At 67.0% G+C, this 225,321-nt stretch carries 200 protein-coding genes and 7 tRNA genes (1 of these 207 cut by a window edge); 111 read left to right on the top strand and 96 right to left on the bottom strand.

The window, feature by feature from the left end:
- Window positions 1–385: the start of a phosphoenolpyruvate synthase gene (gene ppsA / locus Q9Q79_RS12595; RefSeq protein WP_005410098.1), read on the bottom strand. The gene continues 1,994 nt to the left of window position 1, outside the view; 385 of the gene's 2,379 nt are visible here — the first part of the coding sequence; its start codon is at window positions 383–385; the stop codon falls past the left edge of the window.
- 144 nt (window positions 386–529) lie between these two features.
- Between ppsA and Q9Q79_RS12590 the strand changes: the two genes are divergently transcribed.
- The 5 genes from Q9Q79_RS12590 to Q9Q79_RS12570 all read left to right on the top strand — a co-directional run bounded on the left by Q9Q79_RS12590 (window position 530) and on the right by Q9Q79_RS12570 (window position 4,856).
- On the top strand, window positions 530–1,351 hold the full coding sequence (locus Q9Q79_RS12590; RefSeq protein ID WP_005410097.1) for a pyruvate, water dikinase regulatory protein: 822 nt from the start codon (window positions 530–532) through the stop codon (window positions 1,349–1,351).
- A gap of 191 nt (window positions 1,352–1,542) precedes the next feature.
- Window positions 1,543–2,052, top strand: a complete 510-nt coding sequence (locus tag Q9Q79_RS12585; protein ID WP_005410096.1) for a DUF1249 domain-containing protein — start codon at window positions 1,543–1,545, stop codon at window positions 2,050–2,052.
- A gap of 41 nt (window positions 2,053–2,093) precedes the next feature.
- Window positions 2,094–2,582: an 8-oxo-dGTP diphosphatase gene (locus Q9Q79_RS12580; RefSeq protein WP_005413820.1), complete on the top strand. Its 489-nt coding sequence runs from the start codon at window positions 2,094–2,096 to the stop codon at window positions 2,580–2,582.
- Window positions 2,583–2,744: 162 nt separating this feature from the next.
- Window positions 2,745–3,374, top strand: a complete 630-nt coding sequence (locus tag Q9Q79_RS12575; RefSeq protein WP_033833148.1) for a DUF2239 family protein — start codon at window positions 2,745–2,747, stop codon at window positions 3,372–3,374.
- A 117-nt stretch (window positions 3,375–3,491) separates the two neighbouring features.
- On the top strand, window positions 3,492–4,856 hold the full coding sequence (locus tag Q9Q79_RS12570) for an MATE family efflux transporter (protein ID WP_111189443.1): 1,365 nt from the start codon (window positions 3,492–3,494) through the stop codon (window positions 4,854–4,856).
- A gap of 877 nt (window positions 4,857–5,733) precedes the next feature.
- On the opposite strand, the gene Q9Q79_RS12565 is transcribed toward Q9Q79_RS12570, so the two are convergent.
- Entirely contained in the window at window positions 5,734–6,384 is a 651-nt protein-coding gene (locus tag Q9Q79_RS12565; RefSeq protein ID WP_049449956.1) for a class I SAM-dependent methyltransferase, read from the bottom strand.
- Window positions 6,385–6,727: 343 nt separating this feature from the next.
- On the opposite strand from Q9Q79_RS12565, the gene Q9Q79_RS12560 reads away from it, so the two are divergent.
- The 10 genes from Q9Q79_RS12560 (at window position 6,728) to Q9Q79_RS12515 (ending at window position 16,903) form a co-directional block, all read left to right on the top strand.
- Entirely contained in the window at window positions 6,728–7,342 is a 615-nt protein-coding gene (locus Q9Q79_RS12560) for a phosphatidylcholine/phosphatidylserine synthase (RefSeq protein ID WP_005410091.1), read from the top strand.
- Between the two features lie 22 nt (window positions 7,343–7,364).
- Entirely contained in the window at window positions 7,365–8,429 is a 1,065-nt protein-coding gene (phaE, locus tag Q9Q79_RS12555) for a class III poly(R)-hydroxyalkanoic acid synthase subunit PhaE (RefSeq protein ID WP_099527884.1), read from the top strand.
- Window positions 8,426–9,493 carry a class III poly(R)-hydroxyalkanoic acid synthase subunit PhaC gene (gene phaC / locus Q9Q79_RS12550; protein WP_033833144.1) on the top strand — a complete coding sequence of 356 codons (1,068 nt, stop codon included), beginning with the start codon at window positions 8,426–8,428 and terminating at the stop codon, window positions 9,491–9,493. Before phaE ends, phaC begins: the two co-directional genes overlap by 4 nt.
- A gap of 31 nt (window positions 9,494–9,524) precedes the next feature.
- Window positions 9,525–9,893, top strand: a complete 369-nt coding sequence (locus Q9Q79_RS12545) for a YfeK family protein (protein WP_005413813.1) — start codon at window positions 9,525–9,527, stop codon at window positions 9,891–9,893.
- A 65-nt stretch (window positions 9,894–9,958) separates the two neighbouring features.
- On the top strand, window positions 9,959–10,162 hold the full coding sequence (locus Q9Q79_RS12540) for a PspC domain-containing protein (protein WP_005410087.1): 204 nt from the start codon (window positions 9,959–9,961) through the stop codon (window positions 10,160–10,162).
- Window positions 10,159–10,611, top strand: a complete 453-nt coding sequence (locus tag Q9Q79_RS12535) for a hypothetical protein (protein WP_024958853.1) — start codon at window positions 10,159–10,161, stop codon at window positions 10,609–10,611. Before Q9Q79_RS12540 ends, Q9Q79_RS12535 begins: the two co-directional genes overlap by 4 nt.
- 718 nt (window positions 10,612–11,329) lie before the next feature.
- A complete protein-coding gene (locus tag Q9Q79_RS12530) occupies window positions 11,330–11,545 on the top strand; it encodes a hypothetical protein (protein WP_005410085.1) in 216 nt (71 codons plus the stop codon).
- Window positions 11,546–11,752: 207 nt separating this feature from the next.
- Window positions 11,753–14,140 (top strand): Tex family protein, encoded by a 2,388-nt coding sequence (locus tag Q9Q79_RS12525; RefSeq protein ID WP_049397485.1) that lies wholly within the window; start codon window positions 11,753–11,755, stop codon window positions 14,138–14,140.
- 208 nt (window positions 14,141–14,348) lie between these two features.
- A complete protein-coding gene (locus Q9Q79_RS12520) occupies window positions 14,349–16,538 on the top strand; it encodes a PAS domain S-box protein (protein ID WP_005410083.1) in 2,190 nt (729 codons plus the stop codon).
- A gap of 62 nt (window positions 16,539–16,600) precedes the next feature.
- A complete protein-coding gene (locus tag Q9Q79_RS12515; protein WP_201861776.1) occupies window positions 16,601–16,903 on the top strand; it encodes a hypothetical protein in 303 nt (100 codons plus the stop codon).
- On the opposite strand, the gene Q9Q79_RS12510 is transcribed toward Q9Q79_RS12515, so the two are convergent.
- Entirely contained in the window at window positions 16,845–17,135 is a 291-nt protein-coding gene (locus Q9Q79_RS12510) for a putative quinol monooxygenase (protein ID WP_024957815.1), read from the bottom strand. The genes Q9Q79_RS12515 and Q9Q79_RS12510 overlap by 59 nt on opposite strands.
- A 61-nt stretch (window positions 17,136–17,196) precedes the next feature.
- Window positions 17,197–18,285, bottom strand: coding sequence for a DUF5694 domain-containing protein (locus Q9Q79_RS12505; RefSeq protein ID WP_062607289.1), 1,089 nt, complete (start codon window positions 18,283–18,285; stop codon window positions 17,197–17,199).
- Between the two features lie 152 nt (window positions 18,286–18,437).
- Between Q9Q79_RS12505 and Q9Q79_RS12500 the strand changes: the two genes are divergently transcribed.
- Both Q9Q79_RS12500 and Q9Q79_RS12495 read left to right on the top strand, forming a co-directional pair.
- Window positions 18,438–18,983 carry a GNAT family N-acetyltransferase gene (locus Q9Q79_RS12500; RefSeq protein WP_236672440.1) on the top strand — a complete coding sequence of 182 codons (546 nt, stop codon included), beginning with the start codon at window positions 18,438–18,440 and terminating at the stop codon, window positions 18,981–18,983.
- A 254-nt stretch (window positions 18,984–19,237) separates the two neighbouring features.
- Window positions 19,238–21,064, top strand: a complete 1,827-nt coding sequence (locus Q9Q79_RS12495; RefSeq protein ID WP_188246420.1) for a methyl-accepting chemotaxis protein — start codon at window positions 19,238–19,240, stop codon at window positions 21,062–21,064.
- Here Q9Q79_RS12495 and Q9Q79_RS12490 read toward each other — a convergent pair.
- Both Q9Q79_RS12490 and Q9Q79_RS12485 read right to left on the bottom strand, forming a co-directional pair.
- Complete coding sequence (locus tag Q9Q79_RS12490; protein ID WP_201861773.1) at window positions 21,061–22,494, bottom strand: GGDEF domain-containing protein; 1,434 nt, start codon at window positions 22,492–22,494, stop codon at window positions 21,061–21,063. The genes Q9Q79_RS12495 and Q9Q79_RS12490 overlap by 4 nt on opposite strands.
- 200 nt (window positions 22,495–22,694) lie before the next feature.
- Window positions 22,695–22,780 (bottom strand) — tRNA-Leu (locus tag Q9Q79_RS12485).
- Between the two features lie 132 nt (window positions 22,781–22,912).
- Between Q9Q79_RS12485 and Q9Q79_RS12480 the strand changes: the two genes are divergently transcribed.
- The gene (locus tag Q9Q79_RS12480) at window positions 22,913–23,293 is read left to right on the top strand and encodes a response regulator (protein ID WP_005410076.1); all 381 of its coding nucleotides are present in this window, start codon (window positions 22,913–22,915) and stop codon (window positions 23,291–23,293) included.
- A 10-nt stretch (window positions 23,294–23,303) separates the two neighbouring features.
- Here the strand turns inward: Q9Q79_RS12480 and Q9Q79_RS12475 are convergent, their stop codons facing one another.
- Complete coding sequence (locus tag Q9Q79_RS12475; protein ID WP_049459243.1) at window positions 23,304–24,260, bottom strand: SOS response-associated peptidase family protein; 957 nt, start codon at window positions 24,258–24,260, stop codon at window positions 23,304–23,306.
- A gap of 77 nt (window positions 24,261–24,337) precedes the next feature.
- Between Q9Q79_RS12475 and Q9Q79_RS12470 the strand changes: the two genes are divergently transcribed.
- Complete coding sequence (locus Q9Q79_RS12470) at window positions 24,338–24,754, top strand: GNAT family N-acetyltransferase (RefSeq protein WP_005410074.1); 417 nt, start codon at window positions 24,338–24,340, stop codon at window positions 24,752–24,754.
- A 165-nt stretch (window positions 24,755–24,919) separates the two neighbouring features.
- Here Q9Q79_RS12470 and Q9Q79_RS12465 read toward each other — a convergent pair.
- From Q9Q79_RS12465 to Q9Q79_RS12435, 7 genes are all read right to left on the bottom strand, one after another.
- Window positions 24,920–24,995: transfer RNA gene (locus Q9Q79_RS12465), tRNA-Glu, on the bottom strand.
- 47 nt (window positions 24,996–25,042) lie between these two features.
- Window positions 25,043–25,118, bottom strand: a tRNA-Ala gene (locus tag Q9Q79_RS12460).
- 45 nt (window positions 25,119–25,163) lie between these two features.
- Window positions 25,164–25,239: transfer RNA gene (locus Q9Q79_RS12455), tRNA-Glu, on the bottom strand.
- 49 nt (window positions 25,240–25,288) lie between these two features.
- A tRNA-Ala gene (locus tag Q9Q79_RS12450) sits at window positions 25,289–25,364 on the bottom strand.
- A 184-nt stretch (window positions 25,365–25,548) separates the two neighbouring features.
- Window positions 25,549–25,624 (bottom strand) — tRNA-Glu (locus Q9Q79_RS12445).
- A gap of 54 nt (window positions 25,625–25,678) precedes the next feature.
- Window positions 25,679–25,754 (bottom strand) — tRNA-Ala (locus Q9Q79_RS12440).
- An 89-nt stretch (window positions 25,755–25,843) separates the two neighbouring features.
- The gene (locus Q9Q79_RS12435; RefSeq protein WP_005410073.1) at window positions 25,844–26,254 is read right to left on the bottom strand and encodes a heavy metal-responsive transcriptional regulator; all 411 of its coding nucleotides are present in this window, start codon (window positions 26,252–26,254) and stop codon (window positions 25,844–25,846) included.
- Between the two features lie 187 nt (window positions 26,255–26,441).
- Between Q9Q79_RS12435 and Q9Q79_RS12430 the strand changes: the two genes are divergently transcribed.
- From Q9Q79_RS12430 to Q9Q79_RS12395, 8 genes are all read left to right on the top strand, one after another.
- A complete protein-coding gene (locus Q9Q79_RS12430) occupies window positions 26,442–27,509 on the top strand; it encodes a helix-turn-helix domain-containing protein (protein WP_005410072.1) in 1,068 nt (355 codons plus the stop codon).
- Between the two features lie 81 nt (window positions 27,510–27,590).
- Window positions 27,591–28,394: a TlpA disulfide reductase family protein gene (locus tag Q9Q79_RS12425; RefSeq protein WP_012480601.1), complete on the top strand. Its 804-nt coding sequence runs from the start codon at window positions 27,591–27,593 to the stop codon at window positions 28,392–28,394.
- A gap of 30 nt (window positions 28,395–28,424) precedes the next feature.
- A complete protein-coding gene (gene dsbG / locus Q9Q79_RS12420) occupies window positions 28,425–29,267 on the top strand; it encodes a thiol:disulfide interchange protein DsbG (protein WP_005410070.1) in 843 nt (280 codons plus the stop codon).
- Window positions 29,268–29,779: 512 nt separating this feature from the next.
- Complete coding sequence (locus Q9Q79_RS12415; RefSeq protein WP_076739895.1) at window positions 29,780–31,213, top strand: DcaP family trimeric outer membrane transporter; 1,434 nt, start codon at window positions 29,780–29,782, stop codon at window positions 31,211–31,213.
- Between the two features lie 76 nt (window positions 31,214–31,289).
- Window positions 31,290–32,642, top strand: coding sequence for an arginine/agmatine antiporter (gene adiC, locus Q9Q79_RS12410; RefSeq protein WP_005410068.1), 1,353 nt, complete (start codon window positions 31,290–31,292; stop codon window positions 32,640–32,642).
- Between the two features lie 20 nt (window positions 32,643–32,662).
- Complete coding sequence (locus Q9Q79_RS12405; protein WP_065184149.1) at window positions 32,663–34,951, top strand: Orn/Lys/Arg decarboxylase N-terminal domain-containing protein; 2,289 nt, start codon at window positions 32,663–32,665, stop codon at window positions 34,949–34,951.
- Window positions 34,952–34,979: 28 nt separating this feature from the next.
- The gene (locus Q9Q79_RS12400) at window positions 34,980–35,882 is read left to right on the top strand and encodes a cation diffusion facilitator family transporter (protein WP_065184148.1); all 903 of its coding nucleotides are present in this window, start codon (window positions 34,980–34,982) and stop codon (window positions 35,880–35,882) included.
- Between the two features lie 180 nt (window positions 35,883–36,062).
- The gene (locus tag Q9Q79_RS12395) at window positions 36,063–36,497 is read left to right on the top strand and encodes a RidA family protein (RefSeq protein ID WP_005413799.1); all 435 of its coding nucleotides are present in this window, start codon (window positions 36,063–36,065) and stop codon (window positions 36,495–36,497) included.
- Here the strand turns inward: Q9Q79_RS12395 and Q9Q79_RS12390 are convergent.
- From Q9Q79_RS12390 to Q9Q79_RS12350, 9 genes are all read right to left on the bottom strand, one after another.
- On the bottom strand, window positions 36,494–37,207 hold the full coding sequence (locus Q9Q79_RS12390) for an energy transducer TonB (protein ID WP_044570450.1): 714 nt from the start codon (window positions 37,205–37,207) through the stop codon (window positions 36,494–36,496). The two genes, Q9Q79_RS12395 and Q9Q79_RS12390, sit on opposite strands and share 4 nt — an antisense overlap.
- Window positions 37,200–38,000, bottom strand: a complete 801-nt coding sequence (locus Q9Q79_RS12385; RefSeq protein WP_201861771.1) for a ChaN family lipoprotein — start codon at window positions 37,998–38,000, stop codon at window positions 37,200–37,202. Before Q9Q79_RS12385 ends, Q9Q79_RS12390 begins: the two co-directional genes overlap by 8 nt.
- Window positions 37,987–40,458 (bottom strand): TonB-dependent receptor, encoded by a 2,472-nt coding sequence (locus Q9Q79_RS12380; RefSeq protein ID WP_065184152.1) that lies wholly within the window; start codon window positions 40,456–40,458, stop codon window positions 37,987–37,989. The genes Q9Q79_RS12385 and Q9Q79_RS12380 overlap by 14 nt, the downstream gene beginning before the upstream one ends.
- Window positions 40,459–40,522: 64 nt before the next feature.
- Entirely contained in the window at window positions 40,523–41,449 is a 927-nt protein-coding gene (locus tag Q9Q79_RS12375) for a FecR domain-containing protein (protein ID WP_062607278.1), read from the bottom strand.
- On the bottom strand, window positions 41,446–41,955 hold the full coding sequence (locus Q9Q79_RS12370) for a sigma-70 family RNA polymerase sigma factor (RefSeq protein ID WP_049460409.1): 510 nt from the start codon (window positions 41,953–41,955) through the stop codon (window positions 41,446–41,448). Before Q9Q79_RS12370 ends, Q9Q79_RS12375 begins: the two co-directional genes overlap by 4 nt.
- Window positions 41,956–42,079: 124 nt before the next feature.
- Window positions 42,080–42,586, bottom strand: coding sequence for a hypothetical protein (locus Q9Q79_RS12365; protein ID WP_024956788.1), 507 nt, complete (start codon window positions 42,584–42,586; stop codon window positions 42,080–42,082).
- Window positions 42,587–42,680: 94 nt separating this feature from the next.
- A complete protein-coding gene (locus Q9Q79_RS12360) occupies window positions 42,681–42,905 on the bottom strand; it encodes a hypothetical protein (RefSeq protein ID WP_005410058.1) in 225 nt (74 codons plus the stop codon).
- The gene (locus Q9Q79_RS12355; RefSeq protein WP_005410057.1) at window positions 42,902–43,603 is read right to left on the bottom strand and encodes a glutamine amidotransferase; all 702 of its coding nucleotides are present in this window, start codon (window positions 43,601–43,603) and stop codon (window positions 42,902–42,904) included. Before Q9Q79_RS12355 ends, Q9Q79_RS12360 begins: the two co-directional genes overlap by 4 nt.
- Window positions 43,600–44,373 carry a YggS family pyridoxal phosphate-dependent enzyme gene (locus Q9Q79_RS12350; protein WP_005413791.1) on the bottom strand — a complete coding sequence of 258 codons (774 nt, stop codon included), beginning with the start codon at window positions 44,371–44,373 and terminating at the stop codon, window positions 43,600–43,602. Before Q9Q79_RS12350 ends, Q9Q79_RS12355 begins: the two co-directional genes overlap by 4 nt.
- 76 nt (window positions 44,374–44,449) lie before the next feature.
- On the opposite strand from Q9Q79_RS12350, the gene ptsJ reads away from it, so the two are divergent.
- Window positions 44,450–45,736, top strand: coding sequence for a transcriptional regulator PtsJ (ptsJ, locus tag Q9Q79_RS12345; protein ID WP_005413790.1), 1,287 nt, complete (start codon window positions 44,450–44,452; stop codon window positions 45,734–45,736).
- Window positions 45,737–45,768: 32 nt separating this feature from the next.
- Here the strand turns inward: ptsJ and Q9Q79_RS12340 are convergent, their stop codons facing one another.
- The 7 genes from Q9Q79_RS12340 to Q9Q79_RS12310 form a co-directional block, all read right to left on the bottom strand.
- Complete coding sequence (locus tag Q9Q79_RS12340) at window positions 45,769–46,275, bottom strand: hypothetical protein (RefSeq protein WP_005410054.1); 507 nt, start codon at window positions 46,273–46,275, stop codon at window positions 45,769–45,771.
- A 191-nt stretch (window positions 46,276–46,466) separates the two neighbouring features.
- Window positions 46,467–49,577: an error-prone DNA polymerase gene (locus Q9Q79_RS12335; protein WP_049460411.1), complete on the bottom strand. Its 3,111-nt coding sequence runs from the start codon at window positions 49,575–49,577 to the stop codon at window positions 46,467–46,469.
- A 6-nt stretch (window positions 49,578–49,583) separates the two neighbouring features.
- Window positions 49,584–50,993, bottom strand: a complete 1,410-nt coding sequence (locus tag Q9Q79_RS12330; protein WP_049460412.1) for a DNA polymerase Y family protein — start codon at window positions 50,991–50,993, stop codon at window positions 49,584–49,586.
- A gap of 9 nt (window positions 50,994–51,002) precedes the next feature.
- A complete protein-coding gene (gene imuA / locus Q9Q79_RS12325) occupies window positions 51,003–51,617 on the bottom strand; it encodes a translesion DNA synthesis-associated protein ImuA (RefSeq protein WP_005413787.1) in 615 nt (204 codons plus the stop codon).
- 219 nt (window positions 51,618–51,836) lie between these two features.
- A complete protein-coding gene (locus Q9Q79_RS12320; RefSeq protein ID WP_076740144.1) occupies window positions 51,837–52,844 on the bottom strand; it encodes a cyclase family protein in 1,008 nt (335 codons plus the stop codon).
- Window positions 52,845–52,879: 35 nt separating this feature from the next.
- The gene (locus Q9Q79_RS12315) at window positions 52,880–53,530 is read right to left on the bottom strand and encodes a DsbA family protein (RefSeq protein ID WP_012480588.1); all 651 of its coding nucleotides are present in this window, start codon (window positions 53,528–53,530) and stop codon (window positions 52,880–52,882) included.
- 92 nt (window positions 53,531–53,622) lie between these two features.
- Window positions 53,623–54,573 carry a LysR family transcriptional regulator gene (locus Q9Q79_RS12310; protein ID WP_197572955.1) on the bottom strand — a complete coding sequence of 317 codons (951 nt, stop codon included), beginning with the start codon at window positions 54,571–54,573 and terminating at the stop codon, window positions 53,623–53,625.
- Between the two features lie 142 nt (window positions 54,574–54,715).
- Between Q9Q79_RS12310 and Q9Q79_RS12305 the strand changes: the two genes are divergently transcribed.
- Window positions 54,716–55,594 carry a sterol desaturase family protein gene (locus Q9Q79_RS12305; protein WP_236672441.1) on the top strand — a complete coding sequence of 293 codons (879 nt, stop codon included), beginning with the start codon at window positions 54,716–54,718 and terminating at the stop codon, window positions 55,592–55,594.
- A 9-nt stretch (window positions 55,595–55,603) separates the two neighbouring features.
- Here Q9Q79_RS12305 and Q9Q79_RS12300 read toward each other — a convergent pair whose 3' ends face one another.
- Both Q9Q79_RS12300 and Q9Q79_RS12295 read right to left on the bottom strand, forming a co-directional pair.
- Complete coding sequence (locus Q9Q79_RS12300; protein WP_049402512.1) at window positions 55,604–56,308, bottom strand: AraC family transcriptional regulator; 705 nt, start codon at window positions 56,306–56,308, stop codon at window positions 55,604–55,606.
- A gap of 271 nt (window positions 56,309–56,579) precedes the next feature.
- Window positions 56,580–57,014, bottom strand: coding sequence for a glyoxalase/bleomycin resistance/dioxygenase family protein (locus Q9Q79_RS12295; protein WP_005410044.1), 435 nt, complete (start codon window positions 57,012–57,014; stop codon window positions 56,580–56,582).
- Between the two features lie 337 nt (window positions 57,015–57,351).
- On the opposite strand from Q9Q79_RS12295, the gene Q9Q79_RS12290 reads away from it, so the two are divergent.
- Window positions 57,352–60,147 (top strand): glycoside hydrolase family 3 C-terminal domain-containing protein, encoded by a 2,796-nt coding sequence (locus Q9Q79_RS12290; RefSeq protein ID WP_201862308.1) that lies wholly within the window; start codon window positions 57,352–57,354, stop codon window positions 60,145–60,147.
- Window positions 60,148–60,248: 101 nt separating this feature from the next.
- Here Q9Q79_RS12290 and Q9Q79_RS12285 read toward each other — a convergent pair whose 3' ends face one another.
- Window positions 60,249–61,145, bottom strand: coding sequence for a LysR family transcriptional regulator (locus Q9Q79_RS12285; RefSeq protein WP_005410042.1), 897 nt, complete (start codon window positions 61,143–61,145; stop codon window positions 60,249–60,251).
- Between the two features lie 105 nt (window positions 61,146–61,250).
- Here Q9Q79_RS12285 and Q9Q79_RS12280 point away from each other — a divergent pair, with 105 nt between their 5' ends.
- The 3 genes from Q9Q79_RS12280 to Q9Q79_RS12270 all read left to right on the top strand — a co-directional run bounded on the left by Q9Q79_RS12280 (window position 61,251) and on the right by Q9Q79_RS12270 (window position 65,127).
- Window positions 61,251–62,609: an MFS transporter gene (locus Q9Q79_RS12280; protein WP_062607266.1), complete on the top strand. Its 1,359-nt coding sequence runs from the start codon at window positions 61,251–61,253 to the stop codon at window positions 62,607–62,609.
- The gene (locus Q9Q79_RS12275; RefSeq protein ID WP_201862309.1) at window positions 62,609–62,995 is read left to right on the top strand and encodes a DUF4440 domain-containing protein; all 387 of its coding nucleotides are present in this window, start codon (window positions 62,609–62,611) and stop codon (window positions 62,993–62,995) included. Before Q9Q79_RS12280 ends, Q9Q79_RS12275 begins: the two co-directional genes overlap by 1 nt.
- Before the next feature lie 221 nt (window positions 62,996–63,216).
- Entirely contained in the window at window positions 63,217–65,127 is a 1,911-nt protein-coding gene (locus Q9Q79_RS12270; RefSeq protein ID WP_049451822.1) for a CocE/NonD family hydrolase, read from the top strand.
- A 226-nt stretch (window positions 65,128–65,353) separates the two neighbouring features.
- Here Q9Q79_RS12270 and Q9Q79_RS12265 read toward each other — a convergent pair whose 3' ends face one another.
- Complete coding sequence (locus Q9Q79_RS12265; protein ID WP_005413776.1) at window positions 65,354–66,307, bottom strand: AraC family transcriptional regulator; 954 nt, start codon at window positions 66,305–66,307, stop codon at window positions 65,354–65,356.
- 447 nt (window positions 66,308–66,754) lie between these two features.
- On the opposite strand from Q9Q79_RS12265, the gene Q9Q79_RS12260 reads away from it, so the two are divergent.
- From Q9Q79_RS12260 to Q9Q79_RS12230, 7 genes are all read left to right on the top strand, one after another.
- On the top strand, window positions 66,755–67,513 hold the full coding sequence (locus Q9Q79_RS12260) for an SDR family NAD(P)-dependent oxidoreductase (protein ID WP_012480580.1): 759 nt from the start codon (window positions 66,755–66,757) through the stop codon (window positions 67,511–67,513).
- A 126-nt stretch (window positions 67,514–67,639) separates the two neighbouring features.
- On the top strand, window positions 67,640–68,092 hold the full coding sequence (locus tag Q9Q79_RS12255; RefSeq protein WP_005413774.1) for an MgtC/SapB family protein: 453 nt from the start codon (window positions 67,640–67,642) through the stop codon (window positions 68,090–68,092).
- Window positions 68,093–68,315: 223 nt separating this feature from the next.
- Window positions 68,316–69,974, top strand: coding sequence for an L-lactate permease (gene lldP, locus Q9Q79_RS12250; protein WP_012480579.1), 1,659 nt, complete (start codon window positions 68,316–68,318; stop codon window positions 69,972–69,974).
- 53 nt (window positions 69,975–70,027) lie between these two features.
- Window positions 70,028–70,792, top strand: coding sequence for a transcriptional regulator LldR (gene lldR / locus Q9Q79_RS12245; RefSeq protein WP_201862310.1), 765 nt, complete (start codon window positions 70,028–70,030; stop codon window positions 70,790–70,792).
- A 4-nt stretch (window positions 70,793–70,796) separates the two neighbouring features.
- A complete protein-coding gene (gene lldD / locus Q9Q79_RS12240; RefSeq protein WP_201862315.1) occupies window positions 70,797–71,936 on the top strand; it encodes an FMN-dependent L-lactate dehydrogenase LldD in 1,140 nt (379 codons plus the stop codon).
- Window positions 71,933–73,633: a D-lactate dehydrogenase gene (gene dld / locus Q9Q79_RS12235; protein WP_201862317.1), complete on the top strand. Its 1,701-nt coding sequence runs from the start codon at window positions 71,933–71,935 to the stop codon at window positions 73,631–73,633. Before lldD ends, dld begins: the two co-directional genes overlap by 4 nt.
- Window positions 73,634–73,744: 111 nt before the next feature.
- On the top strand, window positions 73,745–74,629 hold the full coding sequence (locus Q9Q79_RS12230) for a hypothetical protein (protein ID WP_043035210.1): 885 nt from the start codon (window positions 73,745–73,747) through the stop codon (window positions 74,627–74,629).
- 94 nt (window positions 74,630–74,723) lie between these two features.
- Here Q9Q79_RS12230 and Q9Q79_RS12225 read toward each other — a convergent pair whose 3' ends face one another.
- Complete coding sequence (locus Q9Q79_RS12225; protein ID WP_005413768.1) at window positions 74,724–75,020, bottom strand: hypothetical protein; 297 nt, start codon at window positions 75,018–75,020, stop codon at window positions 74,724–74,726.
- Window positions 75,021–75,190: 170 nt separating this feature from the next.
- Between Q9Q79_RS12225 and Q9Q79_RS12220 the strand changes: the two genes are divergently transcribed.
- Window positions 75,191–75,847 carry a decarboxylase gene (locus tag Q9Q79_RS12220; protein WP_043035211.1) on the top strand — a complete coding sequence of 219 codons (657 nt, stop codon included), beginning with the start codon at window positions 75,191–75,193 and terminating at the stop codon, window positions 75,845–75,847.
- Between the two features lie 68 nt (window positions 75,848–75,915).
- Window positions 75,916–76,692 carry a CDP-diacylglycerol diphosphatase gene (locus tag Q9Q79_RS12215; RefSeq protein ID WP_012480573.1) on the top strand — a complete coding sequence of 259 codons (777 nt, stop codon included), beginning with the start codon at window positions 75,916–75,918 and terminating at the stop codon, window positions 76,690–76,692.
- Here Q9Q79_RS12215 and Q9Q79_RS12210 read toward each other — a convergent pair.
- Window positions 76,689–77,288, bottom strand: a complete 600-nt coding sequence (locus tag Q9Q79_RS12210; RefSeq protein ID WP_033833900.1) for a GNAT family protein — start codon at window positions 77,286–77,288, stop codon at window positions 76,689–76,691. The two genes, Q9Q79_RS12215 and Q9Q79_RS12210, sit on opposite strands and share 4 nt — an antisense overlap.
- A gap of 217 nt (window positions 77,289–77,505) precedes the next feature.
- Here Q9Q79_RS12210 and Q9Q79_RS12205 point away from each other — a divergent pair, with 217 nt between their 5' ends.
- Entirely contained in the window at window positions 77,506–80,232 is a 2,727-nt protein-coding gene (locus tag Q9Q79_RS12205; protein WP_049469539.1) for a TonB-dependent receptor, read from the top strand.
- 341 nt (window positions 80,233–80,573) lie between these two features.
- Window positions 80,574–80,969, top strand: coding sequence for a hypothetical protein (locus Q9Q79_RS12200; RefSeq protein WP_225792053.1), 396 nt, complete (start codon window positions 80,574–80,576; stop codon window positions 80,967–80,969).
- Between the two features lie 29 nt (window positions 80,970–80,998).
- On the opposite strand, the gene Q9Q79_RS12195 is transcribed toward Q9Q79_RS12200, so the two are convergent.
- A complete protein-coding gene (locus Q9Q79_RS12195; protein WP_049470354.1) occupies window positions 80,999–81,640 on the bottom strand; it encodes a hypothetical protein in 642 nt (213 codons plus the stop codon).
- A 182-nt stretch (window positions 81,641–81,822) separates the two neighbouring features.
- Here Q9Q79_RS12195 and Q9Q79_RS12190 point away from each other — a divergent pair, with 182 nt between their 5' ends.
- The gene (locus tag Q9Q79_RS12190; protein WP_201862319.1) at window positions 81,823–82,983 is read left to right on the top strand and encodes an amidohydrolase family protein; all 1,161 of its coding nucleotides are present in this window, start codon (window positions 81,823–81,825) and stop codon (window positions 82,981–82,983) included.
- 49 nt (window positions 82,984–83,032) lie between these two features.
- Here the strand turns inward: Q9Q79_RS12190 and Q9Q79_RS12185 are convergent, their stop codons facing one another.
- The 3 genes from Q9Q79_RS12185 to Q9Q79_RS12175 form a co-directional block, all read right to left on the bottom strand.
- Window positions 83,033–83,470, bottom strand: a complete 438-nt coding sequence (locus tag Q9Q79_RS12185) for a DUF3806 domain-containing protein (RefSeq protein ID WP_049451840.1) — start codon at window positions 83,468–83,470, stop codon at window positions 83,033–83,035.
- Window positions 83,471–83,645: 175 nt separating this feature from the next.
- Window positions 83,646–84,119, bottom strand: a complete 474-nt coding sequence (locus Q9Q79_RS12180) for a DUF3806 domain-containing protein (RefSeq protein ID WP_201862321.1) — start codon at window positions 84,117–84,119, stop codon at window positions 83,646–83,648.
- A 162-nt stretch (window positions 84,120–84,281) separates the two neighbouring features.
- Window positions 84,282–85,163: a LysR substrate-binding domain-containing protein gene (locus Q9Q79_RS12175; RefSeq protein WP_049475963.1), complete on the bottom strand. Its 882-nt coding sequence runs from the start codon at window positions 85,161–85,163 to the stop codon at window positions 84,282–84,284.
- A 122-nt stretch (window positions 85,164–85,285) separates the two neighbouring features.
- Between Q9Q79_RS12175 and Q9Q79_RS12170 the strand changes: the two genes are divergently transcribed.
- Window positions 85,286–85,987 (top strand): ankyrin repeat domain-containing protein, encoded by a 702-nt coding sequence (locus tag Q9Q79_RS12170; RefSeq protein WP_201862323.1) that lies wholly within the window; start codon window positions 85,286–85,288, stop codon window positions 85,985–85,987.
- Between the two features lie 51 nt (window positions 85,988–86,038).
- Entirely contained in the window at window positions 86,039–87,496 is a 1,458-nt protein-coding gene (locus Q9Q79_RS12165; RefSeq protein ID WP_201862327.1) for an amidohydrolase family protein, read from the top strand.
- A 93-nt stretch (window positions 87,497–87,589) separates the two neighbouring features.
- On the opposite strand, the gene Q9Q79_RS12160 is transcribed toward Q9Q79_RS12165, so the two are convergent.
- Window positions 87,590–88,519: a LysR family transcriptional regulator gene (locus Q9Q79_RS12160; protein ID WP_043035217.1), complete on the bottom strand. Its 930-nt coding sequence runs from the start codon at window positions 88,517–88,519 to the stop codon at window positions 87,590–87,592.
- 94 nt (window positions 88,520–88,613) lie between these two features.
- Between Q9Q79_RS12160 and Q9Q79_RS12155 the strand changes: the two genes are divergently transcribed.
- Entirely contained in the window at window positions 88,614–89,804 is a 1,191-nt protein-coding gene (locus tag Q9Q79_RS12155) for an MFS transporter (RefSeq protein WP_012480562.1), read from the top strand.
- Window positions 89,805–89,846: 42 nt separating this feature from the next.
- Here Q9Q79_RS12155 and Q9Q79_RS12150 read toward each other — a convergent pair whose 3' ends face one another.
- Window positions 89,847–90,500 carry a response regulator transcription factor gene (locus tag Q9Q79_RS12150; RefSeq protein ID WP_005410014.1) on the bottom strand — a complete coding sequence of 218 codons (654 nt, stop codon included), beginning with the start codon at window positions 90,498–90,500 and terminating at the stop codon, window positions 89,847–89,849.
- Window positions 90,493–93,522, bottom strand: a complete 3,030-nt coding sequence (locus Q9Q79_RS12145; protein ID WP_201862328.1) for a sensor histidine kinase — start codon at window positions 93,520–93,522, stop codon at window positions 90,493–90,495. Before Q9Q79_RS12145 ends, Q9Q79_RS12150 begins: the two co-directional genes overlap by 8 nt.
- A gap of 96 nt (window positions 93,523–93,618) precedes the next feature.
- Between Q9Q79_RS12145 and Q9Q79_RS12140 the strand changes: the two genes are divergently transcribed.
- The 7 genes from Q9Q79_RS12140 (at window position 93,619) to Q9Q79_RS12110 (ending at window position 100,395) form a co-directional block, all read left to right on the top strand.
- Window positions 93,619–93,951 (top strand): hypothetical protein, encoded by a 333-nt coding sequence (locus Q9Q79_RS12140; RefSeq protein ID WP_005410012.1) that lies wholly within the window; start codon window positions 93,619–93,621, stop codon window positions 93,949–93,951.
- A 50-nt stretch (window positions 93,952–94,001) separates the two neighbouring features.
- A complete protein-coding gene (locus Q9Q79_RS12135; protein ID WP_012480559.1) occupies window positions 94,002–94,445 on the top strand; it encodes an AraC family transcriptional regulator in 444 nt (147 codons plus the stop codon).
- Complete coding sequence (locus Q9Q79_RS12130) at window positions 94,442–95,098, top strand: hydrolase (protein ID WP_012480558.1); 657 nt, start codon at window positions 94,442–94,444, stop codon at window positions 95,096–95,098. Before Q9Q79_RS12135 ends, Q9Q79_RS12130 begins: the two co-directional genes overlap by 4 nt.
- Window positions 95,099–95,100: 2 nt before the next feature.
- Window positions 95,101–95,526, top strand: a complete 426-nt coding sequence (locus tag Q9Q79_RS12125; RefSeq protein ID WP_005413752.1) for a DoxX family membrane protein — start codon at window positions 95,101–95,103, stop codon at window positions 95,524–95,526.
- Window positions 95,527–95,645: 119 nt separating this feature from the next.
- Complete coding sequence (locus Q9Q79_RS12120) at window positions 95,646–97,493, top strand: amidohydrolase (RefSeq protein WP_012480557.1); 1,848 nt, start codon at window positions 95,646–95,648, stop codon at window positions 97,491–97,493.
- A complete protein-coding gene (locus Q9Q79_RS12115; RefSeq protein WP_201862329.1) occupies window positions 97,472–98,755 on the top strand; it encodes an alginate export family protein in 1,284 nt (427 codons plus the stop codon). The genes Q9Q79_RS12120 and Q9Q79_RS12115 overlap by 22 nt, the downstream gene beginning before the upstream one ends.
- Complete coding sequence (locus Q9Q79_RS12110; protein ID WP_201862330.1) at window positions 98,749–100,395, top strand: MFS transporter; 1,647 nt, start codon at window positions 98,749–98,751, stop codon at window positions 100,393–100,395. The genes Q9Q79_RS12115 and Q9Q79_RS12110 overlap by 7 nt, the downstream gene beginning before the upstream one ends.
- Before the next feature lie 396 nt (window positions 100,396–100,791).
- On the opposite strand, the gene Q9Q79_RS12105 is transcribed toward Q9Q79_RS12110, so the two are convergent.
- Window positions 100,792–101,616 carry an alpha/beta hydrolase gene (locus Q9Q79_RS12105; protein WP_201862534.1) on the bottom strand — a complete coding sequence of 275 codons (825 nt, stop codon included), beginning with the start codon at window positions 101,614–101,616 and terminating at the stop codon, window positions 100,792–100,794.
- Window positions 101,617–101,802: 186 nt separating this feature from the next.
- Between Q9Q79_RS12105 and Q9Q79_RS12100 the strand changes: the two genes are divergently transcribed.
- Window positions 101,803–102,198: a hypothetical protein gene (locus tag Q9Q79_RS12100; protein WP_201862532.1), complete on the top strand. Its 396-nt coding sequence runs from the start codon at window positions 101,803–101,805 to the stop codon at window positions 102,196–102,198.
- A gap of 69 nt (window positions 102,199–102,267) precedes the next feature.
- Here Q9Q79_RS12100 and Q9Q79_RS12095 read toward each other — a convergent pair whose 3' ends face one another.
- From Q9Q79_RS12095 to Q9Q79_RS12035, 13 genes are all read right to left on the bottom strand, one after another.
- Window positions 102,268–102,981 (bottom strand): DUF2968 domain-containing protein, encoded by a 714-nt coding sequence (locus Q9Q79_RS12095; protein ID WP_005410003.1) that lies wholly within the window; start codon window positions 102,979–102,981, stop codon window positions 102,268–102,270.
- A 99-nt stretch (window positions 102,982–103,080) separates the two neighbouring features.
- Window positions 103,081–105,234 (bottom strand): TadG family pilus assembly protein, encoded by a 2,154-nt coding sequence (locus Q9Q79_RS12090; protein ID WP_201862529.1) that lies wholly within the window; start codon window positions 105,232–105,234, stop codon window positions 103,081–103,083.
- Window positions 105,235–105,242: 8 nt separating this feature from the next.
- Window positions 105,243–105,701, bottom strand: coding sequence for a DUF3613 domain-containing protein (locus Q9Q79_RS12085; protein WP_043035228.1), 459 nt, complete (start codon window positions 105,699–105,701; stop codon window positions 105,243–105,245).
- Window positions 105,698–106,588, bottom strand: a complete 891-nt coding sequence (locus tag Q9Q79_RS12080; protein WP_062606245.1) for a Flp pilus assembly protein TadD — start codon at window positions 106,586–106,588, stop codon at window positions 105,698–105,700. Before Q9Q79_RS12080 ends, Q9Q79_RS12085 begins: the two co-directional genes overlap by 4 nt.
- The gene (locus Q9Q79_RS12075; protein ID WP_043035230.1) at window positions 106,588–107,523 is read right to left on the bottom strand and encodes a type II secretion system F family protein; all 936 of its coding nucleotides are present in this window, start codon (window positions 107,521–107,523) and stop codon (window positions 106,588–106,590) included. The genes Q9Q79_RS12080 and Q9Q79_RS12075 overlap by 1 nt, the downstream gene beginning before the upstream one ends.
- 28 nt (window positions 107,524–107,551) lie before the next feature.
- The gene (locus tag Q9Q79_RS12070) at window positions 107,552–108,508 is read right to left on the bottom strand and encodes a type II secretion system F family protein (RefSeq protein ID WP_043035231.1); all 957 of its coding nucleotides are present in this window, start codon (window positions 108,506–108,508) and stop codon (window positions 107,552–107,554) included.
- A gap of 2 nt (window positions 108,509–108,510) precedes the next feature.
- Window positions 108,511–109,860 (bottom strand): CpaF family protein, encoded by a 1,350-nt coding sequence (locus tag Q9Q79_RS12065; RefSeq protein WP_201862528.1) that lies wholly within the window; start codon window positions 109,858–109,860, stop codon window positions 108,511–108,513.
- Window positions 109,845–111,101: a fimbrial protein gene (locus Q9Q79_RS12060; protein WP_024958095.1), complete on the bottom strand. Its 1,257-nt coding sequence runs from the start codon at window positions 111,099–111,101 to the stop codon at window positions 109,845–109,847. Before Q9Q79_RS12060 ends, Q9Q79_RS12065 begins: the two co-directional genes overlap by 16 nt.
- Before the next feature lie 27 nt (window positions 111,102–111,128).
- A complete protein-coding gene (locus Q9Q79_RS12055) occupies window positions 111,129–112,484 on the bottom strand; it encodes a type II and III secretion system protein family protein (RefSeq protein ID WP_111198466.1) in 1,356 nt (451 codons plus the stop codon).
- Between the two features lie 18 nt (window positions 112,485–112,502).
- A complete protein-coding gene (gene cpaB / locus Q9Q79_RS12050) occupies window positions 112,503–113,540 on the bottom strand; it encodes a Flp pilus assembly protein CpaB (protein ID WP_201862527.1) in 1,038 nt (345 codons plus the stop codon).
- A gap of 23 nt (window positions 113,541–113,563) precedes the next feature.
- Window positions 113,564–114,040 (bottom strand): TadE/TadG family type IV pilus assembly protein, encoded by a 477-nt coding sequence (locus Q9Q79_RS12045; RefSeq protein ID WP_043035235.1) that lies wholly within the window; start codon window positions 114,038–114,040, stop codon window positions 113,564–113,566.
- Entirely contained in the window at window positions 114,037–114,582 is a 546-nt protein-coding gene (locus Q9Q79_RS12040; RefSeq protein ID WP_049471225.1) for a prepilin peptidase, read from the bottom strand. Before Q9Q79_RS12040 ends, Q9Q79_RS12045 begins: the two co-directional genes overlap by 4 nt.
- An 89-nt stretch (window positions 114,583–114,671) precedes the next feature.
- Window positions 114,672–114,872 (bottom strand): Flp family type IVb pilin, encoded by a 201-nt coding sequence (locus Q9Q79_RS12035; RefSeq protein ID WP_005409991.1) that lies wholly within the window; start codon window positions 114,870–114,872, stop codon window positions 114,672–114,674.
- Window positions 114,873–115,566: 694 nt separating this feature from the next.
- On the opposite strand from Q9Q79_RS12035, the gene Q9Q79_RS12030 reads away from it, so the two are divergent.
- The 4 genes from Q9Q79_RS12030 (at window position 115,567) to Q9Q79_RS12015 (ending at window position 123,388) form a co-directional block, all read left to right on the top strand.
- On the top strand, window positions 115,567–116,547 hold the full coding sequence (locus tag Q9Q79_RS12030; RefSeq protein WP_005409990.1) for a helix-turn-helix domain-containing protein: 981 nt from the start codon (window positions 115,567–115,569) through the stop codon (window positions 116,545–116,547).
- A gap of 235 nt (window positions 116,548–116,782) precedes the next feature.
- Complete coding sequence (locus Q9Q79_RS12025) at window positions 116,783–122,077, top strand: ESPR-type extended signal peptide-containing protein (protein ID WP_286243277.1); 5,295 nt, start codon at window positions 116,783–116,785, stop codon at window positions 122,075–122,077.
- Window positions 122,078–122,139: 62 nt separating this feature from the next.
- Entirely contained in the window at window positions 122,140–122,976 is an 837-nt protein-coding gene (locus Q9Q79_RS12020) for an OmpA family protein (RefSeq protein WP_111196786.1), read from the top strand.
- Window positions 122,977–123,097: 121 nt separating this feature from the next.
- Entirely contained in the window at window positions 123,098–123,388 is a 291-nt protein-coding gene (locus Q9Q79_RS12015) for a hypothetical protein (RefSeq protein ID WP_019659952.1), read from the top strand.
- Between the two features lie 80 nt (window positions 123,389–123,468).
- Here the strand turns inward: Q9Q79_RS12015 and Q9Q79_RS12010 are convergent, their stop codons facing one another.
- Window positions 123,469–124,296, bottom strand: coding sequence for a class I SAM-dependent methyltransferase (locus Q9Q79_RS12010; protein WP_060381076.1), 828 nt, complete (start codon window positions 124,294–124,296; stop codon window positions 123,469–123,471).
- Between the two features lie 63 nt (window positions 124,297–124,359).
- Between Q9Q79_RS12010 and Q9Q79_RS12005 the strand changes: the two genes are divergently transcribed.
- Window positions 124,360–124,767, top strand: a complete 408-nt coding sequence (locus Q9Q79_RS12005) for a MerR family transcriptional regulator (RefSeq protein ID WP_005413733.1) — start codon at window positions 124,360–124,362, stop codon at window positions 124,765–124,767.
- A gap of 71 nt (window positions 124,768–124,838) precedes the next feature.
- Here the strand turns inward: Q9Q79_RS12005 and Q9Q79_RS12000 are convergent, their stop codons facing one another.
- The 3 genes from Q9Q79_RS12000 to Q9Q79_RS11990 form a co-directional block, all read right to left on the bottom strand.
- Window positions 124,839–125,555 (bottom strand): MgtC/SapB family protein, encoded by a 717-nt coding sequence (locus tag Q9Q79_RS12000; protein ID WP_005409984.1) that lies wholly within the window; start codon window positions 125,553–125,555, stop codon window positions 124,839–124,841.
- Between the two features lie 129 nt (window positions 125,556–125,684).
- Window positions 125,685–127,457, bottom strand: coding sequence for a chloride channel protein (locus Q9Q79_RS11995; protein ID WP_049430212.1), 1,773 nt, complete (start codon window positions 127,455–127,457; stop codon window positions 125,685–125,687).
- Window positions 127,458–127,519: 62 nt separating this feature from the next.
- Complete coding sequence (locus Q9Q79_RS11990; RefSeq protein WP_201861949.1) at window positions 127,520–129,601, bottom strand: TonB-dependent siderophore receptor; 2,082 nt, start codon at window positions 129,599–129,601, stop codon at window positions 127,520–127,522.
- Window positions 129,602–129,732: 131 nt separating this feature from the next.
- Between Q9Q79_RS11990 and Q9Q79_RS11985 the strand changes: the two genes are divergently transcribed.
- Window positions 129,733–130,653 carry a M14 family metallocarboxypeptidase gene (locus tag Q9Q79_RS11985; RefSeq protein WP_005409981.1) on the top strand — a complete coding sequence of 307 codons (921 nt, stop codon included), beginning with the start codon at window positions 129,733–129,735 and terminating at the stop codon, window positions 130,651–130,653.
- A 659-nt stretch (window positions 130,654–131,312) separates the two neighbouring features.
- Here Q9Q79_RS11985 and Q9Q79_RS11980 read toward each other — a convergent pair.
- On the bottom strand, window positions 131,313–132,164 hold the full coding sequence (locus Q9Q79_RS11980; protein ID WP_201861951.1) for a LysR family transcriptional regulator: 852 nt from the start codon (window positions 132,162–132,164) through the stop codon (window positions 131,313–131,315).
- A 160-nt stretch (window positions 132,165–132,324) separates the two neighbouring features.
- Here Q9Q79_RS11980 and Q9Q79_RS11975 point away from each other — a divergent pair, with 160 nt between their 5' ends.
- Together Q9Q79_RS11975 and Q9Q79_RS11970 are read left to right on the top strand one after the other, a co-directional pair.
- The gene (locus tag Q9Q79_RS11975; protein ID WP_201861952.1) at window positions 132,325–132,678 is read left to right on the top strand and encodes an SMR family transporter; all 354 of its coding nucleotides are present in this window, start codon (window positions 132,325–132,327) and stop codon (window positions 132,676–132,678) included.
- On the top strand, window positions 132,678–133,001 hold the full coding sequence (locus tag Q9Q79_RS11970; RefSeq protein ID WP_005409978.1) for an SMR family transporter: 324 nt from the start codon (window positions 132,678–132,680) through the stop codon (window positions 132,999–133,001). The genes Q9Q79_RS11975 and Q9Q79_RS11970 overlap by 1 nt, the downstream gene beginning before the upstream one ends.
- A 140-nt stretch (window positions 133,002–133,141) precedes the next feature.
- On the opposite strand, the gene Q9Q79_RS11965 is transcribed toward Q9Q79_RS11970, so the two are convergent.
- The 3 genes from Q9Q79_RS11965 to Q9Q79_RS11955 form a co-directional block, all read right to left on the bottom strand.
- Window positions 133,142–136,090, bottom strand: a complete 2,949-nt coding sequence (locus tag Q9Q79_RS11965; protein ID WP_201861959.1) for a TonB-dependent receptor — start codon at window positions 136,088–136,090, stop codon at window positions 133,142–133,144.
- Window positions 136,091–136,159: 69 nt separating this feature from the next.
- Window positions 136,160–137,104: a FecR domain-containing protein gene (locus Q9Q79_RS11960; RefSeq protein ID WP_201861964.1), complete on the bottom strand. Its 945-nt coding sequence runs from the start codon at window positions 137,102–137,104 to the stop codon at window positions 136,160–136,162.
- Complete coding sequence (locus Q9Q79_RS11955; protein ID WP_111189338.1) at window positions 137,101–137,619, bottom strand: sigma-70 family RNA polymerase sigma factor; 519 nt, start codon at window positions 137,617–137,619, stop codon at window positions 137,101–137,103. Before Q9Q79_RS11955 ends, Q9Q79_RS11960 begins: the two co-directional genes overlap by 4 nt.
- A gap of 150 nt (window positions 137,620–137,769) precedes the next feature.
- On the opposite strand from Q9Q79_RS11955, the gene Q9Q79_RS11950 reads away from it, so the two are divergent.
- Together Q9Q79_RS11950 and betT are read left to right on the top strand one after the other, a co-directional pair.
- Window positions 137,770–138,159, top strand: coding sequence for a VOC family protein (locus Q9Q79_RS11950; RefSeq protein ID WP_005413725.1), 390 nt, complete (start codon window positions 137,770–137,772; stop codon window positions 138,157–138,159).
- Between the two features lie 195 nt (window positions 138,160–138,354).
- On the top strand, window positions 138,355–140,334 hold the full coding sequence (gene betT / locus Q9Q79_RS11945) for a choline BCCT transporter BetT (RefSeq protein ID WP_043035268.1): 1,980 nt from the start codon (window positions 138,355–138,357) through the stop codon (window positions 140,332–140,334).
- Window positions 140,335–140,400: 66 nt separating this feature from the next.
- Here betT and Q9Q79_RS11940 read toward each other — a convergent pair whose 3' ends face one another.
- Both Q9Q79_RS11940 and Q9Q79_RS11935 read right to left on the bottom strand, forming a co-directional pair.
- Window positions 140,401–143,028: a TonB-dependent receptor gene (locus tag Q9Q79_RS11940; RefSeq protein ID WP_049396535.1), complete on the bottom strand. Its 2,628-nt coding sequence runs from the start codon at window positions 143,026–143,028 to the stop codon at window positions 140,401–140,403.
- Window positions 143,029–143,376: 348 nt separating this feature from the next.
- Complete coding sequence (locus Q9Q79_RS11935) at window positions 143,377–144,354, bottom strand: zinc-binding dehydrogenase (protein ID WP_099561881.1); 978 nt, start codon at window positions 144,352–144,354, stop codon at window positions 143,377–143,379.
- Between the two features lie 430 nt (window positions 144,355–144,784).
- Between Q9Q79_RS11935 and Q9Q79_RS11930 the strand changes: the two genes are divergently transcribed.
- From Q9Q79_RS11930 to Q9Q79_RS11915, 4 genes are all read left to right on the top strand, one after another.
- Window positions 144,785–147,148 (top strand): ribonucleoside-diphosphate reductase subunit alpha, encoded by a 2,364-nt coding sequence (locus Q9Q79_RS11930; protein ID WP_057500464.1) that lies wholly within the window; start codon window positions 144,785–144,787, stop codon window positions 147,146–147,148.
- Window positions 147,149–147,361: 213 nt separating this feature from the next.
- A complete protein-coding gene (locus tag Q9Q79_RS11925; protein WP_024957408.1) occupies window positions 147,362–148,402 on the top strand; it encodes a ribonucleotide-diphosphate reductase subunit beta in 1,041 nt (346 codons plus the stop codon).
- Window positions 148,403–148,427: 25 nt separating this feature from the next.
- On the top strand, window positions 148,428–148,895 hold the full coding sequence (locus tag Q9Q79_RS11920) for a flavodoxin (protein ID WP_012480523.1): 468 nt from the start codon (window positions 148,428–148,430) through the stop codon (window positions 148,893–148,895).
- A complete protein-coding gene (locus Q9Q79_RS11915) occupies window positions 148,867–149,193 on the top strand; it encodes a thioredoxin family protein (protein WP_043035264.1) in 327 nt (108 codons plus the stop codon). Before Q9Q79_RS11920 ends, Q9Q79_RS11915 begins: the two co-directional genes overlap by 29 nt.
- Window positions 149,194–149,306: 113 nt before the next feature.
- Here Q9Q79_RS11915 and Q9Q79_RS11910 read toward each other — a convergent pair whose 3' ends face one another.
- Window positions 149,307–150,638: an Nramp family divalent metal transporter gene (locus Q9Q79_RS11910; RefSeq protein WP_043035263.1), complete on the bottom strand. Its 1,332-nt coding sequence runs from the start codon at window positions 150,636–150,638 to the stop codon at window positions 149,307–149,309.
- Between the two features lie 117 nt (window positions 150,639–150,755).
- Here Q9Q79_RS11910 and mntR point away from each other — a divergent pair, with 117 nt between their 5' ends.
- The gene (mntR, locus tag Q9Q79_RS11905) at window positions 150,756–151,226 is read left to right on the top strand and encodes a manganese-binding transcriptional regulator MntR (RefSeq protein WP_005413716.1); all 471 of its coding nucleotides are present in this window, start codon (window positions 150,756–150,758) and stop codon (window positions 151,224–151,226) included.
- A gap of 40 nt (window positions 151,227–151,266) precedes the next feature.
- Here mntR and Q9Q79_RS11900 read toward each other — a convergent pair whose 3' ends face one another.
- From Q9Q79_RS11900 to fabR, 4 genes are all read right to left on the bottom strand, one after another.
- A complete protein-coding gene (locus tag Q9Q79_RS11900) occupies window positions 151,267–151,815 on the bottom strand; it encodes a thioredoxin-like domain-containing protein (RefSeq protein ID WP_049396543.1) in 549 nt (182 codons plus the stop codon).
- Window positions 151,805–153,964: a TonB-dependent receptor gene (locus Q9Q79_RS11895; RefSeq protein WP_044570396.1), complete on the bottom strand. Its 2,160-nt coding sequence runs from the start codon at window positions 153,962–153,964 to the stop codon at window positions 151,805–151,807. Before Q9Q79_RS11895 ends, Q9Q79_RS11900 begins: the two co-directional genes overlap by 11 nt.
- A 260-nt stretch (window positions 153,965–154,224) precedes the next feature.
- The gene (locus tag Q9Q79_RS11890; protein ID WP_232503853.1) at window positions 154,225–155,844 is read right to left on the bottom strand and encodes an autotransporter outer membrane beta-barrel domain-containing protein; all 1,620 of its coding nucleotides are present in this window, start codon (window positions 155,842–155,844) and stop codon (window positions 154,225–154,227) included.
- A gap of 1,098 nt (window positions 155,845–156,942) precedes the next feature.
- Window positions 156,943–157,599 (bottom strand): HTH-type transcriptional repressor FabR, encoded by a 657-nt coding sequence (fabR, locus tag Q9Q79_RS11885; protein ID WP_005409961.1) that lies wholly within the window; start codon window positions 157,597–157,599, stop codon window positions 156,943–156,945.
- A 92-nt stretch (window positions 157,600–157,691) separates the two neighbouring features.
- On the opposite strand from fabR, the gene Q9Q79_RS11880 reads away from it, so the two are divergent.
- A complete protein-coding gene (locus Q9Q79_RS11880; protein ID WP_050426960.1) occupies window positions 157,692–158,762 on the top strand; it encodes a ferredoxin reductase in 1,071 nt (356 codons plus the stop codon).
- 11 nt (window positions 158,763–158,773) lie between these two features.
- Complete coding sequence (locus tag Q9Q79_RS11875; RefSeq protein WP_005413710.1) at window positions 158,774–159,922, top strand: acyl-CoA desaturase; 1,149 nt, start codon at window positions 158,774–158,776, stop codon at window positions 159,920–159,922.
- Between the two features lie 5 nt (window positions 159,923–159,927).
- Here the strand turns inward: Q9Q79_RS11875 and Q9Q79_RS11870 are convergent, their stop codons facing one another.
- From Q9Q79_RS11870 to Q9Q79_RS11850, 5 genes are all read right to left on the bottom strand, one after another.
- Window positions 159,928–160,263, bottom strand: a complete 336-nt coding sequence (locus Q9Q79_RS11870; RefSeq protein ID WP_201862417.1) for a tetratricopeptide repeat protein — start codon at window positions 160,261–160,263, stop codon at window positions 159,928–159,930.
- On the bottom strand, window positions 160,263–160,838 hold the full coding sequence (locus Q9Q79_RS11865) for a flavin reductase family protein (protein ID WP_201862418.1): 576 nt from the start codon (window positions 160,836–160,838) through the stop codon (window positions 160,263–160,265). Before Q9Q79_RS11865 ends, Q9Q79_RS11870 begins: the two co-directional genes overlap by 1 nt.
- Window positions 160,835–161,464 (bottom strand): superoxide dismutase, encoded by a 630-nt coding sequence (locus tag Q9Q79_RS11860; RefSeq protein WP_062606210.1) that lies wholly within the window; start codon window positions 161,462–161,464, stop codon window positions 160,835–160,837. The genes Q9Q79_RS11865 and Q9Q79_RS11860 overlap by 4 nt, the downstream gene beginning before the upstream one ends.
- A 247-nt stretch (window positions 161,465–161,711) precedes the next feature.
- The gene (locus Q9Q79_RS11855) at window positions 161,712–163,232 is read right to left on the bottom strand and encodes a thioredoxin family protein (RefSeq protein ID WP_165710522.1); all 1,521 of its coding nucleotides are present in this window, start codon (window positions 163,230–163,232) and stop codon (window positions 161,712–161,714) included.
- Between the two features lie 129 nt (window positions 163,233–163,361).
- Window positions 163,362–163,811 carry a GNAT family N-acetyltransferase gene (locus Q9Q79_RS11850; RefSeq protein WP_012480514.1) on the bottom strand — a complete coding sequence of 150 codons (450 nt, stop codon included), beginning with the start codon at window positions 163,809–163,811 and terminating at the stop codon, window positions 163,362–163,364.
- A 66-nt stretch (window positions 163,812–163,877) separates the two neighbouring features.
- Between Q9Q79_RS11850 and Q9Q79_RS11845 the strand changes: the two genes are divergently transcribed.
- The 10 genes from Q9Q79_RS11845 to Q9Q79_RS11800 all read left to right on the top strand — a co-directional run bounded on the left by Q9Q79_RS11845 (window position 163,878) and on the right by Q9Q79_RS11800 (window position 175,688).
- Window positions 163,878–164,813, top strand: coding sequence for a TIGR03571 family LLM class oxidoreductase (locus Q9Q79_RS11845; protein WP_065183540.1), 936 nt, complete (start codon window positions 163,878–163,880; stop codon window positions 164,811–164,813).
- Window positions 164,814–164,938: 125 nt separating this feature from the next.
- A complete protein-coding gene (locus Q9Q79_RS11840) occupies window positions 164,939–165,250 on the top strand; it encodes a DUF3817 domain-containing protein (protein ID WP_032129991.1) in 312 nt (103 codons plus the stop codon).
- A 153-nt stretch (window positions 165,251–165,403) separates the two neighbouring features.
- Window positions 165,404–166,600 carry an MFS transporter gene (locus Q9Q79_RS11835; protein WP_099527627.1) on the top strand — a complete coding sequence of 399 codons (1,197 nt, stop codon included), beginning with the start codon at window positions 165,404–165,406 and terminating at the stop codon, window positions 166,598–166,600.
- Window positions 166,597–167,790 (top strand): isochorismate synthase, encoded by a 1,194-nt coding sequence (locus tag Q9Q79_RS11830; RefSeq protein WP_033835616.1) that lies wholly within the window; start codon window positions 166,597–166,599, stop codon window positions 167,788–167,790. Before Q9Q79_RS11835 ends, Q9Q79_RS11830 begins: the two co-directional genes overlap by 4 nt.
- Complete coding sequence (locus Q9Q79_RS11825; protein ID WP_099498059.1) at window positions 167,787–169,439, top strand: AMP-binding protein; 1,653 nt, start codon at window positions 167,787–167,789, stop codon at window positions 169,437–169,439. The genes Q9Q79_RS11830 and Q9Q79_RS11825 overlap by 4 nt, the downstream gene beginning before the upstream one ends.
- On the top strand, window positions 169,439–170,071 hold the full coding sequence (locus Q9Q79_RS11820) for an isochorismatase family protein (RefSeq protein WP_201862420.1): 633 nt from the start codon (window positions 169,439–169,441) through the stop codon (window positions 170,069–170,071). Before Q9Q79_RS11825 ends, Q9Q79_RS11820 begins: the two co-directional genes overlap by 1 nt.
- Window positions 170,071–170,328, top strand: coding sequence for a phosphopantetheine-binding protein (locus tag Q9Q79_RS11815; protein ID WP_111197785.1), 258 nt, complete (start codon window positions 170,071–170,073; stop codon window positions 170,326–170,328). The genes Q9Q79_RS11820 and Q9Q79_RS11815 overlap by 1 nt, the downstream gene beginning before the upstream one ends.
- Entirely contained in the window at window positions 170,325–174,215 is a 3,891-nt protein-coding gene (locus tag Q9Q79_RS11810) for an enterobactin synthase subunit F (protein ID WP_201862423.1), read from the top strand. The genes Q9Q79_RS11815 and Q9Q79_RS11810 overlap by 4 nt, the downstream gene beginning before the upstream one ends.
- On the top strand, window positions 174,206–174,964 hold the full coding sequence (locus Q9Q79_RS11805) for a 2,3-dihydro-2,3-dihydroxybenzoate dehydrogenase (RefSeq protein WP_201862424.1): 759 nt from the start codon (window positions 174,206–174,208) through the stop codon (window positions 174,962–174,964). The genes Q9Q79_RS11810 and Q9Q79_RS11805 overlap by 10 nt, the downstream gene beginning before the upstream one ends.
- Window positions 174,965–175,241: 277 nt before the next feature.
- Window positions 175,242–175,688 (top strand): transposase, encoded by a 447-nt coding sequence (locus Q9Q79_RS11800; RefSeq protein WP_024958589.1) that lies wholly within the window; start codon window positions 175,242–175,244, stop codon window positions 175,686–175,688.
- A 131-nt stretch (window positions 175,689–175,819) separates the two neighbouring features.
- On the opposite strand, the gene Q9Q79_RS11795 is transcribed toward Q9Q79_RS11800, so the two are convergent.
- The 4 genes from Q9Q79_RS11795 to Q9Q79_RS11780 are packed head-to-tail and all read right to left on the bottom strand — an operon-like array spanning window position 175,820 to window position 179,741.
- Window positions 175,820–176,254 carry a DUF2894 domain-containing protein gene (locus Q9Q79_RS11795; protein WP_329751669.1) on the bottom strand — a complete coding sequence of 145 codons (435 nt, stop codon included), beginning with the start codon at window positions 176,252–176,254 and terminating at the stop codon, window positions 175,820–175,822.
- The gene (locus Q9Q79_RS11790) at window positions 176,178–176,816 is read right to left on the bottom strand and encodes an OmpA family protein (protein WP_005409939.1); all 639 of its coding nucleotides are present in this window, start codon (window positions 176,814–176,816) and stop codon (window positions 176,178–176,180) included. Before Q9Q79_RS11790 ends, Q9Q79_RS11795 begins: the two co-directional genes overlap by 77 nt.
- Entirely contained in the window at window positions 176,813–179,077 is a 2,265-nt protein-coding gene (locus tag Q9Q79_RS11785) for a DUF802 domain-containing protein (protein WP_201862426.1), read from the bottom strand. The genes Q9Q79_RS11790 and Q9Q79_RS11785 overlap by 4 nt, the downstream gene beginning before the upstream one ends.
- A 10-nt stretch (window positions 179,078–179,087) precedes the next feature.
- Window positions 179,088–179,741 (bottom strand): DUF3348 family protein, encoded by a 654-nt coding sequence (locus tag Q9Q79_RS11780; protein WP_099498053.1) that lies wholly within the window; start codon window positions 179,739–179,741, stop codon window positions 179,088–179,090.
- 144 nt (window positions 179,742–179,885) lie between these two features.
- Between Q9Q79_RS11780 and Q9Q79_RS11775 the strand changes: the two genes are divergently transcribed.
- Window positions 179,886–180,806 carry a M14 family metallocarboxypeptidase gene (locus Q9Q79_RS11775; protein ID WP_005409936.1) on the top strand — a complete coding sequence of 307 codons (921 nt, stop codon included), beginning with the start codon at window positions 179,886–179,888 and terminating at the stop codon, window positions 180,804–180,806.
- On the opposite strand, the gene eptA is transcribed toward Q9Q79_RS11775, so the two are convergent.
- From eptA to Q9Q79_RS11725, 10 genes are all read right to left on the bottom strand, one after another.
- Window positions 180,710–182,521 carry a phosphoethanolamine transferase EptA gene (eptA, locus tag Q9Q79_RS11770; protein ID WP_185695270.1) on the bottom strand — a complete coding sequence of 604 codons (1,812 nt, stop codon included), beginning with the start codon at window positions 182,519–182,521 and terminating at the stop codon, window positions 180,710–180,712. The genes Q9Q79_RS11775 and eptA overlap by 97 nt on opposite strands.
- 73 nt (window positions 182,522–182,594) lie before the next feature.
- Window positions 182,595–182,981, bottom strand: a complete 387-nt coding sequence (locus tag Q9Q79_RS11765; RefSeq protein ID WP_005409934.1) for a diacylglycerol kinase — start codon at window positions 182,979–182,981, stop codon at window positions 182,595–182,597.
- 59 nt (window positions 182,982–183,040) lie between these two features.
- Window positions 183,041–184,273, bottom strand: coding sequence for a HAMP domain-containing sensor histidine kinase (locus tag Q9Q79_RS11760; protein ID WP_201862428.1), 1,233 nt, complete (start codon window positions 184,271–184,273; stop codon window positions 183,041–183,043).
- Complete coding sequence (locus Q9Q79_RS11755) at window positions 184,270–184,944, bottom strand: response regulator transcription factor (RefSeq protein WP_032962486.1); 675 nt, start codon at window positions 184,942–184,944, stop codon at window positions 184,270–184,272. The genes Q9Q79_RS11760 and Q9Q79_RS11755 overlap by 4 nt, the downstream gene beginning before the upstream one ends.
- Window positions 184,945–185,047: 103 nt before the next feature.
- A complete protein-coding gene (locus Q9Q79_RS11750) occupies window positions 185,048–185,578 on the bottom strand; it encodes a nuclear transport factor 2 family protein (RefSeq protein WP_111189322.1) in 531 nt (176 codons plus the stop codon).
- Between the two features lie 71 nt (window positions 185,579–185,649).
- Complete coding sequence (locus Q9Q79_RS11745; RefSeq protein ID WP_005409930.1) at window positions 185,650–185,997, bottom strand: RcnB family protein; 348 nt, start codon at window positions 185,995–185,997, stop codon at window positions 185,650–185,652.
- Window positions 185,998–186,131: 134 nt separating this feature from the next.
- Entirely contained in the window at window positions 186,132–187,568 is a 1,437-nt protein-coding gene (locus Q9Q79_RS11740) for an efflux transporter outer membrane subunit (RefSeq protein WP_065183848.1), read from the bottom strand.
- On the bottom strand, window positions 187,565–188,449 hold the full coding sequence (locus tag Q9Q79_RS11735; protein WP_065183849.1) for a biotin/lipoyl-binding protein: 885 nt from the start codon (window positions 188,447–188,449) through the stop codon (window positions 187,565–187,567). The genes Q9Q79_RS11740 and Q9Q79_RS11735 overlap by 4 nt, the downstream gene beginning before the upstream one ends.
- 1 nt (window position 188,450) lies before the next feature.
- Complete coding sequence (locus Q9Q79_RS11730; RefSeq protein WP_049471367.1) at window positions 188,451–188,660, bottom strand: DUF1656 domain-containing protein; 210 nt, start codon at window positions 188,658–188,660, stop codon at window positions 188,451–188,453.
- A gap of 4 nt (window positions 188,661–188,664) precedes the next feature.
- A complete protein-coding gene (locus Q9Q79_RS11725) occupies window positions 188,665–190,626 on the bottom strand; it encodes an FUSC family protein (RefSeq protein ID WP_234035326.1) in 1,962 nt (653 codons plus the stop codon).
- Window positions 190,627–190,705: 79 nt separating this feature from the next.
- Between Q9Q79_RS11725 and Q9Q79_RS11720 the strand changes: the two genes are divergently transcribed.
- Window positions 190,706–191,500 (top strand): helix-turn-helix transcriptional regulator, encoded by a 795-nt coding sequence (locus Q9Q79_RS11720; protein ID WP_014647399.1) that lies wholly within the window; start codon window positions 190,706–190,708, stop codon window positions 191,498–191,500.
- Between the two features lie 35 nt (window positions 191,501–191,535).
- On the opposite strand, the gene Q9Q79_RS11715 is transcribed toward Q9Q79_RS11720, so the two are convergent.
- A complete protein-coding gene (locus Q9Q79_RS11715; protein ID WP_012480490.1) occupies window positions 191,536–192,357 on the bottom strand; it encodes an alpha/beta hydrolase in 822 nt (273 codons plus the stop codon).
- A 356-nt stretch (window positions 192,358–192,713) separates the two neighbouring features.
- Between Q9Q79_RS11715 and Q9Q79_RS11710 the strand changes: the two genes are divergently transcribed.
- The 6 genes from Q9Q79_RS11710 to Q9Q79_RS11685 all read left to right on the top strand — a co-directional run bounded on the left by Q9Q79_RS11710 (window position 192,714) and on the right by Q9Q79_RS11685 (window position 201,293).
- Window positions 192,714–197,453: an RHS repeat-associated core domain-containing protein gene (locus tag Q9Q79_RS11710; protein ID WP_229302664.1), complete on the top strand. Its 4,740-nt coding sequence runs from the start codon at window positions 192,714–192,716 to the stop codon at window positions 197,451–197,453.
- A 10-nt stretch (window positions 197,454–197,463) separates the two neighbouring features.
- The gene (locus Q9Q79_RS11705; RefSeq protein ID WP_044570362.1) at window positions 197,464–197,679 is read left to right on the top strand and encodes a hypothetical protein; all 216 of its coding nucleotides are present in this window, start codon (window positions 197,464–197,466) and stop codon (window positions 197,677–197,679) included.
- A gap of 993 nt (window positions 197,680–198,672) precedes the next feature.
- Window positions 198,673–199,239 (top strand): RHS repeat-associated core domain-containing protein, encoded by a 567-nt coding sequence (locus tag Q9Q79_RS11700; RefSeq protein WP_308150306.1) that lies wholly within the window; start codon window positions 198,673–198,675, stop codon window positions 199,237–199,239.
- 156 nt (window positions 199,240–199,395) lie between these two features.
- Window positions 199,396–199,608 (top strand): hypothetical protein, encoded by a 213-nt coding sequence (locus tag Q9Q79_RS11695; RefSeq protein WP_005409921.1) that lies wholly within the window; start codon window positions 199,396–199,398, stop codon window positions 199,606–199,608.
- 550 nt (window positions 199,609–200,158) lie between these two features.
- Window positions 200,159–200,542 carry a hypothetical protein gene (locus Q9Q79_RS11690; RefSeq protein ID WP_012480483.1) on the top strand — a complete coding sequence of 128 codons (384 nt, stop codon included), beginning with the start codon at window positions 200,159–200,161 and terminating at the stop codon, window positions 200,540–200,542.
- Between the two features lie 466 nt (window positions 200,543–201,008).
- Window positions 201,009–201,293, top strand: coding sequence for a hypothetical protein (locus Q9Q79_RS11685; RefSeq protein WP_044571399.1), 285 nt, complete (start codon window positions 201,009–201,011; stop codon window positions 201,291–201,293).
- Between the two features lie 45 nt (window positions 201,294–201,338).
- Here the strand turns inward: Q9Q79_RS11685 and Q9Q79_RS11680 are convergent, their stop codons facing one another.
- Complete coding sequence (locus tag Q9Q79_RS11680; protein ID WP_044570359.1) at window positions 201,339–201,713, bottom strand: hypothetical protein; 375 nt, start codon at window positions 201,711–201,713, stop codon at window positions 201,339–201,341.
- Between the two features lie 572 nt (window positions 201,714–202,285).
- On the opposite strand from Q9Q79_RS11680, the gene Q9Q79_RS11675 reads away from it, so the two are divergent.
- Window positions 202,286–202,615: a hypothetical protein gene (locus tag Q9Q79_RS11675; protein ID WP_099498078.1), complete on the top strand. Its 330-nt coding sequence runs from the start codon at window positions 202,286–202,288 to the stop codon at window positions 202,613–202,615.
- On the opposite strand, the gene Q9Q79_RS11670 is transcribed toward Q9Q79_RS11675, so the two are convergent.
- Window positions 202,609–203,013: a hypothetical protein gene (locus Q9Q79_RS11670; protein ID WP_012480480.1), complete on the bottom strand. Its 405-nt coding sequence runs from the start codon at window positions 203,011–203,013 to the stop codon at window positions 202,609–202,611. The two genes, Q9Q79_RS11675 and Q9Q79_RS11670, sit on opposite strands and share 7 nt — an antisense overlap.
- Before the next feature lie 194 nt (window positions 203,014–203,207).
- Here Q9Q79_RS11670 and moaA point away from each other — a divergent pair, with 194 nt between their 5' ends.
- From moaA to Q9Q79_RS11575, 19 genes are all read left to right on the top strand, one after another.
- On the top strand, window positions 203,208–204,188 hold the full coding sequence (moaA, locus tag Q9Q79_RS11665) for a GTP 3',8-cyclase MoaA (protein WP_012480479.1): 981 nt from the start codon (window positions 203,208–203,210) through the stop codon (window positions 204,186–204,188).
- 8 nt (window positions 204,189–204,196) lie between these two features.
- Window positions 204,197–205,192 (top strand): bifunctional molybdenum cofactor biosynthesis protein MoaC/MoaB, encoded by a 996-nt coding sequence (moaCB, locus tag Q9Q79_RS11660; protein ID WP_201862430.1) that lies wholly within the window; start codon window positions 204,197–204,199, stop codon window positions 205,190–205,192.
- The gene (glp, locus tag Q9Q79_RS11655; protein WP_201862432.1) at window positions 205,192–206,445 is read left to right on the top strand and encodes a gephyrin-like molybdotransferase Glp; all 1,254 of its coding nucleotides are present in this window, start codon (window positions 205,192–205,194) and stop codon (window positions 206,443–206,445) included. The genes moaCB and glp overlap by 1 nt, the downstream gene beginning before the upstream one ends.
- Window positions 206,445–206,705, top strand: coding sequence for a MoaD/ThiS family protein (locus tag Q9Q79_RS11650; protein ID WP_019337814.1), 261 nt, complete (start codon window positions 206,445–206,447; stop codon window positions 206,703–206,705). Before glp ends, Q9Q79_RS11650 begins: the two co-directional genes overlap by 1 nt.
- A gap of 3 nt (window positions 206,706–206,708) precedes the next feature.
- On the top strand, window positions 206,709–207,209 hold the full coding sequence (locus Q9Q79_RS11645) for a molybdenum cofactor biosynthesis protein MoaE (protein WP_012480475.1): 501 nt from the start codon (window positions 206,709–206,711) through the stop codon (window positions 207,207–207,209).
- Window positions 207,210–207,317: 108 nt separating this feature from the next.
- Window positions 207,318–207,860, top strand: a complete 543-nt coding sequence (locus Q9Q79_RS11640; protein WP_076740094.1) for a molybdenum cofactor guanylyltransferase — start codon at window positions 207,318–207,320, stop codon at window positions 207,858–207,860.
- Window positions 207,857–208,222 carry a hypothetical protein gene (locus tag Q9Q79_RS11635; RefSeq protein WP_012480473.1) on the top strand — a complete coding sequence of 122 codons (366 nt, stop codon included), beginning with the start codon at window positions 207,857–207,859 and terminating at the stop codon, window positions 208,220–208,222. The genes Q9Q79_RS11640 and Q9Q79_RS11635 overlap by 4 nt, the downstream gene beginning before the upstream one ends.
- A 145-nt stretch (window positions 208,223–208,367) precedes the next feature.
- A complete protein-coding gene (locus Q9Q79_RS11630) occupies window positions 208,368–209,786 on the top strand; it encodes a NarK family nitrate/nitrite MFS transporter (RefSeq protein WP_012480472.1) in 1,419 nt (472 codons plus the stop codon).
- A 72-nt stretch (window positions 209,787–209,858) separates the two neighbouring features.
- The gene (locus Q9Q79_RS11625) at window positions 209,859–213,665 is read left to right on the top strand and encodes a nitrate reductase subunit alpha (RefSeq protein ID WP_076740093.1); all 3,807 of its coding nucleotides are present in this window, start codon (window positions 209,859–209,861) and stop codon (window positions 213,663–213,665) included.
- A complete protein-coding gene (narH, locus tag Q9Q79_RS11620; RefSeq protein ID WP_012480470.1) occupies window positions 213,665–215,209 on the top strand; it encodes a nitrate reductase subunit beta in 1,545 nt (514 codons plus the stop codon). Before Q9Q79_RS11625 ends, narH begins: the two co-directional genes overlap by 1 nt.
- Entirely contained in the window at window positions 215,209–215,889 is a 681-nt protein-coding gene (narJ, locus tag Q9Q79_RS11615; RefSeq protein ID WP_043033283.1) for a nitrate reductase molybdenum cofactor assembly chaperone, read from the top strand. Before narH ends, narJ begins: the two co-directional genes overlap by 1 nt.
- Window positions 215,886–216,593, top strand: coding sequence for a respiratory nitrate reductase subunit gamma (narI, locus tag Q9Q79_RS11610; RefSeq protein ID WP_010485313.1), 708 nt, complete (start codon window positions 215,886–215,888; stop codon window positions 216,591–216,593). Before narJ ends, narI begins: the two co-directional genes overlap by 4 nt.
- A gap of 3 nt (window positions 216,594–216,596) precedes the next feature.
- Window positions 216,597–217,496, top strand: a complete 900-nt coding sequence (locus Q9Q79_RS11605) for a peptidylprolyl isomerase (RefSeq protein ID WP_012480467.1) — start codon at window positions 216,597–216,599, stop codon at window positions 217,494–217,496.
- A 23-nt stretch (window positions 217,497–217,519) separates the two neighbouring features.
- Complete coding sequence (locus Q9Q79_RS11600) at window positions 217,520–218,851, top strand: nitrate/nitrite transporter (RefSeq protein WP_012480466.1); 1,332 nt, start codon at window positions 217,520–217,522, stop codon at window positions 218,849–218,851.
- 194 nt (window positions 218,852–219,045) lie between these two features.
- The gene (locus Q9Q79_RS11595; RefSeq protein ID WP_044570336.1) at window positions 219,046–220,260 is read left to right on the top strand and encodes a coproporphyrinogen III oxidase; all 1,215 of its coding nucleotides are present in this window, start codon (window positions 219,046–219,048) and stop codon (window positions 220,258–220,260) included.
- Between the two features lie 11 nt (window positions 220,261–220,271).
- Window positions 220,272–221,048 (top strand): helix-turn-helix domain-containing protein, encoded by a 777-nt coding sequence (locus Q9Q79_RS11590; protein WP_010485317.1) that lies wholly within the window; start codon window positions 220,272–220,274, stop codon window positions 221,046–221,048.
- Between the two features lie 19 nt (window positions 221,049–221,067).
- Window positions 221,068–221,811, top strand: a complete 744-nt coding sequence (gene modA / locus Q9Q79_RS11585; RefSeq protein WP_088431190.1) for a molybdate ABC transporter substrate-binding protein — start codon at window positions 221,068–221,070, stop codon at window positions 221,809–221,811.
- A 3-nt stretch (window positions 221,812–221,814) separates the two neighbouring features.
- On the top strand, window positions 221,815–222,498 hold the full coding sequence (gene modB, locus Q9Q79_RS11580; protein WP_005409908.1) for a molybdate ABC transporter permease subunit: 684 nt from the start codon (window positions 221,815–221,817) through the stop codon (window positions 222,496–222,498).
- Window positions 222,488–223,156 carry an ATP-binding cassette domain-containing protein gene (locus Q9Q79_RS11575; protein WP_012480463.1) on the top strand — a complete coding sequence of 223 codons (669 nt, stop codon included), beginning with the start codon at window positions 222,488–222,490 and terminating at the stop codon, window positions 223,154–223,156. The genes modB and Q9Q79_RS11575 overlap by 11 nt, the downstream gene beginning before the upstream one ends.
- 199 nt (window positions 223,157–223,355) lie before the next feature.
- On the opposite strand, the gene Q9Q79_RS11570 is transcribed toward Q9Q79_RS11575, so the two are convergent.
- Both Q9Q79_RS11570 and Q9Q79_RS11565 read right to left on the bottom strand, forming a co-directional pair.
- Window positions 223,356–224,885, bottom strand: coding sequence for a sulfite reductase flavoprotein subunit alpha (locus tag Q9Q79_RS11570; protein ID WP_201862433.1), 1,530 nt, complete (start codon window positions 224,883–224,885; stop codon window positions 223,356–223,358).
- A complete protein-coding gene (locus tag Q9Q79_RS11565; RefSeq protein ID WP_005409905.1) occupies window positions 224,882–225,310 on the bottom strand; it encodes a PAS sensor domain-containing protein in 429 nt (142 codons plus the stop codon). The genes Q9Q79_RS11570 and Q9Q79_RS11565 overlap by 4 nt, the downstream gene beginning before the upstream one ends.
- Window positions 225,311–225,321 lie beyond the last annotated feature (11 nt).

Below are 225,321 nucleotides of genomic sequence, written 5' to 3'. Positions count from 1 at the left end.
CGGTGGCCGACGAACGCACGGCCACGGCCACGTCGCCGCCGCCGTTTTCGGCGCTCAGCTTGGCGTAGGCGGTGCGGATGTCCTGGTCCAGCTGCGGCTGCAGCGGCGCATCGATCACCCAGCTGCGGATTTCCTTGCCGGCGGCGGTCAGCGCGTTGACGTCCTCGACGTCCAGCGTGGCCAGCTTGTCGAAGATGCGCTTGGACAGATCGTTGTGCGCGATGAAGTCCTTGAAGGCTTCAGCGGTGGTGGCATAACCGCCCGGCACCGAAACGCCCAGACCGGCCAGGTTGCCGATCATCTCGCCCAGGGACGAATTCTTGCCGCCTACGCGGGCCAGATCGGCCAGACGCAGTTCGTGCAACCACAGGATGTTCTCGTTCAAGCGCGATGCTCCGTTTGGCCATCGCCCGAGGCGGGCTGAGTGGCCGCGTCCGTAGGAAGAAGCCGATATGATGCCGGGCAGACCACTGTCGGCACAAGCTTGTGCTGGCGGCCTTTTTAAGCTTCGTAGGGGGTAAAAGCGCGCATGTCGACCATCCGCCCGGTGTTCTACGTTTCCGATGGAACCGGTATCACCGCTGAAACCATTGGGCATAGCCTGCTCACCCAGTTCTCCGGGTTCAGCTTCATTACCGACCGCATGTCGTTTGTCGACGACCCCGAAAAAGCGCGTGAAGCCTGTGCCCGGATCCAGGCGGCGGGGGAGCGGTACCAGGTCCGGCCGATCGTGGTGAACTCCTGCGTGGACCAGAGCCTGAGCCTGATCCTGGCCGACAGCGGGGCGCTGATGCTGGATGTGTTCGCGCCGTTCATCGAGCCGCTGGAGCGTGAACTTGCCAGCCCGCGCCTGGCCCGGGTCGGCCAGGCCCACGGCATGGTCGACTTCGACACCTACCACCGCCGCATCAACGCGATGAACTTCGCCCTGACCCACGATGACGGTATCGCGGTGAACTACGACGATGCCGACGTGATCCTGGTGGCGGTGTCGCGCGCCGGCAAGACGCCCACCTGCATCTACCTGGCCCTGCATTACGGCGTGCGTGCGGCCAACTACCCGCTGACCGACGAGGACCTGGAAAGCGACCGCCTGCCGCCGCGCCTGCGCAACTACCGGCGCAAGCTGTTCGGCCTGACCATCGACCCGGACCGCCTGCAGCAGATCCGCCAGGAGCGCCGCCCGAACTCGCGCTACGCCAACCTGGAGACCTGCAAGCGCGAGGTGGCCGCGGCCGAGGTGATGTTCCAGATGGAGCGGATCCCGACGCTGAGCACCACGCATACCTCGATCGAGGAGATTTCCAGCAAGGTGCTGGCCACGCTGGGGCTGCAGCGCGAGTTGTATTGATCCGTGCGCCACGACCAACGGTCGTGGCCTACCTCCCGGGGCAATACCCCTCCTGCGCGGGGGCATCGACCCTCCTGCACGGTGGGTATCGACCCTCCTGCACGGTGGGTATCGACCGTTGGTCGATACCGAGCCCTTTGGTCGGGGTGATCCCGCCCCCACGTTGAAGCACCAACGTGTAGGATCGACCCATGGCCCGAGCCTTGCCCCGTACCGAACGCATTCCCCGCCTGAGCCGGTTGAGCTGGCTCATGGGCCTGTACGCGGAGAACTATCGCCATCTGGTGCGCCTGTTCGAACCGGCCGGACTGGCGGCGGGCAGCTACATTTCCTCGATCGGCGACGGCCTGGATGTCCGCCTGGACGTGATCGAGTGCCACCGCTACACGGTGGAACTTCGCCTGACCTACGACCTGGCCGACCCGGTCACCGGCGAGCCTGATCCGTCGGCCTACGTGCGCCTGTACCGTGACGCGCGCCAGGCCGAGACCACCCATTGCTATGTCGGCCGCCGCTGGCAGGACACCATGGGCCTGTACCCGCCGCCGGCGGAACTGATCAGCCACCGCATGCGCATGAACACCTTCCTCGGCAAGTGGCTGGAATACCTCGCCGAGCGCGGCCACGGCGTGGCCACCCTGCGCCGCGATCCTGATGGCGCCACTGCGGCTGCCGAACGCCGCCTGTCGCTGGTGCGCTGATCGGCCATAATCCACGGCTGACCTGCCGCTGGATGCTGCCCATGCCGTACACCCCGATCGTCGCCACCCTGGGCTACGTGCTGTCGCCCGATCGTCGCCAGGTGCTGATGATCCACCGCAACACCCGGCCCGGTGACCACCACCTGGGCAAGTACAACGGGCTGGGCGGCAAGATCGAACCGACCGAAGACGTTGCGGCAGGCATGCGCCGCGAAATCGCCGAGGAAGCCGGCATCGACTGCACCGGCATGCGGCTGCGCGGCACCATCAGCTGGCCGGGATTCGGCAAGCATGGCGAGGACTGGCTGGGCTTCGTGTTCGTCATCGACAGTTTCGAAGGCACCCCGCACGGCGGCAACCATGAAGGCACGCTGGAGTGGGTGGACCTGGACAAGCTGGACACGCTGCCGATGTGGGAGGGCGACCGCAACTTCCTGCCACTGGTGTTCGACGCCGACCCGCGCCCCTTCCACGGCGTGATGCCGTACCAGGACGGCCGCATGGTCAGCTGGTCCTACAGCCGGCTGTAAGCCGGCGAATCGGGAGGGGGGCGATCTTTCGAGTGGGGATCAACCTTCCAGGTGGGTGCCAACCTTGGTTGGCACGCTCTTCCGGTTCATTAATGTCCGGGCAATATTGACGAACGCAAATTACCCGGGCAATATTCGCGCATCACCTCCGATGCCATTGCCATGCCTGCGTCCCGACTCCCTCCCTTCAGTTGCTTCGACGGCCACCGGCTGGTCGCCTCCGGTACCCCGGAAGTGGCTGCGCTGGCGCTGAAGCAGCTGCGTGCCGGCAACGCTGCCGGTCCGCTGCTTGTGTTCGACAACGCTACCGGCCGCACCCGTGATTTCGATACGCGCGGCAGTGACGCAGAACTGCTGGCGCGGGTCGTCGAAGCCTTTCCCGCCGCCGTCGAGGCGGATGCCGACGTTACTGCCGAAGAGGCGCCGGCAACTCCGCGTGGCCGCGGCCGCCCCAAGCTGGGCGTGGTCGCACGCGAAGTGACCCTGCTGCCGCGCCACTGGGCGTGGCTGGCCGAGCAGCCCGGCGGGGCCTCGGTAGTGCTGCGCAAGCTGGTGGAGGCGGCCAGCCGTGCTGGTGCCGACAAGGACCGGCAGCGCCGCCACAGCGAGCGTGCCTATCACTTCCTGCAGACCGTCGCCGGAGACCTGCCGGGTTTCGAGGAAGCGATCCGTGTCCTGTTCGCGCACGACCGGGCGGGCCTGGAAATGGCGTTACGCAGCTGGCCCGAGGATGTGCGCAATCACGCCCTGCGCCTGGCCTTCGATGATTCTTCGGACCACGCAGACGGCTGAGCCACCGCGCCGCTACTGAGCGGCGGCGCCACCTGATCGCGGGCCACGGCCCGCTCCCCTGTGCTTGCTTTGCTGGCGGAAACGCCGGGCAGGGCAGCGCCTTGCCCAGAGAACCCCATGGACACCCCCGCACATCCCATCCCCCCGGTCGCGCCGCCCCTCTGGCGCACCTATCTGACCCTGCTCCTGCCGATGCTGCTGACCAACGCATTGCAGCTGGCTGCAGGCACGCTGGACAACGTCTACCTCGGCCATCTGCTGGGTACGCAGGCGGTGGCCGCCGCCGCTGCGTTCTTCCCTGTCTTCTTCCTGCTGCTGGCCCTGGTAATGGGTCTGGCCACCGGTGCGATGGTGCTGATCGGCCAGGCCTGGGGCGCGGGCCGGCCGCAACAGGCTCGCGCGGTCGCCGGCAGTGCGGTGGCACTGATTCTGCTGTTGTCAGTGCTTGTGATGGCGGTGGGCGGCGGTTTCGCGCCACAGCTGCTGGCGGCACTGGGCACGCCAGCGCCGATCCTCGGCGAATCCATCGTCTATGCCCGTGTTCTGCTGCTGGCGGCACCGGCGTTCTTCCTGCTGTGGCTGGCCACTGCGGTGAGCCGTGCGGTGGGCGATGCCAAAACGCCGCTGCATGCGCTGCTGCTGGCCACGGTGGTCGGCCTGCTGTGCACGCCGCTGCTGATCCTGGGCTGGGCCGGCCTGCCGCAGCTGGGCGCGGCCAGTGCGGCAGTCTCGGCGGCGCTCGCCTCGCTGCTGGCCCTGGCCTGGCTGATGTGGCGGTGGCAGCGCATGGGGCACCCGTTGGCCCCGGGGCATGAGTTGCTGCAAGCCATCCGCTTTGATGGAGCGCTGATCCGTTCGATGCTGCACATCGGCATACCGTCTTCGTTGCAGATGCTCAGCCTGGCCATTGCCGAAATCGTGCTGCTGGGCTGGATCAACCGCTATGGCTACACGGCCACGGCCGCCTACGGTGCGGTCAACCAGTTGATGAGCTGGGTGCAGCTGCCGGCGATGTCGCTGGGCATCACTGCCACCATCCTCGCGGCGCATGCGATGGGCGCGGGGCGTACGGCACGGCTGCCGGCCATCGCACGCACAGGCGTGCTGCTTGGACTGGCGATGCTGAGCGGGGTGGTGGTGCTGGTTGTGGCGCTGGCGCCCTGGCTGACCGGCCTGATCCTGGCGGCGACCGACGTGCGCGAACTGGCCGCGTTGCAGTTGCGCACCGTGGTGTGGGGCGTGCTGGCGATGGGAGGCAGTGCGGTGCTGGTCGGAGTGATGCGCGGCAGCGGCACGGTGCTGTTGCCGGCGTTGCTGGGCATGGCTGCCGTGTTGCTGCTGGAGCTGCCGTTGGCGATGTGGCTGCAATCCCGGCACGGTCTGGCCGGGCTGTGGTGGGCATGGCCGCTGGGGTTGCTGGCCATGCTGGTGATGCAGGTGTTCTGTTTCGCGCATTGGCGGCGCCGCGTGCAGGCCGGGTAGTGCCGGCCGCTGGCCGGCAATCCGCAATGGACGGAGCAGCCGGCCAGCGGCCGGCTCTACCACTCGATCGGATCGCATCCGGCGCGGATGCAGGTGTTCTGTTTTGCTCGCTGGCGGCCGGGTGCAGGCTGGGTAGTGCCGGCCGCTGGCCGGCAATCCGCAATGGCCGGAGCAGCCGGCCAGCGGCCGGCTCTACCACTCGGTCGGATCGCATCCGGCGCGGATGCAGGTGTTCTGTTTTGCTCGCTGGCGGCCGGGTGCAGGCTGGGTAGTGCCGGCCGCTGGCCGGCAATCCGCAACGGCCGGAGCAGCCGGCCAGCGGCCGGCTCTACCACTCGGACGGATCGCATCCGGCGCGGATGCGGGTGTTCTGTTTTGCTCGCTGGCGACCGGTGCAGGCCGGGTAGTGCCGGCCGCTGGCCGGCAATCCGCAATGGCCGGAGCAGCCGGCCAGCGGCCGGCGCTACCACTCGGTCGGATCGCATCCGCCGCGGATGCGGGTGTTCTGTTTTGCTCGCTGGCGACCGGTGCAGGCTGGGTAGTGCCGGCCGCTGGCCGGCAATCCGGAATGGCCGGGGCAGCCGGCCAGCGGCCGGCTCTACCACTCGGTCGGATCGCATCCGGCGCGGATGCAGGTGTTCTGCTTTGTTCGCTGGCGGCCGGGTGCAGGCAGGGTAGTGCCGGCCGCTGGCCGGCAATCCGCAATGGACGGAGCAGCCGGCCAGCGGCCGGCTCTACCACTCGGTCGGATCGCATCCGGCGCGGATGCAGGTGTTCTGCTTTGTTCGCTGGCGGCAGGTGCAGGTTGGGTAGTGCCGGCCGCTGGCCGGCAATCCGCAATGGCCGGGGCAGCCGGCCAGCGGCCGGCTCTACCACTTCAGTGCCGCTGTGCCAGCAGCAGGTGGAAGTGCTTTTCTCGGGTCTGGCCGTCATTGCCGGCTGCGGATTCGCGGTGGCTGCGCCAGGCCGAGACGCGGAAGCCCGATACCCGCAGCGCCAGCTCCACCGCGTCCAGCTCATGCAGCTGGAAGTCGGCGGCGAATGGCAGGCTGCGCATGAAGCTGGCATCGCCGAAGGCCAGGCACAGGCGGCCGCCCCGGCGCAGCACCCGCGCCAGTTCGTCCAGCACCGGGGCCAGGTTCGGCCAGAAGTACAGGGTGTTGACCGCCAGCGCGGCATCCATCGCGGCATCGGCGACCGGCAGTGCATGGGCGTCGCCGTGTCGCATCGCCGCACGTTCGGCCACCCCGGCGTCGGCCAGCCGCTGGTTGCCGGCCTCGACCATGGCCGTGGACAGCTCGATGCCCAGATAGTGGCTGTCGGTGGCCTGCAGCATCAGTGGCGCGAAGGCCGCATTGCCCGGGCCGACCTCCAGGACCCGTTCGCCGGCGCCGACGGCCAGCAGCCCGATTGCGGCCAGGTTGAGTGCGCCGTTGCTGCGGTTCATCGAGTCGGCCACCGCCAGCGCGGCCTCGCCGTGGGGCTGCCGCAGCTGTGCGGCCAGGGTGGGAGCATCCAGCATCATCATCGTCCGTTGCAGAGTTTCGGACGTGGCGGCGGCGGGTCCGCCGGTGACCATAGCGCCGACCTTGTGGCTTGGGAAGTAGGGAAACCCCGCTTCCGGGTGATGAGGAAATGTCCAGCGTCGCAGTCGGTGAGATCTGGTTGTCCACAGGGGGTGTGGATTACGCGTGGGCAACTTTGTGGATAAGCCGCGACAGGCGCCACCCCCCTAGGCTGTCAAGATGGGTGGCGAAAAATTCACCGCCGGTGAGGGCAGGTGAGGGTGTGGTGAAGGCGGGTCCTGCCAGTGCTGTCGCCAGCGGCGGCGCTCGCGGTAACCTGTGGGCCTTGATGCTCCGTGAGACCCCATGAAACGTCACTTCTCGATGCTGCGCGAATTCCAGCTGGCCGACTGGTTCACCCTGGCCAATGCTTTCTGCGGCACCGGTGCGGTCTTTGCCGCGATGCGCTTCCTGCAGGACGGCGAGCGTGGCTACCTGCTGTTCGGCATGGCGTTGATCCCGCTGGCCTTCATCTTCGACGCGCTCGACGGGCGCATCGCGCGCTGGCGCAAGTCCAGTTCCACCCTGGGCCGCGAGCTGGACTCGCTGTCGGACGTGATCTCCTTCGGCGTGGCGCCGGCGGCGCTGGCCTATGCCTGCGGCATGCAGGGCGGCTGGGACTGGCTGGTGCTGAGCTACTTCGTCTGCTGCGGTGTCAGCCGCCTGGCACGCTACAACGTCACTGCCGAGGCGCTGGCCGGCGACGAGGGCAAGGTCACGTATTTCGAGGGCACCCCGATCCCGACCAGCCTGGTGCTGGTGATCGTACTGGCGATTGCCGCCGGTACCGATGCCATCGGCCAGGACCTCTGGTTCGGCCAGTGGCAGATCGGCCCGTGGCAGCTGCACCCGATGGTGCTGTTGTTCGCCTTGTCCGGGTCGCTGATGATCAGCAAGACCCTGCGTATCCCCAAGCCATGAGCCAGCCCTGCGGAGGCCTGCGATGACCAGCTCGGCCCACGACGCCGGCAGCAGCGATTTCGAAACGCTGGCGCGGCAGTACTTCGGTGCCTGGGGCGATGCCCTGCGCCACGCGAGCACGCCCGGTGCACCGGCCGGCGGCGACCCCGGCAGCTGGCAACGGCTGTTCGACTGGTGGAGCCAACTGTTGCCCGAACAGGGGCAGGGCGCGCCGGAAGATGCCGTGCGCCGTTTCCGCGAACAGGCCGGCAGCTGGTACGGCACCATGCAGGAAGTGGCCGCGCGTTTCGCCGGCCGCGATGCCAGCAGCGCCGAGGTGGCCCAGGCCTGGCGCGAGGCGGTGCAGGGGCAAGGCGACGGTATGCTGCAGTGGATGCTGCAGGGCGCCCGTGGCAGCACCCACGCCGGCGCCACCGTGCCCGACTTCGCCGCATGGCTGCAGCAGTTCCAGCTGCAGGCGGGCCCGTGGCTGCAGAGCCCGGCGTTCGGCCCCGGCCGCGAGCACCAGGCGCGCTGGCAGGCCCTGCTGCGGGCGCAGGAGGAGTACCAGCAGCATTCGCGCGCCTACGTTGATCAGATCAGGCAGGCGTTGGACGAGGCCTTCGCGTTGTTCGAGCAGCGTCTGGCCGAGCACGAACAGCCCGGCAGCCAGTTGACCAGCGCCCGCGCGATGTTCGACCTGTGGATCGAAGTGGCCGAGGAGGCCTACGCCAAGGTCGCCATGTCCGAACCGTTCCAGCAGGTGTACGCCTCGCTGGGCAACGCGCAGATGCGCCTGCGCGCCGGCCTGCAGCGCGAGGTGGAACAGATGAGTGAGCGTATCGGCCTGCCGACCCGCAGCGAGATGGACGCCGCGCATCGCCGTATTGCCGAACTGGAGCGCAGCCTGCGTCGCCTGCAGGCACAGGTGGCGGTGCTGGCGGGGACTGCCGCGGTCGATCCGGTGTCGCAGCCGGCACCGGCGAAGGTGAAGCCGGCCGCGCGCAAAGCCGTGAAGAAGGCGGCGCCGGCAAAGAAGGCGCCTGCAAAGAAGGTGTCTGCGAAGAAGGCTGCGTCTCGCGCTTCCACTCGGGCGCGTGACCGATGAAAGGACCGCTGGGCTTCAACGCCGATGACCTGATGCAGGAAACCCTGGCCATGCAGCGCAAGCTGATGGAAGGGCTGAAGCTGCTGCCGCAGGTGGAAGACGTGGACTATGGCGTGACCGCACGCGAGGAAGTCTGGCGTGACGGCAAGGTGGTGCTGTACCGCTTCGTCGGCGAACAGGCACCGACCCGGCGCACGCCGCTGCTGATCGTCTACGCGCTGGTCAACCGGCCGTACATGGTCGACCTGCAGGCCGACCGTTCGCTGGTGCAGAAGCTGCTGGCGCTGGGCCAGGACGTGTACGTGCTGGACTGGGGCTACCCGGACAGGTCCGAACGCTTCCAGACCCTGGAGGACTACCTGCTGCGCTATATCGATGGTGCGGTGGACGCGCTGCGCACCCGCAGTGGCGGCCCGGTCGACCTGCTCGGCATCTGCCAGGGCGGGGTGTTCGCGCTGTGCTACGCCGCGCTGCGCCGGCAGAAGCTGGGCAAGCTGATCACCATGGTCACCCCGGTCGACTTCCAGACGGCTGACAACATGCTCTCGCATTGGGCGCGGCAGGTGGACGTGGACCTGCTGGTCGACACGCTGGGCAACATCCCGGCCGACCTGATGAATGCCAGTTACCTGATGCTCAAGCCATTCCGCCTGAACGTGCAGAAGTACGTCGGCCTGCTCGACATCCTCGATGACAAGGCCGCGCTGGAGGATTTCCTGCGCATGGAGAAGTGGATCTTCGATTCACCGGACCTGGCGGGCGAGGCGTTTCGCGATTTCATCAAGCAGTTCTACCAGGGCAATGGGCTGGTAAACGGCACGGTGCGGATCGGCGAGGAAGCGGTGGATCTGTCGCAGGTGACGCTGCCGGTGCTGAACATCTATGCCGAGCAGGACCATCTGGTGCCACCGGATGCCTCGCGCGCGATGCGCGGGCGTTTGGGCACGGACGACTACACCGAGTCCAGTTTCCGTGGTGGGCATATTGGTATCTACGTTTCCGGCCGCGCGCAGCGCGAAGTGCCGGCCACGATCGATGGCTGGTTGAAGGCGCGCGATCTGTAGAGTCGAGCCATGCTCGACTGACTTGGGGATGATGATGTACCGGATTTTGTTGATTCTTGCGGCACTGCTGACAGCACCACTTGCCCACGCCGCACCCAGTACGGATGCACGCCGGGAGATCGCCCAGCTGATCGCCAGCCTGGACGGCTCCCAGTGCCGTTTCCAGCGCAATGGCAGCTGGTACGACGGCAGCGACGCGCGCGCGCACCTGCAGCGCAAGTACGATTACCTGCTGAAAAAGGGCATGGTGGACAGCGCCGAGCAGTTCATCGAGCGCGCTGCCAGCCAGAGCAGCATGAGTGGCAAACCCTACCGCATCCAGTGTCCGGGGCAGCCTGAACAGACCGCAGCCGCCTGGTTCGGCGCACGCCTGCAGGCCCTGCGCCACCGCACGCCGTAGACATGGGGGGCGGTGTAGAGTCGAGCCATGTTCGACTGCCTTGTCCATTTCCCGGAGCTGCCGCCATGAACACCACGCCCAAAACGCTGTCGCGTTCATTGAACGACCGCATGATTGCCGGCGTGATGGGCGGCATTGCCCATCGCTTCGGCTGGAATGCGACCCTGCTGCGGGTGATCTACGTGCTGGTTTCGCTGGCCTCCGCCGCCTTCCCTGGCATCCTGGTCTACCTGATCCTGTGGCTCCTGATCCCCAACGAGGCCGATTGAAGACTGGAGCAATGCCCTGGCCGATCTGGCTGCGCGCGCTGCAGGTGCTGGGCGCGGTGTGGACGTCACCCAATTCCCTGCTCGGCGTGATCGGCGGCCTGGCCGGCATGCTCGGCGGCGCGACATTGCGGTGGAGCGGCCGTGACTGCGCGCTGGTGTTCGACCGCTGGCCGTGGGGGCCAGGTGGGGCGATCACTCTGGGGAACGTGATCCTGCATACCGGCCATGACCTGGGCATTTCCTGCCGCACCTATGCGCATCAGGCAGGGTGGGGCGCGGAGCCGCTGATACGGCTGGATGATCACGAACGGGCGCACGTGTACCAGTACATGGTGCTGGGCCCGCTGTACCTGCCGGTGTACCTGCTGTGCGGCGGGGTGAGTGCGCGCAATCCGTTCGAACGGGCGGCCGATCATTTCGCCCGGTTCGGGCGTGGCTGGTGGCCGTAGTTTCCAGCCAACGGCGCAGCCCCTCGTGGGTGGTCGCGGAATGCGTTTCATGCGATTGGGCCGGGCGGGGTGGGTTCGCGGGACACGCCGTGAACCCGTCCCTGGGGGCTCGATGGCGCCATCCATGGCGCCAACGGTCCCGCGAACCCACCCCGCCCGGCCCCTGACAGTTTCCGTGCGCGTCCAGCCACGGAGAAGAAATAGAGCAGCAGAAGCGGGTCGCGCGCTGCGCTTGCTCGCGAGCGGGGCATGGCTTGGCTTGGCTCTACAGGAAGCAACAAATCAGCCGGCCAGGCTGTTTTTGCTTTTGATCTTCTTTTTTCTTTTCCGTGGGTGAACGTGCCCGAAAAACTGTCAGGGGCCGGGCGGGGTGGGTGCGCGGGACCGTTGGCGCCATGGATGGCGCCATCGAGCCCCCAGGGACGGGTTCACGGCGTGTCCTGCGCACCCACCCCGCCCGGCCCAATCACATGAAACGCGTTACACGACCACCCACGAGGGGCTGCGCCGTTGGCGGGAATCCGCCACGGATTCGTTAGCCGGAAGTTAAAGATCCGTAAGCATTCTGCTGCGATCCCGCAGTCATCTGCATGCAACCGATCGTCATTAGCCTTCGTGACGTTCCAGTCAGGTTCGACGCGGTAAGCTCTCCCTCGATGAGCTCGCAGCATCGTTCATCGAGTGCAGTACGCAGTAGCAATTTGGAGGAATACATCACATGGCAATCGTTCTTTATGTCGGTGGTAGCAAGGATGGCGAGAAGGGCGTGGTGCCCTACGGCTTCAGCAAATCCCGCGCCGACACCGCGCTGGGGCCGGAGTTCTACACGGAGCGGTTCATGGAACTGCAGGGTGTCGGCAAGGTCCGCCTGATGGCCCTGGAAGGCATGCGTGACGAGATCGTCATGCAGCGCGCCGCCCGCCACTACCGCTGACCTTCGCAACACGCGGCAGGGCGCGCCCACCATCGCGCGCCCGCGCCGGCATCCCAGCCCAGGGCCAGTCCGAGCCCTCTCTCCGCCAGGATGCCGGCGTCCACTCCGGCCCCGCCGCTGAACCTCGCCCCCTGTCAATGCCTTGTCCGGCTCCGTCGTGGATTGCCAGAATGGGATCTTCCCGTACCGCGGCACAGACCTGAAGCAATGCACGACGCCAAGAACGCCCAGAGCGCGCTCGCCCAGCAGATCGCCCAGACCATCGCCGACGAGATCGGTGCCCAGTCCGCCCAGGTGCGCGCCGCCGTCGGCCTGCTCGACGAGGGCGCCAGCGTTCCGTTCATCGCGCGCTACCGCAAGGAAGTGACCGGGGGCCTGGACGACACCCAGCTGCGCAACCTGGAAACCCGGCTGACCTACCTGCGCGAGCTGGAGGAGCGCCGTGCGGCGGTGCTGGCCAGCATCGGCGAGCAGGGCAAGCTCAGCGACGAGCTGCGCAACGACATCCTGGCCGCCGACACCAAGAGCCGGCTGGAAGACCTGTACCTGCCGTACAAGCCCAAGCGCCGTACCCGCGCCCAGATCGCCCGCGAGGCCGGTCTCGAGCCGCTGGCCGATGGACTGCTGGCCGACCCCACGCAGGATCCGCAGGCCTTCGCCGCCGCCTTCGTCAACACCGACAAGGGCGTGGCCGACACCAAGGCCGCGCTGGAAGGTGCGCGCGCGATCCTGATGGAGCGCTGGGGCGAGGACGCCGCGCTGGTCGGCGAGCTGCGCACCTGGCTGGGAGAGAACGGCGTGATCCGTGCCCGCGTGGCCGAGGGCAAGGAAACCGAAGGCGCCAAGTACCGCGACTATTTCGAGCATGCCGAATCTCTGGCGAAGATTCCTTCGCACCGGTTGCTGGCGCTGTTCCGCGCGCGCCGCGAAGAGATCCTGTTCCTGGAACTGGACCCGGGCAGCGATGCCGAGGCCGGCCACCAGTACGCCGAAGGCCGCGTGGCGCGCAGGGCCGGCATCGCCGACCGGGGCCGCGCCGCCGATCGCTGGCTGCTGGACGCCTGCCGCCTGACCTGGCGCGCCAAGCTGCACACCCATCTGCTGCTGGACCTGTTCAACCAGGCCCGCGAGAAGGCCGAGGCTGAGGCCATCGCGGTGTTCGGCGACAACCTGAAGGATCTGCTGCTGGCCGCACCGGCGGGCCCGAAGACCGTGCTTGGGCTGGACCCGGGCATCCGCACCGGCTGCAAGATCGCCGTGGTCGATGCCACAGGCAAGCTGGTGGCCACCGACACCATCTACCCGCATGAGCCACGTCGCCAGTGGGACCAGTCGGTGCAGACGATCAAGCAACTGTGCGCCAAGCACAACGTTGAACTGATCGCGATCGGCAACGGCACCGCCAGCCGCGAAACCGACAAGCTGGCCGGCGAAGCGATCAAGGCTGCCGCCAACCCGAAGCTGCAGAAGGTCGTGGTCAGCGAGGCGGGCGCCTCGGTGTACTCGGCCTCCGAGTTCGCGGCCAAGGAGTTCCCGGGGCTGGACGTGTCGCTGCGTGGCGCGGTGTCGATCGCGCGTCGCCTGCAGGACCCGCTGGCCGAACTGGTCAAGATCGAACCCAAGGCGATCGGTGTCGGCCAGTACCAGCACGATGTGGACCAGTACCGGCTGGCGCGGGCGCTGGACGCGCGCGTGGAGGACTGCGTGAACGCCGTGGGCGTGTACGTGAACACTGCATCGGCCGCGCTGCTGTCGCGGGTGTCCGGCCTGTCGGCCACGGTGGCCGAGAACATCGTGCGCCATCGTGACGAGAATGGCCCGTTCAAGCGCCGCAAGGATCTGCTGAAGGTCGCGCGCCTGGGCGAGAAGACCTTCGAACAGTGCGCCGGCTTCCTGCGCATCGCCGACGGCGACCAGCCGTTGGATGCTTCGGCGGTGCACCCCGAAGCCTATCCGGTGGTCGAGCGCATCGTGGCCAGCACCGCACGCCCGATCAAGGCGCTGATCGGTGATGGCAGCTTCCTGCGTGGCCTGAAGGCCGAGCAGTTCACCGATGACACCTTCGGCTTGCCGACCGTGCGCGACATCCTGAAGGAACTGGAGAAGCCGGGCCGCGACCCGCGTCCGGAGTTCAAGGCTGCGCGCTTCGCCGAAGGCGTGGAGGACATCAAGGACCTGCGCGAGGGCATGGTGCTGGAAGGCGTGGTGAGCAACGTGGCGGCCTTCGGTGCCTTCGTCGATATCGGCGTGCACCAGGACGGCCTGATCCACATTTCGGCGCTGTCCGACACCTTCGTGAAGGACCCGCGTGACGTGGTCAAGGCTGGCGACATCGTCAAGGTGAAGGTGCTGGAGGTGGACGTGGCGCGCAAGCGCATTGCCCTGACCCGGCGTCTGGACGATACCCCCGGGCAGGCCACCAGCCGCCCGGGCCAGCGTGATGAGCGCGGCCATGGGCAGGGTCCGCGCCGGGATGCAGGCGGCCAGAACCGCGGGCCGAACCGGGGCCAGGGCAATGGTGGCCGTCCCGCCGCGTCCACGCCCCCGGCCAACAACGCCCTGGCCGAGGCCTTCGCCCGCGCCAAGCGTAGTTGAGGACCGTGTTCCCCGTCACGCTTGATTCGTGGCGGGGGACTTGTCGATTTTCCCCGTGATTGCGCACACTTGCGCTTGAGGGGAGGCGTCCGGCCACCCCGCTGTCGCTGGGGAGGGCCATGACGCCAGCAGGACCCGTCGTCTTCGTTGAGGTCTGCAGCGTCGCGCTGCGGCCGCTGCCTGCCTGCGCGGGCCGGGGGCAGCGGTGATGGCGGGCCAGGGCACCAACGGCAACGGGTTGCTGGAGCGCCGCCTGCAGGCGCTGGCCGAAGAGCGTCGGCGGCTGGCGATGATCATCGATGGCACCGCCGCAGGCACCTGGGAATGGAACGTGCAGAACGGCGAGATGCGGGTCAACGCGCGCTGGGCCGAGATTGTCGGTTACCGCCTGGAAGAGCTGGAGCCGGTCTGCCAGAAGACCTTCCTGAAGCTGGTCCATCCCGATGACATAGCGCTGTCGGACGCGGCACTGGACGAGCATTTCGAGGGGCGCACCGACAACTACGCGTGCCTGCTGCGGATGCGCCACAAGAATGGCCAGTGGATATGGATCCAGGACCGTGGCCGCGTCTTCGAATGGGACGCGCAGGGCAAACCATTGTGGATGGCCGGTGCGCATGCCGACGTGACCGAGCTGCAGCAGGCCCGACAGGATGCGGCCGAAACACGGCAACGCCTGCAGGCCGTGGTCGATGCCTCCGACGAGGTGGCGGTGATCGCCACCGATATCGATGGCACCATCACCCTGTTCAACACCGGCGCGCAACGCCTGCTGGGCTACAGCGCGGCGGATGTGGTCGGCCAGCGCCGGCTGGATGCCTTCCACGATCCGCAGGAACTGAATGCCTGGCTGCGACCGCTGGCCGATGCCGATGGCCAACTGCCAGATGTGTTCGAGGCACTCAGTGCGCGTGCCGATGGCCAGACCTATTCGCGGCAATGGACGCTGCTGCGCAAGGACGGCCAGCCACGCCAGGTACGCCTCTCGATCAGCCGCATGGACGGTGCCGACGGTGTACGCATCGGCTATGTCGGGATGGCCATCGACATCACCGAGATCCTGCAGGCGAGGGCCGAAGCGCGCTTGTCCGCGGAGAAGTTCGCCGGTGCGTTCACCTCGGCTGCGCTGGGCATGGCGCTGGTGTCACTGGAAGGGCGATGGCTGGACGTCAACGATGCGCTGTGCCGGATCCTCGGCTATCCGCGGGAAGAGCTGCTGCAGGTGGATTTCCAGCGACTCACCCATCCTGATGACCTGCAGACCGACCTGGCCCTGGTGCAGGACCTGCTGGCCGGGCGTCGCAGCCACTACCACCTGGAAAAGCGCTATCTCGATCGCGATGGCAAGGTCATCTGGGCCCGATTGTCGGTCTCGCTGGTGCGCAACGAGCATGGCGAGCCGTTGCATTTCGTGTCGCAGATCCAGGACATCACCGCCCAGCGCAGCAGCGAGCAGCGGCTGTTCGAGAGCGAACAGCGCAGCCGCATCACCCTGGATGCCGTGGCCGACCTGGTGCTGAGCGTCAGCCTCGATGGCCGTATCGATTACGCCAATGCCGCTGCAGTACGCATGTTGGCCGGCGATGGCGCGTTGTCGCTGGCCGGACACAAGGTGCAGGATGTGCTGGCGCTGACCACCGAATACGCGCCGGGTTCGGTGCTGGACGTGTCGGTACTGCTGGATCCGGACAGCAATGCGGTCGACCTGCATGCCGACCTGCTGCTGCGCCTGGGTGCCGCCACGGTGCCGGTGGACCTGACCCGCGCCTGGTTGCGCGATGACGAGGGCCACGTGCGAGGCGCGGTCTGGGTGCTGCGCGACGATACCCAGCAGCGTGCCCGCCAGCGCGAGGCGCGTCATCTGGCCGAGATCGATCCGCTGACCGAACTGAGCAACCGCCGTGGCTTCGAGGTGCATCTGCAGCAGGCGATCACCCGTGTTGAACGTACCGGCCAGGCCGCGTCGCTGATGTACATCGATCTGGATCGGTTCAAGCCGATCAACGATACCTGGGGCCATCTGGCTGGCGATGCGGTGCTCTGGGCGGTGGCCAGCGTTCTGCGTCACGGGGTGCGCGATTCGGATGTGGTGGCGCGGCTGGGCGGCGATGAGTTCGCGGTGATCCTGTCCGGTTGCACGCCGCGTCGTGCAGCGCGCATTGGCGGCGAGCTGCTGCACACCCTGGCGTCGCTGTCGATTCCGTGGGACCAGGACCGGTTGCGGGTAGGGGCCAGCATCGGCATCGCGCCGCTGGCCGGGGGGATGAGCGTGGATCAGGCGGTGGCCGCGGCCGATGCCCAGTGTTACCGGGCCAAGGCGATGGGCCGCAACAACGTGCAGGTGCAGGGCGAGGCCAGTGAGCTGCCGGGCGATGATTCCGAGGTCGTCGAGGGCTGATCTCAGCCTGTGAGAGGGCGGGCGCAAATACTCCGCGCACCTCCTCTCTTACAGGTGATCCCATGAATGTCTGCAACCCGATGGCGGTGCGTGCCTTCGCCCCGGCCCTGGTCGGCTGGTGCCTGGCCCTGGCGGCCGTGCTCCGGCTGGAGGAGGTGCGTGAGGACCGTCTCGCCCAGGCAATGTTGCCGGTGCTGCAGGCGAGCGTGGTGGCGCTGCTGGCCCTCACCCTGGCGTGCACGGTGGCGGCCAGCCTGGTGCTGTGGCGGCACAGGCGCCGGGATCACCGTCGCGTTGATGCCGGCACTACAGAGGCGCAGCATCCATCAGCAGGAACCGGCATGGCGCGCGCTGGAAGGCATTGATCTGCGGCACCAGCCGCTGGAAATGTTCGCTGGCGCAGTGGATGTCCAGGGCGGCGCGGTCAGGCCATTGCTCGATGAAGATGAAGTGCCCGGGATCCTTCTGGTCCACGAACAGTTCATAGCCGAGGCAGAGCGGCTCGCGCTGCGTGCACGCGACCAGTTCCCGGTACAGCGGAAGCACGGTGTCCACGGCATCGGGATGGATGAAGTCTTCGGCGATGACCTTGAGCATGCAGGCACCTCTGGATGGGGCCCTGCAGGATAGTGCCGGCGGGTGGCCGGCACCCATCCCGTCAACGCAATACTGCGTCCGCACTGACCAGCTGCACATCGTGCATCTGATTGAGGTAGGCCTCGTAGTAGCCCTTGTGCGAGGCACCGACGATGGTCAGCATGCGGGTGCCCGGGTGCTGGCCGAGCACGTCGCGCATGTTGGCGACCATGCGCAGGTTGCGGGTTTCCCAGTAGCCCACGTAGTTGCGGCCGAAGCCTTCCGGCGAGGGTTCGACGAGCGTCGCGCCGAAATCGCTGTTGAAGGCCAGCATCGCGGCCTCGGGTGCGTTGTAGGCGCGATACATCGCGAGCAATCCATCCGGTTGAGCAAGATTGGCTTCCAGTCGTTCATCGGCCGCCCTGCGCGCTTTGGCGAAGGAATTGTCCCAGGCACCGCGTATGGCGGCAGCGTAGGCCTTCTGCTGCGATTCCGGTGTAGGCGAATCCGCAGTGTGGTCGTCGACCGCCCACAGCCGCTCCAGCCCCAGGCGCGCGGCGAGGACGCCGGCCACCAGGCCGGCCTCGTTGCGGCGTGCGATGCGCGTGTCGAGGAACTGCACCAGCTCCGGTGTCAGGCTGTCCGAGGCACGTCGCTCTTCGCTGGGCAGCCGCAGCCATTGGACGACTGCCGAGCTGCTCTCGCCCGCAGCCAGGAACACTGCGGCCAATCGGCGTCGCTGGGCAGCGGTTGGCGCCTTCGGCCAATCCGCAAGCAGGCGTTCCATCTCCACGTTGGCGCTGGGCACGTCCAGGCCGGTGGCGGCCTGCGCCGGTGCCGGATCGACGCAGTAGTCCGCTACGCTGTCGGCGTATCGGGCCGGATTGCGGCGCATGAAGTCACACTGCAGGCCGGACAGGTTCTCCACTGCGATCGCGGTGGGCCGCCAGGCTTCCAGACGCTGCAGCAGAGGTTCCAGCATCGCCGGCGTGAAGGTCTCCGGCAGGCTGGACAGGTGCGGGCTGCCCAGCACCAGCACTTCGTTCGGGCGCCCTGCGGGCGGTCCCTTCAGCTGGTCCGGGTGGAAGGCCGGTCGATAGGCGGTGTCGTTGGCCAGCGCGCTGCTGCTGCACACGGCCAGGAAGAGAAGGCTGGCAAAGCGAGGGAACATGCGATCTCCATGTCGATGAGCATCCTGCGGGACCTTCATGCTGGTCATATTCTCCTGCCGCGGAATCCCGCATTGGTCATGTAAACCTTTTTGCCTTGAGCTGCATCCTTCTGCTGAGCGATGCTGTACCCAGCGCTCAGGCAATGCAGAACATGACGTCCGACGACTGGACCATCGACAGTCCGCGGCTGCACCTCCGGCCATTCATGCCCGGTGACGCCGACGAGGCATTTGCGGGAATCACCCCCGGGCTGACCCGCTACATGTCCTTCGAGCCGCCGCCGTCGAAGGAGGCGTTTGCTGCTGTCTGGCGAACGTGGCTGCCCACCATCGCCGACGGGACCGACATCACGTTCGTGATCCGCAGGCGCGAGGATGGTGTATTCCTTGGCCTGGCAGGCCTGCATCGAGCCCGTGACGCAGAACCCGAACTGGGCATCTGGATCGCAGAAATGATGCATGGGCACGGCTATGGTCGCGAAGCCGTGGCGGCGGTGTGGTCGGCCGCCTCAGGGCGCCTGCGTTGTGCTGCGTTCCGCTATCCGGTGGCCGAGCAGAACCGGTCCAGCCGTTCCCTCGCTGAGTCCCTCGGCGGACGGCCTGTAGCACGTGAGCAGGGCGTGAAGTACACGGCGATCGTCTACCGCATTCCGGCTGCAATGCACGGAGTTGCGACGGACGTCGCGGAATCCCGCTAAAGCGGCTGACGGCATCGCCGATACTCCCTCTGGATCCCGCTCCAGTCACCCGCCGCAGGACCCCAGGCTGCCCCCGATGGGCGGTCCGCGCAGTGTGTTCCGCCGCTCCCAGATGCCGATCGCACCCGCAGCAGACGTTCTTGGCAGTCGCTCGAGAGGTGCCGTTGGCACCTGTAGTCCCTGGCAACTGATGTTGCCGCCGGGCATCCCGCCCGTCGGGTCACAACCGCTTACCGGACACCGAGGATCAGACAATGCTCATTCCAGGCTTCACGGCAGGCGCGCAGGCGCCGGCCGAGCTGCACACCCGTTGGTCGCCGTGGCGTGCGCTGCTTGGCGTACTGGCGCCGCAGCAACGCACCGGCACAGAGAAGGCGATGACCGAGCGCACCGAGCTGGAAGCGCAGGTGGCCGCGCTGCATCGCGTGCAGGCCGTCATCGAGTTCGCGCTCGACGGCACCATCCTGCAGGCCAATGACAATTTCCTGCAGGCGATGGGCTACCGGCTGGAGGAGATCCAGGGCAAGCATCATTCCCTGTTCGTCGACCCCGAGCTGGCGCGCAGCGCCGAATACCGCGACTTCTGGGCGCGCTTGGGGCGCGGCGAGTACGACGCCGGACAGTACCGCCGCTTCGGCAAGGGCCAGCGCGAGATCTGGATCCAGGCCTCGTACAACCCGGTACTGGACCGCCAGGGGCGGCCGTACAAGGTGGTCAAGTTCGCGACCGACATCACCGCGCAGAAGCTGCAGGCGGCCGACTCGGCGGGGCAACTGGCCGCGATCGCCAAGTCGCAGGCGGTGATCGAGTTCAGCATGGATGGCCGCATCCTGTCGGCCAATGACAATTTCCTGGCCGCCACCGGCTACAGCCTGGACGAAGTGCGCGGGCAGCACCATTCGTTGTTTGTCGAGCCCGAGCATCGCAGCAGCATCGAATATCGCCAGTTCTGGGAGAAACTGGGGCGCGGCGAATATGACGCCGGCCAGTATCGGCGTCTTGGCAAAGGCGGGCGTGAGGTCTGGATCCAGGCGTCCTACAACCCGATCCTGGACCTCAATGGCAAGCCGTTCAAGGTCGTCAAGTACGCCACCGACATCACCGCGCAGGTGCATGAAAACCAGGCCATGCAGCGCGCGGTGGCGCAGACCCGCGAGGTGGTGGCCGCGGCCAAGCAGGGCGATCTGACCCAGCGCGTGGCCACCGCCGACAAGAATGGCTCGATCGCCGAACTGTGCGAAGGCGTGAATTCGCTGGTCGAGGCGATGGCCGCGATCATCGGCCAGATCAAGTTCGCCGCGGACACCATCGCGGTCGGCGCGACTGAAATCGCACAGGGCAACAGCGACCTCTCGCAGCGCACCGAGCAGCAGGCGGCTTCGCTCGAGGAAACCGCGGTGTCGATGAAGGGCCTGGCCGAGACCGTGCAGCGCACCGCCACCAACGCGCGCCAGGCGAGCCAGCTGGCCGGTGGAGCCGCCGATGTCGCTGCGCGCGGCGGCAGTGTGGTGCATGAGGTGGTCGAGACGATGGCGGTGATCAATGCCTCGTCGCGGCGCATCGTCGACATCATCGGGGTGATCGACGGCATCGCCTTCCAGACCAACATTCTCGCGCTGAACGCAGCGGTGGAGGCGGCGCGTGCCGGTGAACACGGCCGTGGATTTGCCGTGGTTGCCACCGAGATCCGCGAGCTGTCGCAGCGTTCGGCCAGCGCAGCGAAGGAGATCAAGCACCTGATCGATGAGTCGGTTGCCAATGTGGGTGCCGGTACGGCGCAGGTTGAGAGCGCGGGCCGCACCATGGACGAGATCGTGACCAACGTGCGCCGGGTGAGCGACCTGATGACCGAAATCAGCACTGCCTCGCAGCAGCAGAGCGACGACATCCAGCAGATGAACCATGCCGTCGATCTGATCGACCAGGGCACCCAGCAGAACGCGGCCCTGGTCGAGGAGGCGTCGGCGGCAGCACGCAGCATGGAAGAGCAGTCGGCGCAGCTGCTGCAGACGGTGGCCAGCTTCCGCTTGCAGGGCGGTGCCGGGCACCGGCACGGAGCGGCGGCGCTGCATGCGGTCTAGGCGCGGCGACCGGACTGTTCTTCCTTGGTTTCGGTCTCGCCGCGTACGCAGTTGCGACCGGCATGCTTGGCGCGATACAGGGCCTGGTCGGCGCGTTCGACCAGGCCGCGCGGATCGCCGTCTTCGCCGGGTGCCTGCCAGGCCACGCCGATGCTGATGGTGACGGTGGCCACGGGGGCGGGCAGGGCTGCGGCTTCGACCGAAGCGCGCAGCCGTTCGCCCAGGCCCAGGGCGTGGGTGGCATCGGGCGAGGGCAGGGCGGCGATGAACTCTTCGCCGCCATAGCGGGCCAGCAGATCGTCGCCCCGTTGCAGGCAGCCATCGAGGATGCCGGCGACGGCACGCAGGCGCCGATCACCTTCCGGGTGGCCGTAGGTGTCGTTCAGCCGTTTGAAGTGGTCGATGTCGATCATCAGTACCGCCAGGCCCTGGTCCTGGCGGCGCGCGCGGCGGTGGGCCCGATCCAGCGATTCATCGAAGCTGCGCCGGTTGCCCAGTCCGGTCAGCGGATCGCGCCGCGCCAGCGTTTCCAGTTCATCGCGCTGGCGCTGGATCTCGACCTGGCTCAGCACGCTGCGCAGCGCATAGCCGAGCAGGGAGCCGATGAAGCCGACCGTGGCCAGGGTCGGCTGCAGGCGCGCGACCAGAAGCGCCACCAGCATCAGCAGCAAGGGCAGCATCAGTGGTACGCCGGCATCGATGATGCGCCGCAGGCTGCGGGATACCTCCATTGCCGGGCAGCGACGATGGCTGCCCGCCAGGATGGCCAGCAGCACGAACAGTCCACTGATCAGCAGGTCGCCCCAATTGCCGTCGGGCACCTGCGGCTGATAGGTATTGATGTAGAAGGCCAGCAGGAAGTAGCCCAGCGCGTAGATCGTCAGCGTCCGGAAAAAATCGCGGCGGTCCGGATCGTCCTCGGCCAGGAAACGGATCAGCGCGAAGCAGAACACCAGGCTGTTCTGCACGCCGCTCATGGTGTTCAGGCACTGCGTCCACAAGGCGGTGTTCAGCGGCGCCATGGCCCGCGCATGCAGGTAGTGCAGCAGCCAAAGCAGGGCAATGATCCCGAGGTCCACCGCACGGATGTAGCGGTTCCCGCCGCCCGGGCTTGCAGCGACGTAGGTCAGGGGGATCCGGTAGAACACGTACAGGATCAGTGTTGAGGCGGTCATCTGCGCAGGGGCGAGGCCGGCCACATTGCGGTACAGCAGCGCCAGCAGCGCGAGAGAGAACAGGCCGACGGCCGCGCCGAGCAGTCGCCACTGGCAGGCCGCCTGGCTGACACGTGCACGCCGTACGCAGGCCAGTGCAGCCAGCAGCGGGGCGGTGATCAGCATCAGGTAGGAGCCGACCGGGTCCTGCGGGCCGACAAAGGCAATGACGAGCGCGTGCGTGACGAGAAAAAACAGTGCAGCACGCAACGTCATGCAGTCCCCCACCCCCGGATCCGGCGGGATCACGATAGGCAGATGTACGTGAGGCTGGCAAGAAAAGTGTGCACTACGTCTAGCGACAACCCTGTCAGCGGTCGCAGTTTTGCGTCAACACAGTGACACCGGAGCGGCTATATGGGCCTGCATCGCCTGAAAAGCAAAAGGCCAGGTCATGGACCTGGCCTTTGATGCTGTGGTGCCGGTGAAAGGACTCGAACCTTCATGGGGTCACCCCCGGCTGATTTTGAGTCAGCTGCGTATACCATTCCGCCACACCGGCAGGCAGCGTGTGAGTGTAACCGAGGAGGGCAGGGCTTTCATAGGGGCAAGGCAGATCGAGGCGTTTCCTGTCGGCATCGGCTCTGCGATGGCTATACTGCGCCGGCTTGAATGCCTCCAGGAGCCATAGCCGATGACAGTGTTGCAGGACCTGAGGGTGCTGGTGGTCGAGAACGACGAGATGAGCGCAGCCTTGCTGCAGATGCAGCTGGTGCATGCCGGCGCGACCGTGGTCGGGTTGGCGGCGAGCGTGGCTGAAGCATTGCGCGTGCTGGAAGACTCGGTCCCCGATGTGGCCCTGCTGGACTATCGCCTGGCCCGCAACGAGACCAGCGAGCCGGTGGCGGCAGCATTGTCGGCGCGAGGCGTACCGTTCGTGCTTGCCACCGGAATGCTGGCTGAGCAGCTGCCCGAGTCTATGCTGTCCGGAGTACTGCTGGTCAAGCCGTATCTGTCGGCGGACCTGACCCGGGCGCTGAGCCGTGCGGTGGGCCGTTCCAGCGCAACGGCGTGAGAACGGCGCTTCAGCCGGCCTCCTCGTACAGGTAACGGATGTCCTCGCGGTCGTCGAGGATGCTGTACTGCCCGGCCAGGTTGTCCGGATCGGGGTTGAGCCACGCATCGAGATGCTCCCCGCGGATCGGTATCACGCCGCGATCGTGACCTGCCGCGGCGACATCGCGTGGCGGGGTGTCGGTGATCGTGGCGAATGAGAGCAGGCGTCCTTCCGGTCCCTCCCATTCCGCCCAGAGGCAGGCCAGAAGCAGGTCGCGGGGCGGGTCGGGGCGAAACTCCAGCACCACATCCTGTTCCTTTTCACTGGCGCCAAGCGCGCGCCCTGCGATCGCGTGGCGTGGTACGTGCTCATAGAACGCCTGCACCACGACAACGCCGTGGCGAAGGCCGAACGCGCCGCGCCAATAGCCTTCCAGGCTGTCGCGTCGTGCGTTGTAGGTGCCGGGGTAGAGCACGTCGTTGCGTGCCGGCTTGTCCGGCAGCCGGCATTGGTAGCGCATCGGCTTGATCACCCGTCGGCCGCTCTCGCTGACCATCACCGGCGCGTAGGTGCCGGGAAAAATGCGGTTGTCGCGCGGCAGTAGTTGTACCCGGTGCAGGTCCTCAAGCCGGGCCTGGGCGCGCTCGATGCGGTTGCCGGCCACGCGCAGGTCGTTGCGTGCCTTCTGGGTGGGGCGGGTGGCGAGCGTCGCGTGGGCGATATCGCGGCGCTCGCGTTGGCGGGCCAGCTCCGCCTCCAGAGCCTGGCGTTCCTGCGCATGCCACTGCTGGATCTTCGCGACGATGTCGCGACCCTGTTCGGTGCGCGCGCCGGCAAAGCCGTCGTCCATGGCCTTGGGGGTTTTCGGCCGCTTCTTGCCGGGATCGTGCGCGTACAGTTCGGCGAACTCCTCCAGCGACAGGATGGCACCGAACTCGCGGACCAGCTTGGCGTAGTCAGCGCGGATCAGGGCGGAATAGCACATGGGAACTCTGCAGGCCTGGGTCGCAGTCGTTGCGACGTGGATGCGGCAGGATAGCCCGACCTACAGGGAGATACCGCATGAATGATTCCGTCAGCTGCCAGTTCCGCGAAGCTGTCCCCACGGTCGAAGACTATTGCCAGCTGCGTGTGCTGGCGGGCCTCAGTGCCAAGAGCCAGGAGGCGGCGGCACGCGCGCTGCCCAATACCCTGTATGGCGTGTGCGCCTACCAGGGCAATGAGCTGGTAGCGATGGGCCGCATCGTTGGCGATGGTGGGTGCCACCTGCAGGTCTGTGATATCGCCGTGCTGCCGCGCCTGCAGGGGCAGGGCCTGGGCAAGGAAGTGATGCGTCGCCTGGATGGCTGGATGCAGGCGAACCTGCCGCCGTCTGCATACGTCAGCCTTCTGGCCGATGGTGAAGCGCACCGGTTGTACGCGCAGTTTGGTTTCGCACCCACCGCACCTGCATCGATCGGGATGTATCGCCGGTTCTGAGGTGTGTTCAGGCTGAGGCCATCCATGCGTGGCATGGATCTACTGGGCCAACCGGCCGCCGGATCCATCCCGGCCCTGCAGTAGATCCACGCCATGCGTGGACAGGGCTTTCCCGGGAATCTCAGGCAAAGAAAAACCCCGGCCGAAGCCAGGGTTTTCAAGAATTGGCGTCCCCACGGGGATTCGAACCCCGGTCGCCACCGTGAAAGGGTGATGTCCTAGGCCTCTAGACGATGGGGACGCACGAAAACTTCAAGTTGTAGATCCTTCGACGGCCTAATGTCGAAGTGGTGGAGCCAAGCGGGATCGAACCGCTGACCTCCTGCATGCCATGCAGGCGCTCTCCCAGCTGAGCTATGGCCCCATGAAACTCCGGATGATCTGCCGGGAGCAGAGTCCGTTTTGAAACTGGCGTCCCCACGGGGATTCGAACCCCGGTCGCCACCGTGAAAGGGTGATGTCCTAGGCCTCTAGACGATGGGGACGCACGAAAAACTTCAAGTTGTAGAACCTTCGACGGCCTAATGTCGAAAGTGGTGGAGCCAAGCGGGATCGAACCGCTGACCTCCTGCATGCCATGCAGGCGCTCTCCCAGCTGAGCTATGGCCCCGTGTTACCGGGCCGCCTATCATACCTGCGTGTTCACGTTTGTGGAAGTCTTTTTTGAACTTTTTTCGTTCCGGTTCAACCGCAGCCACGAGGGCAGGGGAACCGCAACGCCACACCCTGAATACCGGTAGGCGGTGAACAAAAAAGACCCGGTTATCGGCCGGGTCCTCGTTGTTCGTGATGAGTGGCGTCCCCACGGGGATTCGAACCCCGGTCGCCACCGTGAAAGGGTGATGTCCTAGGCCTCTAGACGATGGGGACGCAATTCTCATCAATGTTCTTTAGCGACCTTTCGACGGCCTAATGCCGAAAGATTGGTGGAGCCAAGCGGGATCGAACCGCTGACCTCCTGCATGCCATGCAGGCGCTCTCCCAGCTGAGCTATGGCCCCACGTCGCTGAGGAGCGAAATAATAGCCTTGCCCCAGGGGGTTGGCAAGCATTTGTTGCACTTTTCTTCACGCGTGTTGCGAAGCCGATGTCAGTCGCCTGCGGCGGTGGTGTCGTCGGTCAGAGCGGCCAGGATCGGGCACTGGTCCAGCGCGCCATGGCCGGGGCAGGCGTCGACCAGCTGCGACAGCGCGATGTGCATGCGCTGCAGTTCGGCCATCCGTTGTGCGATGTCCTGCAGGCGGGCCTGCGCGGTGTCACGCACGCTGCCCATGTCCTGCTGGTGGTGATCACTGAGCGCGAGCAGTTCTCCGATTTCCTCCAGGCTGAAGCCCAGTGCCTTGGCGCGGCGGATGAAGCGCAGCCGGCGCAGATCCGGCTCGCCGAAGATGCGGTAACCCCCGGCCGAGCGCGCCGCCGTCGGCAGCAGCTGCTGCCGTTCGTAATAGCGGACCGTATCGATCGGCACGCCCGCCTGACGGGCCAGTTGTCCAATGTTCATGGCAGCTTTCCTGCGGATCCTGCCGGCCATTGTGAAGCCTGGAGTCTGGTCGAGAGTCAAGGCTTCAGCTCGGTGCGCGCATTCAGCCCACTTTGCAACTTTCTTCATAGCCCCGCAGATGGGCCTGTTCCTACCCTTCGCCTGAACCGGCCGTTCGATGGCCTGCAACGAACCGAGGAGGTGGTCTGTGGAGGGAGTCAGGAACGAAGCATTCGTAGAGGTTGCGGTGGTCGAATATCCGGGAGGGGACCCCTCCGCCGCCTCTGTGCTGGCCGAAATGGCCCACGTCGCCAACCGCCTGGCCCAACAGCAGCGCCGACCCTTCAAGCGTGTGCTTGTCACCCGCTGGATCGTTCCCGCCAGCCAGACCGGTGTACACCGCATCGCGGGTGCTGAAATGCTCGACGCCGCCATTCCCGCGGTGATCGCGGTTCCCGGCCAGATCAGCCCCGGAGCCTGTCTGCGCGCCGAAGAGGTCCTGCTGGACTGGTTGCGGGCCCATTATGACGGGGGCAGCCTGCTGGCTGCTGCCAGCGACGGGGTCGGTGTACTGGCCCGTGCGGGACTGCTGGCCGGAAGAACGGTCAGCGGCCCCGATCTGGGGCGACATCCAGGGTTGCAGGCGCAGGCGGTGAGCTGGGTGCCCAGTGAGCGGGCGCTGGTCGACGATGGCGATCTGCTGACGGTTGGCGGATCGCAGGCATGGCGTTTCCTCGGGCTGCGTTTGCTGTACCGGCTGCACGGGCAGGGCGTGGCGAGCGCGGTCGCGCAACAGCTCGGGATCGTCGTGCCCGCAGGAATCCAGCAGGATCTTGAGCGTTTCAGTGCCAACTTCGCCCACGGTGACCGCGATGTACTGAAGGCCCAGCGCTGGCTGCATACCACTGCCGCACGAGGAGCCACTCTGGCCGCAATCTGCGAGGTTTCCGGATTGGAACCGCGCACCCTGCAGCGGCGCTTCCTCCGAGCGACCGGTCTGCGGCCGATCGAATACTGCCAACGGCTGCGCATTGCCAAGGCGCAGACCCTGCTGCAGCAGGGCGCAGGCATCGAGGAGGTGGCCTGGGGGGTGGGCTACGCTGATCAGAGCGCGTTCCGACGACTGTTCCTCCGCATCGTGGGCATGACACCGGCCAACTATCGCCGCCACGTCAACTGCAAGCGGCGGGAGCGACCGTTGATGCCGTCGGTGGCCGGAAGTCTGCGCGGCCTGCAGGCGTCCCCCGGAATGCAGTTGGGGCGGAGTGCGGCCTGACCATGGGGGGGCGGGCGAGCGCTTGCAACCTGGGCGTGACGCTTTGACCATGCAGGCAGTGGAACTTGAACAGGTGGGCTGATGTCGAGTGTTGGACCGGTACCGATACCGGTGGTGTTGATCCTGATGTGCACGTTGCTGGCCATGACCGTTGCCCGTCTTTGGCCGCGCAGGGCAGTGGGAATGCCGCTGCCGTCGGCAGCAGGCATCGTGCTGGACATGCTGCTGATCGGCCTGCTGTGTGGTCGTGTCAGTTTTGTTGTGCTGAATTTCGCGCTCTATCGTTCGGAGCCCTGGAGCATTCTGCAGGTCACCGATGGTGGCTATCACCTGATGGTGGTGCTGGTGGCCGGGCTGTCGTGGGGATTATGGCGTCTGCGGCCGTGGCGTCAGTTGCGTGCACCGGTGCTGACGAGCGCACTGGTAGGTGTGTTGTTCTGGGTCGCTGGTGGCCAGTTGCTGTCGGCATGGCAGGAGCGGCAGATGCCGTTGCCGGCGCTGCAGGTGGCGGACCTTCAAGGCGATCGTATCGATCTGCAGCAGTTCCGCGGCAAGCCGCTGGTGCTGAATCTGTGGGCCACATGGTGCGGGCCCTGCCGCCGTGAGATGCCGGTGCTGGCGACGGCACAACAGGCACATGATGACGTGCAGTTCGTATTCCTCAACCAGGGTGAAACCCTGGATGAGGTCCAGGGTTTCCTCGCCGGCGAACGACTGATGCTGGGCAACGTGCTGCTGGATGATGACGCTGCTGCTTCCACCGTGCTCGGCATTCAGGCGTATCCTTCCACGCTCTTTTTCGGTGCCGATGGGCGCCTGCGTGAACTGCACCTGGGCGAACTGACCGCAGCCGGCCTTGAACACAAACTGCGCCGGCTGCGGTAGCCTGCGCGGGCATCTCACTACGGAGTTCCCATGTTGTCGATTTCCCTGCGCACCGCCCCGGCGGTGCTCCTGCTGCCGGTCATGCTGGCATTGGCCGCCTGCAGCCAGGCACAGACGCCGCCGGGCAAGGCCGCCACGGCATCGGCGACGACTGCTCCGGCATCTGCCGCCAAGGGCGACCGTCCAGCGGTGCTGAAGGGCATCGAGAAGCACGGCTTCGAGGTCGTTGCCGAGTTCGATGCGCCGGACGGCCTGCGCGGTTTTGCTGGCGTGGTGGGAGGGCAGCAGCCTGCAGCGGCCTATGTCACGGCCGATGGCAAGCACGTACTGGTGGGCAGCCTGTTCGATGCCGAAGGTAATGATGTGGCTGCCGAAGCGGTCGAGAAGCTGGTTGCCGCACCGATGTCGGCCAAAATGTGGACCAAGCTCGAAGCCAGCGCCTGGGTACGTGATGGCAAGGCCGACGCGCCCCGCGTGGTCTATACCTTCAGCGATGCCAACTGCCCGTATTGCCACAAGTTCTGGGAGGCGGCCCGTCCGTGGGTCGACGCCGGCAAGGTACAGTTGCGCCACATCATGGTGGGTGTGATCCGCGAGGACAGTCCGGCCAAGGCCGCAGCCATCCTCTCCGCACGTGATCCGAGCGCGGCGCTGCTGGAGAACGAACACCAGTTCGACCGTGGCGGCATCAAAGCGCTGCCGAACATCAGCCGCGAGATCGCCGGCAAGCTCGACGCCAACCAGGTGTTGATGCTGGAGATGGGGTTCCAGGGCACCCCGGGCATCCTGTTCCAGGATGCACAGGGCCAGGTGCAGCGCCGGGCCGGATTGCCGCAGGGCGACGACCTGCAGACGGTGCTTGGTCCGCGCTGATCCACGCCTGCATGATGATGTAGACCACAGGCCCGCATGGTGACATGCGGGCCTGTTGCGTTCCTGCCTCAGGCGAACACAACCGCTTGCGCATTGTCTGTTCGTCGTCACGTCTGAATCGTGACTGAGATCAAGCATCGTGCCTTGATTCCAATCAAGGCCAAAAGCGACAAACAGACTAGCCTTTGACGCATGGAATACAGCGTCAATGCGCGATGGATGCCGCGCTCGCCACGCCCTGATCAGGGTCGGCCGGCACAGCCATTCACGACACTCTCACTCTGTGCTTGTTACCCAGACCGCTGCGGTCGCCACCTCTCTGGCAGCGCGGCCTTGATGGAGTCGACATGGGTGCAGGCGGGGCAGTGTCATCGTCCTGTTGCCTGCCGTGCGCAGGCTGGCCGATGTCGTCGACGCAGTACCCGCATTTCCAGCAACGGCAACGCGAAGCCAGGGCGGCGCATGCATGCGCTCCGGAACCGTGATGCGAGTGTTCGTCAGGGGAGGATGCAATGCGTTTGGCCGTACTGAGTCTGGCATGCCTGGGGGCACTGGCGATCACGCCGGCGTACGCTCAACAGGGTGATGCAGAGGATGCGCAGGCATTGCGGCGCGAGATGGCCGCCATGCGCCAGGCGCTGGAACGCATGCAGCAACGGCTGGACCGGCTTGAGCAGCGCGATGCTGCGCCTGTGCAGGCAACAGCCGCGCCTGCAATGGCGCCGATGGCCTCTGCCGCCCCTTCCGACGTGATCCATCGCACCCAGGTGCCGGGCGTGGCGCAGCCGGTACTGCCGCAGCGCGATTCGGTCGCTGATCCGTCCACTGCGGCATCGCGACCGGACAGTGCGGCGGGCCCGACCGACCCGGATCTGAAGGGGTTCTTTGCCATACCCGGCACTGATACGGTGATCCGCATCGGCGGTTACGCCAAGCTGGATGCCATCGCCGATTCGCGCGCGGCCGGCGACGAGGATCAGTTCATTCCCTCGTCGATGCCGGTGGGCGGCAGCCACCGCGATGTCTCCAACTTCAACATCCACGCCAAGCAGACCCGCTTCAGCTTCGAGGCGCGGCGTCCAACCACGCACGGCAACCTGCGCTTCTATCTGGAGAACGACTTCTTCGGCAGCAGCGATGGCTACGAGTTCCGCCTGCGGCATGCGTATGGACAGCTCGGCAATACCTATGCCGGCTATGGCTACTCCAGCTTCATGGACCCGGACAGCCTGCCCGACACGCTGGACTTCGCCGGGCCGGGCGGCGCCGGCTATCTGCTGGTGGCCGGCATCCACCACAGCTTCACGATGGGCAAGGGCAACACGCTGACCGTGGCGGCCGAAGACCCGAAGACTGAACTTGCCGGTGCCAATGATGAGCGGGCTGCGGTGAACCGTCTGCCGGACGTAACCGTGACCGCGCGCATGGAGCGCGACTGGGGCCACCTGCAGGTGGGCGCGGTGGCTCGCAGCCTGGCCTATGACGGCGATGGCGAGCGCGACCGGCGAATGGCCGGCGGCCTGCAGGTGAGTGGCTCGGCCTCGGTGGGCGAGCGCGACCTGCTGCTGTTCGGTGCGCTGGGAGGACGCGGCCTCAGCCGCTATACCGCCGACCTGACCGGCTCCGGGCTGGACGCGGTGGTCGGTGCCGATGGCCGCCTCGACGCGTTGGACCTGCACGGCGGCTTCGTCGGCTATACCCACTACTGGTCCGAGTTGTGGCGATCGAACCTGATCTTCGGCCAGCTGACCTTGGAGCGGAACGCCGAACTGGCGGCCGATGCCTTACGACAGAGCCGGTACGGCGTATTCAACCTGATCTGGAGCCCCGCGCCGTCCTGGACGATGGGCATGGAGCTGCTGTACGGCCGCCTGGAACAGCAGGGCGGCGCGCGCGGCGACACGGTCCGGGTGCAGGGCAGCCTGCAATACAACTTCATCAAATAGGCGCCAGCGGTCGTACGCCAGCGCAACCGTCCCCACGCCCGGTGCTGCCGGGCTCATGCCAGTACCGGAGATCGTCATGGCAGAAGCAAAGAAAATCGGGGTGGTCGGAGCCACCTTCCTCGTCGCCGGCAACATGATGGGCTCAGGCGTGTTCCTGCTGCCATCGAGCCTGGCCAAGATTGGTACCGCCTCGATCTGGGGCTGGTTGATCACCACCGCCGGTGCGCTGTTGCTGGCCTTCGTGTTCGCCAAGCTGGGCAAGCTGGCACCCAAGGCGGGCGGCCCGTACGCCTATGCGCGCGACTGGTTCGGGCCGTACATGGGCTTTCAGACCAACACCATCTACTGGTTCGCCAACTGGATCGGCAACGTCGCCATTCCGATCGCCGCAGTAGGCTATTTCAGCTACTTCTTCCCGATCCTGTCCGAGCCGCTGGTGCGCTGCATCGCGGTGCTGATCCTGGTGTGGGCGCTGAGTTTCGCCAACGTGATCGGTCCGGCGTTCGTCAGCCGGGTGCAGACCGTCACCACCAGTTTTGCGCTGGTGCCGATCCTGGGCATCGCCATCTTCGGCTGGTTCTTCTTCGATGCCGACATCTTCAAGGGCGCCTACAACGTGTCGGGTGAATCCAACTTCGGCGCGATCTCCAGCGCCGCGGCGCTGACGCTGTGGGCCTTCATTGGCGTCGAGTCGGCCTCGGTCACCGCTGGTGTGGTCGAGAACCCGGAAAAGAACGTGGCCCGTGCCACCCTCGCCGGCGTGTTCCTGGCCGCCATCGCCTATATCGCCAGCTCCTCGGTGATCATGGGCATGGTGCCCAATGGCGAACTGCAGACTTCCGATGCGCCGTTCGCACTGGCTGCGGCCAAGGCCGTCGGTGGCTGGGGCGGTGCGCTGGTCAGCCTGTGTGCCTTCATCGGTGCCGCCGGTTCGCTGGGCGGCTGGATCCTGCTGACCGCACAGAGCGCCAAGGCAGCCTCCGATGACGGCCTGTTCCCGAGCATCTTCAGCAAGACCAACAAGGACGACGTGCCGGTCAAGGGTGTGCTGATCGTGGCCGTGCTGATGACCCTGGCGGTGCTGGTCACCTCCACCTCGGAAACCGCGTCGGCACAGTTCGACGTGATCACATCGGCGGCGGTGGTGCTGACCCTGCTGCCCTACATCTACTCGTGCGTGGCCTGCTACTTCGTGGTCGAGCGCTCGCACACCCTGGTCCACACCGGTGCGTTCTGGACCCTGACCAGCCTGACCGTCGTTTATTGCCTGTGGGCGATCTACGGCTCGTCGGGAACCATCGTGCAGTACGCGTTCCTGTTCGTGCTGTTCATCACCGTGTTCTATCCCTTCTTCAGCGAGGAGCGCCGCCAGCAGCGGCAGCGCGCCCGCGAGGCCTCGGCGATCAGCGCCGGCGCCCAGCGTTCCTGAGTTAGACAAGGAGAATCAACGTGTACTTCAAGTCCCTGGACTACCCGGTCATTGTCATCGACAACGACTACGAGTCGCCGCGCATCGGCGGCATCCTGATCCGCGCCCTGGTGGAAGAGCTGCGCAGCAACGACCAGCGCGTGCTGTGCGGCCTGAACCTGGATGATGCCCGTGCCGGTGCCCGCACCTACGTGGCGGCGTCGGCGGTGCTGATCTCGATCGATGGCAGCGAAGAGGTGGATGGCGAGTTCCAGCGCCTGACCGCCTTCCTGCGCGAGCAGAGCGCGCGCCGCGCCAACCTGCCGGTGTTCCTGTACGGCGAGCGCCGCACCATCGAGAAGGTGCCGAGCAAGCTGCTCAAGTACATTCACGGCTTCATCTTCCTGTTCGAAGACACCAAGAGCTTCATCTCGCGGCAGGTGATGCGCGCGGCCGAAGACTACATGAAGAACCTGCTGCCGCCGTTCTTCAAGGCGCTGATCCATCACGCGGCCGAGTCGAACTATTCCTGGCATACGCCTGGCCATGCGGGCGGCGTGGCGTTCACCAAATCGCCGGTCGGCCGCGCGTTCCATCAGTTCTATGGCGAGAACACGCTGCGCAGCGATCTGTCGATCTCGGTGCCGGAACTGGGTTCGCTGCTTGACCATACTGGTCCGATCAAGGACGCCGAGAACGAGGCCGCACGCAACTTCGGTGCCGACCATACCTTCTTCGTCACCAACGGCACTTCCACCGCCAACAAGATCGTCTGGCACGGCACAGTGGCCCGCGGCGACGTGGTGTTCGTCGACCGCAACTGCCACAAGTCGCTGCTGCACGCGCTGATCATGACCGGCGCGGTGCCGGTGTACTTCACCCCCAGCCGCAACGCGCATGGCATCATCGGCCCGATCAGCCTGGACCAGTTCACGCCCGAGTCGCTGCAGCAGCGTATCGCCGCCAACCCGCTGGCCAGCAAGGCCTACAAGGCCGGCTCCAAGCCGCGCATCGCAGTGGTGACCAACTCCACCTACGATGGCCTGTGCTACAACGCCGAGAAGATCGCCGACGAGATCGGCAGCGCGGTGGACTTCCTGCATTTCGACGAAGCCTGGTACGCCTACGCTGCGTTCCATCCGTTCTACGAGAACCACTACGGCATGGCCAAGGGCAAGCCGCGCGAGCAGGATGCGATCATCTTCACCACGCATTCCACGCACAAGCTGCTGGCCGCGTTCTCGCAGGCCTCGATGATCCACGTGCGCAACTCGGCGCAGCGCAACCTGGATGCCGAGCGCTTCAACGAGTCGTTCATGATGCACACCTCGACCAGCCCGCATTACGGAGTGATCGCGGCCTGTGATGTGGCCTCGAAGATGATGGAAGGCGACGCCGGCCGTTCGCTGGTGCAGGAAATGCATGACGAGGCGATCGCGTTCCGCCGCGCGATGCTGCATGTCCGCGATGATCTCGGCCGCGACGACTGGTGGTTCAGCGTGTGGCAACCGACCCAGGTCGAGCGCAGTCTGGACAAGGGCGATACGCCGGCACCGATGGTGGCCAAGCGCGAGGAGTGGTACCTGCAGCCGGATGCGCACTGGCACGGCTTCGAGAACCTGGTGGATGACTATGTTCTGATCGACCCGATCAAGGTGACCCTGCTGACCCCGGGCCTGGCGATGGACGGCAGCATGGGCAAGCTGGGCATTCCGGCGGCGGTGCTGAGCAAGTTCCTGTGGGGCCGCGGCATCACCGTGGAGAAGACCAACCTGTACTCGGTGCTGTTCCTGTTCTCGATGGGCATCACCAAGGGCAAGTGGAGCACCCTGGTCACCGAACTGATGGCGTTCAAGGAACTGTACGACCGCAACGCGCCGCTCAGCCAGGCACTGCCGACGCTGGCCGCCGACTACCCGAATGCCTACGCCGGTTGGGGCCTGCGTGACCTGTGCGACGCGCTGCATGCGTTCAACCAGGAATTCGCGGTGGCCAAGGTGATGCGCGAGATGTACGTGGATCTGCCGACGCCGGTGATGACCCCGGCCGATGCCTACAACCACCTGGTGAAGGGCGAGATCGAGCGGGTCGACATCGAGCAGGTCAGTGGTCGCATCGCCGCGACCATGCTGGTGCCGTACCCGCCGGGCATTCCGACCATCATGCCGGGCGAGCGCTTTGGCGACAGCGATGAGCCGATCATCCAGTCGCTGCGCATCGCCCGTGAGCAGAATGCCCGCTTCCCGGGCTTCGAGTCGGACGTGCACGGGCTCATCATCGAGAACGCCGGCGATGTGACCTCGTACAAGGTGGAGGTACTGAAGGCCTGACCGGCGACGGTCGGCCCTTCGGCGAACGATGGATACCGCGCGCGAGCAACGCATCCTGAAGTTCTCGATCGGGGTCACCATCGCGGTCAGCGTGGTCGGCTTCAGCGGTGGCCTGCTGGTGGGATCGCAGGCCATCCTGTTCGACGGTGTGTACAGCCTGGTCGACGTTGCCCTGACCCTGGTGTCGTTGTCGGTGCTGCGGCTGGTGGCGCGGGAACAGAGCCCGCGCTTCCAGTACGGCTACTGGCACCTGGAGCCGATGGTCGAGGCGCTGGGCGGTGTGATCCTGTCGCTGGCCTGCGTGTATGCGCTGGCCAACGCGGTGATTGGTTTGACCACGGGCGGACACGAGGTGAGATTCGGGCCCGCGCTGTGGTGGGCGGCGCTGCTGAGTGCCAGCAACCTGGCGATGGCGGCGTTCGTCGCCCAGCGGGCGCGGCGCCTGCGCTCGGCGCTGTTGTGGCTGGATGTACGGGGCTGGCTGCTGGGTGGGTTGATGAGCCTGGCGGTAGTGCTGGCCTTCGTACTGGCCCTGGTCCTGCATGGCGGTGAGTGGCACCACTGGGTGCCGTATCTGGATTCGATCGTGCTGGCATTGATCAGCCTGGCGGTACTGCCGGTACCGGCGCGCAGTGCGTGGAAGGCCATGCGCGAAGTACTGCAGGTGGCGCCGGATGATCTGGACCGGCGCGTGCAGCAGGTCATGCAGGCATTCGTGGCCGAGCGTGGCTATGCCGGTTTCACCAGCCACGTGGCGAAGATGGGGCGGATGCGCTTCATCGAAATCCATGTGCTGGCCGATCCGGCTACGCCCTTGGGCTCGGTGGGCGAGGTCGATGCGATGCGTGACGAGATCGCGGTCAGGCTGGATGCGCGCGGCAGCACGTTCTGGCTGACCATCGATTTCACCGCAGACCCGGCGTGGACCTGACCACGCTTCTGTAGAGTCGAGATTGCTCGACTGCTTTTCGTCAGCGGAAGTCGAGCAGGCTCGATTCCACGGGATCGCGTGATCGTTGCGCGTGGCAGACCGGTCTGTTGCACCGGATCCATTTGACCTCAACCGGGGTTGAGGTCACAGACTGCCGGCAACCCCCACGAGGCGCGCGGCATGAATCTGCTGACCACACCGGACCTCAGCCATGGCCTGCTGGAGCTGTTCAATCCACCGGGCCTCTACGATCCTTCGGCCAACGGCTACTCACACGTGGCGGTGGTGCGCCTGCCGGCACGGGTGATCCACGTGGCCGGGCAGGGCGGTGAAGATGCCCAGGGTCGTCTCTCACCCAGCTTCGAAGAACAGGTCGGGCAGGCGCTGGACAACCTGCAGACCGCGCTGCGCTCGGCGCAGGCAGGCCTGGCCGACGTGGTACGGCTGCGTATCTTGGTGGTCGATCACGACGAGGACCGGCTGGGCATCATCGCCCATCAGGTGCGGCGGCGCTGGCCGAACCGCGCGGCGCCCACCTGCACGCTGATCCCGGTGCCGCGACTGGCGCTGGACGGCATGCTGTTCGAGATCGAGGCGGAGGCCTACGCCGCCTAGCGCAGGTAGTACTCCACCGGCACCACCAGTTCCTGTGGTGCCTTCAGTTCACCGGGAATGGGCGGCAGCGGCTGCGCGCGACGGAAGGTCTGCAGCGCAGCGTCATCGAGCATCGGCTGGCCACTGGACTGTTCCAGCCGCAGTGCCAGCAGGCGGCCTTCGCGGTCGATGCTGGCCCTGACCCAGGCAGTGCCCTGCTGCCGGCGCGAGCGCGCGGCGGCAGGGTAATAGCGGTAACGCTCCAGCCGCGCCATCAGGCGGGCTTCCCACTGGTCGCTGGCGGCGCCGGCCTGGAAGTCCGCCGGTGGCGCGTCTGGAGCGGGCGGAGCGGCCGTGATCGATGCCGGTGCGGGACTGGCATCGGTCGCGGCCGCCGGCGGGGCGACCGGCAGCGGCTTTCGACCCGTACCGCCCGTTTCGCTGGCGGCCAACTCGCCCTCGCGCGCGGCGGTGGGTTTCGGTGGCGGGGGCGACTTTGTCGGTTGCGATGCGCGCGCCTGCTGCGCCTGGCTGGGGGTGTCGGCCTGGCGCTCCTCTACGGGCTGTGGCGGCGTGGCCGGTGCCAGCAGGCGCAGGCTGATGCGCACGTCCTGCTCCGGCGGCGGCAGCATCGGCGGCACAGCGACCCAGTGCACCAACAGCAGCAGGGGCAGCAGGTGCAGGACGACAGTGATCGCGATCGCCCGCCAGTGTTGGCCACGCTCACTCATCGTCCAGCACCCACAGCAGATCAGCATCCGTCGCATCGACGGTTTCACCCGGCGAAGCCAATGCGATCACCAGCGCAGGCGTAGCTGGTGACAGGTAGCCCGGTACCCCGGTACCGCGCAGTACATGCCAGCGCCCCGCTACCAGCAGCGCCGGCGCGGGCGCATCGAGCAGCACCTGTGCCATGCGTGTGTCGCGGGCCTGTTGCACGGCCAGCATCCCTTCCAGCATCGGTGCTGCGTCTGCGTGCTGGGCCAGCACCACCGCCGACAGGCGCTGGCGGGCAGCGGCCACCGGGAACCGCACGCCCTCGGTGGACGCGAGCAGCGCGTTGACCTCGGCACGCGACAGGTTGCCGCCGAACAGCGGCGTGCCTGCATCGGCAGCATCCTGTACCAGCCCGCCATACGCGGCCCACGGCCAACGTGTATCCCAGTCCAGCAGTTCCTGCAGGCGTGCACCTTCGGCCTGGTTGCCCTTGGCCAGCCAGCGCTGCACCCGCTGCAGGCGTGGCTGGCGCTCGCTGGCGATCATTTCCAGCACCAGCGAACCCTGCGGGCGCCGCCGCTGCAGCGCCTGCAGCAGCCAGCGCTGGGCGGCGTGGTCTCCGGCGAGGTCATGGCGCTCACCCAGCAGCAGCCTCCGGGCGTCCGCCGCACGCGCCACGAACGCGGCTTCGTCCAGGTGCTGGCCGTTGGCCAGGTCGATCACTGAGCCAGGCATCGGCTGCGCGCTGGCCACGGTCGCCAGCGCGAGCAGGCATACGGGCAGCCAGCGACGGCTAGAACGCCACATTGACGCCCATCGAGACGGTACGGCCACGGCCGTTGCCGCGGTCCAGGATCGGGCTGAAGATGCTGTCGATCGAGGCATTGTTGTCATAGGCCTTGTTCTGCAGGTTTTCGATGTTCAGCCACAGCGTGGTGTTGGCCTGGGGCTTGAAGCTGGCGTAGAAGTCGAGCAGCACGCCGGTGCCGCCGGTCTTGCGGGTCTGGAAGAAGTCGTAGCCTTCCTCGGTCGGCCCGGAGTACTCGGCGCGCAGGCCGGCCTGCACGCGCTGCTGCCACCAGCGGCCGCCCACGTCCAGCGTCCAGTAGCGGTCGGGCAGGGCGGTGATGTCTTCCAGGTTGACGAACTCGATGGCCGGCGCACTGGTGTGCGAGCGGGTCCAGCTCAGCGTGGCGTGGTAGTGCTCGCTGGCGTAATGCGCTTCCAGTTCGATACCGCGCATGCGCACCACGCCGGGGTGGTTCATCCAGCGCGTGGTGGTGCTGAAGTCGTCCACGTCCAGCGCATCGGTCCAGGCAGTGAGTTGCGGATCGCTGTCGATCGGCACCACGAACGGTTCCACTTCCGGCGGATGCACGATCAGCAGGTACTGCGGCTTGATGTAGTCGCGGATGCGGTTGTCGAAGCGGGTGATCCGCAGCTGTGCCAGGTCACCGTCGACCAGCAGCGAGTCGGTGCTGAGGTTGGCACCAAACTGCAGGTTGCGCGAGCGCTCGCGGCGCAGGAACGGGTTGGCGCCCACGCCATCGGCATCGCTCATGCCTTCCAGCGGGATCTTCTCGAAGAACATCTCCTGCACCCGCGGCGGGCGGGAAGTACGCGAGGCTTCTGCGAACAGCTGCAGCCAGTCGGTGGCCTGCCACGATACCGCCAGGCTGGGGCTGAGTGCGCGCTCGGTGCGACGCACGTCGATGCCGCCGCCATTGATCTCCGCGCACTGGCCGGGCACATCCGAGCACACCGGGATGTGGCCACGGATGCCGAAGCGGTCCTGGCGCAGGCCGGCGGTCAGCGCGTAGATGTCGTACTGCAGCTCCAGCGTGCTGAACACGCTGTCCAGCTGGCTGCGACCTTGCGGGTTGGCACCGCGCAGGACGGGGGTGTCGGCCACATAGATGTCCGACTGGTGCTTGATGCCGGTGTTCCAGCGCGCCTGCAGTGCCCCGATGTCGAAGCGGCTGGTGTTGTCCACGGTCCAGCTGCTCAGGCTGCTGTGGGTGCGGCGACCGATGTAGCTGGAATCCTCCACTGGCGGATAGAACAGCCGGGTCTTGTTGCCGGCGAAGGTTGCACGCAGGTCGATCCACGGCGAATAGGGTGTGTAGTGGTAGCTGGCGCGCTGGTTGCGCGCGGAAATCTGCCACGGATAGTTGTGGTAGAAGTTGTTTTCGTAACGCATGTGGCTCAGGTCCAGCCGGTGCTGGTCGCTGGGCTGCAGGCGTGCTTTCAACAGCCAGCTGCTGGGCTGCTGGCTGCCCGGGTCGGCGTTGTTCTTCTGCCTACGCGCGGTCGCGTATTCGCTGCTGCGGCTGCTGCTGGCAGCGGCCAGCAGGCCGAACTGGCGGTCGCCACCCTCTTCACTGTGGCGCCAGGCACCGGCGAAGGTACGGCCGCTGCCGTAGCCGTTGTTGCCGTGGCGATAGCCTGCACGCAGGCCCCAGTCACGGCCCTCACCGAGCAGATCGTCGATATCCAGCGTGCGGAAGTTGGCACTGCCGGCCAGCGTACCCGCACCATCACCACCGGCGACCGCACCGCGTTGCACGTCCACGCCGGCCAGCAGGAAAGGATCGACATAGGCGAACGGACCACCCGAGCCATGCCCGGCATTGTTGCGAAATGTCTGGGTGACACCGTCGATCATGGTGTTGACCCGGCCAGCACCGGTCATGCCGCGGATGTTGACCTGCAGGCCCGGCTGGCTGCGCGAATGGAAGCTGTGGGTGCCAGGCATCGAGCGCAGCAGGCTGTTGCCTTCCTGGCGTTCGGCCATCGCCACGCGCTCGCTGCCGACCGAGGGCGCAAAGCCATCGCGGGTGGCCGGTACATATTGGCTGGCGCCGGCACCCGGTGCCTGGCCGTGTGCGGTAGTACCCTGCACCCGCAGCGGGCCGGTGCGGCGGCTGCCATCGGCGCGTTCGGCCGGCGCCGGTTCCAGGGCGGCACGACGCGCATCCACGAAGCGCGGGCGCAGGCCGCTGCCTGCCAGCAGGCGCGTCAGGGCCTGCGCATCGTCGAAGTCACCGCGCAGCGCAGGCGCCGAATGACCTGGGGGCAGCGCCGCGCCGATCACCAGATCGACACCGGTCAGCCGGCTGTAGGCGTCCAGCGCGGCCGCCAGTGGCTGGGCGGGCAGATCGTAGCTTCGAGTGGCGGCCTGCGCGTGGGCGCTGTTTGGCAGCAGGGGAACGGTGCTGGCGCAGGCCAGCGACAGGGCGAGGACAAGGGGGCGGGGGCACAGCATCGGGGGCTCCAGGGGCTGACGCAGAGCGTCGTCATCCTGGGTAGACGCAGCCGCAGGCCGGATGTCAGGGTCCATCACGCCGTTCCCTGCGTGGCGGCAGCCACACCTGTACGCCGTCGCCGAGGCGCAGCACGCGCACCTGCAACTGAGTGGCCAACTGGTCGCGGTTGCTGGCTGCGCCGTCGGCACTGCCAAGCAGGGTGACCGGCTGCTGGCGCAGCTGCTCGCCGATGACCCATGTGTGCCCGCCGTGCCAGCGGTCCAGGCCCTGCGTGACGTCGGCCAGCGGGGCCGAGACCCAGTGCAGGCGCCGTTCGCGCCAGGCCAGTGTTCCCGGGGCGGTGGTTGTTGCATCGGCTGTTGACTGCCCATCGAAGCGCAGCTGCTCGCCGTCGTTGGCCAGCATGCTGGCGTTGCCGCTGTCCACGCGCACGCGATGCTCGGTAACGGTGACCACGCTGCTGTTGCCCTGCACGGCAAGATCGAATGCGGTCCCCAGTGCAGTGACGGTGCCCTGCGGAGTGTGTACCTGGAAGGGCCGGTCGGCATCGGCGGCGACCTGGAACCAGGCCTGGCCACGCTGCAACTGGAGCTGGCGGCGCTGCCCATCGATGCGCACCTTCACTTCGCTGCCGGGTGACAGCAGGACATGCGAACCATCCGGAAGGGTCTCATCGCGGATCTCGCCAGCGGCCGTACGCAGTACCTGCGCCACCGGCGGCGAGGCATGGCGGCTGTAGAGACCCAGCGCACACAGCAACAGAACCGCAATGCCGGCTTCGCGCAGGCGACGGCGTTGCCTGCGCTGCTGTTGCCGCTGCAGGCTGGGCAGCGTCGCGCCTGCCTGCCACAGGTGCTGCAGATACTGGTACTGCGCGGCATGTCGGGGGTCGGCCTGGCACCACTGGTCGAACGCGTTCTCGTCGCGGGTGCCATCGTGTCCATCCAGCCACCAGCGTGCGGCTTCGCGCGCGATCGCGTCCTGGCTCATGCGCCGGGCACCTGCTGCAGGGCGACGAGGGCGCGCAGCAGATGGCCGTGCGCGGTCTGCCGGCTGATGCCCAGCTGACGGCCGATCTCGGCCAGGGCCATCTGTTCCACACGCGCCAGCAGGAACACCTGGCGCGAGCGCGGTGGCAGCGCGGCGATGATCGCATCGAGATGACGCAGCTGTTCGGCGTCGAGCAGTCGCTGCTCGGGCAGTGGTGCAGGATCGGCGATGGCCTGCAACTGCGTGTCATCCAGTACCTCTTCGCGACGGCGCTGGCGCTGCCGGTAGTGATCCGCGATCAGGTTGTGGGCGACGCGGTACAGATAGGCGCGGCCGTTGCTCAGCAGGCCGCTGGCGGCGACTTTGACGACACGCAGCCAGGTTTCCTGGACGACGTCATCGGCGTCGCTGCGTTGCGGGAGTTTGCGGCGGACATGGGCGTGCAGCGGCCGGTAATGGGCCGCGCACAGCTGCGCGACATCCGTCGGTTCGACAGGCGTGGACACGGGGCGGGCGACAACTGGGAAAGGGAACAGCCCGCGGCGGCAAGGGCAGCGGCTGCACCTTACAGCAAAAGAGAATCATTTGCATCCATGGCGCGAGGCACGGCACGCATGGGCCACCGCGGCGTCAGCGCGGGCGATAGTCGCAGTGGATCTGCAGGGCTTCGGTGGCGTTGTGATGCAGCTCGAAGCCGCACTGCTGCAGGCTGCGCTTCACCTGCACGACGGCTTCGGAATGACGGGCAACGCGACGATCCTGCCAGCGCGGTGGGGTGAACACGCCCAGGGGCAGCAGCCGCAGCCGCTTGCCGTGCAGTACCAGTGAGACATCGACATGACGGCCATCGATGTCGTGGCCGTTGGCACCGAAAATGGCATCGATCTCATCGCGGCGTTGCGGGTAGCAGGTGCGGAATGCTGCGATGCCGAGCCGTCGTACCGCGCGGCGGAAGCCGCCGAGACGGCTGTGGCCGGGTTCGAAGCCACGGGTGAGCAGCAGGCGCAACCCGGCAGGCAGCATCGCCTGCGCGTCGAGCAGGCGTTGCAGTACCTCTTCTTCCAGTTGGATGCGGGTGGAGGGCCAGCGCGGAGCGATGAGCAGTCCGTGGTGGTTGCCGCGTTGCAGGGTCAACATGCGTGAAGCTTCGCACGCGGGCGAACAGCCGCGGTAGTGCCGGCCGCTGGCCGGCAGATCCGGATGCCGGCCAGCGGCCGGCACTACCATCGGGTCAGATGTCGCGGTACTGGATCTGCGAAGCCAGTACCCGCAGGCCATCGGCATTGCTGGACAGGATGCGCTCTTCGCCGACACCTTTCTGCCGTTTCAGCTGGAAGCCCTGATCGGCAGGCAGCTGTGCGGCAATGGCGTCCATGCGTTGCAGGGCATCGGGGCCGCTGCAGTCGAAGTGGCCCCAGTGGGCGCCATCGCGGTGGATCTGCAATCGGTAGTTCATTGCGGTGTCTCCGGCAGGTCCTGCAGCCAATGGTCGAACATCGCGGTTGCGGCCGCTGCCAGCGGTGCGCCATAGCGACGCGCCTGTGCGCGCAGGTCGTTGGGATCGATGCCGGCCTGGGCCAGCTCCAGCGTGTGGCCGATCAGCCAGCGCTCGAACTGGCGGGCGTCCAGTTCCGGGTGGCATTGCAGGGCCAGTGCGTGGCTGCCGATGGCGAAGGCCTGGTGACGGCAGGCCGGCGTGCTGGCCAGGCGGCGTGCACCGGCCGGAAGTTCGAACGCCTCACCATGCCAATGCAGTACCGGAATGCCCTGCAGGGACTGCAGCGGAGAACGCTGGCCTTCATCGGTCAGCAGCAGTGGCGCAAAGCCGATTTCCTTGCCACCACTGGGAGCGACACTTGCACCGAGTGCGCGCGCCATCAGCTGTGCACCCAGGCAGATGCCGAGGGTAGGCCGCTGCCGCTGCAGCCGGCGCTGCAGCAGGGCAATGCTGTCGTTGACGAAGGGGTAGGTCCCTGTGTCATTGGCACTGATGGGACCGCCCAGCACGACCAGCAGGTCGGCGGTTTCGGCGTCATCGAGCGCATCGACGCCGGCCTGCAGCAGCTGCAGCTGCCAGCCTTGCGCCAACAGCAGTGGCTGCAGGGTGCCGAGGTCTTCAAAGCCAACGTGCTGCAGGACAACCGCGTGCTTCATGCCGGGGCTCCGCTGTTCGGCCAGTAGAAGCTGTCCGGGGTGGCGCGGGCGCCGAAAATGGCCTGGCCGACGCGGACCACGGTGGCACCTTCCTCGATGGCCACTTCGAAATCACCGGACATGCCCATCGACAGCTGCGACAGGTCCAGGTCGGGCGGGGCGGTGCGTTGCAGCTGGTCGCGCAGTTCGCGCAGGCGCACGAAGCAGGCGCGCACGCGCTCGACGTCGGGGGTGAAGATGGCCAGGGTCATCAGGCCGCGCACGCGCAGGCGATCGAAGGCTGGCAGCTGTTGCACGAAGGCCTCGACCGCGTCGGGTTCCAGTCCGTACTTGCTGGGTTCGGCCGAGGTGTTGACCTGCACGAACACATCCAGGGTGCGCTCTTCCAGTTGCAGGCGCTGCTGCAGGGCCTCGGCTACGCGCAGGCTGTCCAGCGCCTGGAACTCGCTGGCAAAGCGTGCCACGTAGCGCGCCTTGTTGGTCTGCAGATGGCCGATCACCGACCAGTGCACGCCCAGGTCGGCCATCGCTTCGGCCTTGCGTTGTGCCTCCTGCACCTTGTTCTCGCCAAGTTCGTGGCAGCCTGCGGCCACCGCCATGCGGATGCGGGCTTCATCGACGGTCTTGCTGACCGGCAGCAGGCGCACGCTGGCCGGGTCCCGGCCGACGCGGGCGCAGGCATCGGCGATGCGTTGGCGCACCGTGACCAGGTTGGCGGCGATCTGTTCAACGGACTGGGCGACGGGCCAGTCGGCGGCGGCAAGGGGCATGCGGGCACCTCCAATGCAGGGCGGCCAGGGTGGGATACACTGGCACAGGACAAGAGATATTTTGGCATAGGACAAAATGAAAATCACCGGGCACAGTGCCGAGTCGATCTTCGACAGCATCCGTGAGGGCATCGGCGAGGGCCGCTTGCCGGCCGGCAGCGTGCTGCCGCCGGTGCGTGAACTGGCCGAGCAGCTGGGCGTGAACCGCAACACCGTGGCCGCTGCCTACAAGCGCCTGGATGCGGCGGGCCTGGCCAGCACGGCGGGCCGCCGCGGCACGGTGGTGCGTGGCCTGCCGCCGCCGCTGGCGCGCGAGGGCAGTACGCCCGGGCTGGCGCTGCAGGACCTGGCCGGTGGCAATCCGGATCCGCGCCTGCTGCCGAACCTGCGCCTGGCCCCCGCCGCACCGCGGCTGTATGGCGTGGGCACGGTCGACCCGAGGTTGCAGGCGCTGGCGCGCGCCTCGCTGGATGCGGACTGCCCGGCGGGTTATGCGCTGGAGCTGACCCATGGCGCGGTCGATGGCATTGAACGCCTGCTGGCGGCCTGGCTGCTGCCGGGGGATCGCATCGCGGTGGAGGATCCGTGCTTCCTCGGCAGCCTCAATGTGCTCAATGCCGTGGGCCACGCGCCGTTGCCGGTGGCGGTGGACGCGCATGGCATGCAGGTCGAATCACTTCGGCAGGCGCTGGAGGCCGGTGCACGCGCGGTGCTGCTGACCCCGCGTGCGCACAACCCGACCGGGGCCAGCCTGGATGCGAAGCGGGCACGGGCGTTGCGCCAGCTGCTGGCGGCCTACCCGCAGGTGGCGGTGCTGGTCGACGATCATTACGCGCTGCTTTCGCAGCAGGCCTACCACTCGGTACTGCCGCTGGATGGCCGGCGCTGGGCGCTGTTGCGTTCGTTGTCCAAACCGCTCGGCCCCGACCTGCGCCTGGCCTGGTTGGCCTGCGATGAAGAAACCGCGATGCGGTTGCGGCTGCGATTGGCGTCCGGCACCGGCTGGGTCAGTCATCTGCTGCAGGATGCGGCGACGTCGGTGCTGGCGTCGGCAACGCAGCGGGCGAAGATCGCCTCGGCAGGTGAGCGTTACCAGCAGCGCCTGCAGTCGCTGCAGGAGTTGCTGCGCGCGCGTGGCATGCCGACGCCGCTGCCAATGGAGGGATTGAACCTGTGGCTGCCGTTGTCGGCTGACAGCCATCCTCAGGTGCTGGCACTGGCTTCGCGCGGATGGCATGTGCGGGCGGGCGAAGTGTTCGCGGTGGCGGCGCCGGGACATGGCCTGCGCATCACCTGTGCGGCGCTGGGGACGACGCAGCTGCGGCAGCTGGCCGATGACCTGGCGGCCGTGTGCGGGGTGTAGCGTCGAGCATGGCTCGACGCTACAGAAGCCGATCAGGGCGCGGCGTTGGCGCCAGGGCGCACGTAGTAGGACTGGCCGCTGTCATCGACGAACATCAGCTCCGGCTTGCCCTGCCAGGAGGTGAGCATGGCGCCGGTGTTGTTCTGGTGCTTGACCATCAGGCTGGCGCCGCGATCCGGGTTGGCGACGACCTTGAATACTTCGGTAGTGCCGGTGGCATCGTCGAGGGTGAGCAGGGCTTCGCCGCCGCGGTCGCTGGTGCCATAACCACCACGCTCGGAACCGTCGGGGCCAAGCAGGATCAGGCCAGACAGGGCGGTGGCGCGCGGCCCCTGGGTGCGGCCCTGGCTGAGCGGGTCGGGGACCGGTGCGCCGAGGATCACCCGCGGCTGGCCGCTTGCATCGTGGATGACCAGGCCGCGTGCTTCGATGATGCGCTGTGGCGATTGGCTGCGATGCAGGTTCCAGGCGGTCCAGCCGGAAACAAGCAGGGCGAGGGTGGAGACCACCAGTGTGGTCAGCAGCAGCGCACGGGGCATCGGGTGGTCCTTCCTTGGATGTGCCGACGATAGCGGATGCAAAAGGGGATGGGTAGAGTCGACTGTCAGTCGACTGCTGTTCGATCAGATCACGGAGATTCCCGCGCTGGCGCGCGCAAGTCGGCTGACAGTCGACTCTACCTCTACCTGCTCGACATCACCCAGTGGCCGTTACGCGGTGATTCCCGGCGTCAGTGGAAATCGCGGCTGTGGCTGCGCAGTCCCTGCAGCAGCTCATCCAGGCAGTGCATGCGCTGCACGATGACATGCTGCACACCATCGACGCGTTCCAGGCGGCCATCGATCTGCATCAGCTGGGTATCGACCAGCACCCGGTGCTGGCGATCGGCCAGGTGCCGCCAGACCACGGCGTTGACCATGCCAGTCTCATCTTCGAGCGTGAGGAAGGTGACGCCGCTGGCGGTCTGCGGGCGCTGGCGCATGCGTACCAGGCCGGCGATACGCACGCGACGGCCATGACCGTGGTCCACCAGCTGTGCGGCATCCAGACAGCCACGGCTGCGCAGCTGCGCACGCAGGAACGAGATCGGGTGGCGGCCAAGGGTGGTGCCGGTGCTGCGGTAATCGGCCTGCATGTCCTCCCATGCGCTGGGCAGCGGCAATGGCACGCGGGCTTCGGCGGTGGCGCGGGCCTGGTCGAACAGCGGCAGCCGGTTTTCCACGCCGGAGATATCCCAGCGTGCACGATGGCGATGGCCACTGAGCCCACGCAGCGCACCGGCATCGGCCAGCAGGCCCTGCTGGCGGCGATCCAGGGCGGTGCGCTGGCACAGGTCGCCCACATCGTCGAACGGGCGCCGCGCACGTTCGCGCATGATGGCCTGCACGGCGGGTTCATTGCAGCCATCGACCAGGCGCAGGCCGAGCCGGATCGCGGCCGCGCCCCTGCTGAAATCCAGGGTGCAGTCCCAGTCGCTGTGGCGCACGTCCACCGGCAGCACGCGGATGCCGTGCCGGCGCGCGTCCTGCAGCAGCTGGTCGGGGCTGTAGAAGCCCAGCGGCTGGCTGTTGATCAGGCTGGCGGTGAACGCGGCGGGGTGATGGCATTTCAGCCAGCAGCTGTTATAGGTCAGCAGGGCGAAGCTGGCGGCGTGGCTTTCCGGGAAACCGTAATCACCGAAGCCCTTGATCTGATCGAACAGATGCTCGCCGTACTCGCGGCTGAAGCCGTTATTGAGCATGCCGGCCAGCAGCTTCTCGCGATGCGGCTCCAGGCCGCCACGGCGCTTCCACGCCGCCATCGAGCGGCGCAGGGCATCGGCCTGGCCCGGCGTGTAGCCGGCCGCTTCCACCGCCAGCTGCATCACCTGTTCCTGGAACAGCGGCACGCCCAGCGTGCGTGCGAACACGCGTTCCAGCTGCGGTGGGTAGAGCGGGTTGTCCGGGTCGTTCAACGCGTCCGGTCCCTGTTCGCGCAGGATCCGGCGCCGCTCCAGATAGGGGTGCACCATGTCGCCCTGGATCGGGCCAGGGCGCACGATCGCCACCTCGATCACCAGGTCATAGAACGTGCGTGGCTGCATGCGCGGCAGCATCGCCATCTGTGCGCGCGATTCGATCTGGAACACGCCGATGGTATCGGCGGCGCAGATCATGTCGAAGGTCTTTGCATCCTTGGGCGGGATCGCATCCATGCGTCCTTCATGCAGGCCATGCTGCTTCAACATCGCCAGGCATTTGCGGATGGCGGTGAGCATGCCCAGCGCCAGGCAGTCGACCTTCATCAGGCCGGTGGCATCCAGATCGTCCTTGTCCCACTGGATGACGGTGCGGTCGGCCATCGCCGCGTTTTCCACCGGCACCAGGGTCGACAGCGGATGCTCGGAGATGACGAAACCGCCCGGATGCTGAGACAGGTGGCGTGGGAAGTCGATCAGCTCGGCGGTCAATGCCAGCAGCCGCCGCATCAAGGGTGTGTCCGGATCGAAACCGCGCTCGCGGAGGGTTTCCGGCAGCGGGATGCTGCCACCCCAGTGGTCCATCGCCGCGCCGAGTTCGTTGACCTGGTCCATCGGCAGGCCGAGCGCACGGGCGACGTCGCGGATCGCGCTGCGGCCACGGTAGCTGATTGCTACTGCGGTCAGTGCGGCGCGCTCGCGGCCATAGCGCTTGAACACGTACTGCAGCACTTCCTCGCGGCGCTCGTGCTCGAAGTCGATGTCGATGTCCGGCGGCTCATTGCGCTCGGCGGAGATGAAGCGTTCAAACAACAGATTGCTGCGCGCAGGATCGATCTCGGTCACGCCCAGCACAAAGCACACCGTCGAATTGGCCGCCGAGCCACGCCCTTGGCAGAGGATGTCCTGGCTGCGGGCGAAGCGCACGATGTCATGCACGGTAAGGAAGTAGGAGGCGTAGTTTTTCTCCCGGATCAACGCCAGCTCATGTTCGATCTGCTTGCGCTGTGCGTCCTTGATCCCTTCTGGCCAACGCCAGGGAATCTTTTCTTCGACCAGCTCGCGCAGCCAGCTGTCCGGGTCATGCCCCTCCGGCACCAGCTCGCGTGGATAGGTGTACTGCAGCTGTTCCAGGGTGAAGTGGCAGCGTTCGGCGATGCGCAGGGTCTCGGCCAGCAGTTCGGCGGGATACAGCTGGGCCAGCGCGGTGCGCGGACGCAGGTGGCGCTCGCCGTTGGGAAACAGGCGCCAGCCGGCTTCGGCCACGCTGCAACGATGGCGGATCGCGGTCAGCGTGTCCTGCAGGGCGCGGCGGCGTCGCACGTGCATGTGCACATCGCCACTGGCGACCAGCGTCAGGCGGTGGCGTTCGCCGAAGGCCTGCAGCTGCTGCAGGCGGCGTGCGTCGTCGTGCTCGTGGTGCAGTTCCACCGCCAGCCACAGCCGATCATTGAAGCCGGCGCGCAGCAGTTCCAGGTCGGTGGCGGCCGGTTGCCGGTCCAGCCACAGGCACAGCAGGCCGTCGGGCAGGCCAAGCAGGTCCTCGCGCAGGCAACGGTACTCGCCCTTGGCCGCGCGCCGCCGGCAGGTAGTGATCAACTGGCACAGCCCGGCATAGGCGGCCTGGTCGGTGCACAGCAGGGCCAGCTTGGGTCCGTCCTCGACCTGGAATTCGGCGCCGACGATCAGCGCCACGCCATGCGCCTTCGCCGCCTGCCAGGCACGCACGATGCCGGCCAGCGAGCATTCGTCGGTGATCGCCAACGCGCGGTAGCCCTGGCCGGCGGCGCGCGCGAACAGCTCTTCGGCGATCGAAGCACCACGCTGGAAACTGAAGGCCGACAGGCAGTGCAGTTCGGCGTAGCCGGGCAGTTCGCTGTGCATGGCGGCTCAGCCGAACCAGCCGTGCAGCATCCACGGCGCATGCGGATCTTTGCGCTCACGGAAAGCCCAGCCGCGCTGGCCGTGTGCGGTTTCCACCACGTAGTAGTCGCGGCGCGCGTCGGCCTGGTCCCACCAGCCCGATTCGATCCGCTCCGGCCCGGTGACGATGCGCAGCCGCGGATCACGCAGCGGTTGCGGAGTGTCCAGCAACCAGCCAGGGCGCAGCGGCCAGTACGACGGAGGCTTGGCCGCAGGCTGGCTGCCACTGGCGCGTTCGGGGCGATGGTCGGCCTGCACCGCCAGCGGCTGCACGGCGTCATCGCCCAACCGCGCGCGCAGGCGCTCGCGCAGCTGGTTCCAGGGCATCGCCTGTGCCGGGCGGGTATCGAACAGGTCGCGCGCGGCGGGCACGAACGGTGGCAGCTGTTCGGCCTGCAGGCGCAGTGCGCGGCTGCCGGCCGGCAGGGCGAACGCTTCCATGCGGTTGCGCGCGATCTCGAACAGCAACGCGGGATCGCGTTCCGGTGCCAGCAGGCCGATGGTCAGCACGCTGGCCGGCAGCAGGTCGTGCTCGAAATGCAGGTCGAAGCGCTGCACGCCGCCATCGCGCGAACACAGGAACGCGGCCAGGTCCAGCAGCAGGCGACGCAGCGGGAACAACAGGGCCTGGCTGGATTCGATCTCGTACTCGAATTCGATGCGTGCATCGAAACGGTCCGGTGGCTGGTAGTAGCGCAGTGGCGCGGTGGGTAGCCCACGCAGTGCATCCAGCTGCTGCAGGACCTCGGGGGCAAAGCGCCGGGCCAGGCTGTCGCGCGGCAGATCGAGCACTGTGCCCAGCGTGCGCAGGCCGGAGCGGCCGAGCACCGTCACCGCCTCGTTGGGCAGGCCGCAGCGCGGCAGGGGCAACTGCGCCAGCGCCGCCGGCAGTTGCTGTGTATCGATGCCGAGGCCGTCGTGGACGTTGGCCAGCACGCGCGCGGCATGTGGGGTAGGTGCGGCCACCAGACGGTGACGGAAGCCGAGTTCGTGCAGTTCGTTGCGCAGCCGCTGCTGGATCGTCAGCCAGTCACCAAACAGGGCGCGGCTGGCGCCGATCTCCAGCACCAGTGCATGCGGGAAATCGAGGCTGACCTGGGAGCTGTAGGCGTAGGCCCAGCTGGCCAGCAGCTGCCGGGTGTGCTGTTCGGCGTTGGGATCGTAATCGTGCAGGTGCATGTCCTGCACCAGCACCTGCGCAGCCGACAGCAGCATGCCCGGGCGCAGCCCGGCTGCGCGTGCCGACGGGCTGACCGCACGCAGTACGCGACGCTGTGCCGGCCCCTGCAGCAGCACCAGTGGGCGCTGCGGATCCGGCTGCAGGCGCAGCACGCTGTCCAGCGCCAGCTGCGGCAACAACAGGCAGGCCCAGTGCATGGCGCGGCCTCAGTGGGCGATGGCCAGCGGCAACGGCTGCGCCGGCGGCAGGCCGCCTCGGCACTTCAGCACCCGCACCTGGCCGTGGTCGAGCTGCAGGCGCAGGCTGGCCGGAGAGGGATTGCGCGCCGCCTGCGCCTCGCGGAACACGAAGCCCAGGCACTGGCCGCTGTCGGCGGCGACCTGCAGCCGGCGCAGGGCGCGATCGTCGGCCTGGTGTGGCCAGCACAGCACCGCCGCGCAGGCGGCAGAGCGCAGGCACTGCTCGGTGGCCCAGAGCGCCTGTTTCGGCGCGGCGTGGATGATCTGCAGCTGGGCCAGGTCCAGCCCGGCTGCCGCCCAGGCCGGGGCATGCGGGCGATAGGGCGGGGCGACCAGCACGATCGGGCGGTCACGCAGGCTCAGCTTGGCCAGCGCCGGCCAGACCAGCGCCAGCTCACCCACCCCGGGCGCCGCCTGCAGTACCTCGCACAGCCCGCTGGTGGGCCAGCCACCGCCGGGCAGGCGTGCGTCCAATGCCGGGTGCCCGCTGGCCAGGTGGTCGCTGGCCGGCCCCTGGCGGGCCGGGCCGCGCCACAGCTGGCGCCCGTCCAGCAGCCGGTCGAGGGCGACGACGGCACCCATCAGCCGGCCCTCCAAGGGAGGCGCCGGGCGGGCTGGAAACGGCAGGAACGGGCGGAAACGGCGGGCATGGCGCGAGTATCGACGGGCCGGTATCAGGGGCTGAGACCAGACATGCTACTCGTCTTGTGAGTAGAATTACTAATGAAATCGGAGGGTCCGGTTTCAGGTTGCTGAAGGGGTAAAGGAGTGCCGACCAAGGTCGGCACCCACAGGCCCTGGTTACGGGCGCACCGGCAGCGCCACCGGGCGCAGCGGCGCGGCATCGCCGCCGCGGATCTTCAGCGGGCCGCCGATGAAGGCGAACTCGTAGACCTTGTCGCGGGCCAGTTCGTCCAGCGCCACCAGCTCGATGATCGGCGCGCCCTGCTGGGCCAGCAGGTAGGTGTGCAGCGGCACGTAGTCGTCGGACACCTCCGAGGGGAAGGTCTCGAAGCTGAGGTTGTCGGCACCGACGATCATCGCGCCGCTGTCCTCGACCAGGAAGCGCGCCGCGTCCAGGCCCATGCCCGGCGGGTTGGCCATGTAGGCCCTGGGCTGCTCGAACAGGCGCATGCGGCCGGTGCGGATCAGCACCACGTCGCCCTGCTGCAGTTTCACCTTCTGGCGTGCCAGCGCATCCTTCAGGTCCTGGCGGGTGACGCGATAGCTGTCCGGCAGCATGTCCACGCCCTTGGCGCCGGCCACGTCGATCAGCACGCCACGCGCGATCAGCGGCGGGAATTTCTCGATGCCGGTGACATTCCAGCCACGGTCGCCGAGGTGCTTGTCGGCCTCGAAGCCGTTCCAGATCTTCCCGTGGATGCCGAAGTGGTTCAGCGCATCGATGTGGGTGCCGGTGTGGCTGTACATCGAGAATGCGGTGCCGGTGTAGCTGCGGGTGAGGTTCATGGTCTCGCCCACGCCCATCGGGTCGTCCATCACCGTGCCGCGCGGGGTGTGGGTCATCCAGAACTGGTAGTGCGGGTCGCCGGCATCCTGCCAGCTGGGCATGCCGACGTAGTATTCGGTGGCCAGGTCATAGGCTTTGCCGCCGCTGACCCGTGACAGGATCGCCGCACGCGAGGCTTCGGTGATCAGGTTGAGGCGACCGATCTCGTCCTTCGGCCCCCAGGGGCTGGTGCCGACCTGCTGGCCGGAGGGAACGCGTTCGTGTGCGGACACGGTGGTGGACGCGGCGGTGCCGGCCAGCAGCAGGGCCAGCGCGGTGGCCAGGGTATGTGGGGTCATGGGGAATCTCCTTGCAGGGTGGGGGAGGGTGCGGCTCAGGCCGCGACCAGGGGCGCCAGGGCCTGGCGCAGGTGTGGCAGCGGCAGGGTCTGCAGGCGCAGGCCGTTGCCGCCGATCACGGTGGGTATGGAACGGATGCCGAGGGCAGCGGCTTCGGCACGATCGGCCTGCACGCGCTGGCGTACTGCGTCGCTGCGCATGTGGTCAGCGAAGGCGCCACGTGGATGGCCCAGCGATTCGGCGATATCCAGCAGTACTTCGGCGTCGCCGATGTTGCGGTGCTGGTGCAGGTGCGCCCATTGCACGGCATCAAACATCGCGCCATGGGCGTCGTTGCCACCGAGCATGCCGGCGGCCTGGCAGGCCAGTGCGCCGAGCCAGCCGGACGGATACTCGAAGTCCTGTGCGCGCATGCCTTCGATATCGATGCGCGCGGTGTCTTCATGCGCGGCGCAGTCGGTCCAGTGGCGCAGGATGATCGCCTTGGCGCGCTCCATCGAGCCGAACACCTCGACCATCTGCGCGCGCGAGTCCTGCAGCACGAAGCTGCGGTGGCGCACCTGGATGCCGAGTTCGGCCGAGACCTGCTGCAGGCGCGGGGCCAGCACGAAGCACCAGCCGCAGACCACGTCGTGGAAGAAATCGACCACCGGCGCGGCGGTGGCGGGGGAAGGAACGGAAGACATCTGCCTGCCATCGGTGAGAGGGGAGGCGGCAGATTAGGCAGCGCGGCGTAGCCGAAACAGCACGCCGCGGGCAGCTCAGTTTTCGCTGGCGGTTACGAATCCAGGCCGGCGCAGCCGGGCAGCTCGGCGTGCAGGAAATCGATGAAGGCACGCACCTTGGGCTGCAGGTGGCGCGAGGTCGGGTAGACCGCATGCACGAAGCGCGGCGGATAGCGGTGGTCGGGCAGCACCTGCTGCAGTTCGCCACGGGCCAGTGCCGGTGCCGCCAGGAACGAGGGCAGGGCGCCGATGCCCATGCCGGCCACCAGCAGGTCGCGCAGCAGCAGGCTGTTGTTGACGGTGACGCGCGCCGGCAGGGTGATCGTCACCTGGCCATCGGGGCCGAGCAGCGGCCAGCTGCCGGGCGAGTCGGACAGGCTGTAGGCCAGCACGCTGTGCGCCTGCAGATCGTCCACCGCCTGCGGTGCCGGATGCTGCCGCAGGTAGGACGGGGCCGCGCACAGCACCTGCTGCAGCGACGCCAGCCGGCGCGCCACCAGGCGTGAATCATCCAGCTCGGCACGCAGCCGCAGCGATACATCGAAACCCTCACCGACTGCATCGAGCAGGCGATCTTCCATCACCAGATCCAACGACAGCTGCGGATGCTGCTGCAGGAAGCGTGGCAGCAGCGGCGACAGCGTGCTCAGTGCGAACGACTGCGGCGCGTTCACGCGCAGGCGCCCGGCCACGTCGCCGCGCTGTTCGGCGATGCCGCGTTCCAGCGCCTCCAGTTCGTCGAGCAGGCGGCAGCATTCGCGGTAATAGGCGTGGCCGGTCTCGGTCAGGCTCATGCGCCGCGTGGTCCGCTGCAGCAGTACCACGCCCAGATGCGCTTCCAGCGTGCGCAGCTGCTTGCTCAGGCCGGCGGGCGACATGCCGAGGTCTTCGGCAGCGCGGGCCAGCCCGCCGCGTTCGACGATGCGGCGGAAGGCACGCATCAGGTTGAAGGAATCCATGCCGGCCCCGGGCGCGATGAGGGCGCCATTGTAGAGCCGCGCCATGCGTGGATGTGGGAAACGCGGCGCCGACCAAGGTCGGCGTCTACCCGGTGCGTGCGGGTTGCGTCGTTTGTTCAAGCCAGCACCCCATACGCGGCGCCAGCATGCAGGCCCCTCACTTTCCGGGTTGCCCATGAAGCACTGGATGCTCCGCCTGTATGCCCCGCTGTTCCTGCTGGGCTTCGTTGCCGCTGCCGTCGTCTGGGTCGGCCATTGCCACGGTGATCCGTTGTGGCTGCTGGCCTTGCTGGCGGCCGCCATCGCGGTCTCGTTCGCCGCCGAGCGTGCCTGGCCGTACGACCCCGCGTTCAACCACGACCACGGCGACAGCCTGCGTGACACCCTGCATGCACTGGTCAACGAAAGCCTGAACCTGCTGTCGATCGCGGCGGTGCCGCTGCTGGCGGCAATCATTCCGTGGCAGTTGTGGCCGGTGCAGTGGCCATTCGCGCTGCAGGTGCTGCTGGCCATCGTCTGCGCTGATCTCGGCATCACCCTGGTGCACTACGCCAGCCATCGCATCGGCTGGTTGTGGCGGCTGCATGCGGTGCATCACAGCGTCACCCGCATGTACGGCTTCAACGGGCTGATGAAACACCCGCTGCATCAGGCGGCCGAAGCGGTGGGCGGCGTGCTGCCGCTGCTGCTGTTGGGCCTGCCGATGCCGGTGGCTGCGGTGCTGGCTTTCGCCATTGCCATCCAGCTGCTGCTGCAGCACTCCAACGTGGACATGCGTCCCGGCGTGCTCGGCCGGGTGATGGCCTGGGCGCCGCTGCACCGCTTCCACCACATGCGTTACGGCACCGCGGGCGACGTCAACTTCGGCCTGTTCCTGACCGCCTGGGACCATCTGCTGGGGACCGCCTTCGATGCGCCGGGTTATCGGCTGCAGCAACGCGACCTTGGCATCGGCAGCCAGCCGGACTATCCGCGCGATTATCCGGGGCAGCTGCTGGCGCCGTTCCGCGAACTGCCGCATGGCGAGGTGCCGGAGTTGCCGGAAGGTCTGCGCAGGCGCGAATGATCGAACATGTCAGGCCGCGTGCAGCTGCAGGCCCTGCAGCTGCGCTGCACCGATGCCGAACATGCGGCGCAGGCTGCGCGAGAGATGGGCCAGATCGGCGAATCCAGCGGCATGCGCACTGTCGGTCAGGTTGTGACCGCTCAGATGATGCATCAGCGCGCGGCGCAACCGTTGCCACAGCACCCAGCCGCGCAGGGTCACTGCCAGCTCGGACTGGAAACGCCGGTGCAGCTGACTGGTCGACAGGTGCGCCGCCTCGGCGATATCGGCGGCCGGCACCGGGCCGGGCAGGTGCTGGGCGATCCTGGCCAATGCCGCCTGCACGCGGCGGTCCAGCGGTTGCGGGCGGCTCAGTCGTGGCAGCCAGTCGTGCAGTTCCATCGCAGTGCCGGGCAGCGAGTGCAGGTGCTGCTGGATCTGTTCGAGGTCGGCATGCGCCGGCTCAAGGAACACCGTACAGCCCGCTTCCGGTGCCGACAGGATTGCGTGCGGCTGGAAGGACGGCAGCCACAGCCGTTGGCCCTGCTGCCGTACGCCATCGACTTCGACCTGCCAGGGCGTACCGTCGCTCAACAGCAGTTGATGGGCGTAGTGCGCATGCGAGGCGCTGCCACCGGCATGGCCCTGCAGCACGGCCACGTGAGCATCCAGCAGCAACGTGCCATTCCAGGCCAGGGCGGGGGAGGACATGGAGGGATTGTAGATCCACGCCATGCGTGGATGAATCTCCATCGAAATCGAGTAATTCGACAATGAAACGAAGAGCATCCACGCATGGCGTGGATCTACTGCAGGTTGCGAGAAATTGTCGAAGGCGGGGTGGGTCCGTTGGCGGGGGCGTGAGCGCCATGGATGGCGCGACCGAGCCTCCAGGGACGGATTCACGGCGTCCCCCGCCAACGGACCCACCCCGCCTACCCACAGGAGCCCCGCTGTTGCTTTGGCCGTTGCCTCTGCGGGTGCCGGGCGCAGCCCGGCCGTCCCCTCACCGGCCGTGCGGATCCGGCCGGTGATGCACGTACTCGACCACCGTGCCATCGGGATGCACCGCGTTGAACGCCGCCCCGGTGGGTACCACCTGCAACGGGAAGATGATCTCGGCGCCAGCCGCGACCAGTTTGTCGTGATAGGGCCGAACATCGTCGACCAGCAGCGTTCCCGTGGTCGAAGTGAACGGCGCCAGCGCCGTCTCGCTGCCCTCGATCAACAGGAACGCACCGACCATCGCCAGACGCAGCCCGGCCTCCGGAAACGGGAACCCCGCATCGGCCACCACACCCTGCAGCTGCTCGTAGAACGCCACGCTGCGCTCCAGCTCACCCGGGGCCACGAACACCCGGATCAACACGCGCGGCGCGCGCTGGCTGGAGGTGTCACAGCGGTCGCGCCAGAGATGGTCGAAGTCGCGATGGACGGTCATGGGCTCGGTTCGTGGCCAGGGACCCTCATTATCGGCAGCCTCGCGCGGCGCGCTGATGACCGCCGGTGATGGCCTGATAACCGCTGGCCGGGTTGCCCCTGTGACTTAGGTCCTGTTGACAGGTGTGAACGCCCTCGCACAATCTTCACAGGATTGGGTCGCCCTGCGCGGCCCGGGCAGGCAGGTTGTCACGCCGGGAGGAGGGTCCCGCGCGCAGACCGGCCCGTCCATCGGCCTGCGGGACGTTGCCTGGCAACCCCTGCGCGGCATGAACGCTGCACCCTTCGGCGGCACTTTCCCTGGACCGATTGCCTTGGCAACGGAATTACGCCTGCCGATGAAAACGTTTACAAAGCCGCTTGCACTGTCCCTGGCCCTGTCTGCCGCACTGGCCGCCCCGGCCTGGGCCGACCCCGCCGCGTTCACTGTGCTGACCCTGGAACAGGCCCCGACCGCCGAGGCGATGCCGGCCCTGGCCGCCCAGCTGAAGACCCTGCAGGTGGACGCGGTGAGCGTGCGCCAGGTGCAGCGCGGCATCGGCCAGGTCGATCCGCTGCAGGTGCTGGCCGATGGCCTGGGCTACGCGTACCGCTTCATTGCTGCCGGCAAGGATGATGGCCAGACCCAGCGCGGCCAGGCCGTGCTGACCCGGTTGCCGATCGCCGCTGAATCCGGCCCCGACCAGCCGGGCCTGAACTACCTGCGCCTGGACGACGGCCGCCACACCGTGGCGGTCTATACCGATGCCGGTGCAGGTGCGGCGCAGCTGCCAGCGCTGGTCACCCGTTCGCGGCTGGGTGCACCGGCGGTGCTGCTCGGCGCGGTGGCCGGTGAATCGGCCAAGGCCGCAGGCTTCGATCCGGCGCGTGTCGCGCTGGAAGCCGATGCCAGCTATTTCAGCGATGGCTTCCAGGCCGCCAGCAGTGCGCCGTTCAAGGTGGAAGGCAGTACCCTGCGCGCCACCCTGCTGACCCTGGCCTACGCCGCCGACACGCATGGCGACAGGCCGTGGATGGACACCACCCTCAACGCCGACGCGCGCGCTGCGCTGCTGCTGAAGGCGATGACCGAGGATGAGAAGTTCCAGATGCTGCACAGCTACTTCGGGCTGGGCAAGGACGGTGGCCCGCTGCCGGAAGGCGCAGTCGGTTCGGCCGGTTTCGTGCCGGGCGTGGCGCGGCTGGGCATTCCGTCGCAGCAGTCGGCCGATGCCGGCGTTGGCGTGACCAATCCGGGTGGCATCCGCCCGGGCGATTTCGCCACGGCGATGCCGTCGGGCCCGTCCACCGCATCGAGCTGGAACCGTGAAGTCGCCTTCGCCGGTGGCGCCACGATGGGCCGCGAGGCATGGCAGCAGCGCTTCAACATCCTGCTGTCGGGCAGCGTCAACCTGCAGCGCGACCCGCGCAACGGCCGCAACTTCGAATATGCCGGTGAAGATCCGCTGCTGGCCGGCTCGATGGTTGGCGCGCTGATCCAGGGCGTGCAGAGCCAGCACGTGATCTCCTCGATGAAGCACTTCGCGCTGAACGACATGGAGACCCGCCGCAACTTCCACGACGTGCGCATCGGCGAACAGGCCATGCACGAGTCGGACCTGCTGGCCTTCGAGATCGCGCTGGAAGCCGGTCGCCCGGGCGTGGCGATGTGCTCGTACAACAAGATCAACGGCACCTACGGCTGCGAGAACGGCTACCTGATGAACCAGGTGCTGAAGCAGGAATGGAAGTTCCCCGGTTTCGTGATGTCCGACTGGGGTGGCGTGCACAGTGGCTCGAAGGCGGCGCTGGCCGGCCTCGATCAGCAGTCGGCCGGTGAAGTGTTCGACGCGGCGGTGTTCTTCGACGAACCGCTGCGCCTGGCCGTGCACGGTGGCGTGGTGCCGCAGGCGCGCCTGAACGACATGGTGGCGCGCATCCTGCGCACGATGTTCCTGCATGGCAGCTTCGACAACCCGCCGCAGCACCAGAAGGTCGATGCCGAGGCCGGCTTCGCCGTTGCCCAGCGCACGGTGGAAGAGGGCAGCGTGCTGCTGCGCAATGAGGGCAACCTGCTGCCGCTGGCCGACAGCGTGAAGCGCATCGTCATCATCGGTGGCCATGCCGACAAGGGCGTGATCGGTGGCGGTGGTTCGTCGATGGTGGGCGTGACCGCAAAGGGCACCAATGCGGTGCCGGGCGTGATGCCGACCACCTGGCCGGGCCCGGTGATCTTCCACCCGTCCTCGCCGCTGGAATCGCTGCGTGCGGCGCGCCCGGACGCGACCATCGAGTATGTGGACGGGATCAATGCCGCCGCTGCGGCCAAGGCCGCCGCGCAGGCTGACGTGGCCATCGTGTTCGCCACCCAGTGGGCCGCCGAATCGGTGGACCTGCCGGACATGCAGCTGCCGGACAACCAGGATGCCCTGATCTCGGCAGTGGCCAAGGCCAACCAGAAGACCGTGCTGGTGCTGGAAACCAACGGCCCGGTGCGCACGCCGTGGCTGGCGCAGGTGCCGGCGATGCTGCAGGCCTGGTATCCGGGCATCCGCGGTGGCGAAGGCATTGCCGCGCTGCTGACCGGCCAGGTCAATCCGTCCGGCCGCCTGCCGGTGACCTGGGTGACGGACGAATCGCAGCTGCCACGCCCGCACATCGACGGCCTCGGCTTCAAGCCGGCCAAGCCGTTTGGTGATGTGTTCGATTTCGATATCGAAGGCGCCAACGTCGGCTACAAGTGGATGGCGGCCAAGGGTCTGACCCCGACCTTCTCCTTTGGCCATGGCCTGTCCTACACCTCATTCGCCTATGAGAACCTGAAGGTGAGCGTGGAGGGCTCGCGCCTGGTCGCCAGCGTCGACATCCGCAACACCGGCAAGCGTGCCGGTGCCGACGTGGCCCAGCTGTACCTGAAGCTTCCGGCCGGCAGCACCACGCCGATCCGCCTGATCGGCTATGACAAGGTGAACCTGCAGCCGGGCGAACAGCGCCGCATCCGCATCGAAGCCGAGCCGAAGACCCTGGCCCACTACGATGCACAGGCGCGCCAGTGGAAGATCGACAGTGGCACCTACCAGGTCCAGCTGTCGCGCAATGCGGCCGAACCGCTGCAGAGCGTGGACGTGCAGCTGGTGGAGCAGGTGCTGCGCTGATGCCTGAAGACACGGCCCGCACAGGGCCGTGTCTGAAAAAGGGGACGGAGGGGATTAAGTCGTTTATGCACAAACGACTTAATCCCCTCCGTCCCCTTTTTTCATTTGCCAAACCACCCGCGCAGGAAATCGATCAGCTGCCGCACCTTCGGTGAGGGCTGCGTGCTGTGCGGGTAGACCGCGTATACGCTCTGCTGCGGGAAGCGGTGCTGGCGCAGCACCGGGCGCAGGCGGTCCTGGGCCAAGTCGTCCTCGATCAGCCAGCGTGGCAGCACGGTGACCCCGGCGCCGGCCACGGCGAAGGCACGCAGGCTGCTGGCACCATCTACGCGCACCACCGCATTGCCCGGGTTGGTGGCAAACAGGGCGTCGCTGCCATCCGGCGCCACCACCGGCACGTCGGCCAGGCGCGGGTAGCCGAGGCGGGGCAGGGTGCCCAGCTGCACGGGGTCGTCGGCAGCATCGGCAGAGGGCAGGCGTGCCAGCAGGGACGGAGCCGCCACGGGGCACAGTGGATGGCGTTCCAGTTCGCTGGCGTGCAGGCCCGAATCCGGCAGACGGCCAAGACGGATCGCCAGGTCAAAGCGCTCGGGAATCAGGTCCGCCGGCGCGGGAGACGTGGACAGGTGCAGCTGCAGCGCCGGGTGCCGCGCACGGAACGCCTCCAGCGCAGGAATCAAGCGTAGCTGGGCGTACTCCGGCGTGGTGGTCAGGCGCAGCACGCCCTGAAGCTGGTGCTGGTCGCGGCGCGCGGCATCGATCGCTGCCTGTGCGGCGTCCAACGCCTGCACGCAGTGCTGCAGGAACTGTTCGCCGGCCTCGGTCAGGGCCAGGTGGCGGGTACTGCGCAACAGCAGGGTCACGCCCAGCTCCTGCTCCAGCCGCTTCAGGTTGAAGCTGACCACCGCGCGGCTGAGGCCGAGCCGATCAGCTGCTGCGGTGAGGCTGCCGGCCTCGACCACGGCGCGGAAGATATCGAAGCGATCGAGGCTGACCATGGCAATTCATTGTCAAAGTGGATTTGACAGTGTTGCAGTTGCTGTCGTGTTTTTCCAACAAGGCCCGCACGGCATGCTGGCCGCTTCCCTGCTGGAGCGCCGCCGATGCCGTCCCCCCGCCTGCGCCATGAGGCGATCTTCCTGCTGGCGTTCGCCCTGGATCTGGTCAACATGTTCATCGCCACGGTGGCCTATCCGGCACTGGCAGCGGAACTGCACGCTGATGTCGGTACCCTGGCCTGGGTGGGCACCGCCTACATGCTGGGCCTGAGCGTGGTGATTCCGCTGGCGCCCTGGTTGGCCGCGCGCTGTGGTGAGCGTCGCCTGCTGCTGGTGGCGTTGCTGTTGTTCGCGGTTGCCGCTGTGCTGGCCGGCGCCGCACCGGGTATCGGCTGGCTGCTGGGCTGGCGCCTGCTGCAGGGGCTGGCCGGTGGCCTGCTGATTCCGGTGGCACAGGCGGCAGCGTACCGACAATGCACGTCCGACCAGCGTGGCGCGCTGACCCGCCGCATCCTGCTGGTGGCGCTGCTGGTGCCGGCACTGGCGCCGGCGCTGGGCGGGTTGCTGGTGCAGTGGTTGTCCTGGCGCGGCGTGCTCTGGGCCAGCCTGCCGTTGGCGGTGGTGGCGATCGGCCTGGTGCTGGCCTGGATGCCGGCCGATGGCGCGCGCAGTGCGCCGCGCCTGCAGGCCTATGCGCTGTCCACCGCGATGCTGGCGCTGGGCGCGTTGCTGCTGGCGCTGACCTGGCTGGGTGAACCCGGCCATCGGGCCGCCGGTGCCGTAATGCTGTTGATCGCAATGCTGTTGGCGGCGGCTCACCTGCGGCATGCACGGCAGCAGACGCAGCCCCTGCTGCGCTGGTCGCTGCTGTCCCATCGGGGCCTCCGCCTGGCGATGCTGGTCTATCTGGCAGTGCCCGGTGTGTTCATCGGCAGCCAGCTGGTCAGTACCCTGCAGCTGCACCAGGCCGGTTACAGCGCGGCACGCATCGGCGCGTTGATGCTGCCCTGGGCGCTGGCCTCGGCCATTGCGATCACGGCCAGCAAGCGCCTGCTGGCGCGCTTCGGCCCGGCCACGGTACTGCGTATGGGCATGCTCCTGCAGGCCAGCGGCCTGCTGTTGATGGCGATGCTGCAGCAGCCGGCCTTCGCGTTGGCCGGGCTGCTGTTCGCGCTGATGGGCGCCGGCGGCAGCCTGTGCAGCAGCACCGCGCAGACGCTGGCGTTCCACGGCGTGGAGGGCGAAGCGCTGGGCGATGCCAGTGCCCTTTGGAACCTCAACCGTCAGCTCAGTTTCTGCCTTGGTACTGCCGCCATTGCGCTGTTGCTGGCGCTGGCCATGCAGTGGCTGCCAGCACGCGCCACCAGCGTGGCTCTGGGTCTGGCCGCCGCAATGACGCTGTTGCCGATGGCGCTGTTGCGCCACTCGCACTCTGTTTCCCTTTCGCAACCCGAGAATGCCTGATGGATATCACCGCAGAACATGAAATCCACCACCTGCACGACAAGCTGCAGGCCTGGTTCCGGGCCGAGGTGGCTGCGGATGCGCTGGATGATCTGATGGCGCATTTCTGCGCGGACTTCAGCATGGTCGGCATCGCGGGTCGCAGGCTGGACCGGAAGGCCGTGCAGGCACTGTTCGCGGGCGGTCACGGGGCGCGCCCCGGGCTGCGGATTTCCATCGACGCCGTGCAGGCGGTGGAAGCGCCATCACCGCTGGCGGTGCTGCGTTATCGCGAAGGGCATTCGCTCGATAGCGGCCGGCTCACATGGCGCGAATCGTTGGCCGTGCTGCGGCGGGAGCAGGGTCGCTGGCGCTGGTTGGCGCTGCACGAAGTGCCGATGGCCTGACCGGTAGTGCCGGCCGCTGGCCGGCAACCGCGTAACGCGCCCCGGGATCATGAAGTTGCCGGCCAGCGGCCGGCACTACCGGTCGTTGGCGAGCGCGGCGGCACCGCGGGCACATGTGCCATCAGTCCTGCCTGCATCCGCCGCAGAATGCAAAGCCCGCCCACACCTCACGGCTCGAGGCAGGAGTAGGCTTGAGGCTTTCCTGCCGGGAGGGGTTGTCCATGCGTGTGCGTGCCGTCGCTGTAGCCATTGCCCTTTGCCTGTCCAGCACCGTGCTGGCCGCCGATACCCCGCCGATGACCCCGGACATCAGCGGCAAGCCCTTCGTTGCCCCCGATGTCGGTCGTGACTACGACAAGCGCGTGGTGATGGTGCCGATGCGTGATGGCACCAAGCTGTATACGGTGATCGTGGTGCCCAAGGGCGCCCGCAATGCCCCGATCCTGCTGACCCGCACGCCCTACGATGCCGCTGGCCGCGCCAGCCGCAGTGATTCGCCGCGCATGCGCGACCTGCTGCCGCAGGGCGACGAGGTGTTCGTCGACGGCGGTTACATCCGCGTGTTCCAGGACATCCGTGGCAAGTACGGCTCCGAAGGCGATTACGTGATGACCCGGCCGTTGCGCGGGCCGTTGAACAACACCAAAGTCGACCACTCCACCGACGCCTGGGACACCATCGACTGGCTGGTGAAGAACGTGCCGGAGAGCAATGGCAAGGTCGGCATGCTCGGCTCGTCGTACGAGGGCTTCACCGTGGTGATGGCGCTGACCGACCCGCATCCGGCGCTGAAGGTGGCCGCACCGCAGAGCCCGATGGTCGATGGCTGGATGGGCGACGACTGGCTCAACTACGGTGCGTTCCGCCAGGTCAACTTCAACTATTTCGCGATGCAGACCGAGAAGCGCGGCAAGGGTACGCCGCTGCCCAGTCTCGGCTACGACGACTACAGCACTTTCCTGCGGATCGGTTCGGCTGGCGACTACGCGCGCTTCACCGGCGTGGACCAGCTGACCTGGTGGAAGAAGCTGGTCGAGCACCCGGCCTATGATGGCTTCTGGCAGGGCCAGGCGCTGGACGCGGTGATGGCGAAAACGCCGTTGAAGGTGCCGACCATGTGGCTGCAGGGCCTGTGGGATCAGGAGGACATGTGGGGCGCCAACCACGCCTACCAGGCAATGGAAGGGCGCGACAGCGGCAATAACCGCAATTACCTGGTGATGGGGCCGTGGCGGCACAGCCAGGTGAACTACAGCGGCAGTGAGCTGGGCGCGCTGAAGTTCGACGGCGATACCGCGCTGCAGTTCCGCCGTGATGTGCTCAAGCCGTTCTTCGACCAGTACCTGGTGGATGGCGCGCCGAAGGCCGACACGCCGCCGGTGCTGGTCTACAACACCGGCGAAAACCACTGGGATCGCCTGAAGGGTTGGCCGCGCAGCTGCGACAAGGGCTGTGCTGCCAGCAGCAAGCCGTTGTACCTGCGGGCCGGCGGCAAGCTGGCATTCCAGGCGCCGGCGGCGGGCGAGGGCGACTTCGAGGAGTACGTGTCCGACCCGGCCAAGCCGGTGCCGTTCGTGCCGCGTCCGGTCCGCTTCGGTGACCGCGACATGTGGACCACCTGGCTGGTCAAGGACCAGCGCTTTGTCGATGGTCGCCCGGACGTGCTGACCTTCATCACCGAACCGCTGACCGCGCCGCTGCGCATCGGCGGCGCGCCGGTAGTGCACCTGCAGGCCTCGACCAGTGGCACCGACAGTGACTGGGTGGTGAAGCTGATCGACGTGTATCCGGACCAGGAAGCGTCGACGCCGGAGATGGGTGGCTACGAGCTGCCGGTGTCGCTGGCGATCTTCCGTGGCCGCTACCGCGAGAGCTTCAGCGATCCGAAGCCGCTGGCGGCGAACCAAGTGCTGCCGTACCGTTTCGACCTGCCCAACGCCAACCACACGTTCCAGAAGGGCCACCGGGTGATGGTGCAGGTGCAGTCCAGCCTGTTCCCGCTGTACGACCGCAACCCGCAGACCTACGTGCCGAACATCTACCTGGCCAAGCCAGGCGATTACCAGAAGGCCACGCAGCGGGTCTGGCACAGCGCGGCGCAGGCGAGCTACATCGATCTGCCGGTGTATTGAGGTTAGTGAGATCCGCCGGGTGTGCGATACCCGGCGGCTGGGGTAGTGCCGGCCGCTGGCCGGCATCCGCAATGGCGCAGGAGCGTGTCGACCAAGGTCGACACCTACCAAGGCTGGGCCATGGCAGGTCGATTCAGGCGGCTGCGGTAGTGCCGGCCGCTGGCCGGCATCCGCGATGGCGCAGGAGCGTGTCGACCAAGGTTGACACCTACCAGGGCACTGGCCTTCACCCCACCTTCGAGGGCCCCGTGCGCCAGCGGCTGGGGACCAGGCCGAAACGCTTGCGGAATGCCGCGGCGAAGTTGCTGGGATGACGGTAGCCGCTGGCGGCGGCGGCCTGCTCGACCGTCCAGCCGTCCTCGCGCAGGCCCTGTTCGGCGTGGCGCATGCGCTGCTCGTGCAGGTAGTCGAACACCGAGCAGCCGTACTGCTGGGCGAAATGACGGCGCAGCGAGCTGGGGCTCATGCAGGCCAGCTGGGCCAGCTCGACCAGGCTGTGGGCGTGGCTGGGGTCGTCATGCAGGTAGGCACGCACGCGCTCCAGGCGCTCGCGCTGGCCGGCCCGCAGCGTTCGTACAGGGTCGGTCTGCAGATCCTCGGCCTTCAGGCCAACGGCCAGCAGCTGCAGAGCAACGCCCTCGCGCCACAAGGCGTCGATGCCATCTTCCCATGGGCTGTCGAACAACTGGCCGAGTACCGGCAGCAGGGTATGCGGAATGGCCCAGTGGCGGCATTCCAGGTGGCTGTTGAGCGCGGTCTCCAGCTGCGGCAGATGGAACAGATCCGGATCGATCTGGCCGGGCACCATGACGCTGACGCCGCGCATGCGCGTTTCGCCGGGGTGCGCACCGGTCATCTCGACCTGCTCGCGGTGGTGCGCGGTCATCGCCGTGCCGGCGCGCAGGGTGAAACCACCGCGTCGCGGAATGCGCACATCGACCTGGCCCTGCAGCATCACGCGGATGGCCAGGCCGGGACTCTGCTGGGCGGTCGCTACATAAGGAAAGCGATTATGGACGTCGGAGGCGATCAGGCTCATGCCGCCGCGCAGGAACTGCTCGTTGACCTCGCCATGGCCGGCCCACTGGTCGTCGCGCAGGTGTTCCGGGTCAGCGCGGTAATCAAAGCCATGACGGTGGCCGAAGCGGCGGTAATCGGCAAAAGTGAAGTATCGGGACATCGCTCGGCACGTACTTTGGAGGTGGACGCTGGCATGACCTCGCCCACGCGCTCTGCAACGCAGATGCAGATCCGGTCGTTACCCGCGCAGGCATGCTGGGAAGCAGTGGCGTGGGCACTCTGGATGGCTGGGGAAACGCCAGGTTGAATGGAGTGTGTCGAAGAAACTGGAAACGTTTCCCATTGTCGCCTCGATTCGCGCGCTTTTGATTCCAATAGGGTCAAAACGATTGACGATTACGGCCAAAGTGAAAATGCCGCCGAGCATACGCCGGCGTTTTGCATGCATATCCGTACGTAATTCCATACATCAACTTGAGTTGAGGTTTCATGGCTGGAACGATCGCCCGTAGACGCGGTGTCAGCCAGGCCATCACAGGAATGCGCGTAGGGTGGGGTGGTTGGCTGCTGCAGGCCACTTCGATACCCCCACTGATGGAGAACGCAGATGATTGATTACCAACTCACCGGCAAGACCGCGATCGTGACCGGCGGCGTGTCCGGCATTGGTCTGGCCGTGGCGCAGACCCTGGCGGCGTCCGGCGCGCGGATCTCGGTCTGGGACCTGAAGCAGGATGCGGTGGATGCCACCGTGGCGCAGTTGCGCAATGCCGGAGCACAGGCGATTGGCATCGCGCTGGACGTCACCGACGACGCAGCGGTGGAGGCGGCGGTGCAGCGCACGATCAAGGAACTCGACGGCCTGCATGTGGCGGTCAACAACGCCGGTATCGGCGGGCCGGCCGCCAGCAGCGGTGACTATCCGATCGATGGCTGGCAGCGGGTCATCGACGTCAACCTGACCAGCGTGTTCCTGTGCCAGCGTGCGCAGATCCGGGCAATGCGAGCCGCTGGAAGCGGCGGCAGCATCATCAACATGGCCTCGATCCTGGGCCAGGTGGGGTATGCCGGTTCCACCGCTTATGCGGCGGCCAAGCACGGCGTGGTCGGGCTGACCCAGACCGCCGCGTGGGAACATGCCGCCGACGGCATTCGTGTCAACGCGGTCGGCCCGGGCTTCATCAGCACACCGCTGCTGGAGAAGATGGACCCGAAGGTGCGCGCCACGCTGGAAGGCCGTCACGCCTTGAAGCGGCTGGGTACGGCCGAGGAAGTGGCGGCGCTGGTGGCCTGGCTGGCCAGCGACGATGCCTCGTTCGCGACCGGCGCGTACTACGCCATCGATGGTGGCTACCTGGCGCAGTGAGCGAATGCGGTCAGTAGATCCACGCCATGCGTGGAGGAATGCGTGCGGTGAAGAAGGCGTGCCATCGCCTTCACCGCCGTCCCACGATCGCCGCGCGACGCTCCGGGAAAATTCCGGAGCTTTCCCATGGAACTTACCCAGGATGTCTCGATCCTGCTGCGCGTTGCCGCAGCGATGCTGTTCGGCGGCGTGCTCGGCGTCGAGCGCGAGATGGGCAAGCACGCCGCTGGCCTGCGTACGCACATGCTGATCGCAGGGGCCGCCGCGTTGATCGTCGGCCTTGGCGACTCGGTGGCCGAGCATTTCCAGCAGGAGCGCTACCGCGACCTGCTGCAGGTTGATCCGGTACGCCTGATCGAAGCGGTGGTGGCCTGTGTCGGCTTCGTTGCCGCTGGCACCATCCTGCGTGGGTCACGCGAGGACCAGGTCAGCGGCCTGACCACGGCCAGCTCGTTGATCATGGCGGCGGCCATCGGGATTGCGGTGGGGATCAGCAAGTACGTGATTGCCATCGGCGTGAGCGTGCTGTGCGTGCTGGTGCTGGCAGTGATGCGGCGGCTGGAGAAACGGATCTCGTAGGGAATCTCGAATTGCCGGCCAGCGGCCGGCACTACCATGCGGACTAAATGGTCGGACCAATATGGCATCTAGCCCTATGGTCTAATAGGTTCCTCGCCGGAGTGGCGGTTAAATCCGCTGCAAGTGGTCTGATCGAAATCATTATTGGTACGACCAATAATCGACAGCCACGGCGATCCACCGCCTGCGGTGGGGCACCTTCCGCATCCAGTCGAGAGTCTTCATGCAGCCCTGGCAACACCTGTACGACCCCGCCGGCAACCTGTGGTTGTCGAGCCTGATCGCGCTGCTGCCGATCGCGTTCTTCTTCGTTGCCCTGGCCGTGCTGCGCATGAAGGGCTGGCTGGCCGGCACGATCACCGTGGCCATCGCGCTTGGCGTGGCCCTGCTGTTCTACCGCATGCCGCTGAGCCAGGCGCTGGGTGCGGCCGGCTTCGGCTTCGTCTACGGCCTTTGGCCTATTGCCTGGATCATCATCGGCGCGGTGTTCCTCTACAAGGTCTCGGTCAAGACCGGTCAGTTCGACATCATCCGCGCTTCGATCCTGTCGGTGACCGAAGACCAGCGCCTGCAGATGCTGATGGTCGGCTTCGCCTTCGGTGCCTTCCTGGAAGGCGCGGCCGGTTTCGGCGCACCAGTGGCGATCACCGCGGCGCTGCTGGTCGGGCTGGGCTTCAAGCCGCTGTATGCCGCCGGCCTGTGCCTGATCGTCAACACTGCGCCGGTGGCGTTCGGTGCAATGGGCATTCCGATCATCGTGGCCGGGCAGGTCACCGGCCTGGATGCCTTCGAGATCGGCCAGATGGCCGGCCGCCAGCTGCCGTTCCTGACCGTCATCGTGCTGTTCTGGATCATGGCGATCATGGATGGCTGGCGTGGCATCAAGGAAACCTGGCCGGCGGTGCTGGTGGCCGGTGGCTCCTTCGCCATCGCGCAGTACCTGACCTCCAACTTCATCGGTCCGGAACTGCCGGACATCACCGCCTCGCTGGCGTCGCTGGTCTGCCTGACCCTGTTCCTGCGCCGCTGGAAGCCGGTACGGATCTTCCGCTTCGATACCGAAACCAGCGCCGAGGCGGCCGCACAGGCACTGGAGGCGCCGCGCTACAGCATCGGCCAGATCGCCAAGGCGTGGTCGCCGTTCCTGATCCTCACCGCGATGGTCACGCTGTGGAGCATCAAGCCGTTCAAGTCGCTGTTCGCGGCAGGCGGCCCGCTGGAAGGCTGGGTGCTGAAGCTCCCGGTGCCGGGCCTCGACCAGAGGGTGCAGAAGATGCCACCGATCGTGGACGCGCCGCTCAGCTATGAGGCGGTCTACAAGTTCGACTGGTTCTCGGCCACCGGCACCTCGATCATCCTCGCGGCGGTGATCGCGATCATCGCGCTGCGCATGCCGGCCCGGTCGGCGCTGCAGACCTTCGGTGAAACCGTGCGTGAGCTGCGCATGCCGATCTATTCGATCGGCATGGTGCTGGCCTTCGCCTTCATCGCCAACTATTCGGGCCTGTCGGCAACGCTGGCGCTGGCACTGGCGCACACCGGCGACGCCTTTCCGTTCTTCTCGCCGTTCCTGGGCTGGCTGGGCGTGTTCCTGACCGGCTCGGACACCTCGTCCAACGCGCTGTTCTCGGCGCTGCAGGCGACCACCGCGCAGCAGATCGGCGTGTCCGACGTGCTGCTGGTGGCGGCCAACACCACCGGCGGCGTCACCGGCAAGATGATCTCGCCGCAGTCGATCGCCATTGCCTGCGCGGCGGTTGGCCTGGCCGGCAAGGAATCGGACCTGTTCCGTTTCACGGTCAAGCACAGCCTGGTCTTCACCACCATGGTCGGCCTGATCACCCTGGCCCAGGCCTACTGGCTGACCTGGATGATCCCCTGAGCCATGCACGGCTGGCCGACCACCCGCTGCGCGCTTCGGGCCACAATGGCGCCATGAGCACGCAACGTATCTCGGACAAGGTGGCCGCGCAGCTGCGCGGCCTGGTGCAGGAACAGCGGCTGCAGCCGGGCGATCGGCTGCCGGCCGAACGCACGCTGGCGGTGCAGCTGGGGGTCTCGCGCACGGCGTTGCGCGAGGCCATCGCGCAGCTGGCCAGCCAGGGCCTGCTGACCGCACGGGTCGGTGGCGGCACCTACGTGGCCGAACCGGCGGCGCGCGCGCGGCAGGCGCTGGATGAACCGCTGGCGCCGTACCTGCCGCTGTTCCAGGGCGACCCGGAATACCGCTTCGACGTACTGGAGATCCGCCATGCGCTGGAAGGCGCCACCGCCTGGCATGCGGCGCTGCGTGCCACCGACGAGGACCGCACGCGCATCGCGCAGTCCTTCCAGACCATGATGGACGCGCACGGCAAGGACGACCCCACCGGTGAAGCGGAGGCTGACGCGGCCTTCCACCTGTCCATCGCCGAGGCCTCGCACAACCTGGTGCTGCTGCAGGTGATGCGCGGCCTGTTCGAACTGCTGCAGACCAACATCTCGCAGAGCCGCGAGAAGCTCTACACCTCGGCGAGGACCTTCTCGCCGCTGTCCGACCAGCATCGCGAGATGATGGACGCGGTGCTGGCCGGCGACCCCGAACGCGCGCGCGCCGCCGCGCATGCCCACCTCGAGTTCGTGCACACCACGCTGCGCACGCTCGATGACAACGAAGCCCGGCGTGCGCGGGCCTCGCGTCTACCTTCCCCACACGGTTGACCCCATGATCATCTCCGCCTCCACCGATTACCGTGCTGCTGCCGAACGGCGGCTGCCGCCGTTCCTGTTCCACTACATCGATGGCGGCGCGTATGCCGAGCACACGCTGAAGCGCAACGTTTCCGACCTGTCCGACATCGCGCTGCGCCAGCGCATCCTGCGCAACATGTCCGACCTGAGCCTGGAAACCGAGCTGTTCGGCGAAACGCTGGCGATGCCGGTGGCGCTGGCGCCGGTCGGCCTGACCGGCATGTATGCCCGGCGCGGTGAAGTGCAGGCGGCGCGCGCGGCCGACAGCCGCGGCATCCCGTTCACGCTGTCGACCGTATCGGTGTGCCCGATCGAGGAAGTGGCACCGGCCATCCAGCGGCCGATGTGGTTTCAGCTGTACGTGCTGCGCGACCGTGGCTTCATGCGCAACGCACTGGAGCGGGCGCAGGCCGCTGGCGTGACCACGCTGGTGTTCACCGTGGACATGCCGGTGCCGGGCGCGCGCTACCGCGATGCACACTCCGGCATGAGCGGCCCGAATGCATCGCTGCGCCGTATCGGCCAGGCCATCACCCATCCGCACTGGGCGTGGGACGTGGGACTGTTCGGCCGTCCGCATGACCTGGGCAACATCTCCACCTACCGTGGCAACCCGACCGGGCTGGAGGATTACATCGGCTGGCTGGGCAGCAACTTCGATCCCTCCATTTCCTGGAAGGACCTGGAGTGGATCCGCGAATTCTGGAAGGGCCCGATGGTGATCAAGGGTATCCTTGACCCGGATGACGCGCGTGATGCGGTCAAGTTCGGTGCCGATGGCATCGTGGTCTCCAACCACGGTGGCCGCCAGCTGGACGGCGTGCTGTCCACCGCGCGCGCACTGCCGGCGATTGCCGACGCGGTACAGGGCGATCTGAAGATTCTCGCCGATTCGGGCATCCGTACCGGCCTGGACGTGGTGCGCATGCTGGCGCTCGGTGCCGATACCGTGCTGCTGGGGCGTGCCTTCGTTTATGCGCTGGCCGCGCAGGGCGAGGCCGGCGTGGCCAACCTGTTGGACCTGATCGCCAAGGAGATGCGCGTGGCGATGACACTGACCGGCGCGCGCCGCATCGCCGATATCGGTCGCGATTCACTGGTCAGCCTGCCGTGAGCAGCCACGATTCCGTGCTGGCACAGTTGCGCGACGCGGTCGGCAGCCGCCATGTACTGACCGGTGACAAGGCTACCCGCCGCTTCCGTCGCGGCTATCGCTTCGGGGATGGCCCGGTACTGGCGGTGGTGCGCCCGGGTACCTTGCTGGAACTGTGGCACGTGCTGCAGGCAGCGGTGCAGGGCGGGGCGGCAATCATCCTGCAGGCGGCCAACACCGGCCTGACCGGTGGCTCGACCCCGGATGGGAACGACTATGGGCGTCCGATCGTGCTGGTCAGCACGCTGCGCCTGACCGGCATCCAGCTGTTGAACGAAGGCCGCCAGGTGCTGTGCCTGCCCGGCGCGACGCTGGACCGGCTGGAGCAGACGCTGGCGCCACTGGGCCGCGAACCGCATTCGGTGATCGGCTCGTCCTGCATCGGCGCCTCGGTGCTGGGCGGCATCTGCAACAACTCCGGCGGCGCGCTGGTGCGCCGTGGCCCGGCCTACACCGAGCTGGCGCTGTACGCGCGGGTCGATGCGCAGGGCCAACTACAGCTGGTCAACCATCTCGGCATCGCGCTGGGCGATACGCCCGAGCAGATCCTGCAGCGCCTGCAGGCCGGCGACTACAGTGCGTCGGATGTGGGGGACGGCGACGGCCGCGCGGCCTCCGATCCGCGCTACGCCGACGAAGTGCGCAAGGTCGACGCCGATACCCCGGCGCGCTTCAATGCTGATCCCAGCCGCCACTACGAGGCTGCCGGTTCGGCCGGCAAGCTGGCGGTGTTCGCGGTGCGCCTGGATACCTTCGAAAAGGAGGCCGCCGAAGTCTTCTACATCGGCAGCAACCGCACCGACAGCCTCACGGCGATCCGGCGCCAGCTGCTGACCGGCTTCGAGCGCCTGCCGATTGCCGGTGAGTACATCCACCGCGATGCCTATGACATCGGCGAGCGCTACGGCAAGGACAGCTTCCTGCTGATCGATCGCCTCGGCACCGCACGTGTACCTGCCGCGTTCGCATTGAAGAGCCGCGTCGACGGCTGGTTCGAACGGCTGGGCCTGCGTGGGGTGACTGACCGGGTGATGCAGGTTCTGACCGGCCTGCTGCCCTCGCACCTGCCCAAGCGCATGGGCGAGTTCCGCCAGCGCTACGAGCATCACCTGTTGCTGAAGGTCTCTGCCCAGGACGCTGCGGAAACCGAGGCCTGGTTGCGCGCCTTCTTCGCCGGGCACGAAGGCGGCTTTTTCCACTGCACGGCCGAGGAGGGGCGCAAGGCGTTCCTGCATCGCTTCGCCGTGGCCGGTGCCGCGGTGCGCTACCGCGAAGTGCATCGCGGGCAGGTGCAGGACATCGTGGCGCTGGACATTGCCCTGCGCCGAGATGATGCCGACTGGTTCGAGCAGTTGCCGGCCGATGTCGACGGCCGCCTGCTGCACAAGCTGTATTACGGGCACTTCCTGTGCCACGTGTTCCACCAGGACTACATCGCGCGCAAGGGTGAAGACCCGATGGCGATCGAGCACGCGATGTGGGCGCTGCTGGACCAGCGCGGTGCCGAGTACCCGGCCGAACACAATGTCGGTCACCTGTACCCGGCCAAGCCGGCGCTGGCCGGGTTCTACAGGCAGCTGGACCCGAGCAACACGTTCAATCCCGGTATCGGCCAGACCTCGAAGGCCAAGGGCTGGGGTGGCTGCGATTGCGGATGATGTAGAGCCGCCCCTATGCTCGGCTGCTCCTGCCGACAGACAGCAGACGAGCATGGCTCGACGCCGCCCGGGCAACGGTTACCATCGGAAGCCCATCCGCAGGAGCCATCCATGCCCACCGCCGCCGTCCGCGCCACCCTGTGCACTGCATTGCTGGCGACCCCGCTGCTGGCGCTGGCCCAGAGCGCGATCCTGCCGCAGCAGCGCGATGCCGCCGGCAACGTGATGGAGCCGCTGGGACAGGTACTGATCGCGAGTGAGACTGGACCGTCGGGGCTTTATGACTGCACGCGGGACGGCAACTGGTGCGTGCGCGTGCAGCCGGTTGCCGAGGAGGGTGACCGGCCGACCGTGCTGGAAGTGCTTGAGAAGGCACCGGGCCAGGGCAAGCCGCACAGCTACCACGTCAGCATCGACGTGCCGCAGGAAAGCGAGCTGTCGCTGTGGCCATGGATCGTGCGGCTGGCCCCTGGCGTGGGCAGCGATGAACCGGTGACCGACCCGCAGCAGCGCGCCCGCCAGAATGTGCTGGTGGGTGGCATCGTCAAGTTCAGCACCATGTACTCCGGTGGAGGTGCCGACGCGTCCACGCTGCAGCTGGCACGCGTGCGTCACCTGCAGGACGACATCCAGGTGGACGACGACGTGCTGACCGTGCCATGGCTGGGCAATGCGATGATCCGCGCCTGTTTCAGCGAGCAGGACATCAAGCAGCGCGCCGGTGCCTGCCACGACGAATACGGGTTCTCGGCGAAGCTGGCGCTGGATACGGTTGCCGAGGGCATGCCAGTGCTGCGCTACCAGACCGTGGCGACCCGGTACCCGGCCGGTGTTTCGCGCTTCGAGGATTCGCTGGCCAGGGGGCCGCTGAAGAAGCAGGATCTGCGCATCGAACAGGACCCGGCGTGTACCTACACCCGGCTGTTCCGCTTCGGGGCGGGGATGTTCCACCCGGACCAGGCACTGCCGGACTGTGCCGGCTATACCGAACCCTGAATTGTAGCGTCGAGCGATGCTCGACGGGTCTTCGGACGGGCGGCGCGAAAAGCCAGTCGAGCATGGCTCGACCCTACAAAAGCGGTGGCGGCGCTTACTCGCAGCGCGTGGACGTGATGATGTTGTCCTTGTCCACGAACACGCGCAGGCGGTCCTGGCGGATGTCCTTGGTGGTGATGGTGCTGGGGCCGATCGGGTTGACCAGGCCGGCGCCACTCTCGCGGGACAGGCGGCGGATGTTGGGCTCATTGGCCGGCTGGCCGATCGCCCAGCCCAGCTGGCTGGCGTCGCAGCGGCCGCTGCCTTTGACTTCCGGGCCAGGCGTACTGACACAGGCCGACAGCAGCAGGGCAGAGGCCGGCAGCAACAAGGACAGACGGAATGCAGACATGCGAGCGCTCCTGCGCAGGGAAGATGGCGGGAACGATAGCACCGAGCGTGCGAAAGGCGTCAGCGTCCCGGTCATTGCCGGCACAGCGTGGTCATTGCATAGTGGGAGGAATGGCTGGCAGTACGCCAGCGGGCAGGCCGGGCCTTTCCGGCGCAGGTGTTGGATACGGTATGACGGCAGGCAGTTTCCGCGGCAAAGACAAGACGATGACGGCGCTGGTGTTGTCGTTGCTGGGCGTGGCGTTTGCCGCCTCCGCTGCCGATCCGGAACCCGCGCCGGTCGAAACCCCGGTATTCGGTGCCTGGCGCAACCTGCAGACCGAAGCGGGCTACGAGCCTGCGCAGCGCAACCTGGCGTTTGCCATGCTGCCGCAGGCGGCGACCCGAGGCGATCGTTTCGCCATCCTCGACCGTGAAGGCAAGCGGACGGTGTGCTGCCTGCAGGTGGCCAGTCCCTCGCTGGGCGTGGCCGCGCTGCGCGAGCAGTACCACCTGCCGCAGGCCTGGGTGACCGACCTGAGCAATGGCCGCAGCCCCGCACGCCCCTATGTGCCGCACGTCTATGCGATGCAGCGGGTGGACGAGCTGGTCGACTACAGCTTCGCCGATGTGCCTGGCGCCTACAGTGACCTGGGCGGGCTGCTGATTCCGGAAGGTGCAGCGCTGGAGGCCGACGGCAGCGCCGTGCGCCTGGGGGACACCCGCTACCCGCTGCATTTCCAGCGCCAGCCGCACGCCGATGACGATGGGGCGCTGGACCGCTACAGCCTGCAGGCCGGCGAGGGTGCCGCCCCGATCGTGGTTGAAGTGCCGTTCGGCACCTACTGATTGCAGCTTCGCACTGGCTAGAATGCAGCGCGGCGCTGTCTGCCGTGCCTGCTCCGTGAGTCGTTGCCGTGTCCCTGCGCCCCTTCCTGCTGTCGTCCCTGCTGTTGTTGTCCGCCTGTGCCAGTGCGCCGCCGCCGCCGGCCCATTCCGATGCATTGTGGCGATTGATCGAACGTGACTGCCGGGGCCCCGAAGGTCCACGCGGCGACTGCCTGCGCGTGGAGACGGCCGCAGACCGCCGCGATGTGCTGGTCAAGGATGCGCACGGCGACTACCAGTTCCTGCTGATGCCGCTGGACAAGGTGAGCGGTATCGAGAGCCGCAGCCTGTACCAGCGTGGTGCACCGAACTACTTCGCTGCCGCCTGGCAGGCGCGCAGCCACACCGAACAGGCCCTGCGGCAACCACTGCCGCGCAACGTCGCCAGCCTGGCGTTGAACTCGCCGCACGGCCGCTCGCAGCACCAGCTGCATATCCACGTGGATTGCCTGCGCGCCGACGTGCTGCAGGCGCTGGACACGCATGCTGCCGCCCTCGGCAGCCGCTGGGCACCGCTGCCGGTCCTGCTGCGCGGCCATCAATACCAGGCACGCCTGCTGGCGGGCGCGGAACTGACCGCCAATCCGCTCAATCTGCTGGCTTACGATCTCGCAGGCGTGGACGATGTTGGTCAGTGGAGCCTGGTCGTGGCCGGCCGGGACGCCGTGCAGGGCGGCCCGGGCTTCATCCTGCTGGCGACCCGGGTGGACGCCGGCACCGGCAACGAGGCCAGCGCCGAAGAACTGCAGGACCACGCCTGCTCGGTGCTGACCGGCGCAGGCGACGCGTTGGAGCGGGTCCGCTAACCCGGTGGCTGCTGGCGGCTGCGCCAGACCGGTGCAGTCAGCGCCAGCAGCTGGCGGTCCTGCCAGCCATCCAGATCCAGATGATGGTCGCGCAACAGGCCTTCGTGCTCGAAGCCGAAGGCGTGCAGCGCAGTGGCGAACGGGTCACTGCAGTCCGGTGGCAGCATCACGAACAGGCGGTGCACGCCCACATCCTCGAACAGGAACGGGCACAGCGCGCGCAGCGCTGCATCCACGTGCGGGTGCCAGTGCTGCAGCGACAGCAGCTCGGCGCAGCGCGTATGCAGGGACTGCAGGCGGACATGCAGCTGGTCCAGGACAGTGCCGTGCTCGTCATCGAACACACCCAGCAGCAGCTGGTCGTTGTCCTGCTCCAGCCGCGAGCGATGCATGTGGGCAAGGAAGCGGGCTTCTTCGTCGATACCGGCCGGATGGCGGCGCCCGCGCCGGCGCCGGTCGTCGAACAGGCGCCAGGCCGGCAGATCGGCCCGCTGGAACGGGCGCAGGGTGACCGGTGCCACCTGCAGCTGCAGCAGATGGCGGCGCGACACAGGGCGCAGCGGGGGGAGGAGGGATGTGGGGTACGGGGTCATCATCCCCGGAACGATGGCAATGCCCGGTTCGCCAGACCATTCAAAAGATTGCAAAAACGCGACGACCACCGGGCGGAGCCTGATTCGGTTCAGGCATAAGTCCATCAGGGCTGGTCATTTCCGTTGAAACCATCCATTCAGGACACTTTCGTTACGGGATCGTTATGCGCCGCGCAGGCCTCCGGTCCCATACCACCCGTCCAACTCCCCCAGGAAGCCCATGTCTGCCTCCCACAAGGCGCTGCGCCCGCGTCCGCTGGTGCTCGCGCTGTCGTCCCTGATGCTGGTGTCGTCGCCGGCCTTCGCGCAGGAAAGCGCACCCACCTCATTGCAGGAAGTGAAGGTCACCGGCTCGCGCATTCCGCGCGCCAGTGTCGAAGGGCCGTCGCCGGTGACCGTGATCAGCCGCGAGCAGATCGACGCGCAGGGCTACCGCAACGCGTTCGACGCGCTGAGCGCCCTGACTGAAAACACCGGCAACGTGCAGGGGGAGGACTTCGGCAACACCTTCACCCCGGCCGCCAACACCATCAACCTGCGCGGGCTGGGCCCGAACCGCACGCTGGTGCTGGTCAACGGCCGCCGCCAGGCCGACTACCCGCTGGCCTACGAGGGCTCGGTGAACGTGGTCAACCTGGCCAACATTCCCAGTGCGCTGATCGAGCGCATCGAGGTCTTGGCGGCCGGTGCGTCGGCGGTGTATGGCTCCGACGCCATCGCCGGTGTGGTCAACATCATCCTCAAGGACCGCTTTGAGGGTGTGGACGTGAACGTGCGGGCCGGCGGCACCCAGCAGGGCGGTGGCGACAACCAGCGCGCGCAGGTGGTTGGTGGCAGTTCCGGCGAGCGCTGGGATGCGCTGTTCGGCTTCGAGTTCGATGTGCGCAAGGCGATCCATGCGCGCCAGCGCGATTTCATGGACTCGCTGGATGATGACCCCGCCGGCAAGGCGCCGCAGGCGACCGCGATCGCGTATCGCCGCAACGCCGCTACCGGTCGCAACATCGATCCGGGCGCCAATGGCTGCGACGCGGCGTCGGATATCTATGGCGGCAGCGTGTTCCGTGCCTTCAACCCGCGCCAGGGCTGGTATTGCGGCAGCAACGAGGCCGCCGCCAGCTACTGGACGGTGCAGACCGAGAAGCGCAATCTCAACGGCTACGGCCTGCTGACCTTCCACGTCAACGAGACCACCGACCTGTTCGCCGATCTGGCCGTGGGCAGCGCACGCATCACCAACAACACCCGTGCGCCCACCTGGACCTCGGCCCGCAATTACTTCTACAACCAGACCACCGGCAACCTGGAAAGCTGGTACCGCCGCTTTGCACCCGAGGAAATCGGTGGCCTGCCGCGCAATGCCAACCGTTTCTTGGAAAATTCCTGGTCGTTCAACGTCGGCGCGCGCGGCCAGATCGGTGACAGTGGCTGGGATTATGAAGCGGTCTACAGCCGCTCACGCTACGAGAACCGCACCCGTCGCCCGGTGCTGCTGGCCGGCATCAATGAATACCTGCTTGGCCCGAAGCTGGGCGTGCGCAATGGCGTAGAGGTCTATGCGCCGGACCCGGCGCGCCTGTTCCAGCCGCTGAGCCCGAATGAGTACCAGGACCTGTCCGGCTACCAGGAGAGCCGCAACGCGGCGTGGCTGCAGACCTTCAGCGCCAGCGTCAACGGCCGGCTGTTCGCACTGCCCGGTGGCGACGCTGCGCTGGCCGCGGTGGTCGAGGCTGGCAGCCAGGGCTATCGCAATCGACCGGACCCGCGACTGGGCACCGGTGAATTCTGGAACACCAGCGCCGGTATTGGTGCCGGTGGCGAGCGCGACCGCTATGCTGCCGGCGTGGAGCTGCAGCTGCCGTTGCTGCAGTCGCTGACCACCACCCTGGCCGGTCGCTATGACCAGTACCGTGCCGGTGGCGAGCACATCGGCAAGGCAACCTGGAGCTTCGGCGTCGAGTTCCGGCCGATCGAGAGCCTGCTGATCCGCGGTACCGCTGCCACCAGCTTCCGGGCGCCGGACATGAACTACGTGTTCGCAACCGAGACGCGTGGTTACAACCCGGGCATGACCGACTACTGGCGCTGCCGCACCGCAGGCCAGTCGTATGACAACTGCGACTACAACGGCCTGTCGATCGATTACAGCAACCGTGCCAACCCGCAGCTGCAGCCGGAGTCGGCCAAGTCGTATGGCTTCGGCGTGGTCTGGTCGCCGCTGGCTGGCCTGGATTTCAGTGCCGATTACTACGACATCCGCATCGACAACGAGGTGACCAGCCTCGATACCAGCCGCATCCTGCGCGACGAGGCCGATTGCCGGTTGGGCAAGACGCTGGGCGGCGAGGCGCGTGACATCGGCTCACCGCTGTGCCAGGACGCGCTGTCGCGTGTGATCCGCAACCCGTCCAATGCAACCGTGCAGCCGGACCAGGTGACCCGTGTGCTGATCAACCCGATCAACGCCGCCTCTGAATCGGTTCGCGGCCTGGACCTGAAGGGCAACTGGCGTTTCGATGCCGGTCGCTATGGCCGCTTCACCACGCGCCTGGCCTACACCGTGGTGCTGGAGCACAAGTACCGGCAGTTCTCCGATGATCCGGAGCGTGACATCCGCAATTCGCTGGATGACTACCAGTGGCGCAGCAAGGCCAACGGCAGCATCACCTGGAACCAGGGAGACTGGACCACCACGCTGTACGGCAACCGCTTCGGCTCGCTGCCGAAGACCGATGGCAGTGGCCGCATCGCGCCGTACATGACCTACAACGCCAGCGTGTTCCGCCAGTTCGGCGAGAACCTGTCGGTGGGCGTGATCGTCAACAACCTGCGTAACAGCCGCCCGCCGGCGGACAAGAACGGTGGCGGCTGGCCGTTCTACCCGGTCGGCAACTACGACCCGTATGGCCGCCAGTACTGGGTGCAGCTGGACTACCGGTTCCGCTGATCCGGCAGGCGAACGAAAGGCCCGGCATTGCCGGGCTTTTCTTTGTGCAGTGCATCCGTGTTGCCGGCGCGCACATGGCATGCTGTGGCGATACACGGAGGAGGATGCGCATGGATGTCAGGGGGTGGAGCGTGATTGCCGTGCTGGCCATTGCAGGTTGCAGTGGCAGGCAGGCGGCCAGCGTGAACGAGGCTGCGGAGGCGGCCAGCGCCGCGCCCTTGCCGTCCCACCCCAACGCAACGGCCGATGCGGGCTCAACGCACGGGCAAACGGCATCGAGTACCACGACGGCTGCCCCTTGGCTCGCGCAACCAGAGGGTCACTTCCTCGAGGGCGAGCGCATGCTGCTGAACGAGGGTGCGGTGTCCGCACAGAAGAGCGAGGCGGTGCTGGGTTCCGACAAGGCCTTCGCGCAGGCGATCAGCCAGTTCGAGCGCGATGCAGCCGGTCACCCGGAAGTGCAGGACCTGACCCGGCTCTACAGGGCGGCCGCGACCCGGCTCATCGGCAACGACGGCACGCTGGTGTCTTTTGCCTGCGGCTACAGCCTGTGCGTTGGCGAGATCCGCAGCCGTACCGATGAGGATTTCAGTGCCTGGTCCGAGGCGATCGGCATGGACAAGGCGGCCCCGGTCTACAGCCTGGCCACGGCGCCGATGACATGGGGCAGGGACCAGCATGGTGGGCGCTTCGTGTTCTCGGTGGATCCGGCCGCCAACGGCATCACGGGCCCGTAGCGCCGGCGGATGACCGGCGCCACGGCGCGTTACGGAAGCGCCTGTTGCAGGTACGACTCGATGACGTAGCTGAAAGGCTGCTGCTGGCGGTCGCGCAACAGGGCACGCACCTCCAGGATCACGCCGCGGTCGCCTTCGCCCCGCGGCGGCCAGAACGTCTGGTCGGCCAAGGTCTGGCGCTGGAAACCGAGCGGGCCGACCACGCGACCGAACGGTTCATCGGTGCTGTCCAGCACCTGGTTCATGGCCGGGCTGAGGTGGCCAGGCAGGTACCAGTTGTCGGCCTCGGACAGTACGCGGCTACCGCAGACCAGCTGCACGCGGCGATAGCGCAGGTCGGTACCCGGCTTCACGCCCAGCGCCTGCAGCACGTCGGTGGGCGCGGGCTTGTCCTGGCCGTGTACGCGCACTGCACGCACCCGCGCCTGTTCGGCCAGGCCGTGCTCGGCGCACCAGTGTTCCAGCGTGGCAGTGGCGCTCTGCCCGGACAGCACGCGCTGGTGCAGGCGCTCGACCAGTGCAGCCGGGGCAATGCGCTGCTGGCCCGGCGGTGAATGCAGCGGCGCGGCAGCCGCTGCATCGGTGGCGGACAGGCTGGCGATCGGGGCGGCGGCAAGCAGGGACGCGGCCTGCCAGCGGCGGAGACGATCGTGGCGGTCGGACGGGCCCATGCGGCATCACAGCGGAAACAGGCGCCCATGTTACCCGTTCAGGGGTGTGCACGGCGTGGCTGCGACCGGTTGTCGCAGGACAATCATCGTTCTGGTGAATGCGTGCCATCCAGATATTTCGTTGGTCGATGGCTGCGGCGAGGCGCACGATGGCGCCATTCTTGGCATTCCGGGAGTTCCCGATGACCCTCCAGTTCGTCCATGGCGGTGTCGACCGCGACGGTGCGCCACTGCATTTCCATGTCCGTGATGGCCGCATCAGCGGGCTCAATGGCGAGGCCACGCCGGCCGACGCGGCGGAATGCGTCGACCTGCAGGGCTTCGCGGTGCTGCCCGGGCTGGTCGACGGCCACATTCACCTCGACAAGAGCTTCGTCGGCGACCGTTGGCACCCGCACCAGCCGGTGAACAGCCTGCGTGAGCGGCTGGCGGTGGAGAAGGCGGCGGTGGCGGGTGCGGCACCGATGGTGGACCGTGCCGAGGCGCTGATCCGCCAATGCAGTGCTTTCGGTACGGTGGCGATGCGCTGCCATGTCGATATCGACGGCAGCACCGGTCTCGGCCATCTTGAAGCGGTGCGCGAGGCGGCACTGCGCTGCGCCGACATCATGCGGATCCAGCTGGTGGCGTTTCCGCAGGCCGGGGTGATGTCCTGTCCCGGCACCGCCGCCGTACTGGAGCAGGCGCTTGCCGCGGGCGTGGAGGTGCTCGGCGGCATCGACCCGACCACGCTCGATGGTGATGCCGAAGGCCAGCTGGCGCTGCTGTTCGGCCTGGCCGAGCGTTACGGCGTGCAGCTGGACATCCATCTGCACGAGCCCGGCGAAACCGGCCTGGCCCAGCTGCTGCGCATCGCAGCGCGGACGCGGGCCGCCGGCCTGCAGGGGCGGGTTGCGGTCAGCCATGCCTATTCGCTGGGCGACGTGCCGCTGGCGCGCGCGCTGCAGGTGGGCGAAGCACTGGCCACGGCGGGTGTGGCGATCATGAGCAACGCGCCGGGCGATCATCCGTTCCCGCCGCTGCGCGCGCTGCATGATGCCGGTGTGCGCGTGTTCGCAGGCAACGACAACATCCGCGACTGCTGGTGGCCGTACGGTAACGGCGACCTGCTGCAGCGGGCGATGTTGCTGGGCTACCGGTCCGGCTTCTACACCGATGCCGACCTGATGCTGGCGCTGGACATGGTCACCACCCACGCCGCGCAGGCGATCGGCCTGCCGCAGCATGGTATTGCCGAAGGCCAGCCAGCCACTTTCGTGGCGGTGCGTGCCGACCACGGCCCTGCTGCCGTGGCTGGGGTGCCCGTGGAACGCCGCGTGGTGGTCGACGGCCGCTGGCTGTAGATCCACGCCACGCAATCCCCTGTAGCGCCGAGCCATGCTCGGCGGCCTTTCAGACGTAATCGTCGGCGCGGGTGGCGACGAATTCCTCAAGCCACGCCAGCAGATGGGCGATGTCGATGACTTCGCCCTGTTCGACGCGCTTGAGCAGCAGTGTGCTGGCGCCGATCTGCAGGCTGCTGTCGGCATAGCGCAGCACCGCATCGATGCCCCAGGCATCGGTGACCTGCATCCAGGCCAGACCCGGCACGCGCTGGGCCAGGGTGTCACCGAACGCCACGCCCAGCGCTTCCCAGCCATCGCAGTCGGCACGGTCGATCAGCTCGGCATCGACCACGCGCTGCAGTGTGCTGGCCGCCAGCGGCCACTGCACCGGCAACGTCGGGAAGCCGGCGGCCACGCGCGCAGCGATCAGCGAGCGCTGGTGCTGCAGATGCGTCTGCAGCGCCGCAGGCAGCGGATCGAAGCGGGTAGGGATTTCATCGGACATGGCAGGGCGCCGTGGGGCACGGAAACAACCGGCACTGTACGAGGCGATGATGTCTGCCGTGCGGCCGGATTGATCAGATATCGATGATCAATGCGCGAACTCTGGTTGCTTCCGCAGGTGCAGCATCAGGGTCCGTATACGTCATTCTGCGCGGCTCAATCGTCCTCTCATGGGCTCAGCTGGACTTGCGCGCTTGCTGGATGACGAATTCCTCGAGAGTTTCAAGCAGATGGTTGATCTCGATGGTCTCGCCTTCTTCGACGCGTTTGATCAACAGGGTGCCGGCGCTGACCATGATATTGGCGTCTCCATAGCGGAGAACCGCGTCGACGCCCCAGGCATCCGTTACTTGGGTCCAGGCAAGTTCCGGTACACGCTGTGCCAGACAGTCACCGAATGCTACCCCCAGTGCTTCCCAGCCGTCACAATCATCGTGATCGATCAGCACTGCATCGACTACGCGTTGCAGCGTGCTCGGCAGCAGCGGCCATTGAACAGGCACGGTGGGGAACGCAGATGCGACAAGGGCAGCAACCTGTGCACGCTGCTGCTGCATGTGCGCGATAAGTGCAGGTGGCAGCGGATCGAACCGGATGTCGGCTTCATCCTTCGGAGCAGGGGTCAAAGTAACCTGGTACGTGCTGGTCATAGGCGGGGTAATCCGGAGAAGGGAGTTCACCACCCTATCGCCCAGACCTTGGGTACGCCATCAGTGGGCCTTTTGCGACAAGCGTGTAATTGCAGGCACACCAGCGCCCTTTTCGATGCCGGATGGTCGTTTCCATCCACGCATGGCGTGGATCTACCGTGGTCATTCCGGTTCGCGCTGCACCTGCCGCCACAGCTCGCTGGCCAGTGCGCGCACGGCATCATCGGCGTCCGCGCGATGCAGCAGGCCGATCTCGTAGTTGTCGATCACCGGCAGCTCGCGCTCGCCATCGATGATGCGGTGCTCGCGGCTGACCGCGCGGCGCGGCAGCAGGCTGATGCCGATGCCATCGGCCACCGCGCCCTGGATGCCGCTCAGCGACGAGCTGGTGAAGGCGATGCGCCAGCGCAGGCCCAGCGCTTCCACGGCATGGATCATCTCGTCGCGGTACAGCCCGCGCGGCGGGAAGGTGACCAGCGGCAGCGGGTCCTGCTGCAGGCAGCTGCTGCGCAGGCTGTCGATCCAGTGCATCGGCTCGCGCCGGCAATGCACCGCCTGGCGGCTGTTGCGGCGTTGCTTGACCAGCACCAGGTCCAGCTCACCGTGGTCGAAGCCCTGCGCCAGGTCGCGGCTGAGGCCGCTGCTGATCTCCAGCTTCACCTGCGGGTGGCGACGGCTGAAGGCGGCCAGCATGCGCGTGGTCTGCGCGTTGACGAAATCCTCGGGCACGCCGATGCGGACCGCGGTCTCCACCGTCGCACCGGCCAGCGCCTGCGCCATTTCCTCGTTCAGGTCGAGCATGCGCCGCGCGTAGCCGAGCAGGGTGTGGCCGGCATCGGTGGGGTGCACGTCGCGATGGCCGCGTTCGAGCAGGCGATGCCCGGCCAGTTCCTCCAGCCGGCGCACCTTCTGGCTGACCGTGGACTGGGTCGAATGCAGGCGCGTGGCCGCCGTGGTGAAGCTGCCGCAGTCGGCCACCATCACCAGCGCCCGCAGCAGGTCCAGTTCGAACAGGGTTCTATTCGATTTGACACTGTCTTGCATTTGAACATTTCACTTCTGGATACCCAGGCCGACTTCTACCATGCAGGGCAGGGGCCGGCAATGCCCGGTTGTTGCTACCGCCGCACGGCGTTCCGTGGCGACGGACATGAGGAGACACTGTCATGCGCGTCCATCATTCCGCTGGCTGGCCTGCGCCGTTCACGCGCGTGCTGCTGTTGTGCCTGCTGGCCATGGTCACCCCCGCCTGCACCGCCACGTCCAGGGCCGACGCAGACGCGCGCCTGCAGGATGCTGCCAGCCGCGGCGACGCCGATGCGGTGCGACAGGCGATCGAGGATGGCGCCACGCTGGAGGCGCGCGATGGCCAGGGCCGCACCGCGCTGCTGCTGGCCACGCATGGCAACAACGTGGATGCCGCGCGTGAGCTGATCGAGGCCGGGGCAGACGTCAACGCCAAGGACGCGTTGCAGGACAGCGCCTACCTGTACGCCGGTGCGCGCGGCCTGGACGAGATCCTGGCGATGACCCTGGCGCATGGCGCCGATCTGCGCAGCACCAACCGCTATGGCGGCACCGCGCTGATTCCGGCCGCCGAGCGCGGTCACGTCGCCACCGTGCGCACGCTGCTGCGGGCCGGTGTGGCGGTGGACCATGTCAACCGGCTGCACTGGACCGCGCTGCTGGAAGCGATCCTGCTCGGCGATGGTGGTGCGCGCCACGTGCAGATCGTGCAGCTGCTGCTGGAGGCCGGTGCCGACCCGGAGCTTGCCGACGGCGACGGCGTGACGCCGCTGGCGCACGCGCGCCAGCGCGGCTATACCGGAATTGAGACCCTGCTGCGCCAGCACGGCGCGGTGCGTTGAATGCAAACCCCTTCCACCCGCACGCGGGGCGTGCCCATCAGGATGCTGTCCATGTTCCGTTCCCGTCCGTTGTCCCTTGCCATCCTCCTTGCGGTAGCACCGCTGTCGGCGTCTGCCGCCGAGCGCGCCGACCTGCTGATCCGCAATGCCACCGTGGTCGATGTCGAGCACGCTAGCACCCTGGCCGGGCAGAGCGTGGTGATCCGTGGCGAGGACATCGTCGCCGTCGGCCCGGACGCGCAGTTGCGCAGCCGATGGAATGCGGCCCGCCAGATCGATGCCAAGGGCAAGTACCTGATTCCGGGCCTGTGGGACATGCACGTGCACTTCGGTGGTGGTCCGGCGCTGATCGAAGAGAACAAGGCGCTGCTGCCGTTGTACATCGCGCACGGCATCACCACCGTGCGTGACTGCTCCGGCGACCTGCCCGAGCAGGTGCTGCAGTGGCGCGGCGAGATCGCCAAGGGCACGCTGTTCGGCCCGCGCCTGCTCAGCTCCGGTGCGAAGATCGAAGGCATCAAGCCGGTCTGGAAGGGCACGATCGAAGTGGGCAGCGAGGCCGACGCCGACAAGGCGATCGCCCGCCTGCAGCATGACAAGGTCGATTTCGTGAAGATCACCGACAGCACGCTGAAGCCGGAACTGTTCCTGTACTCGGCCAGCGCTGCGCGAAAGGCCGGCTTCAAAGCCTCGGGGCATATTCCGATGGCACTGACCGTGGAGCAGGCGGTCGATGCCGGCCTGGCTTCGATCGAGCATCTGGACTACGCATTCAAGGCCGGCAGCAAGGATGAAGCGCAGATCGCCGCCGACTTCGGCGCAGGCCGCATCGACCGTGCCGAAGCCAACCGGCGCCTCGACGCCAGCTTCGACCGTGACACTGCGATGCATGCCTACCGTGATTTCGCAAAGCGCGGCGTATTCGTGACCCCGACCCTCAACGGTGGCCGCATCCTCGACTTCCTTGACCAGGATGACCACGCCAACGATCCGTACCTGGCCTACATCGGCCCTGGCCTGCGCGCGACCTACCAGTGGCGCGTGGACCGCGCAGCCAAGGCCACGCCGGCGCAGATTGAAGCGCGCCACGCGCAGTACCACCAGGTGGCCGCGGTGCTGCCGCTGCTGCAGGAGGCGGGCGTGACGATCATCGCCGGTACTGATGCGGGCTTCCTCAATTCGTTCAACTTCCCGGGCATCGCGCTGCACCAGGAACTGCAGCTGTTCGTGAAGGAAGGCCTGACCGCGCCGCAGGCGCTGTCCGCCGCAACCCGTTCCGGTCCGGCCTGGTTCGGCCAGATGGACCGCTACGGTGGTGTCGCACAGGGCAAGGCCGCCGATCTGGTGCTGCTGACCGCCAACCCGCTGCAGGACATCGCCGCCACCGGGAAGATCGACAGCGTGATCCTGCGTGGCAGCGTGTATGACCGCGCCGCACTAGACAAGATGCTGGCCGAGACCAAGGCCAAGGTCGCGGCGTGGAATGCCGAGGCGGCGAAGACGCAGTGATCGACAGGGTCAGAGCCCTTCCCGAGTGGGAAGGGATCCGACCCATGGAGTTGGACGGCATCCACGCCATGCGTGGATGACACGGCCGTTGGCCTAACGCGGTGCCGGCCGCATGCCATGCAGCTGCGGCAGTGCGGCCTTCATCGCATCGATGAAGGCGCGCAGCCGCGGCGGCTGCTGGCGCGCAGCAGGAAACACGACATGCACCGGCAGTGCCGGCGCCTGCCAGTCCGGCAGCAGCTGCACCAGACGTCCTTGTGCGAGGTCGTCGGCCACCAGCCAGGCCGAGACCACCGCTGCGCCCAGCCCGGCGCGTGCAGCCTGCTGCACCACGAACAGGTTGTCGCTGAGCAGGCGTGGGCTGATCGACAGCGTATGCGCGCGGCCCTGTGCGTCATGCAGCAGCAGGCGTTCGCGGTAGTAGGTGACCAGTGAGATCCACGGCAGTGCCTGCGCTTGTTCTGGTGTGCTGATCGCGGTGGCCTGCACCAGCGACGGCGCTGCCACGACGATGCGCGGCACTTCGGCGAGCGGCAGTGCGACCATGCGCGGTTCGTCGACCGGACCCACCCGCACCGCGCAGTCGATGCCTTCGGCGATGAAATCCGGGCGACGATCTTCAAGGATCCACTCCAGGCTCAGCTGTGGGTGCTGGGCGAGGAACGCGAGCATGGTCGGCAGCAGCTGCGCCTGGCCGAAGGCGTGCGGCACCATTACCCGCAGGCGTCCGCGCAGCGTTTCCGGTTCGCCGTGCAGTTCGGCCTGCAGCGACTCCCATTCGTCGACCACGCGTTGCGCATGGCGCTGGCAGCGCAGGCCATCTTCGGTCAGCTGCAGGCCGTGGGTGGAGCGCTGCAGCAGGCGCAGGCCGAGCTGTCGCTCCAGTGCCTGCAGGCGGCGACTGACCGTCGGCTGGGTGGTGCCCAGCTGCACGGCAGCAGCAGACAGGCTGCCGGCATCGACGATGCGCAGGAAGGTGCGCAGCAGATCCAGGCGATCCGCGCCGGTGGCAAGGTCATTCATGCGTTTCACGTATGAAGTGTATGTGCAGGAGCCTACTACAGACGCCGGGCGAATACCGGCAGGATACGCCCACTTCCTCCTCCGGACTCCCCCAATGTCTACCCCTTCGCTATCCGTCGCCGCGCCCGCGACCGCACCCTCCACCCCGCTGGTGCTGGCAATGGCGGCTGGCGCCGGCTTCTCGGTCGCCTCGCTGTACTACAGCCAGCCGATGCTGGGCCTGATCGCCCAGGACCTCGGCGCAGGCGAGCGCGCCGCCGGCCTGGTGCCGACCTTGACCCAGCTTGGGTATGCGCTTGGCATTCTCCTGCTGGCGCCGTTGGGCGACCGCTTCGACCGCCGCACCCTGATCCTGTTGAAGTCCGCGTTGCTGGCACTGGCATTGGGCGCTGCAGCGATGGCCGGGCACCTGCCGGGCCTGCTGATGGCCAGCCTGCTGGTCGGGTTGATGGCCACGCTGGCACAGGACATCGTGCCCGCCGCTGCGGTGCTGGCGCCGGATGCACAACGCGGCCAGATCGTCGGCCGGGTGATGACCGGCCTGCTGCTCGGTATCCTGCTGTCGCGCGTGGTCAGTGGCGTGGTGGCTGAAGCATGGGGTTGGCGCACGCAGTTCGTACTGGCCGCGGTATCGGTGGCGGTGATGGGCGCGGTGATGGCGCGCGCGCTGCCGCGTTTCGCACCGACCAGCACGCTGCGCTATCCGGCGTTGCTGGGTTCGTTGCTGGCGTTGTGGCGCGAGCAGCCGCAGCTGCGCCGTGCGGTGGCCAGCCAGTCGTTGCTGGCAGTGGGCTTCAGCGCGTTCTGGTCGACGCTGGCGCTGATGCTGCATGCCCGCCTGGGGCTGGGCAGTGCGGCGGCGGGTGCGTTCGGTATCGCCGGCGCGGCCGGCGCATTGGCTGCGCCGTTTGCAGGACGTTTCGCCGATCGCCTGGGTTGCCATGCGGTGGCGCGGCTGGCGATCGCAGTGGCGCTGGTGGGTTTCGGGCTGCTGCTGGCCGAAGCCTGGTTGCCGGCCGTTGCGCTGCTGCCGCTGCTGGTGGTAAGTGCGCTGCTGTTCGACTTCGGTTTCCAGTCGGCGCTGGTGGCGCACCAGACGCTGGTCTATGGCCTGGTGCCGCCGGCCCGCAGCCGCCTCAATGCGCTGCTGTTCACGGGCATGTTCATCGGCATGGCCGCCGGTGGTGCGCTGGGCAGCCTGGCGCTGGCGCAGTGGGGGTGGCACGGCGTGGCCTGGCTGGCAGTGGTGTGTGCGGGCGGCAGCCTGCTCCTGCGCTTGAAGTAAGGGGGGCGTTCGGCAGGGCTTGCAGCCCTGCCGAACAACCCCCTAATCGTGACCGCTGTCGTCCAGGCTGATGATGCCGCGCCGCAGCGCCTGGGTCACCGCGTGCGTGCGATCGCCCACGCCCAGCTTGTCCATCAGGCTCTTCATGTGCGCCTTCACCGTCTGCTCTGAAATCTGCATGCGCTCGCCGATGCGCTTGTTCGACAGGCCACCGGCCACGTGCCGCAGCACTTCGGTCTCGCGCGGCGACAACCGGTCTTCCACCACATGCGCGGCGATGCTCGCCGCCACCGCTGGTGGAATCGGCGCGCGCCGGCCGCCCGCAACCATGCGGATCGTGTCGACCAGCTCGTGGCGCAGCATGTCCTTCAGCAGGTAGGCGCTGGCGCCGGCCTGCAACGCCCGCACCGCACGTACGTCACCGCGGTAGGTGGTCAGCACGATGATGCGCGCGCGCGGGTCCATTGCGCGGATCCGCACGATGGCTTCCACACCATCCAGGCGGGGCATCTGCAGGTCCATCAGCACCACGTCCGGCTGCAGCTGCTGATAGCGTGCGATGGCTTCCTCGCCGTCGGCGGCTTCACCGAGCAAGTGCAGATCGGGTTGTGCGCCCAGCAGGGCGGCCAGGCCGTCACGCAGCAGCGGGTGGTCGTCGACCACCAGTACGCCGATCGGGGCAGGGGTTTCAGTCATGGCTCGTTCTACTCCAGGGCCAGCGCCAACGTGATGGGCGGCGGTGATACAGGCGCCGGGCGGGAACTGCCAGCGCGACTTCGGTCCCCAGCCCGGGGCGGGTCCACAGCTGCAGTTCCGCGCCAAGGCGCTGCGCGCGCTCGCGCATGCCCTGCAGGCCCCAATGGCCATGGCCGGCATTTTCGTCGGCGATGCCCACGCCATCATCGCGCACGTGTAGAAGGAAGCACCGCGTGCCGTAGGACAGCTCCACTTCGATGGCGCTGGCATTGGCATGGCGCAGCGCATTGCGGATCGCCTCGCGTCCGATCAGGAACACTTCCTCGGCGGCATCAGCCTGCAGCGGTGGGTGGGGGCCTTCCACGGTCAGGCGCAGCGGATTGGTGCCGTGCCCGGCATACTCGGCGTGCACATCGGCCAGTGCCGAAGCGAGGTCGCGACCCGCGAACGGCCCCTCGCGCAGCGCATTGACCCGCTCGCGGCCCTCGGCCAGGTTGCGCTCGGCCAGCTGCATCGCCGACTCCAGCTGGCTGCGCACCGGCTCGGGGGTCTGGGGTGACTGGCTGATCGCATGCAGGCGCAGGATAAGGCCCTGGCTGCCCTGCAGCAGGGTGTCGTGCAGGTCGCGCGCGATGCGTTCGCGTTCGCCATTGCGTTCCTGCAGGCGCGCACGGAACAGCGCGGCCAGCTGCCCGCTGCGGATGCGTACTGCCAGCACCAGTAGTGCGAGCACGGCGGCGGTGCACAGCAGTTTGAACCACACGGTCTGGATGAAGGTAGGCGCGATGCGGAAGCTGCGGCTGGCCGGTGCGGTGCTCCAGATGCCGTCCTCATTGGCGGCTTCCACCTCGAACCGGTAGTTGCCTGGCGCGAGGTTGGTGTAATACGCGCGGGTGCTGCTGCCCGCGTCCTGCCAGCTATCGTCAACGCCGGACAGGCGATAGCGATAGCGGTTGCGTTCCGGGCGTGCCAGCGACAGCGCCACGTAGTCGATCTGCAGCTGGCTGGTGCCGGCCGGCAGGCGCAGGCCGTCCCGCAGTGGTTGCCGTTCGCTGCCATGCAGCACGTCGCCGATGCGCACGCTGGGAGCCATCGCATTGACGTGCGACCGGGTGGTGTCCAGCCAGGCCAGGCCCTGGTTGGTGGCCAGCCATAGCAGGCCGTCGTCGGCCAGCACGGCGGTGGGGATCGGTCCGCTCTGCAGGGCGATGCCCGGCATGCCATCCACCGCATCGAACAGGCGTGGCGTCACCGGCTGCCCGGTACGCAGCGCCCGCCGCAACTGATCGCTCCCCAACCGGACCAGGCCACGACTGCCATTGAGCCACAGGTGACCGTGCGCATCGGCAACCATGCCGGTGATGCCCTCCAGCACGCCGGCCATGTCGGTGCTGACCGGCATGAAGCGGCCATTGCCGAGGCGGGCGGCCAGCCCGGCCTCACCGGCCACCAGCAACAGGTCCTGGTGGTGCAGCAGCGCGGTGACCGGCCCGACCAACAGCCCGTGGTTGGCATCGAAGGTTTCGATGCGGGTCGCGCCCATGCTGCGCAGCCGGCCGTCGGCATAGCCGAGCAGCAGCTGGCCATTGGCATCCAGCGCCAGTGATGAGCAGGCCTGTTCGGGCAGGCGCGTTTCGCGCTGCCACTGGCCGTGCAGATAGTGCAGCACGCCACGTTCACCGGTGCAGACCCAGGCCTGGTCGTCATCGGCGAACAGCAGGGCATGCAGCGGTTGCCCGGTGAAGGGCTCGGGCAGCGGAATCAGCGTGGTGTGGCCGGCCACCGTGCGTGCCAGGTTGACCCAGTCGAACTGCCAGATCGGCGTGGGCGCCCGGCGCGCGGCCGCCTGCAGTTGTGCGGCGCTGCCTTCCAGCAGTGGCCGGCGCAGGTCGTACGGCTTGAGGTCCTCGCCGTAGCCGTACACACGCCCATCGCTGGCCCGCACCAGCGAGCGATAGGGATCACTGGGGCCGACCGCCAGCGTGTGCACGCTGCGCACGCGGAAGCGGTTGAGGCCCAGATTGGTGCCGACCCAGAGATTGCCTTCGCGGTCGGCGATGATCGGCACGGCCGAGGTGGCGGTCAGCCCGTGCGGCGAATCGAAACGCTCCATGCGCACGGCGCGGCTGCCGTCGAACGTGACCCGGGCCACACCGCCATGCGGGCTCATCGTGGCCCATAACGCGCCGTCGGCAGTGAACTGCAGGCGCGCGGCGACCAGGTCCGGCAGGCGTCGCGCTTCGCGTTCGCTGTCCGGCAGCAGGCCCTGCGCATTGGCCAGCGGCGAGGTGCCGCGCACACGGTCGGCCAGCCAGACTTCGCCCTGCGGGCTCTCGGTCAGCGTCGCCATCTGGGATACAGCAATGCCGGTGTCCTCGAAACGCGGTTGGCCTGCAGGACGCATCCAGATCCTGAGGTTGGCCAGTACCCAGAAGGTGCCACGGCTGTCGTGCAGCACCCATTGCACGCGGTGTTCCGGAACGCCCGTGTCTGCGGGCAGCGGCTGCCAGCGCTGGCCATCGAACTCGCGCAGCCCTCCGTTGATGGCTGCCCACATCCGGCCGTCGCGGTCCTGGCTGAAGTGCGGTACCACGCCAACCGGCACGCCCTGGCCGCGGCCGTAGTTGTACAGCTGGCCGCGCGCGAACTGGCTGATGCCTGCCTGGAAGTAGCCGATCCACAGTGCGCCATCGGCGCTGTGTTCCAACGTGACCATGTTGGTGGACGGGTAGCGGGTGCCAGCCGGTGGCGCCTGCCGTTCGAAGCGACGTCCGTCGAATCGGTACAGGCCCGAACCGGTAGCCAACCACAACAGGCCGTCACGGTCCTGGCTGATGTCCCAGATGTCACCGGGTGCACCCTGGCCGACCCGCCAGGCGGTGTGCTCGTAGCCGGGCAACCCGCTGCTCACGGCCGGCCGCTGCACGGCGAGGGCGGGCAGGGCGGTCCACAGCAGCAGGCACGCCAGCAGCGCCGGCAGGCGACGCAGGAACGGGAAGGGGCGGCCATGCATGGCGCGCATTCTGGCAGGTGCGGGGCAGCCGCGGGTGACCCGAACGGGGTAGGCGCCTGGTGCCGTGGTCGGCTATCACGCCGGCATGTCCTGTGGAGTCCGGCCATGCAGCGCCTGTTCGTGATGTTCCCCGACCGCGGGCCGGGCATCGGCCTGCTGTGGCTGCGGCTGTGCGTGGCCGCTGCATTGTGCACGCCGGGCACGCACGCGGGCTGGCTGTCGGCGCTATGCCTGCTGGCGGTGGTGATGCTTGCACTGGGCGTATTGACGCCGCTGGCGGTAGTGCCGGCAACACTGGGCCTGTATGCACAGGCACTGCCGTGGCCACTGGTGGTGTTGCCGCTGGCCTTGCTGGCGCTGGGCCCTGGCGCCTATTCACTGGATGCGCGGTTGTTCGGGCGCCGCCTGCTCGGCCGTCGGCCTCCCCCATTCGGGTAGGTGCTGGCCTCGACCGACGGGGGTAGGGCATCACGCAGGGGTCACGCACCATGGGGCATCCCTTCGCGGCGTCCCGCATGGCCACCATCCTTCCGCCTGATCCGCCCGCCGCTTCACTGGCGCCGCAGCAGGTCGCCGCATTGCAGCGTGCATTGCGCTATGTCGATGAACACCTGTCACAGCCGCTGCGGGTCACCGAACTGGCGGCCGTCGCCTGCGTCAGTCGCTTCCATCTGGTGCGCCTGTTCCGCAGCGGTACCGGCGCCAGCCCGCTGCGCTATGTACGCCGTCGCCGTATCGAACGTGCGCGCCAGCTGTTGTCGGCCCAGCACCTGCCGATGTCCTGCCTGGCGCAGCAGCTCGGCTTCTTCGACCAGAGCCATTTCGTCCGCAGCTTCCGCGCCGAGACCGGCTGCAGCCCCGGCCAGTACCTGGCCGGCGATGCAGCCCTGTTGCTTCCCCCTGATCGTGTTTCCAACGGAGTTCACCCATGAGCCTTGCCACCGCCACGCCCGCCCCGGCCCTGTTGTCGCCCACCGACCATGCCCTGGTGCTGATCGACTTCCAGTCACAGATGGCATTCGCTACCCATACCATCGACATCTCCGCGCTGCGCAACAACGTGTCGTTGATCAGCAAGGGGGCCAAGGGCTTCAATGTGCCGGTGGTGCTGACCACGGTTGCAGAAGCGTCGTTCTCCGGCCCGATGTTCCCGGAACTGCCGCAGATCTTCCCAGGCCAGCCGGTGTTCGACCGCACCTCGATGAATACCTGGGAAGACCGGGCGGTGATCGACGAGATCAACCGCATCGGCAAGCGCCGCCTGGTGCTTGCCGGCCTCTGGACCAGCGTCTGCATCGTCGGGCCGGCGCTGTCGGCGCTGGCGCAGGGTTTCGAGGTCTACGTGATCACCGATGCCTGCGGCGATGTCAGCGAAGAAGCGCACGAGCGTGCGATCACCCGCATGGTGCAGGCCGGCGCGGTGCCGATGACCAGCGTGCAGTACCTGCTCGAACTGCAGCGCGACTGGGCACGCGGTGAAACCTACGACCTGACCACCGGCATTGCCCGCGACCATGCCGGCGGCTACGGCATCGGCATCCAGTACGCCAAGCGCATGTTCGGCGCGCAGGAAGGCGGGCACTGAGCATGCTGGCTGGCCATGGCCTCGACCTGGCCCTGCTGATGCTGCGCTTGGCGGCAGGAGGCTTCCTGCTGCCGCACGCACTGGGCAAGCTGTTCGGCTGGTTCGGTGGACCGGGGCTGTCCGGCTTCGCTACCGAGCTGCGCAGCTTCGGGCTGCCAGCGGTGGCACCGTTGCCGCTGTTGCTGGCCCTGCTGCAGGTGCTGTCCGGGCTGGCCGTGCTGCTGGGCTGGCAGACCCGCATCGCCGCGCTTGCAGCGGCTGCTTTCATCGGCTTCACCGTCCTGTTGGCCCTGCCCAGGGGCTGGTTCTGGATGCGCGGTGGCAGTGAGTACCCGTTGATGTGGACCACGGTACTGCTGGCCATCGCGTTGGCCGGGCCCGGCACCTGGGCACTGGACGTCCACCGCCTTCCGGGAGACCTCGCATGAGTCACGATCCCCTCGATCACGGCCGCCGCAACGTGCTGCTGGCCAGCGGCGCCGCTGTTGCGCTCGGTCTGGCCGGCCGTGCCGGTGCCGAACTCGATTCCACTTCCAAGGAGCGTCGCATGAGCACGCTGGTCATCCGTAATGCCCGCATCACCACCCTCGACCCGCAGCAGCCGCATGCGCAGGCGCTGGCCGTGCAGGAAGGACGCATTGTTGCCGTCGGCAGCGACGAGGAGATCATGCGTGGCTGGGGCAATGAAGCGACCTTGATCGACGCCCAGGGCCGGCGCCTGCTGCCCGGCCTCAACGACAGCCACACCCACCTGATCCGCGGTGGCCTGAACTACAATCTGGAACTGCGCTGGGACGGCCTGCGCTCGCTGGGCGACGCCCTGGACATGCTGAAAGCCCAGGTCGACCGCACGCCCGCGCCGCAGTGGGTACGCGTGGTCGGTGGCTTCACTGCCGCGCAGTTCAACGAGAAGCGCTTGCCGACCCTGCAGGAGCTCAACGACATCGCGCCGGATACACCGGTGTTCCTGCTGCACCTGTATGACCGCGCACTCCTCAACCGTGCCGCGCTGCGCGCCTGCGGCTACACCAAGGACACGCCGGATCCGCCGGGCGGGCAGATCGTGCGCGATTCGCTGGGCAACCCGACCGGGCTGCTGCTGGCCAAGCCGAATGCGTTGATCCTGTACGCGACGCTGGCCAAGGGACCGCGCCTGCCGATCGAGTACCAGGCGAACTCGACGCGCCACTTCATGCGCGAACTGAACCGGCTTGGCATCACCTCGGTGATCGACGCCGGCGGTGGCTTCCAGAACTATCCCGAGGATTACCAAATCATCGAGCAGCTGCACCGCGATGATCAGCTGACGGTGCGCATTGCCTACAACCTGTTCACCCAGAACAAGGGCAGGGAAGTGGATGACTTCCGTGGCTGGAGCGAGATCCTGCAGCCGCGCCAGGGCGATGACCTGCTGCGCCACAACGGTGCCGGCGAGATGCTGGTGTTCTCCGCCGCCGACTTCGAACTGTTCAACGAGCCCCGCCCGGAACTGTCGCCGGAGCTTGAGCCGGAACTGCACGACGTGGTGAAGCTGCTGGTCGAGAAGCGCTGGCCGTTCCGCATCCACGCCACCTACGACGAGAGCATCACCCGCATCCTGGATGTGTACGAACAGGTCAACCGCGAGGTGCCGTTCGATGGCCTGCACTGGTTCATCGACCACGCCGAGACCATCACCCCGCGCAACATCGAACGCATCCGTGCGCTGGGTGGCGGCATTGCCGTGCAGCACCGCATGGCCTACCAGGGCGAAGCCTTCGTCGAGCGCTATGGCGTGCAGGCCGCGCGGCATACACCGCCGGTCAAGCGCATGCTGGCCGATGGCGTACCGGTCGGTGCCGGTACCGACGCCACCCGCGTGGCCAGCTACAACCCGTGGGTGGCGTTGTCCTGGCTGGTGACCGGGCGCACCGTGGGCGGTCTGGCCCTGTATGGCGATGAGAACCTGCTCGAACGCGAGCAGGCGCTGCGCCTGTGGACCCAAGGCAGCGCCTGGTTCTCCGGCGACGAAGCGGTGAAGGGCACGCTGAAAGCCGGTCAGCTGGCTGATTTCATACTGCTCTCGGCCGACTTCTTCCGCGTGGATGACGCGCAGATCGCCGACATCACCAGCGTGCTGACCGTGGTCGGCGGACGCATCGTGCATGCAGATGCCGACTATGCAGGGCTGGCGCCGCAGCTGCCGCCGGCGATGCCGGACTGGTCGCCGGTCAACCGGTTCGGTGGCTACCACGTCGGCGGTGCCGCCACCGGCTTGGCCACCGCCCATCGCCACCATCACGGCGTGGCCTGCAGTACGCATGGCGCTCACGGTCACGCCGCGCAGCATGCGGCGCCCACCGATGACCTGACCGCGTTCTGGGGCGCGATGGGATGCTCGTGCTTCGCGTTCTGAGCCTGGCGCTGCTGACCGTGCCATCGCTGGCGCTGGCCTGCGAGGGTGGCCACTGCACTGATGCCGGTGACGGCCAATTGCAGTGGGATGCGTCACTGCGCCTGCGTGGCCTGTACTACGATCCGACCCGGTTCGGCATCGGTGGCAGCGAAGATGGCCATGGCCTGCTGCGTGCGCTGGCCTCGGCCACCTATGTGGAGGACCGCTGGCAGGCAAAGCTGCAGCTGGGCGTGCATGCCGAGAATGGCAAGGCCGGCGGCCCGGGCCGCACCGACCGCAGCGCATTGGACGTGCAGCAGGCGTACTGGCGCTGGCAGCGCAGCGGCTTCCACCTGCAGCTCGGTCGGCAGGAAGCCGGCTACGGAAGCTCACGGCTGTTGTCGGTGCGCGATGGGCCGAACATCCGCCTGGCCTTCGATGGTGCGCGCCTGGGCTGGAAGGGCCGCCTCGGCACGCTTGATCTGATGGCACTGCGACCGGTGCAGAACCGGCCGGGCGCCTTTGATGATCGAGGGGAACACGGTGCCCACCTGTGGGGCGCCTACGCCACCACGGCACGCGGGCAGGGCGCAGGACAGTGGGACCTGTATCTGCTCGACTATCGCCGCGAGGGTGCGCGCTTCGCGGCGGGCTCCGGCATCGAACGCCGGCAGACCGTGGGTACACGCTGGTTCGGCCAGGCCGGTGCACTGGACTGGAACAGCGAGCTGGTGGCGCAGGGCGGTGAACTGCGAACGGCCGTCGGCACGCTCGATATCCGCGCCTGGACGCTGGCCACCGATACAGGGTGGCGCTGGGCGGAGCTGCCGCTGCAGCCGCGTCTGGGGCTGAAGGCCGACATCGCCAGTGGCGATGGCAATCCGCGTGACGACCGCCTGGGGACCTTCAATGCATTGTTCCCGAAATCGGCCTACTTCAGCGAGGCCAGCCTGCTGGCCCCGGCCAACCTGATGGACGTGCAGCCGACCCTGAGCCTGCGCCTGCACGACACGGTGACGACGGAGCTGGGCGTACAGATGGCCTGGAAGCATCGTCGCGCCGATGCGGTCTACACCACGCCGGCGCCGTTGGTGGCGTTGCCCGGCAGTGCCGGTGCTGCGCGCCGCATCGGTAATCAATACAAATCCGAAACCCGCTGGCAGGCCAGCGAACACTGGCAATGGCAGCTGCAGCTGGCCTGGGTCGATGCCGGTCCTGCGCTGAAGCAGGCCGGTGGCCAGGACACGCTGTTCGCCTCGATCGTTGGAGCATGGCAATGGTGAACGCAAGCGCGTCGCAACCCCCCGTACAGGCCGCAGGTGCCTGGTCCCCGCTGAAGATCCAGATGTTCCGTTCGATCTGGCTGGCGATCCTGGCCAGCAACATCGGCACCTGGGTCAACGACGTGGCCGCCGCCTGGGTGATGGCCGAACGCACCGGTTCGCCGCTGATGGTGGCGCTGGTGCAGTCGGCCACAACGGTACCGATCGTGCTGTTGGCACTCGCCGCCGGAACGCTGGCCGACATCGTCGATCGCCGCAGGTACCTGTTGGCGACCCAGGGCTGGATGCTGCTGGTCGCGGCCGTGATGGCGGCGCTGACTGCGATGGACATGCTGACTCCGCAGCTGCTGGTACTGCTGACCTTCTGCATGGGTTGCGGTGCAGCGATGGCAATGCCGGCGCAGGCCGCGATCGTGTCCGAGCTGGTGCCGCAGCCGATGCTGGCCTCGGCGGTGGCGCTGAACTCGATCGGCATCAACATCGCCCGCTCGATCGGCCCGGCCATTGGTGGCGTGATCGTGGCGCAGCTGGGTGCGGTGTGGGCGTTCGGCTTCAATGCCATCACCTTTGCCGCGATGCTGTTCGTGGTGTGGGGCTGGAAGCGTGATCCCAAGCAATCCAGCCTGCCACCGGAGGGCTTTGGTGCAGGGCTGAAGGCGGGCCTGCGCTATGCCAGCCGCGCTGGACGCCTGCAGGCCGTGCTGATCAAGTCGGTGGGCTTCTTCTTCTTTGCTGCGGCGATGAATGCACTGCTGCCGGTGGTGGTACGCGGCCAGATGCAGGGTGGGGCGGGGCAGTACGGCATGCTGCTGGGCTGCATCGGTATCGGTGCAGTGGGCGGGGCCTTGCTGCTGCCGAAGCTGCGCGCGCAGTTGGATCGCGACCTGCTGGTGCTGCTGGCCACGCTGTCGCTGGCGCTCAGCCTGGTCGGGCTGGCGCTGACCCGCAGCTGGTACGTGCTTCCGGCTGTGATGCTGGTCAATGGCTTCGCCTGGATCACCGTACTGTCGTCGCTGCAGATCGCCGCGCAGACGGCGGTGCCGGCATGGGTACGTGCGCGTGCGCTGGCGCTGTACATCATGGTGTTCTCGGCCAGCATGGCGGCCGGTGGCCTGAGCTGGGGCGCGCTGGCACAGCGCACCTCGCCGGAGCTGGCGTTGCTGGTGGCTGCCGCAGGTGCGGTGATCGGCGGACTGCTGGTGTGGCGCGTGCGGATTGCTGGCACCGAGGATCTGAACCTGCGTCCGGCCGGGCATTGGCCCGCACCCGAGCTGTCGGTGCCGGTGTCGAACGATCGCGGCCCGGTGCTGGTCACCATCGAGTACCGCATCGACGGTGCTGATCGTGCCGCGTTCCAGTCGCAGATGCGCGCGCTGGGCACGATCCGCCGCCGCGATGGCGCGGTGGTCTGGGGCGTGGTCGAGGACGTGGCCAGTCCAGGCATCCACCTGGAGTATTTCGTGACCCCGTCGTGGCTGGAGCACCTGCGCCAGCACGAACGCATCACCGCTGATGACAAGGCCATCCAGGAAGTGTTGCGGGAGCTGCATCGCGGTGAGCGTGCCCCCGTGGTGCGTCACTTCGTGGGTGGGCATGACCCGCTGCCTGCCGCCGTGCCGCATCACCACACCGACATCTGACCCGCCGGTGGTAGAGCCGGCCGCTGGCCGGCTGTGCGTGATCACGATGGGTGATCGGGTTGCCGGCCAGCGGCCGGCTCTACCGAAGCAGAGGCGTTTGACCCGCCGGTGGTAGAGCCGGCCGCTGGCCGGCTGTGCGTGATCACGATGGTGATCGGGTTGCCGGCCAGCGGCCGGCACTACTGAAGCAGAGGCGTTTGACCCGCCAGTGGTAGAGCCGGCCGCTGGCCGGCTGCGCGTGATCACGATGGTGATCGGGTTGCCGGCCAGCGGCCGGCACTACCGAAGCAGAGGCCGCTGGCCGGCTGCGCGTGATCACGATGGTGATCGGGTTGTCGGCCAGCGGCCGGCACTACCGAAGGGGCGGCGGCGCCGTTACGGCGCCGCCGCGGTACATCAGCTGCGCGCGAACGCGAGCAGGTCGGCGTTGAACTGGTCGGCGTGGGTGACGGTCAGGCCATGCGGCGCACCGGCGTACACCTTCAGCTTGGCATCCCTGATGATCTGCGAGGACAGCTTCGCCGAGGCATCGAACGGGACGATCTGGTCGTCATCGCCGTGCACCACCAGCGCCGGCACGTCGATCTTCTTCAGGTCCTCGGTGTAGTCCACTTCCGAGAATTCGTGCACGCAGTCGTACTGGCCCTTGACGCCGCCGAGCATGCCCTGCAGCCAGAACGAATCACGCATGCCCTGGGTAACGGTATTGCCATCGCGGTTGGCACCGAAGAACGGTGTGGTCAGGTCTTTGAAGAACTGCGAGCGGTCACCGCCCGTGCCCTTGCGGATGCCGTCGAATACTTCCAGCGGGGTACCGGCCGGATTGGCGTCGGTTTTCAGCATCAGCGGCGGCACGGCGCCGACCAGCACCACTTTTGACACGCGCTTGCTGCCGTGGCGGCCGATGTAGTGGGCCACTTCGCCGCCGCCGGTGGAATGGCCGACCAGGATCGCGTCCTTCAGGTCCAGCGCCTCGATCACCGCGGCCAGGTCATCGGCGTAGGTGTCCATGTTGTTGCCATCCCAGGTCTGGCTCGAACGGCCGTGGCTGCGACGGTCGTGGGCGATCACGCGGAAGCCGTTCTGGCCCATGAACAGCATCTGCGGGTCCCAGGCATCGGACGACAGCGGCCAGCCGTGGGCGAACACGACCGGCTGGCCGGTGCCCCAATCCTTGTAGAAAATGCGGGCGCCATCGGCGACGGTGACGTAATTGCTCATTGCGGGTTCCTTGGCGGAAGGGAGGGAAGGCACTGGCAGCGGTGCCGGTGCCTTCGGCAGTACATCGCAGTGCACATCGGACGGCTTGCACGGCTGTGCTGGATTGCCCGGACTGTGACGCGTATCGCTCTGGCATGAAGCGGCCACCGCACAGACGATGGCGGCAGCCTGGTCGAGGAGCTCGCGATGCCGAGAATGCGATGTAGCCCACTGTTGTGCCTGATGCTGGTCACGGCGGTTCATGCGCAGACCAACGTCTACAAATGCGTGGACGGGCCACATCCGGTCTATCAGCAGACACCCTGCCAGGGGCATGCGGAATGGCGCTGGGAGGTGCCCGAGGAGCAGTCGCTGTCACGCGGACCGGAGCCAAAGCTGGCCGGCGCGGGCAGCGCGGTGCGAGCGCGACCGCGCACCGTGCGCTCGGGGCGGCCGCAGGCCGCGCTGATACCCATCAGCACGGACCCCAGGGCCTGTGAGCGCGCACGACAGCGCCGCGGGGAGGTGCTGGCCAAGGTCAAGCGCCTGGACTTCGTACAGCGTCGGCAGCTCGATGACGCGGTGTACGACGCGTGCCGCTGAATCCGGTAATGATGGAAACGACAACGGCGCCCAAGGGCGCCGTCGTGCGGGACTACTGTGCGCTGGCCTTCAGCGCCCGTCGCTCGCGGCAGCCGGTGCCGGCGAGGGCACGCCTTCCGGCTTGGGCAGGCTCAGCTCCGGGTTGCCCTGTTCGGCCTGCAGGATCTGGATGCGGCGCTGCAGGGCATCCAGCTGGCTGTTGGTGCTCTGCACGTCGGTGCTGAGGCTGACCGCCTGCTGCTGCGCCTGCTGCAGGGCCGCGCTGACTTGGGCCGACTGCGCCTGCTGCTGTTCCATTTCCTGCTGCAGGGTGCGCAGGCGTTCCTCGTTGTAGGCCACCAGGCGCTCGGTGTAGCGCTTGCCGGCTTCCAGGCGGGTGGTATCGATGTACACCTGGGCCAGCTGCTCGGACTGCTGGGCAAAGGTACGGTAGACCCGCTCGGCGTTGTCGACGGCATCGGTCTTGATCACCCGCCAGAAGTTCTTCTCCTGGAACAGGGCGACGTAGTAGGTCAGGGTGTTGGCGTTGAACAGCAGGCTGGCGCCATAGTTGCCGTTGTAGGTCGTGCGCAGCTCGGTCAGCTGGCGCGAATCCATCAGCTGCTTGAGCTCGTCAACGGTGTTGCGCACCACCGGCGCGCTGCGTGCGGCCGGCTCTGCGGCTGCTTCGCGATCGCCACGGGCAGCCATGGCCGCCGGTGCCACCAGCATCATGGCTACGGCCAGCAGTGCCGCGCCGCGCGCGTGCCGGGCGAAGACCGCGCCCCCTGAAGTTTCTCGCATGTCTAGACCATCCACGGATGAGTGTGGGTTGAGATGAAGGTGGTTCCCCGCCGGGAGTCTAGCATGGGCGCAGGCGCCGCCAAGGGCGCCCGTCACGGGTCAGTAGACCAGCTGCGCCGCGCTGCACTGGATCGACTGCACGTTGACGTCGGTGCGGCCGAGTTCCAGGCCCAGCACGCTCGCCAGCAGGTTGGTCAGCAGGGTGCCGACGCTGTTGAGCACCGGCCGCAGGGCGGTCAGGATCGGCTTGAGCAGCGTGCACAGCAGGCCGCTGCAGCTCACGCTGCCATCCGGATTGGTGACGCCGGTTCCACCGGTACCATCGAGGAAGCCGGCCGGCGCGGTCTGGATGTACGAGGCCAGGTTGTTGCGTACACACCCGTTGTAGTCGATCAGGTTGCCCAGCAGGCTGTCGCAGCGGTTGATCAGCAGGCCGCCCACCAGCGATCCCAGCAGCCCATCGAGCACGCCCAGTCCCTGGCCGGTGACGGTCACCTTGAACGCGTCCCAGACCGGACCGTCCTTGTGGCAGGTGGCCAGGTTCAGCAGGCCGCAGGCGTAGGGCAGGCCTCCGGGTACGGTCCAGCTGTTGAGCGGGGCCAGTTGCCGGCTTGCGTCGCCATCGCGCAGCAGTGGAATCAACTTGTCCACCTCATAGCGGGTGTTCGGCGGGAAGGCCGCCTGCAGGTAGCGGTCGGCCAGTGCCTTGGCAGTGTCGTTGGCGCTCATGCCCTGCTTGGGTGAGCTGAGCATGCCTGACAGCACGCGCAGCAGTTCATTGACCAGGTCAGACACCGCGTTGCCTACTGCCAGCGGGTTGATCCGGGTCGAGGCGGTCTCGCCGGCGGCCAGGGTCAGGTTCTGGGAGCCGGTCAGGGCGGGCAGGGTGATCCTGTCATTGATCAAGGGTTGTCCGAGTAGTCTCAGCAACTGCTCGTTCTTCAGGGTGGCGTCGCAGACATTGCTCCTGGAAAAGCGTTGCGCCGGGTCGACATTACCGACGCAGGCGCGCAGCACCGACGAATCGACCTGGATGGTGGCCTTGGGTGGACTGGCGCCGCACTGGATACCGGTCAGCGTGCCCATCGCGTTGGCGACATCGACATGCAGTGGCAGGTGCAGGCGCGTGCCGAGCAGGTTCAGCAACGGGCCCACCGCGAACAGGTTGTTGCTGTCCACGTCCACCATCAGCCGCACCTGCGCGTTGTACGCGCGTGTGCCGACGCCACCGATGGCGATCGAGGGCGGTTCCACCACGCCGGCCTGGATGTTGATGCCCAGCAGGTCCAGTCCCTTCACCGCAACGCCATTGCCGTCGTTGGCGATGGAGATGGCGGTACTGATCAGGTTGAGCACGTTGACCTTCGTTTCCAGCGCGCTGCCGATCGTGCCATCGGGCGAGACCACTTCGGCGAACAGACCGCCGCCACCGGACTGGCTGCCCAGCACGATGTTGAGCTTGTTGATGTCCAGCTGGGTGGCGACCAGATCGGACAGTGCACGCAGCTGTACGCCCACGGTGCTGTCGCGGCCGACCACGGTGGCGGTGGCATCGACCAGCTGTGCCAGCGAGACCTTGTTGACCGACAGCAGCCGGTTGAAGTCAGCCACGCTGAGGTTGGCGCTGACCGGGATGTTCAGCGCCTTGAGCAGACCCGACGGCGTGATGTTGGCCTGGGCGAGGCCGTCATAGGACAGCACGGTGGCATTGGTCACATCCAGGCCGACCAGGCGCAGGGTCGACAACAGTACCGAGTCGCCATTGGTGCGCAGCAGCTGCGAACCGACCGCGAATACTGCAGTGGGCTTCGAACGGCGGGCTACGGCCTCCACGCTGACGGTGGGCAGGCCGGTGTTCTGGCCGAAGAACGGCAGCACGCTGCGCTGCGCGACCACCTGCACGGCATTGCGCGGGTTGCTGGCATCGACGGTGGTGACGAAGCGGTTCGACGTGCTGCGTGTGGCGCTCCAGTTGCCGCAGCGGATCTGCACGGTGCCTGCAAACCTGTTCTGGGTGACCGCGCTCTGCCGCGCTGCACTGTTGTCGCTGTTGTCAGACGTGCACAGCTCCAGCCGTTGTGCACCGGCCAGTGCAGCGAGGTCCGCGACTTTCTGTGCGTCACGCTTGGCCCAGAACAGATAGCCGATCTCTACCAGGCCCAGCATGGCGAGCAGCGCCAGCATGACCAGCATCATGGTGACCGACATGCCGCCGCGGGGGCGGCCGAAACTGAACTGGCGTGGGCGTTTCATGGCCTACCTCAGCGTCCCGATGAGGATGATCCCTTGGACTTGGCGACATCGGTTTCAAAGAAGTCCGGGATCTCGTGTTCGAAGCTCTTCATGTAGCGGGCGTAGCTCAACGTAGCCTGGTCGCCGAGGATCGGCAGGCGTTGCCCGGCCTGCTGCCCTGATGCCTGCAGGCGGAACAGGTCGCGCGTGGTGTCGCCGATCTGGCTGCGGCCGGGTCGCGCGGCTGCAGCGTTGCCGTCGGTGGTGGCGACCGCTGCAGGCGCCGCCTGCGGCACCGGTGCCGGCGGGGTCGCCAGGTCCACGGTGGCCAGTGACTCGGACTGCAGCGGCTGCGAAGCCGGCGCAGCGGGCGTGCCGCCGCCAAGCATCTGCCCGGTCAGGGGTTGCTGTTGCGCCTGCGCGCCGCCGGTCAACAGCAGGCAGGCCAGTGCAGGCAACAGGTGTCGGGTCAGGGGCATGGTGCTCATGGAGTGTTTCCGTTCGGCTGATCGGAGGTGCTGAAGCGCTCCAGCATCGAGGGCGGCAGGCGCTGCGGATCGCGCTCATCGCGGCTGTCGCGGCGTGGTTCCGCCGCCAGTCGCGTGGCGCCGGGCCGGTTGCTGCCGGCATCGCTGGCGGTAGCACGCGCAGGGGCCGGCACGACTGCGGCAGCTGCCGCGGCGGCCTGGCGCTGCTGCAGGCGGGCACGGATCTGCGCGGCCTGTTGCTGGATGCTGCGGCGGGTGTCCTCGTTGAGATTGGCCTGTCCGGCGAGGCGCTCTGCCGTGGTGGTGTCGCCACGCAGCACCGCCCACAGGGCGAGGTTGGCGGTGGCCTTGGCATTGCCTGGAGACAGCTCCAGCGCCTTGGCCAACGGTTCACGCGCCTGTTCGAACTGGCCTGCACGCAGACGTGCATAGCCGAGATCGCCCAGGTAATCGGTGTTCAATGGCTGCAGCTGCGTGGCTCGGGCCAGTGCCTCCTCGCTGCCGCCATCATCGTCACGGCGCGCGGCGATCAGGCCCAGGCCGTGTGCGGCTGCAGCGGCCTGCGGGCCACTGGAGAGCTCGCGGTACAGGGCGATGGCAGCGTCGGCCTGGCCGGTCTCGCGCAGGGCGTCGGCCTGCAGCAGGCGCAACGCCGGCGGGTCGCCATAGCGCTGGCGGAAGGCATCGACGTGGGCCAGCGAGGCATACCAGGCACCCTGCTGCTGCATGCGCCCGATCAGTTCCAGGTAGGCATTGCGGCTGTCCTGCGGCGCCGGTTCGGGCGCGGCCAGGCTGGGCGCGCGCAGGTACTTCGGCGTGGTCGACGCACAACCACTGGCGACGGCGGCAAGGGCGAGCAACAGGCAGGAGGTGCGCAGGGCAGGCATCAGGGCGATCCCATCTTGGACATGGTGGTGGCCAGCGCGACCAGCGCCGGTCCGGCAAGAACCAGCATCAGCGCTGGCAGCAGGGTCAGCATCATCACCACGGTCATCTTCACCGAGAGCTTGCCAACCTTTTCCTTCAGGGCGTTGCGACGCTGTTCGCGCAACCGGATGCTGAACTGCCGCAGTGGTTCCTGCACTGCGCCGCCGTGCGCGTGCACCTGCAGGATCAACTGCATCAGGCTGGTCAGGTCATCATCCGCGTAGACCTCGCTCAGCCGGCGCAGGGACTGCGCGCGCGTGCGGCCATGGGTGTACGCGACGTTGGCCTCCTGCAACTCGCCGCCAAGCACCGGCAACGCGTCGCGCAGCTTGTCGCCCAGCGTCTGCAGGCTCTGGTCCATGCTGAAGCCCACGCCCTGCAGCAGGCGCAGCAGGTCGATCAGCAGGGGCAGCTCGTTGTCGACGGCGCGCCGTCGCCGCTTCACCCACGAAGAGAGGATGAACTTCGGCAGCAGCAGGCCTGCCGCGAGCGCACCGATCACAACCATCATCCTGGCCAGCCCCTGGGAGCTGCTGAACGCCAGGGCCAGCACCAGCACCAGCACGCCCAGCAGCAGGCGCAGGCCAAGATAGATGGCGGTGCCACGACGTGTGTTCCAGCCCGCCAGGTCCAGCAGCAGCCGGTCTTCATTGGCCAGCAATGCAGATTCCAGGCGGCCGCCACTGAGCGCGCGCCCGAAGCGTTCCAGCCAACCCAGCGAATCACGGCGCGCGGCCTCCGTGTCGCGCGCCTCATCCCGCGGTTGCAGTGCGGTCTTCAAGGTGGCCGAGGTGCGCTGTTCGCGATGGCTGCGTACCCATCCGGCGATGCCCAGCAGGGCAACACCGGCGGCCAGAACCAGCAGCGACAGGGCAAACCAGGTGCTGGCGCTCATCGGGCACCTCCGTGGCGGATCCGGGTGGTCATAGCGACTTGGCCAGGCGGTAGAGCAGGAAAGCGCCAAACAGCTCCAGCCCCAGCGCGATCAACAGGATCTTGTGACCCAGCGGATCGTGCAGCACCGGCTGGAAGAATTCGGGGCTCGATATGGCCATCAGCACCGCGCTGGCCGGTGGCAGCAGGCCGAGCACCCAGGCTGACATGCGGGTTTCCGACGTGGTCGCGGCCAGCTCCTGCTGGGCCTGCTCCAGGTCGCGCATGAAATCGCCCATGCGCTGCAGGATCTGATCGGAGCGTCCGCCGATGCGTACGCTGACACCAATCACGACGGACAGCACCTTGAGCACATCCATCCGGTAGGGCTGTGCCGCCAGGCTCAGGGCACGGTCCAGGTCCATGCCGCTGCGCGCGTAGCGCACGGTGGTGTCCAGCAGTCCCCGCAGCGGCGCGCTGGTCTGCATCGACGCCACCTGGAAGGCAGCCTGCAGGCTGTTGCCGAGCGCGGTCAGCCGCACCAGGTTGTCGAGGAAGTCGGGCAGCTGGTGCAGCAGTTGTGCACGCAGTTTCGTGGTGCGGCGCATGACCCACAGCCAGCAGGCCAGCAGGTACAGCAGCAGGGTCAGGGGGAACATCCACGCCGTACCGAGCCTGAGCATGGCCACGACCGAAAGCACCAGTCCCGGCACCAGCATCATGATGGGCAGCTTCCAACCCGTCTGCAGGCCCGCACGTTGCAGCAGGCCGTCCAGCGGCAACACCCGGCGCCCGGCACTTGCCGGTCGCGCCGGGTCGTTGGCGGCGGCTACGGATGCCCCGGCCGGGGCTCCGCCACTGGCGCCTCCGCGAGCCAGCTGCTGCTCGGCGTGCTGCAGCGAAGCCTGGCGTTGCTCCCGGTTGCTGGCGGTGCCCCACAGCCATACCGCAAGCGCCAGCAGCACCGAGATGATGCTCAGTACACCCAGCAGCAGGCCCGTGCCCATGCTCAGAAGTCTCCGTACAACGATTCGCGCAACTGCTGCCGGAACGGCTCCAGCTTGTGCGAATGCGGGTGGAAGCCCAGTCCGATCCAGCGATCGATTTCCTTGCCGTTGCCATCGATCTGCAGTTCGTGACGGAACATTTCCTGGGTCGTGATCAGGTTGTCACTGACACCGGTGATTTCCGTGATCGAGACCAGCACGCGCCGGCCGCTGCCCAGCCGCGAGATCTGCACGATGAAGTCGATGGCGCTGGCGATCTGCCGGCGCAGGCTGTCCTCGCTGCCCTGGAACCCGGCGAAGCCGGCCAGCATCTCGATGCGGTACAGGCAGTCGCGCGGAGAGTTGGCATGGATGGTCGCCATCGAGCCGTCATGGCCGGTGTTCATCGCCTGCAGCATTTCCAGTACTTCGGCGCCGCGCACCTCGCCGACCACGATACGGTCCGGGCGCATGCGCAGGCTGTTGCGGACCAGGTCGCGGATGCTCACCGCGCCATGGCCTTCGGCGCCACCGATGCGGCTTTCCAGGCGGACCACGTGCGGGTGGTTGAGTGACAGTTCGGCGGTGTCCTCGACGGTGATCACGCGTTCGTTCGGCGGCACGTAGCTGGCCAGTGCGTTCAGCAGTGAAGTCTTGCCGGAACTGGTGCCGCCGGACACCAGAATGTTGCAGCGGCCCAGCACCATGGCCTTCAGCAGCGCCTGCATCGGCGCATCGAAGGTGCCCTTGGCCAGCAGCTCGTCCGGGGTGAACGGATCCTTGCGGAACTTGCGGATGGAGACCATCGGCCCATCCACTGCCAGCGGCGAGATGATCGCGTTGAGGCGGCCGCCGTTGGGCAGGCGCGCATCGACCATCGGGTTGGAGTCGTCCAGTCGGCGGCCCAGCGGCGCGAGGATGCGGCGAAGGATGCGCAGCAGGTGGGTGTCGTCGGTGAAACGCTGGGTGGCGCGCTTGAGCTGTCCTCCCTGCGAGACATGCACATCCTTGAACCCATTGATCAGGATGTCCTCGATCGTCGGGTCGTGCAGCAGGTCGTCGAGCGGGCCGAAGCCGGTCAGCTCCTTGACCAGGCCTTCGGCCACCACCTGCATCTCCTCCTCGTTGATCGGGATGCGCCATTCCTGGATGAAGCCCACCGTCTGCACCTGCACCCAGCGGGCGATGGTGTCAGGGGCCCAGGAATCGATGTCGATGCGCTCGTCCTCGATGCTGTTGAGCAGGTGCTCATGGGCGGCCGACAGCACCTTCTGGTACTGCTCGGTCTGCGCGAACGGCAGGTGGGCCGGGGCGCTGTCGGGCAGCACCGGGCGGATGGCGGCATGCGGGAACGGGGTTACCTTGTCTTCCATTGCGATCCACCCAGGGCAAGGGAGAGTCTTTCCCGCAGGCCATGGGCCTGGACCGGGCAGGCAGCCGGATCCAGGCGCGACACAAGCGGGGCGAGGGCACGCAGGTAGGGGTCGCGCGGTGCGTCCTGCAGCAGCAGATGTCCCTGGCTGGCCGCCAGGCGCACGCGCGGGCGTTCGGGCAGCGTGGCCAGCAGTGGCACTTCGAATCGGCGTGCGATCTGGTCGGGACTCATGCCGCTGCTGTCGTCGTGGCGGTTGATCACCAGCTGCAGGCGCTTCTCCCGTTCGCGCTGGCCGGCCAGGTGCTTCAAGGCCTGGTCGAGCGATACCAGCGTGGCGATCGAAGCGTCCGTGACCAGCCAGATCTCGTCGGCCTGGTCCAGCAACAGCGGCGGTAGCTGCCGCAGCGGGCAGCCACCGGCATCGCACAGCACGCTGGCGAATACGTGGCGCAGGCGCTGCAGCAGCGCAGCCGGATCGGATGGCGGCACCGCATCGCTGCCGCTGGCGCGGTCCAGCAGCACCAGGCCGGTGTCATGGCGAGCCATCGCAGTGCGGGCGAGGGTGGCGTCGATGCGGCTGGCGTTGCGCAGCGCGTCTTCGTAATGGAAGCGGCTGTCCAGGTTGAGGTACAGCGCGAGGTCACCCGAAGGCTGGGCCAGCTCCATCAGCAGGCCGTCCTGCTGCAGTGCCTCGCCCTGCGCCAGCGCACGGGTCTGCTGTGCCAGCACCGAAAGATGCGCGGCCAGCGTACTGGTGCCCACTCCGGCGCGCACGCCCAGCAGCACGATCAGGCGCGCCTTGTGCGCGTGCTGCGCGGCGGCAGCCGGTCGCGGCGACAGGGCGCGGCGCAGCGCGGCCTCGATGCCGACGTTGTCGCTGTCCAGGTCCAGCACATCGCGCAGGCCCGCCCGCAATGCGATGACGATGCCTTCCACCTGGCCGGTACTGGTGGCACCGACGGCAACCAATGCAAGATCCGGTTCGGTCTGTTGCAGTTGCTGCGCCAGTACGCTGGAGGCGGCGGCATGTTCAGGGCGGAAATCCAGCAGCACAAGGCTCTGCGGCCCGCGTTGCAGGTCCAGAGCGGAGGTCGGCGTGCTGCTGTCCTGCCAGTGCAGGGTAGTGGTCGGCGGCAGTTTGGCCGCCAGCCGGGGCAGCAGTTCGCGATCCATTCCGTACAGGACCAGATTCATCGGCGGTCCTTGCGGATGCAGCGGCTGGGCAGTGGCGTAGGGCATGGGCGTGGTATCGCAGGCATCATGGAATCAGCGTGAGAAGCCGGGTACCGGGTCCTGGCTGATGGGACCCAGCAGCCAGGCGCCCCATTCGGGCATGTGCGGCTTGGCCTCGCGTTCGCCAGGCAACGGCAGCTCGGTGTTGCGGGCCAGCGGCTGCACCAGCCGCGGCGTGACGATGATCACCAGCTCCTTGTCCTGGCGCTTGTAGTCGAAGTTGCGGAAGAACGAGCCGATGATCGGCAGGTCGCCCAGCAGCGGGATCTTGCCGACGTTGGAGACGACATTGGAGCTGACCAGACCGCCGATCACGAAGCTCTCGCCATCGCCCAGTTCGACCGTGGTGTCGGCACGGCGCGTGGTGATCGAGGGAATCTGCACGCCATTGAGGGCAATGGCGTTGCTGTAGTCCAGATCACTGGCTTCCGGTGCGACCTTCAGCGCGATGCGGTTGGGGGCCAGCACCGTTGGTGTCACCGTCAGGCCGATGCCGAACGGTTTATAGGTGATGGTGGTGGTGCCCAGGCCCTGCGGTTCCAGGATCGGCAGTTCGCCGCCAGCCAGGAAGCTGGCGCTCTGGCCGGATAGTGCGACCAGGGTAGGTTCGGCCAGCACGCGCGCCATGCCGTTGCTCTGCAACAGGTCGACATCGGCGTTCCACAGGCCCTTGGTCGAGCCGAACACCAGCCGGAACGCCGAAGAAATGGGTGACTCGGCCTCGTTGCCGGAGTTGCCTTCCTTCATGCCCGGCAGGATGCCGGTGTTGCCCGGCAACTGGCCGCCCGGGCGGGCGAAGCCGTAGGCGAAGCTGCCATTGCGGTTCTGGAAGCTGATGCCGATCTGCTTCAACGCGGTCTTGTTGAACTCGACCACCTTGACCTCGACCTGCACCACGCCGCCGCTGCTGACCGTCGACGCGTCGGCAAGCAGCCCGTCCTTGCCCAGCGCCATGGCCGCGGTCTTCTGTTCCTGCATGTGCGAGAGCACGCTATCGGCGCTTCCCTGCAGCAGGCCCTGGTTGTCCTGCTGAGTGAACACCAGCCCGTTGGAGCCTGCGTCTGCCGCGCCCTGCACGGCACTCTGCACCCGCACCTGCAGGCGTTGCGGCTCGGCCTGCTTGCGGTGCCACAGCAGGAGGGTCGTCGTACCCGGCGCTTTCCCGACCAGCAGGGCCTGCCGCTGCCCACGCAGCATCACGATATCGGCGACGCCTGGGTCGGCGATGGCGACCCGTTCCAGGTCGGCCGGAAGCGTCCACGGGCGCTGCTCACGCGCCTGCAACACGAGATCGTCTGCGGCCACGCTTGTTGCCGGAGCCAGCAGCACCAGCAGCAGGGCCAGCCAGCACTGGCGGGGGGAGGGGCGTGGGCGGCGGCGTTCGGTCATGGATGCGCTCGATGCAGGTCAAAGGGAACCGCGGGGGGCGGAGCTGTCGCCACGGATGATCTCGATGCCCGACGCACGCGGTGCGCTGCGTGGAGCCGCCGGCGCATGCACCGGGGGCTGCGGGTTGCTGCGGGCTGCGCTGTTGCCGCGGCCGGCCAGGGCATCACCATCGATGCCGGCGAAGGCGTGGTTCTCCGGCCGCTGCAGTGCGAGCTGCTGTTCGGCATCGAGGCCACGCACGGGATCGATCACGCCACGCGCCTGTGGGAACAGTGCAAGGTCGGGTTGCCCCGTATCGGCCGGGTTGCGCAGGGCAAGGAACAGCTTTCCCTGCTGCGCACCCAGCAGCAGCCGGTTGGCATCGGCCACCGGCACTGCCAGCACCGCACTGCGTGCCGGCTGGGTGGCCTCGTTGCCCGAGCCATGATTGCTGCCATTGCCGGTGATGTCGGCGGCGCGGGGATCGTTGCGGGTATCGCCTTCGTTGCCGGCGACGGCATCGCCGGTGACCGGAGCGATGTCCTGTTGACCGTAGCTGAGCACGCGCAGCCGCGACAGCAGCAGGCGGGTCTGCGCGGCCTCTGCCGGACCGCTGGCGTTGGGCTGGGCATTGCGCAGGTTGAGGAAGACATCGACGAAATCACCCGGCAGGATGCGGTTTCCGGCGCCGACCAGTTCGTCCACCGGGACGGCCAGCGCGCGTTCGCCGGGGCGCAGCTGCAGCGAGAATCCCTGTGCCAGGGCGCCGCTGCTGATGGCGGTGCCCTCGGCGATGTCCTGCACCGGCACCTTGCCGACCACGGCCGAGATGCTGGTGGCAGCACCGGCTACCGCCGTGGTCCGCTGCGCAAGGCGCACTCCATTGGCAGAGATCGGTTCACCGGCCGGCAGTCGTGCCACCGCCTCTACCACGGTGATCGCCTGGGCTTCGCTCTGCGCAACCGGGGCAACCGTGGCCGGCGCGGCCTGCTTGCGCCCGATCATCAAGGCGATCACCGCCAGCAGCACGGCCAGCCCGATCAGGGCGACGGCAGCGATGCGGGTCAACTTGAGCATGGAACCGTCTCCTGTGCCGATGGTCAGTTGCCGCTGCCGAGGTCGAGCTGGGCGACCGCGACACTACGGATGGGGGCCTGCATCACCCACTTGTAAAGCGTGGCGGTGCCCGGCAGGAAGGGATGGCTGGCGTAGTCGTAGCTGACGGTCACCGTCATGCACTGGGCAGTGGCCAGGCCGGCGCAGGGTGCCTGCGCGGAGACAACGATTGCGTTGCTGCCGCCATTGCTGCAGTCGACACCCTGTCCAGAGAATTTCAACAGCCACTGCATCGAACTGCGGGCTGCTACGCAGGCTGCGGTACGCCGTTCATTGGCGCTGCCATAGCGCAACGAAGCGCGAGCGCCCTCGGCCGAGGCCGTCGCCAATGTCTGTTGCGCGGCCATGATCATCACGCCGGAGAACGTGAACAGCAGCAGTGGCAGCAGGCCCAGCATGAGCATCAGGGCAAATTCGATGCTGGCTGCACCGCGTTGACGCCGTGGATTGCGGATGTTCATGCCACACCTCCATAGACGCTTGCCAGGACCCAACCGATGCCGGTGATGGCCAGGTAGGCTGCGTAGGGAATGCCATGTCGTCCCTGGCGCGCGGCCTGCATGTCGCGCAGGGCCGGGTGCGATTGCCATTGGCTGCTGGCGCGGTTGACCTGCATCTGAAGGCCCGTGGGCAGCATCACGCCCAGGCGGCGGCCGACAATGATCACTGCCGCGTGCAGGCCGGCCGCGAGACTGGCCACCATCCAGATCGGCAGCAGGGCTTTCCAGCCCAGCATCAGCCCCAGTACCGCGAAGAACTTGACGTCACCGGCGCCCATCCAGCGGATGGCATAGAACGGCAGCAGGGCCACCAGGCCGAGCGCCGCGCCCGCTGCGTGGGCAAGCCACGGCTGGCGCGGCGTACTGAACTGCCCCGCGATGATCAATGCGATGGCAATGATGGACGCAGACAACAGCCAGGCATTGGGCACCCGGCGGGCATACAGATCGCTGATCGCGATCCGCAGGCACACGCCGATGGCCAATAGTCCCAGCAACGTCATCGCGCACTCCGTCGTCCGTCATTGGACAGCCTGCAGTTGCCACCGGGCACATCCCAGCACCGCTGCAGGGATGTGCGATGCACGCAGGCTCAGCCGCCGGTCGCAGGTGCCGACCCGGAGGCCTTGGTGGCGAGTTCGGAGAGGTTCTTGAACAGCGTCTCGAAGAACCCCTTGATCTCCTTGTTGCCGACCGCGATCAGGATGCCGGCGATGACGGCGGCCAGCAGCCCGTACTCGAGCGCGGTGACGCCATCTTCTTCCTTCAGGAACTTGCGGATGGATGCGTTCATGGCCTTGTCTCCCTCTACTTGTTGTCTGCAGATGCAGGACACCTGTTGGGCGGTGGCCCGGCTCCGCCGGGATCGTCCGTGGGCCCCGCACATCCTGGCGGGGTGGCAAGACGGGAATGACCCGCCGTGCTCATTCCTGGTGATCTGCCCCGGGGGAAATGCCGGCCGCAACGTCGCAACCACGCGGCGATGCGCCGGCGGTCGAACTGTTCTGCGATACGGTCGTGGTCATACGCTCCCCCAGGTGTGGTCGTTTTTGAAGCGACCGGATCACCGTGTCGTCGACTTTGCCTGAATGGCGGTTGGCTGCAACTGGAACCTATATGCAAATTCGGCAGAAACGCGGCAGCCCTTAAACTTTCAGGTTGTTTCTGTGACGCGTATCCGTTCGCTGGCAAAACGATTCATCGACGTGCAGATATTGTGATGGCGCAAATGGTGCATGCGAATATCGTGCCACTGGCGACGACATTTTCTTCATCTCTGTATCTATTTTCTTCAATGCGGAGTTCGGGTTTACCTTCGATGATTATCGGGCATACTCGCTCTCACGTTGCTGCTTTCAACCGGGTTGGTCGCGCGGCACCGGCCGCGGCCATCCCGGCAATGGCGAAGGTTCCTGGAGGAATGGTGTGGCCCTGTCAGGCAGTGGGGGCCGCAGCGAGTTGCGGATCAACGGGGGGACGACACTGTCATGGTCGATGGTGGGGTAGAAGACAGCGACGACAGCGGCCTGCGATCGATCGATCTGGCGACGCTGGGCGGCGTACTTCGCGTGTGCGATGTCGAACTGCTGCTGCTCGATGGCAACGGGCCGCGGGCGGCCTTCGCTTCGCGCGTGCATGAGGAAGCCCTGTTCTGCAGCATCAGTTGCGGTTTCCACTGCCGTGGCCGCTTCATGCTGCCACCCGACTGGGCGATGCTGGGGTATCTGCACGCCACCGATGAAACACTGAGCTGGTGCCACGGGGTGCCGCTTGCACCGGGGATGGCGCTGACGGTGATGCCCGAAGGCATCAGCGAGTTTACGCTCAGCCCCGGTACGCACATGACCCTGATGCTGGTGCCGGTCGCACGGGTGCAACGCAAGTTGACCGAACTGAGCCTGCGCAGCACACCGCCCGCGGGCCAGGCACTTTCACTGTTCAATCTGGCGAACGATTCGGCGCCACTCGCCCATCATTATCAGCAGCTGCATCTTCAGCTCGGCCAGGGCGCTGGCCTGCAGCCGCAGGAAACCGAACGATTGCTGCACGAGCACGTGCAGGCCCTGCTCGGTGCAGGCGCCGCCGATCGCCCCGGCTGCAGCCGCGCCCGGCGCACGCATTATCTGATCGCGCAGCGGGCGGAGAACTTCATGCGGCTCAACCTGCGCCGCAATATCTACATGAACGAGATATGCGACGCGGCGGGTGTCAGCGAACGCGGCCTGCGCTATGCCTTCGAGGATCTGTTCGGAACTTCGCCCAACCGTTATCTGTCGATGCTGCGCTTGTGCGCTGCCTGCCGCAGCCTGTCCATGGCCGATTCCAGCCGCCGTTCGGTGAAGGCGATCGCCCTCAGCTGTGGCCTATGGGACCTCTCCCGCTTTGCCGACAACTACCGCAAGGTTTTCGGCGAGCTGCCGCGCGATACGCTGATGCGCGCTCCCGCGCAGATCGGCCAGCCGGCCTGAATCAAGCGCCGCAAGGGTTTCGGGGTGGTTTCTGCCGGAATTGCCCATGCGCTTGCCGATATCGTTGCCGCTTCTGCATAGCCCGCTGCCGATTCCGGCCGTGGATTTGCCGGAATGCGCGATTGCCGTGCCGGAATGAAGTGCGCAGCCACCGTTGCAAACGCTGAAATGTCAGTCACCTGCCTAACGGCAAGTCCACTGACATTCAAGTTGTTCGCCTACGGGGGAAGTGCTCATGAATCGCATCTACCGGCGTGTATGGAACCGCCAGCTCAATGCTCTGGTTGTGGCTTCGGAACTGGCCACCGGCGACAGCGGCGGCAGCGCCGCGCGGGATCCGCGCGCCTTCCTGCTGATGCCCACCACGCTCGCCCTGGCCCTGCTGTGCGTGCTGGCCAGTGGCCACGCAGGAGCATCCGAATCCAATCAGTCGCTGCGTGATCTGCAGGCTCTTGCAGCCAAGTACACCCAGCCGATGCCAGTCAAGGTCGATGCCGAGGTAGCCCTCGCGGCTGCCGCAAGCCAGGCCCAGAGCAGCCCGGCGATCAGCGCGGATGCGCGCGTCGGCCTGCAGTTGAGCACCGCGTCGCTGCCGGTGGTGCGTGACGTGCTGCCGGCCTCCGTGCAGGTCAAGCTGGCCGCGAACACGGCGCCGAAGCAGGTCGCCGTGCCAAGGCTTGCCGCTGATGTCCGAGCGAATGCCAACATCGGTCTTGGCGGCGCGCAGGTGGCATCAATCGATACCGGTGCAAAGGCGGCCGCCGGCATCAGCGGCGCGCCGGCGGGCGCACTGCGGGGTCTGAAGGCTTCTGTGGATGGGGCGCTGGATTCGAAGCTGAAGGTGGCAGGCCACCAGATCGACGCCCAGGGCCAGGTAAAGGCGACGGCGGCGATCACGCTGCCCGCCAAGGAGGAACTGCCGGGAGAAACCCACGATCGCGCGATCACCGCAGCATTCGATGCTGGTGCTGCCGGCAAGGTGCGCGTGCAGGCGCCGAATGGCCAAGAAGTGGTTGCCGATCGCAATCTGAAACTGGCCGGCCAGGCAACGGTTGCGGCGCAGAACAGCGCACTGGGTGTCGGTGGGCTGGTGGGTAGTGCGGTCGGCGCCGCAGGCAATGCAGTCGGTGGTGCGGTCGGCGGCGCCCTCAATGGCACGGTCGGCAGCGTGGGCGGCGCTGTTGGCGGCACGCTCAACAACACTGTAGGCGCCGTGGGTGGCGCACTGAACGGCACCGTAGGCACCGTCGGTGGTGCCGTCGGCGGCGCCCTCAATGGCACGGTCGGCAGCGTCGGCGGCGCCGTGGGCGGCACGCTCAACAACACCGTGGCCGCCGTTGGCGGCGCACTGAACGGTACCGTAGGCAGCATTGGTGGTACGGTCGGTGGTGCCCTGAATGGCACGGTCGGCAGCGTGGGCGGCGCCGTAGGCGGCACGCTCAACAACACTGTGGGCGCCGTAGGCGGCGCACTGAACGGAGCCGTGGGCACCGTCGGTGGTGCGGTCGGCGGCGCCCTCAATGGCACGGTCGGCAGCGTGGGCGGCGCTGTTGGCGGCACGCTCAACAACACTGTAGGCGCCGTGGGTGGCGCACTGAACGGCACCGTAGGCAGCGTCGGTGGTGCGGTCGGCGGCGCCCTCAATGGCACGGTCGGCAGCGTGGGCGGCGCCGTAGGCGGCACACTCAACAACACTGTAGGCGCCGTAGGCGGCGCACTGAACGGCGCCGTAGGCACCGTCGGTGGTGCGGTCGGCGGCGCCCTCAATGGCACGGTCGGCAGCGTGGGCGGCGCCGTAGGCGGCACGGTTGGCAGCGTCGGCACTGCGGTCGGCGGCACGCTCAACAACACCGTCGGTTCCGTCGGCGGTCTGCTCAATGGCGCCACCGGCTCCGGCACTGGCCTGGGTGGCCTGCTGGGCAACACGCTCGGCAACGTCGGCAGTGCCGTGGGCAACCTGCTCAACGGCAACCTCAATGGCACCCTCGGCAATCTGGGCAGCGCGGTCGGCGGCCTGGTCGGCGGCACGCTCGGTGGCCTCGGCCTGACCAAGCCCTCGGCGATCCCGCCCACCAGCCCGAAGGCGCCGGCTCCGGCCGATCCGAACGCGGGCCTGATCATCGGCACCGGCGGCCTGGTCGGCAATGTCGGGCAGCTGATCGGCCCGACCACCACCAGCCTGTTCGGTGGCGATGGCTACCTGAGCAACGGCAACCTCAAGCTCAGCAATGCCAACGTGATGCAGACCTACTCGACGGTCAATGTGCTGGGCCTGCCGGTGGTCAACCTGTCGCCGGTCGGCAGCACCCTCAACGGGCTGGGCGGTGCCGCTACCGGTGGCAGCTCGCACCTGACCCTGATCGGTGGCGTTACCTCCGACAGCTACATCTACAACATCAACAACGGCAATCCGGGCGGCCTGCTGGGCCTGCTGCTGCCGAAGGACTCGCCGGCGTGGGCCGCCAAGTGCCTGGACGTCGCCCTGGCTGACATCTCGTGCTGGGCCGTGAACGCCGCGCAGGACTACCAGGTGCTGATGGGCGATGGCGCCTTCGCCAACGGTTCGAAGGAAGTGGTGATCGGTGCCAATGCACGGCACGAATTGCCGAAGGTCGATGCCAACGTCGCCTTCCCGGGTGATGGGGTCAACGACCCGAGCAACCCGACCGGTGTACCGACCGCGGACTACGCTGCGCGCATGGGCCATTCGGTGATCGTCGGCGACAGTGCCGTCGGTACCGCAAACGGGCAGACCCTGCTCGGTGCTGAAGCCACCTCCAACCAGGCCAACTCGGTCGCACTGGGCTACCGCTCGGCCGCACTGCGCGGCGCGCAGGCCAGCTACAGTGCTTACGGCCTGACTGCTCCGCAGGTTTCGGCGGGCGAAGTGTCGGTGGGCACCGCCGGTGGTGGCGAGCGCCAGATCACCAACGTGGCTGCCGGTAGCGTCAACACCGATGCGGTCAACGTAGCCCAGCTGAAGGGCGCGATCAGCCTGATCAACGGCGTGGCCGATGCCGCCGTCACCTACGACCTGGATGCTGGCGGCAATCCGAACTACCGTCGTGTCACGCTTGGCGCGGGCACCGGCACCACCACCATCGGCAACCTGGCCGGCGGTGCGGTCACTGCCGGCAGTCTGGAAGCGGTCAATGGCGGCCAGCTGGCGGCGACCAATGCTGCCATCGCCAGCTTCTTCGGCGGCCGCGCGGCCTTCGATCCGGCCAGCGGCGCGTTCACTGCACCGCTGTTCGAGATCAGCACCATCTCCACCGGCGGCGCCATCGCCAAGGGCCTGTATGAGAACGCCACTGATGCTTTCGCCGCGGTCGACGGCTCGCTGGTCAATCTCAACACGCAGATCACCGATATCCGCAACGGTGGCACCAGGTACCTGCGGGTGAACTCGACCGGTACCGAGGCGCTGGCCACCGGCGCCGACTCGATCGCGGTCGGTACCAACGCCCGCGCCACCGCCGCCAACAGTATCGCGGTGGGTGCCGGCAGCCTGGCCGACCGTGCCAACAGCGTGTCCATCGGTGCGGCGGGTGCCGAACGCCAGGTCACCAACATGGCCGCCGGTACCGCCGCGACCGATGCGGTCAACCTGGGCCAGCTGCAGGCGTCGGAGCAGGGCGCCCTGCGCTATGACCTCAACGGCGACGGCAGCGTCAACTACGCCAGTGCCACGCTGGGCCAGAGCGGCACCGCCACCACGCTGCGCAACCTGGGCCCGGGCCAGGTCAGTGCCACCAGCAGCGAGGCCATCAACGGTGCCCAGCTGTTTGCGGCCAACCAGGCCGTTGCCACCCACCTCGGTGGTGGCGCGGCGGTCAACGCCAGCGGCGTGCTGACCGCACCGACCTACTCGATCAACAACGTCGCCGCCAACGGCACGATTACCAAGGGCAACTACAACGACGTCGGTACCGCCTTCGACGCGGTCAGCAATTCGCTGGCCAACGTTGCCGACCAGACCGGCGAGATCGACAAGTTGGCCGTGAAGTACGACGTCGACGGCAGCGGCAACGTGCTCAACAGCGTGACGCTGACGGGCACCGGCACCGGCGCGGTGAAGATCACCAACGTCGCCGCCGGCAGCATCCTGGCCGGCAGCAGCGATGCCATCACCGGCGACCAGCTGTTCAGCACCCACAGCACCATCGCCAACTACTTCGGTGGCACCACCGCGTACAACGGCACCACCAACGTGTGGACCGCGCCGAAGTTCAGCATCTCCAGCATCGCCACCGATGGCACTTTCACCAGCGGCGACTACAACAATGTCACCGCCGCCTTCACTGCGGTGGACGGCTCGCTGAAGGTCCTCAACCAGCGCATCACCAACGGCGGCGGTGGCAGTGCCTACCTGGCGGTGAACTCGACGGCAGCGGCCGCAACGGCGGCCGGGGCGGAGGCGGTGGCGGTCGGCCCGCAGGCCAGTGCGGCCGGTGCCAACAGTGTGGCGGTCGGCAACGGCGCCAGCGCCAGTGCCGGCAACAGCGTGGCACTGGGTGCAGGTTCGGTGGCCAGCGTCGGTGCGCAGAGCGGCTACACCGGTGCCTACGGCCAGACCGGTGCCAGCAACTCGGCCGGTGAGGTCTCGGTCGGCAGTACTGGCAGTGAGCGCAAGATCACGCATGTCGCCGACGGTTCCGATACGTACGACGCAACCAATGTCGGCCAGCTGAAGAACGGCGTGAACTACGCCATCGACGAATCGAAGAAGTACACCGACCAGAAGATCCAGAACATCACCAACGTGGCCGGCAGCTTCCGCGCCAACAACACCAACAACCTGGCCGACCCGTCCGCCAGCGGTGCCAACTCGGCCGCCGGTGGTGCAGGCTCAACCGCAGCCGGCGCCAACTCGACCGCGCTGGGCAATGGTTCGCAGGCGCAGGCCGACAACTCGGTGGCGCTGGGTGCGGGATCGGTGGCGAACCGGGCCAACACGGTCTCGGTGGGTGCCGCTGGTGCCGAACGCCAGGTGGTCAACGTGGCCGACGGTTCGCAGGCCACCGATGCGGTCAACGTACGCCAGCTGCAGGCCTCGCAGCAGGGCACGATCCGCTACGACACCACGGTGAACGGTGCGACCAACTACAACAGCGTCACCCTGGGCAGCACCAGCAGCGGCCCGACCACGGTGCGCAACGTCGCCGCCGGCACCGCCGGTACCGACGCGGTCAACGTGGACCAGCTGAAGTCGGGCATGGCGCAGACCCTGGATTGGTCGAAGGCGTACACCGACGAGCGCATGGGCGGCTTCGAGCGCGACCTGCGCAAGACCGACAACCGCGCCTCGGCCGGTATCGCGTCGGCGATGGCCACCGCAGCGCTGCCGCAGCCCAGCGAAGCGGGCCGCAGCATGGCCTCGGTCGCCGCTGGCAGCTACAACGGCGAGTCGGGCGTGGCGATCGGTATCTCCGGTGTCTCTGAAGGTGGTCGCTGGATCTACAAGTTCAGCGGCTCCACCAACAGCCGTGGCGAGGCCGGTGTGGCCGTCGGTGCCGGCATCCAGTGGTGATCCCCGCGGCCGGGCCGCACGCGCGGCCCGGCATCGCGGAAACGTCCAAAGGGGGGAATGACATGAAACAGCATCGCATCGCCCGCACCGGCCAGATGGCCGCAGTGCTGGGCCTGGTCCTGGGGATGGGGCTGCTGGCCGCCTGCCGCAGCCATGCGCCGGCCGCCGACCGTCCTGCCGACACCACCGCCGTGAAGTTCCCGGAGGCGTCGAAGGCTTCGTTGAAGGAGGGCATCTATCCCGACGTCGCCGACCTGCGCAGATTCGCGCCGGGCATGAGCAAGCGGCAGCTGTATACCTTGCTGGGCACGCCGCACTTCAACGAAGGCATGTGGGGCGTGCGCGAGTGGAACTACCTGTTCAACTTCCGCACCGCGCAGGGCGCGGAGTATTTCACCTGCCAGTTCCAGGTGCGCTTCGACAGCAAGGGCATCGCCCAGGGGGGCTACTGGAAGCCGGAATCGTGCGCGGCGGTGATCGAACCGCCACGGCCACCGGCGCCGCCTGCACCGGCACCGCTGCCGGAGCAACCCCTGCGGCTGTCGGCCGACGCGCTGTTCGGATTCGACAGCGCGGTACTCAGCGCCGAAGGCCAGCAGGCGGTGCAGGGCATCCTGGCGCAGGTGCGCGAGGCTGCGCAGGTGCAGTCGATCCGGGTGACCGGGTACACCGACCGTATCGGCAGTGCCAGCTACAACCAGACCCTGTCGCAGCGACGTGCCGAGGCCGTACGCAGCGCGCTGGTGCAGGGCGGGGTGCCTGCGGCCAGCATCAGCGCCGAAGGGCGGGGCGCAGCCGAGCCGATCGTGCAGTGCGAGCAGCGCAATCGGCGCGAGCTGATCGCCTGCCTGGCGCCGAACCGTCGCGTGCAGATCGCTGGGATCGCCCAACCGCGCTGAGAGTCCCGCACCGGGGCCATGCCCCGGTATCCCGAGTCCCCCCTGACCGTCGGCAGGACGTGGTTACGTCTCCCCCGTTGACCACGCCTGCCGGCGGCTCAGGTTTCCCATGGTGCACGCGATGAACGCTCAATTCCTGCCTCTTTCCATGAAGACGGAAACCACACTCAGCGTGTACGGCCAGCTCGGCAACCATGCCGTGGTACGCATTCCCGGGCGGCGCCTGCCGGGGCTGATCCTGCAGGCAGACACCGTGGCCGGGTTCCTGGCCCAGCTGCAGGAAGCCCAGGCCTGCCTGCGCAGTGGCCGCGCACAGCGTACCGACGCCGAGCTGGACATGCTGATCGACGTGCTGCAGCAGTGGTATGCGCTGATCGAATCGCGCCTGGCCGACGCGGGCGAGGCGCTGTAGGGAAAAAGGGGACGGAGGGGATTAAGTCGTTTCCGGCACACTCGGGGCAAGAGCGACTTAATCCCCTCCGTCCCCTTTTCCTAGGCGCGGGCGCGGACCAGCCAGCAGGCGGCATCCACGCGTACGCGGTCGCCTTCGATGAACGGGGTGAATGTCGCTACCGCCTTGTTCCGGAGCGAGGTGGCCCGGTCTTCGGGCAGATTGCGCAGCGCCAGGCCCAACGGGCCCAGCTGGCCGACATAGGTCGGCAGTTCTTCGCGGGCGAGCGAGCAGGGCAGGTCGACCGCAACAACCTCCACGTCATTCCAGCCGGCGGCCTGCAGCAAGTGCTGCACACGCTCGCCATCGGCAAAGGCGAACTGGCCCGGTGCGCCGGGCGCGCGTGGGGGTAGATCGAGTTCATCGCCAATGGCGCGCTCGGCCGTTGTCATGAACGGGTTCTCCGCTGCGCTGCGCCAGGCGATGAAACGCAGGCCGGCACCCGGTCGCGCGGCACGGTGCAGGTTGGCGAAGGCGGCCTGGCTGTCTTCGAAGAACATCACACCCAGCCGCGATTGGATCCAGTCGAAGTGCGCGGTGGGCAGCGGATGCTGCTGTGCGTCGGCGACGATGAAGTCTGCGTCCAGTCCTGCCGCCTCGGCGCGTTGACGGGCCAGCGCCAGCATCGGCGCGGAGATGTCCAGGCCGGTGCAGTGCGCCGACGGGCGTGCGGCGGCTGAGGCCAGCAGGCTGGCACCGGTCCCGCAGCCTACATCCAGCAGTTGCGTGACGGTGTCGGGCAGTTCGTCGACCAGCAGGTCGGCCAGGGGTTGGAACAGGCCGTCGAGGATGGCCTGCTGCGCAACCCAGATCTGACCGCCGGGGCCGTTCCACAGCGCGTTCTGATCAACGGGGGATGTACTGGTCATGGTCTTGCCTTGCGGGGAAGTCGCCCATAGGTTGGCGCTTGAAGGTCACTTGAGGTCAAGCCCGTGCGTGAACTGGATATCGGCGAGGTGGTCAAGCGCAGTGGCGTGCCGGCCTCGACCCTGCGCTACTACGAACAGCTTGGGCTGCTGCAGGCACTGGGCCGTCGCGGCCTGCGCCGGCAGTACGACGAGCGCGTGCTGGAACGGCTGGCGCTGATCGGTCTTGGCCAGGCGGCCGGGTTGTCGCTGCAGCAGATCGGGTTGTCGCTGCCGCCGCAGGATGGATGTATCTCGCTGGACCGTGAGGCGCTGCTGGCACAGGCCGATGTGCTGCAGCGGCAGATCACCCAGTTGCAGCGGGTGCGCCGGCACCTGCAGCGCGCGGCGGCCTGCCCGGAAGCGCAGGACGCGCGGCAGTGCGGTTCATTCCGCAAGCTGCTGCGCGCACAGCAGCGCATGGCGGGTGGGTGAGAGAAGCATCCACGCATGGCGTGGATCTACTTCACCACGACCTCGGTAGATCCACGCCATGCGTGGATGAATCAATCGCGGGTGCTGACTTCCCAGGTGGCGTGCAGCACGCCCGGCACGTGTTCCATCCGCGCCAGCACCACATCCAGCTCATCGGCACTCACGGCGGTACTGACCAGCACCGCGATCACATCGGTGGGTGCATCGGCATGCTCGACCACCTGCACGTCGCCGACCGGATACTGCGCAGCCTCCAGCGCATCGACGAGGCGCTCGCGCACCCGCGGCACGGCTTCGGCATCCACGCTCAGGCGCACTTCGTAGGTCGCTTCGGTGGCGGCCTCGTTGATCGGGATACGGTTGATCGCATTCACCAGCGGCCGCAGCAGGGTGTTGCCGGCGATGATCAGCACGGTCAGCAGCACGCCTTCGGCCAGCATGTCCGCGCCGGTGCAGCTGCCCACCGCCGCCGAGCACCACAGGGTGGCGGCGGTGTTCAGGCCGCGTACGTTCATGCCTTCCTTCATGATCACGCCGGCACCTAGGAAGCCGACGCCGGAGACCACGTAGGAGATCACCCGCACCGCCTCGGCGCTGCCGGCGATGCGCATGCCCAGGTCGACGAAGGCGGCGGCGCCGACGGCGACCAGCACGTTGGTGCGCAGGCCGGCGGTGCGTTGCCGGTACTGGCGCTCGGCGCCGATCAGCGTGCCCAGCACGAAGGCGGCCAGCAGGCTCACCACGGTGTCGGCGAAGGGACCGGCCTGGAAGGTCTCAATGAAGCGCATGGCCGGAGTCTACCCGGTCGAAGTGACAGTAGAGCCACGCCATGCGTGGATTTCCAGCGATCCACGCCACGCGTGGCTAGTCAGCGTGCCAGAAACGACTTAATCCCCTCCGTCCCCCTTTTTGCGGGATCAGTCGGTGTCCTCGACGCGCTCGCCCATCAGTTCGCGCTGGCGCTTGTCCAGTTCCTCGGCGTAGCGCTTGCGTACGAAGGCTTCAGAGACCACGCCCAGCACCTGGCCGTCGGCGGCGACCACGGCCAGTTCGTCGGCCTGGGTCTGGTCGAAGCGCTGCATCACGCTGACCACGTCCGCCGCTGGCGGCAGCGACACATCACGGTTCTCGGCCAGCTCGCCGATTGTGGTTTCCGGCTTCACGCCGTCGCCGTAGACGCGCGGAATCTGCACGATGCCGGCGTAGTGGCCTTCGCTGTCGATCAGGATCACCCGGCTGCCCGAACCCAGCGGGAAGCGCTGGCGGAACGCGGCGGCATCGAGATCGGCCGGCGCGGTGGCCACGCCCTTGCGCATCAGCCGGCCGGCGTTGAGGTTCTGCACCCAGCCGACGTCGCGGGCGCTCTTGATGGTCTCGCCGCGCAGGTGCATGCGCCAGGTCGAGAACGAGTAGCCGAACCACTGCCGTACCAGCGTGCTGGACACCAGCACCGCGCTCATCACCACGCTGGTCAGCAGGAAGTCGTGGGTGCCTTCCAGCACCAGCATGGCCATGGTCATGGGCGCGCCGACCACCGCCGCGGCCAACGCTGCCATGCCGGCCAGCGCGGCGGACGTGGCGTCGACCACCGGCACGCCGGTGGCCATCGCCAGCAGGCCGGCGAACAGGGCGCCGACCAGGGTGCCCATGAACAGCGAGGCGAAGAACAGGCCGCCACGGAAACCAAACCCGAGAGAGATGCCGGAGGCCAGGCACTTCAGGGTCAGCAGGCCGCCGATCCAGATCAACGGCAGGTGGGTAGTCAGGTCCAGGTGCAGCGCGCCATGGCCGGACGAGAGCACCTGCGGGCTGGCCAGGGCCAGCGGGATCAGCAGCAGGCCGCCCACCACCGGGCGACCCCACAGCGGCAATGGACTGCGCTTGACCGTGCCTTCGATCGAAGCGATCAGGCGCATGATGACAATGCCGACCATCGCGCAGCAGCAGCCGAGCAGGCCGTAGATGGCGTAGTCGGCGGCACGCACGTCGATGGTAGAGGCAGCGGGCAGCAGGTAGGCCTCGATGCCAGCCTGGTCGGCCACGAACGCACCGGCCAGCGCGGCGACGGCCACCGGTGCCAGTGCGGCCGGGGTGTAGGCGCCAATGACGATTTCGAAGGCATAGAACGCACCAGCCAATGGCGCACCGAAGGCGGCGGCGATGGCACCGGCGGCACCGGCACCGACCAGGATGCGCACGTCGTTGCGACGCAGGCGCATCACCCGGCCCAGCTGCGAGCCGCTGCCGGCACCCATCTGCGTATACGAAGCCTCCAACCCGACCGAGGCGCCGCAGCCATTGGACAGCAGGGTCTGGGTCAGCACGATCAGATTGTCGCGCATCGACATGCGGCCGCCATGCAGGGCATTGGCTTCCACCGCATCGAGCAGGGGGCGCTTAAGCCGCGTCGCCGCCAGGCTGACCAGGCCGACCAGCAGGCCGCCCAGTGGCAGCACCAGCAGCGCGGTCCAGGTCAGCGAGGGCAGGGAGCTCAGGCGCATGCCTTCGTCCAGCCCATACAGCGTGCCCTGCAACCAGCGCGCGATGCCCGACTGCAGCAGGGTCAGGTAGCCGGCGATCAGGCCGACCAGCAGCGCCAGTGCGATGAACCACAGATCACTGCCACGCAGTCGCAGGCGCAGGCCCTGGAAGGCCAGATGCAGGCGCGATGGCAAAGCAGACGGTGACATGGTGGCGGCATGATACGCTGCCACCGTGATCGCCACCGTCACTGCATCGGGCGATTACCGCTTCAGAAGCGGTAGTGGCCCTGCACGTAGAAGGTACGCGGCGCGGCCACCATGCGGCCGGCGTTGCCATCGACATTGCGGGTGTGCCAGCGCTTGTCGGCCAGGTTGTTCACGCCCAGTGCGATCTCGCTGTCACCCAGTCCCGGCACCTGCCAGGCCACCTGCGCGTTCCACAGGCGAACACCCGGCACGCGGCCCACGCGCGCATCGGCGCTCTCGGCCCAGGTGTTGGCGGCGTCGGCGTACTGGCCGCTCTGGTGGGTGCTGGAGACATTGAAGGTCCAGCCGGCCAGTGCGTAGCGGGCGCCGACGCTGTCGGTGTCGCGCGCGTAGAAGGGCACGTCCAGGCCACGGTTGTCGCCGGACTGCTGGATCGCCTTGGTCCAGGTGTAGTTGGCGTACAGCTCCAGCCCGGCCAGCGCGCTGTCCTCGGCGAAGCGGTATTCCAGTGCGCTCTCCACACCCTTGTGATCGGTGGCGCCGATGTTCTGGAAAGTCGGCGGAGTGATCCCCGGCACCTGCAGGATCTGGTTGTCGAAGCGCATCTTGAACACGGTTACTTCCGCGCGCAGTGCACCGTCCTGCCAGCGCGCACCGAGTTCGGTGGTCTTGGCGATTTCCGGGTTCAGCGGATTGCTGGCGGTCTGCGAATTCAGCTGGATGTTCTGCACCGGCCCGAACGAGGTGGTGTAGTTGCCGAACACGGTCAGCTGCGGGGTCAGCAGGTAGGCGATGTTGAGCGAGGGCAGAGCCTTGTCGTTGCGGCTGCTGAAGGTCGCCGTGCCACCGGCCTGGCGGCGGTCCATGTCGATCCATTCCATGCGCACGCCCGGGGTGATCCGCCACTGGCCGATCGCAATGCGGTCGTCGATGTAGAACGCGTGGGCGTCGGTGGCGTTGTCGAAGCGGTTGGTGGCACTGGCCACGCCGGTGCGGCGGGTGACGGTGTAGCTGCGGTCGTTGCCACGTTCGCGCAGAAAGCGGTAGCCGGCGGTGATGTCGTGCACGCTGGCGCCCCAGTGCAGGCGCTGGGTGTAGCGGGGCTCGATGCCGAGCACGCGGTAGTCACGCGGCTGCACGGTCAGCTGGGTGTTGGCGGCGTTGATCAGCGAGCTGGCGCGGCTGCTTTCGTTGTAATAGGCCAGCACCTCGAACTCGCTGTTGGCCGACAGCGTATTGGTGTAGCCCAGGTCGATGCCGGTGCGGTGGCCCTTCCAGAAATCGGTGGGGCGGGTGTTCTGGAACGGATCGGCCTCGTACTGGGCGCGGGTCAGGCCGCCCGGGGTCAGCGAACGCACATCGTAGTAGGACAGTTTGGCGCGCAGTTCCTGCTGTTCGTCGATGGCATAGGCGAACTTCAGCGCGAGGTCGTTGAAGCGGTCATCGCTGCCCTGGCGCCAGCCGCGCCCGTCCTGGCCCGAGTAGAGCAGCGCCGCGCCCAGACCGTTGCCGCCGGTGCCGCCGAGGAAGGCGTTGTACTGGGTGCTGTCACCGCCGCCATGGTCGTAGGCGGTGTAGCGCACACCCGCTTCGCCGTGCAGGCCCGCGCCGGTCGGAATGGCGCGGGTGCTGAAGTTGATGATGCCGCCCACGTTCTGTGGGCCGTAGCGCACCGCGCCGCCGCCGCGCACCACGTCGATCGATTCGATGTTGGACAGGCTGGTCGGTGCGAACGACAGCTGTGGCTGGCCATACGGCGCCACCGCCAGCGGCACGCCGTCCAGCAGTACGGTCGAGCGTGGCGAGTAGCGCCCGGTCAGGCCGCGCACGCCGATGTTCAGCGAGACCGAGCTGCCGGCCGTGCCGGAGTTGTCGGTGACCTGCACGCCGGGGATGCGGCGCATGGCATCGCCGATGCTGGCTGCGCCACTGGCCTCGATGCGCTGGCGGTCGACCACCGTGCGCGCGCCGGCGAAGCTCTTGACGCTGTCATGCAGGCCGGTGCCCAGCCAGCTGCCGGAAACCTGGATGCTGTCCAGCGTGGTGGCGCCGTCCTGGGCGAAGGCACGGGTGGCCGGGAGCAGGCACAGGGCGAGGGCGGCAGCCAGGGGCAGGCGGGCCGGTTGCAGGGCGTGGATGGGCATCGGTGCGGGTTGTGGAAGGTCGTAAATGAGAATTATTGCTGATTCCATTCGCTATTGGAATGCGCCTCCGGTTCATGCCGATGTCCCGGTGGTAGAGTGGGTGATTGCTTCCTGACCCGCTGAGATCCGCCATGTCCCAAGCTGCTTTCTACCCCGTCGGAACCCCTGGCCAGCCGTGGGGAGCGGCGGAGCGGGAGGCGTGGCGTGGCCGCCAGCAGCGCCTGCGTCGCTATGACGAAGAGGTGCTGCCGCGCATCGAGGCGTTGGCTTCGCGCTTTGACAAGGTGGCCTACGGCCAGCTCGACTACGCGGGCGAGACCTACACCTTGTTCGCCCTGCGCAGCCGCGACTGGAACCCGGCGCTGCCGGCTGCCCTGGTCACCGGTGGCGTGCACGGCTATGAGACCAGCGGCGTGATGGGCGCGCTGGAGTTCCTCGAAAAGCACGCCGCCGACTATGCCGGCAAGGCCAACCTGCTGGTGACGCCGTGCGTGAATCCGTGGGGCTTCGAGCGCATCAACCGCTGGAACTTCGATGCGATCGACCCGAACCGCAACTTCCGCGCCGACGGCCCGGCCCGCGAATCGACCGCCGTCATCGAACTGATCGCGCCGTACAAGGGCCAGTTCGTGCTGCACATCGACCTGCACGAAACCACCGACAGCGACGAGAGCGAGTTCCGCCCGGCGCTGGCCGCGCGTGACGGCAAGCCGTTCGAGCCGGGCCTGATTCCCGATGGGTTCTACCTGGTGGACGACAGCGAGAACCCACAACCGGCCTTCCAGCAGGCCGTCATCGCCGCGGTGGAGAAGGTCACCCACATCGCGCCGGCCGACGACAAGGGCGAGATCATCGGTTCGCCGGTGGTGGCCCATGGCGTGATCGAGTACCCGCTGGTGAAGCTGGGCCTGTGCGCCGGCATTACCGGCGCCAAGTACACCACCACCACCGAGGTCTACCCGGACAGCCCGCGGGCAACCCCGCAGCAGTGCAACGACGCGCAGGTGGCGGCGGTGTGCTCGGCGCTGGATTACGCGCTCGCCCATCGTTGATCGGTAGTGCCGGCCGCTGGTCGGCAACCACGGGACACTGGGATTGCCGGCCAGCGGCCGGCACTACCTCATCCAAGCGCGTCGGCCCACCACAGTGCGGCCGGTCCCGGCGGGGTGTCGCGACGCCGCAGCAGTGCAACGACGCGCAGGTGGCGGCGGTGTGCTCGGCGCTGGATTACGCGCTCGCCCATCGTTGATCGGCAGTGCCGGCCGCTGGCCGGCAACCACGGGACACTGGGATTGCCGGCCAGCGGCCGGCACTACCTCATCCAAGCGCTTTGGCCCACCATAGTGCGGCCGGTCCCGGCGGGGTGTCGCGACGCCACAGCAGTGCAACGACGCGCAGGTGGCGGCGGTGTGCTCGGCGCTGGATTACGCGCTCGCCCATCATTGATCGGTAGTGCCGGCCGCTGGCCGGCAACCACGGGACACTGGGATTGCCGGCCAGCGGCCGGCACTACCTCATCCCAGTGCGTCGGCCCACCACAGTGCGGCCGGTCCCGGCGGGGTGTCGCGACGCCGCAGCAGTGCAACGACGCGCAGGTGGCGGCGGTGTGCTCGGCGCTGGATTACGCGCTCGCCCATCGTTGATCGGTAGTGCCGGCCGCTGGCCGGCAACCACGGGACACTGGGATTGCCGGCCAGCGGCCGGCACTACCTCATCCAAGCGCGTCGGCCCACCATAGTGCGGCCGGTCCGGGAGGCGTGTCGCGGCGCCACAGCAGGTCGCTGTGGATGCGCCGCGGCCACCCGGGCAGGGTCAGTTCCACCAGTTGCCCGCGGTCGTAGCGTTGCACCAGCGCGCGGGGCAGCTCGGCCCAGCCGATGCCGTCCTCGGCCATCTCCATCACCATCAGGTAGTCGGTGGCGGTCCAGGCCAGGCCCGTGACCACGCGGGAATGATCGACCTCCGCGCTCAGGCGCACCTGCCGATGCCGCGCCAGTTGTGCGGCGGCGCGACGCCCGGCGCTGGCCAGCGGATGGTCGCGCGCCACGTATACCGACAGTTCGCTGTGATGCGCCAGCGGCCGTGCCACCAGCCCATCCGGATAGTGCTCCTGCCGTGGCAGCAGGCCGAGCGCGGCGCGTCCGTTGCTCACCAGTTCCAGCACGTCCTCGCCCTCGGCATCCAGCCATTCGAGTTCGATCTCCGGGAACGCCTCGGAGAAGCGCTGCAGGATCCGCTGTTCGGGATCAAGCTGGTAGACATCGGAAAACACCACGGTCAGGCGCGGCTCGACCGGCGCCGCCAAGCGCACGCTCAACTGCTGCAGGCGGGCATCGGCGGCCAGGATCTCCTGCGCGTGGCCCAGCACCTGGCGCCCGGCCTCGGTCAGCTGCGGGTAGCGCCCGCTGCGATCGAACAGGCTCACGCCCAGGTCGGTTTCCAGGTGGGCAATGGCGGTACTGACCGTCGACTGGGTCTTGCGCAGCCGTCGCGCGGCGGCCGAGAACGAGCCCAGCGCCGCGGCTTCCACGAAGGCCTGCAGGGATTCAGGGGAGTAGGGCATATATCCATCGCTCCTGTCGATGGAATCCATTTTGTTTCCACCGTAAAAGGCGATGATACTGGGCGCCGTCGCCCCTGTCTGCGGGGCGTTCCGGACCCTCCACGCTCGGCGTGGATCCATTGATGAGGCGGCGTGGTCCCCGCCCTGCAAGGAGCTTCACATGTCCCGTACTGTTCCCGCCCGTGGCGCGCTGGTCGCCTGGGCCTGCCTGACCGTGGCGATCGTCGCCGAAGTGGTCGGCACCTCGTTCATGGCCCATGCCGCCCGCGATGGCGGCTGGACCGGCTATCTGGTCATGGCCGGCGCGCTGGCGCTGTCCTACTTCTTCCTGGCGCAGTCGGTGCGCCGCATCGCGGTGGGCGTGGCCTACGCGGTATGGGAAGGCCTGGGCCTGACCCTGCTGACCGTGGTCGGCCTCACCGTCTTCGGTGAAAGCCTGTCGCTGCAGCAGCTGGCCGGCCTGGTGCTGGCGCTGGTCGGCATCGTCTGCGTCACTCTCGGGGAGGCGCACTGATGAATACCCTGGCCCTGTTTTTCGTGATCTGTTCGGCGCTGATCGACGTCGCCGCCAACATGATGGTGGCCAAGTCGGAGGGCTTCCGCCGCTGGCGCTGGGGCGTTGGAGCCATCGTCATGGTCTGGATCGCCTTTGCCCTGCTGGGCCAGGCCGTGCGTTACATGGACCTGGCCACCGCCTATGCAATGTGGGGGGCGATCGGCGTGATCGGTACCGCCACCTGCGGCCGCCTGCTGTTCGGCAATCGCCTGCGTCCGATCGGTTGGGTCGGCATCGCATTGGTGACCGTCGCGGTGCTGCTGCTGAGTACCGCGAAGTAGCGCGTCGCCGTGCCAACCAAGGTTGGCATCTACCGGTGCGGAAGCGCTGTGCCAACCAAGGTTGGCGCCTGCCAGAGCGTGAGCCGCCGCAGGCAAGCGCCCCGAAGGATCTCTCCGGGGCGTTGCTGTTTCTGCAGCAGTTAGAACCGTGCGGTGAAGTTCAGCCGCGTGGTGCGGCCCGGGCCCGGCATCAGGCTCATCGCCAGCGTGTCCATGTAATAGGTGTTGCGCAGGTTGCTGACCACCAGTTCCACTTCGGCCTTCGGGGTGAACTGCCAGCGCGCATAGAAGTCATAGATCGCGGTCGGCAGGTAGATGTTCTGCAGGCCGGTCGAGCCGGTGGTGTTCCAGGGCTTGTCCAGTTCATGGGTGGGGCCGCTGTTGTAGGTGCGGCGGATGCCGGTATCCAATCGCTTGTCGAACAGGCAGACGCCCAGCGTGCTGTGGATCGAGTACTTCGGCGGGTTCTGCGCGTTGACGAACGAGGTGCCGAAGCCGCCGTCCACGCAGTCCGGTGTGGTGTCCAGCTTGCTCCACTTCGCATACGGGTCTTCGCGCAGGCGTTTGGCAGTGGCCGCATCGCAGGTGCGCGCGCGCTGGTAATAGCTGGCCGACAGGTCCAGGTAGGCAATGCCGGCGTCATAACCGGACTGCAGCTCGTAGCCAGACACCGTGTAGTTGTCGACGTTGTCGACATGGAAGGCCCAGTTGCTGGAATCAAAGCGGCGGGTGATGGCGTTGTCGATATCGTTCTTGAACCAGGCGACCTTGAATGCCAGGCGATCACCGTCACGCCACAGGTCCTGCTTGAGCAGGCTGAAGCCGATGTCCCAGGAACGGTTCTTCTCCGGCTTCAGGTCGGCCACCGGGGCCGAGGTGCTGTTGCCCAGCGTTGATTCGAACAGGCTGGGCATCTTCCAGCCTTGCGCGTACTTCACGTAGAAGAACATGTCCGCGTCGAGGTTGAAGCGGGCTTCGGCATACGGCGCGAAGCCGTGGCCGGAGCGGCGGATCGCCGGCTTGTAGCCCCAGGCGGTGGGAATCTGCTTGGTATGGAAGCCGTTGGCACCGCGCGGGTCACGGATGAAGCCGTCGAAATCGTAGGTCTGGCCCAGCGTGCTGTCGCCATAGGGCGTGGCGCGCAGCGAGTCATACGTGTAGTTGCCCTGTGCATCCGGGTACCACTCCTTGTACCAGCCCGGCAGCAGCTGGCCACCCTTGCTCAGGCGCGCGAAGGTGTAGCGCAGGTCGCGCGATTCACTGACGAAGGCCACGCGGTTGCGGTCGCGGGTGCGGTAGTCGATGAAGCGGCCGCCGGCCGTCAGCGACAGCCAGTCCCACGGCTGCCATTGCAACGACGCCACCACGCTGGCCTCGCGGCGCGTGCCCGATCGCAGGTAACGGTTGTTGTTGTAGTCCACCGGCAGTACCGGCGAGTTGGGTGCGGTGTCTTCATGCTGGAAGGACGCGCCATAGCGCAGCGTCCAGTCGCCCAGATCATTGCTGAAACGCGTGGTGTTGCTGCTGTCCAGGCCCCAACGCCGGGTCTTCACGTCCGACTGCAGCCCAGGGCCGTAGGTCTCGCCCAGCGTGTCGGGCATCTGGTCGTTGGGCACGTCCTTGAACAGCGGCGTATTGGCGATATTGCTGTTGAACATGCGGCTGGTGGCCGTGGTGAACCACAGCGTGCTGCTCAGGTCCAGCCACGGGTGCGCCTCGGGGCGGTAGCGATGGCGCAGCGAAGTGGCGTTGACCCGCATCTTCCCGGGCTCGAACTGGAACATGGTGTTGGCCTTGTCCACGTAGGTCACCCATTCGTTGGACTCACCCACGCGGCCGATCGCCGACGGCATGATTTCGCCGAAGCTGGAGTTGAAGAAGCGGTGGCTCAGCTCCAGGCGCTGGTCCGGGTTGGGCGTCCAGGTGAACTTCAGCAACGCCGATTCGTTGTCGGTGTGCGTGTTCAGGACTTCATCGCCCGGGTGGTACAGCTTGGAAACGGCTTGGCTGGACATGCCGGTACCGCCGCTGGACAGGTGCTGGTCGTCGTAGCGGTGGGCGCCGTTGCTGCCGGCGAAGTAGTTGCCCTGGCGGCGCCGTGCGTAGGCTGCGACAAGCTGCCAGTCTTCGCCGCGCTGGGCGAAGGCGACGCTGCCGTTCCAGTCGCGCGGGTCGCGCAGGCTGTTGCGGTTGTCGCTGCCGCGCGCGGTCTGCTTGAAGGTGCGGGTGCGGTCGATGCTGTTGTCGGCCACGCCGCCGCGCACGCGCAGTCCCCAGGCCTGGCCGTCATCGAGTATGTCCTCGGCCTTCAGCGTTTCCATGTAGACCACGCCACCGATCGCGCTGGCGGCATTGGCGGCCAGGCTCGGTCCCTTTTCGATGCTGATCGCGCTGATCAGGTCCGGGTCCAGGTAGCTGCGCTGCTGCACGCCGGCATAGCCGCGATAGACATCGATGGCCTGTTGGCCACCATCAATGATCACCGGCACCCGGTTCTGGCCCTGCAGGCCGCGGATGTTGACGTCCAGCGCACCACCATTGCGTACGTCTCCGGTGTGCACGCCGACTGCGCCGGCCAGCACATCGCCGATCGACTGGCCGCGGAAGCGTTCCAGCTGCTGGTGGTCCAGATGCACGCGCGAGCCGCTGTCGCGATAGACGGCGGCGGCATCGGCCAGCCCCCACGGCGAAGCGCCTTCGCTGGCCTGGCCGGTCACACGCAGCGTGCCGATCTGGCGTACGCCGGCGTCGGTGGCCGGGGCGGCCTGCAGCACCACGCCGCTGGCATCACGCTGGAACGAAAGGCCGGTGCCGGTGAGCAGCTGTGCCAGCGCGGCCTCGGTGTTGAGCGAGGCCTGCACGCCACCGCTGTGCCGGCCGCGGGTCAGGCGCGCATCGGCAGCGATGGACAGGCCGGACTGCTGACCGAACGCGGTCAAGGCCTGGTCGAGCGGACCGGCCGGGATCTGCCAGCGAACGGCGGCGGCAGCATCCTGTGCGTGGGCGGCGGCCGGCAACAGGCACGGCGTGGCCAGGGCCAGGCACAGCGCGATGGCAAGCGGGCGAGGGGAAGGGCAGGGTAGTTTCATGGGGGCGGCGACATCCGCAATGGGTTCCCTTGTAGTGCCCGCCGAGCGCGCAGAAAGGGAACCGCGATTTCAACGCGGACGCACAACGGTCCACCATGGCCAGCGCTGCTCGATGCGGATCGGCAGGGCGCGCGCCAGCAGTTTCAGGGCCTGCAGGCTGTCCAGGCGCGGCAATACTGCGGTGACATTCAATGCGGACAGTGCCGGATCACAGCCCAGATAGCCCCGATGGTGACGGGCCAGTTCGTCGATCACCCGGATCAGTTGCGTGTCCTGCACCTGCAGGCGTCCGTCCTGCCAGTCGCCGCGCAGAGGATCGGCAGCGACCGTTGTGAGTCCCCCCATCGGTCCGATCTGCAGCGCACTTCCCGCAGGCACATCCAGCGCCGCGCCGAACGTCGGCAGGCACCGCACCACGCCCTCGAACACGTCCAACCGGCTGTGCTGGGCTTCGCGGCCGACCGCGAAGCGGGTGCCGATCGGCTGCAGGCGCGCGCCGGGTACATGCACGGTCAGGGGCAACCCGGTGAATGCTGGGTGGTGGCCGGTCTGCAGCAGCAGTTCGCCGCGCAGCAGATGCAGGGCGCGGTTGCCGTTGCCGATGTCGACGGTCACTTCGCTGCCGGCGTTGAGCCACAACCGGCTGCCATCGGCCAGCGTCCAATGACCGGTGCGCCCGGCAGCGGTGCGTTGCGTCTGCAGGTGGCGCTGCGCCTGCAGCCCGTGCAGGCCGAGAAGCGAGACCGCACCGATGCCGAGGGCGCCACCGAGACTGCGAAGCGCGCGGCGGCGGCGATGGCCGGCGGCATCGAGCGCCGTTGCTGCCGCCGGTGCCGACAGCGGGGCAAACGACTGCCAGATCGCCTCGACCCGGCGCCAGGCGTCGGCGTGACCGGCGTCGGCCTGCAGCCACGCACGCCAGTGTTGCTGGTCGTCGTCGCTCCAGCCCTGTTGGCGCAGCGCGAACCACTCTGCCGCCTGCTCCAGCGCCGGGCCGGCCACTGCCGCGCTCATGCCGCCGCGTCGCCGGAGAGGCGCAGGCAATGCAGCATCGCCTGCGCCATGTACTTCTTGACCATGCGCTCGGACACGCCCAGCTGTCGGCCGATCTCCGCATAGCCCAGTCCGGAAAGCCGGGCCAGCAGGAAGGCACGCCGTGGCCGCTCGGCCAGGCCGGACAGCATGTCAGCAATGGCATGCAGTAGCTGCAGCGCCTGTGTGCGCTCCTCCGCAGAGGGATGCACCGGCTCCGGTTGTGCGGCCAGCGCGGTCAGATAGGCGCGTTCCAGGTCCGCGCGCTGCCAGTGATTGACCAGCAGCGCGTGCGCGATGGTGCTGAGATAGGCGCGCGGCAGGCGCAGTTCGGATGGATCGACGCGACGGCTGAGCAGGCGCAGGAAGGTGTCCTGGGTCAGGTCGGCGGCGCAGTCGGCGTTGTGGGTGCGGCGGCGCAGCCAGCCCAGCAGCCAGCCATGGTGTTCGCGGTAGAACCCCGCCAGCGCGGTGCTGGAGGCGGCGGGCACGGCCATCGGCATGGGTCATTAATGAGAATGATTCCCATTATAAGGTGATCGGGCGGCGCACGACAAATCCTGCGCATGCCGCAGCAGGAGAGATCGCCGGATTTGCGATGCCCGGCGTGCTCGCCGACACTGCGGCTTTCCACAAGGAGTGCCCGCATGTTCAGCCACATCACCGTAGGAACGAACGACATGGATGCCGCGCGCCGCTTCTACGATGCCCTGTTCGCCGCGATGGGGGCACGTCCGGGTGTGTTCGACGAAAAGGGTCGGCTGCTGTACTTCAAGGATGGGCGGATGTTCGGCGTCACCGCGCCCATCGATGGGCAGCCTGCATGCCATGCCAACGGCGGCACCATTGGTTTCACCCTCGACAGTGCCGAGGCCGTGCGCGGTTGGCAGGATGCTGGCGTGGCCCATGGCGGTACGGCCATCGAAGACCCGGCTGGCATCCGCAGCATGGCCGGGCGCCAGCTGTTCCTGGCCTACCTGCGCGACCCGGACGGCAACAAGCTGTGCGCGGTGCATGTGGTGCATGTGATGTCGTGATTGGACAGTACGCGCGTGGCCGCGATGCACGCGGTCCGCGCGCGGCTGCGCTCGCAGGTACGCTTCGGCGCGCGCGTGATAACACGGAATGGCGGGCCGGGCCTGTGACCACAGGCCGCAACTTCATGCTCTGTCCACTGCGGTTCAGCCAGAATCGACCGGCTAACCCTTTGATCTACCGGAGAACGCCGCCCCATGGATGTACTGGAGCCGCAACAATCCCCGGTGCGCACCCTTCGGCCTGTGTTCGCCTTCGCGGCGATCGTTGTCGTGGCGTTCGCGCTGTTCGTCAGCCTGTTCCCGCTTGGTGCGGGCCGCCTTCTGCTGAAGGCACAGGACTGGGCCGCACTCAATGTCGGCTGGTATTACCTGCTGGCGATGACCCTCTATCTGGTGTTCGTGGTCGGCGTGGCGCTGTCCAAGTACGGTGGCATCAAGCTCGGCGCCGACCATGACGAGCCGGAGTTCAGCTACCTTTCCTGGGCCGGCATGCTGTTCGCTGCCGGCATCAGCATCACCCTGTTCTTCTTCTGCGTTTCCGAACCGCTGACCCACTACCTGCAGCCGCCGCAGGGCGATCCGGCCGCGGGCGAGGCCGGCGCGCGCCAGGCCATGCAGCTGCTGTTCCTGCACTGGGGCCTGCACGGCTGGGGTGTGTTCGCGCTGGCGGCGATGGCCATGGCCTACTTCGCCTACCGCCACAACCTGCCACTGGCCCTGCGCTCGGCGCTGTACCCGCTGATCGGCAAGCGTATCAACGGGCCGATCGGCTACACCGTGGACGCGCTGGGCATCGTCGCCACCGTGTTCGGCATTGGTGCCGACATGGGCTTCGGGGTGCTGCACCTGAATGCCGGCCTTGCGCACCTGTTCAACATCCCGCATTCCAACCTGGTGCAGATCATCCTGGTGGTCAGCATGATGGGCGCGGCGGTGGCCGTGGCCGTCTCCGGCGTGGAGAAGGGCGTGCGCTGGATGGCCAACATCAACATGCTGCTGGCGATCGCGCTGGTGCTGTTCATGCTGTTTGCCGGGCCGACGCAGTACCTGTTCAGCACGCTGATGCAGAACCTGGGCGACTACCTGGGCAGCGTGGTCGGCAAGAGTTTTGATGTGTACGCCTATGGCGGCCGACCGGAATGGCTGGGCGGCTGGACGGTGTTCTACTGGGCATGGTGGATCGGCTGGGCGCCGTTCGTCGGCCTGTTCATCGCGCGCATCTCACGTGGCCGCACCATCCGCGAATTCGTGTTCGGCGTGCTGCTGATCCCGCTGGGCTTCACCCTGGCCTGGCTGTCGATCTTCGGCAACAGCGCGCTGGACCAGGTCCTGCACCACGGCCAGCAGCAGTTGGCACAGCTGGCGGTGGATGATCCACCGACGGTGCTGTATGCATTGTTGGATGGCTACCCGTGGAGCCGCACGGTGATCGCGGTGACGGTGCTGGTCAGCTTCATCTTCTTCGTGACCTCGGCCGACTCGGGGGCGGTGGTGTTGTCCACGCTGTCCTCGCATGGCGGTGCACCGGAGGATGATGGTCCGCGTTGGCTGCGTGTGTTCTGGGGCACGGTGATCGCCGTACTGACCGCCGGGCTGCTGCTGGCTGGGAGCATCGATGCGCTCAAATCTGCGGTGGTGCTGGCGTCGCTGCCGTTCTCGGCGGTGCTGTTGCTGATGATGTGGGGGCTGACCCGCGCCTTCAGTGACGAATCGCACCGCAAGCGCGCGCTGCAGTACCGGCCCTCGCCGCTGATCGGCGACGACCGCCACCACCAGGGCTGGCGCCAGCGCCTGAGCCAGGCCATGCATTTCCCGGTGCGCGACCAGGTCTACCGCTTCATGGACGACACGGTGAAGCCAGCGATGGAAGCGGTGGCCGAACAGCTGCGCGGGCAGGGCTGGGATGTGGCCACGCGCTTCGAGGCCGGCGACATGGAGCTGACGGTGAACCACGGCGAGCAGCAGGACTTCCTGTACCGGGTGATCCTGAGCGGCTACCTGACCCCGTCGTTCGCGGCCCAGCAGCTGCGCAACCAGCGCTACTACCGCGCCGAGGTGCACTTGTTCGAAGGCAGCCAGGACTACGACCTGGTGGGCTACAGCCGCAAGCAGATCATCAACGACATCATCAGCCAGTACGAACGGCACCTGCAGTTCCTGCACCTGAGCCGGTGATGGTAGTGCCGGCCGCTGGCCGGCAACGCGAACGGGGCGGCCCATCACCGCCGCCCCGTTGGCGCATCAGAACCGGTAGCGCGCCCCCAGCGAAATGAACTGCCCGCGCAGGTTGTACTGGCTGATGTCGAAACCATTGGAGCCACCGGCCGGGTCGAACGGCGGGTCCTTGTCGGTCAGGTTCAGCACCGACAGCGACAGCGTGGTGTTGGGAATCCCTTCGTACGCCACGTACAGGTCCAGCTGGTGATACGGCTTGATGCGATCACGCAGGCCGGGGTTGCTGGTCGCTGTCGCCACGCGCTGGTCATAGCCGCTCACGTACTGCAGGCTCAGCGTGCTGCTCCAGTCGCCCACTGCCCAGTTCAGCGACGTGGTGCCGCGGGTGCGCGGCAGTGCGCCGTGGCGGTTGTTGCCGGCCCCTTCATACGGTGCCTGACCGGCCACCAGCGGCTGCTTGAAGCTGAGCAGATGGGTCCAGCTGCCGGCCACGGTGAAGTTGCCCCAGCCTTCGGTGCGGAAGGTGCGGTTGGCTTCCAGATCCAGGCCCGAGGTGGTCAGTTCGCCCTGGTTGGCATACTGGTTGGTGATGAACTGGATGCGTCCCTGTGCATCACGCTGCACGCGGCCGGGGAACAGCGTCGGGTTGTCGACGATGAACTGCGCGCTGTCCGGCTTGACCAGGTTGTCCTGCTCGATGCGGTACCAGTCCAGGCCGATGCTGGTGTCGCCATCCGGCGACCACACTGCACCGACGTTGAAGTTGCGCGAGCGTTCGGCCTTCAGGTCCGGGTTGCCGGTACGGATGTTGGTGACGCCACGGCTGCCGCCGGGCTGCAGCGGGTCCAGCGGATCGATCACCGAGCCGTAGCTGACGGTCTGGCCCGGCGCGATCTCCGGCAGCGAAGGCGCGCGGAAGCCACGCGAGAACGAACCACGCAGCAGCAGGCTGTCCAGCGGCTGCCAGCGCAGCGCCACCTTCGGCGAGAACGCGTTGCCGAAGTCGTCATAGTGATCGCCACGACCGGCCACCTGCAGCTCCAGCGTGCGGTGCAGCGGCACGCTCAGTTCAGCGTAGGCGGCGCTGACCTGGCGCTCGCCGTTGACCACGTTGATGGCCGGGCGCAGTTCGGTGCCCGACAGCACCTGCGCACTGGTGCGCGCGTCCAGTGATTCCTTGCGGAACTCGGCACCCCAGGCGAAGCCGACCGCACCGGCCGGCAGCTCCCACAGCGAGGTCGAGGCCTTCACGTTCAACGAATGCAGCTTGTACCAGCCCGGACGCTTGGTCTGCAGGCGCAGTGCATCCAGTGCCTCCGGCGTGCTTGACGGGTTGAGGAAGTTGTAGCTGCCATCGCGCAGGATCTGCTCGAACGCGTAGCGGTTGACGAAGTTGTCGACGTATTCGCGCTGCGCGCTCTGCGAGGTCAGCGCCGCCACTTCCCAGTCCCAGCGCTCGCCGCTGCCGCGCACGCCGGCCAGCGCACGGTAGAACACCTGCGTGTTGTCCTTCAGGCGCGGGCCGAGATCGAAGAAGGTGTACTCGAACGGCAGCGGCGCGCTGCCCGGGTTGTTCGGGTGGCCGACGGGCAGCACCGCCGGCACGTCGATCAGGGTGCCGGTGGCCGGGTTGTACGCGCGCAGGCCGGGGCCGACGGTCAGCGGCGCGCTGAAGATCTGGTCGGCCTTGTTGTGGCTGTACAGCACATCGGCGAACGCTTCGACGCTGTCATTGAAACGGTAGGTCGCGCTCAACGACGCCTGCAGGCGCTCGGCGCCGGGCTGCAGGGTCTTGAACGGCTGCGCGTTGAAGGCGCAGGCCTGGCCGGGCAGGGTGCTGCCGAAATCGCTGTACGGGCGCAGCTGGCTGCCATCCGGGCAGTTGGCGAACGGTTGCGGTGCGCGCGGGTTGGACAGCCAGTTGCCACCGGCGGTGGACCAACCGGCCAGGCGACCGCCGGGCTTGTCGCGGAAATCGCCGCTGCGGGTGTAGGCACGCTGGTCGGCGTCGAGGCGATCACGCTTGAGCAGGTCCAGCCCGAACAGCACGTTCCAGCCCTGCTGTTCGAGGTCACCGAAGCCAGCCAGCAGGTTGGCCTTGCGCTCGTTCAGGCCGCCATGGGTGGCGGTACCGAAGCCGCCGCCGACTTCCACGCCCTGGAAGTTCTTTCGCAGGATGATATTGATGACGCCGGCGATGGCATCGGAACCGTACACCGCCGAGGCGCCATCCTTCAGCACTTCGATGCGTTCCACTGCGCTGATCGGCAGCGCGTTGAGGTCGACGAAGGTGTCCTCGGTGTTGAGCGCGAAACCGAAGTTGGAGACGCGGTAGCCGTTGACCAGCACCAGCGTGTTCTTCGGAGATAGGCCACGCAGGCCGATCGAGGCCGAGCCGGCGGCGAAGCTGCCGGTGTACTGTTCGTCGAAGCTGTTGCCGGCATTGGCCGACAGGTTGCGCAGCACGTCGGTGAGGGTGGAGCGGCCGGTCTGCTCGATCTGTTCGCGGCTGACGATCTGCACCGGGTTCGGCCCGGCGGTATCGCTGCGCTTGATGTTGGAGCCGGTCACCAGCACGGCGCCGAGGGTGGTGCTGTCCTTGCCGGTGTCGGCGGATTCAGCGGCGCCGGCTGCGCCGGCGGTGAGGCCCAGCGCGATCGCGCCGGCAAGCAGGTTCAGGGTGGTGCGGTACATGGAAGCGACAACGCCGAACGGGGGAGGAACCGTCAGTACCGCACGCAGGCACATGCGCCTTCCAATGACGAAAGCGCATTCAGTTATACATCACAGGTTCTTAACGAAAGTCGGTGCCTCCGTTGGAGCAGACCCACTCGGTGGGTGCGGCACCGATCTTTGGTGGGTGCGGACCGTTGGTCCGCACACCCTGCAGGGTCACAGCCCTTTCCCTGTGGAAAGAAGCCTCATCCCCCCGCGCTACGCGCGAGAGTCGACTGACAGTCGACTCTACCGGGACAGCGCCATACCGGGACAGCGCCATACCGGGACAGCGCCATTACCGGGGCAGCGCCATCCGCTGAGGCATCAAGGCCGCAGCAGCACCTTGCCGTTACGGCCCGAACCGGCGCCAGCCTTCGCTGCCTGGGCGATGTCGTCCAGTGCGAAGATCTGCTCCACCGGCAGGGTCAGTTCGCCGCTCGCCGCACGCTTCAGTAGTTCGCCAACCAGCCGGCGCTTGTCCTCCACCGCCATCGCCTGGCTGACCTTGCTGCCCCAGAAACCCTTCACCGTGGCTTCCTTGTAGATCAGGCCGCCGGCGGGAATGCGCATCGGTTCGCCGCTCATCACTCCGAACGACACCAGGGTGCCGTGGTGGCCGAGCAGGTCGACCAGGTCACCGCTGGCGTCGCCGCCGATGGAATCCACCGCGGCCGCAGCCTGTGCTTCGCCGGTCGCCTCACGCACGCGATCCTTCCAGCCGTCCAGCGAGGTGTCGAATACATGATCGATGCCCAGCGCCTGCAGCTGCGCGACCGCATCGGCATTGCGCACCAGGTTGGCCACATGCACGCCACGCGCCCTCGCCAGCATCGCCAGCGACTTGCCCACCGCGCCGTTGGCGGTGTTCTGCACGATCCACTGGCCCGGCTCGACGTGCAGGAACTCCAGCAGCATCAGCGCGCTCAGCGGCATGGCAATCAGCTGCGCGGCCATTTCGTCCGGGATCGCCTCCGGCATCGGAATCACCATGCGTGCCGGCGCGACGAACGCTTCGGCCCAGGTACCGTGTACCGAGGCGGCGGCCACCCGCTGGCCGATCTGCAGGCCGTCGACACCATCGCCAAGTGCATCGACCACGCCCAGCGCTTCACTGCCACCGATCGCCGGCAGGGTCGGCTTGCAGCCGTACAGGCCGCGCACGGTCAGCAGATCGTGGTTGTGGATCGAGGCCAGCACGGTGCGGATGCGCACCTCGCCGGGGCCGGGCTCGGGCAGCGGCGCATCGGCAATGGCAAGGACGTCGGTCGGATCGCCGAAGGAGGGGTACTGGGCAGCGCGCATGGGCGGTGTTCCGGGGAAAGTTGATGTTGTACCGAACTGGGGACGCAGGCGCTGTCGACAAGGCGCCGCAGGTGCAACACGGCATCCTGCGACTGATCGTCGCGACATGTGTTGATTACCGCATCTTGTGTTGACGAGTTCGGATATCCCCACTATGTTGTGGCCGTCACTCCCGGTCAGCCGCCGCCGCCGGACATGCAGCAAACGTCCCGCGGCCCGCCCCTGAGGCTTGCCGTGTCGACGCGGCCGCCATCGTGCGGACGCAGGTCGCCCCCACGGCCCGGATACCGGCCGCAGGCGCAGGCAGATGCCGACGACCTACGTTCCCGTGCCTTGGCAATCCACCCGTTCGCCCCGTGCGCCGGTATCGCGTTCAGGGCCGCCATGGCATCGACCGCCAACGCGCGCGCGAGCCTGGAGTTTCACCACCATGACCGACAGTACCTTCCGCGTGGCCGATCTGGCCGGCGCTGGCGACGCCTTGCGCGCCGGTGGCGAGCGCGTGCCGACCTGGATCACCAAGGAGGCCGGCAACCGCCGCCTGCCGTTCGAGGCCGAACGCCTGCAGCGCAGCATCGACGCCGTGCATGCCGAGTTCCCGCAGCTGGACGTGAGCGACTACCGCCGCGTGGTGCAGGCGATGGTCGAGCGCAAGCCCAGCATCAGCGCCGATGACCTGGTCGATCTGCTGATCCGCGAGGCCGAGTCGCGGGTGGACCTGGTCGCACCCGAGTGGGAACAGTTTGCCGCGCGCATCTACCTGCGCCGCCTGTACAAGCGCGCCAGCCGCAACCGCTTCTACGATGTCGGCCTGAAGTACGGCTCCTACGTGGGCCTGCAGGAAAGCCTGGCCGACCGCGGCATCTACAGCAACGACATCCTGCGCTGCTACTCGAAGGAAGAATTGCAGCAGGCCGGCGAGATGATCGATCCGGAGCGCGACCGACTGTTCGCCTACAACGGCCTGTACCTGCTGGCCACGCGCTATCTGGCCAGCGATCGCAGCCGCGAGGTCTACGAGCTGCCGCAGGAGCGCTGGCTGACCATCGCGCTGTACCTCATGCAGGAAGAAAAACCGCGTGAGCGGCGCATGCAGCTGGTCGGCGAGGCGTATTGGGCGCTGTCCAACCTGTACATGACGGTCGCCACACCAACGTTGGCCAATGCCGGCAAGGTGGGTGGGCAACTTTCCAGTTGCTTCATCGACACGGTGGATGACAGCCTGCAGGGCATCTATGACTCCAACACCGATATCGCCCGTGTGTCCAAGCATGGCGGCGGCGTTGGCGCCTACCTGGGCTATGTGCGCAGCAGCGGCGCGCCGATCCGTGGCGTGGCCAATTCCTCTGGCGGCGTGGTGCCGTGGATCAAGCAGCTCAACAACACCGCGGTGTCGGTCGATCAGCTTGGCCAGCGCAAGGGCGCGGTGGCGGTGTACCTGGACATCTGGCACCGCGACATCGAAGCGTTCATGGACCTGCGCCTCAACAACGGCGACCAGCGCCTGCGCGCGCACGATGTGTTCACCTCGGTGTGCGTGCCCGACCTGTTCATGGAGGCGGTGGAGCGCCGCGCCGACTGGTACCTGTTCGACCCGCACGAGGTGAAGCAGGCCAAGGGCTGGTACCTGCAGGACTTCTACGACGAGACGCGCGGCGCGGGCAGCTTCCGCGACCGCTACGCCGAACTGGTGGCCGACGAGCGCATCAGCCGCCGCACGGTGAAGGCCATCGATCTGTTCAAGCGGATCATGCTCAGCCAGCTGGAGACCGGCAACCCGTTCCTGTTCTACCGCGACGAGGTCAACCGCCGGAACCCGAACAAACACGCGGGCATGATCTATTCCAGCAACCTGTGCACCGAGATCCTGCAGAACATGAGCCCGACGCGGATGATCCAGGAGATCGTCAGCGGCGACCAGATCGTCACCACACGCCGTGCCGGCGATTTCGTGGTCTGCAACCTGTCCTCGATCAACCTCGGCCGGGCGATCAGCGCACCGGATGACCTGCTGGCCACCGATGTGCTGGAGCGCCTGATCCCGATCCAGGTGCGCATGCTCGACAACGTGATCGACCTCAATGCGTTGCCGGTGCCGCAGGCCACGATCACCAATCGCAAGTATCGCGCCATCGGCCTGGGCACGTTCGGTTGGCACCACCTGCTGGCGCAGCAGGCAATCCAGTGGGAATCACCGGATGCCGAAGAATTGGCCGACCGCCTCTACGAACGCATCAACTTCCTGACCATCCAGGCCAGCGCGCAACTGGCGAAGGAGAAGGGCAGCTACCCGATGTTCGCGGGCAGCGACTGGCACAACGGGCGTTACTTCCGTGACCGCGACTACAGTGGCGCCGCGTGGGACAGCCTGGCCCACGAAGTGGCCACGCACGGCCTGCGCAACGGCTGGCTGCTGGCGGTGGCGCCGAATATGAGCACCGCGCAGATTGCAGGCTCCACGGCCTCGATCGACCCGATCTACAGCGCGTTCTACTACGAGGAAAAGAAGGACTTCCGGCGGCCGGTGGCGGCGCCGGGCCTGTCGCTGGAAACCTGGCCGTACTACGAGAAGGGTGCCTACAAGGTCGACCAGTTCGCCAGCGTGCGCCAGAACGCGCGCCGCCAGCGCCATGTCGACCAGTCGATCAGCTTCAACCTGTACGTGCCCAGCACCATCCGTGCAAGCACGCTGCTGGAGCTGCACCTGAGCGCTTGGCGCGAAGGCCTGAAGACCACCTACTACGTGCGCTCCAACGACATCGACATCAGCGAATGCGAGTGGTGCTCCAGCTGATCAATGGTAGTGCCGGCCGCTGGCCGGCAACCCCGTGATCTTCGGTAGTGCCGGCCGCGGGCCGGCAACCCCGTGATCTTCGGTAGTGCCGGCCGCTGGCCGGCAACCCCGTGATCTTCGGTAGTGCCGGCCGCTGGCCGGCAATCCCGCGATCTTCGGTAGTGCCGGCCGCTGGCCGGCAACACGATAGAAAGAGAACGAAGGCAGAAAACCATGGCAACTCCCCTCGACCGCATCAAGATCCTCGAACCTCGCCATCCCAACCGCAGCACCGGCATCATCAACGGCCGCACCAGCGGCATCCTCAACTGGAACGACATCCCGTACCCGTCGTTCTATCGGGCCTACAAGGAGCTGTCGACCAATTTCTGGATTCCCGACGAGGTCGACATGAAGCTGGACGCCCGCCAGTACGGCGAGCTGAACGCGCGCGAAAAGAACGCCTACGACTCCATCATCGGCCTGCTCGCCACGCTCGATTCCCCGCAGACGCGCTTCATCTACAACGTGGCCGAGTACATCACCGACCCGGCCGCGCACGCCAACGCGGCGATCATCGGGCAGCAGGAAGTGATCCACAACGAGAGCTACAGCTACGTGCTGGCCTCGATCACCGACCTGCCGAACCAGAACCGCATCTTCGAGATCGCCCGTACCCACCCGACCATCATCAAGCGCAATGCGCCGATCATGGGGGCGTATGACGATTTCATGCGCGAGAAGACCGCCGAGACTCTGCTCAAGTCGTTGATCCAGTCCTCGATCCTGGAGGGCATCAATTTCTATTCCGGGTTCGCGTACTTCTACAACATGGTGCGGCAGAACCGCATGAATGGCACCGGCAAGATCATCAGCTTCATCAACCGCGACGAGCTGGCGCATACCAAATTCATCAGCGAGCTGATCCGCGCCATCATCGGCGAGAACCCGGAGCTGCAGACCAATGAGCTGACCGCCTACGTACACCAATCGTTCGAGCATGCCATCGAGCTGGAGACGCAGTGGTCGTCGGAGGTGCTGGATGGCATCGACGGCATCGACGTGGACGAGATGGTGCGCTACGTGAAGTACCGCGCCAACAAGATGGCCGGCATGCTCGGCATCGAACGCCTGTACAGCGATACCACCGACAACGTGATGCCGTGGATCAAGGCCTACGCCGACAACTTCACCGAAACCAAGACCGACTTCTTCGAGATGCGCAATGCAAGTTACAAGAAGACCAACGTCGACAACGGCTTCGACGACCTGTGAGTCCGGCGCCGCGCTGAGCATCCTGGTGGTGGTCGCCTCGTTGAGCGGCAATACCCGCGAACTTGGCCGGCAGATTGCCGAGCGCTGCCGCGCTGCCGGTCATGCGGTTCACTGGCAGGAGGCCGACGACCTGCGCCAGGCGCCGCCGCTGGCGGCCGACGAGGCCGACCTGGTGCTGCTGGGCTGCTGGACCGACAACGCCGGCCGCACGCCGTCGGAGATGAAGGCATGGGTGGCCGGCATCGCCGAACGCGGCGAGCGGCCGCGGCAGCTGGCGGTGTTCGGCACCGGCGAAACGCAGTGGGGGCAGGAGTACTACTGCGGCGCCGTGCACCGCCTGATCCGCTACTTCCGCAGCGACTATCCGCCGCTGGAAATCGAACAGATGCCGCATGGGCAACGCCATGCGGGGGCCATCGAGGCCTGGACCGACGCGGTCCTGGCCCACTATTGGAGCAACACCGATGCAGATCATCGACGCCACCACGCCTGAGCAGTTCCAGCAGCTGCTGGCCGAGCACCCGCGGGTGCTGGTGGATTTCCACAAGGACCAGTGCCCGGGGTGCCGGATGCTGGAGATGTCGTTGCACCGGGTGGCCAACAGCGCGGCGGGGCAGGGAACGACCCTGCTGCGCGTGCAGCTGGAAGTGCTGGGTGAGGCGTTCTTCAGGGAGCTGGGGCTGCGGCAGACGCCGACGCTGTCGCTGTTCCGTGACGGTGACGAACGTACGCGCCTGGCCGGATTCCAGTCGCCGCAACAGATCGAGGCCGCGATCGCGTTGCATCTGTAGCGTGGAGATGGTGGGGTCGGATCCCTTGCCAGAGGCAAGGGCTCTGACCCCGCATCGTGTAAAGGCATCCACGCATGGCGTGGATCTACTGGGTCCAACCCCTGGATCTGGCATCACCCGCCGCTGAAGGTATCCACCAGCAGCTTCACGTTCAATACCACGATCACCAGCGCGATCACCCAGGCAATCGCACCCAGCAAGCGCGGTGCGACCAACGCGCCCATCGTCATCTTGTCGGTTACGATCCGCACCAGTGGGATGATCGCGAACGGCAGCTGCATCGACAGCACCACCTGGCTCAGCACCAGCAGCTTTACCGCGCCCTGGTCGCCGAACAGCATGATCACCACCACCACCGGAATGATTGCCAGTGCGCGCGTGATCAGCCGCCGCAGCCACGGCGGCAGGCGCAGGTGCAGGAAACCTTCCATCACGATCTGGCCGGCCAGCGTGGCGGTTACTGTCGAATTCAGGCCCGACGCCAGCAGGGCCACTGCGAACAACGTCGCCGCCGCGCCCACCCCCAGCATCGGCGCCAGCAGCTGGTGGGCTTGTTCGATGTCTTCCACATCAAATCGGCCATTGGCATGGAACACCGCCGCCGCCAGGATCAGGATGCTGGCGTTGATGAACAGTGCCAGGGTCAGCGCAAGGGTGCTGTCGGTCACCGCCCAGCGCAGCGCGCTGCGACGGCCCTCATCGGTGCGCGGGTAGGCACGGGTCTGCACGATCGACGAATGCAGGTACAGGTTGTGCGGCATCACCGTGGCACCAATGATGCCGATCGCGATGTACAGCGCGTGCGGATCGGTCACTACCTGCGCGCGCGGAATGAAGCCGCCCAGCACGTCCATCACCGGCGGTGCGGCCAGCGCGATCTGCACCATGAAGCAGCCGAAGATCACCATCAGCAGCGCGATCACGAAGGCTTCCAGCGCCCGGAAGCCGCGGTTCATCAGCAGCAGCACCAGCAGCGTGTCCAGGGCGGTGATCACCGCGCCCCACAGCAGCGGCAGGTCGAACAGCAGCTTCAATGCGATCGCGGTGCCGATCACTTCGGCCAGGTCGCAGGCGATGATCGCCGCCTCGCACAGCGCCCACAGCGCCAGGTTCACCGGCTTCGGGTAACGCGCGCGGCAGGCCTGGGCCAGGTCCATGCCGGTGGCGATACCGAGCCGCGCAGACAGCGCCTGCAGGATCACCGCCATCAGGTTGGAAATGAGGATGACCGACAACAACAGGTAGCCGAAGCGCGAACCGCCGGCGAGGTCGGTGGCCCAGTTGCCCGGGTCCATGTAGCCGACCGAGATCATGTAGCCCGGGCCGAGGAAGGCCAGCAGGCGGAACCACCAGTGACCCTTGTCGGGCACCGCCACCGAGGCGTTGAGCGCACCCAGGCTGGCCGCAGTGGAGGCCGAAGGGTCGCGGGGCGCCAGGGTGTTCATGGGTCCGAATATAGCTCCTGCTATAGTCATTAGCAATGTGAAACAATCGTCTTTATCGCGTTACTGGTCCAGAATTCAGGTTCAACACCGGATCACCCCGGAAGGACAGGCGCAGGCGTGGGCAAGACCGACGATTCGACATCGCTGAAAAGCACCCCCTTGATCGAGGCCGAGCGCCAGGTCGAGAGCTTCCGGCAAGTGCGCGAGGCGCACCGGATGGAGCTGGTGGAGGACTATGTCGAGCTGATCTCGGACCTGCTGGCCGACGGCGGCGAGGCCCGCCAGGTCGACATCGCCACCCGCCTGGGCGTGGCCCAGCCCACCGTGGCGAAGATGCTGCGGCGCCTGGCCCGTGATGGCTGGGTGGTGCAGCGGCCGTACCGCGGTGTGTTCCTGACCCCGGAAGGCGAGGCGCTGGCACATGCCAGCCGCCAGCGCCACCAGACCGTGGAGCGATTCCTGCTGGCGCTGGGCGTGGACGCGGATACCGCGCGGCGCGATGCCGAGGGCATCGAGCACCATGTGAGCGAGCAGACGCTGGCCTTGTTCGAAGCGTTCGTGCGCAAGGCCGAGGGCGGGGCGCCGTAGCGGTGGCGCCGGGCCATGCCCGGCGGCATTTCGCGCGACCCTACAATCCAGGCGGGCAGCGTGCCTGTTCCTGCGCGCACGCCCGTTTCGTCCATTCCTTCAACACCGGCTGCAGGCCTTCATAGCGCCGGCCTTGCCAGCCATTGGCCAACACCGCGCCGTCGGCATCGATCAGCACCAGATTCGGCGGTGCCAGCCCAGCCAACGCCTGCAGTGCCGGCATGCGCGCGGCGCGGCGCGGGTCCAATACCGGCCACGGCATGTCCTGTGCATGCATGTAGCGGCGCAGTGCGCTCTCGCTCTCATCCAGGCTGACGTACACCACTTCGGTATCGGCGCCGGCCTCGCGCAACGCGTCGCGCACGCTGCGCAGCGTGGGTACGAAGGCATGGCACGGTGCACACCAGTCGGCGCCGAAGTACAGCGCCACCAGTTTCGGCGGCGGCGTCCACTGCATCGGTCGCAGCGAGCGCTGTTCCGGCCGCATCAGCGAGGCCGAAACCTGTGCGTGCAGGTCCGCAGCCACCGCCGGTGCGGCCAGCAGCGCGGCACAGGCCAGCAACAGCGCTCGCAGTGCTTCAGAACGCATAGCGCAGGTTGACGTACCACGAGCGCGCGAAACGCGGCCCGTAGACATAGTCGCTGTCACGCAGCGCGCCCATCTCCAGATCCTTCTGGCGCTGATCGAACACGTTCTTGACGCCTGCGGCTACCGACACTTCCTGCTGCGCCTGCGCGCCCAGATGCCGGTGCCAGCGCGCACCAAGATCGGTGACCAGGAACGAGCGCGTACGGTGCAGCTCGCCCAGCCGGTTGTTCAGCACCGCCATCGGGCCGGTGTGGCGCAGCGCGACGAAGGTTTCCCACGGCTCGGCGGGCATCCAGCTGAGCTGGGCCAGGCCGGTCCAGCGCGGGGTCTTCAGGTAGTCGCGGCTTTCGATCACGGTGTCGCCGCCATCGCCGGTGTCGTCGAAGATGCGCTGCGGTTCGCGGAAGCGTGAGCGGTACCACGAGGCACCGGCGGTCAGGCGCCACTGCGGCGACGGCTGCCAGCCGAGGTTGGTTTCCGCGCCCAGCACGTTGGAGCCGGAGGCGTTGTAGCGCAGCTGGCTCAGCTGTCCGTCATCGCCACGCTGGATCTCGCCCAGCGCGAAGGTGTCGCGGATGCGTGCATAGGAGGCAGTGGCATCCCAGCTCCACACCGGATTGGCCGGGTCCGAGCGCCAGTCGAAGCCGAACAGGGTGGTCAACGCGCGCTCTTCCTTCAGGCCATCGGTGTTGCGCACGCGCACCTGTTCGCCACCCAGCGTGTCGACATGCACGTCCTCGACGAAGATCTCGGGAGCACGGAAGCCGGTGGCGATGCCGGCACGCCACTTCAGGTTGGGCGTGGCCTGCCAGGCCAGCGCGATGCGCGGCGAGAACACCGCGCTGTCCAGTTCCGAGCTCTTGTCCACGCGTGCACCCAACACCAGGTCGACGTTGTCGCGCAGGCTCCACTCGTCCTGGATGAAGGCGCCCAGGTTGTGGAAGGTCGCATCCTCCAGTACCGCAAGACGCTGGCCGTCACCGGTGCGGTTGTCGTCGCGCAGCGCCTCGTGCTTGTACTGCACGCCGAAGGCCAGCGCGTGCGCACCCAACCGCCAGTTCAACTGGCTGTCGATGTAGTGCAGCGGGTTGTGGGTGCGGCCGTACTGGCGCCACGAACGCGAGGCCGCGCTGCCGGCCACGTTCGGGTCCAGCTGCGACGGGTCATAGCCCGGCGCGGACGGATCGGTGACTACGTCGCCCAGACCGCCATAGAAGCTGTCGCGGTCAATGTCGGCGAAGGCGTAGGCCAGGCGGAAATCGACGTCGGCATTGATTTCCTGGTCCCACGACACGCTGCCGCGGCGGTATTTCGTATCCAGCGATTCGGCGATGTTGGCCAGGTATTCCGGCTGGTCCAGGCGGTTGCCGCCACGCCGGGTTTCATCGGTCACCTGCAGGTCCAGGCGCAGCCGCGTTCCCGGCGTCGGTGCGTACCAGGCCTGCAGCCCGCCGACCTTGAGGTTCTTGCGGGTGATTTCGGTGTAGCCGTCACCGTTGTAGTCGATGCCGCTGTTCCAGTTGCGCTGGGCAATCACCGACAGGCCGGCGTCTGCTTCCTTGGCCACCAGGTCCAGCCGCACGTCGGCGTTCTTCTGCGGCGTGCCTTTCAGGACATCCACGCCGGCCTGCACATGGCCACCGCTGCGCGCCGGCAGCGGCGGAATCAGGTTGATCACACCGGCAACCGCACCCGGGCCGTACAGCGCCGAGCCACCGCCCTTGACCACTTCGATGCGGTCGACGAACCCGGCCGGGATCTGTTCCAGGCCGTACACGCTGCCCAGCGTGGACAGCAGCGGGATGCCATCGAACAGCAGCTGGTTGTAGGCACCGGGCAGGCCCAGCAGCTGTACTTCGCTGGTGTTGCAGTTCTGGCAGTTGCTTTCCACGCGCAGGCCGTTGATCAGCTCGGCGGCACGGGAGAAGTCGGTGGCCGCGCGCAACGCGATGTCTTCCTTGCGCAGCACTTCGGTGCGGATCGGGACATCGGACAGCAGGCGTTCGCTGCGGGTGGCGGTGCTGACTTTCACCTGCACGCGGTCCAGCTCGGTCGGCTTCGGTGTGGCGGCCAGTGCGGGCAGCGGCAGGGTCAGGGCGATGGCGGCGGCCAGGGGCAGCCGATGGAAGAGGGGTGTGGCAACGGGCATGAAGGCGTCGTCCTTGGGAGAGGAAAGGCGGCGAGGGCGACCTGGCTGACGCATATGAAAGCAGAGGGTTATAAATATAGCAACTGCTATATAAATAAGTCCGTGCAATCACGAAGCCGAAAGCGGGATCAGAACATCGCGGACGACGATGTTATAACATTACAAATAAGCGCCAGAACCCTGCCGGATGTCATTCCCGGCAGGGTGCGAGGGGAGTTGAGGAACGCCGCCCCGGGCCTGGGCCCGGGGCGGCGTTGGCCTTACCAGGCGGCGCGCAGACCCACCTGGGCTCCATGGTTGCGGTAGCCGCTGTCGCCGCGCTGCACACGCAGGTCACCCCATGCGCTCCAACGCTGGCCCAGCTGCAGCTGGGCACCGGCCTGCACTTCGTAGCGGTTCTCCGGCGTCTTCGCGCTCAACGACTCGCTGTTGAAGCGCATGGCCTCATCGCGCTGGCCACGCAGCCAGTTCGCTGCCAGGAACGGCTGCACGCGGTTGCCCTGCAGCGTGCTCTGGCCAAACAGGCGCAGGCCGAGGCGGCTGTTGAGGCCGCCGCCGCGACCGTCTTCGACCGTGGTGCCATTGTTTTCAACCAGACTGTCGCCGTCGTAGTCGGTCCAGGTCAGCTGCGCCTGCGGCTGAAGGTACAGCGTGCTGGCCTCAGTGCTGCGGATGGCCCAGGCATAACCGGCTTCCAACGATGCACTGCGGGTCCTGGAGTCGTAGGTCTCACGGGCGATGCCTTCGCCCTGCACCTCGTTGTCGAAGCGCGCCGCCTGCAGCCAGCCGTCCACATACAGGCCGGCACTGCTCTGTGCATCCTGAACCCAGCCCAGGTAGACACCGGCCGACTTGCCCTTGACCTTGCCGCGGGTGCCATAACCGCTCAGCGTCGACACCGCCTGTGTGGTCGCCTCGCCGGTGCCGAGCATCACGCCGACCTGACCGCGTCCATCGCCCCAGCGCCAGACATCGCTGCCCAGCTGCAGGGTGTTGATGTGGGTACGGGCATCGACCTGGCCGGCCACGTTGGCCTGCAGCTGGTCACGCCCGGCGCGCACCCAGGTACCGATGCGGGCGCGGTCGAAACCGGGCTCGCCGCGGTCATGGCGGCGCAGCTGGAACATCTGCACGGCCGCGGCCTGGTTGGCCAGGTACGCGCCCGGCTCCGGACGCAGCACGGGGACCGGATCGGTGGGATCGGTGGGATCAACCGGGTCCACAGGGTCGACCGGATCCACCGGATCCACCGGCGTGCACTCCGGCAGCGATGGATTGATATCGCACGGATTGCCGGTGTAGACCGAGGTCAGGTACCAGTTGCCGTTGGCGGCGCCCGGCGAGCCTTTGTGCAGGAAGTACTCGTGCATGCCGCCGATGGCACGGCCCTGCAGAGTGAACTTGCCATTGCTGGTACCGTCCACCTGCACCAGCGGAATACCGTTGACGGTCTGCGCGCCAGCACCGGCAATGTTGTTGACGGTGACCTGGGTGGTGCCACTGGTATCGCCGGTGACATGCACGCGCGAGCTTGCTGCGTCGTCGCCGGCCAGCACCGTGTTGAAGTGCAGGGTGCCGCCATTGCCGGTGTAGTTGCCATTGACGGTCAGCTGCGGATACGCCGCAGTGCCCGCTGCACCAAGGAAGATGTTGCTGCCTGCACCCAGGGTGAGGTTGCCGGTGTTGCTGTCGCCGGACAGTGTCCAGCGGCCGCCCTGGTCGACGATGACGTCGGCCGGGCCGAGGATGCGGCCGGTGAGGTCGAGGCCGTCAAGGAAGCGCAGCGTGCCGCTGGCGGTATCGGCAATGGTGATATCGCCGTTTAGGTTGGAGGTCCGGGCGGTGACGTCAAATACTGAGCTGTCGCGCCCTTCGATCACGACATTATTGCTGCTGGAAAGCGTCGATCCGTTTTGGATTGCTACGCGGACAGGGTATCCCGTCGTGGTGCCGCCAATAAGAAGCGCCGGCCCGCTTGTTGCTGCAACATGCGAAGAATCGAGGAGCAGCCCCCAATCCTGCATGCCCGCCGAACCTGCGATTGCGGAGTTCGTGAGGCTGATGCCATAGGTACTTCCGACGACCTTGGTGTTGGCTTTCAGGTTGAGGATTGTGCCAAGGCTGCGAATTCCTTGCGCAAAGGTGCTTCCCTCCGAGTCCAGCCGGCCGCCGCCGCTGCCGGTGAAGGGCCCATTGAAGGTGCTGCCTGCCGTCGTAAGATGTGGCCGAGTAAGTCCAGAATTGCCTGAGCCGACGTTGATTGAGAGGGTGAATTGGCCATTCACAGTCGAGTTGTGCAGCGTGCCAACACTATTGAGCAGCCGCATGCTGGAAATACTTGCGCCATTCGCAATGACCCGTGCGGGTTGACCTCCAGAATAGTTGGTGTCGATTCGGTTGGTCGTGGCGCCTTCCACAATCAGCGTGCCACCGTTTACGTCGTAGGCTTGAGGTAGGGAGCCCGCATTCACCACAAGAGTCTGGCCTGGATTGACGGTTGCTGCGCCGGCTGCACCAGAAGTAGCGATCAGCAATGCCGTGGCAATAGCCCGAGCTAGATCGGATTGGTTCTTGGCGGAAGGAAACTTCGGCGTGAACTGCATCATGCGCATGGGTGTTTCTCCTTGAAGCTCATTGGGGTGGGACCTGCATCCGCAGGGCCGGAGGCGGCACTGTGCGGATCGGGTCTTGCCTGGGCCATGCAATTAATCTGAAACGACTGCAGCGGCACGTGCCGGATTCAAACCCCGTTCAATAACTCGCCAAACTGAATGGAGCGCGCGGTCTGAATAATTCAGCGTGCGTGAGATCTCAGTGAATGGCGCGTGCAGGATGTCCAACCTGCGCATTCGCGACACAGTTCTGTGATGGCGCCCACGGTTCACCGGCACGGCAGTGCCGTGCGGGAGGCTGGAGCCCAGGTGTGCGGGGCAGGGCCCTTTCCTGCGGAAAGGGATCCCCGGCCCAGGGGAGCTTGATCAGCCGCGGCGGAACGCGGCGGGGGTGCGGGCGCCGACGATGATCATGCGGATCATCGTGGAGATCTGCTCGACCAGTTCCGGATCCTTCTCCGGCGGCAGGTCCATGGCGGTGGCGCCCATCGCGAACACCAGCCGGGTGATGGCCTTGGCCACCAGTTCCGGGGCATGCAGTACGGCGCCATCCAGTGCGGCCAGACGCACCAGGTCGTGCTGCAGCTCTTCCTCGAAGTAGTGCAGTTCGCGTTCGACCGCGTGCTTGAAGTCGTCCGAGCCGACCGCGCCTTCGCGCAGCAGCACGTGCAGCAGCTTGTCGTCGGCGCGCAGCTGTTCCATGAAGGTCTCCACGGAAACGCGCACCACGCTGGTGGCGGTGGAGGTGGCGCGCTGCCGGGCCTCGCCGATGATGGTGCGCAGCGAGCGGCCGGCGGCGTCGATCAGCGCCACGGCCAGTTCATCCATGTCGCGGAACTGACGGTAGAAGCTGTTCGGCGCGATGCCGGCCTCACGAGCCACTTCGCGCAGGCTGAGCGTGGACAGGCTGCGGTGCGGCCCGATCAGTTTCAGGGCGGCGGCCAGCAGATCCTCGCGGCTCACCGTACGGCGGGCCGGGCTGTTGGCATCTTCGGGCGTCGACAAGGCGGTGGCGGCGGCCATGGGGGTTCCGGTGGGGCGAGGCTGAATCATACCCAATCCGGTTCAATATACACATGTATACACAGGTGTATGTGCGCCCGTATAGTTCGCTCATGAGCGCTGTCGTCCGTCCGTCCCTGTTCTCTCCGTACCGCTGGGTCTCGCCGTCGCTGTTCGATTTCTGGGCGGGCCAGCTCAATCCCCTGTGGACCCTGCGCGAGCCGGTGGCCCGCCTGGTCCGGCGTGAGCCGGCCGGCGAGGGCGCGGCGACCCTGGTCCTGCGCACCAACCGGCACTGGGCCGGCATGCGCGCTGGCCAGCACGTCACCCTCGGCGTCGAGATTGAAGGGCGCTTGTGGCAGCGCAGCTACAGCCCCACCGCACTGGGTCGGCGAGAACTGGCGATCACCGTCAAGGCGATCGACGGCGGCCGGGTCAGCCAGCATCTGGTCAACCATGCGCAGCCGGGCGAACTGTTCCGCCTCGATGCCGCCTTCGGCGAGTTCCATATGCCGGCCGCGGCGCCGGTGCTGCTGCTGGCGGCCGGCAGCGGCATCACGCCGATGCGCAGCCTGTTGCGCGACGCCTGCCATCGTCCGCTGGCAGCGCCGGTGGACCTGTTCTACTGGGAGCGCACCGCCGCCCATCTGCAGTTCCGTGATGAACTGCAGGCGCTGGCCGCGGCGCATCCGAACCTGCGCGTGCACCTGCTGACCACCCGCGAGGGTGAGGCGCCGGCAGCGCGAATCGATACCCATGATCTGCAGGTGGCCGGCGATGACACGCCGCTGGCGCAGCGCCATGTGCTGGCCTGCGGCCCGGACGGCTTCGTTGCTGCTGCGCGTGAACGCCTGGCGCAGCAGGTGGCTGGCTTCCAGGCCGAAGCCTTCACCCCGCCGGCACCGCTGCGCGATGCCAGCAGCGAAGGCGAGGTGTCGCTGACGCTTGCGCGCAGTGGCCGTCAGCTGAGCGTGCCGCGTGGCCGCTCGCTGCTGGAAAGCCTCGAAGCCCACGGCATCAAGCCCAAGCATGGTTGCCGCATGGGCATCTGCAACAGCTGCAGCTGTGACCGCGTCAGTGGCGCCACTCGCCATCTGCGCACCGGCGACCTGCAGTCCGAATCGGCACAGCCGGTGCGGATCTGCGTGAGCGCACCGACTACCGACCTGACCCTGGATCTCTGAGGACGCCTGCCATGACCCGCGCTACCGACCGTGCCCTGAGCACCGCCGAGATGCATGCCTTCGGTGAGGAACTCGATGCGATCCGCGACCGTGTGATCGGCAGCCTCGGCGCCTCCGATACCCGCTACATCCGCCGCGTGGCTGCCGCCGTGCGCTGGTTCGGCGTGGGGGGGCGCGGCCTGCTGTTCCTGGCGGCGTTCTCGCCGCTGTTCTGGATGCCGCTGCTGTGGCCGGCTGCGATCACCGGCACGCTGCTGCTGGCGCTGTCGAAGATCCTGGAGAACATGGAGCTGGGCCACAACGTCATGCATGGCCAGTTCGACTGGACCGGTGACCCCAAGCTCAATGGCAACACCTACGAGTGGGACATCGTTGCCACCGCCGACAACTGGCGCAAGACCCACAATTTCCGCCACCACACCTACACCAACGTGCGTGGCATGGACGATGACATCGGCTACGGCCTGCTGCGCATCTTCCCGGAACAGCGCTGGAAGCCGTTCTACCTGCTGCAGCCGATCATCGCACCGATCTTTGCGCTGCTGTTCCAGTGGGGCGTGGCCGCGCAGGACCTGCGCCTGGGCCGTTGGCTGAAGGGCCGCATCAGCGGCCGTGCAATGTGGATGCAGACCCGCCCGGTGGCGCGGAAAATGGCCCGCCAGGTGCTGAAGGACTACGTGTTCTTCCCGCTGCTGGCCGGCCCGTTCTTCCTCACCGTGATGCTGGGCAACATGGTGGCCAACGGCCTGCGCAACATCTGGACCTACGTGATCATCTTCTGCGGCCACTTCACCGCCGAATCGGAAACCTTCCCGAAGGAATGCCTGCGCAATGAATCGCGCGGCCACTGGTACCTGCGCCAGCTGCGCGGGTCGTCCAACATCAGTGGCGGCTTCCTGATCAACGTGCTGTCGGGCAACCTCAGCCACCAGATCGAGCACCACTTCTACCCGGACCTGCCGGCCAACCGCTATGCGGCCATCGCCAAGGAAGTGAAGGACATCTGCCGCCGCTACGGCCAGCACTACAACAACGGCTCGCTGCCGCGCCAGTTCGGGCAGGTGGTCTGGCGCATCCTGCGTCACGCGTTCCCGAGCAAGCCGCGCCGCCTGCCGATGTCGGACATCATGTCCGCACCGGCATCGGCCAACGCGGGCTGATCGACTCAGCCCGCTTTCGCCAGGTCCGCCTGCTCGCGGTCCAGGCGTCGCAGGAACACCTGCATTTCCTTGCGTGCCTGCTGGTCGCCCTTGCTGCCGGCCACGCTCAGGCCGCGTTGCCATGCTTCGCGCGCCGCCTGCGGCTGGCCACTGGCCAGCCAGGCCTTGCCCAGCAGCTTCCACGCCGCCGAGTACTGCGGATCAAGCACCACGCAACGGCCCAGATGGGTGGCCGCGCGCACCGGGTTGCCGGCATCCAGCCAGGCCTTGCCCAGGCCGAAGCGCAGCAGCGCGCCGTCCTTGCCGGCGGCGAGCATGCATTCCAGAGCTTCGATGTTCATCAGCGCACCTCCACCAGCAGCTCGGCCGGGCCTGGCTGGAAGCGGCCGCGATGGAACAGCAGCGGCGCGCCGCCGTTCTCGTGCACGTCGATGATGCGGCCGGCCAGCAGGAGGTGATCGCCCACCGGCCACTGTGCGTGGCGGGTACAGGTGAGATGGGCGACCGCACCGGCGATGCGCGGTGGGGCGTCCTCATCGTCATCCAGCAATGTCAGGCCGTCGAAGCGGTTGCGTACGTGCGGATCGGCAAAGCGCCGGGCCAGCGCTTCCTGGTCGGCCGCCAGCACGCTGATCGCAAAGCGGGTGGCGCGCTGGAAGGTGGACAGGCTCTGCGCGTGCAACGCCAGGTTCCACAGCACCAGGGGCGGCTGCAATGACACCGGCACGAACGAATTGATGGTCAGGCCGATGGGCTTGCCCTGCGCATCGCGTGCGCAGACGATGGCCACGCCGGTAGGAAAGTGGCCGAGCAGCCGCCGCAGTGCGCGCGGCGGCAACTCGACCGACGGCACCGGGGCCGGGGCGGGGAAGACCCCCGCCCACGGCCCGGCGTACGGCAGTGTCTCGCCGCTCATGAGGCCCTGGCCTGGCGGTAGCGGCGGCCGACCTCGGCCCAGTTGATGATGTTGAAGAACGCACCGATGTAGTCCGGGCGACGGTTCTGGTAGTGCAGGTAGTAGGCGTGTTCCCAGACATCCAGTGCGAGGATCGGGGTGTTGCCGGACAGGCCCACGGCTGCACCCATCAGCGGGCTGTCCTGGTTGGCGCTGCTTTCCACCTGCAGGCGGCCATCGCGATCGCTGGTCAGCCAGGCCCAGCCGCTGCCGAAGCGGGTCTGCGCCGCCTTGGTGAAGGCATCCTTGAAGGCATCGAAGCCGCCAAGATCGCGGTCGATGGCGGCGGCCAGCTCATCATCGGGTGCACCACCGTTGGTGCTGAGTACGGTCCAGAACAGGCTGTGATTGGCGTGGCCGCCACCGTTGTTGCGGACCGCGCCACGCTGCGCCTCGGGCACGGCATCGAGGTTGGCGATCAGCGCCTCGACCGGCTGCTCGGCGATGCCGGCCTGCTCGATGGCGGCGTTGAGGTTGTTGACGTAGGTCTGGTGGTGCTTGCTGTGGTGGATCTCCATCGTGCGCGCATCGAAATGCGGCTCAAGGGCGTCGTAGGCGTAGGGGAGCGGGGGAAGCGAGTACGACATCGAATCAGTCTCCGTGGGGAAGGCCAGGGGGCTGGCCGTGGGGAGACTGTTATCGCACCTCAACATTGGTTGAGGTCAAGGGGAAGGATTGAAATGCGTGAAAGGGAGCAGGAGCGGCATGGTAGTGCCGGCCGCTGGCCGGCAATCAGCGAAGGTCGGGTTGCCGGCCAGCGGCCGGCACTACCAGAACCCGCTTTTCGAACCTCACCGGCGCGCTGACGTGCCCGCTGCCAGCGTTTTCATCAACTCAACTCAACCAGTCCTTGCACGCACCATCCACCTGGTCACCGCATACCTGCTGCATCCGCTGCTGCAGCCGCGCCAGTGTCTCCGCACCCTGGTGCTTGCCACTCCACGTCTTCAACTGCCCGGCCAGCCGCTCGAAGCGCTGGCGGGTGCGCTGGTGGTAGCCCGACGGCTGCGCTTCCAGTTCGGCGATCAGCGAGGTGGTGGCCTGCTCGATGCGTGGTGCATCGTCCGGCGCCAGCTTCAGCAGGCCCTCCACGTACAGCACGCCCCATTGCACGCGGGTGGCCGGGCCCTGGGCACCGTCGTAGGCACGCTTCAGCCACTCCAGCGCACCGGCGGTGTCGCCGCGCTGCTCGGCCAGTTCGGCCAGCTCGGGCATGTAGTAGTAGGGCTGTTCGCTGCGCTTCAGCTCGGCCAGCAACAGCGCCTCGGCACCCGCGTCGTCGCCGACCTCACGCAGGGCATAGACCGCGCTGCTGATTGTGGCCTGGCGCGCATGCGCATCGGTGGCGGCGGCATCGGCAGCGGCCACGCGCTGCTTGACCCGCTCAACCAGGGCCGCGGGCAGTGCGCCCTTCGGCTGCTGCTGGCGGGCCAGCGATACTTCGGTCAGCGCACGCGACAACGCGTCGTCCGCGCGATCACCGCGCTCGGCGTCCGCGCGCTCCAGTGCGACCAGCAGCTGCTGTCCCAGCGTGTTGCTGGTGGCTGGCCCAGCGCTGGCCTGCTTGACCAGCTGCACGCCTGCATAGCCCAGCAACTCACGGTTGCGGCGTACTTCTGCCGGTTGCGCCAGCACTGCCTGCAGCAGCTCGCGTACTTCGGTGGGCGAGGCAGCGGGTTTTTCGGCCGTTGCCAAGGCAAGCAGAGCGAAGCGGCGCTGCAGGGCGGCATCCGGTGCGGCCTTGGACAACTGGCGCAGTACGTCCTGGCTCCTGCGCTCGCCGGCCAGGCGGTTTGCGTCCACTTCCCAACCGTAGTCGCCCAGTACCTGCCAGTCTTCGGCGGCCAGGCGGTCCGGCGTCGCCAGCGCGGTGGCCAAGGTGGCGGCAACAGCACTGCGGCGGCCTGCGGCAACGGTCAGTGCCCGGGTCAGTTCGGCGGCGTCGTTGCCGCCGGCCACGCGGGTGATTTCGTTGCGCTGTGGGTCCAGCACGATCAGGGTCGGATAGCCGCGTACGCCGAAGCGTTCGCCCCAGGCCTGCGCACCTTCTTCGTCGCCATCCAGATAGACGGGCACGAATTTGCTGGTCAGCGCGATGAAGGCCGGGTCCTTGAACAGGCCCGCCTTGAGCTGGTTGCACGGTGGGCACCAGACCGCGCCCCAGTACAGCAGCACCGGCTTGCCGCTGTCGGCGGCTTCGGCGAAGGCATCGTCCACATCGCCCTGGCGCCAGGCGATGGCGGACGCCGGCGCGGGTGCCTCAGCGGAGTTGGCGGTGGAAACCGGGGCCGGGGTGCAGGCGCTCAGCGCCGAAGCCAGCAGCAACACGGAAAGCGCGACGCGCATCGGCAGCATCTCGAAGGGCAGGGTGACAGGCCATTGTAGGAACCGCCGGGGAGCCCGCTGATTCAGTTTGCTCATGACGGGCGTGCTGCAGGGCATGACGCCCACCGGGCATTGCCGGGCAACGCCGGGCGGATGCCTTCAGGCCGCTGCCCGCACCATCTGCTGATACACCAACCCATTGAACTCGCCGACGTCACCGTCCAGCGCAAAGCCATAGCGCAGGTAGGTCGGTACTGCATTGAGCGAGGCGCGCACGGTCAGGACCGGCTCGCGCACCTGTGGAAGCACCGCCTCGAACAAAGCATGGCCGATGCCCTGGCCCTGGCAGGCGGGATCGACGAACAGCATCGCAAGATGCCGACCCTCCTTCAGTTCGATCACGCCGATGACACGGCCGTCCTGCTCGGCCACCAGGATGTGGTTGTCACCGTGCAGGCGCGCGCCGAACGCTTCGGCAGCGGCGACACTGCCGAAGGTGGCGATGCCGGCCGCGCTGAGCGAAGGCGCGACCGCCGCAGTGAACGCGGCCAGGCACACCGCGCTGATCGCAGGCAGGTCATCGACGTGGGCAGGGCGGATCGTCGGCATGCAGTGTTCTTCCGGTAGTGGGCGGCGCGTCATCGTTGCCGCAGGCCTGCACGCTAAGCTGGCGGCATGAGTGATTTCAATCCTGCTTACGCTGCCTTGTTTCCGCAACAGGGCCTGAGCCTGGGCCTGATGACGCCTGTCGCCGCGCATGGACTGGCCGATCCGAATGAGGCGCGGCGCATTGCGCGACTGGCCGATGATCTGGGCTTTGCCGCATTGTGGACGCGTGATGTACCACTGATGGTGCCGCAGGGTCCGGACGCGACAGCAAGCGCGCTGGATGACCCGTTCCTGTGGCTGGGCATGCTGGCTGCCGCGACCGGACGCATCGTGGTCGGCAGCGCGGCCATCGTGCTGCCATTGCGGCAGCCGCTGCAGGTGGCGAAGTCGGCCTTGAGCCTGGACCGGATCAGCGGCGGACGGTTCGTGCTGGGCCTGGGTTCGGGGGACCGCCCCGAAGAGTTCGCCGCATTCGGCGAGGATCTGGAGGGCAGGGCGGCGACCTTCCGTGCGCGCTGGACGTTGCTGCGCGCGGCGCTGTCACCGGAGGCCGATGAGCGGACCGCCGTACTGCAGGCGACGGGTGGCTTCGACGTGCTGCCGGCGCCGGCAACCCGCATCCCGATGCTGGTGGTGGGTACCGCGCGGCAGAGCCTGCAGTGGATCGCGCGCGAGGCCGAAGGCTGGGCCACCTATCACCGCGAGGAGGCCGCGCAGGAAGGGCGCATCGGCCTGTGGCAGCAGGCGCTGGTGCAGCGTGGTGGGCCAGCCAAGCCGTTCGTGCAGTCGATGCTGCTGGACCTGCAGGCCGATCCGCAGGCGCCAGCCGAGCCGCTGCCGCTGGGCCTGAAGGTCGGCCGCGATGGCCTGCGTGACTACCTGCTGCGCGTGCGTGCGCAGGGCGTGGCGCACGTGATGTTCAACCTGGTCGACAACGGGCGGCCGATGGACGCGATGCTGCGTGAGATCGGGGAGCACGTTCTGCCACACACGCTCCGGTAGCTGTCCACCTCGGTGGGCACGCTCCAGCAGTCGAGCACGGCTCGACTCTACATGGGGTTCGCATCTGCGTATCATTCGCATTTGATACCCCGATGCTGGAGCCCCGCGTGACCCAACGTTCCCCCATGCACCCGACCGGACGTCTGTTCGCCGCGGTCGCTTTCATCGAGGCCGTGACCTGGGCCGGCCTGCTCATCGGCATGTGGATGAAGTACGGCCCGATGGCCAACGTGGCGCTGGTGAAGCTGTTCGGGCCGCTGCACGGCGTGGCCTTCCTGGTCTATGTGGCAGTCACCCTGTTCGCGGCGGTGCGCCTGCGCTGGCCGTGGTGGGCCAGTGCGCTGGCGCTGCTGGCAGCCATCCCGCCGCTGGTGACGCTGCCGCTGGAGTGGTGGTTCAAGCGCCGTGGCCTGCTCGGCCTGCGTGCAATGCGCTGAACCCGCTGTTGCATGCCCATTCAAGAGAATGGGTATCAAATGCAAATACGAGCCGTTATCATTTAAGGGTGGTGCCTGGTCCTGAGCAGGGCCGGTGCCGGGTGGGGCGCGCAGGTGCGCCCGGCCATCCTTTCCTGTTACGGCTGGTGTTCCATGCAAGCACGTCCCGTCGTTCCCGGCTTACCGGCGCTGGTGTTGGCTGCCCTGATCGGCACCATGGCGATGATGTCCTTCGTCGCAGTGATCGGCCCGGTGGTCCGCATGCTCGGCCTGTCCGAGTGGCATGCCGGCCTGTCGGTCACCGCCGCAGGCGTGTTGTGGATGCTGGCCGCGCGCCCCTGGGGCCAGCTCAGCGACCGCATCGGCCGCAAGCGCGTGCTGATGCTGGCGATGAGTGCCTATACGGCGGTCTACATCGCACTGGCGGTGTTCATCGACGTCGCCCTGCAGGCGGTGCCGCCGGTACTGGTGTCGGTGCTGGTGCTGGTGGGCGCGCGCGGCTTGATTGGGCTGTTCTACGCGGCCGTGCCGCCCACGGCCGCTGCGCTGATTGCCGACAAGGCACCGACCGGGCAGCGCGCCAGTTTCCTCGCCCGGCTGGGCAGTGCCAACGCGCTGGGCATGGTACTGGGTCCGGCCGCTGCCGGCTGGCTGGCCTATACCAATCTTTCGCTGGCGCTGTACGTGGCCGCGTCGCTGCCGTTGCTGGCACTGGCATTGCTGGCCTGGCGGCTGCCAGCGACGCCGCCGGTGGTGGGTGCGTCCGCAAAGCGCCGCGCGCCGATGAGCCGTCTCGATCCGCGCCTGCGCCTGCCGCAGCTGGCAGCGTTCATCGCGATGGTCTCGGTGACCATCGCGCAGGTGACGGTCGGCTTCTTCGCGATTGATCGCTTGGGCCTGGATGCGGCGGCCGGTGCACGCATGGCCGGCATCGCACTTACCGCCGTTGGTGTCGGCCTGATCCTGGCGCAGGCGCTGGTGATGAAGCTGGAGGTGCATCCACGCCGTTGGATCGTCCTTGGCGCCCTGATTTCCGGCATTGGCTTTGCTTCGGTGGCGGGCGTGCAGCAGGGCTGGCAGTTGCCGGCGGCGTACGCGTTGGCCGCGTTTGGCATGGGCTTCGTATTCCCCTCGTTCCAGGCGCTGGCCGCCGATGCGGTGGAGGCGCACGAGCAGGGCGCCGCCGCCGGCACCGTCGCTGCCGCGCAGGGGCTGGGCATGGTGGCCGGGCCGATGCTCGGCACGCTGTTGTATCGCGGCGGGCCAAGCCTGCCTTACCTGCTGGTCGGTGCGCTGCTGCTGTTGCTGTGCGCGCTGGCTGCAGCGCATCGGATGAAGGAGACCCCATGAACGATTCCCTGATGCAGGGCGCGTGGCCGGAGGCTGCGCCAGCGCCGCTGGACAGCACCGACGACGCGTCGCTGTTCCTGCTGCAGCATGCCGGCCAGCACGTGCATGCACGCGGCTGCCGCGCCACGCTGCCGGCCGGTGCACTGGCGACATTGGCAGAACGCGTCTCGGCGTTCTTTGCCCGGCAGCGTGGCGGCCCGGGCCTGCTGGTTGGCGCAGTGCCGTTCGAACCGCGTGCGGACGATGCGCTGTTCCAGCCCGAGCGCCTGCTGCCGGCGCTGGCACTGCAGCCGCAGGCCGCACCGCCGCTGGACGGTGCCCTGCGCGCCGAGCCTGCGCCGCAGGACTATGCGTCAGCGGTTGCCGCGGCGGTGCAGGTACTGCGCGCGCCCGAACTGAGCCTGCAGAAGGTGGTGCTGGCGCGCAGCCTGCTGGCACGCACCCGCCAGGCGCTGTCTCCGGACGTGCTGCTGGCACGCCTGGGCGCGGATCCGTCGGTGGCGACCTACGCGGTGCCGTTGCCGGTGGAGCTGGGCCAGGCACCGGCCTGGCTGGTGGGGGCGACGCCGGAACTGCTGCTGCGCAAGCGCGGCGCCGAGCTGTTGTCGCATCCGCTGGCCGGTTCCGCGCGGCGCAGCGCCGATGCCGCCGAGGACGAGCGTGCGGCGCAGGCGCTGCTGGCCTCGGCCAAGGACCACGACGAGCACCGCCACGTGGTCGAAGCCATCGTCGAGGGCCTGGCACCGTACTGCAGCCACATCGATGCGCAGCCGCGCCCGGTGCTGCATGCCACCGCGAGCATGTGGCACCTGGGCACCCGCATCCACGCCACCCTGAAGGATCCGCAGACGTCTGCCGCCGAACTGCTGGCGCAGCTGCACCCCACGCCGGCAGTCTGCGGTACGCCACGGTTGGCGGCGCTGCAGCGCATCCGCGAGCTGGAGCCGGTGCCGCGCGGCTTCTACGCCGGTGCCGTGGGCTGGTTGGACGCGCAGGGTGACGGCGACTGGTACGTGGCGATCCGCTGCGCGCGCCTGCAGGGCACGCAGCTGCGCCTGTATGCCGGTGCCGGCATCGTCGCCGAGTCACACCCCGAGGCCGAGGTGGCCGAAACCGCAGCGAAGTTCGCTGCCCTGTTGAACGCGCTGGGTGTCCATGAATCCGCGCCCGCCATCGAGCCTGCCGCATGAGTACCTCCACTGACTCTTCCCGCCTGCCGCTGCAGCAGGTGTGGCCCGACACGCTGGTGGCGCGCTATCGCGAAGCCGGTCACTGGCGTGGCGAGACCTTCCCGGGTTTCCTGCGCGAGCGTGCAGAACGCTATGCCGATGACATCGCGGTGGTCGCCGGCGACGTACGCCTGAGCTATGCGCAGCTGTGGCATGAGGCAGGCCGCATCGGTGCGGGCCTGCTGGCGCTCGGCCTGCAGCCTGGCGAACGGGTGCTGGTGCAGCTGGGCAATACCGCCGGGTTCATCACCACGGTCTGCGGCCTGTTCCGCGCCGGCCTGGTGCCGGTGTATGCGTTGCCGGCGCACCGCATCACCGAGCTGGTCCACTTCGCCAGCAAGGCGGAAGCCAGTGCCTACATCACCACCGCACTGCACGATGGCTTCGATCATCGCGGGTTGGCAAGGGCGCTGCAGGCCGAAGTGCCGGCGGTTCGCCATGTGGTGATCGACGGCGATGCGGCGGAATTCATCGCGCTGGAGGCACTGCACGGCGATCGCAGCCAGCTGCCGTCCGATCCGGACCCGCAGTCGGTGGCGTTCCTGCAGATTTCCGGAGGCAGCACCGGGCTGTCCAAGTTGATTCCGCGTACCCACGACGACTACATCTACTCGTTCCGCGCCAGCAATGACCTCTGCGGCATCGACCGCGACAGCGTCTATCTGGTCGCGCTGCCGGCCGCGCACAATTTCCCGATGAGTTCGCCGGGCTTCTTCGGCGCACTGTATGCCGGCGCCCGCGTGGTGCTCAGTCCAGGCCCCGGTCCGGATGCGGCCTTCCCGCTGATCGCCCGCGAGCAGGTGACCTGCTGTGGGCTGGTGCCGCCGCTGGCGTTGCTGTGGGCACAGGCCGCCGCCACCAGCAAGCATGACCTGTCCAGCCTGCAGGTACTGCAGGTAGGCGGCGCCAAACTGGTGCCGGAAGCCGCACGGCGGGTGATCGATGGCCTTGGCTGCACGCTGCAGCAGGTGTTCGGCATGGCCGAAGGCCTGGTCAACTACACGCGGCTGGATGACCCGGAGGAGCTGATCGTGGCCTGCCAGGGCCGGCCGATCAGTCCGGATGATGAAGTGCGCGTGGTCGATGACCATGACCAGCCGGTAGCCGAAGGCGAGGTGGGGCATCTGCTCACCCGTGGGCCGTACACCATCCGCGGCTACCACAACGACGCGGTGGCCAATGCGCGCTCGTTCACCGATGACGGCTTCTATCGTACCGGTGACCGTGTGCAGCAGCTGCCCGGAGGCTACCTGGTGGTGCAGGGCCGCGCTGGTGACCACATCAACCGTGCCGGCGAGAAGATCTCCGCCGAAGAGATCGAAGATCACCTGCTGGCCCACCCCGGTGTGTTCGATGCGGCCGTGGTCTCCATTCCCGACGAGTACCTGGGCGAGCGCAGCTGTGCCTTCGTGATTCCGCAGGGCGAACCGTTCAAGGCGCCGGCGCTGAAGTCCTGGATGCGCGGGCGCGGCCTGGCGGCGTTCAAGGTTCCCGACCAGGTCGTGTTCGTCGACAGTTTCGATACCACCGCGGTCGGCAAGATCAGCCGCCGCGAACTGCGCGCGCAGTTGCGTGCGCGTCATCTGCAACAGACAGGAGGAACGCGCTGATGGCGCTGCCCCGTATCACCGATTACCCCTTGCCGACTGCCGCCGAACTGCCACAGGCACGCGGCCCGTGGCGCCCGCAGCGCGATCGCGTCGCGCTGCTGGTACACGACATGCAGCGCTACTTCCTGGCCGCATTCGACGCAGGCAATGCACCGCTGCGGCTGGCCGTGGACAACATCGCACGCCTGCTGGCGCATTGCCGCGCGCACGGTATTCCGGTGTTCTACACCGCCCAGCATGGCGACCAGGATCGCCGTGACCGTGGCCTGCAGGCCGACCTGTGGGGACCGGGCATGCGCCGCAGCGCCGACCATGAACCGATCATCGACGCGCTGGCACCGCAGCCGGGCGAGCACGTGCTGGTCAAGCACCGTTACAGCGCGTTCCAGCGCAGCAACCTGGAGACGCTGATGCGGGTGCGCGGGCGCGACCAGCTGCTGGTGACCGGCGTGTACGCCCATATCGGCTGCACGGCGACCGTGGTCGAGGCGTTCCAGCGTGATATCGAGGCCTTCATTGCCGCCGATGCCGTGGCGGACTTCTCGCGCGCCGATCACGATCAGGCGCTGCAGTGGATCGCGCGCACCAGCGGGGTGCCGATGGCCACCGACCAGTTGCTGGAGGTGCTGTGATGGCTGCCACCGCTGAGGTGCTGGATCTGGAGCGGATGCGTGCCGACGTGGCACGCGTTCTGGAATGTACGCCGGCCGAGATCGGTGACGAGGACAACCTGATTGACCTGGACCTGGACTCGATGCGCATGCTCGGCCTGGTCCTGGCCTGGGGCAACACCGGCCTGCCAATTGAGTTCTCGCAGTTGGCCGAGCACACCACGCTGCGCCAGTGGTGGAACGTGGTGCAGACGCTGCAGGCCGCGCAGAACGCATGAACGCCGCTGCGCTGGCCACGCCGGTGGCATTGACCGAGGCCCAGACCGGACTGTGGTTTGCACAGCGGCTGGCGCCGGACAATCCGTCATTCAATACCGCGCACGCGGTGTGGATCGATGGCCCGCTGGACGTGGCCGCGTTCGTTGCAGCGGCAGACCAGGCTGCGGTCGAAGCCCAGGCCTTTGCGCTGCGCTTTGCCGAAGGGGCCGATGGCCAGCCGCTGCAGTGGTACGACCCGGCACACGTGCCGCTGCTCTCGGTGCGTGATGTTTCCGCCGAAGCGGATGCTGCCGCTGCGGCACGCAGCCTGATGCACGCCGACCGGCTGAGCCCGGTCGACCCCGCCCGCGACCGGATCAGCCAACAGATGCTGCTTGAGCTGGGCGGGCAGCGCTGGGTCTGGTACCTGCGGGTGCATCATCTGGCGGCTGATGGCTATGGCATGGCGCTGTTCACCGATCGCGTGTGCGCGTTGTACGCCGGCCGCATGGGTGAGCCACTGCCGGGGCTGGCGGGCGTGCTGGCCGATGATGCCGCTTATCGTGCCGATCCGCGCCGCGCGCTGGCCGGGCAGTGGTGGCGTGAGCACATGCAGGGCGCACCGGCAGGCGTGGGCCTGGCCGGCACGCTCGCGGCCAGTGACGACGCGCTGCGCTGGGTGCAGCCGCTCGATGCGGCCTTCCGTGAGCAGCTGCTGCAGGCCTCGGTGCGTTGGCTGCAGCCCTGGCCGGATGTGCTGGCCGCGTTGTCGGCCGAGTACCTGCGGCGGATGAGCGCGGCCGATGAAGTGGTGCTGGGCGTGCCCTACATGGGGCGGCTCGGCAACGCGTCGGCGCGGGTGCCGGCGATGGTGATGAATGTGTTGCCGCTGCGCGTAGCGGCCGGCGAGGGCAGCGTCGAGGCCTTCACCCGCGGCCTGGGCCGGAAGCTCAGCCAGGGGCGCAAGCACGGCCGTTACCGCGGTGAGCAGCTGCGCCGGGACCTGGGCCTGGTCGGCGCGCAGCAGCGCCTGCACGGCCCGTTGGTGAATGTGCAGCCGTTCTACAAGCCGCTGGCGCTGGCCGGCGTGCAGGCGACGCTGGAGGTGCTGTGCACCGGGCCGGTGGATGACCTGACGCTGGGCTTCCGTGGCGATGGCCAGCACCTGCTGGACCTGGAGATCGAGGCCAATCCCGCGCTGTATAGTCGCGAGGATGTCGAAGCGCACGCGGCGCGGCTGCTGCATTTCGTGTCGGCGGCACTGCAGGCTGACGATATCGCAGCCGTGCCTCTGGCGACGCCCGCGGAGGCGCAGCAGGTGCTGCAGGAATTCAATGCCACCGCGCACGCGCTGCCGGAGACGACCCTGGTCGAGCTGCTGCAGCAGGGCATGGATCGGGACCCGCACGCGCCGGCGCTGGTGTTCGGCGACGCTGTCTTGGATTACGCAACGCTGGAAGCGCGCAGTTTCGCGCTGGCGGCACAGCTGCGGGCGATGGATGTCGGCCCGGGCCGCGTGGTGGCGGTGGCATTGCCGCGCTCGCTGGAGCTGGTGATCGCGCTGGTCGCAGTGCTGCGCGCAGGCGCGGCCTATCTTCCGCTGGACCTTGCCCATCCCGATGAGCGGCTGGCGCGCATTCTCGCCTCGGCACAGCCTGTCTGCGTCCTGGCTGCGGCGGACGTATCGGCGCGCATGGCCGGTGTGCCGGTGCTTGCGCCGGAGCAGTGGACTGCGCTGAGTTTCGCCGCGCCATGGGCCGATCCTGCGCCCAGCGATGCGGCTTATGTGATCTATACCTCCGGTTCGACCGGCGAGCCGAAGGGCGTGGTCGTCGAACATCGTGCCATCGTCAACCGCCTGCTGTGGATGCGCGAGCACTACGGCATCCGCGCCGATGACCGCGTGCTGCAGAAGACCCCGGCAACCTTCGATGTCTCGGTCTGGGAGTTCTTCCTGCCGCTGCTGTGTGGAGCCACGCTGGTGGTCGCCGGGCCGGACGCGCATCGTGATCCTACCGAACTGGCGCGCTTGATCCGTGGGCATGGCATCACCACGGCGCATTTCGTGCCGTCGATGCTCGATGCCTTCCTCGCCTCACCAGCCTCCGAGGGCCTGCAGCTGCGCCGCGTGTTCACCAGTGGCGAAGCGCTGGACGCATCGCTGCGCGATCGTTTCCACACGCGCGTGCACGCAGAGCTGCACAACCTGTATGGCCCGACCGAAGCTGCGGTGGATGTCAGCTACTGGCCGGCGTCGGCGCAGGATCGCTCGCGGCCGGTGCCGATCGGGTTCCCGGTCTGGAACACCCGCCTGTACGTGCTGGACGCCCGGATGCAGCCGGTGCCGGTCGGTGTGGCCGGTGACCTGTACCTGGGTGGCGTACAACTGGCACGTGGCTATCTGGGTCGCGATGACCTGACTACCGAACGCTTCCTGGCCGATCCTTTCCTGGCGGCCGAGCGCATCTACCGCACCGGCGACGTGGCGCGCTGGCGCCGCGATGGTGCGGTGGAGTATCTGGGCCGCAGCGACCATCAGGTGAAACTGCGCGGCCTGCGCATCGAGCTGGGCGAGATCGAGGCGGCACTGCGCGAGCTGCCTGGCATGGAGCGGGTGGAAGTGCTGCTGCGCCAGGATGCTCCCGGCGAAGCGCGTCTGGTGGCGTATGTGCCGACCGCGCTTGCCGATGCCGTGATGCTGCGCAGCCACCTGGCCACGCGCGTGCCGGACTATATGGTGCCCTCGGCGTTTGTCGGCGTGGACCACTGGCCGGTGACCGCCAACGGCAAGCTCGACCGCAACGCGTTGCCGAAGCCACCGCAACTTGAAGTTGCCGGCTTGGCGCCGCGCACGCCATTGGAACAGGAGTTGGCGTTGCTGTTCGCCCAGGCGCTTGGGCGTGAGGCGCCGGTGGCGGTGGATGCGGACTTCTTCAGTCTCGGCGGTGACTCGCTTTCGGCGGTGCACCTGCTGCTGGCCATCGAGCAGCGCTGGCGCTGTGATCTGGGTCTGGGTGCCTTGTTCGCGCAGCCCACCGTGGCCGCGCTGGCGGTTCGTATTGCCGAGCCGCCGGCGCTGGCCGATCACGCACTGGGGCCAGTGATCGCGCTGGCCGCGACCGACGCTGCCGGGCCCACGCCGCTGTTCGTGCTGCATCCGGCCGGTGGCATCGCCTGGAACTACCGCACCCTGGCCCGTGCACTGCAGCCGGCACGCCCGGTGTATGGCCTGCAGTCGCCGGCACTGGACGCGCGGCAGCCGCTGCCGAGCAGCATCGAGGCGATGGCCAACGACTACGTACAGCGCGTGGTCGCACTGCAGCCGAAGGGGCCGGTGCATCTGCTGGGCTGGTCGGTGGGCGGCATCCTGGCCCAGGCGATGGCGGTGCGCCTGCATGAGATCGGCCGCGAGGTCGGCGAGCTGGTACTGCTGGACGCTTATCCCAGCGAGTGCTGGCGGGCCGAGCCGGAACCCGATGCCATCGCTGCATTGCGGGCACTGCTGGCGATTGCCGGCCACGATCCGGATGCGCATCCGGAGCTGGACAGCCGTGAACGCATTCTGGCGTTCCTGCGACGTGGCGGTAGTGCACTCGGCAGCCTGCCGGATGTGGTGCTCGATGGCGTGGTGCGCGCAGTGACCGGCACCAATCGACTGATCCGCGAGCACATCCACCAACCGTTCGACGGCACGCTGGTGCACGTCCGCGCGGGCCGGGATCACCAGGCGCGGCCACAGCTGCAGTCGGCGTTGTGGCGGACCCACGCGCGCAAGGTGCAGGCGCTGGAACTGCCGTTCCTACACGCCGAACTTACCGGCCGCGATGCGGTGGCGCAGCTGGCGCCATGGTTGTCGGCGCGGCTGCGCCAATGGGACGAGCAACAGGAGATCGCAACATGCAGTTGACCGGTTTTGAAGGCCGCGTGGCATTGGTGACCGGTGCCTCCGGCGGCATCGGCGAGGCACTGGTACGGCTGTTGGTCGAGGCCGGCTGCACGGTGGTGGCGACCGATCGTGAGGCGCCACACGTGGCCGATACGCGGGTCAGGTCGTTCGCACTCGACGTGACCGACAGCGCAGCGGTGGACGCCCTGGTGGATCGTGTGGAAGCCGGCATCGGGCCCATTGGCCTTGCCTCCAACGTGGCGGGTGTTCTGCATGTGGGAGCTGTTGCGGAGACCACCGATACCGATTGGCGCCGGGTGTTCGCGGTCAACGCCGATGGCGTGTTCCACGTTGGGCGTGCGCTGGCGCGGGTGATGTCACCGCGTGGCCAGGGCGCGATCGTCACCGTCAGCTCGAATGCGGCCGGTGTGCCGCGGCATGGCATGGCGGCGTATGCCGCGTCCAAGGCCGCCGCCACCATGTTCACCCGCTGCCTCGGGCTGGAGCTGGCGCCGCTGGGCATCCGCTGCAACATCGTCGCCCCGGGGTCCACGTTGACCCCGATGCAGACCGGCATGTGGCAGGACGAGCGCGGTGCCGAGCGGGTGATCGCTGGCAGCCTGGAGACCTACAAGGCCGGCATTCCACTGCGCAAGCTGGCCACCCCCGAGGACATCGCGCACTCGGTGATGTTCCTGCTCTCCGAGCAGGCCGGGCACGTGGCGATGAGCGACCTGTACGTCGACGGCGGCGCCACCCTGCGCGGCTGAGCCCCGACGGCCGCCTGCCGGCAGTGGTAGTGCCGGCCGCTGGCCGGCAATCCATAGTCCCGGTAGTGCCGGCCGCTGGCCGGCAACCCACAGCTCCGGTAGTGCCGGCTGCTGGCCGGCAATCCATGGCCCCGGTAGTGCCGGCCGCTGGCCGGCAACCCACAGCTCCGGTAGTGCCGGCCGCTGGCCGGCAACCTCATTCAACTTCAGACATCTCCCAACCTCCATCGAGGCATGGCCCGACAGCCAACGCGCAATGATCGACCCACCATGGCGCATGAGCAGCCATCGCCTCCGCCTGGGCCGTCACTCGATCATCGGCCAGTCCTACGTTCTGACAACCACGACACACCAGCGCCGCCGGCTCTTTGAAAGCGAAGCTGCAGCAGCATGTGTAATCGACCAGTTCCACTACATCGAACAGCGCGGGCTCGTACAGTCACACGCATGGGTCGTCATGCCGGATCACGTCCACTGGATGTTCGAGCTGCGCGCAGCTCACCTTCCCGACATCGCGCGCCGGATGAAATCGTCGAGCGCGCTCGCCCTGAATCGCCTGGTGGGGCGTCGATGTACGGTCTGGCAGTCTGGCTACTTTGATCATGCCGTGAGGGCCGAGGAGTCGCTGGCGCAGCAAGCGCTGTACATCCTGGGGAATCCGGTGCGCGCCGGTCTTGCTGGGCAGATTGGCGAGTATCCGTATGCATGGTCGGTCTGGTTGTGATGCCGGCCAGCGGCCGGCACTACCAGTCAATGTTCAGCACGGCCATTCGCTGTTCAGCGCCGCTTGCGCGCGCTTCGGCCGTGGTCGGTCCGGTTTGATGCCGGCCAGCGGCCGGCACTACCAGTGAATGTTCAGCGCGGCTTGCGTGTCCGCTTCAGCTTCGCGGTATCTGCGCCGCTGGCGGCGCCGTCCTGCAGCGCCTGCAGCCACGACAACGTATCCACATAGTCGATGAAGTGCCGCAGGTAGCCGGGACTGGTGGCCTGCATCGTGTCCAGCATGCGCTGCACCAGCACCGCCGAGTTCAGCGGGCCGCCGTCGGCCGGGGCCTCGGTGCGCAGTGAGCGGCGCACCTGCAGTTCGCTGCGCAGCTCCGACCACTCGCGCTGCACCTGCTGCAGCATCGGCACCTGCGGGTAATGCGGCAGCGAGCGCGACCCCGCATCGAGGTCGCGCACCAGTGCGCGCAGGCCTTCGAGCGCTGAAAGCTTACTTGGCATCCGGGGCCTTGGGCTTGGGAATCGGCGCGATCTCCACGCGGCGGTTGCGTGCGCGGCCTTCCTCATTGGCATTGGAACTGACCGGCTGCTCGCTGCCGAACGCGGCGGCGAACACGGCGTCAGCCGGTACGCCATCGGCGATCAGGGTGCGGGTTACGGTCAGCGAGCGCTGCGCGGACAGCTCCCAGTTGTCGGCGAAACGCCGGTTGCCTTCGCGCACCGGTGCGTCATCGGTGAAGCCGCTGACCATCAGGATCTCTTCGCGGCTGCCCAGATAGGCGGCCAGCGGTGCGGCCAGGCTGCGCAGCAGCTCCTGGCCTTCCGGCTGCAGCTGGTCGGAGTTCAGCGCGAACAGCACGCTGCCGCTGATGCCGATGCGGCCATCCACCAGCGTCACGCGACCGGCGGCCAACGGGCCCGCCAGCGCCTGTTCGAGGGTCTGCAGGCGCTTGGCTTCGGCCTGGCGCTGCTTCACTTCCTGGTCCAGCCGCTGCGACAGCTCCAGCTGCACCGCGACCACACCGACCAGTATCAGCACGAACGCGCCCAGCAGCACCGACATCAGGTCGCCGAAGGCGGCCCAGATCGGGGCGTGCGAACCGCCATCGACCTCCAGCTCGTCGCTCATGCGCTACCGGCCTTGCCGCGGCGCGTGGCCAGCTGCTGCAGTTCTTCCATCACCTGCTTCTGCGACAGCAGGCTGAGGTCGACCACCTCGCGCGCCTGCGCCACGTAGTAGGCCAGCTGCTCATCGCTGCGGGCCAGCGAGGCATCCAGTGCGCCGCCGATCTGTTCCAGGCGGCCGGACAGCTCGGTGGAGGCGCTGCCGAACTGCGCGACCGCTTCGCCGAAGCTGCTGGCCAGCTGTCCGACGTCGCCCGCGCTGCCGTGGAGCGCTGCGGCAATGCCATCCAGCTTGCCGGTCTCGGCGGCGATATGGTCGGTGAAGCGGTTGCCGACGCGTTCCAGCAGCTCGGCCGAGCCACCGACCAGTGCGTCCACAGCGGTGCGCTGTTCGTGCGAGGCGTGGTTGATCGCATCCAGCAGGGTCTGCACGGTGGCCAGCAGGCGTCCGCGTTCCTCCAGCATCGCGTTGTCACGCACCAGGCTCTCGGACAGCGTACTGCGCAGCTCGTTGATGACGTCGGCAGCGGCCTTGGGCGCGGCGGCGGCGGTCTGCAGCAGGGTGGACACTTCGGCCAGCGTGGCGCTGGCCTGTGCGCGACCGTTCTCGCCGATCTGCTGTGCGGTCTCCGCCAGCGTGTCGCAGACGCGCTGCTGCTGCGCGGCCAGGCGTTCGCCATTGGCCTGCAGGCGCTCGGCCAGCTCGGTGGAAACGTGCTGCAGAGCATCGCTCCAGCGCTGCAGGCGCTGTTCGTCGCCGGCCTGCAGCTGCGCCTGCAGGGCGGCGTGGGCCTGCTGCAACTCGGCGCTGACCGCGTCCCAGCGCGCCTGGCGTTGCTGCTCGCGGCTGTCCAGGCTGGCCTGCAGTTCGGTGTGCGCGGTGGCAGCGGCGGCCTGCGCGGCCTGCCAATCCTGCAAACGCTGCTGTTCGTGGTCCTGCAGCAGCGACTGGCTGGCGCTGTGCTGCTGCTCCAGTGCCTGCAGCAGCGCCTGCGCACGCGCGTCCAGATGCTCGCTGGCGGCGATCAACGCCTGCTGCTGGCGCTCGACCAGCGCGCTGTTCAGGGCCTGCTGCTGTTCGGCGGCAGCACGCAAGGCCTCCGCATTGTCCTGTGCATCGGCCTGCAGGCGCTCGCCGATACGTGTGACCAGCGCTTCGGCATGCGTGGCCTGGCCATCGCTGAAGGCCTGCAGGTGCTGGCGCAGGTCGCTCACCAGTGCCTGCTGTGCCTGGGTCTGTTCACTCACCACCTTGGCCCAGCTGGCCTCGGTGGCGACGCGGCTGCGCTCAAAACCGTCGCTCAGGCCGGCCAGCTGCTGCTGCACGGCCTGCTCGACGCGGGCATGCAGTGCTTCGCCGTGATGGGCCAGGCCAGCCAGGGTGGTCTCGGCCATCGGCTGCAGCGCGCCACCGATGGCGGCGGCGCTGGCTTCAGCCCCTTCGCGCAGCGACTGCTGCAGCGAGACCGCCAGGCGTTCCTGCAGCGCCTGGCTCTGGGTCAGGAACTCGGCCTGGCCGGCCAGCAGGCGCTCATTGGCGGCCGCACTGTGCTGTTCAAAGGTGCTGGTCATCTCCTGCAGGCGGTCGACCAGCGCCGGCAGCGCCGCGGACTGTGCCTGCAGCAGGCGCAGCGACTCGGCGCGCTGCCAGGCCTGCGAGTACGGATGCAGGTCGCCGGAGATGGCGCGGTCCAGCTGCTGCACGGCCTGCAGGCGGTCACGACGCAGCAGCGCGGCCAGCAGACCGAGCATGGCCGAGCTGGCCACACCGGCGATCGAGGTGCCGAATGCCACCGCCAGACCCTGCACCGGCGAGGCCAGCGAGCCGCGGATCGCGGCCATGTCGGTCGCGCTCTGCAGGGCCAGTCCGGTGCCACGCAGCGTGTCCATCATGCCCAGGAGGGTGCCGAGCATGCCCAGCAGCACCAGCAGGCCGACCAGGTAAGGGGTCAGCACCGGAGCGGGCAGGGCGGTACGCTCGCCTTCCACGCGCAGGCGCACGGCGTTGCGCAGGCCTGCGGGCACGCGCTCCAGCCAGGGAGCGAGGCTCTCCTTCGCGCTGGACAGGTCGTTCAGTGCGCTGCGCAGGCCGTTGCTGGCCTGGCGGTAGCGGTACAGCTCCACGCCACCGGCGATGTAGCAGGCCGCGATGATCGCCGCCACCGCTGCACCCAGCGGATGCACCGAAACGTAGCCAATGCCGATCCAGCACACGGCCAGCAGGCCGACAAGGAAAACAACGACATGGAAAGCAGTTCTGGACATGGTGTTCCGGTCAGTGGGAGCGCAGGGCGTCTTGCAGCCCTTCGATCGGGTGGAAGCGCAGCTGCAGCTCGGCGAGCAGCAGGGTGCGCATGTCATGGCGGAAGGCCGCGCGCCAGCCGGGCTGGCCGTGCACGCGTTCAAAACGGGCACCGAGCACGGCCGGCGCAGTGGCCAGCAGGCTGTGCTCGCGCGGGGTGAGGGTCTGTTCCATCACCGCATCGACCTCGGCCAGCCGCGCCAGCTCGGGCGAAACCTGCACCAGCTGGTCGCGCAGGCGGCCGCGCAAGCGCCCGGTGGCGGTCTGGATGGCCTGCTGCAGTACCCGGTAGCGCTGGCGCAGCGAGGCGAAGTTGGGTGCAGCGGCAGCTTCGGCCAGATCCAGCAGGCGCTCGGCCTCGGCGTCCTCACTGATCGAGGCCAGCAGGCTGGCGTGCGCCTGGACGCAGTCGGCCAGCACATCCTCGACGGCTTCGGCGGCTTCACCGGGCTCGGGCAGGCGTCCGCCGAGCGCCCCGGACAGGGCCACGGCACGGCTCCAGTCCACCCACTGGCCGAGGCGATCGGTCAGGGCGGGACTGCTGGCCGGCATCGCGCCGTCGCTGAGACGGGCGAGCAGGCGGAGGAACTCCGGTCCACCCAGGACCGGCTGCGCTGCGTTCGCCATCAAGGGGTGAGGGGCCAAAAACCGTTGATTTTACAACCAGATGACCCGGCCTGGATGAAGGCGGGGCCGGGCGGGGGCGCCCGCAGGCGCGACAAGGCTTAGAATGTCCGGCTGCACCCATCCGTTCGACCCCTGGAGTACCCAATGACTGTTGCGCAGTTCTACCCGATCGGCACCCCCGGACAGCCCTGGGGCGACGCGGAACGCGCACAGTGGCGGGCCCGCCAGCAGCGCCAGCGCAGCTACCACGATGACGTGGTGGCCGCGCTCGAGCGCCTGGACGACAGCTTCGATGTGATCCAGTACGGCCAGCTGGACTATGCGCCGGACCATTACCCGCTGTTCGCCGTGGTCAACCACGACTGGAACCCGGCGCTGCCGACCGCACTGATCACCGGTGGCGTGCATGGCTACGAAACCAGCGGCGTGCATGGCGCCCTGCAGTTCCTGGAACAGCAGGCTGAGCGTTACCTGGGCCGGCTGAACCTGATCGTGGCACCGTGCGTCAGCCCGTGGGGCTACGAGCGCATCCAGCGCTGGAACCCGGATGCCATCGACCCCAACCGCAGCTTCCGTGACGGCGGCCAGATCGAGGAAGCGGCCGCGCTGATGGCCTGGGTGGCCGAGCGCAAACCGAACCTGCTGGTGCACCTGGACCTGCACGAGACCACCGACAGCGACCTGCACGAGTTCGATCCGGCGCGCTGCGCCCGCGACGGCAAGCCGTTCGAGCGCGACACCATTCCGGATGGCTTCTACGTGATCGGCAACAGCGAAGACCCGCAGGCCGAGTTCCAGAAGGCCCTGATCGCTGCGGTCGCGCCAGTCACCCATATCGCCCCGGCCGACGCCGAGGGCAACCTGGTCGGCCTGCCGCTGCAGTCACCGGGCGTGGTGTGGGGTGAGTCGCGGTCGATCGGCGCCTGCGCCGGCTTCACCGACGCGCGCTTTGCCACCACCACCGAGGTCTACCCGGACAGCCCGCGCACCAACCCGCAGGAGTGCAACGACGCCCAGGTGGCGGCGGTGTGTGCGGGCCTGGATTTCGCCCTGGCGGCGCAGTAACGCGCCACGTTGCGGGCAGCGACCGGCATCAACCGGCGCCGTTCTTTGGCTGGCGAGGTGGCCACAGCCGGCGAAGCCGACGCGCGGCATCCGGCGAAGACATCCAGATCGGGCTGGTACACCGTGGTGTTGACCCCGAACAGGCCCAGCAGTGAGTGGAAGACATTGTCGTGGCTGTGCGCCCGGTGCAGGGCATTCCCGCGCAGGCAGGCCAGGTCCACGCCCGCGTTGCGGCTGAATTCCGGTGGGAACCACATCACCATCGGCACCTGGGTCTGCTCGCGCGGCGCGATGAAGTAAGGCGTGCCGTGAAGGTACATGCCACGTTCGCCGAGCGACTCGCCATGGTCGGACACATAGATCAGCGCGACATCACGCCGGTCCGAATAGCCCTGCAGCAGGTCGATGGTCCTGCCAAGCATGCGGTCGGTGTGGACCAGGGTGTTGTCATAGGTGTTGACCAGCGCCTCGTTGCTGCACTGCTGGATCTGGTTGCTGTCGCAGGTCGGACTGAATGCCCGCGACTGTGCCGGGTAGCGTTCGAAGTAGGTCGGGCCGTGGCTGCCAAGCTGGTGCAGCACGACCAGGGCGTCACCGTTCATGGCGTCAATGCGTGTACCGAGCTGATGCAGCAGCACCTCGTCATAGCAGGTGCCGTCGGCATTGACACATTGGCCGGCCACCTTCAGCGCGGGCATGTCCTCGGTCGGCACGCGTTCGCACACGCCTTTGCAGCCACCGTTGTTGTTGTTGCGCCAGAGCACGCTGATGCCCGTGCGCTGCAGGATGTCGAGCACGTTCTCCTCGGTCGCTGCGCGTACATCGTCATACTGGCGGCGGGTCATCTGCGAGAACATGCACGGCACCGAGATCGCCGTTGCGGTTCCGCATGAGGAAACATCACTGAAGCTGATGACGCCTTCCTTGCGCGATAGCCGGGGATTGGTCGCGCGTGGGTAGCCGTTGAGCTGGAAGTTCTGTGATCGCGCGGTCTCGCCGACGACCATGACCACAAGCTTCGGACGCGGGCCCGGTACGCGCCGTGCGTCCATGCCGATCGGGCGCAAGGGTTGCTGGCGGGCGCTGTAGAGGCCTTTCAGATAACCGTGGGTATGGCGCACGACATTCAACGGCAGCACCTGGTCACGGAGATAGCGGTTGTTGCGCAGCAGCGAGGAGTAGTCCTTGTAGAACGCGAAGCCGATTGCCAGCAGTACCAGCAATGACGCCAGAGCGCTGGCCGGCCACACCAGCAGCGAACGTATCGAGCCGGCCCCGCTGGTGGTGCGCACCAGGGCGAGCCCGGCAGCAGGCAGCACGCCCAGCGCCAGCAGGGTCAACAGTAGTGGCAGCGACAGATAGGCGTTCAGTTCGGCCTGGTTGGTCTCGAACACGTTCTGCACCATGCTGCGATCGATCAGCACGTTGTAGTGCAGCATGAAGTAGCTGCAGGCGGCGCTGACGACAACGAGCAGCACCAGCAGCGGCCTGCGCAGGAACGGCAGTGCCAGCAGTGGCGTCAGCAACAGGTTGAACAGGCAGAACAGCACCACCGGCAGGCTGGCCAGGAACAGCACGCTGCGCACGCTGTTGAGGTCGACCAGCCCCCACAGCGTCTTCCAGAGGGCGATGTTTCCAATCGTGGTGAAGAACAGTGCGACGGCCCAGGCCAGAACGATCGGATGGGGCCGTGGAAAACGGCGGCATTGACGCACGAGCAGGTTCCGTGGAGCGGGAGTGCGCGCAGTATCGAAACCGCTTTATCAGGAAGTTGTCAGGTTGGGCGGACTAGCCAAGCAGGATCACGCCCCACACCGCGCCCACCATCAACAGTGCGGTGGTCTGCGCGGCGCTGCCCATATCCTTGGCGTTCTTTGACAGTGGATGCTGTTCCAGGGAGATGCGATCAACCACCGCTTCGATCGCCGAGTTGAGCAGTTCCACCAGCAGGCTGATGAAGCAGACCGCAAGCACTATCGCGCGCTCGACCGCGCTGATGTCCAGTACGAACGCTGCAATGATCAACAGCGCGTGCAGAAGCAGCAGCTGACGAAAGGCTGCCTCGCCGCGGAAGGTGGCGACGAATCCATCGCGCGAATGGATGAGGGTGTGGAAGATGCGGCTCAGGCCGGTCTTCCCGTGCGGGTACTTGCCGCTGTCCTTGGGGTGCTGCATGCGGTTTCCGCCGTGAAGTGAGCAATCCCCAGCATGTGCACGCGTGCGTCAGGAAATCGTCAGAGAGGCCACTCCAGGCTGAACCGGCATCCCTGCTGCGATGAATGCACCGTCATCCTCCAACCCAGGTGCTCGACGATGCGCTGCACGATCGACAACCCCAGCCCCTCGCCGCTGTGCACGCTATCGGGCACGAAGCGCTGGAACAGCTGTGGATCGATACTGGAGGGCAGGCCGGTCCCCGTGTCGGCGACGATGAGTGCGGCGTCGTGGAGGGTGATCCGGACTTCGCCGCTTTCGGTGTACTGGCAGGCGTTGCGCAGAAGGTTCCAGATCACGCTGCGCGCAAGATCCGCGTTGGTGTGCAGCACGGTGTCATGCAGGGCATCAAACGCAACGATCACCGGCTTGCCGGAAAGCCAGGGCTGGCAGCGATCCATGCAGCATTCGACCAGCGCACGCAGGGCCACCTCGTTGCGTGGCACGGTGCTGGGGGCGCGAGAGAGCAGCAGCAGGCAGGTCAGCTGGCGCTGCATCTCCTGGGTGGTGCGCAGGATGCGCTCGGCACTGGGAACCAGGTGGCTGTCGGCCGGAAGCTGGCAGGCCAGCGTCTCGGCAGCACCACCGATGATGGCCAAGGGCGTGCGCAGCTCGTGGCTGGCATCGCCGCTGAAGCACTGTTCGCGATGCAGGAACCGTTCGAGCTCGTCACTATGGCGGGCAAAGGCGCGCGCGAGCACGCCGATCTCATCGCGTGCGTCCTGGTAGGGAAAGGGCTTGTGGCCGTCCTGCACCGCATCGGCCAATCGTGTGATGGGCGCGATGACGTGGGTCGCTACCTTGCGACCGATCAGGAAGGCGCCAAGCACGCAGATCGAAATGACCAGTGCCGCAAAGGCATTGATCAGGTATTCCAGATAGCCATAGGGGGCTGCGTCCTGCAGCAGGTAGTAACGTTGGCCGGCACTGTCGAACACGCGCAGGTGCCACTCGTTGGGTGCTGCTTCGCCGTGATATCCCGGGCCATATTGGCGCAGCACGACAGGCACGTCCTGGGCATCGAACAGTGCGCTGCCGGAGGGCAGGTCGGGACGCCGACCACGGGCGAGTTCGTCCTGCAGGCGGCGTACTTCACTGTCCTGGGTCCGCGCGACGACAGCGGCCCGGACCTGGTCGTAGTCCACCTGTTCGGCCAGTACGATGAAGCCCATGGCACCGGCCATCAACAGCACGAACGAGATCGTGATGCGGGTGCGCAGGCTCAGGCGGCGGTAGAGGGAGGCACGGGTCACGCCTGCATGCGCCAGCCGACGCTGTGCACCGTGGTGATCAGCGCGGTGTCGAAGCTGCGGTCCACCTGCAGGCGCAGCTCATGGATGTGGGTTCGCAGCGCGCCGCTGTCGGGTGGCTCGTCGCCCCAGACCAGGTATTCCATTTCCTGCTTGCGCACCACGGCCGGCGCCGCACGCACCAGGCACATCAGCAGCTTGTGCGACGTGGGCGTCAGCGCAATGCAGCGGCCTTGCCGCCAGGCTTGCGGCGAGCGCGTGTCCACCTGCAGGTCCTTCCACGCCAGCACGCTCTGGACCTGGCGACCCTGCGCCCGTCGTACCAGGGCCTTGATCCGCGCATCCAGTTCCGTCAGCGAGAACGGTTTGACCAGGTAGTCATCCGCGCCCAGTGCCAGGCCCTGCACGCGGTCTTCGACCGGATCGCGCGCGGTCAGCATCAGGATCGGCACCGGGTTCTGGAACTCCTGGCGCAGCTTCTGGCACAGCGTCATGCCGTCCAGCCGCGGCAGCATCAGGTCCAGCAGGATGGCGTCGTAGTCGTGCTGCGTGGCCCGGCGCAGGCCGCTGGCGCCGTCGCGGGCGTCGTCCAGTACGTAACCCAGCGGTTCAAAGAAGGCATACAGGTTGGCAACCAGCTCGGGGTTGTCTTCGATGATCAGCAGGCGGGTCATGGCATGCGTCCTTGCGCGTGGCCGAACTCTGCCCGATCGCTGGCCGAATGCCAATGCCCTTGCTGAATGGATCGCGGGTGAGGGCGCCCGCATCAAGCCCTGCTCAATCGGCCGGGCTGCGTGAATCGCGGACCGAGTAGATCACCGAGAAGATCTTCCAGCCCTGCTCGGTGCGGATCAGCTGCCACATTTCCTTGCCCCAGTTGGTCTTCACCCCATCGTCGTGGAAGCTGTAGTCAAACGAGACCGAAGCCACATCACCATCCGTCTCGATCTTCGTGTTGTAGAACTTCTCCTCCTTCGGCTTCGGCGAGGCCACCGCCCCGTCGATCAGCGCGATGAAGTTGTTTGCAGGAATCTGCCGCGCCTTGATTGCATCGGGCTTGGCCTTGCGGATCTCCTGCAGGCGCACGTCTTCGGAAACGAACTGCCAGCCGATGTCTTCTGGTTTGTCCGAGAAGAACAGGCCCATGTAGGTCGGCTTGTCCTTGTTGATCAGCGAAGTACGGAACGATTCGACCACCTGTTCGATCGCTTTTACATCCGCCGCTGATGGCTGCTGGCTAGCGTGGGCCGGCTGGCCTGCGATGAGGCCAACAATGAGAAACGCGCTCTGGAATCCGGTGGTTCGCATCATTCATGTCGGCCGCAGTGTGGTGGGAGCGCGCCAGGGCCACGGCTACAGGGCCCCGGCGCGCTCCGCATTCAACGATGCAGCGCGTCAACAATCAAGCCGGTGGCGATCTCCACCAGCAGATACTCGTTATCGGACTGGCGCACCCAGCGCCGGTCGCGGCCCGGTTCGCGCAGGTCATAGCGCGCGTAATCGTCTACCCAATAGCGGCGGTCCACTTCGGCCCACGGCAGGCGCTCGCCACGTCGCCAGGCCTTCTTCTGCCAGCCCGGCGGCGGCGCGTCGCGGTGGTGCGGGCCGCCTGCGTGCGGCGGCGGGCCGTTGCCTCGGGCGTGGTGCGGCGGATCGGCGAAGGCGGGGGCCGCGGCCAACGCGGTGGCTGCGCTCAATGCGATGGCAAGCAAACGTGTGGTCTTCATGGGGATGCCTCCGTCATGGCCGCAGCATGCGGCGCTGTGGCGGGAATATAGGGCAATCCATGTGAATGAATGCGGGTGTAGGCGGTAATTTCCTGAACAGACGGCGCGGCCTGCAGTCGTTGCCAGACAACGGGTCATTGGACCCCGCCCGGGGCCGAATCCGTTGCAGCCCAGCCTCCGCCCAACGACACGAAAAGATCCATCTGCCGGTCAATGCGTTCCGCGCGCGAGGCGGCCAATGCGGACTCCGCATCTGCCAGCTCCGCCTGGGCCGAAAGCACGTCTAGAAAATCGATCCTGCCGAAGCGGTAGAGGTGCTGTGCCTGTTCGGTGGCCCGGGCTGCGTCCCGACGCGCGTGCGCTAGGCTGCGCTCGCGTTCAAGCTCCTGCGTGCAGGCAGAAAGCGCGGTCTCGGTCTGGCGCAGTGCCTGCAGCACGATGCCGTCAAAGGAAGCGAGAGCGGTCTCCGCATTGGCACCGGCCGCTGCGATGCGGGCCTTCGCCGCGCGGTGGTTGGGCCAGTGCCATGACAGCACGGGGCCGATGCTCGCACCGAAGCCGTCGGCCGACAGCAGATGCGCCGGTGTGCCGGCGACGCCCGAAGAGGCGCCCAGGGTGATCTGCGGATAGAGAGCCGCCGTCTCGACACCGATCATTGCAGTCGCGGCGGCCAGGCTGCGTTCGGCTGCGCGTACGTCAGGGCGCCGCTGGAGCAGCTGCCAGCCGTCACCGATCGGCAATGCTTGCTGCAGCTCAGGGGGCTGTGGGCACCCTTCTGCTTCCCTGGGATAGTCTGCCGGGACTTTGCCCATCAGTGCGGCCAGTTCGAACAGTGAGGCCTGCCGTTCCGCCAGCAGGTGCGGTATCGCCGCCGCGCTGCGATTGACGGCTGCACCGGCACGGCTGACATCGAAGTCCGTTCCGCGCCCGCCGGCAGCAAGGCGTCGGGTTGCCTCCAGCGTAGCGCGCTGTATCGCCAGCACCTGCCGGGTTGCAGTGAGCGTGTGATTGCTTGTGCACACCTGGAGATAGGCACGGGTGACGGCCGCAGCGACGACCACGCGGACCTGGTCGCGTGCCGCAGCGACAGCCTCCGTGTCCGCGTTGGCGGCTTCGATGCCGCGGCGGATGCCGCCTGCGAGATCCAGCGGATAGGAGAGGTGGAGGCCCAGCGCATAGGATTGCGGTGCGGCCGACGCCTGGGTGTAGCCACCGGCATGGGTGAGCGTGCCCGATGCATCCACGTCCCCTTGTACGGCACCGCGCGCGCGGTACTCCAGCACGGTCGCGCTGGCGCGCCGAAGGTTGGCATCGGCGGCGCGCAGGTCGGTATTGGCCGCCAGTGCTTCGCGTACGTAGGCGTCAAGCTGGGGGTCGCCATACAGTTGCCACCATCGATCCGGTGGCGCGTCGTGGCTGAACGATGCCTCCTGGCCCGAGACGAACGCCCGCGCCGCCCGTGGGGAGGCTGCGACAGCGCTCGCCGGCAGGTGATAGTCGGGGCCGGACACGCAGGCCGTCATCGGCAGCAGCAGGGCAAGCAGCCCGCCACGTACTGTCCGCACGCTCACTTGCAGGCTCCCTGCGCCGAGGGGGTGATGGTCACACTCGCAGTGCGACCTACGATCAGCCGGGTATCCGGCGACGCATCATCGATACGGATGCGTACCGGGATGCGCTGTGCCAGCCTCACCCAGGTATAGGTCGGCGCCACGGCCGGCAGCAGGTTGTGCGTGCTTGAGCGCTGATCGTCGGCAATGCCGGCGGCGATGCTGTCAACGTGTCCGCGGACATCGCGGGTGTCGCCCATCAGCCGGGCCACGGCGGCATCGCCCTCGGTGATGCAGGTCAGTTTGGTTTCCTCGAAGTAGCCTTCGATACGCAGGCTGTGGGTGTCGATCAGCGCCAGTGCCTGCGCACCGGGTTGCAGGTAGTCGCCCGCGTGCAGGTCCAGGTTGGTGACGATGCCGTCGGTGGTTGCGCGCACCTCGGTGCGTTGCACGTTGAGCTGGGCGACGCGCTGTTCGGCCCGTGCCTGCGCCAGCGCTGCCAACTCGGTATCGACCTTGGCGGCATTGCGTTCGCGTGTCTCCGAGGCGACCAGGTTGCCAAGTGCGTTGTCCCGTGTCGATTCGCGGCGGGCCAGCGCCAGCGTGGCGCGAGCGCTGCTGACCGCTGCATCGGCCTTCTCAAGCGCGGCAGCGAAGCGCGGTTGATCCAGCACCAGAAGCAGCTGTCCGGCGCTGACCCGCTGGTTGTCGTGCACCAGCACCTGGGTGACCAGCCCCCCCATGTCCGATGCAACGCGCACCACATCGGCGCGCACCCGCCCATCCCGCGTCCACGGGCGCATTTCGTAACGCTTCCAGATGGACAGTGCGGCGACGACAGCAATCGCGAATACAACCAGCGTAGCGCTCCAGCGCCCGATGACGGCAAGCAGGTGTTTCATTTCATTTCTCGAGCAGGGGCGAGAGCCGGATCATCAGCTCCGCCAGGATCACGAACAGGGACAGGCCCACCAAGGGCCGCGCGGCGAACAGCCGGTACAGGCCGAGGCTGGCGAGCAGGCGCGAGGTCAGCATCGACAGCGCCAGCGCGGCGGCGGCCACGGCGAGCAGGCCGGGGATCAGCACGCCATCAATGGAAAGATCAGAAAGCATGAGGTCAGTGCCGATGAGTGAGAGCAGGCGCCAGCAGGTCGCGGCGCAATCCGCAGAGCAGGTGCGACAGATGCTCACGATCACCCCCGCTGCTGGCCACTGCGGCCTCGCGCATGCGGTCGAGCAGTTCCAGAAGATGGGCATCGACACTGCGTGGCGCATGGCCGCGGATCCTGAAATGTGCGGCGATGCGTTCGACCAGCGCCGCATGAAGCGCCCGAACCTGCGGGTTGTGCAGCCGCCTTTCCAGCGCGCGGAGTTGGCTGGATGCACGTGCCGCACGAACGTCCGCAAACAATTCCCGCAGATCGTGTGCGGCACTGGAACGGCCCTGCAACCTGGGAGCGAGCAGCCCGATTCGATCCAGCATGCGGCTGAGCCAGGCGCGGGTCACGCCACCTTGTTCGGCGGCATGTCGTGCGATATCCCGACGGATCGAACGCTCCAGCCGTGCGCGGTTGCGGCCCGCATCGGCGGTCTGGAACAGCTGCATGCTGCACAGTGCCACCGTCGTACCGATGAACAACGCAACGCTGTTGTTGAGCGCGCCGGCGATGTTGGTCGAATTGGTCGCGCCCAGGCCGGCGATGAGCGGAAACGTCAGCACCACGCCCAGCGCAGCCATGATGAAGGGCGGCCGGGCCAGGAACGATCCGCATAGCAGCAGCGCAGGCGCCAGCGCGGCCATCAGGCCGACGAAATCGGACAGCGCGGGGAAGATCAGCAGACCGTAGAGCAGGCCGACGGCAACGCCGATGCAAGATCCCACCAGGTAGCGCATGACATGCGGTGCCGGCGCTTCGATCGTGCCGAACAGCACGCACGCTGTGCCGATGATGGACACCGCCGTGGCGCCGTCCGACCAGCCCGTGATGATCCACAGCACGCAGCTCAGCAGGATGCCGACGAACGCCCCCAGTGCGCTGCGCGCGGCGTTCCTGTGATCCCGGTGAATCACTGCGCCCTGCACATTCCGCGCAAGACGGTCAGGCACATGCAGGCGCCAGTCGGGGCGGGCAGTGTGCAGTTGTGCCTGCAGCACGCGGCAGTCGGCGTGGGCGAGGTCGAGCTCGGCCTGTTGCGCGGCGAGGCTGGCCTGCAGCAGATCGCGCCAGCCGCTTGCATCCATTGTGCCGGCCTGCGGTGAACGCAGCCGAGCGATGGAATCTTCCACCGCGCTGGACAGCATCAGTACGTCCAGCATCCGGTCATGCAGGGCACGCAGGATCTGCACCTGGGCCACGCCGTGGGCGCTGTCGAAGGGCAGGTGGATCGACAGCACATGCAGCTCGAGCAGGTCGGCGGCCACTTTCGAGCGGTCCGTCGCCAGCACCGTGTCCGATGCACTGGCGCGCATGTCGCGTGTCCATCGTTCCGCATCTTCCAGCACGGCAGCAACCCGTGCGTGCACGCGCATCGAAACCCGGCGCGGCAGCACCAACCCATGTACCAGCGTGGCGGCCAGGATGCCGATGGCGATTTCCTGCACCCGCGTGATGGCAATGGTGAACACCTCTCCCGGCACCATCACCGCAGGAAACCCGATCAGGCTGGTGGTATAGCCGGCCAGCAGGAACGCGTACGCACGTGGCGTGCGGTCGAGCATCGCCAGGTACAGGCACAGCGCCATCCAGGTGGCGAGCGCGGCGCTCAGCACCAAGGGCGCATTGGCGAAGCGTGGCACCAGCGCGACGGTGGCGACGGCCCCGCCCACGGTACCGAGCAGGCGGAACAGGCCGCGGCTGAGCGTTGCCCCGGAAAGAGGCTGTGATACCAGATAGACCGTGCCGATCACCCAGAACGGGCGGTTCAGGCCGACCCTTAGAGAGACATAGAGCCCCAGCGACGCGGCGAGCAGGCATTTGAGCGAGAACAGCACCGCCTCCTGGTCGGTCCTGAGGGCAGGGCTTTTAAACCGCGCAAATGCCTGGAGCAGGTGGGGGCGGAGCGGGCTGGAGGAGTGCATGCGGCTCATGCTAGTGATCGGCCGCACTGGCGAATTTCGCTACAATGACAACCAATCGCTAAAACCGGTCAATGTGAGAATGGCTCGCATTTCGCTCCCCGGCTTTGACCTGGACCCGGACGAGACCGATCGCCCGGCGGTTGCCAGCCGCCTGCAGGTGGCCGAGCACGACGCGGAAATTCCGGTGCATGAGCATCGAAAGGGTCAGCTCATTCTTGCGCTGCATGGGGCGGTGACCTGCGAAGTGGCCAATGCGCTGTGGATCGTGCCGCCCCAGTGTGGCGTCTGGATTCCGGGCGGCATGCCGCACAGCAACCGCGCCACCGCCAACGCGCGCCTGTGCTACCTGTTCGTCGAGCCCGGCATCGTCGACCTGCCGGCGCAGTGCGTGACGCTGGCCATCTCGCCGATGCTGCGCGAGATGATCCTGCACCTGGCCGACGCGCCGCTGGACTATCCGCATGGCAGCCACACCGACCGGCTGGCGCGGGTGTTGCTGGACGAGCTGGTACAGATGCCGGCTGAGCATCTGTCGCTGCCGGTCAGCCATCACCCGAAGGTGCGTGCGCTGGCTGCGGCGCTGTCGGCGGATCCGGCAGACCGCAGCACCATCGGCCAGTGGGCCGTGCGCCTGGCCCTGGGCGAGCGCACGTTGACCCGCCTCATCGAACGGGAAACGGGACTGTCCTTCGGGCGCTGGCGGCAGCAACTGCACCTGCTCATCGCCATTCGGGAACTCGCCGCCGGTGCACCCGTACAACGCGTTTCCGAGACGCTGGGCTATGAGTCGGTGACGGCCTTCATCACGATGTTCAAGAAAGCGCTTGGCCTTTCCCCGGCGCGGTACTTTGCGGTGCGCCTGCGTGGGCAGTAGCCGGGGACAGCCCGGGAAGCCCCTGCCTGGAACAGCTACTTCGAGGTGCCGGAGACCGATTGAATCGCTGCCACCACCGCAGCGGGTTCCTCGCGCTGGAGGGTGTGGCCGGTTGCCAGGTAGCGGTGCGAGCCGCGCGTGAATCCCGAGAAGAGCAGGGCGTGCTGTGCTTTCCAGAGCGCCTTGCCCGCTGCGGTTTCCTCGAAGAACAGCGGTTCGGCAGCCAGCTGGGTTGCAGTCAGCAGCGCTACCGGCACGTCCGGCATCGTGCGCGGGGTTTCCGCACCGGGTGCATCCAGCTGTTCGGTCAGCACGGCGTAGTCGGCGGCCATGGCTGGCGGCAGCATCGCCCGCAGCTGGGCATCATCTGCCTGCACGCGGGCACTGTCGGCCTGCTTGAACGCATGGCGCTGCCCCATTGTGGCCGGGTCCACCAGCACCAGGCCCTGCAGGCGCTCCGGATGGCGGCGTGCAAACTCCGTGGCCAGCAGGCCGCCATAGGAGTGACCCACCAGCACAACGCGGCGACCGGGAGCGAGCGTATCGATCACGGCCGTGAGGTCGGCCAGATGCGCATCGATGCGCTTGGGATGACCGTCGCTGCCGGACTTGCCGAGTCCCGCACGGGCGTAGGTGATGCTGTGGTAGTCGCGCCCCAGACCGGCAACCACCTCCTTCCAGGCCCCCGCGCCCTGCCCGAAACCGGATTCAAAGACCACGGTGATCGGGCCGGCCCCCATCTCTTCGGCCTGCAGTGTGTAAGCGCCTCGATCCACCTGGATTTCCCCTGCGTGCGCGGTGCCCACTGCGGCCATCATGGCGGCCAGCGCCCACAACGTCACTCGGCTGATCTTCATTGCCATTCTCCTGGGCCGTGACGCGTGCCAGCCCTTCCGATGGGTCAGGTCTGCAGCGGAGTGCCACAGCCTGCCGACCTCGCGACAGGTCGTGTTGGTAATGTAGTGATGTATAACACCGACTCCCTGTGCAGAAAGTCATGGGGACGGGGCGTAGACCGCTGAATGGCGTTGGATGCTTGAATCTGTGATCGGTTACGCGGCTCCACACTTGAACGTGCAAGCGTCCTCAACGATAAAGGCGGCATGTGGCACTGCCGCATTCCGGACCAGGGACGATCCGAAGCATGACGCGGGGCACAGCTCCGCGTTCTCGTTCCCGCCGGCGCTGTGTTCGTCCAGGAAGGAGAACAGGGATGTTGGAACGACTGAAGACCATTTTGTGTGCCGTGCTGGCGATCGTTGCCGTTGGCTGCATTGCGCCGGCTGTTGTACAGGCGCAGGAAAGCAAGATCACCTGGCGTATTTCGCAGCCCGGCGGCAATTCGACGCAGTACAAGACCCAGCAGCAGGCGGTGCAGGCGATCAAGAGCCTGCCCGCACCGAGTCCGTTCCCGCCGGAGTTCCAGTTCGGTTGGCAGTCTGTCGACAAGATCAAGTCGAAAGTCGTGGACTTGAACGGAAATACGTCGATCACCTACTGGATGGGGAAGGCACAACCCTCCGATCCAGACTGGACCTATCTGAGTACAGCGGAGTTTTCGACCGAAGAGGCGATGGTCGCGAGTTATCTCGCTGAAGTCCAGGCAAGTAACCCTGTGTGTCCGGGTGCTGCTGTTACACCACAGGGTGACTGGTTCTCCGGCGTGCCCGAAATGGAAGGCGTAGTCGAGTCCAGGTTCTATCAAATCACCGATATGATCGGGGAGAACACGGCCGAATCGCCCTGCGCTCCCTACGTGAGCCAGATGGCCTTCGGCCGCAAACGCCGGCTTGATTGCCCTGTTCCACTTACGCAGTGGTCCAACAAGCACAACGCCTGCGTCAACGAGGAATTCGTTGCGACCATCACCTCGAAGTCGCAGAAGTGCGACAAGGACGGCGGCAACGGTAGCTGCCCCATGCCCCGCAACGATACAGCGGCGAACATGAGTCCGATTCCCGACAAGGACCCGGCCTCCAACGGCGGTACCTGCGACGGCAATGTCGGCAACCCATGTGATGTTAAAACGGGCGAGAAGTATGAGATCGCGCAGGACTTTGATCTGGGCTGGATCGCGCTGACGCGCTTCTATCACTCCGGCATCTCCACCTCATCCGGTGGCTTCGGCTATGGCTGGACCCATTCGCTGGGCGCCCACCTGGCACTGGATGGCGTTGACAGTGTGGGCATCATTGAAAGCACCGGTTTCCAGCGTGCATTCAAGAAGATCGGCCAAGCCTATGAGGCGGACGACGACAGTGGTGACCGTCTGGTCCAGAACGGCAACTGGACACTGTACTCGGCGGATTCCATCTCTACCTTCGGCGCGGACGGGCGTCTTGCCGCCAAGCGCTTCCCGGATGGCACGTCGCTGGCCTACATCTACGACGACAGCGACCGCCTTGCGGCGGTCACCCACAGCAGTGGCCGCACACTGGAGTTCGTTTACCAGTCCAACGACTATGAGGCGTTGATCAGTTCGGTGCTGGTCGAAGGCGTTGCGCTCGCCACCTATACCTACACGCCGCAGAACCAGGTCGCCACGGTGACCTATGCGGGTGGTGGTGTGCGGACATATCACTACGAGAACCAGGACTTCCCCCAGCACCTGACCGGCATCACCGCTGAGGACGGTCGCCGCTACAGCACCTTTACCTACGATTCCATCGGTCGTGTGATCTCCAGTCAACATGCCGGCGGTGCCGATGGCGTGACACTGGCCTACAGCCCCAATGGTGGTGCGTTGGTGACCGACGCGCTGGGGCGGCAGACCGACTACACCCTGACACCCGGGGGCGACACCGCTCCGTCGCGCAAGGTGACCGGCCTGAGTGATTCGCAGGGAACCGTCAGCCGGACCTACTACGACCAGAGTGTCGACTTCCGTCGGCGCCTGGATACCTACACTGATCGTCGCGGTATCCAGACCAAGCACACCTATGCGCAGGGTACTGATGCGGTGAGCGGCCGTGCCGTCAGCATCCATACCGTGACCGAAGCGGTCGGCTTGCCCGAGCAGCGTGTGGTGACCACGGCGCGCGACGTTGAAACCAATGCGGTACTGACCACCCGGATCGGCAATCGTGAAACCCGAACGTCCTTCAATGGCCGGCGCCAGCCGACAACCAACACGGTGACCGACATCGCGTCCGGTCAGACGCGCATCACCAGCTATACGTACTGCGAAGCCGCTGATGTGGCAGTGGCAGGCAGCTGCCCGGTGGAGGGGCTGCTGAAGAGTGTGGATGGCCCGCGCACGGATGTGGCCGATGCCGTTACCTATGCCTATTACTCGGCGGATGATGCAGGGTGCGCGACCGGAGGTGCCTGCAGCTATCGCAAGGGCGACCTGCGCAGCGTGACCAATGCGCTGGGCCAGACGGCCGAGACTCTGGCTTACGACGCGTTCGGGCGGCCGTTGTCGGTCAAGGACGCCAACGGCGTGGTGACTGATTACACCTACCATCCCCGCGGCTGGCCGACCTCCATCACCGTGCGCGGCGCGACCACGGCCGAGGATCGGGTCACCCAGCTGAGCTACTGGCCAACCGGCCAGGTGCAGAAAATCACCGAGCCGAATGGCAGCAGCGTGTCCTACTTCTACGATGCTGCGCTGCGCTTGACCGACATCGAGGACAACGCGGGCAACACGATTCACTACATGCTGGACAACGCCGGCAATCGCCTCAAGGAAGACACGCTCGATGCAGGCGGCACGCTACGTCGCACCTTGGCGCGGACGTTCAACACGCTCGGCCAGCTGACCGCACTGAAGGACGCAGGCAATCACGCTACCGGCTTTGCCTACGATGCCAACGGCAACCCGCAGACCGTGACCGACGCCCTGCAGCGCGTGACCAGCCAGCAGTACGATCCGCTCAACCGACTGGCGCAGACCCTGCAGGATGTCGGCGGCGTGGCGGCGGAGATCCGCAGCCAGTACAACGCGCTGGACCAGGTCACCCAGGTCACCGACCCGAAGGGCCTGCATACCACCTACGCCTACAACGGTTTCGGTGATATGACCGGGCAAGTCAGCCCGGACAGTGGCGCCAGCAGCTTCGCCGTGGACGCCGCCGGCAATCGCAAGACGGCTACCGATGCGCGTGGCGTCACCGCCACCTATCACTACGATGCACTCAACCGCCTGATCGGTATCGCCTACCCGGACCCCAATCTGGACGTGGGCTACAGCTATGACGTGGCGCCTGCTGCGTGTACCGCCGACGAGCGTTTTGCCAAGGGGCGCCTGGGGCAGGTGCTGCACGCCAATGGAAGCGCCCAGTATTGCCATGACCGCTTCGGCCAGGTCACCCGTAAAGTGCAGACGATCAATGGTGTCGCCAGCACGCTGCGCTACGCCTATAGCAAGTCGGGCCGTCTGACTGCGTTGACCTACCCCGACGGCAGCGTGGCCGACTATGTACGCGATAGCCAGGGGCGCATCAGCCAGATCGGCCTGACCCGGCCCGGCCAGGCACGCCAGATCGTGGTGAACAACGTGACCTACGCGGCCTTCGGCCCGGCCACCGGCTGGGCCTATGGCAATGGGCGGCAGCTGCAGCGTCCGCTGGACTTGGACTATCGCCCGCAGGCGGTGCACGACCCGGCTGCGGGCGGTCTGTCGCTGGGCTACGGCTACGACCCGGTCGGTTCGATCACCGAGCTGAAGAACGGCGCAGGTTCGACGGTGCTGGCCAAGTACGCCTACGACACGCTGGGCCGCCTGACCCAGACCCAGGACGGCGCGACCGGCACGCCGATTGAAACCTATGCCTACGACGCCACCGGCAATCGCACCGCGCTGACCACCTCGGCAGGCACCGCCAGCTACACCTACCCCGCAACCAGCCACCGGCTGACCGCCGTGGACGGCGAAGCGCGCAACCATGACGCGGTGGGCAACACCACCAGCATCGGCGGCAAGACGTTCATCTACAACGATGCCAACCGCATGAACGCGGTGAAGCAGGGCAATGCCGTACTGGAAAGCTACGGTTACAACCACCGCGGTGAACGCGTTCTGCGTACCCCGGCTGGTGGCGCAGCGCAGATCACCTTGTACGACGAAGCAGGGCAGTGGCTGGGCAACTACTCGGCCACGGGGCTGGCGCAGCAGCAGGCCATCTGGCTGGACAACTACCCGGTGGCGCTGATTAATGTGCCGGCTACCGGCGTGCCGGAGCTGGCCTACGTCCAACCAGATCATCTGGGTACGCCGCGCGTGGTGATCGATCCGGTGCGGAATGTTGCAATCTGGGAGTGGAGCAACAAGAGCGAGGTGTTCGGCAACCAGATGCCGAGTGCCGACCCGGATGGGGATGGTGTGGCGTTCGAGCTGGCGCTGCGATTCCCAGGCCAGCAGGCCACGGATGCGAGTGGGCTGTTCTACAACTACCAGCGGGAGTATGACCCTGCGGTGGGGCGGTATTCGCAGAGTGATCGCATTGGACTCAGGGGCGGGATCAGCACATACGGATACGCAGGTGGCGTCCCGTCGTCTTTGATAGATCCACTTGGTTTGTGTCCCTGCGAGTGCGTCGACTACTTAGGCATGACGTTCGGTGTGGCAGACCTCACCTTTGGAGGCTTGGAAGCTGTGAATGGCGCAGGAGCCACCATTGCCGGTGTTTTGTCTCTGCAGCCCGAAGTTGCAATCCCCGGATTCCTGGTAATGGTGAATGGTGGAGCAACGGCGTACGATGGAGTGTCAGCGATACAAACCGCTCAAGATGGAAAGGAAAGAGAATCCATCTACGCCGAGGTGGGCGGGGAGTTGCTGGGGCCAGTTGGCGCGAAGACGGGAGAGCTGTTGTCGTTTGGCTTGACGTTCAGCGGTCACCTTAAGGCCACACGGAAACTGTTGCAACGCGTAGCCACTGACAAGGATGCACTGGATGCCATGAAGGCGGTGAGGGATGTTTCGGGTGGGTCCGGGTGCAATTGCAAATAATGGAGATGATATGCATATGCGCAAGAAAATATTTAATTGGCTTGGTTTGTTGTTCTTTGCGCTAATCTTCTTGAGGTCCTCGTCCTATCTTGTATTGAAGGCGTATGCGATTGGCCGCCTTGAGAGGGGCGATTATTTTGTAATGTTGCCTATGGCGCTGGGGTCGCTCCTGATCTGCGGCATGTTTATGGCAATTATTATTAAAGGAGTGAAAGCCAATCGGTAAGCTCCGCCTGGAGACTCGCGCGCGACGTATGGTTGCGGCAGATTGTATGGGTATCACTTCACGATTTGCAGCTAGCTGGAATTCGTCTTGATCCGGTGTCGGGTGTGAATGGTTCTCTGTTCGATTGCAGGATCTTGCGAGAGCGCTCAGCGAGAACCTGCTGGTCGACTCTCCGGTGATCCGCCGGATTATTAATGTGTGAGATATGAAACATGAAAACATGGAGCTCCTCAGCCCTCCAGGAAGGTCCGTGGCATAGCATGAGAGCGTTTGATCTGCGGTGTTTGAAAAAGGACGCCGAAGCGAAACCATAAGGCGTTATTGGAAAAGAGGGTGCCTAATGCCCTGCGTGGGTAGGCCTAAAGGTGCAAGCGCATTCCCATAGGACTGGGAATATGGTGGGATCGGGCATCGGCAGCTGGCCAATGAGCTTGAGTGTCGCGCATATCAAGAGCGGATGATCTGCGCAACTCGGCTGCGCGATGGAGGACTCGGAGGCGCCGCAGTAGACAAGGCCTACAGCAGGGCAGTAAAGGAAGGAGCAACACGCAATGCGATGCATTCGGATACTGGCCATCTTCTCGCTCGTTCTGGGCCAGCTGGGGTGCCGGGATGATGCTGAGAGTTCAACGTACCCCATGGGTCAGACTGGAAAGACTTGCACTGCCTTCAAAGGCTTTGATCGCCAGCCTCCCGAAGTGGTTGTTACCGAACTGGCTAGACGGGGGTTGGACAGTCGCAGGTTGATCCATAAAACAGTTTGCGGCTCGATCACCAGCTGGGAGATCCTTCCTGCAGGGGCGTCGATCAATCGGATACCTCCCCCAGATACCTACGTGAACGTCTGGCTGAGGGAAAACGGCTCTGTTTCCGTCAGTACGGACCTCCCTTGATGTCGGCGCTCTGATGCTCACGCATCGGGCCAGCGCGCCTGCGCAATAGGTCAGCTAAGGCGAAGTCGCGCTCACTTGATGTCATCCGGGTGGACCGCGCGTGGCAATCGCTCGGTCGCCCGATGTCCCGGCTTGGGCGCGGAGCAGAAAGAGCGAAGTGTTTGGCAACCAGATTCCGAGTGCCGACCCGGACGGGGATGGTGTGGCAGTCGAGCTGGCGCTGCGCTTCCCGGGGCAGCAGGCCACGGATGCGAGTGGGTTGTTCTACAACTATCAGCGCGAGTACGACCCGGCGGCGGGGCGGTACTCGCAGAGTGATGCTATTGGATTGAAGGGGGGGCATCAGCGCTTACGCTTATGTGGATTCGAATCCAATCATTGCTACCGATCCGAAGGGGCTGGCAAAGAAGAGAGCGTGTGTCGCGGCCTACACCGCTGGAGGTGCGGTTTGCGGCGGTGCGGCGGGCTACTACGGAGGAGGCACTGTGGGAGGCATCAGCGGCGCGGCGGCTTGCAGTCCATCAGGCCCAGGGGCAGCAGTCTGCGCCATCGGCGGCGCGGCTGGCGGGAGTGCTCTCGGCGGTGCCGCAGGTTCGGTGGTCGGCGGGTTTCTGGGCAATATCGCCGGTCAGGCGATGTGTTCGGACGAGGAGGGAGAAGATTGTGAGGCCCTGCTACGGACTGACACGGATACCTGCAATGGAATCACCAGGGTGCGTGGCGCAAGAGCTGGTGCGGTCTGTCATGCGTCGGCGACGCAGAGATATGCTGCGTGTCTTAGCGGAAGCCCTATTCCGCCATTGAATACATGGAACAATTGACAATGAATACGTATGACCATCTCGTCTGTGTTGATGAAGATGCAAAGGAATTGGTTGTTTTTCGGGTGGGGGCAGATGGGAAGAGGACCTTGTTCACCAGGGTGGCGCTTCCGCAGGTTGAGGGATGGTCTGCCGAGTTGCAGGATCTTGCGAAAGCGCTCGGCGAGAACCTGCTGATCGACTCTCCGGTGATCCGGCGGATTCTCAATGTGTGAGACATGAAACAGGGAGCTCCTCAGCCCTCCAGGAAGGTCCGTGGCATAGCATGAGAGCGTTTGATCTGCGGTGTTTGAAAAAGGACGCCGAGAAAAGCGGAATGCGGGCCGTTGGAAATTTCTTGATTGCCTTGTATGCGCGAGATGTGATCTCTGGGTATGCGATAGCGCCTGCACCGTCTGCTATCTACTTATGGACCTTCGTGATTCCCACATATGATGATTTTCCCTACCTGCACATATCTCTAGGTCAGAGGATTGCAGGTGCGGAAGTGGATAGAGTTTTTTCCGTGGAATGCGTGAGAGGATTTTGAAGTTGCCAATGTCCAATGCTATTCAAAATAGACTAGATGCGATTCATTCTGTACTGAAGAATGGTGGTGAACCGGGAGCGCAGCATCTTCTGGAGACGTGGTCTGTTCAGACGGCTCGATTGGTCGGCGGCAGCTCCTGGGGCAGCGGACGGTAGCGAATTGTCTCGCTGGGCGCAGCCCCAACGCAGCAGGGAATACCACGCTCTGGCAGCAGATCGTTTACCTGCAGCGACCCGGTGCGTGATGTCGCGATCTGGGATTGGAGCAACAAGAGCGAAGTGTTCGGCAACCAGATTCCGAGTGCCGATCCTGATGGGGATGGTGTGGCGTTCGAGCTTGCGTTGCGCTTCCCGGGCCAGCAGGCGACGGATGCGAGTGGGTTGTTCTACAACTATCAGCGGAATACGTCTCTGCAGTGGGGCGGTATTCGCAGAGTGATCGCATTGGACTACTTTGGGGGATTGCAAGCTTTGCGTATGTTGGTGGGAATCCTATTTCACAGTCCGATTCTCTGGGATTGTGCGAAGACGATAATGGTTCTGATGCGTCCATTCATCAAAAGACATATGGCAAGTACTTCAAGTCATGCATGTCTTACGTTCAGCCTCCGACATGGTTGACTTTGCCGGTGTCTAGTGCATCCGTTCTGATATTGTTTGTTGAAGTGCCCTTTGTTGCCGGTGTTGCAACAGTGGGAGGAGGAGCGCTGGCGAGCTATGAGGTTGGAGCAGCTATAGTCTGCGCTATGGCTGGAATTCAAACTCTGCAGTGAGCCCTATGAAACTGACACGCGGGTGGCTTCTTACATTTTCTGGGATTTGGCTAGCACTTTCGGCCTTGATGCTGTGGCTTGACCGAGTCTGGGATGCGTGTGGCGCGTTCCTGGCTGCGGCAGCCTTCTTTCTGGTTGCCTTGAGGAGAAAGCAGCATTTGGCTGGTAGATCACAAGAGTAGCGCGCCTTCTCGGCCCTCTCTTCGAGGAGGGGGCTTGAGAATTGTGACTCCACCGGTAATCGCACCCCGCTGACCACTTCGGCAGGCACCGCCAGCTACACCTTTCCCCCAACCAGCCATCGCTTGGCTGCGGTGGATGGCGAGGTACGCAGCCATGACGCAGCGGGCAACACCACCAGCGTCCAGGTGGAGAACGTGGAAGTCGTCGGATTCGGGGGCGTGGTGTTCCTGTCCAGCACGACCCAGGTTTTCGGAAGCGACATTGCCACGGCCATGCTTGCCGATGCCGACGGCGTACCGGTGAGGGTCACCTTGTGCCTGGACAATCACGATCAGCTCTTCGAGCTGGAGCTGTGCAAGGTGGACTTCTCGCCGATCATCGGCGTCGATCTGAGGAGCGCTTTCAGCGAGTACTGACGCCTGCTGAAAGCGATCCAAGCTGAAGGGCATTGCGCATCGCCTTCACCCTTCGGGCTGCAACCGCCCCACCGCCTGCGCGCACAACGACTGGCAGGCCATGACCAACCCCTCCATCACCCGATCGCCCACGTACTCTTCCGGTTCGCCATTCTGCCGGGTGCGCTCCGCCGCCAGCAGCATCTCCAGCACCACCCGCAATCCGCTCAACGCGCAATCGGCATCTGCCAGGGCCAGGCAGCGGCCGGGCAGCTGATGCCGCTCCGGCCACGGCTGCCCATCAGCCGCCGCACCGGAGCCGATGCGGTGGAGATTGGCAATGAAGGTGTTCCTGTCCACTGTTGGCGCAGCCTGTGGCGAGCCGTCGTCGCCGGCGGTGCTGCGGTAGGCGTGCAGATGCGGGAAGTCCGATTCGTTCATGGCAAGGCTCCGTGCAGGGCAATCGGTAGCCGCCACCCATAAAAGTGGCGGGCGGTACGTGGTTCGAATCCGGGTTGGTCCCAAGCCGGTGGGCGCGAACGCCCCCACGCACCGCCCGCCATAGCCGGCAGACGGATTGCCAGCCGGCGCCACGGAATGTGGACGCCGACTGGCAAGCGCAATCACTCAGGACCAACTCGGGATTCGAAACCCGGCCACCCTTTTCCGGTGGCACGCCATCTGAGCCCGTGGCGCTGTGCAATGCCAATCAGAAGAGTTGCAAACATCACTCGATTGGAGACGCTTTCGGCATTCTCCCACGCTGTTAAGCACCGCCAGCGCTAGCTGGCGCGGCGGTCCGCCCGCACCGTGCAATCTGCGACAGGTGTCGAGGTTGGGGGGCGTTAGGGAACAAGGGGGGAGGGGCGATGACGACAGGCTCTGAAGGGAAGGGCCTGAGTCGAGCATGGCCCGCCTCTACAAGCGTCAAAGCGTGACGTGCGACTCGGGTTGACGTTCCCAGCCACCAAGCGCAGGCTTGTTCAGCACGTTTCCTAAACAGAAGGAGACTTATGACCGCGACCGCTTCGCTGCACCCCACCCCCGACACCCAGGGCCGTTCCCGCCTGTGGAGTGTGTTCTGGCTGCAGGGCGTCATTCCCAGCAACATTCTGTGGGCGGTGGCCCTCTGGGCCCTGGCCAACCAGCGCACCACGCTGCTGCTGGGGGTATTTGCCGTGCTGCTGCTTTATACCGGCTGGATCATCCCGGCGGCCTGGCGGGCGGCGCCCACCGCGCACAACCCCAACCTGGGTGTGGCGGCGCGCGGGTTGACCGTCGCCTGGGGGCTGAACACCGTGCTGGTGATCTTCTTCCTGACCCTGCAGCTGGTGGCTCAATAGAACTGAACGGGCTCGCCGCCACGGTCGAAGGCGGCGAAGCGGCCGATCTGACCGTCATGGATGGCGTTGACCATCAGCTTCAGCGGGCGCGCGGCTTCGTCGCTGTTGGGTGCGAAACCGCCTCTGCCATCCAGCGCCGCCACGAACACCAGGTCCCAGTCGATGCCGGTGGTGGTCGATTCGGTCGCCAGCGCCTGGAAGCTGGGCACCTCGGCTGGCAGCTTGTCCACGCACAGCACCGGCGACAGGGTGCCGCCCTCGCGGCGGTCATGCCGGTCGCGCTGGTCACCGGTGGGCGATTCGGGCAGCTCGGCGCGCACGAATACGAACAGCAGGCGTTGCGGTTCAGCCTGCTCGCCGGCGGCATGCAGCAGTTGCTGGAAATCGTTCATCATCATGAGGGTTGTCACACGCCCGCTGCACGGAAAGCCGCATGCTGCCACAACGCCTGCCGCGCGGGGCCGAACGCGATTGATTTAAGTCATGCCCATGGAACTGAAGGCCGCGTACTCTGGCAATCGTTCCAGCAGGCGAGGGTATCCGGGCCGTTCCGGGCACAGGCAAGACGGTGGAGCAACAAGGTGGACCAGCCATGAGCCAACTCACCGACGGTTTCGGACGCAGCTTTCCGTACCTGCGCCTGTCGTTGACCGAAGCCTGCAACTTCCGTTGCAGCTACTGCCTGCCCGACGGTTACCAGGCCGATGGCCGCCCGCGCTTCCTGCAGGTGGATGAAATCGCGAGGCTGGTGCGTGCGTTTGCCGCGCTGGGTATGAGCAAGATCCGCCTGACCGGCGGTGAGCCCAGCCTGCGCAAGGACCTGGACGAGATCATCGCCACGGTTGCGGCGGTGCCGGGCATCCGCAAGGTGGCCATCACCACCAACGGCACGTTGCTGCCGCGGCGCCTGCCGGGGTGGCACCGGGCCGGCCTGACTGCGCTGAACGTGAGCATGGACAGCCTGCAGCGCGAACGCTTCAAGACCATCACCGGGCACGACCGCCTGCCGGAGATCGAACAGGGCCTGGCCCTGGCGCAGGCGTTGGGCCTGCCGGCGATCAAGCTCAACGCGGTGCTGCTGCGTGGCCTGAACGATGACGAGTTGCCGCAGTGGATGGACTACCTGCGTGGCCGCCCCTTCAGCGTGCGCTTCATCGAACTGATGCGCACCGGCGACAACGAAGCCTATTTCCAGCGCCACCACCTGCGCGCCGACGTGGTGATCGAGCAGCTGCTGGCCGCTGGCTGGCACGAGCGTCCGCGCGCCGCCGACGCCGGCCCGGCGCGCGAGTTCGGCCACCCCGACCATCGCGGCAGCATCGGCATCATTGCCCCGTATTCGCGTGACTTCTGCAAGGGCTGCAACCGCCTGCGGGTGACCGCCAAGGGCGACTTGCGGCTGTGCCTGTTCGGCGAGTTCGGCGTACCGCTGCGCCCGCTGCTGCAGCGCGATGAGGACCACGACGCGCTGCTGGCACGCATCACCACACAGCTTGGCCTGAAAGCGGCCGGGCATGGACTGCACCAGGGCCAGACCGGGCTGACCCCGCACCTGGCCTCCATCGGAGGATGAGCAACACGATGAGTGGGGAATTGAATGCGGCCTTCCACATGGCCGATGTCCGTAACAAGCGCATCAGCCGCCGCCGTGCGGTGGCGGTGGGCGAGCTGCATGCCGGTCCAGTGGCCTATCCGCTGATCGTCGAGCGCCGCCTGCCCAAGGGCGATGCGCTGGTGATGGCCGAGATTGCCGGCCTGCAGGGCGCCAAGATGGCCTCGATGCTGATGCCGCTGTGCCACCCGCTGCCGCTGGAACTGGTGCAGGTGTTCTGCGCGCCGGTGCCGGAACGGCAGGCGATCCGCGTGTGGTGCGAGTGCGCCAGCGAGGCACGCACCGGCGTCGAGATGGAGGCGCTGGCTGGTGTCAACGCGGCGTTGCTGACCCTGTACGACCTGAGCAAGCCAGTGGAACCGGCACTGCGCATCGAAGGCATCCGCCTGCTGTTCAAGGAAGGCGGCAAGCGCGGGGTCTGGCTGCACCCGGATGGCATGGACGAGGCCGAGCGCGTGCGTTTCAACCCACGTGCACCTAAGGGGTTGGAGAGTGCGGCCTGCGCGGTGATTACGCTGAGCGATCGCGCCAGCGAAGGCACTTATGAGGATGTGTCCGGCCCGACCCTGGTGACCGGCCTGAGAAAGCTGGGTGGCGACGTAGTGGCCGCCGAAGTGCTGCCCGATGGCATCGAGCCGTTGGCGGGCCGCCTGCAGGCCTTGGCTGCCGAGGGCGTGCGCCTGTGCCTGTGTACCGGTGGTACCGGGCTGGGCCCGCGTGACCTGACCCCGGAGGCGCTGCGTTCCTTGAACGCGCGGCCCGTGCATGGCCTGGCGCAGATGGTACGGGCCCTGAGTGCGCAGCACACGCCGATGGCCTGGCTGAGCCGCGCCGAGGTGGTACAGCTGGGCAACATGCTGGTGTTCGCATTGCCCGGCAGCCCGAAGGCGGCGGCGCAGTGCCTGGATATCCTGGCGCCGGTACTGGGCCATGCCCTGGCGATGGTCGAGGGGGATGGCCACTGATGATTGCCTACAGCGATGCCTTGCAGCACCTGCTGGACGCGGCCAAGCCGCTGCCGGCCGAGCATCTGCCGCTGCATGAGGCCGCGGGCCGCACGCTGGCCCGTGACATCCACAGCGCGCAGTCGCTGCCGCCGTTCGACAATTCGGCGATGGACGGCTTCGCGCTGCGCGCCAACGGCACGGCGTTCGAGGCCGGTACCGAATTTGCCGTGCAGGGTTGGCAGGCAGCCGGTGATGCAGGTGCCGAAGGTGGCGAGGGTGCCTGGGAAATCATGACCGGTGCGCGCATGCCGTCCGGGCTGGATACGGTGGTGCCGGTCGAGAACGTGGACATCCTCGCCAGCGAGGAGGGACGCCCGACCCGCATCGCCCTGAAGGCATCGGTGAAGCCGGGCCAGAACGTGCGCCTGCGCGGAGAAGATGTAAGCGACGGTGAGCGCGTGCTGCAGGCCGGCCAGGTGCTTGATATCAATGCGCGCACCCTGCTGCATGCCATCGGCGTGGGCCAGGTGGCAGTGGTGGCACGGCCGAGGGCTGCGGTGATCGCCACCGGCAAGGAACTGGTGACCGAGGCGGCGCAGACGCTGCAATCCGGGCAGATCCGTGACAGCAACCGGCCGTACCTGGTCGGTCGCCTGCAGGCCGCCGGTGCCGAGGTGGTCTGGCAGGGCTCGGTAGGCGATGAGGTGGCCGCGTTCAACGCGGTACTGGATGCAGCGCTGGACGCGGGTGCGCAGCTGTTGATCAGCACCGGCGCGGTGTCGGCCGGCCGCTACGATTTCATTCCCGACGCGCTGCGCGGCCGGGGTGCGCGCATCGTGTTCCACAAGGTGGCGATCCGCCCCGGCAAGCCGCTGCTGTTTGCGGTGCTGCCCAATGGCGCGCTGTATTTCGGCCTGCCCGGCAACCCGGTGTCGGCTGCGGTGGGCCAGCGCTTCTTCGTTGAGCCGGTACTGCGCCGCCTGCTGGGGCTGGCACCGGAGCCGGTGTTGACATTGCCCCTGCAGGCCGACGTGCGCACGCCGCCCGGCCTGCGCTTCCACGCGCGGGCGCGGGTGGAGGTGGACGCACAGGGGCGCCTGAGTGCGCGCGTGCTGGCCGGGCAGGAGTCGTTCCGTTTGATGTCCATGCTGCAGGCCAACGCCTGGGTGGTGCTGGAGGCCGAGGGAGACCTGGCCAGCGCTGGCACCTACGTGCGCGTGCAGGGCTGGGGTCACCACGAACCGGTGCAGCTGGTGAGCCAGGAGTCATGATGAAACAGGTGAATCTGCAGTTGTTCGGTGCGTTTTCCGATCTGGATGCCAGCCGCGAGATCGCCGTGGATGTGGCCGGTGGCACCGTGGCCGATCTGCGCCAGGCGCTGCGCGAGCTGCTGCCGCTGCGTTGGCCGGGTTTCCGTGCCGGCCTGCTGGACTACTCGGCGTTCGCCGACCAGCAACGCGTGCTGCGCGACCACGAGGCGCTGCCCGACGATGGCCGCGTGGCGATCCTGCCACCAGTGAGCGGGGGCTGAGCGATGAGCGAGAAGATCATCGCGAAGGTGGTGGACCGCGCGCAGGCGGCGATCGATCCAGCCGAGGGCATTGCTGCGGTCTCTGATCCGGGCTTCGGCGGCATCGACGTGTTCATCGGCAAGGTGCGCGACGTCAACATCGGCCGGCTGGTGACCGGGATCACCTACGACCTGTTCGAGCCGCTGGTGCTGAACGAGTTCAAGCGCCTGGCCGCCGAGGTCGAGGCGGCGTTCGGTCCGAAGCTGAAGCTGTATGTGGCCCACGCCAAGGGCCGGTTGGGCATCGGCGATGTGGCGGTGGTGGTGGCCGCGGGCAGCCCGCACCGCGACGAAGCGTTCCGCGCGTGCCGGCAGTTGATCGAGGTGGTCAAGCACCAGTGCCCGATCTGGAAGCAGGAGCACTACGAGGACGGCGACAGCGAGTGGAGCGAGGGTTGCAGCCTGTGCCATGCGGACAGCGAACCCGCCCATGCCCATGATCATGCGCACGACCACGGGCATTGACCCCACCCTTCAGGGCGGCGCGGGGTTCAGTAGATCCACGCCATGCGTGGATGAGGCCTTTCCCGAGCACCCGGCCGGCGCAGCCACGCATGGCGTGGCTCTACGGCGATGAGCGTCAACGGCATCGTGCTGGCCGGCGGCCTGTCCACCCGGATGGGCCGCGACAAGGCGCTGCTGCCGTGGCAGGGGCGGACCTTGCTGGAACACATGCGGGGCCTGTTGATGCAGGCTGGCGCACGCGAGGTCTGGGTCAGCGGAAATTACCCGGCGTTCGGCGGCGTGCCGGACTGCGTGGCACGTTGCGGGCCGCTGGGCGGGCTCTACAGCGTGGCGATGCGCATGCCCGATGGCCCGGCCTGGGTGGTGCCGGTGGATACGCCGCTGCTGCCGCCGCGATTGCTGCAGCAATTGCGTGACGGCCATCGCGGTCCATGCACGATCTTTGCCGGCCATCCCCTGCCCATGCTGGTGGATATAGACGATGCTTGTCGCAACGTACTTGAATCGATGCTGGGCGACCCGGACGGTCCGCGCTCGCTGCAGGCCCTGCAGCGTCGTCTTGGCGTGAATTCCGTGGCGCTGGCGCCGGTTGACGAGGCCGGGCTGGTCAACTGCAATACCCCCGAACAATGGGAGGATGTTGCGTCATGAAAGTGCAGTTGCAGGACCAATCGGTACGGCTTCGCCTGGACGAGGCCGAGCTGGCGCGCCTGCTGGCCGGTGAAACGGTCGAGAACATGACCCGCTTCGGCGGTATCGAAGGCTGGGGCATGGCGGTGTCGCTGCATGGCGGCGATCAACCGGTACTGCTCGACGGAGGCACCTTCTGCCGCCTGGTACTGCCGCGCTCGGCCGTCGAGGCCTTGGCGGCGCGGCTGCCGTGCCGCGATGGCCTGCCATTCGACATTGCCCTGGAAGATGGAAGCCAGCTTCAGCTGCAGTTCGATGTGGACGTGCGCGACAGCGTGCGCCAGCGCGGGGTGACCCGCCGCAGCACCGCTTCATCGGTTTGACATTTGTCAGGGGCAGGGTGGAAACCGGCCCTTGATTGATCCAGATCAACCCCGTCGTCCGTGCTGCACGGCCTAATGGCTGCATGACGACGGGTTACAACTTGAAACGCAGTACCCACGTCATTCCACAGCCTTGGAGCCATGTATGACCGTCGGTAGCGATCCTGTTGTCCGCAGCACTGCCAGTCCCGGTCGCGTCATCAGCGACTGGACGCCGGAGGATCCCGGCTATTGGGAGCGCACCGGCAAGCGGGTCGCCACCCGCAACCTGGTCATCTCGATCCCTTCGCTGCTGCTGGCCTTCTCGGTCTGGGTGCTGTTCTCGGCGGTGTCGATCAGCCTGCCGAAGATCGGCTTCAACTTCAGCACCGACCAGCTGTTCTGGCTGGTGGCACTGCCCAGCCTGTCCGGCGCGACCCTGCGCATCTTCTATTCGTTCGTGATCCCGATCTTCGGCGGCCGCCGCTGGACCGCGCTGTCCACCGCGTCGCTGCTGGCGCCGACGCTCTGGCTCGGCTTTGCGGTGCAGAACCCGGCCACGCCGTACTGGGTGTTCGTGGCCATCGCGATCCTGTGTGGTTTCGGCGGCGCGAACTTCTCGTCGTCGATGTCCAACATCTCCTTCTTCTACCCCAAGCAGAAGCAGGGCCTGGCGCTGGGCCTGAACGCCGGCCTGGGCAATGTGGGCGTGTCGGTGGCGCAGGCGGTGATTCCGCTGGTCATCACCGTGGGCGTATTCGGTGCGCTGGGTGGTGCACCGCAGCCCGCGGTGGAGGGTGGGGCACCGCTGTTCCTGCAGAACGCCGGTTTCATCTGGGTGCCGGCCATCGCGCTGTGCGCCATCGCGGCCTGGTTCGGCATGAACGACCTGACCAGCGCCCGCTCGTCGTTCTCCGAGCAGGCGGTGATCTTCCGCCGCAAGCACAACTGGCTGATGTGCTGGCTGTACATCGGCACCTTCGGTTCCTACATCGGTTTCTCGGCCGGCTTCCCGATGCTGGTGAAGAGCCAGTTCCCGGACGTGAACCCGCTGGCCTACGCCTTCATCGGCCCGCTGCTGGGCGCGCTGATGCGCTCGGTGGGTGGCAGCATGGCCGACCGCTGGGGTGGTGCACGCCTGACCTTCTGGGTGTTCGCGCTGATGATCGCGGCAGTGTTCGGCGTGCTGCACTTCCTGCCCAGCGATGGCCAGGGCGGCAACTTCTACGGCTTCCTGCTCAGCTTCATGGCGCTGTTCGTGCTCAGTGGCATCGGCAACGGCACCACCTTCCGCATGATCCCGGTGATTTTCCGCACCCTGCATGAGCGCTGGTCGGCCAACGACAACGCCGAGGGCAAGGCCACGGCCGCACACCAGGCCAGCATCGAGTCGGCCGCAGTGGTCGGTTTCTCCGGTGCGATCGGTGCCTACGGCGGTTTCTTCATTCCCAAGAGCTACGGCTCGTCCATTACGTTGACCGGCAGCCCCGACATGGCGCTGTACGGATTCGTTGTTTTCTATGTCACCTGCCTGGCCGTGACCTGGTGGTGGTACTACCGGCGCGGTGCCGAGACACCCTGCTGACGACATGAAAACGCACCGCAGCCAGATGACACACACAGCCACGATGCCGATGTCCGCAAAGGGAGATCCCCGATGAGTTATTTCCTCGATCGCTTGCAGTTCTTCAAGCGTGACCCCCAGACCTTTGCCGATGGCCATGGTTTTGCCAAGAGCGAGGGCCGCGACTGGGAAAACAGTTACCGCGCCCGCTGGCAGTACGACAAGATCGTACGATCCACCCACGGCGTGAACTGCACCGGCTCCTGCAGCTGGAAGATCTACGTCAAGAACGGCCTGGTCACCTGGGAAACCCAGCAGACCGACTACCCGCGCACACGCCCGGACCTGCCCAACCATGAACCGCGTGGCTGCCCGCGTGGCGCCAGCTATTCCTGGTACCTGTACAGCGCCAACCGGCTGAAGTACCCGCTGATCCGCGGCACGCTGCTGCGCCTGTGGCGCGAAGCACGCAAGAGCAAGGCCCCGGTCGATGCCTGGGCCAGCATCGTGGAGGACAAGGAGAAGGCGCGTTCGTACAAGACCCGCCGCGGCATGGGCGGCTTCGTGCGCCTGCAGTGGGAAGAGGCCAACGAGATCATCGCCGCCTCCAACCTATATACAGTGAAGCAGTACGGCCCGGACCGCGTGGTCGGGTTCTCGCCGATTCCGGCGATGTCGATGGTGTCCTACGCCGCCGGTGCGCGCTACCTGTCGCTGCTGGGTGGCGCCTGCCTGTCCTTCTACGACTGGTACTGCGATCTGCCGCCGGCCTCGCCGCAGATTTGGGGCGAGCAGACCGACGTGCCCGAATCGGCCGACTGGTACAACAGCCGCTACATCATCGCCTGGGGCTCGAACGTGCCGCAGACGCGCACGCCCGATGCGCACTTCTTCACCGAGGCGCGCTACAACGGCACCAAGACAGTGGCGATCTGCCCGGACTATTCCGAGCTTGCCAAGCTGACCGATCATTGGCTGCACCCCAAGCAGGGCACCGACGCGGCGCTGGCCTTTGCGTTCGGCCATGTGATCCTGCGCGAGTTCCATGTCGATTCGCCCTCGCAGTATTTCCAGGACTACTGCCGCCAATACTCGGACATGCCGATGCTGGTGCGCCTGGAACGTCGCGACGATGGCCGCCTGGTGGCGGGCCGCTTCCTGCGTGCCAGTGAGCTGGGCGGGCTGGGTGAAGCCAACAACCCGGATTGGAAAACCCTGGCCTACGACGAGAACAGCGGCCAGATCGTGGTGCCCAATGGCTCGATCGGTTTCCGCTGGGGTGAGAAGGGCCGCTGGAACATCGAAGAGAAGGCAAGCAATGGCGCCGACACACGCCTGCGCCTGAGCTTGTCCGAGGCCAACGACGGCATCGAGGCAGTGAGCTTCCCGTACTTCGGTGGCATTGAAAGCGATGGCTGGACCGCTGCACCGGCCGAAGAAGTACTGGACCGCAACATTCCGGTGCGCCGGCTGGCCACGGCCGATGGCGGCGAGACGCTGGTGGCCACGGTCTACGACCTGCTGCTGGCCCAGTATGGCGTTGACCGTGGCTTTGGCGGCGGCAACGTGGCATCGAGCTTCGATGACATGGTGCCGGGCACGCCGGCGTGGCAGGAGCGCATCACCGGCGTGTCGCGCGCCGAGGTGATCGAGATCGCCCGCGAGTTCGCGCGTACCGCCGACAAGACCCACGGCCGATCGATGATCATCGTTGGCGCGGGCATGAACCACTGGTTCCACAACGACATGAACTACCGCGGCCTGATCAACATGCTGATCATGTGCGGCTGCGTGGGCCAGACCGGTGGCGGCTGGGCGCATTACGTGGGCCAGGAAAAGCTGCGCCCGCAGACCGGCTGGCAGCCGCTCGCATTCGGCCTGGACTGGAGCAAGCCGCCGCGCCACATGAACGGCACTTCGTTCTTCTACTTCAACACCGGGCAGTGGCGCTACGAGAAGCTGCAGGTGGACGAGCTGCTGTCGCCGCTGGCCGATGCGAGCAAGTACGGCGGCAGCCTGGCCGACCTGAACCTGCGCGCGGTGCGCATGGGCTGGCTGCCGAGCACCCCGCAGCTGGACCGCAACCCGCTGCAGCTGGTACGCGAGGCCGAAGCGGCCGGCGTGGCCCCGGCGGACTATGCGCTGGGCAAGTTCAAGGACGGCTCGCTGGACTTCGCCTTCGCCGACCCGGACGCCAGCCAGAACCACCCGCGCATGATGTTCATCTGGCGCTCGAACCTGCTGGGTTCCTCGGGCAAGGGCCACGAGTACATGCTGCGGCACCTGCTGGGTACGCGCCACGGGCTGCAGGGCAAGGACCTGGGCGAAATGGGCGCAGTGAAGCCGCAGGAGGTGAAGTGGCGCGACGAGGCGCCGGAAGGCAAGCTGGACCTGCTGGTCACGCTCGACTTCCGCATGTGCACCACCGCGCTGTACTCGGACATCGTGCTGCCGACGGCAACCTGGTACGAGAAGGACGACCTCAACACCTCGGACATGCACCCGTTCATCCACCCGCTGTCGAAGGCGGTGGACCCGGCCTGGGAATCGCGCAGTGACTGGGACATCTTCAAGGAGGTGGCCCGCACCGTGAGCGAGATGGCGCCGGGCGTGCTGGGTGTGGAGAAGGACCTGGTGCTGGTGCCGACCCTGCACGACACCCCCAACGAGCTGGGCATGCCGTTCGGCGTAGCCGACTGGAAGAAGGGCGAGTGCGAGGCCATTCCGGGCCAGACCATGCCGTCGATGACGGTGGTTGAGCGTGACTACCCGAACCTGTACCGCAAGTTCACCTCGCTCGGCCCACTGCTGGACAAGCAGGGCAATGGCGGCAAGGGCATGAGCTGGGACACGAAGCACGAGGTCGAGTTCCTCGGCAAGTTGAACCACACCGTGCACGAAGAAGGCGTAAGCCAGGGGCGCCCGGCCATCTCGACCGCGATCGACGCGGCCGAAGTGATCCTGCACCTGGCGCCGGAAACCAACGGCCACGTGGCGGTGAAGGCCTGGGAATCGCTGGGCACCTTCACCGGCCGCGAGCACACCCACCTGGCCGTGGGCAAGGAGCACGAGGCGATCCGCTTCCGTGACATCCAGGCACAGCCGCGCAAGATCATTTCCTCGCCGATCTGGTCGGGCCTGGAAGACGACAACGTCAGCTACAACGCCGGCTATACCAACGTGCACGAGCTGATTCCGTGGCGCACGGTGACCGGTCGCCAGCAGTTCTACCAGGACCACGAGTGGATGATCGACTTTGGCGAGGCCTTCATGAGCTACCGGCCGCCGGTCAACACGCGCACGGTGGAGCCGCTGCTGAACCAGCGCCCGAACGGCAACAAGGAGATCGTGCTGAACTGGATCACCCCGCACCAGAAGTGGGGCATCCACAGCACCTACAGCGACAACCTGATCATGCAGACACTGTCGCGCGGTGGCCCGATCGTGTGGATCAGCGAGGACGACGCGCGCAGCGCCGGCATCGTCGACAACGACTGGATCGAGCTGTTCAACGTCAACGGTGCGATTGCTGCGCGCGCGGTGGTCAGCCAGCGCGTGATGCCGGGCATGGCGATGATGTACCACGCCCAGGAACGCATCATCAACGTGCCGGGCTCGGAGATTTCCGGCACCCGCGGCGGCATCCACAACTCGGTGACCCGCATCGTGCTCAAGCCGACCCACATGATCGGCGGCTACGCGCAGCTGGCCTATGGCTTCAACTACTACGGCACCTGCGGTACCAACCGCGACGAGTTCGTGATCGTACGCAAGATGGACAAGATTGATTGGTTGGACGATGAACAAGGAAGTTCGAGTGTCGCGGGCGCAGGACGCGCAGGAGCGACCGATGAGCAGCCCGCTGGTGCTTCGGCATCGGCCAGCAAGGAGGTGGTGTGATGAAGGTCCGTGCACAGATCGCGATGGTGCTTAACCTGGACAAGTGCATCGGCTGCCATACCTGCTCGATCACCTGCAAGAACGTCTGGACTTCGCGCGAGGGCGTCGAGTACGCCTGGTTCAACAACGTGGAAACCAAGCCGGGCATCGGCTACCCGAAGGAATGGGAAAACCAGGAGAAGTGGAACGGTGGCTGGGTGCGCACCGGCAGCGGCAAGCTGGTGCCACGCGCGGGTGGCCGCTGGCGCATGCTGGCCAAGATCTTCGCCAACCCGGACCTGCCGCAGATCGACGACTACTACGAGCCGTTCGATTTCGACTACCAGAACCTGCACACCGCCAAGGACAGCCAGCACCAGCCCACCGCGCGGCCGCGTTCGCTGATCAGTGGCGAGCGCATGCAGAAGATCGAGTGGGGCCCGAACTGGGAGGAGATCCTCGGTTCGGAGTTCAGCAAGCGATCGCGCGACTACAACTTCGACCAGGTGCAGAAGGAGATCTACGGCGCCTTCGAGAAGACTTTCATGATGTACCTGCCGCGCCTGTGCGAGCACTGCCTGAACCCGGCGTGCGTGTCGGCGTGCCCCTCGGGCGCGATCTACAAGCGCGAGGAAGATGGCATCGTGCTGATCGACCAGGACAAGTGCCGCGGCTGGCGCATGTGCGTGTCGGCCTGCCCGTACAAGAAGATCTACTACAACTGGAAGAGCGGCAAGTCGGAGAAGTGCATCTTCTGCTACCCGCGCATCGAGATGGGTGAGCCGACCGTGTGCTCGGAAACCTGCGTGGGCCGCATCCGCTACCTGGGCGTGATGCTGTACGACGCCGACCGCATCGCCGAGGCCGCTTCGGTGGCCGCCGAGAAGGACCTGTACCAGGCCCACCTGGATATCTTCCTGGACCCGAACGATCCGGCGGTGATCGCCGCCGCGCGCAAGGAGGGCATCCCGGACAGCTGGCTGGAGTCTGCCAAGCAGTCGCCGGTGTACAAGCTGGCGATCGACTGGAAGCTGGCGCTGCCGCTGCACCCGGAATACCGCACGCTGCCGATGGTCTGGTACGTGCCGCCGCTGTCGCCGATCCAGTCTGCCGCCGAGCGTGGCCGCGTGGGCATGAGCGGGGAACTGCCGGACGTGGCGTCGCTGCGCATTCCGATGCGCTACCTGGCCAACCTGCTGACGGCCGGTGACGAGGCGCCGGTGGTACGCGCGCTGGAGCGGCTGATGGCGATGCGTGCCTGGCGCCGGGCCAGGAACGTGGACGGCGTGGAAGACACCTCGGTGCTGGAACAGACCGGGCTGAGCATCGCCCAGGTGGAGGAGATGTACCGCTACCTGGCCATCGCCAACTACGAGGACCGTTTCGTGATTCCGACCGGCCACCGCGAGTACGCCAACGACGCCTTCGGCGAGCGCGGCGGCTGCGGCTTCACCTTCGGCAACGGCTGCAATGGTGACAGCCCGGCCGACCTGTTCGGCCAGCGCAAGACCACCACCTTCGTGGTGGACAAGGGCCCGAACCACCGCCGCAAGGAGGTGGTGTGATGAGCGTGCTCAAGCTGGTCGGGGTATTGCTGGACTACCCCCGCGAAGAACTGTGGGAGCACGGCGAGGAACTGCTCGCCGCCTGTGACGACCCGGCGCTGAACGCCGCCCGCCGCCAGCAGCTGCGCAGCTTCGTGCAGCAGCTGCTGGCCACCGATGCGCTGGATGCGCAGGCGGCGTGGCTGGCCAGTTTCGACCGCGGCCGTTCGATGAGCCTGCTGCTGTTCGAACACATCCATGGCGAGTCGCGGGACCGTGGCCAGGCCATGGTCGATCTGGTCGAAACCTACCGCCGCAACGGCTTTGAACTGGATGCCCGCGAGCTGCCGGATTACCTGCCGCTGCTGCTGGAGTTCCTGGCCCATCGCCCCGGCAGCGAGGCCCGCGAGTGGCTGCACCACATCGGCCATATCGCCGGGATGCTGGCGGCGCGTGCCGCCGAGCGCGAGCTGCCGCACGGGGTGCTGTTCGAGATCCTGGTCGAAGCCGGTGACGGCAAGGCCGATCTGCAGGCGCTGCGCCAGCGTGCCAGCGAAGAAGTCCGCGACGATACCGCCGAGGCCATGGACCGCTTGTGGGAGGAGGAGGCGGTGCGCTTCGGTGCCGAAGCCCCCGCCGAAGACTGCAAGCCGCCCGTGCGTTCGCCGGCCCGTCCTTCGCATCGAGAGGTCCAGCCATGAGTTACTCCCTGCATCAATTCGCCTTCCAGTACTACCCGTACATCGCCGTGGCCGTGCTGCTGATCGGCAGCTGGGCCCGCTATGACAAGGCCATGTACACCTGGCGCACCGGCTCCAGCCAGATGCTGTCGGACAAGGGCATGCGGATCGGCAGCAACTGCTTCCACATCGGCATCCTGGCCATCCTCGGTGGCCACCTGGTCGGTCTGCTGACCCCGCACGCAGTGTACGAGCACTTCATCACCTCCTCGCAGAAGCAGATGCTGGCGATGGTGGTCGGTGGTGTGTTCGGCGCACTGTGCTTCATCGGCATCAGCATCCTGCTGGTACGCCGCCTGTTCAACGCGCGCGTGCGGGCCACCGGCAGCTTCGGTGACACCCTGGTGCTGGTGTTGCTGTTCGCCCAGCTGTGCCTGGGCCTGTACAGCATCCGCATCTCGTCCGGCCACCTGGACGGCGGGGTGATGGTGCAGCTGGCCGAGTGGGCGCAGCACATCGTGACCTTCCGTGCCGGTGCCGCCGACTACATCGAGGGCGTCAGCTGGGTCTACAAGATGCATATCTTCCTGGGCCTGACCCTGTTCCTGATCGCGCCGTTCACCCGCCTGGTGCACGTGTGGAGCATTCCGATCAGCTACCTGTGGAGGCCGTACCAGGTGGTGCGCCGCCGCCAGGCCACGCTGCGCTACGGTCCGCGGGAGTAAGTCATGGGCAGCCTGCCGAAATTCCTGCCGATCACCGTGATCGACTCCGCTGCGCCGGTTCCCGCCGAGGCGCATTCGCACCACCATGACGCGGCAGCGCAGGGGCCGCGCTCGCTCGGGCAGCCGGCACCGTGCCGGCTGTTCGTGGACGAGACCGCGATCAGCGAGGCCGACATCGCCCGCGAGATGCAGCACCACCGGGCGATGCGCCCGGAGCAGTCTCGTGCCGAAGCGGCACGTGCACTGGTGGTGCGCGAGCTGCTGCGCCTGGAAGCGCAGCGGCTTGGGCTGCAGGCGCCGGAGGGCAACCGAGTAAGCGACGAGGAAGTGCTGATCCAACAGCTGCTGGAAGATGCGATCAAAGACCGCGTACCGAGTGATGAAGACTGCCGCCGGTACTTCGAGCAGAACCCGGAGCGCTTCCGCTCCCCCGACCGCGTGCGTCTGCGCCATATCCTGCTGGCCGCGCCGGCCGACGACGTGGCTGGGCGCTTCGCCGCACGTACCGAGGGCGAGCGGCTGGTCGGGCTGCTGAAAGAGTCGCCGCACCTGTTCGCCGATTTCGCCCTGCGCCATTCGCGTTGCCCATCCAGCAGCGAGGGCGGCGACCTGGGCTGGCTGCAGCGTGGGCAGACCACGCCGGAGTTCGACCGCCAGGTGTTCCGCCTGCGCGAGGGCCTGGCCGGTTTCCCGGTGGAATCGCGCTGGGGCTACCACGTGGTCTGCGTCGATGCACGCGAGGAAGGCCAGCCGCAGCCGTTCGAGGCGGTGCTGCCGCAGCTGCGTGACTACCTGGAGCTGCAGGTACGCCAGCGTGAAGTGCAGGCCTACCTGCTGCAGCTGCAGGAACGCTACCCGGTGCGCGGGCTGGATGAGATCGAAGCCGAAGCGGATATCGGCTGAACCCCCTTGAACGAGGAGAATTCATGAACCAGGCCCTTGCCCCCGCCAGTGCCGGGCAGCAGCAACGTGCGCTGTGGCTGAGCACGTTCGCCTTCACCGTGTGCTTTGCGGTGTGGATGATCTTTTCGATCATCGGCATCCAGATCAGTCAACAGCTCGGCTTGAATGACACCCAGTTCGGCCTGTTGATCGCCACGCCGGTGCTGACCGGTTCGGTCAGCCGGGTCTTCCTCGGCATATGGTCCGACCAGTTCGGTGGCCGCAAGGTGATGGTGCTGGTGATGCTGTGTGGCGCAGTGGCCACCTGGATGCTGACCTATGCCCAGACCTACACCCAGTTCCTGATTGCCGCGCTGTGCGTGGGTATCGCCGGCGGCAACTTCTCGGTGGGCGTGGCCTACGTCTCGAAGTGGTTCCCGGCCAGCAAGCAGGGCACCGCACTGGGCATCTTCGGTGCTGGCAACATCGGCTCGGCGGTGACCAAGCTGCTGGCGCCGCTGGTGATGGTGGCGGCCGGCTGGACCATGGTCGCCAAGGTCTGGGCCGTCGCGCTGGCCGTCACGGCGGTGCTGTTCTTCCTCTTCAGCAAGGAAGATCCGTCGCTGGAGCAGCGCCGTCGCGAAGGCGTGAAGCCGGTGCCGTTCGCCGAGCAGATGGCGCCACTGAAGAACCTGCAGGTGTGGCGGTTCTCGCTGTACTACTTCTTCGTGTTCGGTGGCTTCGTGGCGCTGGCGCTGTGGCTGCCGCACTACCTGGTGGGCGCCTATGGCATGGACGTGGGCCACGCCGGCATGCTGGCGGCGTGCTATTCGATCCCGGCCAGCCTGTTCCGCGTGGTCGGTGGCTGGATGTCGGACCGGATGGGGGCGCGCCGGGTGATGTACTGGACCTTCGGCGTGTCGGCCATCTGCACCTTCCTGCTGGCCTACCCGGATACCGAGTATGTGGTGAAGGGCATCCATGGCCCGATCCACTTCCATCTGGCCATCGGCGTGGTGATGTTCACCGTGCTGGTGTTCGTGCTGGGCTTCTTCATGTCGCTGGGCAAGGCCGCGGTCTACAAGCACATCCCGGTGTACTACCCCAAGCACGTGGGTGCCGTGGGCGGCGTGGTTGGCATGATCGGTGGCCTGGGTGGCTTCATCCTGCCGATCGTGTTCGGTGCATTGAACGATGCGGTGGGCATCTGGAGCAGCTGCTTCATGCTGCTGTTCGTGCTGGTGGCCGCTGCACTGGCCTGGATGCACTTCGCGATCCGTCGCATGGAACGCCGCCACTTCCCGCAGATCGACCGCGAAACCGACCTGCCCGAAGCCATCGATGCGGCCGCCGCCGAGCGGGTGCGCGGTGGGTGAAGGTGTTTGCCGGCCAGCGGCCGGCACTACCAGAACGGTGCGCGATGGGTGGAGGGTGCTGCCGGCCAGCGGCCGGCACTACCGAGTGGTGGATGAAAGGGTAGTGCCGGCCGCTGGCCGGCAGGAACCATCAGATGCGCCACGCTTGATTTCAATCAGGGCCACGCGAAGAGGAACGCCCGAAGATGTCTGCCATGAGCTTCCACGTTGACGAGAGCGAGGACACTGCGCTGCAGGCTGCATTGCTGCGGCAACCGCGGCACGTGCTGTTTCCGCCGGCTGACCAGTTCAGTACTGGTTTTGGCGAAAGCGGCTGGCGCGCTGCCATGCGCGCCAGCAATGAGCACCTGATCCCACGCGGCTTGACGCTCGGCTTCCAGGTCGGTCGTGGCGGGCGCGGTGTGCCGCCGCAGGCCTATCTGGACACCTTGCTGCTGGCGCTGCGGCTGCAGGCCGACGTGCTGGCCGAGGACCGTGAAGTGGTGGCGATGGTACTGCAGCTGGGGCTGGCCGAGACGTTGCCGCCGCCGCAGCTCGGCCAGCTGCTGGATGCGGTGCCGCAGCACCTGCGCACCGTGGCGCGGCCCCAGGTGGAGGTGCGGCTGGACGCAGGCAGCGCGCTGGCGCCGGCGCAGCTGCGTGCGGTGGGCTGCACCCGTTTGAACGTGATCGATCGCGCCGATGCACCGGGGCCGACCCTGCTGGCACAGGCGCGACAGGTGGGCTTCACCGCGCGCTACTACCAGTTGCGGGTACCCGGCAGCGAGGACGCTGGCTTCATTGAACGGCTGCACGAGGTGCTGGCCGAGGCACCGGAGCGCATCCTGCTGCCGGCGCCGTGTGCGCTGCCAGAATACCCCTCGGCCGTCCATTGGCTGCAGGCCTGGCGCCTGCTGCGCGCTGCGGGTTACGAACCGATTGGTGGCGATCACTATCAGCGCGGCGATCTGCCGAACCCGCACGGTCCGGGCGATGGCCAGCGCCATTGCGATCTTGCCAGCGTGCCACGCCGCGACCGCAGTGATTTCATCGGGCTTGGCCTGTCTGCCTGCAGCCAGATCGGCGAGGTGTTCTACCGGCTGGAGGACGAACTGGGCGAATGGCGTGCGCGGCTGCTGGCGGGTCACATGGGAGTCTCCGCCGGGCTGATCCTGTCCGAGGACGAGCGGTTGGTGGCCGAAGTGGCGCAGAGCATCGCCTGTGACCACGCCCTCGATGCGGCTGCCTTCGAGTGGCGCAACGATGAACCGTTCGAGGAATGTTTCGCCGAACAGCTGCCCGCGTTGTCGCCGCTGCTGGCACGCGGCTGGGCGCAGTGGGATGCGCGCGTGCTGCGCCTGGCCGAAGAAGGGCGCCTGCTGTGGCGTATGATGGCCGCATGCTTCCGGCCGGCGGCCGCCATCGCTTGAGTCTTGCCCCGATGTCTTCAATTCCGCCTTCGCAGGGCCGTCTCGGCCGGGCCACACCCAACCCCGCCGCCGCCGATGATGGCGACGCACTGCACTTCTGCAGCACCTGCGCGTTCTCCGACGCATGCATGTCGCAGGGTTACGACAAGACCGCACTGGGCGACCTGCACGTGCTGGTCGACCATGTCGGTCCGTTCCATGCAGGTGACTACATCTTCCGCGCCGGCGAATCGTTCGATTCGATTGCTGCGGTGCGCGCGGGCATGGTCAAGACCTTCGTCGATGACAGCCAGGGCAACGAGCAGGTGCTGGGCTTCAGCCTGCCGGGCGAAGTGATCGGCCTCAACGCGATCCACGGTTCGCGCTTCCCCTGCAATGCGGTGGCGCTGGACACCGTGCACCTGTGCCGCATCTCGTTCCCCAAGCTCAGCCTGTTGGCGACCCGCATGCCGGGGCTGCAGGCCAAGCTGTTCAGCCTGCTCAGTGCGGAGATCGGCAAGGTCGCGACCCTGGCCGCCAACCACCGTACCGAAGAACGCATGGCCGCGTTCCTGCTGGACATGTCCGAGCGCTACGCGCGGCGCGGTTTCTCCGCCACGCGCTTCAACCTGACGATGGCGCGTACCGAGATCGCCAATTACCTGCGGATGGCGCCGGAAACCGCCAGCCGCGTGCTGCGCCGCCTGAGCGATGATGGGATCATTGCGGTGAAGCAGCGCGAGATCCTGTTGCTGCAGCCCGAGCGCCTGGCAGCGCTGGCGGTGGCCGACGAATCCGATCCGAACTGAACCTGGCCGGGAGCCGACGATGAAGCGAGCTGGACTGTTGTTGCTGGGACTGCTGGCTACGGTGCCGGCCTGGGCGGCCGAGCTGACGGTGTCTGCGGCATCGAGCCTGACCGAGAGCTTCCGCGAGCTGGGCGCGGCGTATGAGAGGGCGCACCCGGGAACCAAGGTCGATTTCAACTTTGCCGCATCCGGCGTGCTGCTGCAGCAGATCAGCCGTGGCGCACCGGTGGATGTGTTCGCGTCGGCCGATGAAACCACGATGGACCAGGCCCAGCAGCAGGACCTGCTGGCGGCCGGTACCCGCGAGGTGTTCGCGGTGAACGCGCTGTGGGTGGTGGTACCGCCGCAGGCCAGGGCCGCGCCGCGCACCTTGAAGGACCTGGCCGGTGCCGGTGTGCAGCGCGTTGCGCTGGGCAACCCGGACAGCGTGCCGGTTGGCCGCTATGCCAAGGGCGCGCTGGAAGCGGCGGGCCTGTGGCCGTCGGTGCAGGGCAGGATCATCACGACGCAGAACGTGCGCCAGTCGCTGGATTACGTGGCGCGCGGTGAAGTGGATGCGGGCTTCGTCTATGCCACAGATGCACAGGCGATGCCCGACCGGGTGCGCCGCGCCTTCGCGGTTCCGGTGGCGGGGCGCATTGCCTATCCGCTGGCGGTGACCAGGGCCAGCGCGCAGTCGGCCGAAGCCAGGCGCTTCACCGCCTTCGTGCGTTCGGCGCCGGGCCAGGCGATCCTGGCCAAGCACGGGTTCGGCAAGCCCTGACGCATGGATCTCGACTGGAGCGCACTGGGGTTGTCGCTGAAGGTGGCCGGCTGGGCCACCGCGATCAATCTGGTGCTGGGCGTGGCACTGGGCGCGCTGCTGGCGCGGCGGCGCTTTCCCGGCCGCGAGCTGCTGGATTCGCTGCTGACCCTGCCGATGGTGCTGCCACCGACGGTGCTGGGCTATTACCTGCTGGTGCTGATCGGCCGCAACGGCCCGATCGGCGCGTGGCTGCAGTCGTGGTTCGGCATCAACCTGGTGTTCACCTGGCAGGCCGCGGTGATCGCCGCGGCGGTGGCTTCGCTGCCGCTGGTGTTCAAGCCGGCACGCGCGGCGTTCGAAGAAGTGGACGGGCAGCTGGAGCAGGCCGCGCGCACGCTTGGAGTGTCCGAAGCAGCGGTGTTCTTCCGCGTCACGCTGCCGCTGGCGTGGCGCGGCATTCTTGCCGGCCTGCTGCTGGCCTTCGCACGCGCGATGGGTGAGTTTGGCGCGACATTGATGGTGGCCGGCAGCATTCCGGGACGCACGCAGACGCTGTCGATCGCCATCTACGAGGCGGTGCAGGCCGGCCAGGATGGCAAGGCCAATGCGCTGGTGATCCTGACTTCGGTGGTGTGCATCGTGATCCTGTTGCTGGCAGCGCGGCTGGTGGGCGGGCGTCGCCGGGAGCTGCGCGATGTGGCTTGACCTGCAGGTGCGGCGCCGCCTGCAGGCGGCCGGCCAGGATTTCGTGTTGGACGTATCGCTGCAGTGCACGCAGCGCCAGGTGGTGCTGTTCGGACCTTCAGGCGCCGGCAAGAGCCTGACCCTGAAGGCGGTGGCCGGGCTGCTGCGGCCGGGCCAGGGCCATGTGCGCCTGCAGGGGCAGACCCTGTTCGACGCGGCCACCGCTGTGGATCTGCCGCCGCAGCGCCGCCGGCTGGGCTACGTGTTCCAGGATTACGCGTTGTTCCCGCACCTGAGCGTGCGCCAGAACGTGGCGTTCGGGCTGCAGAAGGGCTGGTTGAATCCGCGGGTCGGCCAGCGTTTCGATGCGGTGGAGCAGTGGCTGCACGCATTCCGCATCGACACGGTGGGCGATCTGCTGCCGTCGCAGGTCTCCGGTGGCCAGCGCCAGCGCACTGCATTGGCGCGCGCCCTGGTGACGCAGCCGCAGGCGCTGCTGCTGGATGAGCCGTTCTCCGCACTGGACCATGACCTGCGCCAGCATCTGCGCCAGGAGCTGGAGACCGTGCTGGACAAGACCGGCATTCCGCTGCTGTTGATCAGCCACGATCCACAGGACGTGGCCATGTTCGGCCAGCAGGTGGCGCGCGTGGTGGACGGCCGCATTGTCGGCAATTGACCCGTGATGGACGCACCGGCGACGGTGGGTCACATCTGATGGTAGTGCCGGCCGCTGGCCGGCAACCAAGGGATACTGGGCAGCCGGCCAGCGGCCGGCTCTACCGTGATGCACGGGCGATGGTTGGCTACATATTCTGGTAATGCCGGCCAGCGGCCGGCTCTACCGGTCCAGGATTCGTGCAGTCCAGTGGTACCGATCAATACAGCTCACAGTGCGTGCGGCCTTCACCGCGCAGCGCGTCCCAGCGCCCTTCGCCACCGATGGCATCGATGGCCTCGCGCACCGCGCCCTCCAGATGGCGCTTGTTGCCGCACAGGTAAAGATGCCCGCCGCGGGCCAGGACGTCGCGCACTTCGCTGGCGCGCTGCTGCAGCACATGCTGCACATAGATCTTTTCAGCGCCATCGCGCGAGAACGCGGTATGCAGGCCGGCCAGCACGCCACGCGCGTGCCAGTCCTGCAGCTGGTCGCGATACAGGTAATCGTGCTGGCGGTGCTTCTCGCCAAACACCAGGTGCACCTCGCGTTCGCAGCCGTTGGCCTGCAGCTCCTGCATCAGGCCCATCAGCGGTGCGATGCCGGTGCCGGTGCCGACCAGCAGCAGCGGCGCCTGGCCGGTATCGGGCAGGTGGAAGCCAGGGTTGGAGCGGCAGTACACACGGGCGTGGTCGCCGCCATGCAGCAGGCTGCCGGTGGCGGTGCCGAAGCGCTCGCGGCCGCGCAGGGTGTAGCGCACTTCGCGCACGCACAGGCTCAGCTGGTCGTCGCACGGGTGTGAGGCGATCGAATAGGCACGCGGCAGCCGCGGTGACAGCAGTTCGCGCAGCCGGGCCAGCGGCACGCTGTCCGGCGTGGCGTGGTCCTGCAGCACGTCCAGCAGGTCCAGGCCGTGCAGGTAGGCTTCCAGCTCGCGCTTCTGGCTGACCTTCAACAGGCCCTTCAGTACCTCGCTGCCGCCGAGCCTGGCCAGTTCGCGCAGCACGCCCTTGCTCAGCAGGCGCAGCTCGCGGTCGTGCAGGGCGGCCACGGCGGCGGTGTCGCCGTACCAGGTAGCCAATGCCTGCAGCAAGGCAGGGTCGTTCTCGGGTACCACGTGCAGGGTGTCCCCCGCGCGGTAGGCCATGCCACTGCCGGCAATGTCCAGTTGCAGGTGCCAGGCGGCCGGGTCGCTGCTGTTCAAGCGGCGGCGTTCGAGGATAGGAGCGGCAAACGCATTGTCTTCGCCATAGGCGGTGACCTGCAGGTGCAGGTGCTGGCCAGCGCTGAGGTCGCCATCCAACACCTGGCCGAGCACCGGCTGCCATTGCTGGAAGAACTGCTCGTAGCCCAGGTCGGCGTCCACCCGATGCAGCAGCGGCTGCGCCTGGCGCTCGCTCAGCGCGGCATCCAGCGCCTTGGTGAAGCCGCAGAAGCTCGGGTAGCCGGTATCACCGAGCCCGAACACTGCATAGCGCAGGCCGCTCAGCGTCGGGACCTGGCGCAGCGTTTCGAAGAACTGCTCGCCATTGGCTGGCGGCTCACCGTCACCGAAGGAACTGGAGATCGCCAGCAGCACATCGCCTTGGCCGAGACTGGCTACGTCGATGTCGTTGAACGGGAGCACCTGCGGCCCGTGCGGCTGCAGTTCCGCGCCCAGGCGCTGGGCCAGGGCGCGGGCGTTGCCCGACTCGGACGCGAAACCCACCAGCAGACGGCTGAAGGGCGTACTGGTCGGGAGAGCGTTCACGCGGCCTCGTAGAAGTCGTCGAACTTTTCCTTGCTGAACTCGACCAGGTCGTAGTTCTGCATCAGGTCGTTCACCACGCGGCGGATGCTGATGTAGGAGGTGATGTTGCCGTCTGCGTCGAACAGCGGCTGCACGGTGGTGTCGACCACGTAGAGCACGCCGCCCTTGCCGAGGTTGGGCACGATGCCGGTCCAGGTCTTGCCGGCCTTGATGGTGTCCCACATGTCCTTGTATACGGCCTTGGGCACGTCCGGGTGGCGCACGATGCTGTGCGGCTGGCCGATCAGCTCTTCGCGGGCGAAGCCGGTGAGCGTGCAGAACAGGTCATTGGCGTAGGTGATGTTGCCCTGCAGGTCGGTGGTGGAGATCACCATGACGTTCTGCATGGCGTTCAGCAGCTGGGCGTTGTCGGGGGTGTAGCTCATCGCAGGGTCCT

This window comes from Stenotrophomonas sp. a6 (assembly GCF_030913325.1).
GTDB lineage: Bacteria > Pseudomonadota > Gammaproteobacteria > Xanthomonadales > Xanthomonadaceae > Stenotrophomonas > Stenotrophomonas maltophilia.
Note: the sequence above shows the minus strand (reverse complement) of the source record. Positions and strands in the feature narration are given on the sequence as shown.

What these genes read in the sequence shown, in the direction of transcription:
- Q9Q79_RS12060 (WP_024958095.1), bottom strand. Translation starts at nt 111,101, where the DNA reads ATGCCCTACGCCACTGCCCAGCCGCTGCATCCGCAAGGACCGCCGATG.
- phaE (WP_099527884.1), top strand. Translation starts at nt 7,365, where the DNA reads ATGACCAGCTCGGCCCACGACGCCGGCAGCAGCGATTTCGAAACGCTG.
- adiC (WP_005410068.1), top strand. Translation starts at nt 31,290, where the DNA reads ATGGCAGAAGCAAAGAAAATCGGGGTGGTCGGAGCCACCTTCCTCGTC.
- Q9Q79_RS12355 (WP_005410057.1), bottom strand. Translation starts at nt 43,603, where the DNA reads ATGAAGCACGCGGTTGTCCTGCAGCACGTTGGCTTTGAAGACCTCGGC.
- Q9Q79_RS11955 (WP_111189338.1), bottom strand. Translation starts at nt 137,619, where the DNA reads ATGGCCGTGCCCGCCGCCTCCAGCACCGCGCTGGCGGGGTTCTACCGC.
- Q9Q79_RS11780 (WP_099498053.1), bottom strand. Translation starts at nt 179,741, where the DNA reads ATGGCGAACGCAGCGCAGCCGGTCCTGGGTGGACCGGAGTTCCTCCGC.
- Q9Q79_RS12425 (WP_012480601.1), top strand. Translation starts at nt 27,591, where the DNA reads ATGTCGAGTGTTGGACCGGTACCGATACCGGTGGTGTTGATCCTGATG.
- moaA (WP_012480479.1), top strand. Translation starts at nt 203,208, where the DNA reads ATGAGCCAACTCACCGACGGTTTCGGACGCAGCTTTCCGTACCTGCGC.
- Q9Q79_RS12395 (WP_005413799.1), top strand. Translation starts at nt 36,063, where the DNA reads ATGAATCTGCTGACCACACCGGACCTCAGCCATGGCCTGCTGGAGCTG.
- Q9Q79_RS11820 (WP_201862420.1), top strand. Translation starts at nt 169,439, where the DNA reads ATGGCGCTGCCCCGTATCACCGATTACCCCTTGCCGACTGCCGCCGAA.
- Q9Q79_RS11565 (WP_005409905.1), bottom strand. Translation starts at nt 225,310, where the DNA reads ATGAGCTACACCCCCGACAACGCCCAGCTGCTGAACGCCATGCAGAAC.
- Q9Q79_RS11870 (WP_201862417.1), bottom strand. Translation starts at nt 160,263, where the DNA reads ATGAACATCGAAGCTCTGGAATGCATGCTCGCCGCCGGCAAGGACGGC.
- Q9Q79_RS11710 (WP_229302664.1), top strand. Translation starts at nt 192,714, where the DNA reads ATGTTGGAACGACTGAAGACCATTTTGTGTGCCGTGCTGGCGATCGTT.
- Q9Q79_RS11595 (WP_044570336.1), top strand. Translation starts at nt 219,046, where the DNA reads ATGAGCTTCCACGTTGACGAGAGCGAGGACACTGCGCTGCAGGCTGCA.
- Q9Q79_RS12120 (WP_012480557.1), top strand. Translation starts at nt 95,646, where the DNA reads ATGAGCACGCTGGTCATCCGTAATGCCCGCATCACCACCCTCGACCCG.
- Q9Q79_RS12195 (WP_049470354.1), bottom strand. Translation starts at nt 81,640, where the DNA reads ATGGGCCCGTCCGACCGCCACGATCGTCTCCGCCGCTGGCAGGCCGCG.
- Q9Q79_RS11725 (WP_234035326.1), bottom strand. Translation starts at nt 190,626, where the DNA reads ATGCACTCCTCCAGCCCGCTCCGCCCCCACCTGCTCCAGGCATTTGCG.
- Q9Q79_RS11900 (WP_049396543.1), bottom strand. Translation starts at nt 151,815, where the DNA reads ATGCGTTCTGAAGCACTGCGAGCGCTGTTGCTGGCCTGTGCCGCGCTG.
- Q9Q79_RS12075 (WP_043035230.1), bottom strand. Translation starts at nt 107,523, where the DNA reads ATGAGCGCCAGCACCTGGTTTGCCCTGTCGCTGCTGGTTCTGGCCGCC.
- ptsJ (WP_005413790.1), top strand. Translation starts at nt 44,450, where the DNA reads ATGAAAATCACCGGGCACAGTGCCGAGTCGATCTTCGACAGCATCCGT.
- Q9Q79_RS11810 (WP_201862423.1), top strand. Translation starts at nt 170,325, where the DNA reads ATGAACGCCGCTGCGCTGGCCACGCCGGTGGCATTGACCGAGGCCCAG.
- Q9Q79_RS11640 (WP_076740094.1), top strand. Translation starts at nt 207,318, where the DNA reads ATGAGCGTCAACGGCATCGTGCTGGCCGGCGGCCTGTCCACCCGGATG.
- Q9Q79_RS11875 (WP_005413710.1), top strand. Translation starts at nt 158,774, where the DNA reads ATGACCCGCGCTACCGACCGTGCCCTGAGCACCGCCGAGATGCATGCC.
- Q9Q79_RS12310 (WP_197572955.1), bottom strand. Translation starts at nt 54,573, where the DNA reads ATGGCGCGGCTCTACAATGGCGCCCTCATCGCGCCCGGGGCCGGCATG.
- Q9Q79_RS11785 (WP_201862426.1), bottom strand. Translation starts at nt 179,077, where the DNA reads ATGTCCAGAACTGCTTTCCATGTCGTTGTTTTCCTTGTCGGCCTGCTG.
- dsbG (WP_005410070.1), top strand. Translation starts at nt 28,425, where the DNA reads ATGTTGTCGATTTCCCTGCGCACCGCCCCGGCGGTGCTCCTGCTGCCG.
- Q9Q79_RS11860 (WP_062606210.1), bottom strand. Translation starts at nt 161,464, where the DNA reads ATGTCGTACTCGCTTCCCCCGCTCCCCTACGCCTACGACGCCCTTGAG.
- Q9Q79_RS11590 (WP_010485317.1), top strand. Translation starts at nt 220,272, where the DNA reads ATGTCTTCAATTCCGCCTTCGCAGGGCCGTCTCGGCCGGGCCACACCC.
- Q9Q79_RS11625 (WP_076740093.1), top strand. Translation starts at nt 209,859, where the DNA reads ATGAGTTATTTCCTCGATCGCTTGCAGTTCTTCAAGCGTGACCCCCAG.
- Q9Q79_RS11600 (WP_012480466.1), top strand. Translation starts at nt 217,520, where the DNA reads ATGAACCAGGCCCTTGCCCCCGCCAGTGCCGGGCAGCAGCAACGTGCG.
- fabR (WP_005409961.1), bottom strand. Translation starts at nt 157,599, where the DNA reads ATGGCCGCCGCCACCGCCTTGTCGACGCCCGAAGATGCCAACAGCCCG.
- Q9Q79_RS11835 (WP_099527627.1), top strand. Translation starts at nt 165,404, where the DNA reads ATGCAAGCACGTCCCGTCGTTCCCGGCTTACCGGCGCTGGTGTTGGCT.
- Q9Q79_RS12030 (WP_005409990.1), top strand. Translation starts at nt 115,567, where the DNA reads ATGGTCGATGGTGGGGTAGAAGACAGCGACGACAGCGGCCTGCGATCG.
- Q9Q79_RS12590 (WP_005410097.1), top strand. Translation starts at nt 530, where the DNA reads ATGTCGACCATCCGCCCGGTGTTCTACGTTTCCGATGGAACCGGTATC.
- Q9Q79_RS11855 (WP_165710522.1), bottom strand. Translation starts at nt 163,232, where the DNA reads ATGCTGCCGATGCGCGTCGCGCTTTCCGTGTTGCTGCTGGCTTCGGCG.
- Q9Q79_RS12255 (WP_005413774.1), top strand. Translation starts at nt 67,640, where the DNA reads ATGGAACTTACCCAGGATGTCTCGATCCTGCTGCGCGTTGCCGCAGCG.
- Q9Q79_RS11840 (WP_032129991.1), top strand. Translation starts at nt 164,939, where the DNA reads ATGCACCCGACCGGACGTCTGTTCGCCGCGGTCGCTTTCATCGAGGCC.
- Q9Q79_RS12470 (WP_005410074.1), top strand. Translation starts at nt 24,338, where the DNA reads ATGAATGATTCCGTCAGCTGCCAGTTCCGCGAAGCTGTCCCCACGGTC.
- Q9Q79_RS12145 (WP_201862328.1), bottom strand. Translation starts at nt 93,522, where the DNA reads ATGCGCGCCATGCATGGCCGCCCCTTCCCGTTCCTGCGTCGCCTGCCG.
- Q9Q79_RS12500 (WP_236672440.1), top strand. Translation starts at nt 18,438, where the DNA reads ATGACGTCCGACGACTGGACCATCGACAGTCCGCGGCTGCACCTCCGG.
- Q9Q79_RS12530 (WP_005410085.1), top strand. Translation starts at nt 11,330, where the DNA reads ATGGCAATCGTTCTTTATGTCGGTGGTAGCAAGGATGGCGAGAAGGGC.
- Q9Q79_RS11800 (WP_024958589.1), top strand. Translation starts at nt 175,242, where the DNA reads ATGAGCAGCCATCGCCTCCGCCTGGGCCGTCACTCGATCATCGGCCAG.
- Q9Q79_RS11910 (WP_043035263.1), bottom strand. Translation starts at nt 150,638, where the DNA reads ATGAACACCCTGGCGCCCCGCGACCCTTCGGCCTCCACTGCGGCCAGC.
- Q9Q79_RS12585 (WP_005410096.1), top strand. Translation starts at nt 1,543, where the DNA reads ATGGCCCGAGCCTTGCCCCGTACCGAACGCATTCCCCGCCTGAGCCGG.
- Q9Q79_RS12025 (WP_286243277.1), top strand. Translation starts at nt 116,783, where the DNA reads ATGAATCGCATCTACCGGCGTGTATGGAACCGCCAGCTCAATGCTCTG.
- Q9Q79_RS11775 (WP_005409936.1), top strand. Translation starts at nt 179,886, where the DNA reads ATGACTGTTGCGCAGTTCTACCCGATCGGCACCCCCGGACAGCCCTGG.
- Q9Q79_RS11965 (WP_201861959.1), bottom strand. Translation starts at nt 136,090, where the DNA reads ATGAAACTACCCTGCCCTTCCCCTCGCCCGCTTGCCATCGCGCTGTGC.
- Q9Q79_RS12165 (WP_201862327.1), top strand. Translation starts at nt 86,039, where the DNA reads ATGTTCCGTTCCCGTCCGTTGTCCCTTGCCATCCTCCTTGCGGTAGCA.
- Q9Q79_RS12525 (WP_049397485.1), top strand. Translation starts at nt 11,753, where the DNA reads ATGCACGACGCCAAGAACGCCCAGAGCGCGCTCGCCCAGCAGATCGCC.
- Q9Q79_RS11795 (WP_329751669.1), bottom strand. Translation starts at nt 176,254, where the DNA reads ATGAGGAAGGCCGCGCACGCAACCGCCGCGTGGAGATCGCGCCGATTC.
- Q9Q79_RS12305 (WP_236672441.1), top strand. Translation starts at nt 54,716, where the DNA reads ATGCTCCGCCTGTATGCCCCGCTGTTCCTGCTGGGCTTCGTTGCCGCT.
- Q9Q79_RS11990 (WP_201861949.1), bottom strand. Translation starts at nt 129,601, where the DNA reads ATGCCCATCCACGCCCTGCAACCGGCCCGCCTGCCCCTGGCTGCCGCC.
- lldP (WP_012480579.1), top strand. Translation starts at nt 68,316, where the DNA reads ATGCAGCCCTGGCAACACCTGTACGACCCCGCCGGCAACCTGTGGTTG.
- Q9Q79_RS11970 (WP_005409978.1), top strand. Translation starts at nt 132,678, where the DNA reads ATGAATACCCTGGCCCTGTTTTTCGTGATCTGTTCGGCGCTGATCGAC.
- Q9Q79_RS12185 (WP_049451840.1), bottom strand. Translation starts at nt 83,470, where the DNA reads ATGTCCGATGAAATCCCTACCCGCTTCGATCCGCTGCCTGCGGCGCTG.
- Q9Q79_RS12180 (WP_201862321.1), bottom strand. Translation starts at nt 84,119, where the DNA reads ATGACCAGCACGTACCAGGTTACTTTGACCCCTGCTCCGAAGGATGAA.
- Q9Q79_RS12040 (WP_049471225.1), bottom strand. Translation starts at nt 114,582, where the DNA reads ATGACGTTGCTGGGACTATTGGCCATCGGCGTGTGCCTGCGGATCGCG.
- Q9Q79_RS12260 (WP_012480580.1), top strand. Translation starts at nt 66,755, where the DNA reads ATGATTGATTACCAACTCACCGGCAAGACCGCGATCGTGACCGGCGGC.
- Q9Q79_RS12315 (WP_012480588.1), bottom strand. Translation starts at nt 53,530, where the DNA reads ATGTCTTCCGTTCCTTCCCCCGCCACCGCCGCGCCGGTGGTCGATTTC.
- Q9Q79_RS12175 (WP_049475963.1), bottom strand. Translation starts at nt 85,163, where the DNA reads ATGCAAGACAGTGTCAAATCGAATAGAACCCTGTTCGAACTGGACCTG.
- Q9Q79_RS11735 (WP_065183849.1), bottom strand. Translation starts at nt 188,449, where the DNA reads ATGAAACACCTGCTTGCCGTCATCGGGCGCTGGAGCGCTACGCTGGTT.
- Q9Q79_RS12505 (WP_062607289.1), bottom strand. Translation starts at nt 18,285, where the DNA reads ATGTTCCCTCGCTTTGCCAGCCTTCTCTTCCTGGCCGTGTGCAGCAGC.
- Q9Q79_RS12360 (WP_005410058.1), bottom strand. Translation starts at nt 42,905, where the DNA reads ATGAACTACCGATTGCAGATCCACCGCGATGGCGCCCACTGGGGCCAC.
- Q9Q79_RS11755 (WP_032962486.1), bottom strand. Translation starts at nt 184,944, where the DNA reads ATGACCCGCCTGCTGATCATCGAAGACAACCCCGAGCTGGTTGCCAAC.
- Q9Q79_RS11915 (WP_043035264.1), top strand. Translation starts at nt 148,867, where the DNA reads ATGCAGATCATCGACGCCACCACGCCTGAGCAGTTCCAGCAGCTGCTG.
- glp (WP_201862432.1), top strand. Translation starts at nt 205,192, where the DNA reads ATGATTGCCTACAGCGATGCCTTGCAGCACCTGCTGGACGCGGCCAAG.
- modB (WP_005409908.1), top strand. Translation starts at nt 221,815, where the DNA reads ATGGATCTCGACTGGAGCGCACTGGGGTTGTCGCTGAAGGTGGCCGGC.
- moaCB (WP_201862430.1), top strand. Translation starts at nt 204,197, where the DNA reads ATGAGTGGGGAATTGAATGCGGCCTTCCACATGGCCGATGTCCGTAAC.
- Q9Q79_RS12475 (WP_049459243.1), bottom strand. Translation starts at nt 24,260, where the DNA reads ATGTGCTATTCCGCCCTGATCCGCGCTGACTACGCCAAGCTGGTCCGC.
- Q9Q79_RS12330 (WP_049460412.1), bottom strand. Translation starts at nt 50,993, where the DNA reads ATGCACTGGGCCTGCCTGTTGTTGCCGCAGCTGGCGCTGGACAGCGTG.
- Q9Q79_RS12190 (WP_201862319.1), top strand. Translation starts at nt 81,823, where the DNA reads ATGACCCTCCAGTTCGTCCATGGCGGTGTCGACCGCGACGGTGCGCCA.
- betT (WP_043035268.1), top strand. Translation starts at nt 138,355, where the DNA reads ATGGATGTACTGGAGCCGCAACAATCCCCGGTGCGCACCCTTCGGCCT.
- Q9Q79_RS12010 (WP_060381076.1), bottom strand. Translation starts at nt 124,296, where the DNA reads ATGACCAGTACATCCCCCGTTGATCAGAACGCGCTGTGGAACGGCCCC.
- Q9Q79_RS12105 (WP_201862534.1), bottom strand. Translation starts at nt 101,616, where the DNA reads ATGAGCAATTACGTCACCGTCGCCGATGGCGCCCGCATTTTCTACAAG.
- Q9Q79_RS12155 (WP_012480562.1), top strand. Translation starts at nt 88,614, where the DNA reads ATGTCTACCCCTTCGCTATCCGTCGCCGCGCCCGCGACCGCACCCTCC.
- lldR (WP_201862310.1), top strand. Translation starts at nt 70,028, where the DNA reads ATGAGCACGCAACGTATCTCGGACAAGGTGGCCGCGCAGCTGCGCGGC.
- Q9Q79_RS11940 (WP_049396535.1), bottom strand. Translation starts at nt 143,028, where the DNA reads ATGTACCGCACCACCCTGAACCTGCTTGCCGGCGCGATCGCGCTGGGC.
- Q9Q79_RS12055 (WP_111198466.1), bottom strand. Translation starts at nt 112,484, where the DNA reads ATGACCGAACGCCGCCGCCCACGCCCCTCCCCCCGCCAGTGCTGGCTG.
- Q9Q79_RS12335 (WP_049460411.1), bottom strand. Translation starts at nt 49,577, where the DNA reads ATGCACAGCGAACTGCCCGGCTACGCCGAACTGCACTGCCTGTCGGCC.
- Q9Q79_RS12225 (WP_005413768.1), bottom strand. Translation starts at nt 75,020, where the DNA reads ATGTCTGCATTCCGTCTGTCCTTGTTGCTGCCGGCCTCTGCCCTGCTG.
- Q9Q79_RS11630 (WP_012480472.1), top strand. Translation starts at nt 208,368, where the DNA reads ATGACCGTCGGTAGCGATCCTGTTGTCCGCAGCACTGCCAGTCCCGGT.
- Q9Q79_RS11680 (WP_044570359.1), bottom strand. Translation starts at nt 201,713, where the DNA reads ATGAACGAATCGGACTTCCCGCATCTGCACGCCTACCGCAGCACCGCC.
- narJ (WP_043033283.1), top strand. Translation starts at nt 215,209, where the DNA reads ATGAGCGTGCTCAAGCTGGTCGGGGTATTGCTGGACTACCCCCGCGAA.
- Q9Q79_RS12150 (WP_005410014.1), bottom strand. Translation starts at nt 90,500, where the DNA reads ATGACTGAAACCCCTGCCCCGATCGGCGTACTGGTGGTCGACGACCAC.
- Q9Q79_RS11575 (WP_012480463.1), top strand. Translation starts at nt 222,488, where the DNA reads ATGTGGCTTGACCTGCAGGTGCGGCGCCGCCTGCAGGCGGCCGGCCAG.
- Q9Q79_RS11985 (WP_005409981.1), top strand. Translation starts at nt 129,733, where the DNA reads ATGTCCCAAGCTGCTTTCTACCCCGTCGGAACCCCTGGCCAGCCGTGG.
- Q9Q79_RS12435 (WP_005410073.1), bottom strand. Translation starts at nt 26,254, where the DNA reads ATGAACATTGGACAACTGGCCCGTCAGGCGGGCGTGCCGATCGATACG.
- Q9Q79_RS11815 (WP_111197785.1), top strand. Translation starts at nt 170,071, where the DNA reads ATGGCTGCCACCGCTGAGGTGCTGGATCTGGAGCGGATGCGTGCCGAC.
- Q9Q79_RS12515 (WP_201861776.1), top strand. Translation starts at nt 16,601, where the DNA reads ATGAATGTCTGCAACCCGATGGCGGTGCGTGCCTTCGCCCCGGCCCTG.
- Q9Q79_RS12200 (WP_225792053.1), top strand. Translation starts at nt 80,574, where the DNA reads ATGCTGCTGAACGAGGGTGCGGTGTCCGCACAGAAGAGCGAGGCGGTG.
- Q9Q79_RS12390 (WP_044570450.1), bottom strand. Translation starts at nt 37,207, where the DNA reads ATGAGTGAGCGTGGCCAACACTGGCGGGCGATCGCGATCACTGTCGTC.
- Q9Q79_RS12220 (WP_043035211.1), top strand. Translation starts at nt 75,191, where the DNA reads ATGACGGCAGGCAGTTTCCGCGGCAAAGACAAGACGATGACGGCGCTG.
- Q9Q79_RS11635 (WP_012480473.1), top strand. Translation starts at nt 207,857, where the DNA reads ATGAAAGTGCAGTTGCAGGACCAATCGGTACGGCTTCGCCTGGACGAG.
- Q9Q79_RS12070 (WP_043035231.1), bottom strand. Translation starts at nt 108,508, where the DNA reads ATGGGCACGGGCCTGCTGCTGGGTGTACTGAGCATCATCTCGGTGCTG.
- Q9Q79_RS12280 (WP_062607266.1), top strand. Translation starts at nt 61,251, where the DNA reads ATGCCGTCCCCCCGCCTGCGCCATGAGGCGATCTTCCTGCTGGCGTTC.
- Q9Q79_RS12020 (WP_111196786.1), top strand. Translation starts at nt 122,140, where the DNA reads ATGAAACAGCATCGCATCGCCCGCACCGGCCAGATGGCCGCAGTGCTG.
- Q9Q79_RS12300 (WP_049402512.1), bottom strand. Translation starts at nt 56,308, where the DNA reads ATGGCGTGGATCTACAATCCCTCCATGTCCTCCCCCGCCCTGGCCTGG.
- narI (WP_010485313.1), top strand. Translation starts at nt 215,886, where the DNA reads ATGAGTTACTCCCTGCATCAATTCGCCTTCCAGTACTACCCGTACATC.
- Q9Q79_RS12510 (WP_024957815.1), bottom strand. Translation starts at nt 17,135, where the DNA reads ATGCTCAAGGTCATCGCCGAAGACTTCATCCATCCCGATGCCGTGGAC.
- Q9Q79_RS11750 (WP_111189322.1), bottom strand. Translation starts at nt 185,578, where the DNA reads ATGCGAACCACCGGATTCCAGAGCGCGTTTCTCATTGTTGGCCTCATC.
- Q9Q79_RS11845 (WP_065183540.1), top strand. Translation starts at nt 163,878, where the DNA reads ATGAGTGATTTCAATCCTGCTTACGCTGCCTTGTTTCCGCAACAGGGC.
- Q9Q79_RS12545 (WP_005413813.1), top strand. Translation starts at nt 9,525, where the DNA reads ATGATGTACCGGATTTTGTTGATTCTTGCGGCACTGCTGACAGCACCA.
- Q9Q79_RS12085 (WP_043035228.1), bottom strand. Translation starts at nt 105,701, where the DNA reads ATGAGCACCATGCCCCTGACCCGACACCTGTTGCCTGCACTGGCCTGC.
- Q9Q79_RS11790 (WP_005409939.1), bottom strand. Translation starts at nt 176,816, where the DNA reads ATGAGCGACGAGCTGGAGGTCGATGGCGGTTCGCACGCCCCGATCTGG.
- Q9Q79_RS12170 (WP_201862323.1), top strand. Translation starts at nt 85,286, where the DNA reads ATGCGCGTCCATCATTCCGCTGGCTGGCCTGCGCCGTTCACGCGCGTG.
- Q9Q79_RS12130 (WP_012480558.1), top strand. Translation starts at nt 94,442, where the DNA reads ATGAGCCTTGCCACCGCCACGCCCGCCCCGGCCCTGTTGTCGCCCACC.
- Q9Q79_RS12015 (WP_019659952.1), top strand. Translation starts at nt 123,098, where the DNA reads ATGAACGCTCAATTCCTGCCTCTTTCCATGAAGACGGAAACCACACTC.
- Q9Q79_RS12230 (WP_043035210.1), top strand. Translation starts at nt 73,745, where the DNA reads ATGCCCACCGCCGCCGTCCGCGCCACCCTGTGCACTGCATTGCTGGCG.
- Q9Q79_RS11715 (WP_012480490.1), bottom strand. Translation starts at nt 192,357, where the DNA reads ATGAAGATCAGCCGAGTGACGTTGTGGGCGCTGGCCGCCATGATGGCC.
- Q9Q79_RS11805 (WP_201862424.1), top strand. Translation starts at nt 174,206, where the DNA reads ATGCAGTTGACCGGTTTTGAAGGCCGCGTGGCATTGGTGACCGGTGCC.
- Q9Q79_RS11670 (WP_012480480.1), bottom strand. Translation starts at nt 203,013, where the DNA reads ATGATGATGAACGATTTCCAGCAACTGCTGCATGCCGCCGGCGAGCAG.
- Q9Q79_RS12035 (WP_005409991.1), bottom strand. Translation starts at nt 114,872, where the DNA reads ATGAACGCATCCATCCGCAAGTTCCTGAAGGAAGAAGATGGCGTCACC.
- Q9Q79_RS12290 (WP_201862308.1), top strand. Translation starts at nt 57,352, where the DNA reads ATGAAAACGTTTACAAAGCCGCTTGCACTGTCCCTGGCCCTGTCTGCC.
- Q9Q79_RS11645 (WP_012480475.1), top strand. Translation starts at nt 206,709, where the DNA reads ATGAGCGAGAAGATCATCGCGAAGGTGGTGGACCGCGCGCAGGCGGCG.
- Q9Q79_RS12570 (WP_111189443.1), top strand. Translation starts at nt 3,492, where the DNA reads ATGGACACCCCCGCACATCCCATCCCCCCGGTCGCGCCGCCCCTCTGG.
- Q9Q79_RS12205 (WP_049469539.1), top strand. Translation starts at nt 77,506, where the DNA reads ATGTCTGCCTCCCACAAGGCGCTGCGCCCGCGTCCGCTGGTGCTCGCG.
- Q9Q79_RS11605 (WP_012480467.1), top strand. Translation starts at nt 216,597, where the DNA reads ATGGGCAGCCTGCCGAAATTCCTGCCGATCACCGTGATCGACTCCGCT.
- Q9Q79_RS12295 (WP_005410044.1), bottom strand. Translation starts at nt 57,014, where the DNA reads ATGACCGTCCATCGCGACTTCGACCATCTCTGGCGCGACCGCTGTGAC.
- Q9Q79_RS12080 (WP_062606245.1), bottom strand. Translation starts at nt 106,588, where the DNA reads ATGCCTGCCCTGCGCACCTCCTGCCTGTTGCTCGCCCTTGCCGCCGTC.
- lldD (WP_201862315.1), top strand. Translation starts at nt 70,797, where the DNA reads ATGATCATCTCCGCCTCCACCGATTACCGTGCTGCTGCCGAACGGCGG.
- Q9Q79_RS12090 (WP_201862529.1), bottom strand. Translation starts at nt 105,234, where the DNA reads ATGAAACGCCCACGCCAGTTCAGTTTCGGCCGCCCCCGCGGCGGCATG.
- Q9Q79_RS12495 (WP_188246420.1), top strand. Translation starts at nt 19,238, where the DNA reads ATGCTCATTCCAGGCTTCACGGCAGGCGCGCAGGCGCCGGCCGAGCTG.
- narH (WP_012480470.1), top strand. Translation starts at nt 213,665, where the DNA reads ATGAAGGTCCGTGCACAGATCGCGATGGTGCTTAACCTGGACAAGTGC.
- Q9Q79_RS12365 (WP_024956788.1), bottom strand. Translation starts at nt 42,586, where the DNA reads ATGTTGACCCTGCAACGCGGCAACCACCACGGACTGCTCATCGCTCCG.
- Q9Q79_RS11745 (WP_005409930.1), bottom strand. Translation starts at nt 185,997, where the DNA reads ATGAAGACCACACGTTTGCTTGCCATCGCATTGAGCGCAGCCACCGCG.
- Q9Q79_RS12375 (WP_062607278.1), bottom strand. Translation starts at nt 41,449, where the DNA reads ATGAGCCAGGACGCGATCGCGCGCGAAGCCGCACGCTGGTGGCTGGAT.
- Q9Q79_RS11865 (WP_201862418.1), bottom strand. Translation starts at nt 160,838, where the DNA reads ATGAGCGGCGAGACACTGCCGTACGCCGGGCCGTGGGCGGGGGTCTTC.
- Q9Q79_RS11850 (WP_012480514.1), bottom strand. Translation starts at nt 163,811, where the DNA reads ATGCCGACGATCCGCCCTGCCCACGTCGATGACCTGCCTGCGATCAGC.
- Q9Q79_RS12415 (WP_076739895.1), top strand. Translation starts at nt 29,780, where the DNA reads ATGCGTTTGGCCGTACTGAGTCTGGCATGCCTGGGGGCACTGGCGATC.
- Q9Q79_RS12275 (WP_201862309.1), top strand. Translation starts at nt 62,609, where the DNA reads ATGGATATCACCGCAGAACATGAAATCCACCACCTGCACGACAAGCTG.
- Q9Q79_RS12110 (WP_201862330.1), top strand. Translation starts at nt 98,749, where the DNA reads ATGGTGAACGCAAGCGCGTCGCAACCCCCCGTACAGGCCGCAGGTGCC.
- Q9Q79_RS11720 (WP_014647399.1), top strand. Translation starts at nt 190,706, where the DNA reads ATGGCTCGCATTTCGCTCCCCGGCTTTGACCTGGACCCGGACGAGACC.
- Q9Q79_RS11950 (WP_005413725.1), top strand. Translation starts at nt 137,770, where the DNA reads ATGTTCAGCCACATCACCGTAGGAACGAACGACATGGATGCCGCGCGC.
- Q9Q79_RS11650 (WP_019337814.1), top strand. Translation starts at nt 206,445, where the DNA reads ATGAAACAGGTGAATCTGCAGTTGTTCGGTGCGTTTTCCGATCTGGAT.
- Q9Q79_RS12520 (WP_005410083.1), top strand. Translation starts at nt 14,349, where the DNA reads ATGGCGGGCCAGGGCACCAACGGCAACGGGTTGCTGGAGCGCCGCCTG.
- Q9Q79_RS11960 (WP_201861964.1), bottom strand. Translation starts at nt 137,104, where the DNA reads ATGAGCGCGGCAGTGGCCGGCCCGGCGCTGGAGCAGGCGGCAGAGTGG.
- Q9Q79_RS11705 (WP_044570362.1), top strand. Translation starts at nt 197,464, where the DNA reads ATGCATATGCGCAAGAAAATATTTAATTGGCTTGGTTTGTTGTTCTTT.
- Q9Q79_RS12100 (WP_201862532.1), top strand. Translation starts at nt 101,803, where the DNA reads ATGCCGAGAATGCGATGTAGCCCACTGTTGTGCCTGATGCTGGTCACG.
- modA (WP_088431190.1), top strand. Translation starts at nt 221,068, where the DNA reads ATGAAGCGAGCTGGACTGTTGTTGCTGGGACTGCTGGCTACGGTGCCG.
- Q9Q79_RS12400 (WP_065184148.1), top strand. Translation starts at nt 34,980, where the DNA reads ATGGATACCGCGCGCGAGCAACGCATCCTGAAGTTCTCGATCGGGGTC.
- Q9Q79_RS11935 (WP_099561881.1), bottom strand. Translation starts at nt 144,354, where the DNA reads ATGCGCGCTGCCCAGTACCCCTCCTTCGGCGATCCGACCGACGTCCTT.
- Q9Q79_RS12285 (WP_005410042.1), bottom strand. Translation starts at nt 61,145, where the DNA reads ATGGTCAGCCTCGATCGCTTCGATATCTTCCGCGCCGTGGTCGAGGCC.
- Q9Q79_RS12580 (WP_005413820.1), top strand. Translation starts at nt 2,094, where the DNA reads ATGCCGTACACCCCGATCGTCGCCACCCTGGGCTACGTGCTGTCGCCC.
- Q9Q79_RS12540 (WP_005410087.1), top strand. Translation starts at nt 9,959, where the DNA reads ATGAACACCACGCCCAAAACGCTGTCGCGTTCATTGAACGACCGCATG.
- Q9Q79_RS12380 (WP_065184152.1), bottom strand. Translation starts at nt 40,458, where the DNA reads ATGCTGTGCCCCCGCCCCCTTGTCCTCGCCCTGTCGCTGGCCTGCGCC.
- Q9Q79_RS11980 (WP_201861951.1), bottom strand. Translation starts at nt 132,164, where the DNA reads ATGCCCTACTCCCCTGAATCCCTGCAGGCCTTCGTGGAAGCCGCGGCG.
- Q9Q79_RS12270 (WP_049451822.1), top strand. Translation starts at nt 63,217, where the DNA reads ATGCGTGTGCGTGCCGTCGCTGTAGCCATTGCCCTTTGCCTGTCCAGC.
- Q9Q79_RS11675 (WP_099498078.1), top strand. Translation starts at nt 202,286, where the DNA reads ATGACCGCGACCGCTTCGCTGCACCCCACCCCCGACACCCAGGGCCGT.
- Q9Q79_RS11830 (WP_033835616.1), top strand. Translation starts at nt 166,597, where the DNA reads ATGAACGATTCCCTGATGCAGGGCGCGTGGCCGGAGGCTGCGCCAGCG.
- Q9Q79_RS11765 (WP_005409934.1), bottom strand. Translation starts at nt 182,981, where the DNA reads ATGCAGCACCCCAAGGACAGCGGCAAGTACCCGCACGGGAAGACCGGC.
- Q9Q79_RS11695 (WP_005409921.1), top strand. Translation starts at nt 199,396, where the DNA reads ATGAATACGTATGACCATCTCGTCTGTGTTGATGAAGATGCAAAGGAA.
- phaC (WP_033833144.1), top strand. Translation starts at nt 8,426, where the DNA reads ATGAAAGGACCGCTGGGCTTCAACGCCGATGACCTGATGCAGGAAACC.
- Q9Q79_RS11995 (WP_049430212.1), bottom strand. Translation starts at nt 127,457, where the DNA reads ATGTCACCGTCTGCTTTGCCATCGCGCCTGCATCTGGCCTTCCAGGGC.
- Q9Q79_RS11925 (WP_024957408.1), top strand. Translation starts at nt 147,362, where the DNA reads ATGGCAACTCCCCTCGACCGCATCAAGATCCTCGAACCTCGCCATCCC.
- Q9Q79_RS12265 (WP_005413776.1), bottom strand. Translation starts at nt 66,307, where the DNA reads ATGTCCCGATACTTCACTTTTGCCGATTACCGCCGCTTCGGCCACCGT.
- Q9Q79_RS12125 (WP_005413752.1), top strand. Translation starts at nt 95,101, where the DNA reads ATGCTGGCTGGCCATGGCCTCGACCTGGCCCTGCTGATGCTGCGCTTG.
- Q9Q79_RS12065 (WP_201862528.1), bottom strand. Translation starts at nt 109,860, where the DNA reads ATGGAAGACAAGGTAACCCCGTTCCCGCATGCCGCCATCCGCCCGGTG.
- Q9Q79_RS12480 (WP_005410076.1), top strand. Translation starts at nt 22,913, where the DNA reads ATGACAGTGTTGCAGGACCTGAGGGTGCTGGTGGTCGAGAACGACGAG.
- Q9Q79_RS12350 (WP_005413791.1), bottom strand. Translation starts at nt 44,373, where the DNA reads ATGCCCCTTGCCGCCGCCGACTGGCCCGTCGCCCAGTCCGTTGAACAG.
- Q9Q79_RS12135 (WP_012480559.1), top strand. Translation starts at nt 94,002, where the DNA reads ATGGGGCATCCCTTCGCGGCGTCCCGCATGGCCACCATCCTTCCGCCT.
- Q9Q79_RS12115 (WP_201862329.1), top strand. Translation starts at nt 97,472, where the DNA reads ATGCTCGTGCTTCGCGTTCTGAGCCTGGCGCTGCTGACCGTGCCATCG.
- Q9Q79_RS11895 (WP_044570396.1), bottom strand. Translation starts at nt 153,964, where the DNA reads ATGCCCGTTGCCACACCCCTCTTCCATCGGCTGCCCCTGGCCGCCGCC.
- imuA (WP_005413787.1), bottom strand. Translation starts at nt 51,617, where the DNA reads ATGGGTGCCGTCGTCGCCCTCGACCGGCTGCTGGACGGGCGCCAGCTG.
- Q9Q79_RS11730 (WP_049471367.1), bottom strand. Translation starts at nt 188,660, where the DNA reads ATGCTTTCTGATCTTTCCATTGATGGCGTGCTGATCCCCGGCCTGCTC.
- Q9Q79_RS12210 (WP_033833900.1), bottom strand. Translation starts at nt 77,288, where the DNA reads ATGATGACCCCGTACCCCACATCCCTCCTCCCCCCGCTGCGCCCTGTG.
- Q9Q79_RS12575 (WP_033833148.1), top strand. Translation starts at nt 2,745, where the DNA reads ATGCCTGCGTCCCGACTCCCTCCCTTCAGTTGCTTCGACGGCCACCGG.
- Q9Q79_RS12140 (WP_005410012.1), top strand. Translation starts at nt 93,619, where the DNA reads ATGCAGCGCCTGTTCGTGATGTTCCCCGACCGCGGGCCGGGCATCGGC.
- Q9Q79_RS11975 (WP_201861952.1), top strand. Translation starts at nt 132,325, where the DNA reads ATGTCCCGTACTGTTCCCGCCCGTGGCGCGCTGGTCGCCTGGGCCTGC.
- Q9Q79_RS12340 (WP_005410054.1), bottom strand. Translation starts at nt 46,275, where the DNA reads ATGCCCCGTGCGCTGCTGCTGACCACACTGGTGGTCTCCACCCTCGCC.
- Q9Q79_RS12490 (WP_201861773.1), bottom strand. Translation starts at nt 22,494, where the DNA reads ATGACGTTGCGTGCTGCACTGTTTTTTCTCGTCACGCACGCGCTCGTC.
- Q9Q79_RS11930 (WP_057500464.1), top strand. Translation starts at nt 144,785, where the DNA reads ATGACCGACAGTACCTTCCGCGTGGCCGATCTGGCCGGCGCTGGCGAC.
- Q9Q79_RS11880 (WP_050426960.1), top strand. Translation starts at nt 157,692, where the DNA reads ATGAGCGCTGTCGTCCGTCCGTCCCTGTTCTCTCCGTACCGCTGGGTC.
- cpaB (WP_201862527.1), bottom strand. Translation starts at nt 113,540, where the DNA reads ATGCTCAAGTTGACCCGCATCGCTGCCGTCGCCCTGATCGGGCTGGCC.
- Q9Q79_RS12320 (WP_076740144.1), bottom strand. Translation starts at nt 52,844, where the DNA reads ATGACCCCACATACCCTGGCCACCGCGCTGGCCCTGCTGCTGGCCGGC.
- Q9Q79_RS12045 (WP_043035235.1), bottom strand. Translation starts at nt 114,040, where the DNA reads ATGAACATCCGCAATCCACGGCGTCAACGCGGTGCAGCCAGCATCGAA.
- Q9Q79_RS12095 (WP_005410003.1), bottom strand. Translation starts at nt 102,981, where the DNA reads ATGCGAGAAACTTCAGGGGGCGCGGTCTTCGCCCGGCACGCGCGCGGC.
- Q9Q79_RS12560 (WP_005410091.1), top strand. Translation starts at nt 6,728, where the DNA reads ATGAAACGTCACTTCTCGATGCTGCGCGAATTCCAGCTGGCCGACTGG.
- Q9Q79_RS12565 (WP_049449956.1), bottom strand. Translation starts at nt 6,384, where the DNA reads ATGATGATGCTGGATGCTCCCACCCTGGCCGCACAGCTGCGGCAGCCC.
- Q9Q79_RS12385 (WP_201861771.1), bottom strand. Translation starts at nt 38,000, where the DNA reads ATGTGGCGTTCTAGCCGTCGCTGGCTGCCCGTATGCCTGCTCGCGCTG.
- Q9Q79_RS11825 (WP_099498059.1), top strand. Translation starts at nt 167,787, where the DNA reads ATGAGTACCTCCACTGACTCTTCCCGCCTGCCGCTGCAGCAGGTGTGG.
- Q9Q79_RS12160 (WP_043035217.1), bottom strand. Translation starts at nt 88,519, where the DNA reads ATGAATGACCTTGCCACCGGCGCGGATCGCCTGGATCTGCTGCGCACC.
- Q9Q79_RS12000 (WP_005409984.1), bottom strand. Translation starts at nt 125,555, where the DNA reads ATGCGCTTCATTGAGACCTTCCAGGCCGGTCCCTTCGCCGACACCGTG.